Below are 227,923 nucleotides of genomic sequence, written 5' to 3'. Positions count from 1 at the left end.
GCAGGCGCTTGCGCCAAAAAGTAGGCGTTCACGCCGGTAAGGCTCACCGCACGCCCCACGAAAGTAGGAGCTCGCGCCGGTAAAAGCGAGCGGCCTGAAACGGAAATCAACGGCTTCCAGACTTCTAGGACAGCCCCTTTTCTAGATTACGGTGTTTTTTCAGGGTAAACGGAACAGCCAAAGTTCTGTTTTACTATTCGGATCTTCCATTCCAAAGTCGTTGTCATTAATGACAGCCAATTTTTTGCCCTGAACTAACGAAATACCCTCAGCTTTTTCATAAGGATAATCGTAATTTAAAAGATTCAATACTTCCTCCTTAGCAACCGTTTTAATTCCCGCGGCTTTTAAATCTTTTGCGTTCATTTGTTCGAGCGTTTTTCCTTTATGTTTGTCCTTGCCTAAGATGTTTGTTGCACCTTGAACATTTATTTTATATATTTTCTTTAATTTCGCTTTTTTTCCTATTTCTGAATCTCTTTCGTCGACAAGCAGATTATGTTCATTAATAGCATAAAGATCAGAGACTCCAATATCTTTTTGCTCAAATCCCAACCTTTGTCCATTAGCAGTAATGTATGCATATCCTGCTATTACCTTTGAATTTTTTAAATTTATTTTTAGAATCCGAACTACTCTCGAATTTTCACCAGGGTTTGACAGTGCACTTTGTGTCATCGTGAAAAGATAACGTCCATCTGGAGTAATCGTCACGCTTTCGAATCCTTTATTTTCCATGCGCTTTGTTAGAACAATTGGCAAACTCGCTTTTATAGGAATCAGAGGTGCGTTTTTAAATTTAGACTCCATCCCAGACGGTATTAACCGTTTTACAAGGGTACCATCTTTTTTTATCTGGACCAGACTTGGCCGGTATTCATCACTTAACCAAAACGTTTTATCTGTAGGATTGTAAGCAAGCCCTTCAGTATCTAAGCCATAGGGATCATATGAGAAAACACTTTTTCCTTTCGCATCATATGGTGCTTCATCAGATTTTTTGAAATTAGGCAAACCTGTAATAAAGGAGTTTCCCGTTACTGGATCTGATCCTTTTGGTAACTTTAATTTAATTTGTTCTAATATTTTCATTTTCCCTTTAGAAATTTCAATTTTATACACTGCAGGAGTATACATTGGTATTGGGAAGGTTCTCCGTTCTTCACTATTTACGGTCAATTTTCCATTGGGGCCCCGGTCGGACGAAGAATAAAAAATGTTATCAGGATCACCTGGCAAATGCAGGAGAGAAGATCCCATAGCCGCATGGATCCCTTTAGATAACTTTGGCGGATTTTCTAAAGGATATTTTCCAATAAGTTTAACAGAAGGGGTCGAAGTACTCTTCTTTTCTTTATTGCCCTCTTGCTGCTTATTGGTAGATGGCCTGGAGCATGCGAATATTGCTATGCATATGATCGAGATTACAACAACTTTAAGAAACATAAATTTTTTCATCCTGGACACCTTTTTCTTTTGTTAATTTTCTTTCTTATAATGGGCAATTAAAACTGTATTATAAGTTGATTTGATAAATTTTTTTCACTTTGCAAAAAAAGTATGCCATTGATCATGGCATGGTAAAAAACTGACATAATTTTTATATGGACACTTGACTGACCCATTTAATTCCATTACTATTAAGATTGAAAAATTTGAATATTCCGCTAACGTAAAGTTGGGGAATCATTTGGCAAGGAACAGCGAACCTGTCTCCTGTTAAAAGGATTCTTCTGTAAGCGCTTCGAAAAACCGGATAGGTTATACCACAGCGAACCTGTGATTTGCTGCCGCCGCAACCTTTTTTCTTATAGTTGCTATGTAACTATGGGGTGAGTTTGTGGCGGTTTTTTATTTACATAAAAGAGGAGAGGGTTATGATGAGCAAGGTCAAAAATCGATGGTTGATCGCACTGTCGGGAGTGGGAATTCATATTTCCATCGGCTCGGTTTATGCGTGGAGCAATTTTACGACTCCATTAAGTGAGAAGTTTAAGTGGACGGCAAGTGAGGTGCAGCTGACGTTCAGTCTGGCAATCTTGTTTTTGGGGCTGTCTGCGGCCTTTTTGGGCCATTTTGTTGAAAAGCACGGGCCGAGAAAGGCTGGTATACTGGCTGCTGTCTTTTTTGGAGTCGGTGTGGCTGGCTCGGGCCTCGCCGTACAGCTGGGATCATTGCCGCTATTGTATGTTTTTTATGGAGCACTTGGCGGAATCGGCCTAGGAGTCGGTTACATTGCACCTGTCTCCACTTTAGTAAAATGGTTTCCTGACCGCAGGGGGCTGGCAACGGGGCTTGCCATCATGGGGTTTGGCTTCGCGGCTGCGATCAGCTCTCCGATCATGGACAGTCTGATTAAATCGGTTGGGATCGCCAACACGTTTTATATTCTCGGAATCTCTTATTTTATCGTGATGCTGGTCTCGTCCCTTTACCTGGAAAAACCGAAGGAAGGCTGGGCTCCAGAAGGCTATCAGGAGAAGGTGGACAGCGGGAAAGCTGCTGTAGCACAGGACTTGTCACAGCTGACGGCCAATGAGGCGATTAAAACAAAACGTTTCTACTATCTCTGGCTAATGCTGTTCATTAACGTGACCTGCGGCATCGCCATTCTGTCAGCAGCTAAACCGCTCGCTCAGGAAAGTATAGGGATGACCACCGCAGAAGCGGCAGCGCTGGTTGGTGTTTTAGGCTTATTTAACGGATTTGGCCGAATTGGCTGGGCATCTGTTTCTGACTATATCGGCAGGACCAATACATACACCACGTTCTTCGTGCTGCAGATCGTCCTGTTCTTTTTGCTTCCGAACGTTACAACGACAATCGTCTTTGAAATCATGCTTGCTATCGTATATACCTGCTATGGCGGAGGCTTTGCTTCCATTCCGGCGTATATCGGTGATTTATTTGGAACGAAACAGCTCGGTGCCATCCATGGCTACATTCTAACAGCATGGGCAGCCGCTGGATTGGCGGGTCCGCTGTTTGCCGCCTGGGTGAAGGATACGACAGGCAGTTACGCAGAAAGCCTTACCTTCTTCGCTGCCCTGTTTATTGTGGCGCTTATCGTTTCTTTCCTTGCACGGCTGGATATTCGCAGACTTAAAAGGGAGAAGGGAACGGACGAACAGTTGCGCGTTGAGCATTTCTGATTTATAATTTTATAAGCAAAATGCAAAAATAAAGGTTGTCGTTTATGAATAATTATGAAGCAGAATTCAGTAACCTGGTAAGAGCTTTTCGTAAGCGCCATATGGGGAAAGGTCCCCGGCAGATCAAAACGACCTTTTGTAAAAACTGGGCCATTTGTGAAATGGAAGGCAATCTATCACCGGTCGAGAAGTTTATCTCAGGCTCTAATGAGGGCAAGCAGATGCTTCGTTCGGCCCGCACCGAGATGGTGAAGGACATGTACAAAAAGAACCATCCGGTGGAAATGGAAGAATTGCTGGGCGCAACGTTTCTGGAGCTTTTCGTAGATATTGATATCGAAAAAGACTTCGGGATGTCCATCTTTGTTTTTGACGAAAATATTCAAGAGAAATTTAAAAAATAAGAACCATCTGTGTTGGCACTTGGCAGCGTTCCTGTTAAAGACTACCACCGCGGTTCCCGGTTTCGCGTAATCGGGTCCCCGGTGGTTTTTGTTTTTTTCAGGGTTGTGAGGGTATTTCGAACATGCAGACGATTGAGGGGAAATGAATTCGTCTAATCTTGTCGATGAGCGTCGAGTGCGAACTGTTCGATAATAAAATTGGCCATTTCGATAAAAAATTGGTTTTTTCAATAATAAAATTTCATTTTCGATAATAAAGGCTGCGTTTTCGATAATAAAAAATTTGGCAGGGAGATTTGCAGGCGAAATCCCTTTTTTCAGAAAATATATCCCTGCAGAAGGGCTGTTATAAGCTCAGTTCAACGGGCGCCGAGCAAATTTACTCAAAATCATTGGTTTTTTGTAAGAAATAACACTGGAAAACCATAATAATCAACTCGAAATTCCATAAAGAGGAAAAGGAGTGCATGAGCATGGGAAAAACAAAGCATCAAGGACCGATTAAACTCCCTAAGAGCCCTGCTCCCAAACATTGGGTCAGCCCGGTTCCTTTCGGGCTGGGGAAAATTAAACCGGGACATATCCGCGATACGATGAAGGTAGCATGGGAAAACCGCGATAATCTTTCTTATGCCGGACGCATTCTGACACAGGGTGTGTGTGACGGCTGTGCGCTTGGCGTTTCAGGGCTGTACGACCAAACCCTTGCCGGACCGCATGTTTGTACAACACGGCTGAACGTTCTCCGCTTAAACACGATGCCGGCTATGAAAGAGGAGCTCGTCCATGCTGACATTGATGAGCTGCGCAAATACTCAAGCGCCGAACTGAGAAAGCTCGGCCGAATTCCTTATCCGCTCATCCGCCGAAAAGGTGAGCGGAAATTTTCCCGTATCACATGGGATAATGCCATGAATTTAATTGCGGACAAGATGAAGAAACTGAATCCAAAGCAGGTGTCGTTCTTCCTCACCTCAAGGGGAATCACAAACGAATCGTATTATGTAGCGGCAAAGGTTGCTCGCTATTTAGGCGTGAATAACATTGATAACGCTTCCCGCATCTGCCACTCCCCTTCCAAAACGGCGCTGAAGCGTTCTGTCGGAATAGGGGCTTCCAGCTGCAATTACCAGGACTGGATCGGCTCGGATGTTATCGTCTTTTGGGGATCGGTCGCGGCAAACAACCAGCCCGTCTCTACAAAGTACATGTATGCAGCAAAGCGCAAAGGAACCAAGATCATCTGCATCAATCCGTACCGTGAACCGTCGATGGAGAAATACTGGATTCCGTCGATTGGAGAGTCGGCTTTGTTCGGCACAAAGCTTGCCGATGATTTTTATCAGGTAAACATTGGCGGAGATATTGCCTTCATGCACGGTATCATGAAGCATTGGTTTGAGATGGAAGAGAAAGAACACGGTTCTGCCATCGACCATCGGTTTGTAAAAGAACATGTGAATGGCTACGAGGAATTAAAGGCAAAGGTTCAGGAGCAAAGCTGGGAAGCCATTGAGGAATCATCAGGCGTCAGCAAGGATCGTATTTATGAACTGGCAGAGCTTCTCGCCAAAAGCAAATCCGGTGTTTTTGTCTGGTCACTTGGCTTAACGATGCATACATTCGCTTCTGACAACATCTCGCAGGTTGCTAATCTTGCGCTGTTAAGAGGGTTTCTGGGGCGTAAACATTGCGGACTAATGCCGATCCGGGGACACTCCAGTGTTCAAGGTTCTGGGGAGATGGGAGCTGATCCATTCGTTCTTCCCGGCGGTGATTTTGAACCAAAAAATATCGAGCGTATCCAAAAGCTGTGGGGCTTTGACATTCCGAAATGGCAAGGAGACGTTCTAGGTGTTTCTCTTGAGAATATCCTTCTGCCTGAAGATCATGAACGGAAAATTAAAATGTATTACCTGTCAGGCGGCAATTTCCTTGAAACGATGCCGGATCCCGATTTTGTAGAGCGGGCCCTGTCATCGCTTGAACTTCGTGTGCATCAGGATATCATCTTTAACACGTCTACAATGGTGGATGCAGAAGAAACGGTCATCGTACTTCCTGCAAAAACACGCTACGAGCAGGAGGATGGAGGCACATCGACCTCAACAGAACGCATGGTGTATTTTTCGCCTGAAATTCAAGGAAACAGCCAGCAGGTGGAGGAAGCCCGTACGGAGTGGAAAATCTATATCGACCTCGCCAAGCGTGTAAAACCTGAGAATGCCCATTTGGTAAATTTTATGAATGGCCAGGAGATCCGCAGCGAGATTGCCATCGCCAACCCGAATTATGAAGGCATACAGCATTTAAAAGAGCGAGGTGATGTTTTCCAATGGGGAGGGGCATGGCTCTGCGAAGACGGCATCTGCCCGACACCGGATGGCAGAGGGAATTTAATCCCGGTTGATATTCCAGACCTGCAGAAGGGTAAAGGTATGTATTATGTGACGACGAGAAGAGGGAAGCAGTTCAACTCGATGGTCTACAACGAATCCGATCCGTTTAATGGCGCAGAGCGTTATGATGTGCTGATAAACGGGGAGGATGCGAAGGAACTTTCCATTGAAGAGGGAGAAACCATCGTCGTTTACAACCAGCACGGTGTTTTCCAGGGCCGGGCAAAATTTATCGACATTACCAAAGGAAACCTTGAAGTGCATTTCCCAGAAGGAAACTTCCTTTTGCCCAAAGGCGTTTACGAGGAATTCTCCAAGATGCCGAGCTATAATGTAGCGGTTAAAGTGGAAAAAGCGGATCGGTTCAGCGCCCGCAAGGATTTAAAGTATCTGGAGAAGCAGATTCCTGATCTGGAAACAGAGATCAGCTAAAAAGGAGCAGTTATGAAAGACAACGTCATGAAAAGTATCAGCATTGTTAAATATGATGGCGATTCATTTCAGGAAATACAGGATCACGTCGCGACGGAATATGCCTTAACTATAATTGTCAACGATGATGAGTTCGCCACCATGGTCTGCACCCCGACCTACATGGAGGATCTGGTCACAGGCTTCCTGGCGTCAGAAGGTGTGATCCGCCTGCCGCGTGAAATCGAATCGCTATCGATTGATGAAGACCGGGGCTTTGCGTATGTGCAGCTTCTGGATAAGAAGCCTGTCACGAATCAGCTTCAATCCAAACGGTTTATCGGTTCCTGCTGCGGAAAAAGCAGACAGTTCTATTTTCAGAGCGATGTGAAAAACGCCAAAACGATCATGTCCAAAGCAACCATCCAGGCGGAGCAATGCATCTCGCTCATGAAGGCCATGCAGGACAGCTCGGATGACTTTCACTCTACTGGCGGCCTTCACAATGCTGCACTTTGCACAAATGATGAGTTATTAATTTCGCGTTCTGATATCGGGCGCCATAATGCACTTGATAAAATATACGGACATTGTTTGAAGAACAACATCGCACTGGGGGATAAAGTGATTGCCTTCAGCGGAAGGATTTCATCGGAAGTGCTGCTGAAGGTGTCCAAGATTGGCGCGGGGATCATTTTATCCAAGTCAGCTCCAACCACGCTGGCGCTTGAACTCGCGAATGACCTAGGCATTACTGCAGTTGGATTCATCCGCGGCAGCCGGTTGAACGTGTACACGCACCCCGAGAGAATTATTGTGTAATGCAGGAAGCCGATTCTTTTATAGAATCGGTTTTTTTGCTAAAGGGAAGAGTAAACAGCAAAGTCTGCCCTTCAATGTTATGTTCAAAAACCTCAGATTTATTTTCAAATTGTCGAATTGGGACGGAATTCAACCCGTGAAACGCACTCAAGAAGCACCCCAAATCCAAATTTTTTCTTTTGGACAAGCGTTTTGCTACGATAGAACCAACAAAAGATAAGGAGTTGAGCAGCACATGGCAAAACAAACAAGACTCGGAAAGACAGATCTCTTGGTAAACCCGATTGGACTTGGTACGAATGCGGTAGGGGGACATAATCTGTATCCCAATCTGGATGAGGAAGCTGGAAAAGAATTGGTGCGACGGGCGTTGGATATCGGCATTAACTTTTTGGATACAGCTTATATTTATGGACCTGAGCGCTCAGAGGAACTGATCGGACAGGTGTTAAAAGAAACGGGAAGCCGTGATAAAGCGGTACTGGCCACAAAAGGAGCTCATAAATTTGTCGGAAAGGAAGTTGTTTTCGATAACTCGCCTGCATTCTTAAAAGAAGCGGTAGAAGGAAGCTTGAAGCGCCTGCAGACCGACTATATCGACTTGTTTTATATACATTTTCCGGATGAAGACACTCCGAAGGAAGAAGCGGTGGGAGCCTTAAAGGAGCTGAAGGATCAAGGAAAGATTAAGGCGATTGGTGTTTCTAATTTTTCCATCGAACAATTGAAGCAAGCCAACGTTGACGGCTATGTGGATGTTTTTCAGGGAGAGTATAACCTGTTGCAGCGTGACGCTGAAAATGAACTGCTTCCTTATACAGCGGATAAAGGTATTTCGTTCGTTCCTTATTTCCCGCTTGCCTCCGGTTTGTTGGCTGGCAAGTATGACAAGGATACAAAGTTTGATGATCTTCGTGCGAAAATGCCTCACTTCCAAGGTGAAAATTTTGTCCGCAATTTAAAGAAGGTCGACCAAATCCGTAAAATAGCGGATGCAAAGAATGCGGAGGTTGCTCATGTTGTCTTGGCATGGTATTTAACGCAGCCTTCAATCGACACCATCATTCCTGGAGCCAAACGTGCCGATCAAGTAAGCAACAACTTAAAGACGCTCGATGTGCAGCTTTCAGAAGAGGAAATTCAAGAGATCGGAAGGATTTTCTCTTAATAACAGCCCTTGAAGAAAAACCGAAATGGGTGGATAATAGGGGAGATATGGTGCTGTAAGGCTTGTGAAAATGGCAGCACGGAAAAGGTGAACCCATGTATCTCTCGCTAAAAGAAACCGCAGAATTTCTTGATCTGCCGGAATCCTATATTGAAAGTTTGATTCAGCAAAAAAAGATTCGTGCCTTTTATGACGGCAGCGAGTATCTGATTAATAAAGAGCAGTTTAACTCCCACCTCGAACAGATGGAAAAATACAAGAAACTGGTGGAAGAGTATATGAACGAGCCGATCCCTGAAGACTGGGATGCGAAAGACGAAGACTGATGAAAAACCTTGAACAGCATCCGCAGATGCGTTCAAGGTTTTTTGTTATAAAATAGTGCAAAGTTCCTGGGAAAAACCGATATAACTAGTAATAAATGTAAATCAGTTCATTCAAAATGAGAGGAACTAAGACCATGAGTTTAATGCACTATATTTTTCGTACTTTGATTATTGTTCTGCCTGCAACCTGCCTGGCCGGGGCTACTGTCAGCTACGGAAACGGTCTTCAGGGACAGGCATTCTTTTACACTACCCTGTTCACTTCCTTAATGGGACTGGCTGTAGGGATTCTATCCGCGTGTTTGAATCATAAGCGGTTTCTTGCACCAATGAATCCGATCAACAACTACCTTCATGACTTGGCAAAGGGCAGTATGGGAAGCCGATTGAAGGAGGAGGAACTGGGTCAGCTAAAGTCCATTGCAGTGAGCATTAATCATACGGTGGATTCCTGGGCACATGTGTTAACAGTCATTCAGAAGGCATCTAAATCGATCAATGAGTACTCCAATCATCTATCACATGGTGTCAGGCAAACAACGGGGGCAGCTGAACAGATCTCCGGAACGATGGAAGAGGCGGCCAAGGGAGCAGAGCATCAGGTGTACAGCGTTTCAGAAGCAGCTGGCCTCATCCAGCAGGTGACAGAGAGCCTTCAGCATGTTGACCAAAGTGCGCAGCGTGTTTCCAGCAGCATTCATGACACACTTGATAAAGCGAATATGGGAACTCAGTCCATCGGATCGGCGGAACAGCAGATGAACGCGATCTTCACGAATGTAAGTGAGTTGTCCAACACGGTAAAAGGGCTCGGAGTCCGCTCCAGTGAGATCGGAAATATCGTGGAAGTGATCAAAGGAATTGCTGAACAGACAAACCTGCTGGCATTAAATGCGGCTATTGAAGCGGCAAGGGCAGGAGAGCACGGAAAAGGCTTCGCCGTCGTAGCAAGCGAAGTAAGAAAGCTTGCCGAACAGTCCGGAGAAGCAACTCAGCAGATCAGTGACATCATTTTTCATATTCAAAATGAGACCGCTCAGGTGGTACAGACGATGGATCTTGTCAATGCAGAGGTCAGCGAAGGAATTGGTGTTATGAATGACGCAGGATCCTCCTTCAAACAGATTCAGAACTCCATTCAGTCTGTAACTGAACATATCAGCCAAGTATCAGGTGCAGTACACGGAGTTTCTGCCGGAAATGAACAGGCGGTTTCGTCTATGGACACGATTTCAGCCATTGCTGCTGAAACAGCCAAGTCTTCTCAGCAAGTGCTGGCTGCTACACAAGAACAGTTAGCTTCGATTGAAGAGATGTCAGCCTATACGGCTTCACTCGATGAACTTGCGAAAGAAATGGAAGAACTCACTCATACCTTTACTATGTAGTGAAAAAGGGGCTGTCCAAGAAGTCTGTAAGCTGTTGATTTCCGTTCCAGGCTGCTCGCTTTTACCGGCGTAAACGCCTACTTTCGCAGGGCGTGCGGTGAGCCTTACCGGCGTGAACGCCTACTTTTTGGTGCAAGCACCAGCGGGAGTCTCACCTGTCACGCTAGTCCCGCAGGACAAGGAAGGCTCCGGCAGCTTTTTATCGCACGAAGAAAATGTGAAGTTCATTTTCGAGGAGTCTCGCACCTTCCACTTCAATCAACTTTTCATTGAAGATTTTCAAGCAAAAAGGAGCTGCTGAAGGTCAATTTTTGACTTTCAGGACAGCCCCTTTTTATGATTAGCTGATGATCGCGGATGTCCCTACTAATGATTCCGGAGTTCTTCCGAGTGCCAGAAGGCTGATCTTGGCATAGCCGGCATTGGGGCAGCTGGAGATGGTTTTTCGCAGTGCCTCGATGTCTTTATCTGATAAAAGTTTTTCAATCTCACCTTTATAGAGGCGGATGACGGACCCTTGAACAAACTCAGGGGAATAGCGTCTGCAATCTTCATTCATAATAAGACAGCCCATGTATTGATATTTAAACTGAAGTGCACGAGTCAGATTGATGATGTGCACCCATTTTTCATAAAGAGAAGGGTACGTGCGTTCAAGGTTTTCTAAGGACTCTTTTGCTTCTTTCAATTCGCTGTGGCTGCACATCGTAATCATACTAATGCACCTTCCTGCTGCCAAGGTTTTCTTAGTGTAATAACCTCAGCCAACTCCTTGCTTCGTGCTCTGCGGATCTTGCGCATTTCTGCACGGTCTTTCGCAGTATCAAAAAGGAATTTTTCTTCTTCTGTTTCAGGGATGACTGCCGGTACTTCAACCGGACGTTTGTCTTCACCTAAAGCAACGAAGGTTAAAAAGGCTGTAGCTGCGATTCTTCGTTCCCCAGTGATAATATCTTCAGCGATAACTTTACAGAAAATCTCCATAGAGCTTTTTCCTGTATAGGATACGAAAGACTCAATGCATACTGAATCGGTCTGGTGAATCGGATGCAAGAAATCAATTGAATCGGTTGATGCGGTTACACATGTTTTTACACGTGCATGACGTCGCGCCGATAATGAGGCGGCACTGTCGAGTTTTTTCATCAAAACTCCGCCAAACAATGTGTTGTAGTTATTCAAGTCACAAGATAAGACCTGATCTGTATTTATAATGCGGCTTTCGCTCGTTTTTTTAGCTTCCAAAACAATCTCCCTTTCTCGTCGTTACATCTTTTTATATTGGGACGCATTATCGTTTTTGCGTTTCCCTCTTACAGTTTCCTAGTGTACGCCTCCAAGAAAAGGAAGTAAAATTGTTATTTTTCATCATTTACATAGACGAAATCTATGTAAATGCTTTCAGATATACAGAAAAGGCATAGATGATTAAATGCAAAAGGCGGCTCTCCAAAGAGAACCGCCCCATTATTTACTCTTCTGATAATTGTTCTTTTGCGTAGCTGAGCCACTCTTTCGCGGCAAAAGATAAATACTGATCTTTGTTCCAAATCAGGGCGAGATGCCAGCTGATGGAAGGATTGACGACTTTAATCGCACGCACTTCATCCGTCAGATGCCGGCAGATGCTCTCGGGCAGCAGGGAAACCCCTAATTTACACACGACCATCTCCTCGATAAAGGACCATTGTGAGCTTTCTGACGTAATGTGCGGACTGAAGCCAGCCTGATTGCAGGAGGAGATGATGCGGTCATGGAGGACGAAATCTTTGTTAAAAAGGATAAATGATTCCTCTCTTAGCTCAGCTAAATTTATTTCGTCCCGGACAGCAAGCGGATGGTCAGGATGGATGATGAGCCGCAAGTCCTCTTCCATAAAAGCAAAATACTGAAACATATCGGTGTTTGTCGGGAGCACGACAACCCCGATATCCAGTTGAAGGCTGGCCACTTCTTCTTCGATTTTTTTTGATCCGTCTTCCATAAGCTCGAAGGTAATGTGGGGATATCTGTCATGAAAACTGCCAATCAGTTTTGGAAAAAGGCGGGGATCAAAAATCGGAGGAAGCCCGATTCGAATATGCCCTTTTTTTAATCCGAGCAGGTTGTCCAGCTCCATCTCCAGGTTGTTGAATGCTTTATCGACCAGCTTGGCCTGGTCGAATATGGTCTGGCCGGCATCCGTAAGTGTCAGTCCTTTTCGTGAGCGGTCAAAAAGTACAACCCCAAGCTCATCCTCCAGATTCTTGATCATCTTGCTGATGGTGGGCTGGGTAATGAAAAGGGCATCAGCCGCCCGTGTAAAGCTGTTATATTTGGCTACTTCAATAAAATACTGTAATTGTTTAATATCCACGATTGCACCTGCTTGCCGATGAACGGCGTTATTTTTCTGTAGTTTATCACGATTGCGGGATAAAAACCAAAATAGGGCAAATATGCATATACTGTTTTATTGAAATTGGTAAAGGCAGGGATGGCAGATGTACAGACAGCGGCAGGTTGTGGATGTGAAAAGGGGAAATGTGACGGGCGACGTGTCAATCGATACGGTGTATCTTACCGCTGAAAAAACAGTGGACAGTCCATACTGGATGAACATTGCGGCCGTGGTTCAGGACGGCAGGACCAACCAGTATGTGCAAATCCCTCTTAAAGAAAACTCAGGGTACAATCCTACCCTCTTTCTCGGAGATTTTACAGGAGATAAGGTAGAAGACATCATGGTCGTTATGGATACGGGAGGCAGCGGCGGTATGATCAATGCCTATGTATTTGCCTTCAGAAACGGCCAGTTCAGACCTCTTTTTGACTCCGGCGTATTCAGTGACCGGTATAAGTACAGAGTGTTTTATCTGGAGCAATATGAAGCTCAGGTCAACAGCTATAACCTGAATCAAAAATTTATTATCGATTTAAGTACGAGGGACAAGGAATACTTGTCTGAGATTTACTACCCGAATGGAAGATTAAAGGCTCCCATACAAGGATTTGTCTCACCTTTAAGCGGTCTTTACCCGGTGGACTTTGGCCGAAATGGCGTGTATGAACTGTTGGCTTACCAAAACATCGCCGGCAGATATAACGCTGACCGCCTCGGATATGTCCAGACTACCCTGAAGTGGAATGGCAGTGAGTTTGGTGCGGAGATGCAGAACGTTGCGATCTTTGGCGGAGATATCCGTGGATAAGCCTGGTGGATTAACCTCTTGTTTTGGAGAGGTTTTTTATATGATAAAAAAACCATTGACTTTCCCCCATTTGCGGATTAAAGTAATAACTATATTTTCTAAAAATTAAATATTCATTCTCTTATCAAGAGTGGCAGAGGGACTGGCCCTATGACGCCCAGCAACCGTTCCGTAATGGAATTGGTGCTAATTCCAGCAAAACAGCATGTCTGTTTTGAGAGATAAGAGAGGACGAATCCGTTATACATAAGTGATGAAACCTCTCTTTTTCCAGAGAGGTTTTTTTATGTGCTGAAGGGCCTGTCCTCCCGCCGGCTTGAGAAGAGAGATATACAAAAAAGGGAGCTGGGGAAATGAAACGATTCATTAAAAGCGCGGCAATCTCCGCGGTGGCTTTATCACTTTTATTAACGGGCTGTTCATCCGAAAGCAATACCGCTTCATCAGCTGGCAAACATGAAAAGGTTTCGTTCGATAACGTACCGAAGCGGTTTGCCAAAGGGCAGGGAGCCCGAATCAAGGTTATCCGTAAAATCGGGGGTGATGATCATACAGCCCAATTTTTAGCAGGTGCTAAAGCGGAAGGAGAGGCACTTGGTTTTACCGTTGATACCTACACAGCAAACGGTGATACCGCCAAGTTCCATGATGCGATTGCCCAGGCGGCTGATGAGAATTACGACGGTTTTATCATCTCTCACGGTGATGATGCGGCTACCATAAACGATATTAAGAAGCTTCGGGAAAAAGGAAAGAACGTGGTGACGTTTGATTCCAATCCGAACCTCGCGAAAGTAGGCGGTGTCACACTTACGTCTCAGGACGATGAAGCCCTTGCCAAGCTGGCTCTCGATCAGCTCGTTAAAGAGAACAAAGGGAAGGCCAACATCGTTTATCTTTGGGTAGACGGGTTCCCGCCGATGGTGCGACGCAACGCCGTCTATAAAGAAACATTGAAGAATAACCCGGGAATCAAGGAAGTAGAACGCTTTGGCGTTGCTTCTGCAGATACGTCGGTCCAGACGCAAAATGCGGTGACGGCCATGCTGAACAAACATAAAAAAGGCGAGATTGATGCCATTTTTGCCACATGGGATGCCTTTGCGATCGGGGCTGCACGTGCGATTAAAGAAGCGGGACGCAACGAAATCAAAATTTACGGAATTGACGTCTCCAATGCAGACCTTCAAGAAATCCAGAAAAAAGAAAGTCCTTGGAAGTACACGGCTGCTGTTGATCCTAAGCTCATTGGGGCAGTGGATATGAGAATTCTTGCTAAAAAGCTTGCGGGTGAAAAAACACCTCAAAAATATGATTTGAAAGCTTCTCTCGTTTCACAAAAGGTTCTGCAAAAATCAAACGAGGGTGTGAACATGGTCAACCTGTCCAAAGAAATTAAAGGCTGGGGCCAGTCTGATGCGTTTGAGGAAGATTGGATGAAGACACTAAAGGATCACTACCAAAAGTAAACAACAGTCGGACATGAAGCTGAATGGGACTTGACCAGCCTATTAAGGGTCTATCTCATGCATCAGTACGTGATGGAAATCTTTAAGTAAATCAAAATCCAGCATTAAATGAAAACTTGCACTCTCTTTCTAGGCTTAAGAGAGTGTTTGCTTTGAGGGAAGGGGAGAAGCAGATGGCTCTGTTGGAGATGAAGGATATAAGTATTGAGTTTCCGGGTGTAAAAGCGTTGAATCGTGTGAGCTTTGCCAGTGAGACCAGCCGGGTTCATGCGCTGATCGGAGCGAATGGGGCTGGGAAATCGACCCTTATGAAAATTCTGTCGGGAGCCTACAATCATTACACGGGCGAGATTCATTTGGACGGAAAAAAAGCGGCCATCACTTCGCCGAGAGATGCCCTGGACGAAGGAATTCAAATCGTCCATCAAGAGGTTGACACCGCGCTGATCCCGTATTTAACCGTTGGTGAAAATATTCTGCTGCATGATCTGGTCAACGAGATGGGTAAAAAGCAGCTTGTAAGATGGAAACAGCTGCATAAGAAGGCATCGCAAATTTTGGAAGAGATGAACATCAACGTCTCTTCCAAAAAGCTGGTCAGTGAGCTTACACTTGCTCAAAAGCAGATGGTTCTCATCGCCCGAGCGGTTTCAGCACAGTGCCGTTTTCTAATTTTGGATGAACCGACTGCGCCGTTAAGCCATTCAGAAACAAACGAACTGTTCCGGATTGTCAGAAACCTGAAGTCTAAAAATGTAGGCATCATATTCATTTCTCACCGGCTGCCGGAAATCTTTGAAATCTGTGATGACATTACGGTGATGAGGAACGGTGAGTTAGTCATAAAAGAATTTATTTCGGAAACTTCAATCAACCGGATCATCGAGCAGATGCTCGGCAAGGCGCTGGATGAGCAGTTTCCTGCCTTGAACGGAAAAGTGGGAGAAACTGTTCTTGAGGTAAAAGGGCTTTCTGACGCCGAGAAGATCAAGGATTTGAACTTAACGGTCCGTGCTGGTGAGATTATCGGAATCGCGGGACTTGTAGGAGCAGGAAAAACAGAGCTGTGCAAAATCCTGTTCGGCTGTACAAAGATTACAGCAGGCGCTGTTCTTCTCAAGGGGAAGAAACTGAAGCTGAAAAACCCGCATCAGGCGGTAAAGCAGGGCCTGGCTCTCGTTCCGGAAGAACGGAGAAAGGAAGGGATTCTGGTCGCGGAATCGGTTGCTGCTAATCTAACAGCCGCCAATCTTGGACAGTTCTCCAAGGTACTAAGTTTTCTGGATCGCCGGGCGGAAAAACAAAAGGCTGTTGAAATCATTCAAACCTTAGGCATTAAGACGCCATCTGAGAAAACGAAGGTTCAAAATCTTTCCGGGGGAAATCAGCAAAAGATTGCGATCGGCAAATGGCTCATCGCAGATGCCGATGTTTATATTTTTGATGAGCCGACGAAGGGTGTAGATGTAGCTGCTAAGAAGGACATTTTTGAACTGATCTCCGCGCTGGCAAAACGGGGCAAAGCCATCCTTTATGCGTCCTCAGAGTTTACAGAGATCTTAGGTATCACGAACCGTCTTTACGTGCTGTATGACGGACGCAGTGTGAAAGAGCTCGAAACCTCAGCAGCGACGGAAGAAGAGCTATTATTCTATTCAACAGGAGGAAGGTAGATGGAGCTTTCAAAACCAATACCAGCCCAAGTTTCTCCAAAAAAGAAATTTGAGCTGTTCGACTTTTTTTATAAATATGGAACGATCTTAACCATTCTGGTCTTAATTGGTGTGTTCACTGCGGCCAATCCCTCCTTTGTGCAGGGACATAACCTGATGAACATTTTACGGTCGATCTCCATCGTTACCATCATTGCGATCGGCATTACGATATCACTGTCCGTCAACGGATTTGACCTTTCTGTCGGATCTGTGGCCTCTCTTTCGAATGCCATTGCGGTCTCAATGTTTGTCTGGTTCTCCCAGAACACGGTAGTAGCGATTCTTTCCGCCCTCGCTGCCGCTCTGATTGTAGGCATCATTAACTCCGTGATGATTGTTAAAGTGAAAATACCGGATATGCTCCTGACGCTTGCCACCATGTTTATCATCCAGGGGATTGCACTCACGTACACGAAAGGGGCGACCATCTCGCAAAACATGGTCATGCCTGATGGAACGTTTGCGACGGGCAAGATCAGTGCAGCGTTCGAGAAAATAGGACAAGTCCCTTGGATCATCGTGATCATGGCAGCGGCAGTTGTTCTCGTCTATGTTCTTCTCAATTACACAAAGCACGGCCGGTACATGTATGTCATCGGCGGGAATGAAGAAGCAGCAAGGCTTTCAGGCATCCCGGTAAATAAATATAAGGTAGCGGCCTATCTGCTGTCCGCTCTTTTTGCTTCGATCGGCGGCATTGTTTTGGCATCAAGAGTGATGACTGCTGAAATCAATGCAGGCACTCCATATTTAATGGATGCTGTGGCTGCGGCTTTTATTGGTTTTTCGGTGTTTGGTGCAGGCAAACCCAATGCTTTTGGAACCCTGATCGGCGCTGTTTTGATCGGTATTCTGCAGAACGGCCTCGTCATGATGTCTGTGCCTTACTATTCCATGGACATTGTGAAGGGAGCGGTTCTCGCATTTGCACTGGCGTTAACCTATTATAAACAAAAAAAATAAACAGGAAAGGGGCTGTCCAAGAAGTCTGTAAGCTGTTGATTTCCGTTCCAGGCTGCTCGCTTTTACCGGCGCGAGCTCCTACTTCCGCGGGGCGTGCGGTGAGCCTTACCGGCGTGAACCCTACTTTTTGGTGCAAGCACCGGCGGGAGTCTCACCTGTAACGCTAGTCCCGCAGGAAAAGGAAGGCTCCGGCAGCTTTTTATCGCACGAAGAAAATGTGAAGTTCATTTTCGAGGAGTTTCGCATCTTCCACTTCACTTAACTTTTCATTGAAGATTTTTCAAGCCAAAAAGGGGCTGCCTGAAGGTCAATTTTCGACTTTCTGGGCAGCCCCGTTTTTATAAACTCATAAAAAAATGACTGTTTGTCCTTTCACCACATAACTTAGGATAGGGAGTTTTTTTTCTCCACTATGTATGGATAGAGGATTTCGGATGGAATGCACCGCGATTAAAAAAAGTATAAAAAATAAGATCCCTATAATGTCTTCACCTTTCCTCAGGGAATCAACGGATCACCCCGGCCATAATCCAGCAGAAAAGTGCTGGATTTTTTTGTGTTCTTTAATAAAGGGTAAAGACGAGGAACATCGAATTAGTTTATATTGGAAATTTAAGATAGGAGCGATAAAAAATGGTGGAAGAATACTATCAAAATTGGCTCAAACACAGGACTGTACTGCACGATCTGCTGGATCAGATAGGGCCGGAGCATGTGTTTTTTAAACCATGGATAGATGGTTTTTCAATGGGAGAGCTGGCGGTTCATATCGCAAGTTCCACAGAAATGTTTTTGGAAACGATTAAAAACGGGCAGTTTGTATCGCCTGCCACACCGCGTGAGTTTCAAACGATGGATGAGGTCCGGGAGATTGTTCAGGAGTTCACTCAGAAATCAAAAAGGGATTTTTCTGTTCTGGAAAGTGTTCATTTGAGCAAGAAAATTGATATTTTCGGGTATGAGGCGCCAGGGAAGTATTGGATGGAAAGTTTAATTGATCATGAGATTCACCATAAAGGACAGCTGTTTGTGTATGCTCGTATGACAGGTGCAGAGAAGGTTCCTTTTTTCAAGCAGCTCCCTTCAAGAGCAGTAAATGATGCTGCAGCCGATTGACAGGGGCTGCAAGTTATACGTACAATACGAGTACGTACTTGTACACATATGAAAGAATGGAATGATGAATGTGCTTTTTGTAACAGAAATGCCGACAGAAGCCAGAGACAAAATGCTGTATGCCGCGCTCCAGCTCTATACAGTTAAGGGATATAAAGAAACGTCAGTCCTTGAGATTGTTGAGCGGGCGAGGGTGTCAAAAACAACATTCTATCAATCGTTTGGCAGCAAAGAGGAGCTGCTTGCCGCCCTTTGCACACAGCTGGCTGAAGAGATCATTGCAGATGTGGAAGCTGCTGTTCAAAGGGAAGAGAAAATTAGCGAAAAAGCCTACGCCGGCATCCGCCGTTATATTGAAATATGCGAAATGAAGTCTAACGCTGCCAAACTATTATTAATTGATTCAGTGGGTGTAAGCCTTACGGTAGAGAATGTTCGCCGGGAAGCCTATCGCCGATTTGCCAGCCTGCTCTATAATACGGTTCAGGGGACCATGCCAGCATCCGTTCCTGATCAGGAAGTATTGGTCGTCTCACAGGCCATGGTCGGTGCGGTCAATGAGGTCGTCATCCAAACCCTGTTTGAATCAGACATTGAGCTGGATTTGGACCAGCTGGCCCGTTTGCTTAACCGGATTGTTGTCGGAGCTTATGTCAATCTATCTTTATAAAATCGGCTGTTTGCTGGTTTTATACGGAAGTAGTACCAGTACGTATTCGTATTCACTGCTAAAGGAGGCGAATGGTTCATGAAAGGATGTTTATTGACAGGTTATCCTGGTTTTCTTGCCTCAAAGCTTCTGAAAGAAATGCAGCAGCGAAATGAAGATACGCAATTCGCGCTTATTGTCCACCCCAGCCAGCTGGATAAAGCAGAGCGCTTGGCAGCTAACAAGCAAAATGTGCGTCTTTTTGCAGGAGATATTACGAAGGATGGACTGGATTTGGATGCTGAACAAACAGAGTGGCTGAAGGAACATATGACACATGTCTTTCATCTGGCTGCGGTTTATGATCTTGCCGTACCAAAAAAGATTGCAGAAGACGTCAACATAACGGGCACTCGCAATGTGAACACCTTCGCTCAATCACTTCCACTCTTAGAGCGCTACATCTACTTCAGCACAGCCTATGTTTCAGGAAAAAGGGTTGGCGTTATTAAAGAAGATGAGCTTGATCAAGGACAGACCTTTAAGAACCATTACGAATCTACAAAGTTTGAAGCAGAAAAGCTCGTGGCAGAGCTTAAAAATGTACCTTACACCATTATTCGGCCTGGGGTAGTGGTGGGACATTCCGTGACCGGGGAGACGGTTAAGTTTGATGGCCCCTACTTTATTATGCGCTTTTTAGACCGTCTTCGATATATACCTATTCCTTATTTGGGCAAGTCGGAGGCCCTGTTTAACGTTGTGCCTGCTGACTATATCGTTGATGCCACATTATGTCTGGCGCAATCAGAAGACGCTGTAAATCGGACGTTCCACCTCACAGATCCTTCACCTTATGAAAGCCGGGAGCTTTACCGCATGGTTTGCAACGAGCTGCTCGGCAAAACACCTTCGTGGACCATTTCACCAGCTCTTGTTGAATTTGCTCTTTCTATTTCTATATTCCGGCGTTTTTTTAAAGTAGAAAAAGAAGCGCTGGAGTATTTCCGATGTACCTCACAATATGATGCTTCAGGAGCCAAGGATGTGCTGGCAAAAGGCGGCGTTCAATGTCCTGATTTTAAAAATTATGTGTCCAGCATGGTGAAATATTATAAAGTGCACAGGAGAGATCCTGATAAATTAATTCAAGTGAAGTAGGAGGACAGTAAAATTCCGAAAACACTCATAGCGAAGAAAGGGGTGTTCAAGATGAAAGAATCCTGGAAGACGAGGATTGTCCGCTGCGGCTTTAACTTGTTTCCTGCCTTTAGAGGGACGGGAGCAAGAGTCACCTATATTGCTGGAGATTATTCGGAGATCCGCATCAAGCTGCCGCTTAACTGGCGTACCCGAAATTATGTCGGCACGATCTTTGGCGGCAGCATGTATGGTGCGGTGGATCCCATCTATATGTACATGTTCTTAAAAATGCTCGGCAATGATTATATCGTATGGGATAAAGCCGCATCCATCCGGTTTAAAAAGCCGGGCAAAAGCACATTGTACGCTACGTTTAAGATAACGTATGAAGAGCTGGATGAAGTTAAGAGAGCTCTTGAGGGAGAACGGAGTCTTGACCGGGTGTATGACGTAGAGCTTGTCGATGAGAGCGGCACGGTCCATGCCGTAGTGGAGAAAACCATTTATATCCGAAAAAAAGACCGGGAAAGCAATCCATCATCTGGGAACGTTGTCTCACTGCCGAAAATAGAATCCAAATAAGGAGGAAGAGAAATGCCAAAAACGATCGAAGAATTGACTGTACAGGAAACGGTAAAAAAAATTGAACATGTGCTGAATGAAAATCCGGGACCGATTCAAGGAGTTTTGGCTGCGTATCAATATGACATCACAGACGAGGAATACTCGTTTCAGCTTCACTTGAATGACGGAAGTGCAAAAGTAGTGGAAAATTTTAAAGAGCGGGCAGATTGTGTCATCCTCATTTCTTATCCCAACTTCAAGAAAATGCTTTTAGGCAAACTGAACGGTACCGCTGCCTTCATGATGGGGAAATTGAAAGTCAAAGGCGATGTTGGCAAGGCGTTGAAGTTGGAAGCCCTATTGCGTGAATACAATATGGCCGATCATTTTTAAATAATGTGTATAAGAAGCAAAAGGGGCTGTCCAAGAAGTCTGTAAGCTGTTGATTTCCGTTCCAGGGTGCTCGCTTTTACCGGCGCGAGCTCCTACTTTCGCGGGGCGTGCGGTGAGCCTTACCGGCGTGAACGCCAACTTTTTGGCGCTAGCGCTTGCGGGAGTCTCACCTGTCACGCTAGTCCCGCAGGACAAGGAAGGCTTCGGCAGCGTTATATCGCACGAAGAAAATGTGAAATTTCTTTTCGAGGAGTCTCGCACCATCCACTTCAATCAACTTTTCATTGAAGAATTTCAAGCCAAAAAGGAGCTGCTGAAGGTCAATTTCCGACTTTCAGGACAGCCCCTTTTGCATGATGAAGCCTCATGATCTCGTCTTCAGCTTCGTAGTCCAATCCGTGAGTTTCTGGAGGGTTTTTCAGTTCCCAATCAATCGTACGTTTCAACCCCTCTTCTAATGAAACCGTTTCTTTAAAGCCCAATTCGTTCCGTATTTTATCAGAAGTGAAGATGACATCTTGTTCAGCATTAATTCCCCAGGAGTAGGCTTCAGGAAGCAGGCTGTCTGGTAATATAACGATTTTTCCTTTCCAATGGAGAGAGGAGGCCAGCTTCTTAATCCATTCTTTCATGGTGAATGCCTCGTTCTCACCGAGGTTGTAGACCTTTCCTTTCGCTTGTTCATCTACTACAGCCTGAACAATACCCTCGGCCATATTTTCCACATACCCTCGGGTCCATCTCCAGTCAGCAAGGCTTTCCGGGAGGAGGATCCAGGGGCGTTGTTCACTCATCGGTTTTATAAAAGAATACCATCGATGAGCCCTATCGTTCGGACCGTAAACAGCAGGAAGTCTTATAACCGTTCCTTCAATCGTCGGGTGGTTCATTATTGTGCGCTCCACTAAAATTTTATCATAATTGCGCCTCTCCTCTGTTTTCGCAAACTCTCTCTGGGGATACAAGTTGTGGCGTAAAGCACCATCTTCACCAATGGGTACCGGTTCAATCGCACCCTTTTCGGTCCCATTAACAAGTCCGAAAGCACGATAAACATCCTGAGAACTTGCTGTAATGATACGGTTTACAATGCCATCAACCGTTTGAACAAGCTCTTTGGCCTGTGTTTCAGTCATACAAATCATATCCAGAACCGCATCAGGCTCTAGCTTCTGAATAGTAGCCCGATAAGAAAGTAATTCGTTTCTGTCACCAAGAATTTCATGTACTCCAGGAGGCAAATCTGATTTTGTTTGCCCTCTGTGAAAAACCGTGACCTCGTGTCCAAGGTTAAACAATCGTTTAATAACCTCTGGACCCATAAAGCTGGTGCCGCCAATCACTAATACATGCATAGTCATTTCTCCTCTCCATTCGGTTATAGAAGAATGTATAACAAGGATGAATTACGTAAAAAAATAACTGTACGTAAAATCATTTTATTACGGAAATTCAGAAATAGTCAATCTTTTTATGTGTAACGCAAGCTTGTGTTACGATGGAAGGAGAGTAAAGTTTGGGATAGAGAAAGGGAAGTAAAGCAGCATGAAAAAATTAATGACAGATTGCCTGCTGCCTTACCCGATTGAAGCAGTTTGGAAGGTTATTGCAGACACAGGAACACATTCGTTATGGAACCCGCAGATTGTTTCGATTAAAGGTGAATGCAGGAAAGGAAGCAGCCTGTCCGTTCGAGTCAAATCACCGGTCGGCAACGGCATCCCTTTTTGTTTTAAAGCGAAGGTACTGGAATTTGATCCGAACAGAAAGCTGGCATGGACGGGCGGGGTACCCGGTATCTTAACCGGTTATCATTACTGGGAGCTGACAGATCTCGGTGATACGACCAAAGTGGTTCAAGGTGAGCAGTTTAGTGGTTTATTTACCGCTTTTTTGTCAACAAAGAGAATGGAAGCGATGCGTCCGGCCTATGAATCAGCCAACAGCGGGCTCGAGAGCTATCTGAAAGGGCGCTGAGCGCGGGCTTTCTGGCGGCTAAGGGGAAAATACTGGCGGCAAACTTTTCAGCCAATCTACTGTTTTATGGTATAGTTTTAAGCAAATGAATGTCAGAGGGAAGTTACCATGGAAAAAAAAGAAAAGAAATCAAAATATTTTGCGAAAATTTCATTGGGAGTAATGGGAGCAGGGTTTCTCGGAACCATCCCATTTCAAGATTTTTTTGTTGGAGAATTGCTTCAAGGGGGATTTGAGGCAGGACTCGTAGGGGGGCTGGCCGATTGGTTTGCGGTTACTGCTCTCTTTCGCCATCCTCTTGGCATACCGATTCCTCACACGGCTCTACTTCCAAAAAACCGTGACAGGATGATGAAAGCCATCGTATCCATGCTTGAAAATGATTGGCTGACAAAAGAAAGTATTCAGAAAAAAATCCAGCAAATTAAAATTACAGAGAAACTTATAAAAATCGCAGAGAAAGAATTGGATTCCAATTCCTTTCATAAAGGAGTCGGAACGTTTCTTCAGCAGGCGATACGCCATATCAATCCGGAAAATATCGCTCCGTATATTGAAAAAGAGCTGAAGAACTATCTGCGCTCCCTGGATGCTGCAGGCTTTCTGCAGTCCATGATTAATAAGGCCCTGGACAGAAATATGCATGATCAAGCCTTTGATTATATTCTGGCCGAGACACAAAAGTGGATGGCAAGGGAAGATACAAAAAGAAAAATCGGCAAAATGGCGAAACAACTGCTGGATAATACGGAGGCCGATGGGTTTATTAAAATGGCCCTTCAATCTTTTAGCAATTTTATTAATGAAGAAAAGCTGGGCAATATCCTGCAGCCATTTTTTCTTAAAAGAATCATTCTTTTGCAAGACAAAGATAATCCATACAGGGAGTTAATCCTTAATCGAATCCGCAAAGAGTTAGAAAGTGTACAAGACCGGGGAAATTTGGCGGCTGAACTAAATGAGTGGAAAGATAACATGGTCAATACATGGAGTCCTGCGGATCAAATTACAAACATTCTGTGCCAGGTTCAAAATAAATTGCTGCTGCTGACCCAAGATGAAGAGTTTATTGATCGATATGTGATTTCACTTATAAGAGACCTCATTGATCGAACAAAAAATGATCCTGAAAAAATCGACAGCATTGAAAAGTGGCTGCAGAACCAAATTTCCACTTTAATTGAAAGCAACCATTCCAAAATAGGCAATCTTGTGAAAGAAAACCTTGATAAATTGGATAATGAAACACTGATCGATATGATGGAAAACAACGTAGGTAAAGAGTTGCAGTGGATCAGGGTGAACGGAGCGATTTGCGGGTTTTTAATCGGACTTATCTTAACGACATTTAAGGCTTTAATATAAAAAAAATAAGGCTGCCCTCAAAAGAGCACAAGATGTGTCCTTTGAGGGCAGCCTTATTTTATACGTTCTTCAACGCTTCTTGAATCGTTTGATCTCCTGAAATCAAATCAAACGAGCGTTTAAATGTGTGTTCTTCGGTTAGAGCAGCCAATACGGTTTGCGCTACATCTTCACGGGGGATGGAAGCTCTTCCGAGGTTATTGCTTGCTTCGACCTTTCCTGTGCCAGGCTCGTTCAATAGTCCGCCCGGTCGTACGATCGTGTAGTTCAAACTGCTGCTTTCAAGAATTTTATCTGCATAATGCTTGGCCACGTAATAAGGCCGAAGCTTTTCGTTCCAGTTTTCCCTGTTGTGCGCCTGTAAAGCGCTGACCATCACAAAACGGTCGACGCCGGCCAGTTCGGCAGCTTCTACCATTTTAGCCGCTCCGTCCAAATCAACGAGCAGGGTTTTGTCAGAGCCGGTACTGCCTCCGGATCCGGCCGAGAAAATAATCGCATCGCTTCCCTTTACGGCTTCTGCCAATTCAGAAACACTGCCCTCCAAGTTCGCCACTACGGTTTCAGCTCCTAGCTTCTCCAGTTCATTCGCTTGTTCCGGGTTTCGAATCATCGCCCGAACGGAATGCTCCGAACTGCTTCCCAAGAGCTCAACCAGTTTACGCCCAATTTGTCCATTTGCTCCTACTAAAAAGACTTTCATTATGACACTCTCCTTTTTCTATAGGATTGACAATCCACCTCAAAGTATTTCAAACGATGGTTAATCGTACAAATTTCCTGCTCACATGGTGAAATAAATAAGGTGAAATATGGACTATATTGAATCTTTCGGGGTGGAATTATACAAGTTAGAAAAAATAGTAAATAAAAAAGAGAGGATGCCTTCTCTTTTTACTGCCAGCAATCTATCATTCAATTGCTAAAAACCTTCCTGTACTTCCTTAACAACAGCAAAAACATAACTTCTACCAAAAGGGATAGCAGCAAGAAGACAACGGTGTAAGCAGTCATCAAATCTCCGATGATATTCATTGTGAAAGGTAAGGTGATGTTCAAAATGAGCATAACGGCCATATAGGAAACAAAACGGTATCTGGCCGAAGCGTACAGCTGTTGATCTCCTTTTTTCATAGCGGCATCCAGCAGGATCTGAAACACATAGAAAACGAGAATCAGCTTTAACATTCCAATGACTTGCGTATATATTGGCCAAAGGCTCAGATCAAACAGCTGTCCGGAAGTATTTCCAGTGACATTTTTCTGGATAAAGACAGTAGGGATGGATATAAACACGAGGCCTAATGCCAAATATTTTGCTTTTTTCAGGGCTTTATTATTGATCGTTATCAGTCCAAGACCAGATACGATGAGATAGTAGCCAACAGGGTCTGGCAAAATATCAATTGCTATTATGTGTATCTCGATTAAAATCAATAGAAATCCCCAGAACAGCTTGTGAAAACTTTCTCTCATTTCCCCCCGCCCCCGTTCCTTAATATGATGCGGTCGACATCACTCTGGCTGAGAACCGGCTGATAGTCTACTAATGCGGTAGAAACAAAGGGCTTTCCTTTACTTGTTCCGTGCAGCTTTACAGAAAAATCGCAGTACGCGAGAGTACTAGCTTTAAACCTTGTGGCTAGTTCAAGCCAATCCTTCTGTTTTAGTTTTATCCTAAAGTTCTTATGCGGATTTAAAGTCTGGTAGCTGCTATGACTCTTTTTCTCATGATCCGTCCAGCCGAAAGGCTCATCGCTTTCGGCTTCCTTACTCAAAGCTTCCTGATCGGTATTTGCTTTCAACGAAACTAGTCTTCCCGTTTCTTTTTCAAAAGGCAGACTGACACTTGTCAGCGTAATTGGCTTCAATACCTGAAATAGTCCTATATCACCAAAATTGCTTCCGCTTGCAATCTGTTCCTCCAGAATTTTATCATCCTTATATTTTTTATGGATCGTCACATGCCCGATGTCGGCCGTAAAGCTCTGGCCGTTGTTCATGACAACCTTCATTTTATTAAAAGAAAAAGCTTCTTTATTCTTCATCTGTGAAAGCATATCCTTCAGTGAAACGGTAAACACTTTTAAATCCTGATGAGTGTATTCCTGTTCAACGGAAGGATTATTTTCACCCGCCATAAAATCATCTTGGGAGTAGGGAAACACTTCAGCGTCCTTAATACGGACACTTTGTAAATCTTGCTTGTCTTCACGATTTGCCAAGTAATAAAATTTTAAATATTGATCTCCGTCATCTGCTGCCTCGTAATAGTGCTTTAAAAAGATCGGATGCTCAATCTGCTTTGACTGATAATAGAGGGAGTTGCCGATCCAACTCAACACAGCCAGAATAATGCCTGCCCAAAACCACTTTTCTCTCACATACGTTCCCCCTTAAAAATCTCCTTATTTTACCATATTATGAAACAAACGAGTAATCCTTCTCGTTAAAAATCCCTTTTACAAAGCTTTTAAACCCATATGGGTAATTTTTCCTGTTTTAATATTTAATCCTTTTTTCTACAGGGAATAGAAAAAGGTATTCGGTACAGGGTGGAAGGATTTGGTAACTATGAGAGATCATGAAGTTGTTTCGTAACATCTGGTCAACAAAAGGGGCGATCCTTCACTCTGGTTAATGGTGAGCTGTCTTTTGGGGGCTTTGTTATGAGCCTGCGTTGTACCGCATAGACTATGATGTAACGGTACAATGGGGAGGGGCTTATATGTATTACAACCGGCCGGAATTTGCAGCTGAACATATGAGGAACATCATCAAGGTAACCGGTGAGGGTTCCGTATTTGCCGTACCCGATCAAGCCAAGCTTTCCTTAGGCGTAATCACGGAAAATAAAGATGTGAACACTGCGCAAAAGCAGAACAATGAGATCATGGCAAACGTCATTCATGGATTGTTAACGATGGGGATCAAGAACAAAGACATCCAGACCTCACTCTATCGCATTGAACCGCAATATGTTTATGAGAACGGACAGCAGAATCTTAAAGGATATCAGGTAAACCATCAGCTTCAGGTAACGGTGGATGATGTGGGCAGGACGGGAGCCGTGATTGAGACAGCAGTCAGCCAGGGAGCAAACTCCGTATCATCGATTCAGTTCACTGTGTCTTCTCCAGATACTTTTTATAACCGAGCTCTGTCGCTTGCCGTAAACAGTGCACAGCAAAAAGCGATGGCTATATCCCGTGATCTTGGTGTCACGCTCAATCGGGTTCCGGCAAAAGTAACAGAGCTGTCAAAGGGCATCCATCCAGGGCCTGTTCCGTTTCAGGGAGCGATGCTGTCACAGGGAAGTTCGGTGCCGATCCAAACTGGAGAGAATGAGATTACGGCACGTATCGAGGCAGAATTTTTTTATACGCCATAAAAAAACATAAATTTCAAAAGAAATGAGTTAGAATCTCATAGAAGGGATCTAGCTCTTTTTTTTATGAATGAAAGTTTTTTATAGGATGGAGGATGGCAATGAGTTCACAGGAGCCCATTATTAAAGTAGAGCATCTCGTGAAACGCTATGGTGATTTTATCGCCGTAAAGGGAGTTGACTTTGAAGTACATAAAGGTGAAGTATTCGGGCTGCTCGGTCCGAACGGAGCCGGAAAAACGACAACGCTGGAAATGCTTGTCGGCCTGAGAAAACCGGATGAAGGAACAGCCTGGATCGGTGAATTTGATATTAAGAAGCACCTGGAACACGTCAAGGAAGTGATTGGAGTACAGCTTCAATCTACGACGCTGTTTGAACTGCTGACCGTTGAAGAGATTTTGAAAATGTATGCCAGCTTCTATCCCAAGCATATATCCATTCCGGATCTGATCGAAGACATGATTTTAAACGATAAGCGTAAAAGCCGGATCAAAAGCTTATCAGGCGGCCAAAAGCAGAGGCTGGCGATTGCGCTGGCACTCGTGCACGATCCCTGGATCATTTTCCTGGATGAACCGACAACAGGACTTGATCCGCAGGCTCGGCGTACCTTGTGGGATATTATTCTGAATTTGAAGGAAAGAGGAAAGACGGTCATGCTGACAACGCACTATATGGATGAAGCTCATGTGCTCTGTGACCGGATTGCCATTATGGATCAGGGACAGCTGATTGCACTGGATACACCTGAGAATCTGGTGAAAAATCTTCAGTCGGACAGCGCCGTTGAGTTCCGTTTAACAGAAGATGCACCCGTCCTGGATTTAAAAGAAATTGAAGGGGTTAAGCAGACAGGCAGCCATAAGGATGTTCAAGTGCTTTATACCGATAATCTACAGCAGACGCTGACCAGCCTGATTCAGACCGCATCTGAAAAAGATCTGAAACTGACCGATCTGCAGACACGCACCGCCACTTTGGAGGATGTGTTCATCCATATGACAGGAAGGAGCTTGAGAGAAGGATGAAAGCATACTGGCAATTAACGTTAGCTCAATTACGCATTTTCCTGCGCAACCGCCAGGTCTTGTTCTGGACGCTTGCGTTTCCGATCTTCCTCATGGTCATGCTTGGCTCTTTTCTCGGCAATGGAAACGGCGTGTCGGTCACGATCGGATATGTGGACCAGGATCAATCTGTCCAATCTAAACAACTTGCAAGTCTTTTGAAGAAAAACGAAGCGATATCACTCGAAAAATCATCGAGTAAAAAAGAGGCGCTCTCCAAGCTGAAAAAAGGAGACGTCCAGCTTGTACTGCAGGTCCCGAAAGGCTATGAAACAAGGATGAAGAGTGCGGCTCAGGATGAAAAGCCGTTCAGGCTTCCTGTTTTTTATAATGAAACGAACATGGCTGTCTCGCAGGTTGGACAGCAGCTCGTGAATAATGCGGTCGATGCCATCAGTAAACAGAAGGCGGATTATAAGCCATCGGTGGTCATCAACCCAAAAGGGGTAGAGACGCTGAATCTCCGCTATATCGACTTTCTTGTCCCGGGGATCGTGGCGATGATGATCATGAGCAACAACATGAACGGGGTAGCAGGACAGATCGCATCATGGCGCGAACGCGGAATCTTGCGGAGGATGCAGGGAACGACATTGAAAGCTCACACTTTTATCGCGGCACAGATTACCGCCCGGCTGATGCTGAACGGCTTGCAGGCACTCATTGTTCTTGGCGTCGCCCGTCTTGCCTTTGATGTGGAAATCCGGGGATCGTGGATGACCCTCGTCAGCTTTGTCATCTTGGGTACACTCGCGTTCATGGCGATTGGCTTTATCATTGCAGGGATTGCCAAAACACCGGAAAGTGCAGGACCGATCGCAGGCTTCCTATCTTTTCCGATGCTGTTTTTGGGCGGAGTGTTCTTTCCAATTAAAAATATGCCGGAATTTCTTCAGCCGATCGTGCATATCCTTCCCATAGCTCACTTAACAACTGCGATGAGGGAGACGATGAATGTTGGCGCTTCGTTTATGAGCCTGGGAACAGAGGCCCTGATTCTCGGCTGCTGGCTGATTGGTGCCTTTATCGTAGCGAGCCTCACGTTTAAGTGGGAATAAGAAGTTCGAAAATCAGGAGGAAAATAACATGGAAAATCAAAACTATCAAAACCATACACGGATGCATCCGTTGTTTCATTATGTCCTGTCCCTTTTCGTGCTGGGAACACTCGTAACAGCACTGGTTTACTTTGTACGTTCGCTGAGTAATGGAGAGAATGTGCTTCTTGCCTTTGTGGTGCTTTTAGCGGCAGGGTCACTGGTTATTTTATTTGCCCTTGTAAGAAGCTACCCGCTGAAGGCGCAAGACCGGGCCATCCGTGCCGAAGAGAATCTGCGGCACTTTGTACTGACCGGCAAGCTCATGGATTCCAGGCTGACAACCGGACAGATTGTCGCTTTGCGCTTTGCCAGTGATCAAGAACTGCCGGCTTTGAGCCAAAGAGCAGCTGAAGAAGGTTTGCGTTCTAAAGAAATTAAGCGGGCAATCAGTGAATGGCGCGGGGATTACTATCGGGTATAGGAAAAAACAGCCGTTTTGGCTGTTTTTTCAATGGGTATAGCCCTGTAAATAGATTTACCCTCCGAAATGAAACATTTACCCGCTAAAATAGAGGATTTACCTGCCAAAATCCAAAAATACCCTCCGAAACAGAAGAAATACCCGCCAAAACGATATTATGGAAACTAGCACACTATCATAAGCAAAAAAAAGAAAGGAAAGGCACGCTGCCTTCCTTTCTTTTTAAACTCAAAACGGAATGATCGTTAAGACGAGAGCTACGAGAATCATTACCGCGGTTGCACCACAGGCCCATTTCAGGAAGCCTCGCTGCAAGTCTCCGAAGTCTTCGCCTACCATGCCGACTAATAGATAAGTAGAAGGGACCAATGGACTTAATAGATGGACCGGCAATCCTAAAAGAGAAGCGCGTCCGATCATGGCTGGATCAATGCCGTATCCAGCAGCTGCTTTGGCAAGCAAAGGCAGGACGCCGTAATAAAAGGCATCATTGGACATGAAAAAGGTAAACGGTGCAGAGATGATGGCTGTAATGAGCGCAAAGTGTGAACCCAATGCATCAGGGACATGTGTGATCATTGTGTTGGCCATAGCATCTACCATTTTTGTACCTGAAAGAATGCCTGTGAAAATACCTGCGGCAAAAACCATCGTGACGACAGATAAGGCGTTATCAGCATAGTTGGCGATTCTTTCTTTCTGGTCACGCAGTTTTGGATAATTCATCGTAATGGCAATAGCAAAGCCAATCATAAATAAAACAGTTGTTGGCAAAAGTTCCTTGATCAATGCAACAAGAAGCAGGATCGTTAGCAGATAGTTCACTACGATGAGCTTTGGACGCTTTAAACCGACAGCGTCAGCATCAACAGCAGCGGCCTGCATCGCCATTGTTTTATAATCAATCTCAAGAACACCTACACGGCTGCGTTCCTTTTTTCCGAGAATAAAGGCCATGAACAGGACGAACACTACGCCGCCGATCATGGATGGAATTACAGGCGTAAAGATATCAGACATCTCGAGATGCAGCGCTGTCATCGCTCTGGCAGTAGGACCGCCCCATGGAAGGAGGTTCATCACACCGGAGGCAGATACGGCAATACCGGCCAAAACAAGAGGCCTCATGCCAATTCTTTTGTACAATGGAAGCATTGCTGAGATGGTGATCATGTAGGTCGTCGTGCCGTCACCATCTAACGAAATTAACAAAGCCAGTACTGCTGTTCCGATGGCAATCTTTACAGGATCTCCTTTTACAAATTTCAGAATGCTTGAGATAATGGGATCAAACACACCGGCATCAATCATAATGCCGAAGAAGAGAATGGCGAACAGGATCATGATTCCTGTAGGCGCTACACTTTTTATGCCCTCTAGCGCCATCGGTCCGATATCTTTGCCGAATCCGCCAATCAAGGCGAAAACTACAGGGACAACCATCAAGGCGATCATGGCGGTCAGGCGTTTTGTCATAATTAAAACCATGAATGTAAGTATCATTAAAAAACCTAATAATGCGAGCATCGTCTTCACCCCTTTTGTAAGTAAGTTGAGTGTAAACGAAATATTCTGAAATGAAAACGTTTTCAAAATAAAGTTATTAAAGTACTTTAAATTAATTTTGTACATAAAGTTCATGAGAAAACTAAAAGAGGACGGCGATTTCGCCATCCTCCTACAGGGGATAATATTTCTTTTCGGGGCGGCCGACAATACCGTAGACAACTTCGGCTTTGGATTCGTTTATGGAGGAGAGGTACTCGAGATACCGTCGAGCAGTAATTCTTGAAGCTCCAATCTCGTTTCCGACTTCCTCTGCAGAAAGCCCGTCCCTTTTTGCCTGAAGGACGGCCTTCACTTTGCCCAGTGTGATCTCATCGATTCCTTTTGGGAAGGCGGTTCCTTTTTTGGATGGCTCAAGTTTCCTCTTATCAAAAATCAAATCAATCAGGTTTTGATTCACTTGTTCGCTGGAAGAAAGGAGGGCATGCTTTTTAATAAATGACTGGATGATCTCATCAAATCGTTCCCGGCTCACGGGTTTGATTAAATAATTCTCCGCGCCATATCCCAGGGCTTTCTCAAGGTACTCCTTTTCCGTCGCGGCTGTAATCATGATAATACTCAGTTTGGGAAAGTGCTCACGGATGAGAGGGAGGAGCTCAGAGCCCAGCATATCAGGCAGATACACATCAAGAAGAAGCAGGTCGGGTTCCGTTGTTTTCAGCAATTGCAGCGTCTGTTCTCCGGTCAAGGCCTTTCCAACCACCTCAATCTCATTGAATTTCTTCAAAAACTTTTCATGTATATCGGCTATTCGAAAATCATCTTCGGCTATGGCTGCTTTGATCATATGAATCAGCTCCCTTATCATTCTTAGGAAGATACACCGTAAATACAGTACCAGTGCCTGGATTACTTTGCACTTCAATTATTCCATTCATATCCCGTACAGCTTCGTCCGCATTTGATAAGCCATATCCTCTTGGTTCATCTCCGTCTTTAGAAGTGTAGCCCCGATTGAAGAGAAGCGGTATTTCTTTAACGTTTATTCCTTTGCCATTATCCTCAATTTCAAAAATAATTTCACTGCCGATATCGGTAACAAAAAGCGTGACTTTCGGACTCTTCACATGATAAACCGCTTCGAAAGCGTTATCAATTAAATTTCCAAGAATAACAATTAAGCTGGAGAGCTTGAAGTGTGCCGGCAGTTCTTCCAGAAAACTATCAGAAGCGATCTCAAACTGTATTTTTTTCTCAGAAGCTTTTCCCAGCTTGCCTAATAGAATCGCTTGTACTTTTGTATCTTTAATTTGGTTAAAGACGACGGAATTTTGAAATTGCAGGACCTGTGTTTCGCTTTGGATCATACTGATGGCCTGCTCATATTCACCAAGCTGCAAGAGACCATACAGAACGTATAGTTTATTAGTAAACTCATGGGTTTGCGAACGCAGGTCTTCAGAATACTGTTTGACTTCAGAAAGGGTATTGATCATCTGCTCCACCTCTGTTTTGTCCCGGAAGGAAGCAACCACGCCGCTGATCTTGTTTTGATGAAAGAGAGGGGTACAGTTAACGATCACTGTTTTATCTTTCCAAAACATCTCTTTATCACTTTGGGGATTACCGTGCTTTAACACCTCATAAAGATAAGCGGAAGGAAAGAGGCCGTCCACTTTCATATGCCGGACAGATCCTTCAATATCGAGCAGCTTCTTGGCCGATTGATTCATATTCGTTATCCGTCCTTCTTTATCAATGGCCAAGATGCCCTCTTTAACGGAATGATACACAGCGTTCTTTTCTTTATACAGTGCGGCGATCTCATACGGTTCAAGCCCCATCGTATCTCGCCGGATATCTCTAGAAAGGATATAGCTCCCAATCACAGAAACCAGCAGTGCGATGAGAGAAACAAAAAGGACTTTTAAGAAGTTGTTCATGATCTGTTCATGAATGTCTTCCAACAAAAATCCTACGGAAACGAGGCCGATGATCTTTCCTTGCTGGTTATAGATCGGGGATTTTCCTCTGAGAGAGGGACCGAGAGAACCTTTTGCCTGTGAAACATAATACTCCCCTTTAAGAGCTCTGTCATTATCGCCCCCAGTCATTTTTCTTCCGATTTCTGAAGGGATGGGATGTGAATAGCGGATGCCGGATGTGTTGCCGACCACAATGAATTCAGCACCAGTATGTTTACGTATCTTTTCAACGAGAGGCTGTATCGTTTTGGATGGATCGCTCGATTTGAAAGCATCAATAACCGTAGGCATGAAGGATATGGATTTTGATAGCTCGAGGGCCAGCCGTCCTTTATTTTCTTCAATTTGTTTACTCTCTTTATAACTGAAATACCCTGTCAGCAACAAGATCAGCAATGCACCCAATAGCAGGACGAGCCCGAGTATTTTAATCTGCAGCGAAACTTTTATGGCTTTCAGGCGGCATTCCTCCTTGTTTCTTTGTTTCTACTATACGCCAAAGTTTCTGTATCCTTCAAATGGATATTGTTTGGATGGCCTGCCTGGGCGATGATGCGATTTACCCGCCGGAATGAGTGACTTACCCGCGGAAGCAGAAATGTACCCGCCAAAATTTGAAAATACCCGCGGAAACAGCAGAAATACCCGCCAAAACGGCATTATGGAAACTAGCAACGCTCCCATCAGCATTCATTCAATCACAAAAAAACCGGCCTGAGGCAGTTGCCCCTAAAGAACCGGTTTTTACTTTAAACTTAGAGCTTAAATGAACTTTTCAATGATACGATGCGGTTGAACACGATCTTGTCCTCGACCGTATGCTTTGGATCGACGTTAAAATAGCCGTGACGGAAGAACTGGAACTTGTCCTGCGGCTTCGCGTCCGTCATGTTTGGCTCGATGAACCCTTCTTGGATGGTCAATGAGTCTTCGTTGACAAAATCGATAAACGTTTTGTCTTCACTCTCATCAGCAGCCTTCAGATCTTCATCGCGGATCAACGGCTCGTATAATCGGAACTCAGCTGGAATGGCCTGTGACGCATCCACCCAGTGAAGGGTCCCTTTTACTTTACGGCCTGTAAAACCGCTGCCGCTCTTCGTTTCCACATCATACGTACAGTGAAGCTCGATGACATTTCCATCCTCGTCTTTGATGACATCCTCACATTTAATGAAGTACGCATGCTTTAAGCGGACTTCGTTGCCAGGGAAGAGGCGGAAGTATTTCTTTGGAGGGTTCTCCATGAAGTCATCCTGTTCCACATAGATCTCACGTGAAAAAGGAATTTGGCGTGTGCCCATTTCAGGGTTTTCAGGGTTGATTTCCGCATCCAGCATTTCAACTTGTCCTTCAGGATAGTTCGTAATGACAACTTTTAACGGATTCAGGATACCCATCGTACGAGGAGCCTTCATCTTTAGGTCTTCACGCACAAAGTGCTCAAGCATCGCTTCGTCTACAGCACCGGATCCTTTGGAAACACCGGTCGCCTGTACAAATTCACGGATCGCTTCAGGGGTATATCCTTTGCGGCGAAGTCCGGAAATGGTCGGCATGCGAGGATCATCCCAGCCGTCAACATAGCCTTCGTCAACAAGCTGTTTTAATTTACGTTTGCTCATGACTGTATTTTCGATATTCAGACGGCCGAACTCGATTTGCTGAGGCTGGCTTTCCATCTCGCACTCTTCTACCACCCAGTTATAAAGAGGACGCTGTTCTTCAAACTCAGTCGTACAAAGAGAGTGTGTTACACCCTCAATGGCATCCTCAAGCGGATGAGCGAACGCGTACATTGGGTAGATGCACCAAGCGTCTCCTGTATTATGGTGGGTCGCGTGGGATACACGGTAGATCACCGGATCACGCATGTTAATGTTCCCGGACGCCATGTCGATTTTGGCGCGGAGCACTTTTTCACCATTCTGGAATTCGCCTTTGCGCATGCGGTCAAGGAGGTCAAGGTTTTCTTCAACAGAACGGTCACGGTACGGGCTGTCTTTTCCGGGTTCAGTTAACGTTCCGCGATATTCGCGGATCTCATCCGGTGACAAATCATCGACGTATGCTTTTCCTTTTTTGATAAGCAGGACAGCGCGGCTGTACATTTCCTCAAAATAGTCGGAGGCGAAGCGAAGGTTTTCCCATTCATAGCCCAGCCATGCGACATCGTTTTTGATCGAATCGACATACTCACGGTCTTCTTTTAGTGGATTGGTATCGTCGAAGCGAAGGTTGGTCTGCCCGTTAAACTCGTCGGCGAGCCCAAAATTTATAACAATGGATTTGGCGTGCCCGATGTGCAGGTAACCGTTCGGTTCTGGCGGGAAACGAGTGATGACGGTGTCCCGTTTGCCGGATTCCAAATCCTCTTTAATGATGCTTCTAATAAAATTCGAATTTTCTTCCATCCCGTATCAGCCTTTCTGTTAACATTCTATCTCACCATTATATCATTCACAGCAAGGAAACAAAATTACCTTTAGCTACCTTAGCTATTATAAACAAAAAAACCTGTAAATCACGCATCAATCCCCTGTCTTTTTTCGTTTTTTGTCTTTTTTTATAAAATTTTAGAAAACAAGCAGGAATTTTGCGCTAGAAAAAATACGGTAGACGAGTTTAGAAATCTCATGTAAGATATTTTCAGAATATTGATTTTATTTACAATATTTAAATATTGTAGATAGTTTTCATTTTCACAAAAAATAGGGGGATGAGAAAATGAAGAAGAGAAAACTTGCTGGGATCTTTCTTTCCTTGTCATTATCAGCAGGAGTCATGGCGGGCTGCGGTGCAGCATCGACAGGCGGATCAGGAGGAAAAGAAACAATTAAAGTCGGAGCCAACCTTGAGCTCTCGGGAGGCGTAGCTTCCTACGGTCAATCTATCGCAGAAGGCCTTCAGCTTGGATTGGACGAAATCAATAAAAAGGGGATTAAAGGCAAGAAAATCAAGCTTGTGAAAGTAGACAATAAATCGGAAGCGGCAGAAGCGACGAACGGAGCAGTGAAGCTCGTAAGCCAGGATAAAGTAGCGGCAGTAATCGGTGCTGCAACGAGTACGAATACACTGGCTCAGGTACAGATCGCTCAAAGCAACAAAGTTCCGCTCGTCACACCGACAGGAACAAACCCTGATATCACAAATAAAGACGGCAAAGTAAATGATTATGTGTTCCGTACATGTTTCATCGATCCGTTCCAGGGAACAGTGGCTGCGAACTTTGCGACAGATAAATTGAAAACGAGTAAAGCGGCCGTGTTCATCGACAGTGCGAGCGATTATTCCAAAGGGCTGGCTTCAGCGTTTAAATCTGCTTATAAGAAAAATGGCGGCAACATCGTGGCCGAGGAAGCCTATGTCGCTAAAGATACCGACTTCCGTGCTACACTTACCCGCTTAAAAGCAGCAAAACCGGACTTCATTTTCCTTCCTGGCTATTATGAGGAAGTCGGCTTGATCATCAAGCAGGCGCGTGAGATCGGCATTACGGCACCGTTCATGGGCGGAGACGGCTGGGATTCTCCTAAACTTGTAGAGATCGCTGGACCGGAAGCGCTCAATAACACTTACATCACGAACCACTATTCTTCCGGAGACCCTGATAAGAAGATTCAAGACTTTGTAAATGCATTCAAAAAGAAATATAAAGGGAAATCTCCAGATGCCTTCAGTGCACTTGGCTATGATACAGCGTACTACCTTGCTGATGCCATCAAGCGTTCAGGCGATGCCAGCCCTGAAAAAATTGCAAAAGCATTAGCGAAGACAAAAGATCTTTCCCTTGTTTCCGGTAAATTGACATTGGATAAGAAACATGACCCGATCAAATCAGCATCTATTCTTGAGTACAAAGACGGCAAACAAGAGTTTAATACAAAAATCAATCCATAAGAGCAGTTTAACGAATAGGGGGCTCCGTCCCCCTATTCTGTGTTTTCAGGAAATGGACATATTAAGGAGTGTCGGAGATGGAACTCATACAACAGCTGGTCAATGGTATATCACTCGGCAGTATCTATGCCCTCATTGCTCTTGGCTACACGATGGTATATGGAATTGTTAAATTGATCAACTTCGCGCATGGCGATGTTTTTATGGTAGGCGCCTTTGTTGGCTTCTATTCCATTACAGTTTTGCACATCCCGTTTTTCTTATCATTGATTCTTGCCATGGCAGTCTGTGCGATTTTCGGGGTGCTGATCGAACGCATCGCGTATAAACCGCTAAGGAACGCTACTCGGATCGCGGCATTGATTACAGCGATCGGTGTCTCTCTTTTAATTGAGTACGGCTTTATCTATGTAAGGGGTGCACAGCCTGAAGCGTACCCTGGCGATGTATTGCCGGAACATGCTATCCACATTTTTGGCGCGAAAATTAACAGCCAGTCGCTGCTGATCCTCGGTGTTTCGGTAGCGCTCATGATCATTTTACAGTTCATCGTACATAAAACGAAAATAGGTAAAGCAATGCGTGCTGTATCCTTTGATGCTGAAGCAGCACAGCTGATGGGGATTAACGTTGACCGCACAATTTCTGCTACTTTCGCGATCGGCTCTGCGCTTGCAGGGGCAGCGGGTGTTATTTTCGGAGTTTACTATATTAAGATTGAACCTTTAATGGGTGTCATTCCTGGACTAAAAGCCTTTGTTGCCGCTGTTCTTGGGGGAATCGGAATTCTTCCCGGGGCGATGGTGGGAGGATTGCTGCTGGGTGTCATCGAATCGCTCGTCAGTGCGTTTGGTTACTCTTTGTGGCGTGATGGGGCAGCGTTTGTTGTCCTTATCTTGATTCTCATCTTTCTTCCTTCAGGATTGTTCGGCAAATATAAAAGAGAAAAGGTATAAGGGGGAACGAATATGGCGATTTTTAAACAAGCTAAGCTCTTTTGGACATCCATCGTTTTGTCTCTCGTTATCTTTGGTGTTATCCAGTTCATGATCACGGGCCAAATGCTGAACCTCTTTTATGTAAATACACTGATCTTTATTGCTATTAATATCATATTGGCCGTCTCGCTTCACTTGATCATCGGCATTACAGGGCAGTTTTCTATTGGACATGCAGGTTTCCTTGCCGTAGGCGCGTATGCGTCTGGGATTATCACTATGAAACTGGAGCTTCCTTTTGCAGCAGCTCTTCTCGTTGGAGGATTGGTTGCCGCATTGGCGGGCTTTATTATCGGGTTTCCAAGTCTTCGGCTAAAAGGCGATTATCTTGCCATCGCAACTCTTGGATTTGGTGAGATCGTCCGTATTGTGTTTCTGAACCTGGATTATGTAGGCGGAGCGAGCGGCATGCAGGTCAACCACTTGACGACATGGCCGTGGGTCTTCGGCTGTATGCTCATTGCAATTCTTGTTATTGTAAATTTTACAAATTCCACACATGGCCGGGCATGTATTTCCATTCGGGAAGATGAAACCGCGGCTGACGCGATGGGAATCAATACGACCTATTATAAGGTTACTGCCTTTGTCATCGGCGCCTTCTTTGCTGGAATTGCGGGTGGGTTGTATGCTCATAACTTCTACATTATCCAGCCTTCGAACTTTGGATTCCTGAAATCATTTGATATTTTGATTTTCGTTGTACTTGGAGGGCTTGGCTCCTTATCGGGTTCTGTTATTGCAGCGATCCTTCTAACTGTCGTTTCCACGTTCCTGCAGGATTATCCTGAAACGAGGATGATCATCTATAGCATCGTCCTCATTGTTGTCATGCTGTACCGCCCTCAAGGATTGATGGGGACGAAAGAGATTACGTCAATCTTCAGCAAAGGAAAGAAGACGAAGGGAGGAGCGAAGGATGGAAACAAACAAACCGTTGCTTAAAGTAGACAACATCGGTATTCGCTTTGGGGGGCTGAGAGCGGTTTCGAATGTGAACATTGAATTGTTTCCTGGCGAGATGGCAGGACTGATCGGACCTAACGGTGCCGGGAAAACGACCTTCTTTAATATGCTGACCGGGGTTTATGTTCCTACGGAAGGGGAAATCTCGCTGAACGGGAAAAGGCTGAACAACCTTCCTCCTTACAAGATTACGAGAAATGGAATCAGCCGGACGTTCCAGAATATACGGCTGTTTGGGGAACTGTCCGTTATTGATAATGTAAAAGTGGCTTACCATTCGCAGGCTAAACATACTCTTTTAAGCTCGATTTTCAGGCTTCCGGGACATTTTTCCGGAGAAAAGGAAATGGACGTGAAAGCGACAGAGTTCTTGAAGATTTTTAATTTGGACAGATTTAAAGATGAAAAGGCGAAGAACCTTCCATATGGCCAGCAGCGCCGTCTAGAGATCGCGCGTGCCCTGGCCGCCAACCCGAAGCTCTTGCTGCTCGACGAACCGGCAGCCGGGATGAATCCTCATGAGACAAAAGAATTAATGAATCTGATCGCCTTCATCCGGGAGCAATTCAATCTGACCGTTCTTCTCATTGAACATGATATGCCGCTCGTCATGGGTGTCTGTGAACGGATTTACGTTCTTGACCATGGCCAGCTCATTGCTGAAGGGACACCATCAGAAATTAAGAACAACCCAAAAGTCATCGAAGCGTATCTGGGCGAGGAGGTTTCATAATGCTGAAGGTAGAGGATATTAACGTTTATTACGGCAACATTCAGGCGCTTGAGGGCATATCGCTTGAAATCAATCAAGGCGAGATCGTTACGCTGATCGGTGCGAACGGAGCCGGCAAAAGTACTCTGCTTAAAACTGTTTCCGGACTGTTGAAACCGAAGCAGGGGAAAATCCTTTATGAGGGCAAATCGATCAATGGAAAAGCCGCACAAATGATTGTAAAACAGGGAATCTCTCATGTTCCTGAAGGCCGCCGTGTGTTTGCGAATATGACCGTAGAGGAAAATCTTCAGCTCGGCGCGTTCTTAAGGAAAGATAAAGACGGGATTAAGCAGGACCTGGAAAAGGTGTATGAGCTTTTTCCAAGACTGCTTGAGCGGCTGAAACAGCAGGCCGGAACACTGTCCGGAGGGGAGCAGCAGATGCTTGCCATGGGGCGGGCATTGATGGCCAGGCCGAGATTGCTGCTGCTTGATGAGCCTTCCATGGGACTGGCGCCGCTGTTGGTTAAGACGATTTTTCGAATAATCGAAGAGATCAACAAAGCGGGAACGACTATTTTACTCGTGGAGCAAAATGCGAATCTGGCGCTTTCCATCGCTAACCGTGCCTATGTCGTAGAGACAGGGCGAATCGTGCTGTCAGGTGATGCAGCGGAGCTCACTTCAAGCGAGCAGGTGAAAATGGCCTATCTTGGCGGACATTAATAAAAGATGCAAAAAAATCGGTTCCTTTTGGAGCCGGTTTTTTTGCATGTACGGTTTATGGGACAGCAAATTATGGATATAAAATAAAGAGTCATTTTACAAGTTACATTCATTGTGTGAAGCTCACGTAAAACGATATAATGCACAGAAAAGCTAATTCAGCAGAAGGGGGGATCAAATGAGGTACTGGATGTATCGGCTGCTTGCGTCAGATCCAGGCAGGAAACGGTTGAGGACAGCGAGTAAAGTGACGCTGAGTGTCATTAGTTCAGTAGTAGTCATGCTGATTATCGTACTGAATGCCGGAGGCCAGATCACAGCAGCTATTTTTGCTGGTGTGGTAGGGATGATGGGGATTCTTGTAGTAAACGATGATACAGAAAAAGAACAGAAACTGACGACCGTTCTGCTTGCCGCCTCGAGTGCATGTTCTCTCGCCACCGGATCATGGCTATCCAAATGGGGGATTGCAGCGGATCTGTTTTTACTTCTTGTTGTATTTTTAGCGCTTTATCTTCAACGTTTTGGAAGCCGCTACTTTTCTATCTGCATGATTGCATTCATGTCCTTTTATTTTGTTATGCTCCTTAAAGTTACTTTCGCTCAGGTTCCCTGGCTGTTTGCTTCCATAGCAACAGGTATTTTATTTGCTTACTTTTATAATTTTATCCTCATTAAGGACAAGCCTGAAGAAGTATTAAAACGTTCCATGGGTTCTTTTCATATACAGGCAAATCTTACGCTGAATATAGTCATTGATATCGTAAGGGATATTAAATTAGATAAGCAGAGGCTGGCAAATCTCGACCGGAATGTCAAAAAGCTCGGAGATTATGCACGTGTAGTCTCAAATGAGCTTGGTTCTACAGATCCAGGAGGTATATGGCCTGGTCTCAGCACCAGCCAGCTTCGCCTGTACATTTTTGATACAGCGATGCTGATGGAAACCTTGTCACCCTCCATACGACGTCTAAAAGAACACCGGGCGCTCGAAAACCATTCAATACGTTCCTCGCTGCTGCTTGTTATTCAATCCATTCGTGAGGCCGAAGTGCTCAACAGGGAACAGGTGCATTACTTGGAGAACGCAGCAGCCAGTTTACAATCGCTCCGGCAGCTGCTTCGTACTTTGAAGCTGGATAAAAGAAATGAAGAATGGCTTTACCTGATCCGGAGGATAGAGTCGATTGCCAATCATATTATTGATGGGGCGTTCGGGCTTCAACAGTCCCTGCAGAGAACAAGCAGTGATGGCGGAACTTCGGATCCGCTTGAAAAAGAAGACACTGAAGAAGATGCAAAGAATGAAGAAGAGGAAGGGATGCGTCCTACGACCAAAAAAGCCATCCAGGCATTGATCGCAGGTGGCTTATCGATTGTGCTCGGCCACATATATTCCCCTGCTCATCAATATTGGATTTTACTGTCCTGTTTTGTTGTCCTTCTCGGAACGGAAACGGTCGGCCGTACGCTTGTCAAAGCTGTACAGCGGAGCGTGGGGACCTTTTTAGGTGCAATAGCCGGCTTCATTATCGCCCTGTATTTAACCGGTATTCAGGATATTATCTTGCTCTTCATTTGTGTTTTCCTGGCTTTTTACTTACTGCCGATTTCTTATACACTGATGATGTTCTGGATCACGATGCTGCTTGCATTGATGTATGATATCCTCCTTGGCGGCATCAATGAGCAATTAATGGCAGCGCGTGTCATTGATACCGTTGCAGGGGTTGGATTGGGGTTTGCGGTATCTGCTCTCGTCTATCCGCAGAGAACACGGGATAAAGTCACAACCTCTACTGTAGAGTACCTGAATTCACTTAAGGAGTACGTGGAAAATTATATTGACCGTTTCAGAGAGAAGCACTCTGCTTTCAACCTTGCGGATCATGCGCTGGAGCTCGATCAGCTGCTGCAGACACTGATAGACGACGCAAGCCCGTTATACAGAGGCTGGTTTGGCCGATCCGGCATTCAGCAGCAGCTCACCGTTCTGACGGCCATCAACTTTTACGCCAAGCATCTGGTTGCTTCTTCAACACGAAAAAGCCAGCTGAACACGGACGAAAAGTTTGAAGAGCTGATAAACCATGTTCAGCTCTCACTGACGGATAATATTGAAGCACTGAGTGCGGTGATCAGAGGAGAAGGGCAGGCACAAATTGTCAATTTGGAAGAGGAACGTAGACAATTGGAACGCCTGCCGGAAGAGTCTAAATCAAGCGAACATGAAATGCTTAACCATCTCCGCCTGTTACACAACGTTCATTATATTTGGCGGATAAATGAGTCCATTGTTTATCTGGCCAGGCAGCTCGGTGCCGAACCGAAAAGCAAAGGTTAGTGAACGGCGTGAGAACGGGATGGTGCACAGTTTTGGCAGGTTTTTTGGTTGAAGCGCTGTTCCGGGGGGAATTTAATGCTGCAGTATTGGCACGTCCGATACTGCTTTTTTCGTGAACGGATGGTTGAAACCAATGTATTTAATATTTTCTCTTGCCGTTCTTCTCTGCTTCCTGACTCCAGCATCTCCCATTCAATCAGATGCCGTTTTACCTTAGAGGGAGCAGGCCGGGAAGGATCTATCTCCTTAAAAGAGTGGTAGCCGAACTGCAAGCCGTCTTCATCTCGGCAAATAAAAAAGACCGGTTTTTGTTCACAAAACCCTTCAACTGTAAACAAGAAGGTTTCGTCACGGATTTTTTCATCTTTCATATCGATTTTTTCTTTATGGATGAGGCGGGACAGCCAGCGGGCCGCCTGCGCCTTAGTAGATTTCATACGCATTTTCCTTTCTTTTATATTCTGTATCCAAACTATGAATCAAAAGAACTAGTCAGTTATTAGATAATTTCGACATATTGTGCCAAAACTCCTCTTGCAATGAAAAAAATTAGCAGGATTCTTTATTTTATGTGAAATCGCTGGGGATATTGACCTAAGTCATCCGATAAAAATAGAGGAAAGGCAGGAGGAGAGCGGTCTTTCAAGAAGTAAATACATACGTGAGTAAACAAGAAGGAGTTAAACATGAATATCATTGATTTTCATTGTGACGCATTATTAAAACTGTATGAAGAAAAAGGGAAGCTAAGCTTTGCATCTGCCCCTGAGCTCGAGACGAATAAGGAGCGGCTGAAAAAGGGGCAGGTAAAAGTGCAGTGTTTTGCTATTTTCATTGAACCTGAGATTCCGTCAGATCAGAAGTTTCAGGCTGCACTTGGCCAGGTGAATCTTTTTTATAAAGAAGTGCTTGGCAAAAATCCAGAGATGAAGCATTTACGCTGCTGGGAAGATTTTGAAAGGATTCAGGATGGCGATATTGGTGCGATGCTGACACTGGAAGGGGTAGATGCCATTGGAAATGATCTCTCCAAATTGCACATCCTCCATCAATTAGGCGTTCTTTCTGTCGGGTTAACGTGGAACACGGCGAACCTGGCTGCCGACGGGGCAGGAGAACCGCGGGGCGGAGGATTGACCGTGTTTGGAAAAGAGGTTGTTGACTTCCATAATAAGCATCAGATTCTAACAGATGTTTCCCATTTAAGTGAAATGGCCTTCTGGGATGTACTCGAGATCGCTGATTATCCGTTTGCCAGCCATTCCAATTCGAAAGAACTTTGTGACCATCCGCGAAATTTAACCGATGAACAGGCGAGTGCGATGTTTGAAAAGGGCGGTACGATTCATGTGGTATATAATCCCCCCTTTATCAATCAAGGTCAGGTCAAAGCATCTATTCCTGACTTAATAAAGCACATTGACCATTTTTGTGGACTGGGTGGAGTGAAACAGATCGGCTTAGGTTCTGATTTCGACGGCATCGCCAACTTTATAACGGATTTGGAGAATGCGGCTAAAAGCCAGAATTTAATCAATGAACTGCTCAAGCACTATTCCGAAGAACAGGTGAGAGGGTTTGCTTTTGATAACTTCATGAATTACCGGCCGAATGTTAGAAAAGTAAAGTAATAGGTTCAAGTCTGAATCGAAGCTGCATATATAGCCGATAAGGCCATTAAAGGAAGGGAGCGATAACACATGCCTTTTGCACAGGTTGAAGACCATGTAGAGCTTTTTTATGAAGAACGGGGAACAGGAACACCTGTTATATTTATCCATGGAGTCTGGATGAGCAGTAAATTTTTTCATAAACAGCTTTCGGCTCCTTCTAAAAGCTACCGAACGATCACACTGGACTTGAGAGGACACGGACAATCCTCCATGGTTCATCACGGACACACAATTGCTCAATATGCGCGCGATGTCCATGCGTTTATTCAGAAGCTGGATTTAAAGAATGTCGTTTTGGCTGGCTGGTCCATGGGAGCTTTTGTGATTTGGGACTATCTGCAGCAATTTGGGGAAGACCACGTAAAAGGGACAGTGATTGTAGATGAACTTGCTTCCGACTTTAAATGGCCGGATTTTCCGATCGGTGCTTTTGATCTGCCGGCACTGACTCAATTTATGAGAGACATTCAAAGTAATCGGAGGGCAGTACTCGAAGGCTTTGTCCCTCTTATGTTTAAAGAGGAGCTGTCTGAGAACGATTTTTCCTGGATGATGGCCGAAGTTACTAAAATGCCGGAGTCGATTGCGAGTGCGGTATTGTTCGACCAATCGATTGTGGATTACCGAGGTTTTTTAAGCAAAATTAAAAAACCGACCTTGCTTTGTTTCGGAAGAGAAGAAAAGCTCATACCTGTAGCAGCAGGTGAACATCTGCGGGAAAACATTTCTGATTCCCGGCTGGAAATCTTTGAGCAAAGCTGCCATTGCCCGTTTCTTGAAGAAAGTGAGAAATTTAATAAGGTCATAGAACAGTTTATTCAAACACTGAATGACTAGAGAAAAGAACCCGCTTTTTCGAGCGGGTTTTGTTATGCACTTGAAATCCATGCAGACAGAAGCGAATGGCAAGCAGGACTCTCATTCCTTTAAACGAAGTGTTAGGTGAACAAATCCTATAAATGGAAGGTGATATCAATGGAAGACAGGGCACTAAAGTATCCGGTTTTAAAAGATGCAGAGGCGTTTTATTATGAAGGCAGCCAGGTGGGGATTTTGGTCTCGCACGGTTTTACTGGTTCAACACAAAGCATGCTGCCTTTGGGCAAGGCTTATGCAGAAGCAGGCTATACCGTTTGCGGTCCCAGGCTTAAAGGGCACGGTACCCATTATGAGGACATGGAACAAAGCAATCATCAGGATTGGATTGCATCTGTGGAGGAAGGATACCAATGGCTGAAGGAACGCTGCGATACGATCTTTGTCACGGGACTTTCCATGGGGGGGACGTTAACTCTTTATCTGGCTGAAAAATATCCGGAAATCAAAGGAATCATACCCATTAATGCGGCTATAGATATCCCGGAGATGGAACCGTTAAAAAATGCTGCAGAGCCCCGTTTTCTGGACGCCATCGGTTCGGATATAAAAAAAGAGGGTATATTAGAACTTGCCTATGAAAAAACACCGGTCCAATCTGTGAAGGAAATTTTAAAGCTTATGGAAGAAGTTAAGAGTCATCTTGACCAGGTAACGTGCCCTGCGTTCATTTTCGTTTCGGAGGAAGACCATGTCGTACCACCGCTGAATTCTCAATTCATCTATGAACAGATCTCTTCAGAGGATAAAGAACTGTATTACATGAGTGACAGCTACCATGTAGCCACCCTCGATCATGATCAGGAAGCTATTATTGAACATACGCTGACCTTCATTCAGAGGCAGCTTGCTAAATGAAATAAGAGGAATCCGGCATAAAAGCCGGCTTCTTTTTATAATCTCGACAATTAATTTATGCCCTCTGAAGTAATCGATGTGTAAAATCACCGCACGCTCCTGCTATCCGAGTACACAATAGACAGCTGGGGCAATTGACAAAATTGGAGGGAACAAAGCAGTGCTTACTTTAATAAAAAATGGAGATGTATACAGCCCGAATCATCTGGGGCAGAAAGATATATTGCTTGCAGGCGGAAAGATCGGCTATATCAGAAAACAGATTGATATTCCGGACAGCTTTGTGCCGATCACTGTTATCGATGCAACAGATAAGCTCGTTGTACCGGGCTTTATCGACTCCCATGTCCACATCACTGGCGGTGGAGGAGAGGGAGGCTTCAAAACACGTACGCCTGAATTGATGCTGACTGATGCTACAACTGCCGGCATTACAACAATGGTCGGGCTGCTTGGGACGGATGGAACGACGAGGAAAATGGAGAGTCTTCTAGCGAAAGCTCATGCCCTTGATGAAGAAGGAATCACCACCTATATCCATTCCGGATCATATCAGCTGCCTGTACGCACCATCACAGGCAAGGTTGAAGAAGATATTATTTTTATCGAGAAGGTCATTGGAGTGGGGGAGATCGCTATCTCAGACCATCGTTCTTCTGAACCGACTTTTGAGGAATTAACGAAGATAGCAGCAGCTGCCCGCAACGGAGGCTTGCTTACAGGGAAAGCCGGTATTCTAGAAGTCCATATTGGGGCCGGTGAATCGAGGGTTCAACCGATAGAGGAACTGATCGAACGAACGAATATACCGATCATGCATTTTCATCCGACTCATATTAACCGTACCGAAGAACTTTTTCATGACGGTATCCGCTTTGCCAAGCGGGGCGGTTTTGTTGATTTGACGACGAGCACCATACCGAAATTCTTAGAAGAGGGCGAAGTGAAATGCAGTAAGGGACTTAAGATGATGCTCGATCAGGGCGTTCCGATCTGGAACATCACGTTCTCATCCGATGGCCAGGCAAGTCTTCCAATTTTTAATGAAGATGGGGAATTTAAAGGGCTGCAGGTAGGAAAAGTTTCTTCGCTGTTTAAAGAAGTCAGAGATGCTGTCCTGCAGGAAGGGGTTTCGCTTGAAGACGCATTAAAGGTGATCACCTCCAACCCCGCCCAAGTATTGAAGCTTAAGAACAAAGGCTTTGTGCATGAGAAGAAGGATGCCGATCTTGTGCTTTTAACTAAAGATACATTGGCTATTGATACGGTTATTGCTAAAGGGCAGGTCATGGTTCAGGATGGTATACCAGTTGTGAAAGGAACATTTGAGTAGAAAACGAAGGAATCAAAGGAAACCATTTGACCCAGTAAGAGTACAAGTAAAATAGATTTCTAAGGTTCTGTCGGGTAATCCTGACAGGACCTTTCATTATTTCCCCTGTTTCATGAATATTCCCTCGGAAATAATCGAAAAACCGCAAATATTGCCCGGGAGTGTTAAGTAATACTTAATCATTAGTTCTTTTAGAGAGGACATTTGTTTTCTCTGTATGGAAAATATCCTTGCATCTTATACTGAAACGCGTAATAATAGTAACTAAAATTTACCGGGCAAATACTAATAGTAGGGGATGTTAAAAATGAAAGTCGTGAAATTCGGTGGTTCATCTTTATCGTGTTCAGAGCAGGTGGAAAAAGTGTTTCATATTGTCGTTTCAGATCCGGAACGTAAAGTAGTCGTGGTGTCAGCCCCGGGAAAACGGTTTGCAGAAGACACAAAGGTTACGGATCTTTTAATAGAATGTGCTGCAGCGTATCTTCAAGGAAGAGAAGACCAAAACGCGTTTCAGGGCATTATTGACCGTTATGAAAGCATTGCTGAAGGTCTTCAGCTTCCAAGGGAACCGGTCGCGGAAATTAAAGAGAACCTCTTGGAATTATTGAACAGAGACCGCAGTAATCCGCAGAAATATATGGATGCAGTAAAGGCGAGCGGGGAGGACAGCCATGCGAGGCTGATTGCGGCTTATTTTCGGCACAAAGGTACAGATGCTCATTATGTTAATCCCGAGGAAGCAGGTCTTCTTGTTACTGACGAGCCGGGAAACGCTCAGCCACTGCCGGAAACCTATGACTCTCTATATAGACTTAGAGACCGGAAAGGTATCATTATTTTCCCGGGTTTTTTTGGCTTTAATCGAGAAGGTGAGATTGTGACCTTTTCCCGGAGCGGCTCAGATATTACCGGTTCTATTCTGGCAAGCGGCATAAAGGCCGATGTTTATGAAAACTTCACGGATGTGGATGCCGTCTATTCAGTAAACCCTACAATTATTAACCGTCCAAAAGAAATAAGTGAAATTACGTACCGTGAAATGCGTGAACTCTCCTATGCAGGTTTTTCTGTATTTCATGATGAAGCGCTCATGCCGGCCTTTAAAGCTGGCATACCTGTCAACGTGAAGAACACGAATCAGCCGAAAAAACCTGGAACCATGATTGTAAAAGAAAGAGAGCTGGCTAATGGCCCTGTTATCGGTATTGCCAGTGATGATGGCTTTTGCAGTATCTATGTAAGCAAATATCTTTTGAACCGCGAGATTGGATTTGGCCGCAGGCTTCTTAGCATTCTGGAGGACTTTCACCTATCGTTTGAGCACATGCCATCAGGAATTGATGACATCTCCATCATTCTCAGGCAGGATCGATTCACTAAATCTGTGGAGGAACAGATTGTTAAAAGGATTAAAGAGGAGCTTCAGGCAGATGATGTAAAAGTAGAACGTGATTTGGCTCTTATCATGATGGTGGGCGAAGGGATGAGAGAAAGTGTAGGAACGGCGGCCCGTGCATCAACGGCTTTGGCCAAAGCGGGAGTTAACATCGAAATGATCAATCAAGGTTCTTCTGAGGTAAGTATGATGTTCGGTGTAAGAGTGAGCGATGAAAGAAAAGCAGTTTTGGCATTGTATGAGGAGTTTTTCGCCGGGGTGGCGGTATAGACAAATTTTCATGGATAAAAGAAAAAAAGGAGCTGATCCAAAAATGGGATCGCTCCTTTTTCTCTACCATATTACAGGCTTGGCAACCATGAACCATAGCATGGCCATCATGAGGGCCATGTAGATCCAAATTGCTTTTTTTAGTTTGGTTACAAGAGGATTCCTTTGTTCCTTAAGGTCTTTAAACCTTCGTATGGTTGGCGAAAAGGCTCTTGCGAGAAAATAAAGCGAGCAGATTAAGATGATGATCGTGGTCAACAGCCATGGCGTTGTCCACGATCGGTTCGTAATCAGCACGAGCAATACCCCGCTGACAACAAGGACATGACCCGCATGCTTGGCAAGACGAACAGCTGCCTTAAAGGAGTCCAAGTAAGCCTCTTCATTGCCAGGACCTGCTGTTCTTAGCTTCTTTAATAAAGGAAGCAAAATAAAGAAAGGCCCGACTGATAAGATAACGCTAAGAATATGAATATAAAGCAAAACACGATAGGCCATGTTCATTGAGAGCTGCTATTACTCTTCCAGCGCGCGGAATTCATGAACCCATACTTTCATGTGAGGCAGCCAAGGCATACCAGGATGGATCGAGAGAATGGAATTTTTATAGCCTTCCACATCTTCAAAGCCTTCCTGTTTTGCATGCTCGTCTGTTAATTCGCCAAGCGCCTGGGAATACACGTTTTCAACAATAAAGTTTGAGCCTTTAAGCTCCATGATTTCCCCGATGTCTGCATATCTGCCGTTGCGGCGAGTGGCTGTTTTTTCTCCTGAAAGTACTTTTTCCACGTCCTCAGGAAGGGTGACTAACCGTTCGATCGTACATGTTTTTGGCGGTAGTTCGCTGTTTTTTATTTCATTGCTCATTTTGGTTCCTCCTTGTTTTGAAGCGCTAGTTCTAATTGCTGATTATTTCCTTCACTCTGCCTACTTGTCCATTTTGGAGCCGTACTTTAATTCCGTGCGGATGGAAAGCAGCGTTCGTCAGGATATCCTTCACAATACCATTTGTGAGTTTGCCACTTCTTTGATCTTGTTTTAAAACAATATTAACCTCGAGTCCTGGAGAGATGTCTTTCCGGTTCTGTCCATTCACTGTAAACACCTCCTGCAGTCCATTTTCTTTTGAATTATATCATTCTTTCCATAAATGAAGGAAATCGAGATGCTTCGAAAAGTTCAAATTATTTAATAAATTATCCAGAAAAGGTATGATTAAGTAAGTAAACAATACATATTATTATATTTTTTTACAGATGGCTCTGGAGGATGATGCAGTCTTGAAAGTCCTGTCGATTTTAAAACCTTACCGCTTGCAGGTTGCTGTTGCTTTGTTTTTGATGCTTGTTGAGCTGGCTGTCGAGCTTTTGCAGCCCTTATTGATCGCCAAAATTATTGATAATGGGATATTGAAAAAAGATCTTGAGGTGGTCATGGTGTGGGGAGGAGTCATGGTTGGCATATCGCTTTGCGCGTTTGCAGCCGGTGTAATCAATTCCTTCTATGCTTCGCATGTCAGTCAAAACTACGGATATGATCTCAGGAAGCATTTGTTTACGGAAATTCAAGCGTTCTCATTTGCGAATTTCAACCTGTTTTCTACTACGTCTCTGATCACAAGAATGACCAATGATGTGACCCAGATGCAAAACACGGTGTTTATGAGTTTGCGGGTCATGCTGAGAGCTCCCTTAATGATCATAGGCGGACTCGTCATGTCATTTGTCGTAGACGCGAAATTGGCCATTTTCATAGCAGTGGCTATTCCAATTTTATTTGTATTTTTAATGTGGGTCTTGAAAAAAGGAGGCGTATTGTTCAAGTCTGTTCAAGAAAACCTGGATAAAGTGAATGGCGTCATGCGGGAAAACCTTTCAGGTATCCGCATCATTAAAGCTTTCTTAAGAAGCAGGCATGAAGTCAAACGGTTTACCGAAGCCAACAGCAAGCTTAAGAATAATACAGCATTCGCATTGAGGCTGATGGAGTCTACGAATCCGATCCTGCTTCTCGTTATGAATATCGCCATCTTATGTATCCTTTGGTTTGGCAGTGTTCAAGTCAATACGGGAGATGCAAAGGTCGGTGATCTAGTAGCCATCATCAACTACAGCACACGAATCACGTCAACTTTTTCTATTTTTTCGTGGATCATCATGGCTTTTTCAAGAGCAAAGGCATCAGGAAACAGGATTTCTGATGTGCTCAATACCGAGGTGGATCTCGTTAACCATGAAGATTCAGAAATAGTCCGTCCTGATTTCAAAGGTGAAATTGAGTTTCAGAAAGTATCCTTTCATTATCCTGGGACGGAAAAACAAGTCCTGGAGCACATTTCATTTAAAGCTGAACCAGGACAGACTGTCGCAGTCATGGGAGCGACAGGGTCCGGAAAGTCGTCGCTGTTTCAGTTGATTCCCCGACTTTATGATGTAGATGAGGGAAAGATTCAGATTGATGGAATGGATATATCACGCATAAAGCTCGAGCATCTAAGAAGTGCGATCGGCCTTGTTCCTCAGGAAGCCCTTCTTTTCACAGGAACCGTAAAGGAGAATATAGCGTGGGGAAAAGAAAACGCCACCGAGGAAGAGATTAGGGCAGCTGCTGAGAATTCCCAGATTGCTGAAACCATAGCGTCTCTGCCAAAACAATATGAAACCAAACTCGGGCAAAAAGGGGTCAATTTATCTGGGGGACAAAAACAGCGTCTTTCCATTGCACGGGCTTTAGTCAGAAAGCCGAAGATTCTGCTGCTTGATGACAGTACAAGTGCTCTTGATTTGAAAACAGAAGGAAAACTCCTCGGTGCACTGAGAAACTATCCTTCTACGATCCTGATTATCACTCAAAAGATTGCTACAGCAATGGAAGCGGATAAAATCCTGCTGATTGAAAACGGCAAGCTGCTGATGGAAGGAAAACATGAGGACCTGCTGCTGCGCTCCAGCCTGTATCAGCAAATCTTCGAATCTCAGTTTGGAGAGGAGTCGTTAAAGCATGCTCAAGGGTTTGAATGAACCGTTCCGGCATAAAAGGGCTGTCGTTCAAGAGGTGATGGCGAAGGAAGCCGTACCGAGAAGAAAAAAAGAGAAAGCAAAGGATTGGCGAAGAACACTTCAGCAGATCTGGAGCTATCTGGCCCGTGAGAAGGGTCGCTTATGGCTCGTCCTCTTCATGGTTGTCCTAAGTTCAATTCTCGGTCTTCTTGGCCCTTTTTTGATCGGAAAGGCCATTGACCATTATATTATTACAAAAGAAAACAGCGGCCTTTTAAGGCTTCTTGCCGGTTTACTGGCTATTTATATCCTGAACTCCGGAGCGCTATGGCTTCAGAACTACTGGATGATCGGAATTGCACAGAATACGGTCTTCTCGATGAGGACTCAGCTGTTTCGCCATCTTCACAAATTGCCGATCCCGTTCTTCGATCAGCGCCAGTATGGAGAAATCATGAGCCGGGTCATCAATGATATTGAGAATGTAAGCTCCACACTTAACTCTTCGGTCATCCAGATTTTCTCCAGTGTACTGACTCTGTTAGGAACAATTGGATTCATGCTTTGGCTGAGCCCGCTCCTAACTGCGATCACCCTTGTGATTGTGCCGGTTATGTTCCTTGGTATGCGGTGGATCACAAGCCGTACAGGCCGATTATTTAAGGAACAGCAGAGAAACCTTGGGGAACTGAACGGTTATATCGAGGAAACCGTTTCAGGACAGCGGATCGTAAAAGCCTTCTCTCAGGAAGATCGTGTGATTGCTGAGCTTTTGGCGAAAAATGATAAATTAAAGGAATCCGGGTTTTGGGCACAAACGTATTCAGGTTTCATTCCCAAACTGATGAATGTTTTGAATAACGTCAGCTTTGCTTTAATTGCCGGGGCAGGTGGCGTTTTAGCTTTAAAAGGGATGGTCACGATCGGGACCATCGTAATCTTTGCCGAATACTCGAGGCAGTTTACCCGCCCGCTGAATGATCTTTCCAACCAGTTTAATACGCTCTTATCAGCTGTTGCAGGAGCGGAGCGGGTGTTTGAAGTGCTGGATGAGGAAGAAGAGACGAAAGATGAAGAAGGAAACGAAGATCTGGAGGGTGTTCATGGAGAGATTGAATTTAAGGATGTCTCATTCTCCTATGAAGAAGGAGGCAATACCGTCAATGATATTTCATTTCATGCCTCACCAGGTGAAACGGTCGCCTTGGTCGGTCCGACGGGAGCGGGGAAAACGACGATCATCAATCTTTTGTCCCGTTTTTATGATGCGAACAGCGGAAGCATTCTCGTGGACGGGCGCGAAATCACGGGGATTAAGCGCAAGGCACTTCGGGAGCATATGGGATTTGTGCTGCAGGATCCGTTCCTCTTTGAAGGGACCATTATGGAAAACATCCGTTACGGAAGGCTGGATGCTTCTGATGAGGAAGTCAGGGAAGCAGCAAAAGAGGCGAATGCCCACTCCTTTATTACAAAACTTGCTAATGGGTACGAGACCATGGTTGAACAGGATGGCAGCGGCATCAGCCAGGGGCAGAAGCAGCTGTTAAGCATCGCAAGAGCCATCCTGTCCAATCCTGTCATCCTCGTTTTGGATGAAGCGACGAGCAGCATTGATACGATCACAGAGATGAAAATTCAGGAAGCCTTGCAGCGGCTCATGGAAGGCAAGACGAGCTTTATTATCGCCCACAGGCTGAACACCATTCAAAAAGCCGATCAGATCCTCGTGTTAAAAGACGGAGGAATACTTGAAAGAGGCTCTCACGATGAACTTCTGAAGCAAAAAGGCTTTTACTCCGAGCTTTACCACAGCCAGCTCCAAAGGGAGATCGGCTAGGAAGTTACCATTCAGGTGCCTGGCACTGTAATCCAGTGCCAGGCACCTGTTTATAGTTGTTCGATGCAGGGAATAGAATCGTACTGTTATAAAGTACGGCCAAGGCTGATGGAGTCATTTAGGAGGACACGATATGGAGGCTGATATTGCTGCTTTGGTAAAGACGGAAATGTTCATAGACGGAGAATGGTTAGAGGCGGCAAAGGGAGAACGTCATCCTGTGAGAAACCCAGCGACCGGGGAGCTCATCGCAAGTGTCGCTTTTGGCGGTGAAAGAGACGCAGAGCGAGCGGTTAATGCCGCTGTAAGAGCTTTTCCTCATTGGGCAGCAGAAACAGCGGAAATACGTGCTGACTACTTGAGAACCACCTATAACTTAATTATAGAAGATGCGGACCGGCTGGCAAAAATCCTAACGATGGAAGAAGGGAAGCCGCTTGCCGAGGCGAAACGGGAAGTCCTCTTGGGTGCTGAGTATGTCCTCTGGTATGCTGGGGAAGCAAAGCGAATTTATGGTGAGATCCTTCCTTCTTCTGAACAAAACCAGCGACTTCTTGTTCAGCGGCATCCGGTCGGCATTGTGGCGGCCATTACACCATGGAATTTTCCCTTCTCCATGATTACAAGGAAACTGGCTCCTGCCCTGGCAGCGGGGTGCACGGTGGTTATTAAGCCGTCCCCTGAAACACCGCTGTCGGCCATTGCTCTTTTTGAAATCTTTGAAAAGGCTGGTCTGCCGCATGGTGCAGCCAATCTGGTCATCGGAAATGCAAAGGAAATCAGTGGAGTCTTTGTGAACCATGATAAGGTCAGAAAAATCAGTTTTACAGGATCCGCTCAGATCGGAAAGCAATTCATGGAACAAGCTGCAAAAAAACTGAAAAAGGTTTCTTTCGAGCTTGGGGGACATGCCCCTTTTATCGTATTTGATGATGCAGACATTGATCTTGCGGTTGATGGTTTAATACGAAATAAGTTTCAAAACAATGGTCAGACCTGTACGTGTGCTAACCGTGTATTTGTCCAAAAAACTGTGCTTGACCGATTTACGGTTTTGTTAACTGAAAAAATAAAAGAACTGAAAATCGGAAATGGATTAGAGCCGGGTGTAGAGATCGGGCCGCTCATCCATAAAGCGGCGCTCTCACAGGTACAGATCCAAGTCGAAGATGCCGTACATAAAGGAGCCGAAATTATAGCAGGAGGCAACCCACTTAGGAACGGCGTATACAAAAAAGGGAATTTCTTTGAACCGACCATCCTGTGTGATGTCACACAAGAGATGAAAATCTTCCAGGAAGAAACATTCGGCCCTGTTATTCCCCTCATCCCCTTTGAGGCAGAAGACGAAGCTGTCGAACAGGCGAACGAGACGGTCTACGGTTTGGCTGCTTATGTATATACGAAAAATCTTGGAAGGACTATCAGGGTTTCAGATCGACTGGAATTTGGGATGATCGGCATTAACGGAACAAAAGTCGGGTATGTGCAGGCACCGTTTGGCGGTATGAAAGAAAGCGGGATGGGCCGCGAGGGCGGGAAGTACGGTATGGATGAATTTCTGGAGTATAAACTGCTCAATTTTAATTATTAGAAGGTGCCAGGCATGGCAGTGTCAGGCACCTTTTTGGTGTTGACTTTTATTTGGAAAGAAACTATAGTAACCTTGCATGATCATATGTTTAAGTTTTTAAACATATGATCATGACAATGGAAAAGGGGTATGTATCATGAAAGAAGCATCAGCAGCAGAAGTTAATCAAATTCTGCAGAATCAAAAATTTTATTTTGCATCCCAGGAAACAAAAAGCATAGACTTCCGTTTGGAACAGCTGAAAAAGCTGAAAGCTGGAGTAAAGATGAATGAACAGAAGATCGTCAAGGCTCTTGCACTTGATTTAAATAAATCGGAACTTGAATCATATTCGACAGAAATTGGAATTTTATATGAAGAAATTAATTTTACGATGAAGCGCCTAAGAAAATGGGTGAAGCCGAAAAAAGTACGGACCGCTTTAACACATACAGGATCAAAAGGTTATATCCTGCCGGAGCCTTATGGTGCGGTGCTGATCATTGCTCCTTGGAACTATCCGTTTCAGCTTGCATTATCTCCGCTTGTCGGTGCGATTGCTGCAGGAAATACGGCTGTTATCAAGCCTTCAGAGCTGACATCGAATGTGTCTGCGCTGATTGCAGATATTTTGCAGGAGCTATATCCATCGTCTTATATCGCAGTGGCAGAAGGTGGAGTATCAACGAGTCAAGCTCTTCTAGATCAGCCATTTGATTACATTTTTTTCACGGGCAGTGTACGGGTTGGAAAAGTTGTCATGGAGGCTGCTTCCAAAAAATTAACTCCTGTCACGCTTGAACTTGGCGGGAAAAGTCCTACGATCGTACATGAAGATGCCAACATCAGGCTTGCGGCGAAACGAATCGTTTTCGGTAAATTTATGAACGCGGGGCAAACGTGTATTGCTCCAGACTATTTGCTTGTCCATACGAATGTAAAAGCTGCACTTATTGAGGCAATGAAGGTGACGATTAAAGAATTTTACGGAGAGCAGCCGATTGAAAACAGCTCTTACTCAAAAATAGTAAATGGTCACCACTATAACAGACTAACGGGTTACTTGAACGACGGGACGATAATTTTCGGCGGAGAAAAATCGGATGACAAAAATAGAATTGCGCCTACCTTGCTTGATAAGGTAAGCCCTGATTCTCCAGTTATGACAGAGGAAATCTTCGGCCCGATTTTTCCGGTTATGGAATATACTTCATTGAATGAGGCGATCACGTTCATCAACTCTCGCCCGAAGCCGCTTGCTCTCTATTTGTTTACACAAAACAAGGAAACGGAGGACCAGATTACGGGGCGTGTTTCTTTCGGTGGAGGCTGCATAAATGATGCTCTCATGCATATCGCCACACCTTACCTTCCGTTCGGCGGTGTTGGAGAAAGCGGGATGGGGAACTACCACGGAAAATACAGCTTTGAAACGTTCTCTCATTCTAAAAGCGTGCTGAAGCAAACAAACCGGTTTGATTTCTCCTTCCGATATCCTTCTGCAAAGAACGGGTTAAAGTTAGTTAAGAAGCTATTAAAATAAGTGGAAGGGGCTGTCCAAGAAGTCTGTAAGCTGTTGATTTCCGTTCCAGGGTGCTCGCCTTTTCCGCCGGGCGTGCGGTGAGCCTTACCGGCGTGAACGCCTACTTTTTGGTGCAAGCACCGGCGGGAATCTCACCTGTCACGCTAGTCCCGCAGGACAAGGAAGGCTTCGGCAGCGTTATATCGCACGAAGAAAATGTGAAATTCATTTTCGAGGAGTCTCGCATCTTCCACTTCAATTAACTTTTCATTGAAGATTTTTAATCCAAAAAGGAGCTGCTGAAGGTCAATTTTCGACTTTCAGGACAGCCCCTTTTTTCGTATAAATCAAAAGAACGTTTTCACTTCTGTTTCTGTATGTTTGCAGTTGGTGCACGTATATTCGAGTTCGAGTGCATCTTCACGAACAATGTGCATCGTTTCCTGATTGCAATGGCTGCAGTGCCTCTTCATTTTTGTCTCTTCCATCCTGAACACATCCTTCCGTTGATATCGTTAAAAATAGTATTCCTCTAACCCTAATTTGTAAAACAAACATAAAACATTGAATTCGGCATCTAAAGACCTAGTAGCATTTATCGAGTCGACCTTAGCACAGATTTATAAAGTAAAACAGGACGGGGAGTACCGCGGTGGTCCTGCGTATTATATTGAAAAAGGGACAGGCTGGCGATGGTATGGTATTCTTTTTGCCTTTGCAGCAGTGCTTGCCATGGCAATCCTCATGCCAGGAGTACAATCCAATTCTATTGCTGCAGGTGTTAAAAACGCGTTTGGGTTCAATACTTCAGTTACCGGACTTATTATCATTGCTCTTCTTGGGATTATTATTTTTGGCGGGGTCAAACGGATCGCGAATGTTGCACAGTATGTGGTGCCGTTCATGGCCATTGGTTATGTTGCCGTATCACTCATTATCGTTGCAATGAATATCACAGAGCTGCCTCATGTATTTGCTTTAATTTTCAAGAGTGCTTTTGCTGCAGATTCCGTATTCGGGGGAATTGTTGGTATGGCTGTTCAGTGGGGAGTAAAGCGCGGGATCTATTCCAATGAAGCCGGTCAGGGAACAGGGGCGCACCCCGCGGCGGCGGCAGAAGTCTCTCATCCTGCAAAACAAGGTCTGGTACAAGCATTCTCCGTCTATATCGACACACTTCTTGTATGCTCGGCTACAGCGTTTATGATTCTATTTACGGGGATGTATAACACGCAAGCAGCAGATGGATCTTATCTTTATGATAATCTGAAGGGCGTTGAACCGGGACCAGGGTTTACACAGGCTGCGGTCGAACAGGTGATTCCTGGGTTCGGCTCAGGATTTGTCGCTGTTTCATTATTCTTCTTTGCTTTTACGACCATTATGGCGTACTACTATATTGCAGAAACTAACATTGCCTACCTTATCAGAGGACGGGACAATAAATGGGCTGTTCCGCTATTAAAAGTAGTCATTCTGGCAGCAACCTTTTATGGTTCCATCAAGGAAGCGGCGCTTGCATGGAAGCTTGGTGATACAGGTTTAGGGATCATGGTATGGCTAAACCTCATCGCCATCCTTATTCTGGCCAAGCCTGCATTGAAAGCATTAAAAGACTATGAGCAGCAGAAGAAGCAAGGCCTTGATCCGGTATTTAACTCTGTTCGATTAGGCATTAAAAATGCTGAATACTGGGAACAAGAGTACAAAGAGCCAGATAAAGAACAAGTCTCTTAAACCAGCAGGAAAGACAGGTGCACATGCCTGTCTTTTTTTTGAAATAGTTATTGCATAATTCTGTCATCGCGGCTACACTTTTAGTAAAGGTTTGTGAAAGCGTTTGCACATAGTTGCACAAACTGCTCAAAAGGAGGAGTCTATTTGAAAAAGGGATTTGGCATATTGATGTCATTGGTGCTGCTTTTAGGGATCGTATTGGTTCAGCTGCCTAAAACGGCTGATGCGAGCAGCTATCAAAAAGTGGTAGTAAGGGGAAGTTTGTCTCCATTGGATTGGAGTTCTGACAATAATCCGCTGACAATGCAGCAGGATGGGACATGGAAGAGCAATCCGATTCCGCTTACCGGAGGCAGCAAGCTTGAGTTTAAGTACGTAAGAGACGATCAGTGGATGGATGGCAGCAATCTGGAGTTTACGCCACCACAGACAGGAAGCTATGTTTTCGTCTTTCATCCGGACGATGAAAGAAAAGTAGATATAATTCTCTTAGAAGGCAAAGGGAAAGTAACACTGAACGTGACGGTTCCAAAATCCACACCCGACTGGGCGAATGTAACCGTTGGGACAAGTTTGAACGGTTATAACTATTCAGTAACCAGCCTGAAAAAGGCGGGAGATCAGAAATACAGCATCCAGCTAACAGGTGAACCCGGCCAATCCTTCTCCTATTATTACGCGCTCGGTGATGAAAAGTATAAAGAGGTAAAAAGTGAACCGCGTAAAGCGGTATTCACCGAAGCGGGCGAGCCGGTGAATGATGAAGTAGAGAAATGGAGCGGTGTGCCGGTTGCGAAGAGCGTAACGCATAACTTTAACTATAAGCCTTTCATTCCGAACCATAAAGAAAATGTAATGGTCAAGACGACAGTAGAGCATTACGGGCAGGTGAATAAAGGCGGAATCTACTTTACAACAGACGGTTCCACTCCTGCAGGGAAAAGGGGCATTGCAAAGAACGGAACCTTTGTCCCAATGTATGCTGTCTCGAAAACAAGTCTTGGAGATGGATTATATAAGTCTGTGCTTAGTGGAACCATTCCAAAACAAAAAGACAGCACAAGGATTAAATACAAGATCGATGTTTGGAATACAGACGGCGAAGGTTCGCAGTTTGCAGACACGAACAGCATTCTGTCTGCTGACGCTACAGAATTCGCCTATTATGTAGATGACTATAAATCTCCTGAATGGGCAAAAAATGCTTCCATCTATCATATTTTTGTAGACCGTTTTATGGATGGAAATCCGATGAACAATGGGCCTGTTGATCCTAACCTTTCCTATGATGAGCGGTTAAAAGGATGGATGGGCGGCGATCTTCAAGGTGTTAAGGATAAAATTGATTACATTAAGGATCTTGGTGTCAACACCATCTGGATTTCGCCGATCTACAAAGGGCCGTATTCACACGGCTATCATCCGGCAGACTTTATGAAGATTGATCCGCGTTTTGGAAACAACAAACTCATGAAGGAAATTATTAAAGAAGCACACAAAAAGGGTATGAAAGTGGTTTATGACCTTGTTCCGAACCATACGTCCAACCAGCATCCGTTCTTCCAGGACGCCTTGAAAAATGGAACAAACAGCCCGTATTACAACTGGTACACCTTTACGAAATGGCCGACAGACTATAAAACGTTCTACGGTGTAACAGAACTTCCAGAATTGAACAACGACAATCCTGCAACTCGGAGCTATATGATGAATAAAGTCGTTCCTTTCTGGCTGAACGATCTTGGCTTCGACGGTTTCAGGCTCGATTATGCCAAGGGCCCAAGCTATAGCTTCTGGGTGGATTTCAGGCATACTGTGAAAAAACTGAAGCCGAACGCTTTTATTTATGGAGAAGTTTGGGACAGCCGTGAAAAGATCAACACTTACTCCGGCAAACTTGACGGCGCTCTGGATTTCCCGATGCAGGGCGCATTGCTTGATGTGTTCGCAAAAGGGCAGTCGATGAATGAACTGAGTGATGCGATCCGCTTGAACCAAAAAACATACAACTCAGAATATGTGATGGGAACGTTCTTGGACAACCATGATATGCCGCGCTTTTTATTCGAGTCCGGCGGTGATGTAAACAAACTGAAGCAGGCAGCTGCGGCGCAGTTTACACTTCCGGGAGCACCAATCATCTACTACGGAACTGAGGTTGGCTTATCACAAAGCAAGGATCATAACAAAGTTGACGAGTGGAAGGACCGCTATTTCCGAGAGATGATGCCATGGGATAAAGCGCATCAAAATGCTTCCTTAAAGCAGTATTATAAGAAACTAATTAAACTGAGAAACGATGAACCTGCGCTCCGTACAGGAAAGTATAAAGAGTGGTATTCTGATGGCCAAGTCATCATTTATGAAAGAAGCAATAAGCATGACCGCTTCCTTGTTGTTCTGAACAACGGAAGTGAAGAAAAAGTAACATTGAAGAAATCATTTGATGATAAGAATGATCTCGTACTAAAGAATGTATGGAACAAAAAGGATGTTATCCGGCCTGGAAAGAAAGACGATCTGACCATTGTCTCTAAAGCAGGATCTGTTCAGATTTTTGAAGTAGTAAAAGATAAAAAGAGCACAAAGAAAAAGGCATCGTAACTAAGAGGGGCTGTCCAAGAAGTCTGTAAGCTGTTGATTTCCGTTCCAGGCTGCTTGCTTTTATCGGCGCGAGCTCCTACTTTCGCGGGGCGTGCGGTGAGCCTTACCGGCGTGAACGCCTACTTTTTGGTGCTAGCACCGGCGGGAGTCTTACCTGTCTCGCTAGTCCCGCAGGACAAGGAAGGCTCCGGCAGCTTTTTATCGCACGAAGAAAATGTGAAGTTCATTTTCGAGGAGTCTCGCATCTTCCACTTCAATTAACTTTTCATTGAAGATTTTTCAAGCCAAAAAGGGGCTGCCTGAGGGTCAATTTTCGACTTTCTGGACAGCCCCTTTTTTTAATTTCAGAATAGGACAATTATCTCATTTTTTGGCAGGGTAAAGTAATTTTTTGTCGTAATTAATAGGTAACTAAACTCGTTGGGAGATAAACTGATGCTGATAGAAAAACTCCTTCTACATGTGCTGATTGTTTTGGCTCCAATCTTAAGCTACAGTTTCTTTTTTGAGAAAAAGCAGGTTTCAACATCCCCTTACCTCTACGGAACCTTGCAAAGTATCTCTGCAACACTTTGTATTCTGTTTGCTTTTTACGAAGGAGACCTCTATTGGGATTTACGGTACGCCCCTCTGGTGCTTGCCTTTCTTTATGGAGGTAGAATAGCAGGCGGAATGGTTTTGGGTACAATTCTAATCGTCAGAGCTGCAATGGGCGGGGATGCAGTGGTGTTTGCATTGGCCGGAGTTGTATTAGCCACGGTTATCCCATTTTTGTTCAGCAAAAAATTCAGTGTCTATCATGCAGGTAAACGGGTGAAGGCAGCAATGTTAATGGGCGTCTGGCCTTCTTTTGTCCAATTTGCAATCCTCATTTCCTATACCTTTTTTTATGGAACAGCAGATGGGGATTTCATGACAACGATATCTCATGTTCTTTCGTTCGGCATCCTTCAGGTGATAGGAGTAGGAACAGCCTCTAAGCTGAATGAGCTGGTCATTGAACGTTCCTTGATGAAGCAGGAGATTGAAAAGGCAGAAAAGCTGAACACGATGGGAGAGCTTGCTGCCTCGATTGCTCATGAAGTGAGAAATCCTCTTACCGTTGTAAAGGGGTTCCTTCAGCTTATGCAACAGGATGATAAAGACAATAACCACCCGTATATTCCGCTCGTGTTAAGCGAATTAGGGCGTGCTGAGGTAATCATCAGCGACTATTTAAATTTCGCCAAACCAGAATTTAAAAAGCTGGAAGATTTCTCCTTGTCACAAGTCCTGTCTGATGTTGTTATGCTTCTCAATGCGCTGGCTCTCAAGCAAGGCGTAGAGCTGAAAAGCGATTTAAAGCCGTCACTTTTTTTGTTCACAGACCGAAATCAGCTGAAGCAGGCGTTCGTTAACATTATTAAAAATGCGATTGAAGCGACACCTTCCGGGGGGACAGTCACTGTCAGTCTTGCACTATCGGGAAATCAGGCATTGATTACCGTAGCGGATACAGGCAAAGGGATGACGGAAGAACAGCTTTCGAGAATCGGTACGCTGTTCTATACGACAAAAGATAAGGGAACAGGGCTGGGAACGACGGTGTCTGTTAGAATCATAGAATCTATGCAAGGCAAAGTTTCTTTCAAAAGCGAAGTCGGAAAGGGCACGGAAGTTACATTGCGGCTGCCGGCTGTGCAAAACGTTCAAATCAGCCTATAGCTCCCTATTTCTGTTACACTTCTCTTAAGAGAACTTATGGAATGGTGATAACATGTTGGACATTGTAAAAGTTTCGGTTCGAGGCCTTGTCGAATACGTATACAGAAGCGGAAGCATCGATTCGCGTTTCCGTACCGCCAGCACGCTGGCGGAAGGTACGAGAGCTCATCAAAAAATACAGCAGACATACGCAGAATCTGATCAGAAAGAAGTGTTTGTTCAGATCGAAATGGTCCAGGACAATCTTTCTTTTCTTATTGAAGGAAGATGCGACGGTCTGCTTTTTTCTGATGATGAGGTAACGATTGATGAAATAAAATCAACGTCTCGTGACTTGAATACCATTGAAGAGGATACCTATCCTGTCCATTGGGCACAGGCGAAGGTTTATGCCTGTATATATGCCTCGGACCACGGACTCAATGCCATACATGTCCAGCTGACATACGTGCAGGTGGAAACCCAGGAAAAGAAGCGGTTTAAAAAAGTATTTTTCCTTGATGAGCTCAAACTTTTTCTTGAGGAAACAGTAAAAGTATACGCACCTTATGCCCAGCTGCTGGTAAGCCACCGGAAAGAACGGGATTACAGTATCAAAGAGCTGCCGTTTCCATTTGACCGGTACCGTGAAGGGCAGAGGAAACTGGCAGGGGCGGTCTACACGACAATCGCCGAAGGTAAAAATCTGTTCGCCCAGGCACCGACAGGAATCGGTAAAACGATGTCGACCACATTTCCTGCAGTTAAAGCCATCGGTGAAGGCCTGATGCAGCGCTTCTTTTATTTGACGGCAAAGACGATCACAAGAGAGGCGGCTGAGGAAGCTTTTTTGCTCATGCAGGAAAAAGGCCTTCGCCTGCACACGGTCACCCTGACTGCCAAGGACAAAATGTGCCTGAAGGATAAGGCAGTCTGCCAAAAAGAGTACTGCGAGTTTGCTGATGGATATTATGATCGTGTAAACGGCGCCGTGCTGGACATTTTGGCGAACGAAACGGTCATTCACCGCAGAACGATCCAGGAGTATGCGATCAAACACCGGCTTTGCCCGTTCGAGTTTTCCATTGACTTGGCGTATGGTGCCGATGCGGTCATTTGTGATTACAATTATGTATTTGATCCAAGGGTATCTTTAAAGCGTTTCTTTGAAGAGCAGAAAAAGCAAACCGCCTTGCTCGTGGATGAAGCCCACAATCTTGTCGACCGGGGCCGGGAAATGTATTCTGCTGAAATTTACAAGTCGGCTTTTCTGAACGTTTCGCGTGAATATAAAGGCAGCAATGCAGAGCTCCAAAGGGCGGCTAAAACCGTCAATGACTTCGGTCTTTCTATGAAAAAAAGATGCGGTGATGCGAGAAGCCTTGTGATGAACGACAAGCCGGAAGAACTGATAGAGCTTTTGGAAACCTTTATTGTTTCTGCAGAAAAAGAACTGCTGATCCAAAAAGAGGGAGAGGGTCAGCAGCTATTGCTCGATACGTACTTTGCCGCACAAAGCTTTATCCGTATCTCAAAGCTCTATGACCAGCGGTATGTCACATATGCGGAATATGAAAGAAGTGAAGTGAAGATTAAAATGTTTTGCCTCGATCCTTCTGCTCTGCTTCAACAAATGGGCAAAAGTTATCGTTCGAGTATCTTTTTTTCGGCCACCTTTACACCGATCGATTACTACAAGGATATGATCGGCTTTCGTGATGAAGATTATGCACTGGCCATTCCATCGCCATTTGAACGGGAACAGCTTCAAATCTATATCCAGCCGTTATCCACAAGATACCGTGACAGAGAAAAAACAAGAGAGCCGATCGCAGACATGATTTATCAGGTTGTGAAAGAAAATAAAGGAAACTTTCTTGTGTTTTTCCCTTCCTATCAATACATGAACGATGTGTACGAACAGTTTTTAAATGAGGATTTCCCTCTAAAATCAATAGTTCAGTCGACTGGAATGTCAGAAGAGGAGCGGGAACAGTTTTTAAACTCGTTTCAGGCAGATACGCAGGAAACACTTATCGGTTTTGCGGTGATGGGCGGCATTTTTTCAGAAGGTGTGGACCTTGTCGGTGACAGGCTTAACGGTGTGATTGTAGTTGGGGTCGGGCTTCCTCAGCTCGGGCTGGAACGAAATATCATTAAGGATTATTTTTCATCCCGAGGGAAAAATGGCTATAATTACTCGTATGTATATCCTGGCATTAATAAGGTGCTGCAGGCTGGGGGCAGACTGATCCGCTCAGAAACCGACCGTGGGACGATCGTTCTTGTTGATGACCGGTTTTTAACCCGGCAGTATCAGGCGCTTCTTCCGTATGAATGGCAGGACTTTACGATTCTAAAACCAGAGAGGACGAACTGACGATGGGTCTTTTGAAAAAATTACAGATTAAAAAAGGCTATTCGGTGGCTGTACTGAACGCGCCAGAAGGTTTTAGCCTCCCGAAAGAAGAGTTTCCTGAAGGGGCAAGTCTTATTGATCGGCCTGAAGGAGAACTGGATACGATTTTGCTTTTTGCAAAGGATTCAGGAGACCTTAAGCAATTTGCTGCTGATGTGACAAATCATTTGAAGGATGACGGCTTACTCTGGGTGGCTTACCCGAAGAAAAGTTCCAAAATTAAAAGCGATATCAGCCGTGATCAAGGCTGGGATGTGCTAAAGGAAAAAGGTTATGAAGGTGTATCACTTGTCTCTGTTGATGAGAAGTGGTCCGCATTCAGGTTCAGGGAACGAAAATACATTAAGAGCTTAAATAAATAAAAGCTTCAGCATACCGGATATTCCGCCGTGCTGAAGCTTTTTTGTTATTTCGCATCCAGTTTCCTTTCGCTCAGGTAGCGGTAAATCGGCAGCTCGTCGCCAACATCTGTCGGGATGAAGTTAAAGGTGACATAGCTGTCGACGGATTCAGGTTCCAGTGCAAGCGCAATAAAGTTTGCGTTTGGCTGTCCCATGCTGAAGACATAGCTTCCGGCAGGGAAGGAGCGGACAATTTCCTTCACATCTGTCGTTACTTCATTCGTATAATGCCCGTTTTCTAAAGTGGTGGAAACTTTTTTACCGGTTACTTTGTATCGTTCCACAGATTTGGAGACAGGTCCTTGCAGCTTCTGAACGTTAACTCCGAGTGTTTCCAGCTTGCGTGCAATGCTGTGGTAAGCCGGAGGCATGATGTAAGCCGTCGGCCTTTCTCTTTCAAGTGTAGGATAGGCATCCGTAGAATCTTCCCATACGATCGGAATGTTTGCTTTTTTTGCTTGAGCAAGATCTATCACTTGAAGCTGCTGATCAGGAACCCTTTTGTTCTCACTTTTTATTACGATCGTATCTTTATCATTGGCTTCCTTGCCCTTGTTGATCACATCCTGGCGTGCGTTCTTGACAGCGGTTTTTATTTTATTGGCATCGGCAGCGGTGGTTTTAATAAAGTTCTCCTGTGCGGTTGCCTGTGCATAGACTCGACGGTTAAAATCAGCACGGCCAATATTGATGCCACGGGTCTCGATCAGATAGGTGAGCGTGTTCTTTAAACCAAGAGCGTTTCTGCCGATGCGGGTTTCTGTGCTTCCTTCCGTTGCTACAAGCTGGCCGTCATCATCCGTATCAAGGGTGTAATAGTCATGATGAGACAATTTTTTTTGATCTAGCACCTGTTTGACCTTGTTAAGAACTAAGTTGTCGGATGTTTTTCTCAGCTGCTTCGGTATATTCAAGTTTTTTGCTGAGGATATCAGCAGGTCATAAGACGAAACAGAGCCCTGCTCTCCAAATTTTTTGAACAGAGGTGAGTTTACTGTATACTCATGGGCATCCAGGACAACATCAGGCTTATATTCGTTGACCGCTTTATGTACCGCTTGTACTTCTGGATATTCTACTTTCATATAATCACGGTTTGCGTCAAGATTAGTGGCAATCTGCCGTTTGAAATAGTAGGAGCCATCCGGGTTAACACGAGGTACGATTGCTACATTTACTTTGTCCAGAACATTCCCCATCTTGCCTTGGGCAAGCTTCTGAGCGGTGACGAGAACTGATTCACCGGCTGCGGGTTCGTTTCCGTGAATTTGTCCTTGAATCCAGATTAGCGGTTTCTTTTTGTTGTTTTTTATTTTGTCAGGATTTTCTTTGCTGAAGAGCAGGATAGGCAGATCACGCCCCTCCAGGGATTTGCCGATGCTTTTTAACGTCACAAGCTTATTTTTGTGGTCGAGCTTCTTAATAAAGGCGAGCATTTCTTCCTGGGAAGTAAAGGGGAGTCGTCCCTTTTCAAAGGCAGGAGTTGAGAAGTGTTCAGCTGGCTTTGGAAAGAGATACGAGATGCTGCTGGGCTGAACATAGCTTGGGCCGTATCCGTAATAAGGCGTGAATTTCTCTGTTTCATCAGCAGCTGCCGCTTTTGGCAGGGCGTCTGAAGAAGAATAGAGCCCAGCTGCAAGCGCCATAGCCAGGACGAAAGAGGTGGAACGAAAGAAATTTTTCATAATAACCTCCTGTAATTAATTATTTGATTATTCAATAAATAACATACATAAAAGCGTGAATGATAATGATTCGTGCTTCTGAAATGGAAAACAGGAGATATCTACCAATTCAGCAGATGGAAATTTCGCATAGCTGAGTGGTTGGACCTATGACTTGTCACATGCAACGGTGCCAGGCACCGCAATTACACAAGTATGTAACGGCGGTGCCTGGCACCAACAATAAAACTATTTTAAATATTTTTGAATTCTTTCTTGGAGGCGCTGTTTGTCATATGTGCTGTATTGGACAGCGATGTTGCGGATCGGGTCACCTGCGTAGAAGCGTTCATACAGCTCATGTCTTGAACCGAGCGGGCTTCCAACGAGATCCCATGCCAGCTTGAAGAGTTTCGTTTTCTTCTCAGCATCCACAGTGGCTCCGACTAAATATTTTTGCAGCAGGGAAGAGAGGGGCCTCTGAAAATCCTGAACGCTCGAAGGCAGCTGGATGAATCCTCCGGCTCCGATGAGCTGCAGAATCTCAAGGGCACGGGGATAGTATTTGGGCCCGAGGTTTCTGGCGGTTTGGATATAGGTGAAGTTAGGGACGAACGTATTGTATGGATTTAAGCTTCCTTCTCTTTCTGAAGCAATAACTAATGCCCGAATGGTTTCTACCTGCATGATGAGCTCTCCGAGTTTCTCTTGGACATGCAGATAGCCGTCCGCTCCGATTGCCTCCGCGATTTCAAAACCTATAGCAGTAACAAACTCCAGCTTGTTTAATAGACGGACGATCGCCTGATGATAGGCCAGGCTGTTTGAAACGGGATCTGCATTAATCTTTGCGATGGCTTCAGGATTATCATAGAGCAGCACGCGCTCCCACGGTACAAACACGTTGTCAAAAAGCAGCAGGGCATCCATTTCGTCGTAACTTGCACTTAGCGGCGCATCTGCCTTGTTGAGCGGAGTGGCCGCATAGGATTCACGGCAGACCAGGTGCAGACCTGGGGAATGGGCGGCTACGATCAGCATATGGGCCAAAGGCTTATGCTCTTCTTTTAGATGTCCGACCGGATAAACAATGATGTCATTGGAATAAGGGGAGGCTGTACCAATCATTTTGGCACCGCTTAAAAAAACACCGTCGCTTGTTTTTTTAGTGATCCGAAGCAAGCCAAGATCTTCTATATTTTTGAGCTGTGAATCCGACCGGTTTATCTGCGGATCCCTCTGTACCAAACTTAAGAAAAGATGGCGGTCTCTTGCTTCTTCATAATAAGAACTGATCTTATCAGGGAAGGCTTTATCAAACGCTCTGTAATCTTCCCTGGAAGCATACCAGCCTGTTAATCTCGATCGTGCATAATCGGACAGCCGGCTCATTACACCATCCGTAGATTGGCTCCATATTTCAAATGCGGTTCTCCGCTTTAGCAGGTCCTCATAGGATTCAGGGACAAAGAAGGCCGAATGAACGTATTCCATTGTTTTAGGGCTTAGATAGCCTACCTTGTCCCTGAGCTTGGGATCATCGAACATGGCAAACAGTTCAGAAATGGCAGCCAGCGTCCCCGTGAAATTTTTGTCCTTTGTGATATCGATCTTTTTGCCGTCCAGCCATACGTTCCGGCCATCCTGCAAACTTTTAATGAACGGGTCTTTTTGCAAAACATGATACTCTCCTTTGTGTTTAATAGGTTCAGATTTTTATAAAGGGGAAACAATTCCTTCTCCTAGAGGCGGGGTATAGACATGGAATGTAATAACGGGAGAAGCGGTAGGGTTGTACATCACATGGAAGGCCAATTCTTCAATGGTAAAAAAATCCTCTTTTGTATACGGCTTTATCATTCCTATTAACCTTATGAATATCGTTAACTTTATAAAATATAGTATTAATAAAAGATAGAGATGTTCCGGCTGGAGAGCAAAATGGACAACATTCCTATTCTTTATGCAGCTTCTATGGTTATTCCTTTTATGGCATGGTATAATCCTCAGAAAAGTTTCAGTAAGAGAAACGGCAAAAGAGGAGTTTTTTAACATGAAAGTGGCATATTTAGGACCTCATGGCACATTTTCAGAGGAAGCGGCTCACCGGTATTTTAGTGGACAAGAAATCGAATGGCATATGTGCGATTCAGTTCCTGAAGTGCTCGAAGCGGTGGGTGAGGGAATGGCTGATAAGGGGATTGCACCAATTGAAAATGCAATTGAAGGAACCATTACGATGACTGTCGACAGCCTTCTTGTGCATGACCTTTATATCGATGGAGAAGCGATACTGCCAGTATCGCTTCATCTTCTCGCTGCTTCCGAGACACGCCTGGAAGACATTAAAGAGGTATGGTCGATTCCTCCGGCTCTCGCTCAGTGCAGGCAGTATCTCAGGGGTTTAAAAGTAAAGAGCCGCCATTTTGACAGTACGGCTTCTGCTGCCGAGGCTATCAGGAATACGGATCGCCGCGATGTTGCTGCTGTAGCGTCCGAGTATGCGGGTAATCTGTTTGGCTTACAGCCGGTTAAGCGTAATATTGAGGAAAGCTTTGAGAACCAGACCAGGTTCGTTATCGTTTCAAAGGATAAAACACCCTCAGAAAACGCTCGAAAAACGATGCTGCAAGTCATACCGAGCGATGAATATACAGGGGTGCTTTCTGCGATCCTCAATGTTTTTTCGGCTTTGAATATTAACTTGACCTGGATCGAATCTCGGCCAACAAAAAAGAAGCTGGGAACCTATCAATTTTTCCTTGAAGCGGGACTGGGTGCTGTCCACCCGTCCATCGAAAAAGCGATTGCCGTCCTGCAGACCTATGGCCACGAAGTGAACGTATTAGGAAGCTTTACCGCAACAAAACTGGACTAAAAACGGAAACCACTTTGAGACAAGGGGGATTTCATGAAGGTTCATATTGTGAATGGAGATATAACTGGAAACAAGCTTCAAGATCTCGATGGAGAAGTGATTGTCTGGCGGGAGATGTATGATTTGGGTCCGGCAGCAGCAGATATGGATAGAAAAAGGATCAAGTCCAGAGCTGAATTCTTTGAGAAAAAGATGGGGATCCCGTCTGAGATCTTTCTTAAGAACTGCACGCTGCAGGAAAACCGGCTCCGTGCTCTGCCTAAGGACGCTGAGATTACACTTTGGCTTGAACATGACCGATACGACCAAACCATGCTTCTGTACTTGCTGAAATCTTTAGGGTCACATGAATTTAACAACCTGAATATGGTGACAGCCGATTCCTATCCGGGAATTGAGCCGTTCTTTGGGCTTGGCCAGCTTTCCGAATTACAGCTTATCGGCCTTTTAGAGCATCGGATTTCTATTAGGCGGGAGCAGATTATGGAAGGAGCTGCAGGATGGAACGCCTATGCATCACCAAATCCCCGTGATCTTGAAGAGTGGCTCAAATGTGCTGAGTGCAGTCTGCCTTTTGTCAAAAGAGCCTTGTGGCATCATCTTGAATATTATCCTTCCGTAAAAAATGGTTTGAATCAGGTGGAAGAGCTGGCTTTCCAGTACCTGTATGACGGCATCACTTCGTTTCATGAACTGTTTCAAAAGGTCAGTGCCAAGCGTACGGATGACGGACTGAGTGACTTTCATTTTTCGGCCTTGCTTGATCAGCTGCAAAAAGGTCCGGTACCGCTTCTTAAAATGACAGAAGGATCATTACCGCACTATAATACCGAACCAGAGGATGCTGCTATCGAGCTAACGTATGAAGGAATTGAGGTCCTCATGGAAAGAGAAGACCGTTTTGATTACACTTCGGCTGATTGGTGGCTTGGCGGTGTTTACAACCATCGAGGAAAATGGCGCTGGAACGGAGAAAAATTAATAGATATGGAAGAGAGGCAGGGGTAATCCTGTCTTTTTTGCGGACATTGGAACAGCTGTACACCCTCTTTTTTTACTACAAAATACTAAAAGATAAACCCTTCTTTGGTAACTGTGTGAATGTTTTACATTTCTGTAAGATGGAATTAACACATGCCTTTTAGAATCAAACTATATTCATCGTGCATCAGGGATGAAAAATTATGGATGCGGGAGGGTTTATTATGAGAGGAAATCCGGTAAAAAGCTTCAAGCTGGTCTTTCTGTTTTCACTTGTTTTAACAATGGTGATTGGCAGTTTCGCATTTCTTCCCTCTCTCAAGGCATCAGGAGACGGTTCGGCTTCATCACCGTACACTGTTTCACAGGCCATCTCCAATCAAAACAGCAGTTTAAAAACGATTCAGGGTTACATAACAGGCCAGCCGACAGCCGCAGCAACCGTAGTTACCAGCCATTATCCCAACGATTATGCGGTTGCACTGGCTGATACAGCAGGGGAAACTGACACTTCCAAAATGGTTTATGTGCAGATTCCAACTGACTACCGTCCGCAATATGGGCTGAAGTCCCATCCAGCCCTAAAAGGCACACTGGTTAAAGTAACAGGCAATTTAACGTCTTATTTCTCGCACGCGGGCATCAAAAATGTAACCAACATGACAAATGGAAGCGGAGGTGGTACTCCATCGGATCCGCCGGCTTCCGATACAGGCTCTTATTATGATAATGCCCAGGGAAAAACAGGGGCAGCGCTAAAAAGTGCGCTTCATAACATTATTGATGATCATACTGAGCTCTCCTATGATGCTGTTTGGGATGCTCTCCGCCATACGGATGAAGATCCGAACAACAAGAATGATGTTATCTTGTTGTACACCGGCCGTTCACAGAGCAAGACTGCGAACGGATCAGGCGTCAACGACTGGAACAGGGAGCATGTTTGGGCAAAATCCCACGGTGATTTTGGAACAGCGATGGGTCCAGGAACAGATTTACATCATTTGCGCCCGGCTGATGTTTCAGTGAACAGTGCTCGAGGGAACCTTGATTTTGATAACGGCGGCACTGAGAATTCTGAAGCAAAAGGCAATTACTCGGACAGTGATTCATGGGAACCGCGTGATGCGGTTAAAGGCGATGTTGCCCGTATGATCTTCTATATGGCGGTCCGTTACGAAGGAGACAGCGGCGAACCTGATCTCGAGATGAACAACAGCGTCAGCAATGGTTCAGCGCCTTATATCGGAAAAATGTCGGTACTTCTGCAGTGGAGCCAGCAGGACCCGGTCGACAGCTTCGAGCGCCACCGTAACGATGTGATCTACAATGACTATCAGCACAATCGGAATCCGTTTATAGATCACCCGGAATACGCGGCAGCCATTTGGCGATAAATCATTGGGAATAGCAAGTGTGATATAAAAAAGAGCCTGCTGTATAGAACAGCAGGCTCTTTGGCATCATTAAAATACTTTTGTGGTCCAGTCTTCACAGTTCCAGACTTCGGTAACAACATCACGATAAAATTCAGGTTCATGTGAGATCAGCAGAATGCTTCCTTTATAGGCTTTTAATGCCCGTTTAAGTTCATCCTTAGCATCTACATCCAAGTGGTTTGTCGGCTCATCCAGAACAAGAAGGTTCGTCTCGTTGTTGATCAATTTGCAGAGGCGGACTTTTGCTTTTTCTCCTCCGCTGAGTACCTGCACCTTGCTTTCAATGTGCTTCGTTGTCAGGCCGCATTTCGCAAGTGCGGAACGGACTTCATGCATGTTGAAAGAAGGGAACTCGTTCCAAACTTCATCAATACACGTATTGTTATTATTGCTTTTAATCTCCTGCTCAAAGTATCCGATATGCAAAAATTCGCCTTGTTCCACAGAACCGGAGATCGGTTTGATTTCGCCAAGAATGCTGCGCAGCAATGTTGTTTTTCCGATTCCGTTCGCTCCGACAAGAGCGATCTTTTGTCCGCGTTCCATTCTGAGATCGAGTGGGCGGGAGAGTGGCTCGTCATATCCGATGACCAGGTTTTTCGTTTCAAAAATCATCTTTCCGGATGTGCGGGCTTCTTTAAAGTTGAATTCCGGCTTTGGTTTTTCTTTCGCCAGTTCAATAACATCCATTTTATCCAGCTTTTTTTGGCGGGACATGGCCATGTTTCGAGTGGAAACACGCGCTTTATTTCTGGCAACAAAATCCTTCAGCTCAGAAATCTCCTGCTGCTGGCGCTTAAAGGCAGCTTCAAGCTGCTGTTTTTTCGCTTCGTGAATATGCTGGAAGTAGTTATAGTCTCCTACATAGCGGTTAAGCTCTTGATTTTCCATGTGGTAGATCAAGTTGATGACACTGTTTAAGAATGGAATATCATGCGAGATCAAAATGAACGCATTCTCATATTCCTGCAGGTAGCGTCTCAGCCACTCAATATGCTGTTCATCCAAATAGTTGGTCGGCTCATCCAGCAAAAGGATTTCGGGCTTTTCAAGCAAAAGCTTCGCAAGGAGGACCTTCGTACGCTGACCGCCTGACAGCTCATGAACATCGCGGTCGAGGCCGATATCTTCCAGACCAAGTCCGCGGGCAATCTCTTCTACTTTTGCGTCTATAACATAAAAGTCGTTGTTCGTTAATGTATCTTGAAGAACCCCAACATCCTCCAAAAGTTTTTCAAGTTCTTCCGGAGTAGCTTCCCCCATTTTTTCGTACATGCTGTTCATTTCGCTTTCAATATCAAAGAGGTATTGAAACGCACTCTTCAGCACATCGCGAATGGTCATTCCTTGCTGAAGGACTGTATGCTGATCGAGATACCCGACCCGCACTTTCTTTGCCCATTCTACTTTTCCTTCATCTGGCTGCAGTTTGCCGGTGATGATGTTCATAAAAGTGGATTTACCTTCACCATTTGCTCCGATTAAGCCAATGTGTTCTCCTTTAAGGAGACGGAAGGAGACATCATTAAAAATCGCACGGTCACCAAAACCGTGGCTTAAGTTCTTTACTGTTAAAACACTCATCTATATGCACCTTTTCTTGTTTGTTAAGATTACCATTTGATTATAGTATTAATTGCAGGGAGAACTCAATCTTTCTGGTGGATTTTTCAAAGAATGTTTCGTATAGAGGCATGTTGGGAAACTTTTCATGTAGAAGGGCTAAAAAGGAGGGTTGCAGAATGAATGATTACAGTGTAGTTCCTTATCAAGGTGAAAATGGCTGGATCGTTAAAATTCAAGATGTAGCACCGACCGATACTTTTCCCAGCCGTGCTGAAGCGATTGCAAAGGCTGAAAAGCTGGCAATGGAAGACAAACCAAGCCGGGTGCTTGTGTATGATGCCCAGCTGAGCGTGGAAGAAGAAAAGATGTTTTAACAAAATGATAAAATCCCTTCATCGGAAGGGATTTTTTGTGCAAAAAAAAGGAGCCTTGGGTCCAAGACTCCTTCAATGCTTTTCGTTGTTCAACTTACGTGGTTTTTCTTGCTTGTTCACGTGCATTTGATTCACGTACATTCTTTCGTACTGCAAACTGCTATATTCTAATTCGCTTTCTCACTATTAGGGCCATCTCTCGGTTCTTCGCAAGTTTCGGAACAAAGGTCGTTCCGATTCATGACAAATCCCTCCATTTGGGTCTGAATAGTGTTTTCACTCATTTGTTAACAAACTAATTTCTAACTATCCTTTAAATCGCTCTTACACACGTGCATTCACTACTTGGTCCATCTCTCGGATCATTGCAGGTTTCGGAACTGTAAACGTCCTTACCCATTGCAAACCCTCCAGTATATGACTTATAGTGTTGCATCTTCATAAATCATAGAGCTGATCTTTACTGCTTTAAAACTTTGAAGCTCAACTTACGGTTCTAACACATCTTGCTTTGTTACTTCAAAACTGTCTTGCTTTACAAACATATGAACCTTGCTACTCTTTAATGCCTATTTCTGTGTTGCATTCACTATTCGGTCCATCTCTTGGCTCATTGGATGTTTCGGAACGATTGTTCTTTCTCATCACAATTCCCTCCATATGGTTGACATAGTGTTGCATGGTTTGTTTTCCCGGTATGAAAAATTCAAAACATCTTTTACAATAAAAATTTTTATTTTTTACGCTTCCTTGATGGCAGTTACGGTCACTGCATCTACAGGCTTCTTGTTCTTAATGCTATCGGAAATCTGAGAGAAGCCAGCTTCTTTTAAATAAAGCGAGATAATGGTTCCAATTTCTTTTGTGGTATCATCATCTGCTCCCTTTTCGTGGGGCTGCAGGGTAACCGCAATACGAGCCTTTACTTTCATCAGACGTTTAATCTTTTTAAGATCCCCAATCGGATCTTTCCAGATCAAGATGGAATTGACGGTATACACGCCATCAAATTTCGGGGCGTCTTCATCGGCAGAAGTGATCGGACCCTCAAAAAGCTCCACACGCCCTTCTTTTATAAACGCTTCGTTTCTTGATTCCGCCTGTTCCTTCATCACTTCTGAAACATCATAGCCTACAATGTGGCAGGAGGAATAGTTGCTGCAGACATATTCAATGCCTACACCTGGACCATAACCCACTTCAAGGAGACGATCATTCGCTCCGGGCTGTAGTGCGGAAATTGTCCATTCATTTAGTTCCTTGTTTTCGTTGGACATGATTTTTCCCGCCAGTTTACCGAGCAGACCCTCGGGTTTTTCAAACTGTTTGGAGATGTTTTTCCTAATGCTCATGCGGCACACTCCCATTTTTTATTATATATTTCAATGTACCCAAAAGGGAGGTGCTCAAAGCAAAAGGACAGCCAGGCCCTTGAAATAAAAAAAGGCCGAATAATTTTCAGCCGTTCTTTGAACAAAATTACATTTTATTCGTAAACCCTGTATTCTTCCTGAAAAAATAGTAGGATGACCCAACGGATAGTATGGCTGCACCAAGGAGGGAAGGAAGAATAATATAATCTCTCCAGTCGGACGGTGCAAATAAAGAAAGCAGAACAATTATACCTGCTGCGACAAACACTTTGGAGCTGAAACGGTGGGTTTGCCGCCAAACGTTCTCATCAGCCAGCGTCCATGGAGTCTTGATTCCAACAAAATAGTTCGGTTTTACCTGCTGCATATAGTTTCCTAGAACGATAAACAGTCCTCCGAGAATGAGGGGCATGAACGAGTTCATCGGAAGTTCGTAGCCAAGTCCGATCAGAATAACCATAAGATTGATCAGGAAAAAAAAGATGAACAGGGAAGAGTTAATCATGGAATAGCTGCGCGAGAAACTTTTATAATTTTCTTTTTTTGGATCGATTTTCGGCAAGAATTGGATCAGGAGATACATAAGAATCATAATACCAAGATTCGTGAGCATGGCCCCCAGTTTGGAAGAATACCCGTTGATTTCGCCTTTCGCATTCCAGTGGATAGGCAGTTCAGCCGGCAGCTTGGAGTAAAACACGAGCCAAAGAGCCGCTGTCGCAAGAATGAGCAACACAGGAAATACATGTTTTTTCATTTTTCGTTCTCTCCTTTGTCCTTATAATCGGCTTGCATGACACCCATGAACCAGTTCATGACATCGTGAAAAACGGTTGTATTGAGAGAGTAGATGACGAACTGGCCTTGCTTCACATCTTGTATGAGTCCTGTTTTCTTTAAGGTGTTTAAGTGATGGGAGATGGTAGGTTTGGTCATTTGAAAATGATCCGCAATTTCGCCTGCGCTTAAGTCCTGATTCTTTAGCAAATCAAGAATTTTACGGCGGGTGGGGTCGGCTAATGCCTTAAATACTTCATTCAATAAAATCCACTCCAATTGGAAGAAAAAGTATTTAGATATTCATCTAAATACTACACAGAAAAGAAGGTGTTGTAAATAGGCAGCATAGTCAATTCCCAAAAAAAAATCGACAGCTATTGAGCTGTCAAAGTAATAAGGATATTCATGTTTGCTGCTGTGTTTTCTTGGCAGAATGAAGAATTTCCTCAAGAGGGAAAATCCTGCCGAGTTCATCTTTATGAACAACATGTTTCCGTTCAAATTTGGTCGGGGAATCAATGCCTGCAGCAGCAGCCAGATTGTAAAGGCCTTCCCGAAGTGAAACTAAATAGTTGCAGACTCTATAGTGTTTTTCCTCGACACTTAAGCCGTCCTGCAGTTTCTTATTCGTAGTCGCTACCCCCACAGGACAGTTGTTCGTGTGGCAGACCTGTGCCATAATGCATCCTACACTGATCATAAATCCGCGTGCAATGTTGACGAGGTCAGCCCCCATTGCAAGAGCAATGGCAATTTTGTCAGGAGTGATCAGTTTTCCTGAAGCAATGAGCTTCACCCTGTCCCGGATGCCATATTCTTTCAGCATTTCATCAACAACCGGAAGTGCAGATTGTATGGGCAGCCCGACAGTATCGGCTAACTCCTGGAACGTTGCACCTGTTCCGCCTTCTCCGCCGTCAATGGTAATAAAATCAGGGCCTTTTCCGCTTTCTTTCATATAGGATACCAAATTCTCCAGCGCATCCAAATCCCCGACAACAATTTTGATGCCGATTGGTTTTCCGGACACGTTTCTCATCTCTTCCACAAAGTGAAAAAGAGAAGAGACATTATCAAATTCTTTGAACCGGTTAGGGCTGTTGATCGTTTTGCCAGGTTCCACGAGCCGGATTTTAGCAATCTCTTCTGTTACTTTTTCACCTTCAACGTGGCCTCCGCGTGTTTTTGCGCCTTGTGCGAGCTTCAGTTCAAATGCCTTAATTTCTTCCATTTCACTTTTTTTCTTAAACTCTTCCCATGAAAACTCTCCGTTCTTTTTTCTTACACCAAACAAGTCAGGACCGATCTGCAGGATAATATCCGGCTTGCCGGCCAGATGATATTGAGAGAGTCCGCCTTCTCCTGTATTCATCCAGGTACCTCCGGCAAGGCCGAGCCCTTTGGATAATGCGGTTATCGCATTTTCTCCCAATGCGCCAAAACTCATGCCGGATTGTCCGATGAGGCCTTTGAGTTTGAAAGGCTGGCGGCAAGTATGTTCACCGAGGATGACGGCGTCTTCGTCTTGCAGGTATACGGGATTAATCAGCCGATCCTCGATATGTTCCTTGCGGGCAAAGAGATTATCTCCGTCCAATTTATACACCTTGGTTTTTATCTTGCTGGCATTGTCCACTTTCATTTCTTCACGCAATTTGGGAAATAAGGTGTTGCGGATATAAAACCCTTCAGCAGTAAAATCCCTGAGTGAACCGAATCCTATTAATCTTTCTTTATATTTTCCTGCCTTTACAACATCCTCGAATTCTTTTCGGGAGAAGGGCTTGCCTTCATTATCGTTAAGAAACAAATACTGACGGAGCTCGGGACCGATTTTCTCGGTAAAATATCTCACCTTTCCGAGTACAGGGAAGTTTCTTAGGATCGAGTGCTGTTTTTGGCGGTCTTCTTTTAAGTATAAAGAGATGAAAAAGACGATGGGAATTACGAGAATGAAACCGATGAGTACGATTAATCCAATAACTAGATCAAAAATGGTTGTCATCACAATCCTCCTTAATGAATGGGGCTGGTGTACACTGAGGTTCTCACCTATTTCTTTTCCACCAACAAGTGAGATAGAAACCAGCAGGGTATAAAGTCCTGTTGGCCGAAAAAAACGCTTGTTTACAAGACTATATTAATGAAAATCAAAAGGTAGGAAAGAACTGTGCGTTTGCGCCAAAGCAGTACCAATGTCTATACTGAGGCTGTAACGGTAGGAAATGTAGCCGTCGAGCCGCTTCCTTAAGTTGATTGCATATGAGAAGTAAGCACCTTTTGAAGGTGTTTGCTTCTTTTTTAATGAAAATCACACAATCAACCAAGCCATAGAGGCACTTTTTAAGAGGAAAATGAATGATTTTGAGTAAATTTTCAAGTTGTGCTCCTTAGGCAGCTTGTTAAAAGGGAATTTTAGCTTTTTCAATTACTTTTGTAAGTGAAATTTGGTGCAGAAACTAGCTCTTTTACCCGCAAAATCGCTCTTTCAGATTTTTATTATCGAAAACTTAGAATTTATTATCGGAAAGCAGATTTTATTATCGAAACAGCCGATTTATTATTGAAAAGCCTTCTTTTATTATCGAACGGCTTATGTTCGACCCCATACGACAAAATCAGACTCATTTATTTCAAACGGCCGATCGAGCCGGGTCCCATAGAGAAAGCCGCCGGTATCTGTACCGGCGGCTTTCTCAAGTTGAGCATTGAAGTGGTGTCTAGTTCCAGCGCTTGTCGGACCTTAGCAGGCCGCTTTCGCTTTTCTAATTACTCTTCTTCTTTTCGGTTCTTAAACGCCTCGTTCGTTACGATATATGGATCGACTTCTGCTTTTTCTTTTCCTTGCTTAGCGGTCATGCTGCCTTCGGGGAAATTCCCGGGATGTCCTTTTTTCTTCTGTTCAAACTCTTTACCTCGAGACATAGTTGTTCTTCCTTTCTTTTGGCTGAAAATGGTGTTACTTAAAAATTATGTTCTGTTTGGCGAGGTTTTAAACCATACCGACAAGTTCAACAGTGACATCATTAAATAATCCGTTGCCGATGTAATTCCCATCCAGGTCGAATTGCCAGTCATGAGGTCCGGCTTCAATGTGTATAATGCCTGGCATGATATCCATCTTAATGGAAGTAATCAAAGAGACATCGATCTGGTCTTTCGTAAAATCATCCGCTACTTTATAGGCAATCTTCATTAAATGCTCATCTATAATATTTAAATCCTTCTCTTCAAAGGCCATCACAACATTCATCACCGTATATTCATAAATGTTCATCCGCTCATCCCCTTAAGTTATTTAAAACTATCATTTCCAAAAAACTATGAAACTATTCATTTATACTAAAATTCATCTTTGAACGGTGCCTGGCACCGCTTTTTACATTCAGGTGCCTGGCACTAAATAAAAGGAGCGAGGAGAGAATGAATGATCAAAAACCATTTTTCGGCAGGAAAGAAATTGGGAAGCAATACATACGGAGAAAAGGCGCCTATGCCATTATCTTTGATGAACAGAGGGAAATGCTTCCCGTGATGAAAACGCCGAAGGGCTATTTTCTTGCAGGCGGCGGAATGGAAGGAGAAGAATCGTTAGAAGAATGCTTGCAGCGTGAAGCTCTTGAAGAGTTGGGGCATGATATTCTCATCAAGAAGTACATAGGAAATGCAGAAAAATATTACATCACTCAGCAGGACCAGACCCCAATGATTGCTGACAGTTATTTTTATCTCGCGGAGCTGGCGGAATGGAAGCTCGATCCGATTGAAGAGGATCACGAGCTGGAGTGGATTCCTATTTCAGAAGCCCAGGAGCTTTTGCATCATGAGCATCAGGCATTTGTCGGTCGCACAGGCTTTTGAGCCAAAATGAAAAGAGCCCAGCCGGCTCTTTTCATTTTACGCTTGGCATTTCTTTTACAACAATGACCGGTGTTATTTTCCGCAGTAAGCAATCATCCAGTTCACCTTGAGGAATAAGGCCGAGTGTCATGGCCGCTTCAATCTTTTGTTTGTCAGGCTGCTTCGTTATAATGATACAGTCCTGAAGGTTGAGTTCTTCGAGTTTTTGAACCGTTTTTTCCGTATGAAAACTTTCTGATTTACGGATCTGCCGCTGAAGTTTATAACTGCTATACAAAACTTCGCCTTTTTCACTTTCGCCGCACATATAATCAAAATGACTGTTAAATTTCTTCTTTAGTTCTGAAAGCTCGGCATCGATCGCTTTTGCCTGCTGGTTCAGCTCGTGAAAGCGGGAAACCATCTCTTCGGTAACTTGTCCACTTTTTGTTTTCACAGTTCTAAGCCCCCTCTTATTTCCTTACTTCATCCTATGGCGGGAGGGGAGGAGATAGTACTGTGTAGTATAATGAAAATAGGTTAAACACTCGCAGGAAAGGAGCCTTTACCTATGGATTTTGCATTTTTGATGGCGGAACAGCGCATCAAAAAGGCGATTGATAGGGAAACCGCCGAAGTTAGAAGACCTGTCCTCTGTTCCTCCAGAATTTTATTATCAAGACCTAAATTATAAAAATCCTCAAAAATAAAGGAGAACACATATTAGTCATGTATAATATGTGCTCTCCTTTTTTCATGTCATGCGTTTTTTGATAAGGCGTGATGTATTATTTCCGCCAAAAATTCGTATATTCTGCTTTATCCCGAATATTAAATTCAATCATTTTCTCAAGCAATTCGTAATTTACCGGCTCATTCCACGGAATTCGAAACAAGCCTTTGGTAGCGCTGTAGCCAGCTTGTGCAATGTCATCGGCAAAGTGCGCAATGCCTACTTCTTCGGGTGAAACGCTCAAATGATGTTTCGCTGTGGAAAAGCCGATGATAAATGTGCCGTGATCGGAAAACATTGGCGTATTCCACTTGATCTGCGGTTCCAAATTTGGGAATTTATTAGCAACCCAAGCCAAAATTTCCTCTGTTCGGTCGCGGTGGTCGGGGTTGTCGATACCTGCTAAATATTTTGCGAAAAATCCCATGACTTCCTCCTTCTATATTATGCTATTGCCGCCAAAAATTCGGATTCTCAGCCTTATCCTTGATATTAAATTCAATTATCTTCTCTAGCAATTCGTAATTAACTGGTTCAGTCCATTGAATTCGGGACAAGAGTGAAGAAGCGCTGTAGCCAGCTTGGGTGATTTACAGAAGCTGCACCTGTTATTATTTTTCTCCGTTTCAATTCTATATAACACCAAATCCTACTATGAAACCAATTGTAACATGATCCTAATCCTTTACCTTTTTAAAGTAACGCGCCCTAAACATAAAGAAAGATCACAAAGCTTATTGAAGATTTGCGCCCGGCAAATAATACGGCGGCATCGTCTTCGTACGTTCATTCGCCACGCTTACTTATATACTCAATACAAAAAAAGCTGACCCGGAAGTACACGTAAAAGTGTCTTTCTGGCGTCAGCCTTTTTTTTAGAATTTATAGGTCCAAAACTGTTCTCTGTTGATTCGTTTTAACACTTCTGGAACTTTCTCTTTGTTTTCTTCCGCCATGGCGGCAATGATCCATTCGGTTTGGGAACGGTGGGCTTTAATCGCTTCAAGCTTTTGATCGGAAACGGAACTCACGTCATTGATCACATCGGGCTCACCGAGCATTTCATAGCAATCATTCGAGAATGCGACACAATGAACGTCCGGCCGCTGATCTTCAGGAAGCTGTTCAACCGCTCGGATGACAGCGGCCCCGGTAGCTTCATGGTCAGGATGGACGCTATAGCCGGGATAAAACGTAATGATGAGTGAAGGCTTCAGTTCATCGATCACGTTTCCGATTCGTGCGGCCAACGTTTTCGGATCTTCAAACTCAACCGTTTTATCCCGCAGCCCCCACATTCTTAAATCGTCGATGTTCAAGACATGAGCGGCTTGTTCCAGCTCTTTTTTTCTGATCTTTGGCAAGGATTCTCTGGTGGCAAACGGTGGATTCCCCATATTGCGCCCCATCTCGCCAAGAGTCAGGCAGACATAGGTGACAGGGACTCCCTTTTTTGTATTCATCGCAATGGTGCCAGAGACGCCGAAAGCTTCATCATCAGGATGTGGAAAAACGACTAAAACATGTTCGTGTGACATACGTTTACCTCCTATTCAAACGGATGAGGACTTAGCTGAAGAGCGACGGCTAATTTACCTTCTGCATCGTGCCCTGCAAGCAGGAGCTGTCCGTCTTCGTTGACTTCCCAATGCGTCAAACCTTCAGCGTAAACCCACCCAATGTTAATTTTTAATCCTGCACGATAAGGAGATTTTTCTCCCGTAATCACTCCGCGCTCAAAATTTATTTTGGCGTTGCGTATATAAGCGCCCACTGAAAAAAAAGACTGATTAAAATGAGAGGCGTATGCTCCATTTGTGGTTTCCAAATGCAAATAAACGTCCCGGTTCAAGAATTGATCAATCTCATTTTGAACCGTTTCTGGTGTAATCGGCTGCAAGGTTTTCCCTCCTCAAAAAGCTTCATTTCAATCATTATACTTTAAGGATGGCAAAGCGTTAAATAAACTGCTTAGCAAAGAGATTGAAATACTAAGCATAAAAAAGAGGCATTAAAAAGTTTAATCCCTCTTTCAGCTTTCTATTTCTTTTTTTCATCCTTACGCACCACTTCTGTTGGATCAAAGCCTGGAGGTGATTTCAATTCATAGTGTGAAGTCAGTTCTTTTGCCAGTTCCACTTCCTGATTGTCGTGCACGATTTCATTTTTCGGAACTTGAGGAAGTTTGGCTTTGTTTTTATCACGTGCCGGCTGTTTATGGCTGTTGCCTCTGCCCATGGTTAACCCACCTTTTTCTTAAAATGGTATGTGAGTAGAATCCCAAGTTCAGGATGTTTTTATTCAGGATAAATCTCATGAATAAAAAAAGAGCAAAACAAATGATGTCTGCTCTTTGTATGGTTTATTTAATTTTGGAGTTGCGGTATGCACTGTGGTCGGTGGGCCCGACATATTGATTCAGCGGGAACGAGTTGCGGATAGCTTCTGTAATAAAGTCTTTTGCAACGGCAATCGCTTCTTTTACTGATTTCCCCTTGGCTAATTCTGCAGCGACTGCAGAAGAATACGTACAGCCTGCTCCATGAGTATAGGTCGTATCGATTCGTTCAGATTCAAGAATATCGAAATTATCGCCATCAAACAAAACGTCGACTGCTTTTTCGTGAGCAAGCTTGCCGCCGCCTTTAACAATGACATATTTAGCGCCGGCAGACTGGATCTTTTGAGCGGCTTCCTTCATTTGATCAACAGTTGTAATCGGAGCCATTCCACTAAGCTGGGCAGCTTCAAAAAGGTTCGGCGTGACGACGGTGGCCTTCGGTACAAGAACATTCTGAAGCGTGTCTGCGAGTTCAGGCTGAAGCGGTTCTGCCCCTTTACATACCATTACTGGGTCAACGACCACATTTTTTATATCATATTTATCAATAGCTTCTGCAGTGGCCTTAATAACATCAACAGAAGCAAGCATACCGGTTTTTACAGCATCCACTCCGATTCCTGCCAGAACGGTTTCAAGCTGTGCTTTGAACAAATCAAGAGGAAGTAAAAATACTTCATGGTACCAGTCTCTGTGAGGATCCTGGGCCACAACGACATTGATGGCTGTCATGCCGTAAACTCCGAGCTCCTGGAATGTCTTTAAATCCGCCTGAATACCAGCTCCGCCGCTTGTGTCAGAACCGGCAATGGTTAATGCTTTAAACTTACTCATTGTCCAATCTCCTTTTATGCCTGTCTTTTAAATTTCAACTATATATTCTATTATAACAATGATTGCCAGCGAGACAAAATTCATGATTTCCTATAATATTCGTTTAACCTGACCTGAAAAAGTGAAAAGTAACAGCAGACAGATTTTCTTTGCTTCGTACGGTCAACCTATGTTTTACTATGTAACAAACAAATTAAATGAAGAAGGTGATCTCATGCTGAAAAAATTATTTGGTAAAAAAGAAAATGAAGCGCCTACAGAAGAAATCATTGTTTCACCATTAAACGGGGAGATCATTGGCCTAGAAGATGTGCCGGATCCTGTTTTCTCTGAAAAAATGATGGGTGACGGCATCGCGATTTTGCCGGAAGACGGTGAGCTGTTGTCTCCCGTTGATGGTGAAATCCTTCAGGTGTTCCCGACCAAGCATGCTGTCGGCATTAAAACAAAATCAGGAATGGAGATTCTTATTCACATCGGCCTTGAAACGGTCATGATGAAAGGGGAGGGCTTTATTTCACTTGTAAAAGAAGGCGATCGTGTAAGAACTGGTCAGCCGCTCATTTCATTTAATGTTGATCTTGTAAAGGAAAAAGCGAAAAGCACGGTTACTCCTGTCATCATAACGAATGGCAATAAAGCCGGTGCGATTGAGAAGTTCAGCAGTGATCATGCCCAAGCCGGCACCACAAAGATCATGCAAATCAGTGATATTAAATAATAAAAGAGACAGACTAGCTGCTGGTCTGTCTCTTTTATTTTGGAATGAGTAGAAGTGGCCGGCGCCCGTAAAATGACGATATACGCCAGTAAATTTCGCGGACGCGCCAGTAAAATCCTGAAACGCGCCCGTATTTTCCCCGAATCCGCCCGTAATTCTTCCGAACGCGCCCGTAAGCTATTTAAACCAGCACATTGAAGTAGCGGGCTTCAGGGTGGGAGAAAACCAGAGCTGTGACGGAGGCTTCGGGCTCCATCATGAATCCTTCTGTCAGCTGAATGCCGATTTCTTCAGGCTGAAGAAGTTTGAACAGTTTTGCTTGATCTTCAAGATCCGGGCATGCTGGATAACCGAACGAGAAGCGCTGGCCTTGGTATCGCGCGGAAAAACGATCCTGCATCGAAAGGGTAACAGGGTCAGGGAACCCCCATTTATCCCTCATCTGGCGGTGAATGAGTTCAGCCAATCCTTCCGCAGTTTCAAGAGCAAGCGATTGAAGCGCAAAGCTTTCCAGGAAACGGCCTTCGGCTTTAAGCTGCTGTGCCCGTTCGCGGATGCCGCTTCCAGCAGTTACCGCAAAGAACCCGACATAATCCATTTCGCCGCTGCCGACGGGCTTGGCGTAGTCTGCCAAGCAGAGGTTCGGTTCTCTTGTCTGGCGTGGAAACTCAAACGTCTCAATGATATGGGATGTATCGTTTGGATCATAAATATAAAGTTTCTGGCCATCCGACTGTGAAGGGAAAAACTGATACAGTGCTGCTGGATCGATTAGTTTTTTCTCCTGGCTCTCCCGCAGCAGCCCATCGACGATTCCTTTTATTTCCAGTGCCCGTTCATCTTTCTCGGCGAGCAGCCGTGAAACCTTTCCTTTCACTCCTAAATGGTGTCCTAGCAGCATCTGCAGATTAATGTACGGAACTACAGAAGAGAGCGGGAAAGACTTAAATACATGGCGTTCCGTATCTTTTGGAACAAATACTTTTAAACTCTGATTAACGGAAGGTCGGACTCTGACGGCCTCAGCAACAGCGGTGCCGGTACCTCCTCCGGACGGTGTGGCTTCTGTAACAGGTGCGGCAGGTGTTTTCGCCACAGGCTTTTCAAAAACTTCTCCTTTTTGAAGCTTGTTTGCAAGGCTCAATCCGTCCATCGCATCCTTGGCGTAAAGCACAGTCCCCTGATATTCCTGAGCAATCCGGTTTTCTGTAAACTTGCGGGTCAGGGCGGCGCCTCCTACAAGAATTGGGACGGAAATACCCGACTCTCTCAGGTCGGAAGCGGTAAGCACCATTTGCTGAGCAGATTTTACAAGCAATCCTGAAAGGCCGACCACATCGGGCTTCTCCCTCTTAATGGCCTGAATCAGTTCTTGCGGCGTAACTTTAATACCGAGATCCACCACTTCAAATCCATTATTGCCAAGGATAATATCTACAAGGTTTTTGCCGATATCATGGACGTCCCCTTTAACCGTGGCCAAAACGACCTTACCTTTCGTGCTGACCGCACCGCTGCTCTCCATATGGGGCTCGAGGTGGGCGACGGAAGCCTTCATCACCTCAGCGCTCTGGAGGACTTCAGCTACGATGAGCTGGTTATCGTTAAAGAGCCGGCCGACTTCCTCCATCCCGGCCATAAGAGGTCCATTTATAATTTCCAAAGGCGCATCATACTCTGCCAGAGCAAGGTCAAGATCCGGAATGAGTCCTTCTTTCGTTCCTTCGACCACGTAAAAGGCGAGGCGCTCAGCAAGAGGCAGTTCCAAGACCGGAGTTTTTGCCTCCTTTTTCTTGCCTCGGTAGAACTCTGTAAAGGCTGCCAGATTCTCGTCGTTCGTCTCAAACAGCAAGGCTTTTGCCATCTCTACTTCCTTTTCTGGGATAGAAGCATAGCGTTCAAGCTTTTCAGTGTTGACGATCGCGTAGTCGAGCCCAGCCTGTGTACAGGCATATAGATATACCGCGTTTAAGATTTCCCGGCCGACCGGCGGGAGACCGAACGATACGTTGCTGATGCCAAGGATCGTCTGGCATTCAGGAAGTGTTTCTTTCAGCTTTCTCAAACTTTCCACTGTCGCATTGGCAGAACCGATGTATTGTTCATCTCCTGTTCCGACAGGGAAGACGAGAGGATCAAAAATAATATCGCTCGGAGAGATTCCGTATTTGTTCACAAGCAGATCGTAGGATCGTTTGGCGATCTCGAGCTTTCGGTCTGTTGTGACCCCCATGCCTTTTTCATCGATCGTACCGACAACAACGGCTGCTCCGTAACGGGAGATGATAGGGGCAACTTTCTCAAACCGCTCCTCGCCGTCCTCTAGGTTAATAGAGTTGATAATGGCTTTTCCCTGCGAGTATTTCAGGGCTATCTCCAGCACCTCGTCGTCCGTTGAATCAATAACAAGAGGCACTTTCACTTTTTTTACAGCTTCCTTAATAAAATTCTCCATATCCTGAAGCTCTTCACGGTCAGGATCCGCAAGGCAGATATCTATGACATGCGCGCCTTTCTTAACTTGCGCGCGGGCGATCTCTGCTGCTTCTTCAAACTTGCCTTCAGCGATCAGCCGCTTAAATTTTCGTGAACCGATAACATTGGTACGTTCGCCGACCATCAATGGGCGCATGGATGGATCATCATAGATCAGCGGCTCAATCCCCGACACGGCATGGGAATGGCTTTCTGGGACAGTACGCGGCTTCAGCGGTTTTAACGCTTCTGCGATGGCCCTTATATGGTCTGGTGTCGTGCCGCAGCAGCCGCCGGCGATGTTGAGCCAGCCTTCTGCGGCAAAGGCGCTGATTTTCTTTGCGAGAGTTTCTGGTGTTTCATGATAGTTCCCGTCTTCATCCGGAAGGCCGGCATTCGGATAACAGCTTACCGCTGAAAGAGACAGTGCGGATAAAGAGCGGATGTGGTCGGTCATAAATTCCGGCCCCGTTGCACAGTTGAGCCCTACAGCCAAAGGTTTCATGTGCTCAAGCGAGATGTAAAAGGCTTCAATCGATTGGCCGGCCAGTGTCGTACCCATCGGCTCAATCGTGCCTGACACCATGAGCGGGACTTCCTTTCCGGCTGATTTAAACGCCCGTTTAATGCCGATAAAACCTGCTTTAACATTGAGCATATCCTGGCTGGTCTCGAGGAGAAGCAAATCAACCCCGCCGTCCAGAAGGCCTTTTGCCTGTTCTTCATAGGAAGAGGTCAGCCCTTCAAATGTTGCGCCTCCTGTAACGCTCAACGTTTTTGTAGTTGGTCCCATTGATCCGGCAACGAAGCGGGGCCAATCAGGAGTGGAGACCTTATCGGCAGCTTCCCGCGCGATCTCTGCTGCTATTTTGTTCGTTTCATATGCTTTATAGCCGAGGCCGTATTCGTCGAGCACGATATCAGTGGCCCCGAACGTATTGGTTTCAACGATATCAGCACCTGCTTCTAAATATTGCAAATGGACATCCAGAATTACATCAGGACGGGTAAAGTTCAGGTTTTCATTGCAGCCGTCCAGGTCTTCGCCGCCAAAGTCTTCGGCAGTCAGATTGGCTTGCTGGAGGATGGTGCCCATTGCCCCGTCCATGATCAGTATTTTATTCTTAAGCTGTTGTTGAAGGGTTTGATTAGACATTCTGAATCCTCCTTGTTTTTTTGCGGTCAATTTCGTAGGCATACTCCGTCAGTTCAGCCGTCAATTCATATCGCATGAATGGAGTGATCAGATAGAGGCCATTAAACAGTTCAGAAGCGGCATCTATCAGAGATTTTGAGATGGCAAGGCCTTCCCTTGCTGCGGAAACTGGGTCGTCTTTAAACTTCGCCATACGGTCACGCACGTCGTCTGTCAGTTTGATGCCCGGCACCTCATAATGAAGAAAGTCAGCATTGCGGCTTGAGGTGAGCGGCATAATCCCAACGTAGAAAGGAACGGGCAGATCTTTTACAGCTTCGTGGAACTCCAGCAGTATCTCTTCAGAGTACACCGGCTGGCTGATAAAGTAGTCCGCGCCGCTTTCTATTTTTTTCTCTGCCCTCTGAACCGCTCTTTCCAGTGACTTCACATTTGGATTAAAGGCGGCACCGACGGTAAATTGCGTTTTTTGTCCCAAGTCTTTTCCGGAAAGTGAAACCCCTTCGTTAAACTGTTTGATCATTTTGATCAGTTCTATGGAGGTAACATCATAGACGCTTGAAGCTCCCGGAAAATCGCCTACCTTTGCCGGATCCCCGGTAATTGCCAAAATATCGTGAAGTCCGAGTGTATGCAGCCCCATGAGATGAGACTGCAGACCGATAATATTCCGGTCTCGGCAAGCGAGATGAACGATCGGCTGGACTCCAGTCCGTGCCTTAGCCAAAGAAGATAGGGAGGTATTGCAGATTCTTGGTGATGCCAACGAGTTGTCTGCAAGCGTAATGGCATCTGCCCCGGCTTCTTTCAATGCCTTTGCTCCTTCAAAAAAACGGGAGGTATCAAGCTTGCGGGGAGGATCAAGCTCAACAATGACCGATCGCCTTTCTTTTAGAATATCAGGCAGGGAAATCCCAGGTTTCTGCCTCGTTTCAACAACGGCAATAGGCTCTGGGCGCTGTCTGACTTCCTTTTCGGTAACAGGCTTCAGTCCATGAAGCTCTTCAGCGAAAGCCTCAATATGAGCAGGAGTTGTTCCGCAGCAGCCTCCGAGCAGGCGGATGCCTTGGTTTCTGAAAAGTGAAGCACTGTTTTTGAAATACTCCGCATCTCCTTCATACTGAAATTTTCCGTCCACATAGGAAGGAAGACTTGCATTCGGATAGGAGGAAAGATAGGCATGCTTGGGAATTTCCACTTCCTCAAGTGTCTTGATCATATGAAAGGGCCCAAGACGGCAATTCAGCCCTACGACATCCGCTCCTAAATCTTCAAGGCGTCTAATCGCTGTATTGATGGGTGTTCTGTCGTTTAGAATACCGACTTCCTGCAAAGAAATCTGCGAGATGATCGGAATGCTGGTCTGGCCGCGTGCAATTTCAAGAACGGTTTCCAATTCTTCCAAATCGTAAAAGGTCTCAAGAAGAAGGCCATCCACTCCTTCCAACAGAAGACAGTAGAGCTGTTCCCTAAAGCTTCTCTTTATTTCTTCAATCGTAAGTGAGCTTGGGCCCGTTCCACGGATTCCTCCGATGGTTCCCAGTACATACGCTTCATTGGCAGCTGCTTTTTTTGCAAGTCTTACAGCCGCACTATTCAGCTCTTTGACTTGCTCCTCCAATCCATATCTTTGCAGTTTAATATAGTTGGCGCTGTACGTATTGGTCTGAATGACATCTGCACCGGCCTGTATGTAAGCCTGGTGGATGGACTGAATCTGATCAGGGTGCGTCAGATTCAGCTGCTCAAAACAGCAATCCGTTCCATACGAGTAGAGAAGTGTTCCCATTGCCCCATCGGCAATCAAGATTTTGTCTTCAAGATCTTTCAATAATCCCATTATGCGGTCCTCCTGTTAGTTCGGTATCTTCCAGCGGCCCAATAAAATAAAAAAAGCCTTCTTAAAGAAGAAGACTTTGAAAGTTCGAGGTCATTCTTCTTATCTTCCAAGTTCGATTCGAACTTGTTGGACTTAGCACCTTTTCAGCTGCAGAGCTGAAGGTTGCTGAGGTGTCAACGGGCCATTCCCTTAACCTCTCTGGATAAGAAACCAAATCGCTATAAAATTAATTCTCTATACCTTACAATAATTGTTGGAAGATTTCAATAGCTTTTTCAAATGAAAAAAATGGTTGAGCTTTTTATCACAGGGGGACTCCTATAATGAAGAATAAGTATACCAACCTTGACGGGATACAAAACACACATACATTTAAAGATTTGCTGCGGTGGAGAAGAGAAAGGCGCGGCAACAAAAAAGATTTAGCTCAGCAGATTCCGCAAAGCCCGAAAAAGGAGATCAGCAGATTAAAAGAAAACCGGCAGCATCATTCCATCACATGGATCGGCCATTCTACTTTTCTCATTCAGATGGGCGGATGCAATATTCTGACCGATCCTGTCTGGGCAAAAAAGATGGGGCTGCAAAAGCGGCTGACTGATCCCGGAATTCCCATCAGACACCTGCCAGAGATCGATCTCGTCTTCATCTCCCATGGCCACTACGACCACCTTGACTTTCCAAGTATTAAAAATCTGACAGGAGATATTTCCTTTTACGTGCCAGCAGGTTTGAAATCAATGTTTCAGAAAAAAGGATATGAGAAGGTATTCGAAGCCAATTGGTGGGATAACTTTTCTGAAAAGGGGCTGTCGCTCACGTTCGTCCCTGCTCAGCATTGGACCAGGAGGACGGCTTTTGATATGAATACTTCTCACTGGGGAGGATGGGTCATTCAAGACATGAAGACAGGAGAAACACTTTATTTTGCAGGAGACACCGGGTATTTCAGAGGCTTTAAGGAGATTGGAAATCAATTTGAACTCGATACCGTTCTTATGCCGATAGGGGCTTATGAACCGGAGTGGTTTATGAAAATATCGCATATTAATCCTGAAGATGCTGTGAAAGCTTTTCAGGAAACAAAGGGAGCCTACTGTATTCCAATGCATTACGGAGCTTACAGGCTGGCGGATGATACAGGGCCTGAAGCCTTGGAGCGTTTGGGTAAAGAGTGGGCTAGAAAGGGAATGGAGCAGCAAGGTCTTAAGATTCTGTCACTCGGGGAGACATGGTGGAAAAGTGGAAAGGAGCAGCCGCAATAGCCTGATTCCCGTTTTCACCTTTAAGGGACATTTATCATACACTACACTAACACTTTTAAAGGTGGAGATAGCAATGGGGTGCATGGTTAATATTTACTATCTGAAGATAAATAGTCTGGCGAGCAACAGTTCATTGAATCTGGGATCAACCTTTCATAATAGCCATACAGCAAATACAAAATCTACAGGCGACAATAGTTCTGTAGGAGATCATTCACCAGCAGAAGCCATGATGAAAAACATGGTCTTTGATCCGGATGTTAATGATCAAAATGAATACGGAAATGCAGATACTGCGGTTGCAAACCAGCCTTAATGAAATGGAGCAATAAAAGAAGAAGGGGGGTCACCTCATGCCATATTTGTTTAATATTTTTAATATCAAAACGAATGGTGTGACCATGAACGGTAACATCGATATCGGCCCGACCGTCCATAACAGCCATACAGCCAATACAAAGTCAGTTGGTTCTACGATCTCTCTTGGAGACTTTTCTCCGTCAACTGGATTTATGGTGAACAGCAACATCGATCCGGATATCAGCGACCAAGGCCAGGTAGCGAACCCGTCCGCTCCAGTCACTAACCAGCCTTAACGTTCACCCGCCTTTTTTTACCGAAAGAGGGAGTCTGTCCAATCAGCTTTTTGTTCAAGCCATACACTGTAGGTAAAGAGCGAAAAGGATGGAACAGATTTGCGTTTTTCTTTCAGAATAGGAAAAATCATCACAAATGGTGTGACTCAAAATGGAAACATCGATATTGGAAGTACCGTCCAGAACAGCCATACAGCCAATACCAAATCGGTAGGGGCGGTTGTGGCGTTCGGTGACTGCTCAGATGCCTGCGCGTATATGATCAACTTCAACGAAGACAACGACGAAAATGATATGGGTCAAAGCGAAGGACAGGACGATCAGCAGAAATAATGAAGGAGCGCTTAATGGGAGCGCTCTTTTTCTTTGTCCGAGAAGAATTTCTTTTCTCTAAAAAAGAAGTCTGGTGGTAGTGATGGAGAATAATCTTAAAGGAGTTGCCATCGGATCTGGAAAGGATACGCGCCGATTTCGTGAAAATACGATCCAATCTCAAAGAAATACGATCCGATCACTGCAAAATACAGATAAAATGCAATGCACTTACTAGAAAGGAGCACGGAATGAAGTTAAATGAACTGAATAACAGGGTAAATGACATTATTAGCGGCCAAAATGGAGATTATGCTTACTGGATTGAAACGGAGGATGGCCACATTGAGTATCAGGCAGATGAGGTATTCCCAGCCGCAAGCCTTATCAAAATACCCATTTTAATTGAAGCCGTTCGGCAGACAGAAGCAGGTCAAATCGATCTCGCTTCCCGTATTTCATTAAAACAGGAGGTAAGGGTTGGCGGTGCCGGGGTTCTCCAGCTTTTTTCTGATGAATCAGCTGTTACTGTAGCAGATATACTCACGTTGATGATCACTGTTTCTGATAACATGGCAGCCAACATTATGATTGAAAAAACAGGCATGGAGAGAATTAATGATCTCCTGGCTGAATTGGGCTGCAGCCAGACAGTGCTCCAACGCAAGCTGATGGATTTCGAAGCTGTTAAGCAAGGAAAGAACAACTATACTTCCGCAAGAGATGTTATTCTTCAGCTGAAGGAGATTGACAGGGGAGGCAGGTTAAAGGACAAGAGCAGCCAAACCATACTTCATATTCTTCAAAATCAGCAGTTTCGCTATAAGCTTCCCGCCTATATGGATGAAGAAAAGATAACCATCGCGAATAAAACCGGAGAATTGGACGGAGTAGAGCACGACGCAGGCATTTTCACGTTTAAGAGAGAAAAGCTGTTTGCAGCGGTTCTAACGAAAAATTTACCGAGTGAAGCAGAAGGAAGACAAGCCCTGGCGCTTATTGGGAAAGCGTTGAATGACTATCTCTTGAGTTATCAAAAAAATTAGAAAAAATTGTTTTTGGCTTCTTCGACAAAAAATGATAAAATTATGAATACTTAATGAAAACGTATACATAACAACAGAGGTGAACAGATGATTACGAATCAAAATGATCAAGGGCTCAAGCGGGGCATGAAAGCGCGGCATTTATTTATGATCTCCCTGGGTGGTGTAATCGGAACCGGATTCTTTCTCGGTTCGGGAATGACCATTCATGATGCAGGTCCGGCAGGCGCGGTGATTTCTTATCTCGTTGGCGGATTTATCATGTACTTGACGATGCTCTGTCTTGGTGAGCTTTCAGTTGCTATGCCTGTATCCGGTTCTTTCCAAACATATACGACTAAATTTATCGGGCCTGGAACAGGTTTTGCCGTCGGATGGCTCTACTGGCTAGGATGGGCGGTTACCGTAGCCCTGGAATTTTTCTCAGCTTCAGCTTTAATGCAGAGATGGTTCCCTCATTCCGAACTTTGGATGTGGAGCTTAATTTTTGCAGGTATATTATTTTCTTTGAACGCACTCTCTGCGAAAGCTTTCGGAGAATCAGAATTTTGGTTTGCGAGCATAAAGGTTCTTGCCATCATTTTATTTATTATACTTGGCGGAGCGGTGATTTTTGGTCTGGTTGATATGAAAGGCGCCAGCTCAGCTCCAGGCTTCACAAATTTTGTTTCAGCGGGATGGTTTCCGAATGGATTCAGTGCTCTGTTTGTCACCATGATTGCTGTTAACTTCTCTTTCCAGGGAACCGAGCTGATTGGAATAGCTTCTGGAGAAAGTGAAAATCCTGAAAAAACCATTCCACGTTCCATTCGTCAAACGGTTTGGAGAACACTTTTCTTTTTTGTTCTTGCGATTGGTGTGCTTGCCGCATTAATGCCAATGTCTAAAGCAGGAAAAGTGGAAAGCCCGTTTGTCGTGGTCTTTGACAGCATCGGCATCCCGTATGCTGCGGATATTATGAACTTCGTTATCTTAACCGCGCTGCTGTCTGTTGCCAACTCAGGTTTGTATGCGGCAACTCGTATGCTCTACTCGCTTTCAAAAGAAGGAATGGCCAGTCCGGCTCTGGGAAGAGTAAACAAACGCGGTATTCCGATGAACGCGCTGTATATCACAATTGGCGTTGCCTTGCTTTCATTATTGTCTGCATTTAAAGCGGAAAAAACAGTGTTTGAATGGCTTCTGTCATTGGCAGGTTTGGGTGCGCAAGTGGGCTGGATTGCCATTACCGCTTCACAGTTCGCCTTTAGAAGAAAGTTCATCCGTGACGGAGGAAAAGTTGAGGATTTGAAGTTTAAGGTACCGTTGTTTCCAATCCTTCCGCTTTTCGCCACTACGCTGAACCTTGGTGTTTTGATCAGTATGGCCTTTGATCCTGCACAGCGTCTCGCTCTTTATTTAGGTGTTCCTTTCTTTATTGGCTGTTACCTGTATTATTACTTGGTCATTAAGAAAAGAGAAAAAACAGCAGCACTGCAGCGTAAAGCAATATAACGAAAAACAGCATCTCCATTACAGGGATGCTGTTTTTTTGTTTTCATTTTCCAATTATTGTTTTTCGGTTGACAGAATAAAGAAAGTCAATTACTATTGGTAATTGTACAACAATGCTTCAACGCATAAAAGCGTTTAAGTGTTTAAGTGAAACAAAAGAGCATTGCATCAGGGAGAGGTCAAGCATGAACAGTAAAATCAAACCTTCAGGAGTCATCCTGTTATTTTTATTAATTGTAGCAACAATGTTTACAAGCCTTGTCGTTCTTAAGGTAGAACCCCATATTCCGTTGTTTTTCTGTGTTATACTTACCGGTATTTTTGCCGTGTTCTGGGGAGCAGATTGGAAAACGATTGAGAAGGGGCTCATCTCAGGAGTAGTAAGCGGCATACAGCCGCTGCTGCTTCTGATCATGATCAGCTTTGTTATCGCAAGCTGGATGATGAGCGGATCCGTTCCAACGCTTTTATTTTACGGCATGAATATCATTCAGCCCGAATGGTTCGCGCTGAGTGCTTTGTTTATTACCATATTGGTATCAACGTTTACGGGCAGCAGTTTTACGACCGCTAGTACGGTAGGAGTAGCTCTCATGGGAATTGCTCATGTGCTGAACGTGAATCCTGGCTTAGCTGCCGGAGCAATCGTGTGTGGTGCGTGTTTTGGAGATAAGATGTCACCGCTGTCTGATTCCACTAATCTGGCTTCGGGTACGGTAGGTGTCAATTTATTTGAACACATTCGCCATATGATGTGGACCACTGTACCTGCACTAATCATTACAGCAGTCATCTTTTTCTTTGCCGGACATCAGCCGTCAGGAACGTCGATAGCACAGTTGGCTGAAATGAAAAAGACGTTGGGTGAACACTTTACCATTACACCGTTCACGCTTATTTCACCATTTATCGTAATGGTGATGGCGTTCCGAAAGATGCCGATCATTCCAACGCTGCTTACAGGAGTGGTGACGGCTGTCCTCACGACCGTCTTCCTCAATCGGGCCTTTACGATCGCTCATATGATCAATGCGCTGGAAAATGGATTGAATATGAAAACAGGAAGCGATGCGGTTGATGCGATTGTAAACAAGGGCGGTCTTATCCCGATGATGTGGTCGGTTTCACTGATCATCATCGCCCTGTCACTAGGCGGACTTCTTCAGGAACTAGGAATTATCGATATCATGATTCGTTCATTTGAAAACTCGCTTAAGAAAACAGGCCATCTGATTGCAGCGACGGCTGCGTCAGGGCTGGGAGTGAACCTTTTGACAGGGGAAATGTATCTTTCTATCATTCTGCCGGGGCAGGCCTTTAAAAAGCATTATGAAAAAAACGGAGTCCCGTTAATAAATCTTACAAGAACGATGGAGGATGCGGGTACACTGATTAATCCTCTCGTTCCGTGGAGTGTGAGCGGTGCCTTTTTCGCAGCTACCCTCGGAGTATCTGCTCTTGATTACATCCCGTTCGCCTTTTTACTGTACTTGTCACCGCTGTTTACCCTGTTTTACGGGTACACAGGAATTGGATTAGCCAAGAAAAAAGGGCATGCAGAAACACTATCTAAAGCTTCATAAAAAGTTGGGGCTGTCCAAGAAGTCTGGTAGCTGTTGATCTCCGCTCCAGGCTGCTCGCTTTCCTCGGGGCGTGCGGTGAGCCTTACCGGCGTGAACGCCTACTTTTTGGCGCAAGCGCCTGCGGGAGTCTCACCTGTCACGCTAGTCCCGCAGGAGTCTCGCACCTTGCACTCCAATCAACTTTTCATTGAAGATTTTTCACGTCAAAGGAGCTGCCTGAAGGTCATTTTCGACTTTCAGGACAGCCCCTTTTTTTATTTGGGTGAATGCAGGCTTCCTTTTGTTCATATGATGAAACGATAGATGTAAAATAAGCAGATCTTTAGGAAGAAGGGAGGCGGGAGTGATGAAACAGGTTCGGGGTCAGAAAGTCTTTTTATCTGATGCTGTGCTGTCATCCCTGATCTACACTCACTATGGATTGACGGTTCAGTCCATTGAGCGCGTACTCGCCATTCCAAAGGTGCATACAGATCAAGGGATCTTTGGTTTTAAGAATGCCAATGAACTCAATGATCTGCCGTTTGTCGCCCATTGTATAGAGTGGATGAAACAAAACCATTTTTCTTTTATTCCGAGCGTCCTGCCTTGTCATAATGGACAGGTATATTTTGAACATGAGAATGAACTGTACTATATGGAAGAGTGGGCGAAGGGAAGGGATATCCTGTTTGCTGACCTTTCATTGTGTGAGAGGATAGGGGCAGCACTCGCTCATTTTCACCATGCAGCTGATGGGGCTGTACCCCCGCCGGACAGCTCCCGGATGGAGTACGGCAGCCGGATCGATAAACTGAATGGTGTTTATCAGGATATTCAAAAATGGAAGACAGAATATAAGCCTGTCCCGGAATGGACCTTCGAGCCGTGGATGCTGGATGTGCTTGAAACCAGATGCAGGCTGGCCTATTCTTATATCCACCGCCTTGAAGAAGAGCATGGAGAAGTGAAAGGAGCGCTATGCCACGGCAGTCTTCATCAAAGGAACATCCTGCTGGATGGGGATCAAAAGATTTATTTCATTGATGTGGAATCTTTGGTTTTTGCTGAACGGCCTTATGATCTGGCATCGTTCATCCATTATTATGCACCGTCCTACAATTGGAATCCTGCAATGATCCACCGGTTTATTAAAGGATATCAGAAACATTCCGTCCAGTCTCTCTCGTTTAATGAATGGAAGTTTTTATTCTCCTTTCTTGCTTTTCCGAGGAGAGTTGAAAGCTGGTGCTATCGCCATTTCGGGAGCCAAACACCTTCAGAATCAACTTATTTTAAACTTCTGGGCATCCTTGTTCACGATCAGCCAAAGGAAAGCCTGTTTACACAGTTTCATCCAGAAACTCTTGAGTCATCATTTCATTTGTTTCATGAAATGGTAAAGGGGAGGATGGGGTGAGAAGGCAAGCTATTGCAAGAGGCTGCTCGAAGCCTTTTTATTTTCTTCTTTTCGCGCTGGTTTTTTGCGGGGCCTTTCTTGTTTTTTCCGTCTTTATTCATACACATCTGCTAAAAGAGTTCGACCGGTGGACGATGGCTGCAGTCTTATCGTTACGCACACCCAAATGGACGTCATTCTTTTTATTTATTCAGCAGCTGGGGTATAGGAAGGTCATCTTCCCGATGATTACTGTCATGGGGCTGTATCTTACGTTGTTTAAAAAGTTCAATGAATGCTTGTTTCTCTTTTCTACAGCAGCAGGGGCTTTTATTTTGAACGGATGGCTAAAGGCATGTTTTCACCGGCCCCGGCCTTCTGTTCAGCCTTTAATTACAGAAAATGGATTCGGCTATCCGAGCAGACACACCATGCTGGCCCTTGCCCTTTACGGAAGCATCAGCTTTCTATTGTGGAGAAAATTACAGGGGGAAGGCACTCATTTGGCAAAAAAGCTGCTTGCTTTAACAATTGGAGTGGTGGTGCTGGTTGGACTCAGTATGATTTATCTTGGAGTCCACTATCCGACAGATATTTTCGGGGGTCTGCTAGCCGGAGCGGCCTGGCTCTGTTTATGCTGTGCATGGTATCTGCACATAAAAGAATAACGGCTTAGTAGGCATTGGCATAAGCAAACAGCGCCTGTTTGGACATACAATACAAAGGAGAACTGCAAGGAAACCAGGAATTAAACGGTTAAATCTCATGAAAGGAGCCATCAGCAGAGAATGAGCCATGGTCATAACCCTCAGAATAAAATGGATTACTACTACCAGCACTATCAATACCATGCAGAGATGTGTAAATATTATTATCAGCTCATGTTTGGCGAACAGAAAGAAACAGCAGAATATATGCTGCCTCCCAATATAGAGGTTAAAGAAAAATGGAAGACCAAAACATCCTATGAGAAGACCTATGCTCCCATTCAGCATCAGCCTGATCCGGAACAGCAGAACTAATGATTACGTACGACGATTATATCTATGCGCTCCTGATCTGGAGCTCTCAGCTAAAAAAGGAAGTAGAGACAGCTGCAGAGGTGTGCCGGGAAAATCAGATCAGAGAATTAGTAAAAGTCTACGAAAATCGAATCGGTGCATTTATCAAGGGGCTCTATGATCTTCAGGAGTTAAAAACATCCGGCAAAATAAAAGAAATAGAGTCTGATGCCCGCTGCTTGTATAGGGATTGGTGCAGGGTACAAAGGGTACTTTAATCAAACGGCCTTTTCTAAAGGTTGTTTTTTTATGATTTCAGGACATCACATCTCCTTTCCATTTTCAATATTGAAAGTGCTTTCATGCAGTGGTATAGTAAACGTAATGACTTTACGAAAACGTTTACGTAGAAAGAAGGCCGGAAATGTCTTATACGATTAAAGATGTGGCAAAAAAGGCGAACGTCTCGGTTGCCACTGTTTCCAGGATCCTGAACAACCTTCCGGGCTATTCAGAAAAAACAAAGGAGAAGGTGCTTCAGGTTATTACGGAAATGGGGTACCAGCCGAATGCCATTGCACGGGGGTTAATCAATAAAAAGACGAAGACGCTCGGCGTGCTTTTGCCTGCGGTCTCAGACACCTTCGCTTCTGTCGTGCTGAGCGGCATTGAAGACATGGCTCATGACCTCGATTACAGCGTGATGGTCTGCAATACCGATAAAGACGGTATCCGGACAATGAAATATTTGCAGGCGCTCCGTGAAAAACAAGTAGATGGAATCATCTTTATCAGTGAATTCTTTAAAGAAGAGTACTATAACGCCATTACAGCTATGAAACTCCCGATTGTGCTCGTATCAACCAAGTCTCCATATGACATTCCATTTATCAAAGTTGATGATGAGAAGGCAGTATTTGATGGGGTGACCTATCTCCTCGACAGGGGCCACCGCTCCATCGGGATGATCGCGGGAACAAAAGGCGATACGATCGCTACCATACCGAGGATCGAAGGCTACAAAAAAGCGCTCAAAGAACACAGGATTGCGTTTGAAACGAAAAAAGTCGTCTACGGTGATTTTGGTTTTGAGAGCGGAATTAAAGCGGCAGAAGAGCTTTTAAATCATAACAAGGATGTAACAGCTATTTTCTGTTCCAGCGATGAAATGGCTGCTGGTGCTCTGTCTTACCTGTACCGAATGTCAATCCGTGTTCCGGATGAGATTTCACTGGTCGGCTATGACAATACGAAAGTGGCAGAGATGGCCATCCCGCCTCTGACTACAGTGGGACAGCCGCTCTATGAAATGGGGAAAAACTCCGTACGCATACTTCTTGAAGGGGAAGAAGGCAAATCGAAAAGCATCTTTATGCCCCATAAAATTGCAGAAAGAGAAAGTGTTAAATCGATCGATAAATCAACAAGAGAGGCTGTCCTGAAAGTCGAAAATTGACCTTCAGCAGCTCCTTTTTGGCTTGAGAATCTTCAATGAAAAGTTGATTGAAGTGGAAGGTGCGAGACTCCTCGAAAATGAACTTCATTTTCTTCGTGCGATATAACGCTGCCGAAGCTTTCCTTGTCCTGCGGGACTAGCGTGACAGGTGAGACTCCCGCAGGCGCTAGCGCCAAAAAGTAGGCGTTCACGCCGGTAAGGCTTACCGCACGCCCCGCGAAAGTAGGAGCTCGCGCCGGTTAAAGCGAGCACCCTGGAACGGAAATCAACAGCTTACAGACTTCTTGGACAGCCCCTTTCTTTTAACCGTTCATGAAAAAAACATGGTGGAAAGAAAGTACGGTCTTTCAGATTTATCCAAGGAGCTTTAATGATCAGAACGGCGATGGAATCGGGGACATCAAGGAATCATTGAAAAACTGGACTATTTCAGCTTCGCAAAGAAAATGAGATTATTATGTATGGGAGCTATGACATTATCTTGGAAGAACATCCTCAAATCTATTCGTATACGAGGACTCTTGGTGAGGAGAAGCTTAACTTCTCTGGAGAGCAACCGAAGTTTGAAATGCCGGAGCTTGTGGAGTTTGCAGCACATGAATTGGTGATCAGCAACTATGAGGTGAATGCTGAGGAGAAGATTCAAGCCATTGAGCTAAAACCATATGAAGCACGCGTTTACCGTTTATTGAAATAATATTAGGAAGCTGACTCTTGCACGCCGTTCATTCGGTTGTGCAGGTCAGGTTTTTTTTTGCTGGAGGCGGATCGGGTGATACAGTTTAGTTTACATAATGGCCGTTTGGCGGGTAAAGTTGTAATTTTGGCTGGTATTTTATGATTTTGGACAGTATTTTCTTCATTTCGGCTGGTAAATTGTTCATTTCCGATTGTAAATGAAAAACCAGCGGCTGTTCCTTACCTTTGGACAGGCTATTTAGCATAAAAAAGCTCCGATTTCCCAAATAACAGCGTTTTTACAAGAAAAACAGAGGGGAATCAGAGCGAAAAAGACTAATTACTTCCTTTATTTTACGTAATCAGACGCTTGTCGGGTCATAACGGTCCCTTCAGGATTTCTTTTAAAACCTTCCAATGTCCTCTGTGTTCATGTTGAGGCCGGGCATGCCGGGAACCCAGTTTGCCGGAATACTGGTTTGAGAGTGTTCACCATATTGGAGGGCTTGAATAAGCCGCAGAATTTCGTAGGCGTTCCGTCCGACCTCGGAAGGATAGATGAGTTTGCTGGCAATATAACCATCGGGGCCGACGATGATTGTAGCCCTTACTGCGGCACCGCTGTGGGTGTCCAATACTCTATAGGCACGGCTGATGAGGTGGTTTCGGTCGCTGACCAGCGGATATTGAACCTTACCAGCAAGAGGTGAGACTTCTTTAAATACTTTATGAGAAAACACGCTGTCCGTACTGATGCCGAGCACTTCAGTGTTCAGTTTCTTGAGCTCACCGTATAAAGCGGCGACCGCCGCTAGTTCTGTCGGTCAGACAAAGGTGAAATCACTGCCATAAAAAAACAAAATCACCCATTTGCCGTGAAAATCTTCGAGGCGAACATCCTTGATCTCCCCGTCTTGAATCGATGGTGCGGTAAATACGGGAGCGATATCGCCAAGCCCCGCACAATAAGGCTGAGGACCGCAGGTGTTGAACTGTTCTACGGATGGTTTTGGGTAAGGCTGATCCCCATCATTGGGCATGCTCATTCCAATCCCTCCTTTCCGTATAGCTGTATGCTGTGTCTATCTATCGTATGTAAAGAGGGAAGAGAAGTGTTTTTTATCGATTGTCTTTCAAATAGAAAGGAAACTGGTAAAATTAAGGGTATGAGCAAAAAGGAAAGATAAAGGCGGAGAAGTAAATGATAAATGAATCGTATCCGAGAACTCGGACTTCTTTAAGGGAAGATTTTAAGCAATTGGGACTGAAAAAAGGAATGACCGTGATCGTTCATTCTTCTTTACGCAAGATCGGATGGGTTTGCGGTGGGCCTGTAGCAGTAGTTCAGGCACTAATGGATGTCATAACAGAGGAAGGTAATCTGGTGATGCCCACCCAGTCCGTGGATTATTCTGATCCTTCCGAATGGGAAAACCCGCCGGTACCTCAGGATTGGTGGCAAACGATCCGTGACGAAATGCCAGCCTATGAACCTTCCATTACTCCAACGTTTTCGATGGGGGCCATTGTGGATGCCTTCCGGTCGTTTCCCGGTGTCGTAAGAAGCGGACATCCGACCGTTTCCTTTGCGGCTTGGGGGAAAGACAAAGAAATACTTATGGAAAATCACGCATTAGATGAAGGGTTTGGTGAAAGCTCCCCCCTGGCAGGAATTTATAACCGTGATGGTTATGTTCTGCTGATTGGTGTCGGCTATGGCAGCAATACATCGATGCATCTGGCCGAATACCGCATTCCCGGACAAAAGGGATTGGAAACGGGGAGCCCTGTTATGGAATCAGGACAAAGAGTTTGGAAGACTTATAAAAAAATAGAAACCAGGGAAGAACTGTTTGACCAGATCGGCCATGAATTTGAGAGTCATCACGGCTCTGAGGTTAATAAAGGACTTGCAGGGTCTGCTGAAACCCGTCTGATTCGGCAAAAGCCACTCGTGGACTTTACGGAAAAATGGTTTTTAGAGAGCCTTAAATCATAAATAACCAAGTAAAAAACAACCAGAGGTGTCTCCGGTTGTTTTTTTATCTGCCGCCGCAGCCGCATCCTCCGCCGCCTTGAGGCGGTTTTGTATACTGCTGAGGGTATGCAGGATTCTGTATAGGATAGCCTCCGTAAACACCTTGGCCATAACCCGGGACCATCCCATGGTAACCTGCTCCCATATATCCGCCCTGGCCGTAAGCTTGGCCAGGGTAACCAGGATAGCCTGGCTGTCCATAGCCCATTCCAGGCTGCATTCCGTACTGCGGATACTGTCCGTACCCGTAAGGATTCATCTGACGCATGAAATCGTTCCAATCTATTTAAATTTTATTTCTGTAGTTACAGCATATGTAGGTCTGGCAAGAGTGTACAAGATATTCAACCTAGTAAAATGTAATTTATTTTATGTAAGGATGAGTAAGCTGGGGATGATAAAAGCCGGTTGATTTTGCAGGTGTGAAGAGCTTGAATTTTAGTTAGGCTCATTTATTTCGGGTTAGGCTCAATTCCTGATCAGTTTGGCTCAATTATCTCTGTCTTTCGCTCAATTATGTCTTCCTGCCGCTCTTTTATGAAAAAAGAACCCTCCCGGATCTCCTTCCACTTTAAAAAACCTAAAAAGCAGAGGGGCACAAGCGCAATCTCGCGGATTCCCTCTGCTTTTCAGATGGAGGTTCAATCACAATTGTTATCCTTCAGTTTCAGGCTGAATATCAATATAGTGTGCAGAAGGCTTTCTTTTCTTAACACGGATTTTTAAGACACCGTTCCCGTACGTGGCTCGCACGTCTTCCTGTTTTACGGCAAAAGGCAGCGGGACAAGTCGCTCGACTCGTTTATTCGCCTGTTTGAATTGAGTGATATTGTTTTTATCATCGGCAAAGCGATTGGATTCAGAAGCAAATGCAATAATTTTAAGTGCGCGTTCCAGCACCTCGATTTGAATTTGGCTTTGATCATAGTTTTCGAGGTTGGCGTAGGCGATAAACTCATTTTTGGTCTCCTGAATCTCTAAGGGGAACGATAGATGGTCAACCATTGTCTGGTAATGCTCAAAGCTTTTATCAATGAATTGTTCTAAAGATTTAACCCACGTTCCCAATGACTTCTCATTAAAGAATGGCATGATGGGTCCGCCATTTTCAGGCATGATTTACCCCTCCTTATTCAGTAAATTAGTTGTTGCCGGCAACGTTCGAATCAACAGCATCTGTATCTAATGTGTTGGTTGAACTGATAAATGTAACGGTTTGCAGGAAATTGCCTGTATTTCCGCCTCCAGAGCCGCTATACCCTTTGCTTGTGCTTTTAGGATTAATGACAAGGGTGTCACCAAAGTTAACGACTCCATCGGCTTGCACAGAGGAAATGGTTACAGGCCCCACGATCAGTGATGGCAAGAGAACGAACCTCCCTTTTAGAAGTACCGTATAGATTGCATGCTGCTCTTATTAATATATGTGCAAATTCTTAAAGGGTGAGCAGATAAGAGGGTGAACACCTAGGAAATCGCGACATATGATATGAGGAGACTGTTGGCAGGGGGTGGTTTGAAGTGCCTGGAATCGTAGGGAGTATAAATATTGCCTCTGTATCGAGCAGCTCCATTGTCCATATCGGGGATGTTCAGGCCATCAATCCTATCAGCAATGCGAAGACCTTTGCAGGCGCTGGGTCGTTTAACACGGGTGATAACATAAGGACGAACACGGGCTACAACCTTACAAATACGTACGATATGGATCAGTTCGATAATACGAATATTGCAAATAACTAGAAGTGTTGATTTTAAAAGCAAATTTACAGCAGATCCGGCATAAAACTAAGTAAGGAGATGATGTTATGTCGGATAGCTATAATCAATACTATTATATCCAGCAGATGCAGGGGCAGCTTCAATGCCTGCAAGATAAAGTATGTGAACTGGAAAAGCAGATTGAAGAATTGACCAAGGATATGAAGAAAGTAAAAGACCAGCCGACCACACAAATCCAATATTCTTTTGATCAGCTGAAAATTGAGAGGCTTGACGGAACGCTTAACATTGGGCTGAGCTCTGAAAGTGACGGCAAAAACATGGTGGATGATTTTACAGTGGGCGGTGAATCCATCGCAGTTGGCGGCAGTAAACCACCCCCGGGTGCCATGAGTTCAAGCAGGGAATATACAGCCATCATGGCAAACCTGGAAGAATACATGAACCTTGAGGCACCGGAAGACATAACCAAAATAGAAGAGGAACAAGAACATAAACTGGATGAATCTTATCGAGAACTGATTTTGAATGATGTACGGACACAGCTTCCGGGCAGGCTGGAGCATTATCTTCAAAAGTATCCTCCGCAAAACCAGGAGGGCATACTGCTCGTTGAGAATAAAGTGAAAGGTGATGTGTATAAAGGAATCGAGCATTTCATCTTAAGCTTAAAGAACAATAACATAGGGGGTGAAAACCATGAGATTCCAGGTGATCAATCATGAACTGTCTGTTGGCTCTCTTAAAATTGTAGGGGTTAGTGTCTCTTCACTCGTTTTGGTTGGAGATGCAGGACATATTTGTCTGGCTTCCATATTTGATACACCTCCGGAATCACTCGTGGTCGGAACTTCTCTCGTTCCTCTGGCACTATAATATGATACCGAGAACATCGGAGGTCAATCATATCCACATCCGTTCAATATTATTTTCATCCATCGTAAATATCGGAGATACAGACCAATATGCGGCATTTTCACAGGCACTTGCCATTCAGAAGTATGAGCCGACTTTTGATTTGGCGTTAAGCGGACTCATTAATTTTCCGAACTACCAGGCGTTTACTATACCGCGCCCAAGGCCTACGCCGCCGAAAGAAGTCACTATGGAATCATATAATGATCCTGCCTATATCCGAGTAGGGGTTATTGATATTTTGGGTATATCAACAGCTGCCATGCTCCATATTGGAGGTATTCAAAACATCGACCTCGAGTCGAGGGTTAAGCATATAAGGGATTATCGAACCAATCCCGATCCGAAAAACCTGGCGATCGTTCCAGTATCACCGGTATCAAGGCACAAGCAAGACCATGGACAAATGAGGGAGGAATAATCTTGAATCTGTTTGTTAACCAGACCATTACCATCTATCAGTTAAAGGTACAGGGGATTCAGAATTCATCCGTCATGCAAATCGGCAGTGCGGGCATGATCCGGCCTGTTTCTAACTTGTACAATACAGGAGGCTTCACCGGGGAAGCTCCTCCGCTTGCCGCGGTCCCAGCTGTCGAACTCCCTGCACCTTCATAAATGTTTACAGCTAATAAACAAAGAAAGGAGGGATACCATTGGATTCATGGAAACAGATGATGGAGTGGAAGAAGTTTGCTGATCAGTACCTTGGCCAAAATTTCTTTTCTCCTTACCAGCAGCAGGAAGACACACAGAGGGAGCAACAGCAGTCCCAGCCGCAAGAAGAGCGGGGATTTCCGGCTGTTAATATTTATGAATCTGAGAATGAGCTCTTATGCATTGCTGCCATTCCAGGCCTTGAGAAAGCGGAAGATGTGGATGTCTATGTGGATGACAGGAGCGTTCATATCAAAGGGAAAACCAACTTGATCGGAGGAAAATATAGAATAGCCAAGGAAGAGTTCGGTTCAGGAGCCTTTAGCAGAGAAGTGGAACTGCCGTATCGGGTCCGCAGTGACGCCATTCATGCGACGTATAAGAAAGGATTCTTGTACATTAAGCTTTATCGGCTGCCCGCTGATCGTCAAAAACCAAAAAAAGTAGACATCCGAAGATTTGATGATTGACCGATTGACATTTTTGGGAAATTCGACTAAACTGATGGTGATAAAACTAGAAAGGAACAGGTGTATCGTCCAATGCGTAACTAACTCCTATTTTAATTGAACTTTATATTCATTTTTGAATCTAAACTTCGGATAGGATTAGTTTGCCAATTTTTCATACCTGTTTTTTTTACGTGATACCCGGTTTTACGGGACAGGTATCGTTATTTTTGTGCGAATTTTTCCTCTCTGATCAAAACAGGGAGGTTTTTTTTATGCTTTTATTAGAAGCCGCAAATATTGAAAAGTCATACAGTGACCGGTTGATTATAAAACTCTCAGAACCGCTGAAAATCAACAGAGGGGACAGGATTGGCATCGTAGGATTGAACGGAGCCGGAAAATCAACGCTGATGAACATTTTAGCAAAGGAAGAAGCTGCAGATACAGGCAGTGTTCATGTCTTTGGAAGAATTTCGTCAGTTTTGCAATTTGGAGATGAGCTGGAAGAGAACCCTTCGGACGCTTTGCAAAGAATCTGGGGAATTCAGGACAAGGAATGGCTGACCATGAGTGGAGGCGAGAAAACACGGTTGAAAATTGCCTCCGCCCTGCAGCAGAACCCTGACCTTTTATTTCTGGATGAACCGACAAGCCATCTGGATCTGCAGGGAATTCAGCAGCTGGAGAATGAATTGAAGAGCTTTCCTGGGGGCGTTGTGCTGATTTCGCATGACCGGGCGTTTCTTGATGAAATCTGCACGAAGATCCTGGAGATCGAAAATACAGTTCCAACCTTTTATTCAGGAAACTACTCAGCATACCGTAAACAAAAAGAACATGAGCGAACCCGTCAATTTTTTGAGTATGGGGAGTATACGAAAGAAAAGCAAAGACTGCTTGAAGCTGCACGGGAAAAGACACAAAAAGTAAAGAGCATGAAGAAAAAGCCGAGCCGGATGAGCTATAAAGAAGCCAATCTCGGCAGGGGAAGGGTTAAAAGCAAGCAAGCGGCGATGATGAAGAATGTTAAAGCGATGGAAAAACGGGTAGAACAGCTGGAGAAAAAGGAAAAGCCGAGAGAAACGGAAGCTGTTCAGTTTGATATCCAGCAATTTACGCCAGTGCATGCTAAACAGGCGATCCAGGTAAAAGACGCTTCAAGGTCTTTTGGAGACCAGTTATTGTTTGCTGGCATTTCATTTATTATAAAGACCGGCAGCAGAACAGCCCTTATTGGTCCGAACGGCTGCGGAAAGTCCACCCTGATCAGCATGATCCAATCTGCACACCCGGCAGTATCTTTGTCAAAGGCCGTGAAGATTGGATATTTTAATCAGCAGCTCAACATCCTGAATGAAGATCTTTCTATTCTGGAGAACGTTTCTAAAAATAGCCCGTATTCCGAGGAATTCATTCGGACTGTACTCGCACGGCTGTTATTTAAAAGAGAAGATGTTCACAAAAAGGTAAGTGTGCTGAGCGGGGGGGAACGGGTAAAAACAGCATTGACGAAGGTTTTTCTTGGAGATTATAATCTTCTGCTGCTCGATGAGCCGACGAATTATCTGGACGTTTTTACCAGAGAGGCGCTGGAAACGGTTTTAAAAGCTTATCCGGGCACCATCTTGTTCTCGACACATGACCGCCACCTTATGAATGCATTGGCAGATCATGTCCTTGTCTTTCAGGATTATCAGAGTGCGTTATTTTCGGAAGGGAATTATGATGCTTTTCAGCAGCGGGATTTAAAGCTGGATAAAACTCCATCGATCAACCAAGGTGAACTATTGGCTCTGGAACTGGAGCTTGCTGATATTGTGGGGCGCTTGTCCATACCGCGGAAAGGCGACCAAAAAGAGGTGCTTGAAGAACGGTATAACGAGCTCATCAAAACTGTGAATGAATTGAGAAAGATAACTTAATACGGAAAAAAGGGGCTGCCTGAAGGTCAATTTTCGACTTTCTGGACAGCCCCTTTTTCAGATTGTTTTTTACTTGTTTTCTTCATCCTGTCTTATTGGGGGTTCTTCTGCATCACCGATTTCAGTTGAATAACTTATCTGTTTTAAGTCGTATTCATGAGCGACAGAACCGCCAGCCATGCCTTCGTTAATCATCCGGTCGATATCAAGGTAGAGTTCTTTTCGGCCTTCATAATCTGTTTCTTTTTCTGACATAATGACATGATCCCTCCTTTTTCAATAGTCTGCCCCAATTTGCGGAAAACGAGCTTAGAAAAAAACGATAAAGGGTATAGAAGACTATTAATTGTAACTTTGAGGAGGAGCATCACATGGATTACAGCCAGGTTGTCGAGAGGTACTTTTTTCTGATTCGAAAAAGACACCTGAAAGGCGCTTTGAACATGAAAGAGTACAATAAGAAAGTGGAACTGATTAATTTATGGTTTATTCGTCATACCTTGCGTTCCGGTCTCGCAAAAAAGGGAGCGCAGTAAGACTAATTCATATAGGGATACATATGGAAGCTTCCGATTATTAATTTCGGAAGTTTTTTTATAAACAGGAAAACAGGAGGAGAATGAAGTATTCTTAAAGTGAAACTTAATAAGTCATCAGCCGTATAAGAGGCAGTAACTTTTTACATACTTTAGGAGGAAGACAAAATGAACAATCATGAGATCGATTATAAGATTCATGGAGATGACATGCAGTTTGTTGAGGTGGAACTTGATCCGAGTGAAACCGTGGTCGCTGAGGCAGGCGCCTTGATGATGATGGAAGACGGCATCAGCATGGAAACCATTTTTGGCGATGGATCAAGTCAAGGGTCTGGGTTAATGGGCAAGCTGTTTAATGCCGGTAAACGGATGCTGACAGGTGAAAGTCTGTTTATGACTACCTTTACGAATGAAGGTTCAGGCAAAAAGCATGTTTCCTTCGCTTCACCTTACCCGGGGAAAATTATTTCGATGGATTTGAGCGAACACGGCGGTAAGATCATTTGCCAGAAGGATGCTTTTTTGGCTGCTGCTAAAGGTGTCTCAGTAGGAATTGAACTTCAGCGCAAGCTTGGTACAGGTTTTTTCGGCGGTGAAGGATTTATCATGCAGAAGCTGGAAGGCGATGGAATGGCTTTCGTTCATGCCGGCGGAACCATTCATGAAAAAACACTGGAGCCTGGAGAAGTGCTGCGTGTGGATACAGGCTGTCTTGTTGCGATGACGAAGGACGTAGACTATAGCATTGAGATGGTAAAGGGAGTAAAAACCGCATTATTCGGCGGTGAAGGGTTATTCTTCGCCACCTTAAGAGGCCCGGGTAAAGTGTGGATTCAGTCCTTGCCGTTCAGCAGACTTGCCAGCCGGGTATTTGCCGCTATCCCGCAATCAAAGGATGAGGGAAGCCTGGCAAAAGGTCTCTTTAATATTTTTGATGGTGATTGATCATTTTGGAAATAAAAAAGGGGGCTATCCAAGAAAGTCTGGAAGCTGTTGATTTCCGCTCCAGGCTGCTCGCTTTTACCGGCGCTAGCTCCTACTTTCGCGGGGTGTGCGATGAGCCTTACCGGCGTGAATGCCTACTTTTTGGTGCAAGCACCGGCGGGAGTCTCACCTGTCACGCTAGTCCCGCAGGACAAGGAAGGCTTCGGCAGCGTTATATCGCACGAAGAAAATGTGAAATTCATTTTCGAGGAGTCTCGCACCTTGCACTCCAATCAACTTTTCATTGAAGATTTTTCACGCCAAAAAGGAGCTGCCTGAAGGTCAATTTTTGACTTTCTGAGCAGCCCCTTTTTTTATGTATTACTCCTGAACCTTATAAGGATCAATTTCCCTTTGGGATTGAAGCTGAATCAATCGTTCAAGATTTTCATTGGTCAGACGGTCTGCTTCGTTTTTTTGTTTCATAAATCCCATTGTTTTAAAGATGAAAACAATCGTTAAGACAATCATAAATAATGCCACGAGTACATAAAGAACACCAAACAAGCCGAAAAACATGCCAACCGCGTTAAATGGATCGTTACTCACAATATTTCCCCTCCTTTCGCCATAATTAGACTATAGATAAATTGCCGTAATCACTTCTCATTAAACCATATTTTAGAAATTATTTCCTTTCGTTTTGATAAATTGTCTATAGTGATAACCTTAAAACTCACGATTGTTCTTCCGGGCGATGATCTTTGTTACAATAGGAAGAGATAATTAATGATGTGAGGTATGTGTGAAAATGAGTATACTATCGGTTGAAAATATATCCAAAAGCTATGGGGACAAAACCCTGTTTAATGAAATATCCTTTACAGTCAGCGAAAAACAAAGAATCGGCATCATTGGAGTCAATGGAACCGGGAAATCCACTCTTCTTAAAATCATCGCAGGGGTGGAGACCGCAGATACAGGTGAAATCATCCATGCCAATGAATTTCATATTGAATACCTGCCGCAGTCTCCTGTCTTTGAAGAGGGTGTAACCGTCCTTGAGGCTGTCTTTTACGGAAGTTCACCTTTAATGCAGCTGCTCAGAGAATACGAAACGGCGATTAAACGTCTGGAGGGCGACCCTCAGAACGAAAAATTTCAGAATCAGCTGTTTTCTTTACAGCAGAAGATGGACGCCATGGATGCCTGGGACACGAATACAACAGCAAAAACGGTCCTGACCAAGCTTGGCATCCCCTCATTGGAGCAGCAGGTAAGCACCCTTTCAGGCGGCCAGCAAAAGCGCGTTGCCATCGCACGGGCGCTCATTCAGCCAGCTGATCTGCTCATTCTGGATGAACCGACCAACCATATTGATAATGAAACGGTAGAATGGCTGGAGGATTTCCTGGCCAAATACCGTGGCGCCTTGCTGATGGTGACACATGACCGCTACTTTTTGAACCGGGTAACGAACCGCATGATCGAGCTCGATGAAGGAAACCTTTACAGCTATGAAGGAAACTATGAAATGTTTCTGGAGAAAAAAGCAGAGCGAGAGGAGCGGGAAGCTTCCTCGGAACAGAAAAGGCAGAACCTGCTTCGCCGTGAGCTGGCTTGGCTGAGAAGAGGAGCGAAGGCAAGGACGACGAAACAAAAAGCAAGAATTCAACGTGCGGAAACTCTACAGGAGCATTCGGGCCCTGAACAGAAGGGCCAGATGGAAATGGCTATAGGCTCAGCCAGGCTTGGCAAAAAAGTCATGGAGATTGAAGGAATCTCTAAATCATTCGGAGAGAAAACTCTCTTTACCGATTTCAGCTATCTTATGATGCCTGATGACAGGCTTGGAATCATCGGTAAGAACGGTAGTGGGAAAACAACACTGTTGAACATCCTGGCCGGTAAGATTCTTCCGGATTCGGGCCAAGTTGAAACCGGCCCCACGGTTAAACTGGGATTCTATACGCAAAACCATGAAGAAATGGATGAGAACTTAAGGGTGATTGAGTATATTCGTGAAGCTGCAGATGTCATTTATACGAAAGACGGGCATTCGATTACCGCCTCGCAAATGCTCGAACGGTTTTTATTTTCGCCTAGCGCACAGTGGACCTACATCTCCCGATTATCTGGAGGGGAAAGACGGCGACTCTATTTGCTGCGTGTTCTAATGGGTGAACCGAATGTGCTGTTTCTGGATGAGCCGACGAATGACCTGGATATTGAAACATTATCCGTATTAGAGGATTATCTGGAGCACTTCCCTGGAGCTGTTATTACTGTATCACATGACCGTTATTTCCTTGACCGTACGATGGAACATCTTTTTGCGCTTGAGGGCAACGGGGAAGTCAGGCGATTTGATGGAGATTATTCAGCTTATCTCGAACAGAAGAGACAAGAGGACGAAATGGCCTCCACTGTAAAAACAGAGACTCCATCAGAAGTTAAACCGAAAAAAGAAAAAGCACGCCGGCTCTCCTATAAAGAACAAAAAGAATGGGAGACCATCGAGAACGTCATTGCTGAATTAGAAGAGAAACACGAAGAAATCGAATCTCAGATTGCTTCAGCAGGAAGCGATTTCGGCAAGATTGATGGTTTGTTCCGTGAGCAGCAGGAAGTTGCGGATAAGCTGGAACAAGCGATGAACCGCTGGGAAGAGCTTTCAGAGATTGTAGAAGAAATCGAACGAAATAAATAAGTATGAGAAAAACCGCTCCTTTTTACAGGTGCGGTTTTTCTGTTTGATCTTTTTTAAAGGCTTTTCCTGTAAGAATATTTTTAACGTACCAGACCGGCCCGACAAGAAGATAGACAGGGTTGCTGAGAAAAGAGGGTTTTTTGCCCTCAAAGAGGTGTCCGATAAATTGAAGCACCCAGCCGAGGATAAATAAAGCGAGCGCTGTTTTCCACATCCAGAAAAAGAGCGGAAGCGAAACAACGATCATTGGTATACCGATGGTGTGTGTAAGTTTATTCATGGGATGCTGATGATCTTCTTTATACTTTTCAACGAAAGATTTGGCAGCCATCTTTCATCCCTCCTTTTCTAAGTTCTATTCTTGTTACTGGCTTCCCATTCCTTCTAATGAAGTCATTTATAGGAATATTCGACTATTTTTTCAAATTACCGACATAAAACGCACATATCGACAGTATCTTTTATATAGACAAAGGAAGGGGGGTGAAATGATGAAAAGAATTAGCTATTTTATCGCAGGAGCAGCTGCCGCGGCTCTTCTCTTCCTTCCGCAGCAAGTATCAGCGGCGAAAGAAAATCAGCATTCCTTACAGCAGCCTCAGCAAAAGCTGGAAAAGGTGCAAAAGGTAAATCGAATGGCAGAGGAAAAAGATCAACAAACGAAGAACAGCAGAAAAACGGTTAAAAACATTCCTCATCAGAAAGAAAAGACGACTCCTGCAAAACCAATACGGAACCATAAGGAAAAGGTTAATAAGAGGGCCGTGCCTTCTCGACGTCCTGTAAAGGCGGTGAAAAAAGCTCCTCAGAAAACCAAAACACTTCCTTCAACTCCTGCAGCCAGCCGTCAGCCGGAACGAAATAAAGGGGATTTCAAGAAGGCTGTTCAACCGGTCAAACCCATACAGCAAAAAAAGAAAGACATGAAACCTGCTGTTACGAGACCATCTGGCAAAGAAAAGATTGAAGTACAAAAGGAAGTCCGTCCTGTTTCTTCTATAAAAAAGGAAAGCCGTCAAGCAAAAAAGGCTGCCGAACATAAAGAACCCAGGAATCATCTGGAGAAAGTGCCGAGCAGCCCTTTGAAACCGTTATCAAAGAAGATTCCTGTAAACCCATCTTCTAAGTTGATTTTACCGGGTGCTTCGCCTTCTTCCGGCCACTCTGGCAGCAACGGGGACAGCGGAGGACAATCATCCACTCTTTTTACTTTTAAAGCATACATAATGGACAGTGATCGAATAACTGGCTCTTCAGCAAAGCTGCTGGGTGCGTCAAATAGGGATTTTCTTAAAAGCCAATGGGTGAATGCTCCTCCATCTCAGCCGCCCGAAATGCTCTTTCAAATCTTTTATAAATAAATCAATCAAAAAATAAAAAAAGAATTGAAGGAGTAAACAATCATGAAAAAAATGAACGGTATGTTAATTAAATCTTTCGTATTTGCAGGAACACTTTCTATTGCAGCATTAGCTGGAGGAGAAGCAACTTCGGCAGCACCAGGCCATCACAGTGAAAAAGCAGTAAAAACACATGTGACAACTCACGTTAAAACTCATGCAGCAACACCTCAATCACCGCAAAAAGCGAGTGAGAACGCAAAAGAAAAAGCAAACAAACACTCCGCAGTCCATGGTGTTAAACATGAAGAAAAAGTGAAAAAACCAAATGTGCACAAGTCCGAAGAAAAAGAAGTAAAAGCAGAAAAAGTAAAAGTAAAAAAAGTGAAGCCTGTAAAAGAAGTAAAAGTAAAGAAAGAAAAGAAAGAAAAAACAAATCCTTCTTCTGAAAATAAAGCTCATTCTCAAGCCTATCATGCAAGTGAGAATGCGAAAAAAAATGAAGCCCCTAACTCAGCAGTACATGCTGCTGTGCCAGCAGTGAAACCGTCTGAACCAGTGAAACAAGAAGATCAAATCAAAGATCAAGAAGAAGCGGATACAGAGATTGTTGTAACCGTTCCAGAAGATCTTGAAGACGAAAAAGAAGTCAAAGATGAAGATCAAAAGGTTACAGAGCCAGTAAAAGATGAAGACGAAGATGCAGTGAAAGAGGAAGAAACAGAGAAGGAAGAAAAACAGTGTACATCTGAAAAGGAAAGCGAAAAAGCCGAAAAATCTGATGATACTGTAGCGCCTGCAGCTAATCAGCAAGAAGACGAAGACCAAGACTATGATCAAGATTATGATCATGATCAAAACAATGAAGATGAAGATCATGATTCAGAAGATGTGAACAAGAATGTGATTCTATCCACTGTTCGCATTTCTTCTGAAGATCAAGATTCTTCAGACGAGTAATTAGCAGCCAGGCGATTATCGCCTGGTTTTTTCTTTTCAATAATACGTCATAAGAAGCTTGTGGACTCTTGCCTATGAGGCAGGAGTCCTTTCAATATGAACAAATGTGTTTTCAAACTAGTAAAAATATTCTAATAATAGTAAATTAGTAGCATTTCAAAATACTAGGGATATGATACTTTTATATAGCAAGAAATTACAAAATATTCATAATCTACTATCTGGAGGGGTACAATTGGGAAAGTGGAGTAAGAGATTGGGAGCATCATTGGCAATTACCGGGCTGTCTTTAGGTTTAGTTTCCACATCGGTGTTTACAGGGTCTTTGGACGCAAAAGCAAAAACAGCGATGAAAGAAACAGTAGCAAATCATTACAGCAATAGTCATTCCGCACTAGACCTGGCTATTGTAAACGATGATAAGTTAATAGATTTACTCATTAGAGAAGGAAAAGTCTCCAAGGATGCATCCGAAAAAGAAAAGCAAAAAGCATTGCATGATTATCTCGAGTTAAAAGGAAAACCGGATGCTGTGAAAGAAAAAGATCCGCTTGCACCTAAAGCAAAAGCAGCCAATGCGGAGAAACAGCGTGAGTTCAAAGGATTCACGAACGGCCTCCTGCATGGAAACGGCAAAAAGAAAGGGCAGTATAAGAAACAACCGGATCCGGTTAAAGAATCTCTTTGGCAAGGAGATGTGAAAATAGGAAAATTGCTGACGCTGACGGTTGAATTTGCAGATACGCCTCATAACGCCATTAAACCAAATGAGACGGATAACTATTACAAAGATTATAACCTTCAGCATTATGAAGATATGATCTTTGGTAAAAACGGAGTAAAAGGGCCAAACGGTGAAGACTTTGTTTCACAAAAGCAATTCTACGAACAGCAATCTGGAGGTACATATACTGTAGATGGTAAAGCGTACGGATGGCTGAAGGTTCCTGGAACAGCCGCTTACTATGGTGCTGATAAAGCATCCGGGGGCCATGACAATGTAACACCAGGCGGATCCAAGCAGCTGGTCATTGATACATATAATGCAGCCAAAGCAGCCGGTATTCCGCTTGAAGACTATGATTTGGAAGATCCGCATGATCTGGACGGAGACGGCAACTACTGGGAGCCGGATGGCCTCGTTGACCACCTGCAGATTATCCATGCGGGTATGGGACAGGAAGCTGGCGGCGGTTCACTAGGAAACAATGCGATCTGGTCTCACCGGTCTGCTAAATTTGTTGATCCCGATGGCCTTGGTAAGGGGACACCTGGATTCTATGATTACACCATGATGCCTGAAGACGGGGCAACAGGCGTATTTGCTCACGAATATGGACATGATCTCGGCCTTCCTGATGAATACGACACGATTTATTCGGGTACAGGTGAAGCGGTTGGCTACTGGTCCATCATGGCAAGCGGATCGTGGGCAGGTAAAGTGCCTGGTGCAGAACCAACTGGATTCTCACCTTGGGCGAAATCTTATTTCCAAACCACGCTAGGCGGAAACTGGACTACTCCAACCATTGTGGACTGGAAAGATGTTTCAACGAAAGGATCGCAATTCCTTTTAGATCAGGCTAATTCTCCGAACGGACAAAACGACCAGGCGATTCAAGTGAATTTGCCGAAAAAGAAAACACCAGTAAACACTCCAGCAGCCGGATCATATGAGTACTGGGGCGGCCAGGCTGACGAGATGGATAACTCCATGGTGACCAATGTAGACCTTACAGGCAAGCAATCCGCAACCCTGACCTTTGATGCATGGTACGATATTGAGGAGCAGTGGGACTTTGCCTTTGTACAAGTTTCCACCGATGGCGGTAAGACATGGAAATCTCTTGGAAACAACAACACTCGTTCTGACGTCGTTCCGGAGGGATATCCTACAATTCTAGACTCTATGCCAGGATTTACAGGCAACTCCAATGGCTGGCAGGCGCAGTCCTTTGATCTTTCCGCTTACAAAGGACAAAAAATTCAGCTTCGCCTTCGTTCCGCTACGGATTGGGGAACCAGTCAGGCAGGCTTCTACGCAGATAACATCAAAGTAGTAGCTGATGGTGCAACTCTTATAGACGATGGAGCTGAGAAAGATCCGTCTGCATTCACATTAAAAGGCTTTGAAAAGTCAGACGGCAACAAATACAGTGACCACTACTACTTGCTCGAATGGAGAAACCATCAAGGAGTAGATGAAGGTCTTGCCCATATCAAACGTGGAAGCACCCTCATGAGTTATGACGGTGGAATGGTTGTATGGTATGTGGATCCTACCTATACTGACAACTGGACAGGCGTTCACCCTGGCGACGGTTTCCTTGGTGTCGTAGATTCACACATCAATGACTTGAAATGGAACACGGGCGTAGAGGCCAGCACCCGTTTCCATATTGCGGATGCTGCATTTGGATTGGATAAGACATCTGGTCTGAATATCGATTATCCAGGAGTGCAAACGTTGACTGAACCAGCTCAACAAGCAGTATCTCTCTTTGACGACAGCAACTCCTTCAAAAACCCATTCATGCCGGACGCGGGCCGCAACACAGACAACTACGGTCTGAAGGTTCGTGTGAACGGGGAAGCTTCTGATAATTCAGTAGGAGCAATTGTTATTTATAAGTAATCTATAATTAATCTATAAAGCTCTTCTATTTTTAAATAGAAGAGCTTTATAGTTCTTTAGTCCTATTAAACTATGAGAAAAATTTGCCATTTTAGTAATATAGTACATCCTCTTTACCTGAGTAATATGGTAGATTTAGAAAGAAAGATTACAGAAAATTCATGCTGTTCAAAACAGGAGGGGTTACATTGGGAAATTGGTCTAAGAAATTAGGCTCATCGCTCTTGATCACAGGGCTTTCATTGAGTCTAATGTCACCTGCAGCATTTGCCAGCAATGCACAGCCGGAAAAAGGAAAATCGACGCAGTTTGCACCAATCGATATGAACGTGGTGGATCAAGACAGACTTGCCAAAGCTTTAAAGGATCGTGGAATCATTAAAAAAGATGCTACTAAGATTGAAACGGCCAAAGCCGTTCAGAAGTACATAGCAAAAAAGAATGAAAAAGTTGGGGGAGTTCAAGTAAATGCTGCCTCATCAGCAAGCAAGAAAAATATCGACCTTAAAGCAAAAGATTTCCTTTATAAACAAAAACAGAAGCTGTCAAAAAAGTTAAATAACAGCCACTCCAAAATGCAAAAAGGCCTTCCGAACGGGTTTGTAAAAGTAGACCCTGCAAAAGGCAAAAAATACAACGGCCCAGTTCGTAAAGACAAGGTCCTTGTGCTTTTAGCCGAGTACTCTGATTTTAAGCACAACAACATTGATCAAGAACCAGGTTATATGTATGCGAAGGATTTTAACCAGCAGCACTATCAAGATATGCTGTTTGGGGACAAGCCTTTTGAACTGTTTGACGGCTCAAAGGTAGAAACCTTTAAGCAATATTATGAAGAGCAGTCAGGAGGAAGCTATACAGTAGACGGAACCGTTTCACCTTGGCTTACAGTTCCAGGGAAAGCGGCTGACTATGGTGATGACTCTCCAAAAGGCGGAAACGATAACCAGGCACCACTAGGGCCTCGTGATTTTATTAGAGATTCTTTGGATGCGGCAGTTAAGAGCGGTATAAATCTAGCTGACTATGATAATCTTGATATCTATGATCTTGATGGCGACGGAAATATCAACGAACCGGACGGATTGGTTGACCACTTGATGGTTATTCACGCAGGCGTTGGCCAGGAAGCTGGCGGCGGAAAACTGGGAGACGATGCGATCTGGTCTCACCGCTGGAACCTCGGAAGTGTATATCCAGTACCTGGTACAACTGGCGGCTGGAAGGGTCAAATGGCTGCCTTCGATTACACGGTTGAACCTGAAGATGGAGCAGTTGGTGTATTTGCCCATGAATTTGGCCATGATTTAGGTCTTCCGGATGAGTATGATACTCAGTATACCGGTGACGGTGAACCGGTTGCTTCCTGGTCCATCATGAGCGGCGGAAGCTGGAACGGTAATATTGCGGGAACAACACCTACAAGCTTTTCACCGCAAAACAAAGATTTCTTCCAAAACACCATTGGCGGAAACTGGGCAAATGTTCAGCAAGTTGATTACAGCAAAATCAATAAAATTGGTCTTCTCACAAAAGTTGACCAGTCTGTAACGAAATCGAACAACCCGGGTATTGTAAAAGTAAATCTGCCGGATAAAAAGGTTCAAGGCATTAAGCCGGAATTCGGCCAGAAGTACTACTACAGTACTAAGGGCGACGATCTTCATACAACAATGACTACACCTGAATTCGATTTGACAAACGCAAAAACAGTAACATTCAATTTTAAAGCAAACTACGAGGTTGAGTATGATTATGATTATTTGACTGTAAAAGCTGTAACAGATGATGGAAAAGAAAAACTAATTGATACTATCGGCGATGATGATACCAATGGCGACAACTCTGCAGAAACATCCAACGGCAAATGGGTAGACAAGTCATATGACCTTTCCCAATTTGCAGGCCACAAAGTAAAATTAGTTTTTGAATATGTAACAGATGGCGGTTTGGCACTGAATGGATTCGCGATGGATAACCTTTTATTAACAGTAGACGGCAACGTTGTCTTCTCTGATGATGCGGAAGGAACGCCTAAATTGACATTTACAGGCGGAGCTAAAGCTACAGATGGAATCGACTTTAAGAAAAACAACTACTACATCGAATGGAGAAACTACGCTGGTGCAGATAAGGCCCTTCAATTTGCGCGCGGAGTAAAATACAACACTGGTATGCTCGTATGGTATGCGGATGACAGCTTCTCTGATAACTGGACTGGACCGCATCCAGGTGAAGGCTTCCTTGGAGTAGTAGACTCTCATCCGAAAGCAATTGTCGGTACGTTGAATGGCAAGCCTTCAGTTGAGAATTCTACACGTTACCAAGTAGCTGATGCTGCATTCTCTTTTGATAAAGCTCCGGCTTGGTACATCAACTCTCCATCCAGAGGAATCTTTGACTACAAAGGTTCTAATGGTGTAACATCATTCGATGACTCTAAACAATACATCGATATGACGGATTATAATGGCAGCGAAGAAGACGGTGTCATCGATGACGCAGGACGCAAGGTTCCTAATCTAGGACTGCAGTTCCACGTGATTGGTGAAGCGAAGGACAACTCTGCTGGTGCGGTTTGGATCCGTCACAGATAATTACGTTAGTTTGAATAAACCTGAATGGCATCAGCCATTCAGGTTTATTTTTTGAATTTTTGAATAACCTATTTACAAATCCTGCATACTTATACTATAGTTAGATTATTAAAGAGTCTTTAAGGAGGTATGTTATATGAGCATTGTTACTGAATACGCCATTACTGTTGTTAATTTCATATCACAGCCCTCCGGTAATATGGACATTTAATTTCTTTGAAGTATTTCAATGGTTAAGTGATTTTACCCGTGGGCTGTGAACAGCCCGCGGGTTTTTAATTGTAGAGGAATTCTGTCATTATGCAGATATCCAAAAGACCGGTGCGCCGGTCTTTTTTATTTTAAATAAAATCAACCATTTAATCATTGGAGGAAACCAAATTGAATTTAAAACAATTAGGATGGGATCTATTTTTTGAAGAAGGATATGCATCATTCGATAAGGAAAGCTACACCGTTGGCCGGGTGGCTCTTGAGCATAAGGGAATGTACCGGTTGTTTACCGAGCATGGTGAACTTCTAGCCGAAGTGACAGGAAAGCTCCGCCATATGGCATCAGAACGGCAGGATTATCCGGCTGTCGGGGATTGGGTAGTGATAACAGCAAGGCCTGAAGAGAAGAAAGCTTCGATTCACGCTATTCTTCCTCGTAAAAGTAAATTTTCAAGAAAAGCAGCCGGCCATACAACAGAAGAGCAGATTGTCGCAGCAAATGTGGATACGGTTCTGCTCGTCAACGCATTGAATACTGATTTTAATTTAAGACGAATCGAGAGGTACTTGCTGATGGCTTGGGAAAGTGGAGCCAATCCTGTAATTGTCCTTAGCAAAGCTGACCTGTGTGAAGATATTGAAGAAAAAATCAGGGAAGTGGAAGAGGTGGCGATGGGTGTTCCCATCCATGCGATCAGTGCGGAAAAAGAAGAGGGGCTGGAGCAGCTTTCTGCTTATCTTGAAGAAGGTAAAACGGTTGCCTTGCTCGGTTCTTCAGGAGTAGGTAAATCTACATTGACGAATGCGCTATACGGTGAAATGAAACAAGATGTAAAAATGATCAGGGAGGATGATGACAAAGGGCGGCATACGACAACTCACCGGGAACTGATTCTGTTAAAAAGCGGTGGTATTGTCATTGATACGCCGGGAATGCGGGAGCTTCAGCTGTGGGAAGCGGATGAAGGAGTGGGGCACAGCTTTTCGGATATTGAAGGGCTTGCGGAGCAATGCAGGTTTCGGGATTGCAGCCACACCAATGAACCCGGCTGTGCGGTTCAGCGGGCGATTAAGAATGAAACACTCGATGAAGCCCGCTATAACAGTTATGTCAAACTGCAAAGAGAGCTGGCTTTCCTGGCGCGAAAGGAAGATCAGCGGGCAGCACTGGCCGAAAAAGCAAAGTGGAAAAAGCTTGCCGGTGACCGTACACGTGTACATCGCAAATAAGACAAAAGAGCTGCCCGCAGGCAGCTCTTTCATTTTATACTTGGCATTCTTTAATTTCCTGCAGCACACCGTCCCATAGTTTGATTCGCATCTCCAAGGATTCCATAGCGGCCGTTTTGGCTTGCTGAAGCTTCTCTGGGTCATCTCCGCATACGGAAAGGAGGAGTCTTTCAGCCAGAGGGCCATGTTCATCTCCGTCGAGCTCAATATGCCGGTGCAAATAATATTTCAGCCATTTGGCTTCAATTCCGTTCGTAGAAACTTCATCCACCAGCACCTGAAACATATCAGGAATAAGATCTTCACGCCCGAAAAAGAAGGCAGCTGCTACTTCATGTACCTCACCGCGCTGTGCCAGCTTTAAGCTGTGGCGGGTGAACTCGGCAGCGCTGGATGGGATCTCATCAGAATCAAGTGACAAGAGAGGATCCTCGCCTTCTTTGACGCGTGTCAAATAAGTCACGATAGGATTCGTATCCGCCTTTACTTCTTTCATTGATTTTAAGTAAAGCTCGAAGTGGCTGATAAAACCACCTTCGCCGTCTTCATCAGTCTCTTCTCCCAGCACGATTTCATTAATAAAGCGTGCGTATTCCGGGTGAGGCTGAGGCATCCAGGGAAGAGACACGCTGGTCAGTTCGATCTGAAGTTTCTTCAGCAGGCTCATAAAATCCCAAACCGCGAACACATGGTGTTTCATAAGAATTTTCACCCGTTCTGCGTTTGTCAGTTCTTTGTAAAGCGGGTGGCTGATTAATTTTATCCTTACAGCAGTGAGTTCATTAAAAGCTTGATGTTCCATGTAAAGCATCCTTTCTTTTATTCTGGTGTTTGATGGACAAACAGAATGGTAATGTTTATAAGATAACGGAAAAATATTGCGAGGTGATCAATTTTGCTGCAAAGATTCACAACACAGACACATAAACGAGATGAAATGATCGATGTGACGGATACCGTTCGTGCCTATGTTCAAGAGCAAGGCGTGCAGGAAGGCCTGCTGTATGTTTATTGTGCCCATACGACAGCAGGGATAACAATCAATGAGAATGCAGATCCAGATGTAAAATCGGACATGTTGATGAGGCTGGATGAGGTGTATCCGTGGGAGCATCCGAAATACCGGCATGCTGAAGGCAACACAGCCTCCCATTTAAAAGCGAGTACAGTGGGGTCCTCACAAGTGGTCTTTATTCACCAGGGAGATCTGGTGCTCGGCACGTGGCAAGGAATCTATTTTTGTGAGTTTGACGGCCCCCGTTCCCGCAACTATTATGTAAAAGTCATTCCTGATTAATGCAAAAAAGAAATCCTCCTTAGAGAAGGAGGATTTCTTTTTAATTACAGCCTTATTGTAAGCTTCCGCCAGCCGTTTGATAGCGGGCGAGAAACTCCTGTTTAAATTGATTGGCAATCGCACCATCATGGACAAATAACGAGTTTTCATCATTCACATCGTTTCCATTCGTACTCCAATTCGTGGATCCAGTGATAACAGTAGGGTCACTGGATGTGTCAGCATCCACGATCATGTATTTATGATGGAGTTTACGTACTTCTTTATCCATATAAACAGGAGCTGGATTTTTCCAGCGGATATTCGGGTTATTGGTACTGGTTTGGCTTGCGGTTCGGCCGGTCATATCGATTGATGCAGACCACCACATGTTCCAATAGGAATCTTCGAAAACACCTTTTAAGTCAAAACCGGTTAACGTCCCTTGCAAGTCTTGATCTGAACCTTCCCATTTCACTTTTAAAGCATCCACCAGAGCCTGGTCGGACCAGGCAAAAATAGAGAAATAGGTATTTTCATCAGCTGACGTTTTTATATAATCAATCATTTGCGGAACGGCATTGTCACCCGGTGAAAAATAAACATCCACCATTTTGCTGCCGACGGTTATATGATGAGGGGTATTGTCTGATTTTCTTGGCCCGAAGTTGGCGTTTACCCGGTCTGGGGAACGAGTAGTACTTCCCCACATTTCTTCAAATTCCGTTTTGTAAGCCGCGGCTAATTCCGGTGAATTGAATTCTATGGAATGATTTGAATTTCCATCGGGAATTCCCTTTTCTCTGTTTTCATCGGTTCCATACAAACCGGATGTGGTAAAATTCCAGCTGCCTGTGAACGTCCATGTCCCATCGATGAGCGCAAACTTGTTGTGCATCTGATTATCCGGTGCATAATACGCATTGGAAGATTTGGATTCACCTTCAACCATTAAATGGCCGGTTTGACTGGCTGAGCCGACGGTAACCGTTTTTTGAGGAAAATCAGAATATCCATCCGCTGGCAGTCCATATTGTTGCCTTTTTGTTGGGTCTTCTACTGCAAACATGACGGAGTCAGAAAGGATAGCAGCGTCATCTGCCGTATGAAGCACACCATCTTTTCCTCGCAGAAGTTTCTCAAGGTCGGCTCTCATTAATTCGTAGCGTTCATCGTGCTCTGGATCACTTTGCCCCTTGGCATCTGCAATCATTCGGACCTGGACACCAGCCGCCGCTTTGTTTAATAAAGCGTCTATGACTTTTGGGAGATTGATCTCATATGTAGCGATGTCAATAGAATTAGTGGCAGAATTAATTCGATTAATCAGCCTGTCTTCTAAGTTAATATTATAATTCGCTTCATTGTTCTGCGAGGCATATTCCGGCAGTGCCGATTTGTTGAAGTAAACGTTTATGGCACCTGGTCCGTTTTGGACACTGTTAAGATGTTCTGTCTGGCTGCCTTGTGAAACTGCTGCGGACATCGGCGTTCCATAACCAGCATCATAAGCGACAGCAGAAGTCATCCAATTCGAGGGGTCATTACCGGGTGCAGCGGCATCCATTCTTTCCATTGTAGCCTTCGTTACAGCATCACCTGCATACCAGGAACCTACTGAATCTTGAGCTGTATTCTGGGGATCCACTAGTTCAAGTGTTTCTCCAGTATTGGATAAGGCTCCTGTATAAATCATGTTGGCCTTAATGCCAGGGACGGTATTGTCATCTGTACGTTCAAGCAAATAGTAGCCGTTTGCTTCTATTTTTCCGGTGAGCTGGATGGAAGGAGTGCCATCTGCTGATTTAAGAGCCCACCCTGATAAATCAACAGGATATTGTGAAGGGTTATATAATTCAATCCATTCATCATTTGCATCCGCGGTAGTTCCCATCCAAGCGACTTCATTAATGATTGGATGAGGGGATACCGCATCTGCTTTTTTCCCTTCATAAAAAGTGCCTAAAAAACTGGTTGTACATAAAGAAACAATGATTCCAAGTTTACTCCAGTTCATTCCCATTCCCCTTTTACTGTTTGCTGAATTGCAAAGTAACTATAGCACAAGAAAAGAAGGGCATAACTGGGTAATTTAAAATGTAAATAAAGATGGTTCTTTGAGAGGATATAACAGTTATGTCAAAAGTTTTATTTAATAATTTTTTTAAAAAATCTAGGCTATTAGCATTAGAAAGAAATTTATCGAATGATAAGGTCTTCTATTTCTACCAATGAGTCTTTTGCGCTTGAGTAGATGGACAGATCAAAAAGATGATCCATTGCTGTTGGCTCCTGATTAATTAATACCTTCTTGCCTTTTGTCATAGAAGGCAGCTGATTCACGGGATAGACTTGCAGGCTGGTGCCGATGACAATCACCAAGTTAGATTGCTCAATAGCTGTTATCGCCTGCTGCCAAACTTGTTCAGGCAGGAGTTCTCCAAAGAGAACGATTGACGGACGAAGTTTTCCTCCACAGGAACAAGCTGTTCCTTCTTTAAATGCTGCAGCTGAATGTTCTTTATGGCATGTGTGGCAATAGATCTTGCTTAATGATCCGTGGAGTTCATGTACATTCCTGCCGCCTGACCGGAGATGAAAACCATCGACATTTTGTGTAGCGATCGCATGAATGAGGTTTAGTTCCTGTAACCGCGATAATACTTCGTAACCTTGATGGGGGAAACATGTCTCAACATCCTGAAGTCTAAGGGAGTAGAATTCGTGAAACAAATCATAGTGATCCTCCAAGGCATCGATTGACGATACATAGGCGGGATCGTAATTTTTCCATAAGCCGTTCTGGGATCTGAAATCCGGTATCCCGCTCTCGGTTGACAATCCTGCCCCAGTTAACAGAACGGTATACGATGAACCTTTGATCCATTCAGCAAGCTGTTCAAGTGCTTGTCGATTTGCCATCCGCTCATCTCCTTTTTACTGCAATTATAATATAGGCAAATGAGTTCTCCTTATGTTTTTACACAATTAACGGTATACTTTAATGTAACAGCAATAAATAGATGGGGGATTACTATGGTTAAAGTTTTATTTGTATGTCTTGGAAATATATGCCGTTCACCTATGGCTGAAGCGATATTCAAGGATATGGTCCAAAAAAAAGGCTTGGATGACAAGATTTCAGTGGACTCTGCCGGAACGGGAAACTGGCATGTAGGCGAACCGCCGCATGAAGGAACACGGGATTTATTAACGAAGAAAAATATTTCTTTTGAAGGATTGAAAGCAAGGCAGGTTGTGGCTGGAGATCTTACGGAATATGACTTTGTTATCGGGATGGATGCTAAAAATATCGGTGATCTTCAGCAGCTGGCAGGCCATGTACCTGCGAACCATGTGGCAAGGCTTATGGATTATGTTCCTGAAAGTAAGGCAGAAGATGTGCCGGATCCTTATTTTACAGGAAACTTTGATGAGGTTTATGAACTGGTCACAGAGGGATGCCATCATTTGCTTGAAGATATAGCGGTCCGCGAAAACTTGTAGAGGAGATGGCTGAATGGGGATTATACGTCAACTTTCAACGGAAAAAGAAATAAAAGAAGCTTTTCCTGTTATGAAACAGCTTCGTCCGCATTTAACCGAGGCGTTATATCTTGCATTAAATGAAGAAATGCAGACTAACGGGTATACGCTGCTTGGCTGTTATGATGATGAAACACTTGTGGCTGTAGGGGGTTTTGCCATCATGACAAACCTTTATTACGGTAAACATGTGTGGGTGTATGATTTGGTGACTGACGGAAACCTTCGCTCAAGAGGGTTCGGGGAAGAACTTCTTTCGTTTATCGAATCATTTGCTCTTCATAACAGCTGCGACTGCGTGGCTCTGTCATCAGGAATTGCCAGAAAAGATGCCCATCGCTTCTATGAAGGCAAGATGGGATATGACTGTGTCAGCCATGTTTTTAAAAAGGATTTTGGAAACTAAAAAAAGCGGTACGCCATTTGGCGTACCGCTTTTTTTGATGGTTATGCGTTTCGTCTCATACCGCGAAGGATGGCACTGACGATTAATACTACGACTATTGCTCCAATAATGGCTGGTACGATAGCAAATCCAGCTACATCAGGACCCCAATGTCCAAGGACTAATCCTCCAAGCCATGCACCGACAAAACCAGCAATGATGTTTCCGATGATTCCACCCGGAACGTCACGTCCTGTAATTACTCCTGCTAACCAACCAATAATACCACCTATAATAAGTGCCCAAAGAAAACTCATCTCGTGTGTTCCTCCTTTAAAATTTTGTTTTGTTATTGTGCTGTACCGTTAAGATACCCATCACTTTAAAAAAATAAACAAAAACAAAAAAATGTTTTTTTGTTCCAACCATAGGGAATGTAAAACATACTAAATGGTACTTTAATATAAAGGAGAGATGTTTTTATGGCGTACAAAACATTTGATACTTATGAAAGAAATGACAGCAAGCTTGTGAAGGGACTCCTCATTGGAGCAGCAGTGGGAGCAGCAATTGCTATGCTTGACCGCTCTACCCGGCAAACCGTAAAACGTAAAACGTTAGATGTAAAAGATCAGACAGTTACTATTGCAAAAAATGTAAAGGATAATCCTCAATCGCTCACAGGCGGAGTAAAAGAAACTTTCCAATCTGCGTCTTCAGCCGTGAGCGATGTGATGGATGATATCAAACAGCTCATGTCGACAATGGAAGATGTGAAAAATACATCAATGGAAGCCATGCAGCAAGTAAGAGGGGCAAGCAGTGAGCTTGTAAAAATAGGAAGTAAGTTGAAAGGTGCAGGACAGGACGTTAAAGAGCATGGTAAAGATGTTGTGGGCGAAGTAAGCGAAAAGGATTCGATTACAGCTCCATCTTATTCCGACCTTCAAAACAAACCGCATGTGGTTACACCAAATGAGGGCAGCTATTAAGTTGCCCTTCTTTTTTCAGTATACGGATCGTTTAAAGCAGCGAGGTGAAACAGGTGAAATTGTTCCATGAACTTAAGAATATATCTCCAAAGTCATTTGCCATTGAATTTATGCACAGTTTTAAAAAGAGTGGTGTTCCTGATCTGGCTGCGCAGCTGGCATATTATTTTTTGCTGTCGCTTTTTCCGTTTCTCATCTTTTTAATAACCCTTGGCGGTATCTTTATTTCTCCGGATGACGCTGTAAAAGTTCTTAATAATGTCGTACCTGGACAATCGATGGAGTTGATTAGAGAGAACCTGAAGGCTGTGCTTGAATCTAAAAAAGGCGGGCTGCTTTCTTTCGGGATTATCGCCTCCCTCTGGTCAGCCTCTAATGGAGTCAATGCAGTGATTAAAGCATTAAATGAAGCCTATGATGTGGAAGAATGCCGTTCGTTTATCATGGCAAGGATTTTGGCTATCTTTCTTACCATTGGATTAATTATCTCTATCGTTGTTTCTTTGGTTCTTCCTGTCTTCGGAAAAATGCTTGGGGAATTTATCTTCTCTTATCTGGGACTCGATCAGTTCTTCCTGAGCATGTGGAGCTTGTTGAGATGGGTTATCAGTTTTGTGGTTATTGCAATTGTTTTTTCTGTATTGTACTTTATGGGGCCTTGCAAACGGCTGAAATATCGTGAAGTCTGGTACGGTGCCATTTTTTCTACCGTTGCCTGGCTGCTTGTCTCACTTTGCTTTGCTTTTTATGTTGACAGCTTCGGCAATTATTCAGCCACATATGGGAGCCTGGGAGCCATTATCGTACTCATGCTATGGTTTTATTTAACGGGGATGGTCATCATCCTTGGCGGTGTTATCAATGCTACGTTTCATAAGTTCAAGATTGACCAGGCATATGAGAAGGGTTTATTGACAAAAACCAAATAAGATTTTCGATGAAAAGCCGCCTCATTGGCGGCTTTTTTTGGACAAATTAACATCTTCATGCATGATTACATACGGATATCATATGGTATAATGGACGGGGCTTTTTGAGCTGACTCAAATGAAATGTCATGCAATTGGCCGGGATTAAGCACGTGAATGGAGAATGATGATGAAGAAGAACAAAAAGCTCAACAAGAAAAAAGCCCGGCTAAGATGGAGAAATATCGGTTGGCTTATGTTCCTAGGGTATTTGGCTATTCTGATTTATGCAACGTTGTTTACATACAACCACTATGTGTATGGAAAATCAATGAACCTTGTGCTCTTTGACAGTATTCGATTAATGTGGAAGAGCCGTGACTACTGGCTGATTTTTAAAAATATAATTGGCAATGTCATTCTTTTCTTTCCGCTGGGCTTTCTGCCACCGTTGATTAACCGTTCGTTATCTAAATGGTGGCTCATGTTTGTGATTGGATTTGGGACGAGCTCTGTAATTGAAGTCATCCAATATAATTACGCTCACCGGATCTTTGATATAGACGACATCCTATTGAATGGATTCGGAACGATGGTCGGCCTTGTGGTGTTTAAACTGTGTGCACTTATCTACCGCATTGTTGAAAATAATATTATAAGAAGAAAAAGGTAGACGCGGGCGATCCCGGAAGCCCTTTTAGTATAAAAAACCCCTGTTGGCCAATTCCAACAGGGATTTTGATTTCAGCTTTTCTCAATCCAGCTTCAGTGCCCAAAAGCTCGGTCGTTTCACTCTCTCATCAAAACACAAGGAGCGTGTTGAAGTTCGAGAGTTCCAACGCATGTCGCTTTTAAACAGGCACCTCAGCTTTTCGAACTTACTTCGTTTCTTTCCCTAGTACGCGGTTGACGCGTTTGGTTAGCATTTTCATGCCATCGCCGCCGGCTTGGAAGTGGCGTAGTTTGCCTTCGTTATCAAATACATAGTAAGCAGGTACATATTGGTTTTCGAAGGCATCAGTAAGGTTGTGCTGGTTATCGACAAAGATGGGCTGAGTGATGTCGTGTTCTTTTGCTACTTCTTTGATTTGGTCGATGTCCAGGTCTTTTTCAGAACGAGGCATATGAACAGCAATAACGTTTAGTTCGTCTTTGTAATCATCACGGAATTTATTGATGTTTGGCATTGCTTCTTTACAGAGACCGCAGCTTACAGACCAAAAATGAATAAGTGTTGGTTTGTTGCCGATTAGATCAGATTTTGTTACTTCACCATTTAACCATTCAGTTGCACCATTTAGTTCAGGCATTTCGTCGCGTAATTTCATGAACAATAAACTCCTTTTTAAGAAAAATTATTTATAATAATTATTATTTAATTACAATTTTAGTATAAGGAATATCGACCAAGAATGCAAAAATATTGCTTTCTATAGTATGCAGTACCTCAGCTTTATTTATTGGCTTTTCATGACACGTTTTTTTCAGCAGCAGAACGTATGCCTGTTCCTTTATGTATAAAGGTAATCACCAGTAAAGTCAGCAGCATTCCGCTTATTGCATAAACAAAAGCGCCTGATTTAAAGGTATCTATGAACCATCCTCCGATGAGCGGACCGCTCATACTTCCTGCACTGAACGCGATGCCTGCCAGGATATTGCCTACAGGAAGAAGGTGCAGGGGAAGCAAGTCGCTCATATAGGTAATCCCTAATGAAAACAGGGATCCAACGAACATGCCGGCAATAAAAAATAGGAGGAGAAATAACGGCATATTTTCCCCTGCAAACAATGTAGCAGTAAATGCCGCAAAGCCCACGAAAAGACAAACTAAAAGAACATTTCTTCTTCCAAATCGGTCGCTCCATAATCCGAGTGGAAGCTGGAACACCAGACTTCCGACAATAAAGGAAGGCAGTAAGATGGATACCCAGTCGATCGGTATGCCGTGTCGTAATGCATAAACAGGGAAGGAACCATTTAAGGAGGCTTCAAGAAAACCGTAGCCGAACGCTGGAAGCAGAGCGACCCAGGCTAGAAGTATTACCTCACGATAACGGCTGAGCGTATTCATACCAGCTTCATTAAAGCTTTCTGTTTCTGGATATTCATTTTGGATAAAGGTCATAACAAACAGAGAGATCAGGCAGAACCCTCCTGAAATTATAAAGGGAAGCGCTTCACTATACACTGCCAGCCGGGTCATCATTGGACCAATCCCAAAACCTGCACCAAAAGCTATCCCATAAAGTGCGATATTCCGGCCTCTTTTATTGGCAGGACTGTTGGAAGTTACCCATACCTGGGTGGAAAAATGAAGCATATGGTCTCCGACACCGATGATCATGCGCAGAGCGAACCAGAACCAGAACGCTTTCCACCATGGAAATAAAAATAGTGATACGGTGACGAGAATAAGCCCGGTTATAATGATTTTTTTGTAGCCGAACATTCGCACCGGTTTTTCAATAAAAGGCGAGGCGAGAACGATACCGATATAGAGGGCGGTCGCGTTTAATCCGTTCAAGGTAGAAGAGGTTCCCGACTCTTCCAGCAAAATAGCGATCAAAGGCAGGAGCATACCCTGAGAAAACCCCGAAATGAAGACAATACTGACTAACACGGAAAATTTCGATTTTGTTAATACAGCCATAAGCAATACATCCTTTTTTCAATTCTACTCTTATTTTACAATGAATATCTATTTCTTGCCTTGCTGAGCCGCATTCTTTGTAAAAACAAATTAAAATTGTTTACACTATATAAAATAAGAGGTGATATTAATGGAATTTAAAATGAAGGAGAACGGTTTTCAAACCCAATTTGAATACGGCACGCTCGATATTTCGGGCAATGAAGAGTATGGCTTTCGTCCTTATCAGCTGATGGTTTCATCTGTGGCCGTTTGCAGCGGCGGGGTGCTTCGTAAAGTTTTGGATAAGATGAGAATTGATGTTCAGGATATTACGATTCGTACGCAGGTCGTTCGCAACAGGAACGAGGCGGATCGCATAGAAAGCATTCATATGCATTTTATTATAAAAGGCCAGGAACTTTCCTCGGAAAAAATTGAAAAGGCATTGCGGGTTACGGAGAAAAACTGTTCGATGGTTCAATCTGTAAAAGGAAGTATCGATATCACAGATTCATTCGAACTGACCGCATAAGAAAAAGCATTCCTTGAGAATATTCCTAGGGAATGCTTTTTTGAATTATACCTTAGAGTTTCATCTCTACGGGTTCCCGCTCTTTCGAGTTCATCAGCCTGTAGACAGACGGCTTGATTTCCAGAATGATATAGTTTAGGTCCTCGGGGCCTGAAAACCAATGCTTCATCATGTCATGCCAGAATTCTTCCTTGAGGTCCTTACCATCACGCACGGTAACTGTACCTTGAAGCTCATTATAAGGATCATTCCAGTCTTCGTATCCCAGGAGGACATGGACATTTGGATTCTCCTGAATTTCTTCCACTTTATGTGTTTGTTTACTGGTTGCTGTAAAGAGGGTTATACCTTCACGCTGAAACGACATATAACGTGAATGAGGTTTATTGCCTGATATGGTTGAAAGGGTGCCGATTGGGCTTGAATCTAAAATGTCTTTGATTTTTTGTTTGAACTCTTCTTGATTCATTCTTGATTCTCCTTTCAAAATTAACCTGTTATCATAGTTCCACCAATTTTAAAAGAGTAATCACAAAGACACTTGAAAAACATGAAGTGTCTGTTTTATGTGTTAAAAATTGTTATTCCTCTACTATGGATAAATTTCTTCAACAAGAAAAAAATAGGTGTATAAAGGAGGCAATTCATATGAAACGGAACCGCACATACCTTGTTATAATCATGCTTTTTTCCCTGCTGGCCCAAGCAGATACTGCTGCAGCAAGTCCTTCCAGGATACCTAACTCTGTTGTCAGCATATCAAAAGAAAATACGTATCCCAATTCCGCTCAGGATCTGCCTTACCTCGAGCCAAGCAAGCTTGCTAAATCCATGCTGAAAACATCCAATGTATCCATTGCAAATCCGGATTTAATCCGTATTCTGAACGAGTCGGTAATCAATCCATCAAAATTAGCCATCGGGTACAGAGCAAGAATTTTCCTTGGACAATGGCCGTTGTCCTATCAGTCCACGGAAACTACCGTCAATTGGGAGTACCAGCAGATCAACCTTAATCGTTTGGATAACCGAGGCGGAAAAGCAATGGCTCAGCTCAGATATCAACAGCAGGCACATAAACGGATTACCGGCGGCTTGACAGCTGAAATTCCGAATAGTGATGCTGTAAAAAAGATGATGCTGATTGCAGCAGGAGAGAAAACAAAGCTTCCTCTTTCTTTTCAGACCAATGTGGGGGCAGGAACAAGGAAAAGTAACGTCTATAATATTTCCCCTAAGCAGGTCGGATACCTTTCAAGCTATGCGCCAGCTGTTAATGAAAGAGGAAGAGTGACATATGGAGAAGTCTACATCGTATTGAAGGGAAGCAAAAGAAAGCTTGAGGTACAGAATGTTACCCAGCAGGGAATCGGAGCCTGGATTCCGGTTCAAGAGCATGTTTCCTTCAGATTCCATTCTTCCAATATGTAAAATAAAACAGCTCCCTAAAGGAGCTTTTATTTTTGAAGTTCGCAATTCTCAACCCATTCTTCACTCCAGCTTTGAATAGCATTAATTACGGAGCGCAGGGATTTTCCTTTTTCGGTAAGATCATACTCAATCCGAACTGGTGTTTCGGGATAAACATGGCGGGCAACGATGCCCACAGCTTCAAGTTCTTTCATTCGTTCTGTGAGCATTCTGTCACTCATCTCAGGAATCTGCTTTTTTATATCCTTGAATCTTCGGGATCCACCCAATAATACACGGATGATCAGCCCCGTCCATTTTTTACCGATAATATCTATAGTAACTTCATATTTGGGACACATGGTATTGTAATCCATACAACAATTCACCTCATTGCATTGATCTTTTTCGGCTGAAAAGCCTGTTAGATATAGTCTTTCCTTTGATAATACTCTCAAAACTTACTAATGTAAAGTTTATAACTTTTTAAAAAGTTATATTTTGGAAGAACGGAGTGAAAAGTCCATTTCTTTATAATACGTATCTTTCACCAGCAGGTTGGGGCCCAGGCATTTTACAGCTGGACAATGGCAGTTCAGCGATTTTGCTGTGTCGGATTTGTTCCATTTTTCATAGGCTTCTAAAAAAGAAGTGCTTTGTATGTTGCCGAGTGAAGGAGTGTCGCCAAAGTCTGTTACGATGATCTCTCCGTCAAACAGATTGACGTTCAGCCGTGACCTTCCATCTGGATCATTCCGTACGGTTACATTTTCTTCTGCAAACAGGCGTTTTAAAAGTTGTTGATCTTCAGTGGAGGAAGAACATGCATAGAACGGCAGTGTGCCAAACAGCATCCATACATCCTTGTTGCGGACATCAAGCAGCCGGTGAATGGCAGAGCGTGTCTCATCGAGCGACAGGACTTGAAGGGAGCTTGCGAAATCGCTCGGATACATAGGATGAATTTCGTGGCGCTGACACCCCATTTCCTGGATATGTTCATGGATTTTTTCAAGATAAGGAAGAGTGGTCTTATTCAGCATGGTCTCCGCAGACACAAGAACACCTTGTTTTGTGAGTTCCTGCGCATTATGTACCATCCGGTCAAATAAAGCTGTTCGCTGTTCCATGGAAGGTTTGCGGTCCATCACGGCAAAACCGATCTCTGCAAAATCTTCTGGAGTTCCCCAGTTATGAGAGATGTGAAGGACATCCAAGTAAGAAAGGATGGGCTCATACCGTTTAAGTTCCAGCGTCAAATTGGAATTAATCTGAGTTCTAACTCCTCGTGATGATGCGTATTGAAGAAGCGGCACTACATACTGATCCACCGATTTTTTCGACATCATCGGCTCTCCGCCTGTGATCGAGAAAGAACGCAGATCCGGAATCTCGTCGAGTCTGCGGATGAGAAGATCGAGCGGCAGGGGATCAGGGTCTTTCACATTTAAGGTATATCCGACTGCACAATGGGCGCATCTCATGTTACAGAGGGTCGTCGTTGTTACTTCAATATTGGTTAGTTTCATGGAACCGTACTGTTCTACATCCATGTAGGCTTCCCAAGGGTCATATTGAACGGAAATTGGTTCTTTTATCATCATTATAAAAAACTCCTTTTTTAAATAAAACGGGTAAAAATAAAGGGCTGCGATAACCTATAAATACACCATATGATAACTCAATCAGAAGCAAAGAAAAAGAGCCTAAATTTCAAGTTTAAATTGGCAGACAAATGATCCTTTGATACAGTATGAAGGAAAGGAGAGGTTAATGTGGGTAAATCGATTGAAGATAGATCATCTCAGAAAGAGTATATTGTGCAGCGGGTGGACATGCTGCTGCAGGTGCTTGATTCCATTGATGCAGAAACAGCAGGAGTAGAAGAAATCGACCGGATCATAGGAATGCTGGATGACCTGGAGTTTAAGTGCAAGCAGTTCCGAAATCATTGGGAAGAAAAAGAACAGATTAAAAACGAAAAGTAAGCGCTATTTTATCCTTTTTGTTATAATGGAAATGGTTTTAATGGACAAAATTATTCTTCTATAATAAAAGGGGTTAGAGCATGGAAAAGTTTCAGGAGAGCATGTATAAGCTGATCGTGGAAACATCCACAAACTTGCCGAAAGACGTACGTAGAGCCATTGCGGCAGCAAAGATACGGGAGAACGCAGGAACCCGTGCTGCGATGTCTTTAGAAACGATTACAAAAAACATTAAGATGGCGGATGAAAATGTTTCGCCGATCTGTCAGGATACTGGGCTGCCGACCTTTAAGATTAAAGTTCCGGTCAATGTGAACCAGATTGAAATGAAAAAGGCGATCAAAAAAGCAGTTGCTGAAGCGACCAGTGATGCCAAGCTGCGTCCGAACTCTGTTGACTCCATAACCGGGGACAACACTGGAGACAATTTGGGTGAAGGTACACCTGTTATTAAATTTGAACAATGGGAAGAAGATTACATTGATGTTCGTTTAATTTTAAAAGGCGGCGGCTGTGAGAATAAAAATATTCAATACAGCCTTCCTGCGGAGCTTGAAGGCCTTGGACGTGCTGGACGTGATCTGGATGGCATAAGAAAATGCATCATGCATTCCGTTTATCAGGCACAAGGACAGGGATGCAGCGCTGGCTTCATCGGTGTCGGCATCGGCGGAGACCGTACAAGCGGATATGAACTGGCAAAAGAAATGCTTTTCCGTTCTGCGGAAGATGTAAATCCTAACGAAAATCTTCGCAAGCTTGAAGAATACGTGATGGAAAACGCCAACAAGCTTGGAATCGGAACGATGGGCTTCGGTGGAGAAACAACGCTACTTGGCTGTAAAGTTGGAGTCATCAATCGTATTCCTGCCAGCTTTTTTGTATCTGTAGCTTACAATTGCTGGGCTTACCGCCGTCTAGGCGTTAAAGTTGATCCGGTTTCCGGTGAGATTCAAGAATGGCTCTACCAAGAAGGTGAAGAAGTCGACTTCGATAAGATGAAAGAAGAAGCGGCAGCTGCCCTTGAAGAAAAAACAGAAGTCCGCCAAGTGACACTCGAAGCACCGATTACGGAAAAACAAATCCGTGAGCTTCGTGTCGGTGATGTTGTCACCATCAATGGCATGATGCATACGGGCCGTGACGCAATCCATAAATATTTAACAGATCATGACGCACCAGTTGATTTGAACGGTCAGATCATCTACCATTGTGGTCCAGTAATGGCCAAAGATGAAGAAGGAAACTGGGTCGTAAAAGCTGCTGGTCCTACGACATCTATTCGTGAAGAGCCGTATCAAGGCGACATCATGAAAAAGTTTGGTATTCGTGCGGTTATCGGTAAAGGCGGAATGGGCAAAAAGACTCTTCAGGCGCTTGGCGAGCATGGCGGTGTTTATTTGAATGCCATCGGCGGAGCTGCCCAATACTATGCGGAATGCATGCAGAAGGTAGAAGGCGTAGACCTGATGGAGTTCGGTATTCCAGAAGCAATGTGGCATATTAACGTTAAAGGTTTCACAGCGGTTGTTACAATGGATTCTCATGGAAACAGCCTTCATCAAGATGTGGAAGCTACATCGCTTGAACGTCTTTCTCAGTTTAAAGAACCTGTATTCAAATAGATACAAGAAGCCTGCTCCTGGAGCGGGCTTTTTTTGTAACATAGATGTAATGTCTAGCTTCAGCGCTTGTCGGACCTGAACAGGGCGCTTGCACTTTTCTCCTATGGCAGATACTACCTTGTATGCTTTTTAATCAGACAAAGAAACTAAAAGTAATGATATAAAAAGCATGGAGAGGAGTGAACGGACATGAAAAAATGGGGGAATCGTTTAATAATTGCCGCTGTTTTTCTCATTATCGCCAGCAATACAGCACAAGCTGCACATGGGGATTCTTCTAATACACGGTACGAATGGTATTTCCAGAAGAGAGGAAATGAAGTACCGCCGACGACGGATCAACGCTATTTGCTGCTGTTGAAAAAATATGATGGCATGTATATTGGTAATCCCAATCAAAAAGATATTTATCTCACATTTGATAACGGATACGAGAACGGCTACACAGACGATGTCCTGGACACGCTAAAGAGCAGAAAAGTTCCGGCGGCGTTCTTTGTTACCGGACATTTTATTAACACTCACCCTGATCTGATTAAACGAATGGCAAATGAAGGCCATATTGTTGGAAACCATACCAATCATCATCCGGATATGACGACAATCAGCGGGCAGCGTATGGAAGAAGAATTGACAGCGGTTAAGGATAAATACACAAAGCTAACTGGAAAAAAAGATATGCATTATCTTCGTCCGCCAAGAGGTGTATTCAGTGAGCGTTCAATCGCCCTATCCAAACAATTGGGATATTCGCATGTGTTTTGGTCGCTCGCGTTTGTTGACTGGGATGTTAACCGCCAGCAAGGATGGCAATACTCCTATAACCACATCATGAAACAAATTCACCCTGGCTGTATTCTTTTGCTGCATACAGTTTCAAGAGACAATGCTGAAGCTCTCGGAAAAGCGATAGATGATCTTAAGAAGCGGGGATACACTTTTAGAAGCCTGGATGATCTGGCTTCAAAAAGCAAGATGGATAAACCTTTGAAGCAAACACCAAAAAAGCCTTGATCAAGGCTTTTTTTCATCTGTTTGGACATGTTAGTGGGAACAAGGTGTAAACAATGCTATAATGGATCGAAAAAATTATTTTGAGAGAAGTGAATGGCTATGGCAAAAGAAACAGCCTACCATAAACAAAAAACAGCATTAAATAAAGGGCAAACCATCCCACTCAAAATTAAACGCCTCGGCATTAATGGAGAGGGAGTCGGTTTTTATAAACGCACGGTTGTTTTTGTTCCAGGTGCTCTTCCTGGGGAGGAAATAACAGCGCAGATTGAACATGTTTATCCCAACCGGGCGGAAGCAAAAGTCAAAAGCATCCGCAAAAAATCAAAAGACCGGGTTATTCCGCCTTGTCCGATTTATGAACAATGCGGCGGCTGCCAGCTTCAGCATCTCAGCTATGCAGGACAGCTGAGAGAGAAGCAGGATGTGGTCCGTCAGGCCTTCGAGCGCTATACGAAAATAAAGCCGGAAGATCTGCCGCTTAAATCAACCATTGGCATGGAACACCCTTGGGAATACCGCAATAAGAGCCAGCTTCAAGCAGCTAAAGATAAAGACAAGGTCATCGCGGGGCTCTATGGACTAAATTCTCATCGCATTATCGATCTAGATCAGTGCATGGTACAGCATCCCGAGACGGTTCGCATAACCAATGCTGTAAAAAAAATCCTGGAGGATCTGAACATCTCCATTTATCATGAGAAAAAACGCACGGGGATCATCAGAACGATCGTCGTAAGGACAGGCTTTGAAACAGGGGAAACACAGCTGGTTTTAGTAACGGCTCAAAAAATGATTCCTCGAAAAGAACTGCTGGTGTCAGAAATCAAGAAACGGATTCCGAACGTAACTTCCATTGTTCAAAACGTGAATGATAAGAAAACATCCATCATTTTCGGCGATCAAACGATTCCATTGGAAGGACCGGAAACCATCGGTGAAAAATTAGGTGAATTGTCATTTGATCTGTCGGCTCGTGCATTCTTTCAGCTGAATCCTAAGCAAACGGTAAAATTGTATGATGAGGCGAAGAAAGCGGCGAAACTGACTGGTACAGAAAAAATTGTGGATGCGTATTGCGGAGCTGGAACGATCGGGCTCTGGCTTGCTCCAGATGCTCGAGAAGTCAGAGGGATGGACGTCATCGATGAGTCGATACGAAATGCAAAAGAAAACGCGAAAAGGCATGAATTTTCGAACACCCATTATGAGACGGGCAAAGCAGAGGAAATTCTTCCGAAGTGGCTGAAAGAAGGATGGCAGCCGGACGTTATTGTGGTTGATCCTCCCAGAACGGGCTGTGATCAGGCCTTCTTAAAAACAGTAGGGAAGATTAAGCCGAAGAGAATGGTTTATGTTTCATGCAACCCATCCACCCTGGCAAAAGATGTCCACATGTTGATAAGTGAAGGGTTTAAAGTTGAAAGCCTGACACCTGTGGATATGTTTCCTCATACGGCTCATGTCGAAGTGGTTTGTTCACTTGTCTGGGAGAAATAAAAGAGAAAGGGAGTCATTCCCTTTCTCTTTTTTAATAGGCAGAATATTATGGAACTAAACATGGAGGAAGGTAGGGTCTCTGTTATCCACAATGTTTGTTGAAAAGTATTTTATAAATCGATATTTTCTGACATATTCACACAATCCACAATGTTATCCACTGCTTGTGCATATGTAAAATAATGAAAAAATTATAAAAGCTACAATATTCGTCAAAAAAATTACAAAGTCTTTAAAAACAATAAAAGTTATCCACGATATTAACAGCCTGTGGATAACCTTACCCACAAGCCATAAAGTTCCCCATAAAAGTTTTTTAGAAAAAGGGGCTGTCCAGAAAGTCGAAAATTGACCTTCTGGCAGCCCCTTTTTGGCTTGAAAAATCTTCAATCAAAAGTTAATTGAAGTGGAAGATGCGAGACTCCTCGAAAATGAATTTCACATTCTTCGTGCGATATAACGCTGCTCAGCCTTCCTTGTCCTGCGGGACTAGCGTGACAGGTGAGACTCCCGCAGGCGCTAGCGCCAAAAAGTAGGCGTTCACGCCGGTAAAAGCGAGCAGCCTGGAACGGAAATCAACAGCTTACAGACTTCTTGGACAGCCCATTTAACGTCTTTATTGATTAAGCTGGCGGCGATCTGCTTCTTCCGCACGTTCTAATGCTTCACGGTCGTCCTGGTCAGCAACCTCAGAAGAGTATTGAACGTCTACACCCTGAGGCTGCATCTGATCTGCTTCTGTCAGGCCATCCTGTGCATTACTTAACTGGTTCTTTTCATGATCCATGAGTGAAGCCTCCTCATTAGGTATTTTTTTTACAGCTATCTTGTTTGCTGGGAAGAAGGGAAAGTATTTTTTGCTGCTCCATCCGCTGATTTCATTTCTTCTTTATAGAGCATCTCCTGCGTTTTGGTCAGGTCGGCGTTCCGCTCTTCCGCTTGGCGTTTTTTACTTTTCAAGGCTGTTTCCCCCTTTTAGAAAATAAAAAGAAGATAACCCAGCAAGTTAAACTTACTGAGTCATCCCCTTTATAGTTTGGCTCAAACGGCGCCAATTATTTAAGCTTCTTTCAGATGATCTTCTTCATAAACATCAGTTTGATTTTGATTTCTTAACTGATGAAGCATGTAGTTGTCTTTCTCAATCTGATATAGGTTATAAAGATCCTCTTTACGGTTGAGCTGTTCATAGACGTCGGCTCGTGATTCATTGGCCATTGTGACATACGGAATTTTTTCTGCAGCTTTTTGCGAACGAAGATTGGTTTTGCGAATCCGCATAAAAACCGTCTGAATATCCTTTTCGTAAAATAATTCGGACAGAAAACTTTCTTTAGCAAGTTTATTGTAGCCCTTGCCAAAATACGGCTGCCCAATCCAGGTGCCCAGAAATCCGCAGCCATCTTGAACGTCGTACAAGCTGATGGCTCCGATTGGATTATACCACTCATCCATAATGGTTCTGGAAATCGTTTCCCCGCGTTCTTCTTCTTCAATCGTCTGCTTGGTCAGAAACATAAATTCTTCAAGCGAGTCGGTTTTTTGACGAACAAAAGGAAAGACATCCGGGTGCGCCATTAAATTGAAAAGAACATGACAGTCGTTTAAATCACGCTTTTTTAACAATTTAACCCCTCCTAGAGGGCAGAAAAATCCCACCCTCGAATTAAGAATAAAAATTAATTCGGGGTGGGAATCGAACCCACTAGGACCAGAAATTCTGGTGGCGCACCAATTGCCTTCCCTATGGTTTTTGCATATTCATTTATACTTGAATCATAAGATATTTTTCTAAAAAAGAAAATAGTTTTTTTGTTTATTTTTTGTGAAAATATTGGTTATTTTTATACACAATTTTTCCTTCAATTATGGTCATTACCGGAAGAGATGAAAAATGAAACGGATGCTCTGTCCAGATGCTGATATCTGCGTCTTTTCCGGGTTCCAGGCTGCCGATTCGATTGGCAACGCCCAGGTTTTTGGCCGGGTTGATGGTAATGCCGCGCAGGGCATTTTCTTCACTCAGCCCCTCCCGGACAGAAAGAGCCGCACAGACATTTAAATAATGAATCGGCGTATAGGGATGATCTGTTGTAATGGATACTTCCACACCATGATCTGCGAGAATTTTATACGTTTCCCAAGTTTTGTTCTTTAACTCAATCTTGGATCTTCTCGTTAGGGTTGGCCCTACTGAAACTTGGAGACCTCGGCCAGACAGCTCCTCGGCAACTAAATGGCCTTCCGTGCAATGTTCAATACGGAGATCAAGATTGAATTCATCTGCCAGCCGCAGTGCCGAAAGGATATCATCCGCACGATGAGCGTGAATTCTGACAGGAATTTCACGGTTCAAAGCTGCCTGCAGGGGAGAAATCCTTAAATCCTCTGTAAAAGAAGAGCTTTTTGCGTGATAAAAAGCTTCCCGGAGCATCCCCATGATTCCCATCCGTGTAATGGAGTTATTTTCCCTGCCGCTGTGAATCCTTTTCGGGTTTTCACCGAGTGCCAGCTTCAGGCCTGCCAGCTCCTTGATCAGCATTTTTCGAATATCCTTTCCAGCAGTCTTAATGACGGAAGTTGTCCCTCCAATCACATTTGCGCTGCCGGGCATAATGTGGACCGATGTTATGCCATGCTTGATGGCATCCTGAAAACCGCTGTCCAGCGGATGGCAGCCGTCGATCGCCCGGATATGGGGGGTGAGTACTTCATTTGTTTCATTTGCGTCATTCCCGGCCCATCCTGTGCCCTCATCATAAAGCCCCAAGTGGGTATGGACATCGATCAGCCCGGGCAGAAGGTGGCTTCCTTCCGCATGGATGATTACCATATCCGAGGTTTCTTCGATGGATGGGGCAAGATGTTTGATTTTTCCGTTTTGGATGAAGATATCACCTTTTTGCAAAACGGGGGAGGTAATCGGGTAAATCTTTGCCCCTTTAATCAGTATTTTCAATCTGCATTCACCTAATTTTCTTTTTATTTCTAGATATATTGTATCTTATTTCAGTAAATTATTTAATGCTTCCTGAAGCCTTGAAAAACGGAATTGAAATCCGACTTGAAGTGCCTTTTCGGGATAGGCATGCTGCCCTTCAAGAATGAGAACACTCATTTCACCAAGCAAAGTTTTTATGGCAAAAGCTGGAGCGGGCAGCCAGTGAGGACGTTTGATGGTTTCTCCCAATTCTTTTCCGAAATCATTGTTCTGTACAGGAAAAGGGGCAGTAACATTTAATGGACCCTCAATGTCTGATTCGATAGCATATGCAATAAGCCTTGCCGCGTCTTCAAGATGAATCCATGATATCCACTGCCTTCCAGATCCGATTCTGCCCCCGGCAAAGAACCTATAGGGCATTTCAATCTGGGAAAGAGCTCCTCCTTTTTCACTGAGGATTACTCCAAAACGAGTGAATACAGTCCTGATTCCCAGCTCAGATGCCTTCTCCGCTTTTTGTTCCCACTTTTGTGCCACTTCTGATAAAAAATTTTCATTTTTCGGTTCCGATCGTTCTGTAAAGCGCTCCTGTTCAGCAGTGCCGTAGTAACCAACAGCTGAAGCATTGACCAGTACAGAAGGTTTTTCAGGGAGTTTGTCAAGAATGCGGAGGACCTCATCCGTTGCTTTCATTCGGCTTTCCATAATTTTTTTCTTTTTTTCCTCCGTCCAGCGGCCATTGATGCTTTCACCCGCAAGGTTAATAAAGGCGTCAATACCGGAAAGCTCTTTTTCAGGAACACTGGAATCTCCAAGCCACTCCACATAATGCAATTTTGAGTCATCAGCCTCTTTTTTTGACCGTGTTAAGATGTATACATCATGATTCTTGGAAAGAAGGAGGTTTGTTACTGCCGAGCCGATCAGTCCGGTGCCTCCTGTAATTGCAATCTTCATGCTATATCCTCCTTTAGCCGAAATTTCAAGCTATTTTAAATATTAAGAATATTTGTTATAATTGTTCTTGTAATTATAACAATCTTTTAAGGGGGAGCATAATGGAAACACAGCCGAGCACCATTAAAAAGAAAAGCAATCCTTTCACAAAGACAATTATTTGGATTGCAATCGCTCTTGCAGGGGGATTAAGTCTGTCGGTTATTGCCCTGCAGAGGGACGAGCACATTAATGCCATTTGGTTTGTCGTGGCATCGCTGGCTACATACGCAGTTGCTTACCGGTTTTATTCCCGTTTTATCTCGAATAAAATCTTTGGTTTGGATAAAAAAAGGGCCACACCTGCAGAGAGATACAGTGATGGAAAGGATTATGTGCCCACCAACAAATGGGTGCTCTACGGACATCATTTTGCCGCGATCGCTGGAGCTGGACCCCTTGTAGGTCCAACGCTTGCCGCACAGATGGGGTATCTTCCGGGAACAATCTGGATCATTGCGGGAGCCGTACTTGCGGGCTGTGTCCAGGATTTCGTCATTTTAATCATCTCCATGCGCCGAAAAGGCAAATCGATCGGTGAAATTGCAAGGGAAGAGATAGGGCCAGTTGGAGGCTATCTTGCCCTTGTCGGAGTATTTGCAATCATGATCATTCTCATTGCTGTTTTAGGGCTTGTTGTTGTAAACGCTTTAAAAGCGAGTCCCTGGGGCATGTACACCATTGCAATGACGATTCCGATCGCTTTATTTATGGGAATCTATATGAAATTTCTCCGGCCGGGAAGGGTAGGAGAAGCCTCCCTCATTGGATTTGCTCTTTTGATTTTTGCTTTGCTGAGCGGCCAGTGGGTGGCTGACTCTGCAACCCTGGCTCCAATGTTTACATTTGAAGGCAAACCGATTGCCATCATGATGATTGTTTACGGTTTTCTTGCCTCTGTACTTCCCGTCTGGCTTCTTTTGGCCCCAAGGGATTACTTGAGCACCTTCTTAAAGGTAGGAGTTATAGCTATGCTGGCAATCGGCATTTTTATCGTTATGCCTGAAATTAAAATGCCGGCTCTAACAAAATTTGTGGATGGAACAGGACCAGTATTTTCAGGAAACTTATTTCCGTTCCTCTTTATTACGATTGCCTGCGGTGCGGTTTCTGGATTTCATTCTTTAATATCATCCGGGACGACACCGAAGCTGATCGCTAATGAAAAGCATGCTAACATGATCGGTTACGGAGGGATGCTGACAGAATCTTTTGTAGCGGTGATGGCTCTTGTAGCAGCCACTCTTTTATCACCGGGAGTATACTTTGCCATTAACTCTCCTGCTGCAGCGATTGGGACCGAGGTGAGCGCCGCAGCAACCACTATTTCTTCCTGGGGCTTCTCTGTCAATGCTGATGAGATTAACACGATCGCCCAGCAGGTGGATGAAGATTCCATCCTTTCAAGGACAGGTGGAGCACCATCGCTGGCTGTGGGGATGGCCCATATCTTCTCTAAGATTGTAGGCGGCCCTGAACTTATGGCCTTCTGGTACCATTTTGCGATTCTTTTTGAAGCCGTGTTCATATTAACGACCATTGATGCCGGAACAAGGGTAGGAAGGTTCATGCTGCAGGATCTGCTGGGCAACATCTATAAACCGCTTGGCCGCACAGATTGGATGCCTGCTGTTTATATCACGAGTGCCCTTGTTGTTGCCAGTTGGGGCTACTTCCTTGTCGTGGGCGTGACCGATCCTCTTGGCGGGATCAATACCCTTTGGCCGTTATTCGGTATCACGAACCAGATGCTCGCTGCGATCGCTTTAATCGTAGCTACGACAGTCATCCTAAAAATGGGCAAGACCAAGTACTGCTGGGTAACACTGGCTCCGCTGGCTTGGCTGATGATTGTAACGTTTACAGCAGGATGGCAGAAAATTTTCTCATCGCTTCCCAAAATCGGCTTTTTAAAACAAGCTGAAGTCACTCAGCAAGCGCTGGATGCCGGTAAACTCCCGCCGACTATTCCAACAGCAGAAGCGGCCAAGCAGATTATTTTCAACAACCAGCTTAATGCAGTGCTGACTGGAATCTTCATGCTTCTTATTCTTGGAGTGTTGATTGATGCTATGAGAATATGGTGGAAAGTTTGGTTTAAAAAGGAAGAACTTCCGACGAGTGAGGAGCCGTTTAAGCAAACCAATATAAGCGAGGTGTCTTAATGAACCAGCATAATCTCCGTTCCGTCATCAAGAGGATCAGATACGGAGCAGGCGTGATTCGAAAAATCAGCAAAGGAATCTCCAATCTTCCGGACTATGACTCCTATGTCAAACACATTCAAAAGAATCACCCGGAAGTCGCTCCTCCTACCGAGGCTGAGTTCTTTAAAGACTTTCTTAACAAAAAATACGGAGCATCCGCAAAAAGGTGCTGTTAGAAAGGAAGGGGCTGTCCAGAAAGTCGAAAATTGACCTTCTGGCAGCCCCTTTTTGGCTTGAAAAAAAATCTTCAATGAAAAGTTAATTGAAGTGGAAGATGCGAGACTCCTCTAAAATAACTTCACATTTTCTTCGTGCGATAAAAAAGCTGCCGGAGCCTTCCTTGTCCTGCGGGACCAGCGTGACAGGTGAGACTCCCGCGGTAAAAGCGAGCAGCCTGGAACGGAAATCAACAGCTTACAGACTTCTTGGACAGCCCCTTTTTTTTTAACCTCTATAACAGCATTGGCAGAAGGGGCTATGTTAAAATAAAGGAAGTGAGGTGAAGAAGAAAATGGCCTTAATTACAAAGATCACAACGCAAAAAAAGAACAGCGACCGTTTTAATGTTTTTATTGATCAGGGAAATGGGGAAGAGTTCGGTTTCAGCGTTGATACGGATATCCTCATAAAGTATAAGCTCAAAAAAGGACTGGAAATCAATACGGGAGAGTTAAGCTCTTTATTGTATGAAGATGAGATTAAAAAAGGGTTTAACCGGGCTTTGCAGTTCCTGTCTTTCCGTATGAGATCAGAAAAAGAAGTACATGACTATTTAAAGAAAAATGAATATGAGGACAGTGTAATTGAAGAAGTCATTAAACGGCTTATAGAATATAAATACCTGGATAATGCTGAATTTGCAAAAATGTTTGTTAGAACAAGAAAGAATACGACATCCAAAGGGACAGGCGTTATTGCGAGAGAACTGATCCAAAAAGGGATATCTTCCGATCATATGGAAGCAGCATTAATGGAATTTCCTTATGAAGAACAATTAGAATCAGCAATTAATTTCGTCCAAAAGAAATCAAATCAAAGCAAAGGAATATCAAGCAGTGAGAGGAAAAATAAAGTTTCCCAGCAGCTCCTGCAAAAAGGATACTCCTGGGAAGTGATAGAAGAAGCTCTTCGAAAGGTTGATCTTGGCAGCACTGAACAAGAGGAAAAGGAAGCTTTGCTAAAGCATGCCAATAAAGCTCACAAACGCTATAAAAAATTTTCAGGTATGCAATATAAAAACAAAATGAAGCAGCATTTATACGGTAAAGGGTTTCCAATTGCTTTAATCGAGGAAATATTAGAGTCGGGCCTTATCGATCAATAAAAATCTCAGGCTGCCCATGGTCTTCCGCAGCGATTTGAAGTGCAACCTGCTCTGGTGTCTTGAAGCGGGATTTGTCTTTTACATGATCCGAATGGTCCCAAAAAGGAGTATCCATCCCCCCCATGTAGACGGCAGTTACTTGAATGCCTGTTCCGTCCAGCTCCTTGACGAGGCTTTCCGTAAAACCTCTGACCGCAAACTTGCTGGCGCAATACACTGATTCATTCACTTTGCCTCTAAGGCCTGCAGTAGAAATAATGTTCATGATTCTTCCTTCTTGTTTGTCTTTAAAGAAGGGCAAGCAAGTCTTTGTGGTAAAAATAGTTCCCTTTACATTAGTATCAAGCATCGTTTCAATCTCAACCACACTCAGTTCTTCCAAAGGGCCAAAGATTCCGGAACCGGCATTATTAATGAGCATATGTACATCTTCACGATGAAAAATCTGATCGAAAACATGTTTTACTTCTTCCATGGATGTTATGTCGCAAACGCAGCTTTCTGCTTTAAAACCTTGTGCTGCAAGGCTGTCAGCAACAGAGTTAAGCTTCTTTAAAGAACGCCCGATCAAGATCACTTTATATTGCTTTGCATATTCCTCTGCAAGTGCTGCCCCTAAACCTGAGCCGCCTCCCGTTATAATCACTGATTTCATAATAATTCACCACTCCGATACGTTTGGATTCTTAACCAATGTTTATTATACTAAAAGTACAGAAGAACGGAGGCGCACCATGGAAAAAAGATATAGCGAAATGACAAGAACAGAACTGACAGCCGAAATAGCAGATCTTCATGCAAAAGCCCAAAAAGCAGAGCAGATGGGAATGATCAGTGAGTTTTCTGTCTATGAACGAAAAATTACGATGGCAAAGTCTTATCTGCTTGATCCATCTGTCTTTGAAGCAGGTGAAACGTATCCCATTCAAGGAGATCCGGGCTCAACATTTAAAATATTGTATATGAACGGAATTTTTGCTTGGGGGTACAGAAATGAATCTCACGAACTCGAAGCATTTCCTATTGCGATGCTGGTACAGCCTTCATAAATAATGAAAAAAGAAGCGGGGTAAGCCGCTTCTTTTTCCGGCACTAATAATGCTTGCGTGTTTGAATGTAAGCCTTATTGGCATTGCCGTTTGGTCTGGCATCCATCATAACCGCAAGAACTATTGATCGTCTCGGTGTCGATTGGATAAAAACATTCGTTCCTGTGGTCGGTCTTGAATGGATCCATCTGGCCGTTTTGAAGAAAATTCTTCTTTGGCTCTCGGCTCACCTGAGAAGGAGATCCGATTAGGGAAGTTTTTAGCTTTGTTTCGCATCGATTAGCCCTCCTTAAAATCGGTTCTCACCTAGTATGGTTTGAATAAAACCCTTTAATGTGAGCCAGTAACGGCAAAATAATGGATAAGGAGGAAGTAAAAATGGAGGATAGGTTTGCCCGGCTTGCCCGCAATTTATTAGATAAGAATCAAAATTTGACCTATGAGGAAGCAAGAAGCTGGATCGAAGGGCTTTGGGAGGATTTTGAGTCAACAAGAGCCAGGGCCGGCTATGAATATGGCGGCAAAAATAAAACAGAAGAGATGGTCGTGCAATGGATTACGAGCTACGGCCCCAAGCTGCATGAATACCAGACCATGAATCCGAAGTACAAACACTTAAAAAAAGAGCAGTGACAGCATAAAAAAAGTGATGAAGGAACGTTTCCTTCATCACTCATTTTTTAGAAGCTTGGATGGAGTAAAGTCCATCTTTTTGCGCAAGCGGTCCTCGCTGTATACCCAGCCGGTATAGGATGTAATGATTTCAAGATTCTCATCAAGCTGGACTAGTGCAACAAAGGGATAATGCCCTTTGCTTCTATACCGGAGATCAATAAAACGCACTTCATGTCCATGGTTGTTTTTTTCAACTTCCCACCGATAGACCGGGGAGAAAGAAAGGAACGCTGAAATATTCTTGTCTTCTTTCGCAGCCTGAATGATTTTAGTGTCAGGAACTTCCACACGGTCAAATGTGTCGAGAACCTTGAGACGGCCTTGTTTAATATTGGCAACGAAAAACTGGTGCTTTGTTTTAATAGCAAGATGATACTGGCTCCATTTTAGCGTTGGAGAAGCAATGACTTCGATTGTCTCAGGAATATTCCTCCGAACGATTTGAGCTATTTTGTACCTTTTCCAGATTCTGAGGAAATAGTAGCCTGCCATGATCAAATACACGGCAGAAAATGTAATTCCAGGATCGAAGCCGATATACCAAAGCAACAGACCGGCAATATGGATAATGAAAATAAACGGATCAAAAATGCTGATTACACCGAGCGCTACCCATTTTTTTGAGAAGGGATAGAGTGCTTGCGTACCATAAGCATTAAATATATCTACAAATACATGTAAAAATACGGCCAATGACGTCCACAGCCATAAATGAAGGCCGTTTGAGTTCGGAACAAACAGGTATATGATCAATGACAACAGGGCCGGCCAGATAAAAAGAGCAGGCACAGAATGGGTAATTCCCCTGTGGTTGCGGATATAGACGGCATTGTTTCTTAATTTTAGAATGGTATCAAAATCTGGTGCTTGTGAACCAACCAATGTACCGAGGAGTACAGCATGGGCGGTTATTGGATCTGCAGAGACAGCCGGATCAAGCATGGCTAATCCGCCGAGCCCTAATCCCATTACAACATGGGTTCCAGTATCCAATATACACACCTCCTAACTCATATAAGATGATTGCGATAATTGTTTAAAATTGGAGGACCAATCATGAATCAAAAATTAACGGTTTTTATCGAGTATAAAGTAAAACCTGACATAATTGAACAATATGAAGCTCATATGCAAAATGTGCTGATTGAATTAATGAAAGACGGCGCCCGCAATACCTCCTGGCTCAAAGCGCTGGATCAAGACTCTCTCTTTGTGGAAAGTTTTGATGTTGAAGGTTCTGAGGTATATCACTCTTTAAAGCAGCTCAGGCTCTTTAAAGGCCATCCGGTATATGGGCCGCTTGATCAGATGATTTCGGGCGGACTGTCCAAACTCCATTGCTGGGCATTTGAAAAGAAAGGTGAGTAATACGTGAATCGTTCTGAAACATATATTGAAGACTTTCCAGTTCAAGGTTTCCAGCAGGATCTAATTAACTGGTATCAAGAGAATCAGCGCGACCTTCCCTGGAGATTGAATCAGGATCCATATAGAGTATGGGTTTCCGAAATCATGCTGCAGCAAACCCGCGTGGATACTGTCATTCCTTACTTTAACCGTTTCCTGTCTTTATTTCCTACCCTTACCGACCTGGCTGAAGCGGATGAAGAAAAGGTTTTAAAGGCATGGGAGGGTTTAGGTTATTATTCCCGTGTTCGTAATTTGCAAACCGCAGTAAGAGAAGTCGCCGAGCAATATGGAGGGACAATACCCGATACAGCCGATGAAATATCAAAGCTTAAAGGTGTCGGGCCGTATACGGCAGGAGCGATCTTAAGTATTGCTTACGGAGTACCTGAACCTGCGGTAGATGGAAATGTGATGAGGGTGCTCTCCAGGATCCTGCTCATCTATGAGGATATTGGAAAAGCTAAAACAAGAATGCTGTTTGAAGATGCTGTTCGAAAATTGATTTCAAAAGAAGATCCTTCTTCGTTTAATCAGGCGCTTATGGAGCTTGGAGCTCTCATTTGCACGCCAAAATCACCGGCTTGCCTGATCTGTCCTGTTCAGGAGCACTGCAGGGCTTTTGATCAGGGAAGACAGAAAGAACTACCTGTAAAAGAAAAGAAAATAAAAATCAGACATGTAGATATGGCTGCACTCATCTTACGCAATCAAGAAGGGAAGTACCTGATTCATAAAAGACCGAAAGAAGGGCTGCTTGCTAATCTTTGGGAATTTCCGAATGTACCTGTTCATAAGAGGGGAGTAAGCGAGAAAGAGGATCTGAAGGTTTTCATTGAAGCTGAATGGGGTATTTCTGCTGCTGTCGGCGATCAAGTGAGTAACATAGAACACGTATTTTCCCATTTGAAATGGAACATACAGCTTTTTGAAGGACAGTGCAGCCATGAAACAATGGATGCTGCGGATTTAAAGTGGGTAACGCTGGAAGAGATGGAGTCCTATCCTTTTCCGGTATCACATCAAAAAATCATCAAATTGGCAAAAGAGGTGACGGCATGAATCTATTTCTGGAAAACAAACGGGTACTTATAACTGGCGGTTCAAAAGGTTTAGGCAAGGGCATCGCCAAGCTGTTTTTGGAAGAAGGTGCATCTGTTGGTATTTGCGGGCGCAGCCAAGAAACCCTTGAACAGGCAAAATCTGAATTGGACGGCGAACTCATCATTTTAAAGGGAGATGTGACATCCCGAGAGGACAGGGAGCGGATCATACGTGAATTTATTGGGGAGTTTGGCGGCATTGATATTTTAATCAATAATGCTGGAGGCAGTAATGGATCTTCAGTAATGGAAACAAGTATTGAGGAGTTTGAAAAAGCGGTTCACCTTAATTTTTTATCCGCTGTTGGAATGAGCAAGCTTGCGGCTGAATACATGGTTAAAAATGAAAAAGGAACCATTATTAACATTTCCTCCATTTTCGGAAGAGAATCCGGCGGCAAACCGACTTACAACGGAAGCAAAGCGGCTCTCATCTCATTTACTAAGTCGTTTGCTGATGAAATGATCCGGCATGGAGTACGGATCAGCGGTGTCGCTCCCGGATCAGTGCTGCACCCTACAGGAAATTGGCAGAAACGGTTAAAGGAAAACCCGGAACAGATCAACCAGTATGTACAGCAGCATATACCCGCACAGCGGTTTGGTACGGTCGAAGAGATTGCTAACACGGTTGTGTTCCTTTCTTCAGACCGGGCATCCTGGGTCATAGGAGCGACGTTAAACGTTGACGGAGGTCAATCCTACAGCAATTTTTAATTGGTAAATAAAAAAAGGGTCTGTCCAAGAAGACTGGAAGCCGTTGATTTCCGTTTCAGGCCGCTCGCTTTTACCGGCGTAAACGCCTACTTTCGCGGGGCGTGCGGTGAGCCTCACCGGCGTGAACGCCTACTTTTTGGCGCAAGCGCCTGCGGGAGTCTCACCTGTCACGCTAGTCCCGCAGGAGTCTCGCACCTTCCACTATAATCAACTTTCATTGAAGATTTTTTGCGCGAAAAAGGAGCTGCCTGAAGGTCAATTTTTGACTTTCAGGACAGCCCCTTTTTTCATTAATCCACTTTCGGGGTTGTTCCTCTCTCCCAGCTGGCCTCATCGTTCGAAAGGCCACCTCTTGATTCAATTTCTTTAATAATTTCACGATGTATCGTTGTTCCTTCCTCATTCAGATAGGGGGCAATTTGCTGGAAAGACTGGTGGAAATATGCCAATTCACTGTCTTTCCATTCTGTTTTAGCGACCATATCTAATTCTGTCATATCTCTGCCCACGTACATAAGATCGACCTCCCAAGGCGTTATAGGTGCCAGGCACCATAAAGAATAATCGCCTTTAGTTTTTGAAACCATTTGCAATCCTATACCCTGTCTCATGGGCCCGCAATCATTTAAAATATACAATAAAAAATTATTTTTTGTTCACATAAAAACATCTGCAGAGGGTTAAATTAATTTTCGTGGAGGTGATACTAATGGACAAACAGCAAAACAAAACAAACGCACAGCAAGTTAAAAAGCAAAACCAACAGTCTCAAGCTGGTAAAGGTCAATATGGTGCTGAGTTTGCAAGCGAAACTGACGCTCAACAAGTTCGTCAGCAAAACGCTCAATCTCAACAACAAAAAGGCCAAGGTAACCAAAACCAGTAACCTCTATCCAGAATGCTCCCTGCTATACGCAGGGGGCATTTTTGGTTTTCTGGCCAATTTAGACAAGGTTTTTAAGATACATACTAAGGGAAAAAGAACAATGACTATGGAAAATGAAAAAATGGGCGAGCTTTTTTTCAATAAACAGGGTAACTATCATTTCCAAACTATTCTTAAAACGATATACTATAGGAGAGAAAATAACGTAAAGTAACTGTTTCTTGGGGATGATGAAGGCCGGGCAGGGCTAGAATAGTGATGAGACGATACAATGAACGAATTTGTACAACGAAGCTGGTGAATTACCTAAATGTTCTAATTTAAATTGGAAAGGAGTTCGCACATACCTGGTAACCCATTGGCTTCCGGAAATGCGAAGGAAAGGAGAGGCATATGAGTTTTCCCACACCCGGAAGTATTATTGATATACAAAGCTATAAACATAACGGATCACTCCATCGCACCTGGGAAGATACGGTTATCCTCAAGGGGAGTTCGTCTGTAGTTATAGCAGGAAATGATCGTATTCTTGTAACGGAATCAGATGGCAGGCAGTGGCGGACGAGAGAGCCGGCGATCTGCTATTTCAATTCCAAGCAATGGTTTAATGTAATCGGCATGATCAGGCAGGACGGTTTTTATTATTATTGTAACCTGGGGACACCCTATATATGGGATAATGAGGCACTTAAATATATCGATTATGACCTGGATATTAAGGTTTTTCCAGACATGTCCTATATTCTATTAGATGAAGATGAATACAGCTTGCACAGGCAAATGATGAAATATCCCCATGAACTCGATTACATTATTAAAAAGAATTTAAATGAATTAATTTCCATGATCAATCAGAGAAAAGGCCCATTCGAACCAGGCTTTATAGAGCAATGGTACGAACGGTATTTGGAGTTTAGATAAGAAAAAACCTGTTGAATCCAGCGTTCAACAGGTTTTTCTGACAATAATAATAGTAATCGTAAAAACGCCTGCGCGGGGAAGCCGTATATCGATCCCTTAAAGAGGCGTTTTAAGCTTTTAAAAGGTCGCTTCAGCATTTCTTGATCCAGCTTCAGCAGGCAGATTGGACGAAAAAAGGGGCGATTTTCGTCCCTCTCGGCCGCTTCGTTCTCACACCTCAACACAAATGGCGTGTTATAGTGCGGGCACTCCATCGTCTATCGGGTCTAAACGCCTGCTTCAGCATTTCATATAAGAAGGTGTAATTTTGGATAGTATCAGAAGGTATTTGGGCTTTGTAAAGCCCTACAAAAAACAAATTGGATGGACCATTGTAATTGGGATATTAAAGTTTGGTATTCCATTGCTCATCCCGCTTATTTTAAAATATGTGGTCGATACGATTATAAATGGACATGGTTTGACGAACAGTGATAAACTCAGCAAGCTGCTTTGGCTGATGGGAGGTTCATTCTTCATTTTCGGTGTGCTTCGTCCGCCGATCGAATATTATCGGCAGTATTACGCACAATGGGTCGGAAGCAAAATCCTATATGATATCAGGGATAAGCTTTATGGACATATTCAGCGGCTCTCCTTACGTTTTTATTCCAATAACAAGTCGGGTGAAATCATATCGAGGGTAATCAATGACGTTGAGCAAACGAAGGATTTTGTCATCACGGGCTTAATGAATGTCTGGCTTGATATGTTTACGATTGTGATTGCGATTGTGATCATGGCAACGATGGATGGATGGCTGACGGTTGTCGCATTGGCGATGCTGCCGTTTTACGGCCTCTCCGTTAAATATTTTTATACAAGGCTAAGAGGTCTCACGAAACAGCGTTCGCAGGCGCTCGCGGAAGTGCAGGGGCATCTGCATGAACGAGTCCAGGGGATGTCAGTCATCAGAAGCTTTGCTCTTGAGGATTATGAGCAAGTTCAGTTTGATAAAAGAAACTCCCATTTTCTGAACAAAGCGATGGATCAGACAACCTGGAACGCCAAAACGTTTGCGGTTGTAAATACGATTACAGATATAGCACCGCTTCTAGTTATCGGTTTTGCGGCATATAGGGCGATAGGAGGCCATATATCTGTCGGAGAAGTGGTCGCATTTGCCGGCTATATGGACAGGCTGTATAATCCGCTCAGAAGGCTGGTTAATTCATCGACAACCCTTACACAGTCACTCGCGTCCATGGACAGGGTCTTCGAATTTATGGATGAGGAATATGATATTAAAGATCAGCCGAAGGCAAGGGAACTTACGGATGTAAAAGGAGAGCTGTCGTTTAACGAAGTATATTTCCGGTACAATGAGGATGAACCGCACGTTCTGAAAGGAATCGATCTTAGAGTAGAACAAGGGCAGACGATCGCCCTCGTAGGGATGAGCGGTGGCGGGAAATCCTCGCTTGTCAGCCTTATCCCCAGGTTTTATGACGTCTCGAAGGGCAGCATCCTGCTCGATGGGGAAGATATCCGGAGTTTCAAAGTGCGTTCGCTCAGGGATAAGATTGGCATGGTCCTTCAAGATAACATTTTGTTCAGTGAATCGGTTAAGGCCAATATCCTGATGGGAAATCCTGAAGCATCTGATGAAGAGGTTGCTGCAGCTGCAAAAGCAGCAAATGCGCATGAGTTCATTATGAATCTGCCGCAAGGATATGATACGAAAATTGGTGAACGGGGAGTTAAACTTTCAGGAGGGCAAAAACAGCGGGTTGCCATCGCCAGGGTCTTCCTGAAGAATCCGCCGATTTTAATCCTTGATGAAGCGACTTCCGCCCTTGATTTGGAAAGCGAGCACCTCATTCAAGAATCGCTTGAAAAGCTTGCAAAAGACCGTACCACCTTTATCGTTGCACACCGCCTAGCAACCATCACCCACGCAGACCGTATAGTGGTTGTCGATAACGGTGAGATTGCTGAAAGCGGAACCCATTATGAGTTAATGAAAAAAAGAGGAGTGTACTACAACCTGTTTACGGTTCAGCAGCTTGGTGATTGAATTGGTAATTGATGGGCAGAAAGTTGCAATTGCATAACATGCCATAAGAAAAAAGAACGGGGCAGCCAAAGGCTTCCGTTCTTTTTTTGTGTTAGAAAGGACCCGGGTTTCCTAACAAACGACAAGATTATTAAAAATTTTTAGAAATTTTAATATTGTCAAATTATTAGACTAGTGTCATAATTTCAATAGAGTGTCCTACAAATTGTTCACGCTGTAAGTAAATGTCATCATGAAGAAAGGGGTGGAATAGTGAGCAGTCCAGTCTTGGAAGTAAAAGGATTAAGGACTTCTTTTCAGACGGATGATGGGGAAGTTTCGGTTGTTAATCACATCGATTTCCAGATCAATTCCGGTGAAGTACTTGGAATTGTAGGAGAATCGGGATGCGGCAAAAGTGTTACTTCATTATCAGTCATGGGACTCGTTCCAACACCTGCGGGGAAAGTTGAAGGAGATATTTTGTTTAAAGGAGAAAATCTTACTTCAGCATCTGAGAAAAGGATGCGCCAGATTCGCGGGAATGAGATAGCAATGATTTTTCAGGAGCCGATGACCAGTCTAAATCCGGTATTTACTATCGGCAGCCAGCTGATCGAGGCTTTGCAAATACATAAGAAATGGCCAAAAAAGAAGGCAAAGGCACATGCCGTTGAAATGCTTAAAATGGTTGGGCTTCCACGGGCGGAAGAACTGATGAAGGACTTTCCCCACCAGCTGTCAGGGGGAATGCGCCAGCGTGTCATGATCGCAATGGCCATGATCTGTTCCCCGAAACTGCTGATCGCAGACGAACCGACCACCGCGCTAGACGTGACAATTCAGGCTCAGATTCTTGAGCTTATGAAAAAATTGAACGATGAGACCGACACAGCCATCATGATGATCACCCATGATTTGGGCGTAGTAGCTGAAATGTGCCAGCGCGTTGTCGTTATGTATGCAGGTAGAGTCGTTGAAGAGGCAGATGTAAAAACGATTTTCACGAGTCCGAAACATCCATATACGGTTGGCCTGATTCAATCTGTTCCTGATATGAGGGATAAAAAAGAACGTCTTTATTCCATCCCAGGAAATGTGCCAAAACCCGGATCTGTGAAAGCGGGGTGCCAGTTTGCTCCGAGATGCGCCCATGCCTATGAGCGCTGCCAGAGCGAAACACCAGCGCTTGAAACCCTTGAAGGCGGCCAAAAAGTAAGATGCTGGCTGTATGAGGATCAGAAAGGGGTAGACATCGTTGACCGAACCATTAGTTAAAGTTGAGAACTTAAAAAAGCACTTTCCGATTAAAGGCGGAGTGCTTGGGAAAACAGTCGGAGAAGTAAAAGCAGTGGACGGTGTATCCTTTACCATTCAAAAAGGTGAAACCCTGGGACTTGTCGGTGAGAGCGGATGCGGGAAATCTACGACCGGACGCATGCTGCTCAGGCTTCTCGAGCCGAGTGACGGCAAGATCTATTTTGAAGGGCAAGATGTGACTGCGCTTTCTTCGAACGCAATGCGCAAGATGCGAAGAGAGATGCAAATGGTTTTTCAGGATCCCTTTGCTTCACTTAATCCGAGGCATACCGTTGAAAAAATACTGGAAGAACCGCTGATCGTTCACGGAGTAAAGGACACAAAAGAACGCAAGAGAAGGGTGAAGGAGCTGCTTGAAGTCGTAGGATTAAGCAGTTATCATGCGAAACGCTATCCCCATCAGTTCAGCGGTGGGCAGAGGCAAAGAATCGGCATCGCCCGTGCACTGGCTGTTAACCCTAAACTGATCATCGCGGATGAACCTGTCTCGGCGCTGGATGTATCCATCCAATCGCAAGTACTGAACCTTTTGCAAGACTTGCAGCAAGAATTCGGGCTTACTTACCTTTTTATCGCCCATGATCTTGGAGTCGTACGACACATTAGCGACAGAGTCGGTGTCATGTATCTCGGCAGGATCGTAGAACTGTCAGACAGCGAACAGCTTTATGACAATCCTATGCATCCTTATACACAGGCCTTGCTTTCTGCCGTACCTATTCCCGATGTTGAAGTAAAAAAGGAGCGCATCATTTTAAAAGGTGATGTCCCAAGCCCGTCCAACCCTCCAAAAGGATGTGCGTTCCATACGCGATGTCCTCAAGCGATGGATGTATGCGCTGCAGAGCGTCCGGTATTTAAGGAAGCTGAGAAGGGCCACTACGTTGCCTGTCATCTTTATTGATGGCAGCTCGTACACATAAATAGAGGCAAAAATCTATATAAAAATGGGGGAAAGAAGATGAAGAGAAGTATATTGACAGCTCTTGCATTAATCCTGGTCCTGTCTTTAGGACTGGCTGGCTGTAAATCCTCAAGCGAAAGCACCGGCGGAAAAGGAAGTTCCAGCGGTGGCGGCGTCATGATCTACGGGCGCGGCGGTGATGCAGTAGGACTGGATCCTGCTCATGAAACAGACGGTGAATCTTTCATCGTTACTGAGCAAGTGATGGAAACACTAACTGGATACAAAAAAGAAAATACAGATGTTGTTCCTGAACTTGCGAAGAGCTGGAAGATTGAAGATGGCGGAAAGAAGTACACATTTACGTTGGAAAAAGGCGTTAAGTTCCAAGATGGAACTGACTTCAACGCTGATGCGGTTGTTAAGAACTTTGACCGCTGGATGAACGGTGATGCTGCTAAATTCCCTTATTACGCATCCATGTTTGGTGGATATAAAAAGGATCCTGGCCACGTCATTAAAGAAGTTAAAGCTATTGATGACACTACAGTTGAATTTACATTGAAACGCCCACAAGCTCCATTCCTTAAAAACCTTGCGATGAGCCCGTTTGCCATTTCCAGCCCGGCTGCGATTGACAAATACGGCGACAAATATGGCGAGCATCCTGTAGGAACAGGACCGTTCAAGTTTAAAGAGTGGAAACGCGGGGATACCATTTCAGTTGTGAAAAACGATAAATATTGGAAAAAAGGGCTTCCAAAACTTGATGGGGTAACCTTCAAAGTCATCAAAGATAACTCTTCACGCTTAAATGCTCTTACAAAAGGCGAAGTTGACTTGATTGACGGAGTAAACCCGAGTGATATTGATAAGATCAAAGCGGATAACAAGCTTCAAATTTTTGAGCGTCCTTCTATGAACGTTGCTTACTTTGGCTTCAATGTTGAAAAAGCTCCGTTTAACAAAAAAGAAGTCCGCCAGGCGATCAGCCACTTAGTAAACAAAGACGAATTGATCAAAAACTTCTACAACGGAACAGCTGAACCGGCTGCTACGCCGCTTCCTTCTTCCATTGCAGGACAAAACAAGGATATCCAGGATTATGGATATGACGAAGCAAAAGCAAAAGAACTTTTGAAAAAAGCTGGATACGAAAAAGGCTTCAAAATGGACCTTTGGGCGATGCCGGTATCACGTCCTTATATGCCAAACGGACAAAAGATTGCTGAAGCGATCCAGGCAAACCTTGCCAAGGTTGGAATTAAAGCAAACATCGTTACATTTGAGTGGGGTACGTACCTTGAAAAACTCCGTAAAGGTGAGGCACCTGCCTTCTTGATTGGATGGACAGGGGATAACGGAGACGCAGATAACTTCCTATACGCTCTTCTTGATAAAGACACGATCGATTCTAACAACTATTCACGCTATAAGAGTGAGCCAGTTCATAAGCTATTGATTGAAGCGCAATCAACAGCAGATGAAGGAAAACGTGAAGAGCTTTACAAAAAAGCACAGGAGATCATCCATGAAGATGCTCCATGGGTACCTCTAGTGCATGCTAAGCCACAGCTTGCAGGTACAAGTTCAATTAAAGGATTCTACCCGCATCCAAAAGGGTCTCAGTCATTTGTTGATGTTTCCATGAAGTAATGAAGAAATTGGGGAGTATCTTGCATGCTCCCCTTTTGTTTTGGAGAAAAACATCTGGGTGCTATAACGACAACTACGCGTAAATGAGGTGTGGACATGTTTTCTTATACCATTAGAAGGATTGGTTTGCTTATCCCGGTGCTTCTCGGGATGACGTTTATTGTATTTATGATGATAAGGGCAATTCCGGGGAATCCTGCTCAATTGATCCTTGGCCAGCAGGCTTCAAAGCAGGCTATCGCAACATTAACAAAGCAATTGGGACTGGATCAGCCATGGTACTCCCAGTTTGTTCATTATTTAACCGGTCTTTTTCAAGGTGATCTTGGAATGTCGCTGAAATCAAGAACACCGATCAGCGAGGAGCTCTGGCCGTATCTTGCCGCTACAATCGAACTTTCACTGGTCGCAATTCTGATTGCAGTGGTCGTCGGAGTCAATGCAGGCATTATCTCTGCCTGGTTCCAAAATTCCTGGTTCGATTATGGGGTTATGCTTATTGCATTGATCGGAGTATCCATGCCTATTTTCTGGCTAGGATTGATGGAACAATATTTTGTTTCCATCAAATGGGACTTGCTGCCGACAACAGGCAGGGACAATATTAGGATGCCGGTAGAGGCCATCACACATCTGTATTTGCTTGACACATTACTGGAGGGCAGATTTGATCAGTTTATTGAAGTCGTTAAGCATTTAATCCTTCCGGGAATTGCACTTGGCACCATTCCAATGGCAATCATCGCAAGGATGACAAGATCAAGCATGCTTGAAGTTATGCGATCGGATTATATCCGCACAGCAAAGGCAAAAGGGTTAAAGATGTTCTGGGTAGTGTACAAGCATTCATTGAAAAATGCCATGATTCCTGTAGTCACGGTAATCGGTCTGCAGACAGGATTGCTTCTCGGCGGTGCCATTCTGACAGAGACCATCTTTGGATGGCCGGGGGTTGGCACATATATTTATGAAGCCATTCAGTCGCGTGATTATCCCGTCATCCAATCTGGAATTCTGGTAGTGGCCACACTGTTTGTACTCATCAATCTGTTTGTTGATATTTTGTATGCGGCCATTGATCCGCGCATCAAATACTGATAGGGGGAGTTTATTATGGCTGAATTAGCAAGAACAACACCACCGTTAACAAACCCGCCGAAAGTGGAACAAGGTGACGACAAAGTCATCTCTCCCTGGAAGGATGCGTGGCGTTCATTCAAGAAGAATAAATTAGCGATGGTCGGACTGGGAATTGTTATTTTCTTTATTTTAATCGCTATTCTGGCTCCTGTTTTGGCGCCTTATAGCTTTTCGGATCAGCATCTAGCGGACAAGCATCTGGCGCCTTCGGGAGAGCATTGGTTTGGAACAGATGAATTCGGACGGGATATCTTCAGCAGAGTTTTATACGGGGCAAGGATTTCATTATGGGTGGGCTTCGTCTCTGTAGCCGGATCAGTCATTGTAGGATCGGCCCTTGGAATCATCGCAGGCTATTATGGAAAATTCATTGATGGAATCATTTCAAGGATCTTTGATATCCTGCTGGCGTTTCCGAGTATTCTTCTCGCTATTGCGGTCGTTTCTGTATTGGGGCCATCTTTAAGAAATGCGCTTATCGCTATTGCCATCATTAATGTGCCGATATTTGGACGTCTTGTACGGTCGAGGGTTCTGAGTGTAAAAGAAGAAGAGTATATCACAGCGGCTAAGGCGATTGGTATGAGGGATTCCAGAATTTTGATACACCATGTGCTTCCAAACAGCATGGCGCCTATCATTGTGCAAGGGACCTTGGCCATTGCAACAGCAATCATTGAGGCAGCTGCCTTAGGGTTTTTAGGACTTGGGGCACAGCCTCCAACTCCTGAGTGGGGAAAAATGCTCGCGGATTCCAGGGACTTTATCATCCAGGCGCCGTGGACCGTTATCTTCCCGGGTATAGCCATCATGCTTACAGTTTTGGGCTTTAACCTGATGGGTGACGGCCTTCGTGACGCGCTTGATCCAAGAATGAAAAACTAATAGTGGAAGCCTGACATGAAAATGTCAGGCTTCTTTTACGGACTAATATTCTAATCTATTTTCTGTTCTTTAATCGTTAGCTCATTGTCATCGGTGTGATGGTTTTTGAAGCTCTCAACGAGCCGGTTCAAATGCTCCAATTGATCACTGTAATCGATTATTAAGGCGAAAACAGGAAACAGCTGCATCCATTGATCATTATGGGGAGTCGTATAATAACTCATGAACGACTGCATTAAAGAACTTTTATTCTCACATAGCTCATCAAGCATGCCAACAGAATGCTGTGAACGGATTTTACCAGTGTATTTCAAAAGGATTTGTTCATGGTAATTGGTCAGACAGTCAAGCTGTTCCGTGATCAGATGTTGAAGATCTTCAGGCATGCAGAGCATTTCATTCTCATGGCGGTGAAGACTTCTTAGCAGTTCGAGAGATTTTTTAGTCGTAAAAATCATCTGCCGGTAGAGTACAAGCTTACGGCCTTTGGTAAATTGATTGTTTTTAAAATAAGTGCGGTCTTCTTTGTATAAAAGATAGAGCTGATCCATTTTAAAGCTGTTTTCTTTCATTGTCCCTATGTCATCCTTGATGGCAGAATAATCAGAGGCATGCCGGATAATCATACGGATCCATTTGATGATGTCGTCTGTCAGATTAGAGATACTGAAGTAAAGTTTTGTTTCATATTTTGGCGGCATAAAAATCAGATTGACAAGAAAAGCTGATACGACGCCCAGCATGATCAATAGAAAACGGCCCATCGCAAACGATATAAAATTAGGTGTCTGACTTTCCATAATGACAATAACCGTCACGATGGCAAGGGGAATGGTCTTTTCATTCTTCATCTTTAAGTTTACAGCGATGACAATAACGACTACAAATCCGATGACAAACGGGCTGTTGCCCAGCAAAAGGACCCAGACGATGGCAAAGAATGCTCCGATTATATTACCCTGAGCCTGCTCAATAATGGTTTGATAGGACCTGTAGATCGATGGCTGAATGGCAAATGTTGCTGCGATTGCAGCAAAGACAGGTGTACTCAGGTTGAAAAACATGGCTAAATAAATGGCCATGGTGATGGCTAATCCCGTTTTTATCATTCGGGCTCCAAGTTTCATCTTGAATTGGTGTTCCCTTCTATAAGTAAGATAATAATCTTGACAACTATACAATGATTCCCACTAATAATCAAGTATTCATTTATAACAAAAATATGAATTAAAAAAGATCTCTATAAAGAGATCTTTTCTACTATTTTGGCTATTTATTCCGTGGAAACATCGGGATCAGCCTGTTCTTTTACAGGAATGACCTGCACAAAATGTTCAAGCGGATGTTCCTTGAGATACTTGATTTCAGCAGCTTCTTCAAACTGCTCTGATTTTACAAGCGCAGCTGAATACTTTGTCAGCAGCTCATTAATGTCCTCCGCACCCTTAAACCCGATGGGCTCCAATGAAACTTTTGCACCTTTCGCGATCCTTGTTCTCAATACTTCATACGTCAGACCCATTTCGGGCTGGAGGCGAAGATAGACGACTCCTCCGGTCATTCCGGCGCAGATCCATGGACCTGGATCCCCGAGTACGAGCCCTCTGCCATTGGTCATATATTCAAAGGCAAATCCTTTGATGTTGGCGTTTACTCCGGTATTTCCACGATCTGTTATGACCGGAGCAGCAAGTTTGCCGCCGATGATAAGATCTGCTCCAGATAGGCGGATTCCGGCTCTTGCATCTGCATTTCCCTGAATCATAAAGAGCCCTTTCTGAGCGCCGTAGGCAAATCCTTTACCTACAGAACCATTGTAATACTGTCCGTTTTTCCCCTTTGATTTCAAGATGGTGATGGACCCGCCGAATGCGGTTTTTGCCAGCCCGTCCTGTGCTCCGCCTTCTACTTTAATTTTAATGCCTTTTGATGTATAGGCCCCTAGCCCGTTTCCAGGAATAGATCCGTTTTTAAAATGAAGGTGGATATCCGGCTGTTTTCCGTTTCGCTGTGAACGGGTCTTGTGCCCTGAAACCCGGCTGCCGAGAACACGCTGTTCGGCCGTTACAAATTGAAAGTCTCTTGAATGAGAGAGCTGGGTAACATCGTCATCCAAATATTCCGCACCGGCCGCCATTGTTACGGCAGCAAGGAGGGATTCCTGTACATGCGGCAATGGGATCATCTCTTCTACAGTCGATTTTTCCAGCAGGGAAGAGAGATCCAGCTGATTGAGTCCCCGATTTTGCATTAACAGATCTGATCGTCCTACAAGTTCCTGTGCCGATGTAAAACCAAGAGAAGCCGTAAGCTGCCGCAGTTCATTGCCAAACTCAGTGAACAGTCTGACAAGACCTTGGACAGCGGGGTCGAATTGCCTTGGAACAAAGCGGCGGAGCCCATGGTCTCTCGCTTTTTGCTCGGAATCAATCTGAGTGGCTATTCCTACATGGCACGTATCAAGATGGCAGCCGCGGCAGGTCGTACAGCCGATGGCTACCATGGAAAGGGTGCCAAACCCGATCCTGTTTGCGCCTAGCAGCATCATTTTCACTGCATCAAGAGCACTGCGGATGCCTCCATCAGCCCAAAGCTCGACTTTATGCCTCAATCCGGCTTCAAGCAGTGCGGTATGGGCAGCTTTTACTCCGATCTCGGCAGGCAATCCGACATGCTGGAGAGCATGCACCCGCGCAGCTCCGGTTCCGCCATCGAAACCGCTCAGCGTAATGATGTCTGCCCCTGCTTTAGCAATGCCGACGGATATGGTGCCGATGTTAGGGACGACAGGTACTTTAACAGATACTTTTGCTTGGTCGTTGGCCGTTTTTAGTTCGGTGATCATCTGTGCCAGATCTTCGATGGAGTAGATATCATGGTTGTTGGAAGGCGAAATTAAATCTGATCCGACTGTGGCATTTCGGGCCTCTGCGATTTTCTCGGTAACCTTCGAACCTGGCAGATGGCCTCCTTCACCAGGTTTAGCTCCCTGACCGATTTTGATTTCCAATAGATTGGATGAGTTTAGCAGTTCGATATTGACCCCAAAGCGTCCAGAAGCGATCTGCTGTCCGCGTGTCTTCGGATATTTTCCAATCATGTCTTTGATTTCGCCGCCCTCGCCGTTTAAGCTGATCATATTCAGCACATCAGCCGCTTCAGCATAGGCTCGAAATGCGGTCTCGTTTTGTGAACCGAAAGACATAGAGCTGATCACAAAAGGAAGGCTGTGATCTTTTACACCAATATCGACATGAGCCGGATCAACTGGTGTTTCAGAACTGGACAGGTCGGTCAGATGGCGAATGGCAATAGGATTGCTTTTTTCCTGATCCTCCAATTTATCTGCATAGGTTCTGTAATCTGATTTACCGCTGGCGATGTCTCCGATCGATTTCCAAATTCTTGGGAACAAACGGAAGCTCTTGCTTGCTCTTGCGTCAGTTTGCCTGAACACTTCTTTTCTTGCAAGACTGTCTTCTTTCAGTTTAGCAAAATTATATCCAAGCGATTCTGAGCCAAAGAAGTTTACGATATTCAATGTTTCGGCAATTTCGCTGCTCAGCCCGATGCTGGAAAAGAGGCGGTCGTATCCCCTTAACTCATGGATACCGATTGTGGAAATCACTTTCTCCAGCCCTTTGTTTAATGCTTCAAATAATTTGGCCGCAGGGAGCTGGTTCTCAGGCTCGGTTACGGTCTCAAACAGAAGGTATGGGCTGACTGCATCAGCGCCAAGCCCGATTATAAGGATGATATCATGCAGAGAACGGATGGCAGCAGATCTGAGAATCAATGAAACACTGCGTCTCAGGAACTTCTTTCTGAGGCTTTGATCCACTGCTGACAGAACCAGATGAGGATCAAGCCAAAGATGTTTTCTGTGTGCCTGGTTGTCATCCAGAATGATAACCGCAGCTTCATTTTCTGCGGCTGTTGCGGCTTCAGCAGAGAGGCGGGAAAGTGCTTCTTCCACGGTCTCACTTTCCAGCATGACAGAATGAAGAACATACTTTTCATTTCTTCCTTCAAAATAGGCTGCTACTTGCTCATAAGATGGATGGTTGAATTGCTCCGAAAGGTTTTTCCCATCTATCCCTTCAACCAGCAGCGGTGTAAGGAGTTCAATCGTATTCAGTTCTTTTTCTTTTTTAAAGAGGGAAGGCCGTTTTCCGAGAACGGTACGGGTAGAAAAATGCTCGGTTTCCCTGTCTCTGTCAATCGCCGGGTTGGTAACAACAGCTACACTTTCTTTAATAAAATCAGCAATGTTTTGGCGTTCAGGATGAAGAGCGGCCAGTGGAGAATCGTGGCCGAGCGATTGAATAGGTTCGACTCCTTTTTCTGCCATCTGTTCAAGCTGATGGATCTGTTCTCTGTCCCAGCCATAGGCGGCATACCATCCGTTATGTTTTTTCAGAGCTGCACGGAAAGGCCCGATCTCCAGGGAAGGTGTTTCTAACCGGTGCCTGGCACCGTCAACACAGATCCTGGTCTCCATCTTTTGGAAGACCTGCTCCTGGTAATCATTGTGATTGTAATAAGTAAGGCGGCCGTCATCTTCCCGTTTCAATCCAACCTTTTCACCGGGAGCAAAGCTTTTTGGCTCCGCTGTAAAGTCATTGTTGGAAAGAATTCCTTGTTCAGATGAGAAGTAGAAGGAAGTATCTGTTTCGAGCTGCCAGATCGGACGGAGTCCAAGGGCATCTACACTAAAAACCGCTTCGTTTCCGAATCTTGAGATGATTCCTGCAGGCCCTTGAGCAAAATGTCCCCAGGCTTCCCTTAAATAGGTATACAAATCCTTTAAGTGAGAAGGGTAGGCCTTGATTTCATGAATGATGGGAGGAAACAGAACGTCCATCGCTTCGAACAAGGAGAATCCTTCTCGAAGGATCAATGTTTCAATGACTCTGTTTAAATCTTGTGAGTCGCTTCCGCCATCAGTAACCGGAATACCAATAATTTCAGCTTCTTCACGGAGTTTGGCGATCGTATTCAGTTCGCCGTTATGTCCAAGAACGCTGAAAGGCTGGACTCTGAAAAAGGTGGACAATGTATTGGTAGAATAGCGGTTGTGGCCTAAAGTAATGGTTGACGCGATGAGCGGGTTTGTTAAATCTTCATAATAGGCAGGCAGTGTTTCGCCTGAACCCATGACTTTATAGACAGCATGGTGATTGCTGAGAGAAGCGACATGGACTGCCGGGGACGTTTCGATATCAATCAGCAGGTGATAAAGCGTACGGTCCAGCTCTTCATGATTTTTAACAGGAAGCAGTGCTGCCTGCCAGAAGACTGGTTCTTCACCGCGAGCGATGGGCCCTAAGGCCGCAGAATTTGTAACCTCTGTTGTTTCATATATAAGCTCAAGGTGATACTTCTCAAACCATTGTTTAACCGCTTCCATCTCTGAGCGGCTGTCCGCCTTTTTGTCGATGAAAAAATGGCCGACAATAAAATGATCAGAATCCACAGCAGAAGAAGGAAAGCCTTTGCTTGTAAGCTTTTCCTTCCAAAGAAGTCGGGGGATATCGATATTGATACCGATACCATCACCTTCATTTTCAATAAAGCCTGCTCTATGGTTCATCGTAATCAAAGCATGAATAGCATCATCCACATTTTTCTTGGTCGGAATGTTCTCTTTCTCAATCACCGATACGATTCCACAGCTGTCAAATTCCTGCTTGCGATAATCCTTAAACAAAGCAGGACTCCATGATTTACCCATTACGAAAGCCTCCCTTACCCCTATGTTTCATACCTTATAAGACATAAAAAAACCACATCGCGAGAAATGGTTTTATCTCTTTACCCGTGTATTGTTTTAAACCAATTGACCAATATAGTTAAATATTATCATCGTTCGAATAGTCAGTCAATTATTTTTATTCAAACTAATGTATATAAAAGGAGGGCTGAGGTGGTACTTTGAGCACAATCATTTAAGAAAGCGCTTACATTTTGGAGTGAAAAAACAGAGTGGTTTATGCACTCTGTTTCATAAATTTACATCGAAGTAATTTTCTTAAACGAACGTTCAACCGCTTCGAGCGTTTCAGCGATGTCTTGATCTGTATGAGCGGTGGTTAGAAACATGGCTTCATACTTAGAGGGAGCAAGGTTGATTCCTTCTGCAAGCATGGCTTTGAAGTATTTTCCAAATCGCTCTCCATCGGTGTTTTCAGCCTGTTCATAGTTCACGATTTTCTCATTCGTAAAGTAGACGGTAAGCGCCCCTTTTAAACGGTTGATCGTAATGGGAACACCATAGGCCTTTGCATGCCCCAGGATACCTTCTTCAAGCTGTTTGCCTAGTTCATCCATTCTTTCATATACGCCTTCTTCTTGAAGAACTTCAAGACATGCGATTCCCGCAGAGATGGAAGCCGGATTTCCGGCCATTGTTCCTGCCTGATAAGCGGGTCCTAAAGGCGCTACTTTTTCCATAATTTCTTTCTTGCCGCCGTATGCTCCGATCGGCAGGCCTCCGCCGATGATTTTTCCAAGGGCAGTCATATCCGGTTTTACGTTAAGAAGATCTTGTGCACCGCCATACATAAAGCGGAAAGCCGTGATGACTTCATCATAGATGACGAGAGCGCCGGCCTTGTGAGTCAGCTCATTTACAGCTTTCAAAAAACCTTCTTTAGGTTCAACGATACCGAAGTTTCCGACGATGGGTTCAACGAGAACCGCAGCAATCTGATCACCCCAGCGGTCTAACGCCTCACGGTAGGAATCAATATCATTGAAGGGAACTGTGATGACTTCCTGAGCGATGCTTTTCGGAACGCCGGCGGAATCAGGTGTTCCGAGTGTTGATGGGCCAGAACCGGCGGCTACAAGTACGAGATCTGAATGGCCATGATAGCAGCCTGCAAACTTTATGATCTTGTCGCGTCCAGTGTAAGCGCGGGCTACACGGATCGTTGTCATGACTGCTTCTGTGCCTGAGTTGACAAACCTCACCTTTTCCATGGCAGGCATCGCCTCTTTCAGCATTTTTGCAAACCTCACTTCCAGGCTTGTCGGTGTGCCGAACAACACGCCGTTTTCCGCAGCCTTCGCTATGGCTTTTGTGATATGCGGATGGGCGTGGCCTGTAATGATGGGTCCGTATGCTGCCAAGTAATCGATGTACCGATTTCCGTCCACATCCCAGAAGTAGGCTCCTTGTGCTCTTTCCATGAATACTGGTGCTCCTCCACCTACTGCTTTAAAAGAACGTGAAGGGCTGTTCACTCCACCGACAATATGTTCTTGTGCTTCCTTATATAATAATTCTGACTGCTGATGATTCATTGATTTTCCTCCTTGCTGTCCATACATTCCCCACGGGGTAAATGAAACAATACAATTAAAATCCATCATATATTGTAGCATGTTTTAGGCGATGCTGTAGAGGATCCGCTTAAGCAGGCTAAATAGATTGAGGTAAACGGAGACTTAGGATAAACTAGTTCATGCTGGTTAAAAACGGGTGCCTGGCACCATGAAGAAAGTTTTCGGAGGAAAAACACAATGGATTATATTATAGATGTAAAAGATTTGCGTAAAGAATTCACATCCCATTCCAGCCGTTCGGGGCTTAAGGGAGCATTTCGTGATCTGTTTACGAGAAACTACACCATCAAGACAGCAGTGGATGACATCTCTCTGCAGATACGTAAAGGGGAAATGGTTGGTTATATCGGGGAAAACGGTGCCGGTAAGTCCACGACCATCAAAATGCTGACAGGCATTCTGACGCCCACTTCAGGGCAAGTAATGGTTAATGGAATGAACCCCCATAAAGACAGGGAGAAATTTGTACGCAGCATCGGGGTGGTGTTCGGGCAGAGATCTCAGTTATGGTGGGATATTGCAGTTCAGGAATCCTTCCGGCTGCTGAAGAAAGTCTACAATGTTCCGGATGAATTCTATAACTCTCACATGACGGATGTAATACAAACACTGGCGATTGAACCTCTGCTCGATAAACCGGTGCGAAAGCTGTCTTTAGGACAGCGTATGAGATGTGAACTTGCGGCAGCGCTTATTCACAACCCGCCGCTTCTGTTCCTCGATGAACCTACCATCGGGCTGGATGTGCTGGTGAAGCTTAAGATCCGTGAATTTTTAAAAGAGATTAATGCAAAATACGGAACGACCATTCTTTTGACTACACATGATCTGTCAGACATAGAGGCGCTATGTGAACGGGTCATCATGCTCGATGAAGGGAAGATCATCTACGATGGAGCCCTTCGCCAGCTCCGTGAAAACTGGGGAGAAGGCAAGCAGATTCAATTCCTTTTCACTGAGGATGTGTTTATGAATGAACTGCACGAACTGACGAAGGAACACCTTGTTGTGTGGGAGCAAGGCAGCAATGCGAACAGCTGGACAGCAAGCGTGGAGAACGATGAGGAAGTGATCTCTGCGGTCATCGGCAGGGTCGTTGCTGCAAAGAGAATTGCTGACTTAAAGATTGTTGAGATTACAACAGAAGAAATTATTCGCAATATTTACGAAGAAGGAGCAGTCCGGAATGGCTAAATATTTAGAAATGATCCGCATCCGCTTCTTGATGATGCTGGCCTACCGGACAAACTATTACAGCGGTATTTTGATCTATAGCATCAATATCGGAGCGTATTACTTTTTGTGGAGTGCAATCTATGGGGATAAACCATCAATCCAGCATCTCTCTATTGTCCAGATGACTACATACATTGCGGTCTCCTGGATGGCAAGGGCCTTCTACTTTAATAATATCGACAGGGAAATAGCGCTTGAGATCAAGGAAGGAAAAGTGGCCATCGAGATGATCCGGCCGTATAACTACATTAGCATGAAGATGATGCAGGGATTGGGAGAAGGTATTTTCAGGATTCTCTTTTTCTCGGTACCAGGCATGGTCATCGTCTATTTTATCTTTCCGATCCAGTTTACTAGTCATCCGGCAACATGGCTGTATTTCCTGGTATCTATTATTTTAAGCTTCATTATTAATACTCAGATCAATTTACTCACAGGAATTGCAACCTTCTTCCTATTTAATAATGATGGTTTAATCCGGGCAAAGCGTGTCGTAATCGATCTGTTCTCGGGGCTAATCCTGCCAATCAGCTTCTTTCCCGGCTGGGCCCAAAGTATTATGGGCTATCTGCCGTTTCAGGGAATCAGTTATATTCCGAGCATGATCTTTACGGAAGGGTTTCAGGGAAGTGAAGTTATCCACGGGCTGATGAATCAAGCACTGTGGTGCCTCGTTCTCTTTATACCGATCCAGGTGCTGTGGACAACAGCAAAACGTCAGCTCATCGTGCAAGGAGGGTAATGAGGAATGTCCTATCTTTCTATCTTTTTTCAATATGCAGGCCAATACTTAAAAACAAGGCTGACCTATCGTGCAGATATGCTCGTTGATATATTTTCGGACCTGCTCTTTCAAGCTGTTAACCTTATTTTCATACTCGTGGTATTCGGCCACACCAGTCTGCTAAAAGGCTGGAGCAAAGATGAGATGGTCTTTATCTATGGCTTTTTTCTTGTGCCATTTGCGGTTTTCGGTGCTTTCTTTAACATTTGGGATTTCACGGACCGCTATATCGTGAAAGGGGAAATGGACAGAATTCTGACCCGGCCGATCCATAGTCTGTTTCAGATTATCTTGGAACGGATGGAACTTGAGTCATTGTTCGGAGGCGTTACAGGCCTGGCGATTATGTATTATGCTGGAAACAATCTGGGATTAAGCTTGCATTGGTATGATCCATTTATTTTTCTCGTTCTGGTGGCAGGCGGTGCCCTTGTGTATGCAGGAATCTTTGTTACGCTGGCGAGCATCGGTTTCTGGTCGGACAGCAGAACGGATATTATGCCGATGATGTACAACATCGGAAACTACGGCCGTTATCCGGTAGATATTTATAATCGGATCATTCGCTATGTACTTACGTGGATTCTTCCTTTTGCTTTCGTCGGAGTCTATCCGGCAGCTTATTTTCTTGGCAGGGAAGAGTGGTACCATTATGCCTTCATCACACCTCTGATCGGCGTCATTTTCTTCGCTATCTCTGTTTTTTTATGGAATATAGGTGTAACAAAATATCGTGGGGCAGGGAATTAGCCGGTAAACAGGCACTCTTTTAGGAGTGTCTGTTTTTTATTTTGGATATCTGGAACATCCATGGCGACTCCTCTTGTTGCGGGTGTAGCCGGATTGCTTGCTTCACAAGGAAAAAGTAATGCTGTAAGATACTTATCCATATAAAAAGAAAAAAATCGTTTTCCAGCCCTTTTTTGTGTTCTTTTTAATGTTCAGCCCTATTATATACCTGTCCTATTTGTCCAAAGGGCAGCATACACTGCTAACAGAGGCGGTGGGGGATTTGATTTATTTAGCGATGCTTTTATTATCAGGGTTTATAGTATATAAAAGTCTTCAATCCCTTTTTTCACACCCGGTCATGAAGCATCAGCTCATGTCATTAAACCACCTTTTCGTGCTTGTTATCGTTTATGTCACCATCATCCTGGGTTTCGGGCTCATGTATACCTCGCTGCTTCTCATGGATATTCATGTTCTCGTGAAGCACGGGGAGGTGATCGGGCATCGCCATTTTTTTCATGTAATTGATGATGCCATGTATTTCAGCTCGATGACGATGCTCTCTGTAGGATATGGGGATTTGACTCCGCTGGGGGCTGGCAGATGGCTGTCCATAGTAGAAGCACTGATCGGCTACTTGCTCCCAGCTGCATTTGTACTGTCTTCAGTCATCGACAGGGAACCGGCATCAAAAAAGTTGTAGGAACGCGTGGAATTGGTTACCCTCTTTATATAGATGAAGTTAAACAGGAGGGATATCCTTGACAGTTACCACAGGAGAAAAAGCACCGGATTTTACATTGCCGGCAAGTAATGGAGAAGATGTAAAGCTATCAGATTTCCAGGGGGAAAATGTGGTGTTGTACTTTTACCCGAAAGATATGACCCCTGGATGCACGACTCAAGCTTGTGATTTCAGGGACAAGCATGATGAATTTAAGGATTTGGATGCCGTGATTCTCGGAGTCAGTACAGATCCGATGGCCCGACACGAAAAATTTATTGATAAATATGGCCTGCCGTTCTTGCTTTTGGCAGACGAGGAACATGAAGCAGCAGAGCTTTTCGGAGTTTGGAAACTAAAGAAGAACTTCGGAAAAGAGTACATGGGAATTGAGCGCTCAACTTTCATTCTCGATAAAGAAGGAAACGTTGTGAAAGAGTATAGAAAAGTGAAAGTGAAAGAGCATATTGATGAAGTTCTGGCTTATATAAAAGAAAACATGAAATAAAGAAAAGGGCACTGCTTTTTGAAAGCAGGCCCTTTTGCAATTAATGCTCAAGCAGATCGCTTACTGGCACTTCCATGTCATGATCAGGTTCTTCATTGGGATGCACCCAGGCTGTTCCGCTTGATGAATTAATGGACTCAATCCATACTGGCTTACCAAAATACATCACTTCAATTTCGCTAGGCGAAGAAATAATCTGTTTTGCTCGATCCACGTTCATTGTAACATGCCCCCTTAATTTTTTCTTATAGTATGAGCATATGAACCAGGTATATACTCCCGGATTAATTATGGGCAACATGAAGGTTTTAATGATAAGATGGAATTGTTGTAATTTTTTAAAGATACATAGAATAGGGGAGGTTTACAATGTTAGATGAAAGAGTCGTCACTCTTGCCAGGACCCTGCTGCACCACTCTGTAGAATTAAAAAAAGGAGAGCGTGTGCTGATCACTTCACCTCTAACTGCCAGGCCATTAATTAAAGCCCTCATTAAAGAAGCTTACGCGATGGGTGCTTATCCGTACGTGAATATATATGATGACGAAATCAGCCGTTACTTAATTACAGGCTATGAAGCAGAGCAGCTGGAAACCTCAATGGGCTGGGATTTGAAAAGAGTCAAAGAGGTGGATGCGTATATCTCCATCGCAAGTTCAGAGAATGATTCCGAGCTGTCTGAAGTTCCTGGCGACAAGTTCCAGCTTCGCGGTGAGTACTTTAAACCCGTGCAAAAAGTCATCATTAATGAACGTAAATGGGTGCTTTTGAATTACCCTACCAAGGGACTTGCTCAGAAAGCTAAAATGAGCTTCGAGTCGTTTGAGAACTTCCTATTGGATGTCTGCAATGTGGATTATAAAAAGATGGAGCAGGCACAGCAGCCTTTAAAAGAATTGATGGAGCGTACGGACAAGGTAAGAATTGTATCGCCTGGTACCGACCTTTCGTTTTCCATTAAAGGAATCCCCGCTGTTAAATGTGCAGGTGAGAACAATATCCCGGATGGGGAAGTCTTTACGGCCCCGGTCAAGGACAGTGTAAATGGGACAATCACCTATAATACACCGTGTCCTTACCGCGGAACGATATTCAACAATGTCAGTCTTACGTTTGAAAACGGCAAAATTGTAGAAGCAACAGCTGACAACTCAGAGAAACTCAATGAAATCTTTGATACTGATGATGGGGCACGCTTTGTAGGAGAGTTTGCGATCGGTGTTAACCCGATGATCCAGCATCCAATGGGCGACATCCTTTTTGATGAAAAAATTTGCGGCAGTATTCACTTTACACCTGGAGAGGCATATGAAGATGCGGACAATGGAAACCGTTCTTCCGTGCACTGGGATATGGTTCTCATCCAGCGTCCTGAATATGGCGGCGGTGAACTGTATTTTGATGATGTATTAGTCAGAAAAGACGGCCTATTTGTTATTCCGGAACTTGAAGGCTTAAATCCTGAGAATCTAAAATAGAAAATAAACATCAAGGCGTCTGACTATACTTTGTTTCATGATTTGCATAGGATTTAGTAATAACTCTTCTAATCGATGTGCGGGAATCTCTCCCGCACTTTTTATATGCATTTTGGGAATCATAAGAATGTAACTCTAGGCCAATGGATTGACAAAAGCAGGCAGTTCAAGATACACTAATTATAAACATTATAATGTAATAATTTCTTTTGAGAGTGAGGTGCATGACGATGTCTGAAGTACGCATAAATGAAGCAATAGATACATTAAAACAGTCTGGAGTTCGCATTACTCCTCAGCGTCATGCGATTCTGGAACACTTGATACAATCTATGACACATCCAACAGCAGATGAAATATACAAATCCTTAGAGGGTAAATTTCCTAACATGAGCGTTGCGACGGTCTATAATAACCTTAGGGTATTTAAAGAAGTAGGTCTCGTTAAAGAATTGACCTACGGAGATGCTTCCAGCCGTTTTGATTGTGTAACGACAGAGCATTACCACATTATATGCGAGGGATGCGGCAAAATAGTGGATTTCCACTATCCTGGACTTGATGAGGTTGAAACCCTGGCTGAATCCGTAACGGGGTTTGACGTTGGACACCACCGCATGGAGATCTACGGAACTTGCCCGGATTGCAAAACTAAAAAGCATTAAAATAAGCTGAACCAGCTTGACTGGATCAGCTTATTTTTTTGCGGTCTTTTTCATAGCGCGTCTTGAATTATATTTTTCGTCAAATTCAAGACCTTCAAGATCCTTATCAAGCGTAAGCGGCTGATTGCATGCCATGCACGCATCCGCGCGGCCTAATACTTTGGTGACTTTCCCGCAATTTGGGCATACAACCTGAACAGCATTCGTTGAGATCATACCAATCCAAAAATAAACTCCGGCACTTGCAAGGGTTGCAAGAAATCCAATTAACATAAATAATGACATTAGTATGAAGTGACTTCTAAAAAATATGCCGGCATACATAATAATGATTCCAATAAAAACAAGACTTAAAGCAAACGTACGTATTTTATTGATCTTGCTCGTATATTTTATCATGGTTGTCCCTCCTAAATTACAGTATACAAGGACTTGAAAAAAAAGAAAGGATTTTCAGCGGCTGCGTTGAAATGTATGGAGACCGAAATTAGAACGGGAGTTGAAGGCATGGAAGACTTGTTACGCCCGCTTTATCAAGAAAGGGCAAGTAACGAAAACACACTTGGAGTTCTATTGATTGAAAAGAACAAACCATTTAGTCCATTAACGGATAATTTTGACTGCATCTTATTTATAATTGTCACTCAAGGGGAGAAACCATGGAGTGTCAAACACTATGAATTTGATGACAAGATTGCTGCTTTACATATTGTGACAGAAGAGCGGCTGAATGAATGGCTTCTTCTCGGCTCAAACCGCCGAGTCGTCGATTGGGTCATTAATGGGAAGGTCCTGTTTAACCGAAACGAATATATCACTGAACTGAGAGACAGACTTGATAAATTCCCAGTTCCTGAACGCTCCAAAAAGATTACGCTAGAATTTGCCAAACTGCTTCGCCGCTTTTCTGATGGAAAAGAGCTTTTTCACAGCGGACAGCACCTTGATTCGTTCAACCATATACTCCATGCTCTCCACCATCTGGCACGTCTGGCTGTTATCGAACGGGGGTTCCACCCGGAAATTACAGTTTGGAATCAAGTAAAGGTAATCGAGCCACAAATCTACAAACTATATGAAGAACTGATTACCGGAAATGAATCCATTGATAAACGGATCGAACTTCTATTAATAGCAAGCGAATTTTCCATCAGCTCCAAAACGAAGCTAGGCGCGGGCCACTTATTAACGATATTCGAAGAACAAGACGAGTGGACAGTCGCTGAACTGATGGAACACCGTGAAATTGCAGATTACTCTATTGATCTTGGAATCCTGCTTGAGCACCTTATTGAAAAGGGAATTGTGGATGTAATCCGCCAGCAGACCAAAGGCAAGCATTTGTTTCACCGCCACTATACAACGAATAAATAAAGGAATTAAACTTTTTTCTGAAAAGGTGTTGACCTCTTTCTTGCTATCATGGTATAGTACTACTTGTCGCTGAAACGACGCGGCAAACACGAACAAACACAAACAAAAAAGAGGTTGACACCTTACACCAAAGATGTTATCCTAAGAAAGTCGCCAAAACGAGCGGCATTCGACAAAATGTTCTTTGAAAACCAAACAAAAGCCAGGTAAGTCAGGGATTTTACAATCCCATCAATTTTTAAACTTTAAGAGCTATATCAAACACTTTATTGGAGAGTTTGATCCTGGCTCAGGATGAACGCTGGCGGCGTGCCTAATACATGCAAGTCGAGCGGACCAAAGAGAGCTTGCTCTCTGAGGTTAGCGGCGGACGGGTGAGTAACACGTGGGTAACCTGCCTGTAAGACGGGGATAACTTCGGGAAACCGAAGCTAATACCGGATGATAAAGAGAAACGCCTGTTTCTTTTTTGAAAGTCGGCCTTGTGCTGACGCTTACAGATGGGCCCGCGGCGCATTAGCTAGTTGGTGAGGTAACGGCTCACCAAGGCGACGATGCGTAGCCGACCTGAGAGGGTGATCGGCCACACTGGGACTGAGACACGGCCCAGACTCCTACGGGAGGCAGCAGTAGGGAATCTTCGGCAATGGACGAAAGTCTGACCGAGCAACGCCGCGTGAGCGATGAAGGCCTTCGGGTCGTAAAGCTCTGTTGTCAGAGAAGAACAAGTACCGGAGTAACTGCCGGTACCTTGACGGTACCTGACCAGAAAGCCACGGCTAACTACGTGCCAGCAGCCGCGGTAATACGTAGGTGGCAAGCGTTATCCGGAATTATTGGGCGTAAAGCGCGCGCAGGCGGTTCTTTAAGTCTGATGTGAAAGCCCACGGCTCAACCGTGGAGGGTCATTGGAAACTGGGGAACTTGAGTGCAGGAGAGAAAAGTGGAATTCCACGTGTAGCGGTGAAATGCGTAGAGATGTGGAGGAACACCAGTGGCGAAGGCGGCTTTTTGGCCTGTAACTGACGCTGAGGCGCGAAAGCGTGGGGAGCAAACAGGATTAGATACCCTGGTAGTCCACGCCGTAAACGATGAGTGCTAGGTGTTGGGGGGTTCCACCCTCAGTGCTGACGTTAACACATTAAGCACTCCGCCTGGGGAGTACGACCGCAAGGTTGAAACTCAAAGGAATTGACGGGGGCCCGCACAAGCAGTGGAGCATGTGGTTTAATTCGAAGCAACGCGAAGAACCTTACCAGGTCTTGACATCCTCTGACCATCCTAGAGATAGGACTTTCCCCTTCGGGGGACAGAGTGACAGGTGGTGCATGGTTGTCGTCAGCTCGTGTCGTGAGATGTTGGGTTAAGTCCCGCAACGAGCGCAACCCTTGACCTTAGTTGCCAGCATTCAGTTGGGCACTCTAAGGTGACTGCCGGTGACAAACCGGAGGAAGGTGGGGATGACGTCAAATCATCATGCCCCTTATGACCTGGGCTACACACGTGCTACAATGGGTGGTACAAAGGGTTGCAAAGCCGCGAGGCCGAGCCAATCCCAAAAAGCCACTCTCAGTTCGGATTGTAGGCTGCAACTCGCCTACATGAAGCCGGAATTGCTAGTAATCGCGGATCAGCATGCCGCGGTGAATACGTTCCCGGGCCTTGTACACACCGCCCGTCACACCACGAGAGTTTGTAACACCCGAAGTCGGTGGGGTAACCTTTTAGGAGCCAGCCGCCGAAGGTGGGACAGATGATTGGGGTGAAGTCGTAACAAGGTAGCCGTATCGGAAGGTGCGGCTGGATCACCTCCTTTCTATGGAGACATGAGTGCACTTAGTAGCCTCATGAACTTACCTGAGCTTTTGTTTGGTTTTGAAAGAACATCGTTTCTTTCAAACAATAGAGGTTATGTGACGCGTTTTTTTGCGCGCACGGACCATGTTCCTTGAAAACTAGATAACGAAACATCCAAACAAAGCCAACTAATTCATTAGTTGTGCGCTGATTATGCAAGACCCATGATCTAACGATCATGTGAAACGATTCAGCTGAAAAGCTGATTCGGTTAAAGGTTAAGCTAGAAAGGGCGCACGGTGGATGCCTTGGCACTAGGAGCCGAAGAAGGACGGGACGAACACCGATATGCCTCGGGGAGCTGTAAGTAAGCATTGATCCGGGGATTTCCGAATGGGGGAACCCACCATCCGTAATGGGATGGTATCCATATCTGAATACATAGGATATGAGAAGGCAGACCCGGGGAACTGAAACATCTAAGTACCCGGAGGAAGAGAAAGCAAATGCGATTTCCTGAGTAGCGGCGAGCGAAACGGAATCAGCCCAAACCAGAGGGCTTGCCCTCTGGGGTTGTAGGACACTCAACATGGAGTTACAAAGGAACGGGGTAGATGAAGCGGTCTGGAAAGGCCAGCCAAAGAAGGTAACAGCCCTGTAGTTGAAACTTCGTTCCCTCCTGAGTGGATCCTGAGTACGGCGGGACACGTGAAACCCCGTCGGAATCCGGGAGGACCATCTCCCAAGGCTAAATACTCCCTAGTGACCGATAGTGAACCAGTACCGTGAGGGAAAGGTGAAAAGCACCCCGGAAGGGGAGTGAAAGAGATCCTGAAACCGTGTGCCTACAAGTAGTTGGAGCCCATTAACGGGTGACAGCGTGCCTTTTGTAGAATGAACCGGCGAGTTACGATAACGTGCAAGGTTAAGCTGATAAGGCGGAGCCGCAGCGAAAGCGAGTCTGAATAGGGCGCCATAGTACGTTGTCGTAGACCCGAAACCGTGTGATCTACCCATGTCCAGGGTGAAGTTCAGGTAACACTGAATGGAGGCCCGAACCCACGCACGTTGAAAAGTGCGGGGATGAGGTGTGGGTAGGGGTGAAATGCCAATCGAACACGGAGATAGCTGGTTCTCCCCGAAATAGCTTTAGGGCTAGCCTCGCGGCTAGAGTCCTGGAGGTAGAGCACTGATTGGACTAGGGGCCCCCACAGGGTTACCGAATTCAGTCAAACTCCGAATGCCAGAGACTTATCCGCGGGAGTCAGACTGCGAGTGATAAGATCCGTAGTCAAGAGGGAAACAGCCCAGACCATCAGCTAAGGTCCCAAAGTATACGTTAAGTGGGAAAGGATGTGGAGTTGCCCAGACAACCAGGATGTTGGCTTAGAAGCAGCCACCATTTAAAGAGTGCGTAATAGCTCACTGGTCGAGTGACTCTGCGCCGAAAATGTACCGGGGCTAAACGTATCACCGAAGCTATGGATTGTACCTTAGGGTACAGTGGTAGGGGAGCGTTCGAAGTGCGGTGAAGTCAGACCGGAAGGACTGGTGGAGCGCTTTGAAGTGAGAATGCCGGTATGAGTAGCGAAAGACAAGTGAGAATCTTGTCCATCGAAAGCCTAAGGTTTCCTGAGGAAGGCTCGTCCGCTCAGGGTTAGTCGGGACCTAAGCCGAGGCCGAAAGGCGTAGGCGATGGCCAACAGGTTGAAATTCCTGTACCACCTCCTTTCCGTTTGAACGACGGGGGGACGCAGGAAGGTAGGGAGAGCGCGCGATTGGAAATGCGCGTCTAAGCAGTTAGGCTGATTGTGAGGCAAATCCCGCAATCGTGAAGGCTGAGCTGTGACGGCGAGGGAAATTACAGTACCGAAGTCCCTGATCCTACACTGCCAAGAAAAGCCTCTAGTGAGGAAAGAGGTGCCCGTACCGCAAACCGACACAGGTAGGCGAGGAGAGAATCCTAAGATGATCGGGAGAACTCTCGTTAAGGAACTCGGCAAAATGACCCCGTAACTTCGGGAGAAGGGGTGCTCTGATAGGGTTAACGCCCGAGAGAGCCGCAGTGAATAGATCCAAGCGACTGTTTAGCAAAAACACAGGTCTCTGCGAAGCCGCAAGGCGAAGTATAGGGGCTGACACCTGCCCGGTGCTGGAAGGTTAAGAGGAGGGGTTATCCCTTACGGGAGAAGCTCTGAATTGAAGCCCCAGTAAACGGCGGCCGTAACTATAACGGTCCTAAGGTAGCGAAATTCCTTGTCGGGTAAGTTCCGACCCGCACGAAAGGTGTAACGACTTGGATACTGTCTCAACGAGAGACCCGGTGAAATTATAGTACCTGTGAAGATGCAGGTTACCCGCGACAGGACGGAAAGACCCCATGGAGCTTTACTGCAGCTTGATATTGGATTTTGGTACAGTTTGTACAGGATAGGTAGGAGCCTGGGAAGTCGGAGCGCCAGCTTCGATGGAGGCGTCGGTGGGATACTACCCTGACTGTATTGAAATTCTAACCTGGAACCGTGATCCGGTTCGGAGACAGTGTCAGGTGGGCAGTTTGACTGGGGCGGTCGCCTCCTAAATTGTAACGGAGGCGCCCAAAGGTTCCCTCAGAATGGTTGGAAATCATTCGCAGAGTGTAAAGGCACAAGGGAGCTTGACTGCGAGACCTACAAGTCGAGCAGGGACGAAAGTCGGGCTTAGTGATCCGGTGGTTCCGCATGGAAGGGCCATCGCTCAACGGATAAAAGCTACCCTGGGGATAACAGGCTTATCTCCCCCAAGAGTCCACATCGACGGGGAGGTTTGGCACCTCGATGTCGGCTCATCGCATCCTGGGGCTGAAGTAGGTCCCAAGGGTTGGGCTGTTCGCCCATTAAAGCGGTACGCGAGCTGGGTTCAGAACGTCGTGAGACAGTTCGGTCCCTATCCGTCGCGGGCGCAGGAAATTTGAGAGGAGCTGTCCTTAGTACGAGAGGACCGGGATGGACACACCGCTGGTGTACCAGTTGTTCCGCCAGGGGCATAGCTGGGTAGCTACGTGTGGACGGGATAAGTGCTGAAAGCATCTAAGCATGAAGCCCCCCTCAAGATGAGATTTCCCATCACGTCAAGTGAGTAAGACCCCTTAGAGATGATGAGGTTGATAGGTCTGGTGTGGAAGCGTGGTGACACGTGGAGCTGACAGATACTAATCGGTCGAGGGCTTATCCTTATTAACAAAAGCGGTATGAACCGTTTAAATCCGACAAGCGTTGGAGATCCTGACGAGAACACGTTTTTGGTGTTCGCAGGAGGGATTGAAACGACCTCGAGGATATGGTTCATGGAGCTGGACGTTAGCATCAGTGAAAGTTTGGATGAAAAGTTATCTAGTTTTGAGGGAATATACCTCAAACTAGGTTGAAAAACCTACATATGTCTGGTGGCGATAGCGAAGAGGTCACACCCGTTCCCATACCGAACACGGAAGTTAAGCTCTTCAGCGCCGATGGTAGTTGGGGGCTTCCCCCTGTAAGAGTAGGACGCTGCCAGGCATATATTATTCCACAGTAGCTCAGTGGTAGAGCTATCGGCTGTTAACCGATCGGTCGTAGGTTCGAGTCCTACCTGTGGAGCCATATTTTGGAGAGCTGTCCGAGTGGCCGAAGGAGCACGATTGGAAATCGTGTATACGGTTACCGCCGTATCAAGGGTTCAAATCCCTTGCTCTCCGCCATAACTTTTCAACATATGGCCCGTTGGTCAAGCGGTTAAGACACCGCCCTTTCACGGCGGTAACACGGGTTCGAATCCCGTACGGGTCACCAAGTTTTTTTCGTTAAGAAAAATAACCAAGTTTTTTCGTAATAACGAAAATAACCATTTTTATACATATAACTTTTTCGGAGGATTAGCTCAGCTGGGAGAGCACCTGCCTTACAAGCAGGGGGTCGGCGGTTCGAACCCGTCATCCTCCACCATTAATACTTAACTTTTTCTACATTCAAGAATTTGCTTGTAGAGGAAGAGACAGTCATTAACTCGGACATATCGTCCGTAAGCTTAATATTATCGCGGGGTGGAGCAGTCTGGTAGCTCGTTGGGCTCATAACCCAAAGGTCGCAGGTTCAAATCCTGTCCCCGCAACCAAAATGGACTCGTGGTGTAGTGGTTAACATGCCTGCCTGTCACGCAGGAGATCGCCGGTTCGACCCCGGTCGGGTCCGCCATTTTGGCTCGATAGCTCAGTCGGTAGAGCAGAGGACTGAAAATCCTCGTGTCGGCGGTTCGATTCCGTCTCGAGCCACCATTTTTTTTGCCGGTTTAGCTCAATTGGTAGAGCAACTGACTTGTAATCAGTAGGTTGGGGGTTCAAGTCCTCTAGCCGGCACCACTTTTCTTTTCAAGAACTGTAAGGAATTTCTTCTTGAAGAATAGATGAATTTGTATTAAAATAGGATTTGTCTCTCATGGAGGGGTAGCGAAGTGGCTAAACGCGGCGGACTGTAAATCCGCTCCTTTGGGTTCGGCGGTTCGAATCCGTCCCCCTCCACCATCTAAATTTTAGTTGCACATTAACAATTTAGGGGCATAGTTTAAAGGTAGAACGAAGGTCTCCAAAACCTTTGGTGTGGGTTCAATTCCTACTGCCCCTGCCATGTGGCGATTGTGGCGAAGTGGTTAACGCACCGGATTGTGATTCCGGCATTCGTGGGTTCAATTCCCATCAGTCGCCCCATATGATGGGCTATAGCCAAGTGGTAAGGCAACGGACTTTGACTCCGTCACTCGTAGGTTCGAATCCTGCTAGCCCAGCCATCAATGCGGAAGTAGTTCAGTGGTAGAATACAACCTTGCCAAGGTTGGGGTCGCGGGTTCGAATCCCGTCTTCCGCTCCATATTATCTTGTTTGTTTCTGGCGGCATAGCCAAGTGGTAAGGCCAGGGTCTGCAAAACCCTTATCCACCGGTTCGAATCCGGTTGCCGCCTCCACTACATAATTCCCCAGCGCCGGGGTGGTGGAATTGGCAGACACACAGGACTTAAAATCCTGCGGTAGGTGACTATCGTGCCGGTTCGAGTCCGGCCCTCGGCACCATAATATTTTATAACTTAACTGCCTAATGATTAATTGCATGCCGGTGTGGCGGAATTGGCAGACGCGCACGACTCAAAATCGTGTTCCCTTGGGAGTGTCGGTTCGACCCCGACCACCGGTACCATTACATACGTTAGAAATACGATGATATCAACGGTCTCTACTTCGGTAGGGGCCGTTTTTTTGTCGTTCACCACGTACGATTTTACCGAAATAATCGTGTGCGTTGAATCGTGCGCGATGTTGCGTCTAATACGATTGGAGGCGTATGTATGGTAAGACGTCGTAACGAATTATCCTCGAAACAATTATCGCAATTACGTGGCACTATCCGGACAAGTTCGAGTTTGACGAATTACTCGATATCTTTCTAGACGATTGTGATATACGTAATCTTCGCGACCACACGATTAAATACTACCGCAATGAATTATCGTCTTTCCGTAAACTTCTCGAGGTTCAAGAAATTGAGACCTTGCCGGCGAAAATTAGTTCTGACCAAATAAAAGAAAACCTCATTCGTTATATGAAAGGCACCGGTGCAAAGACTGTCAGCATCAATACGCGTTTACGGGCAGTACGTGCCTTTTTCAATTACCTTCATAAAGAACGGTATATACCACGAACCCAATAAAAGAAGTAAAGCTTTTAAAGCAGCGCAAAACGGTCATAGCGACGTTCTCTACTGATCAGATACGTAAGCTATTCCGGCAGCCTGACCTGAAGACGTTTATAGGTGTGCGCGATCTAACGATTATGATGTTACTGTTCGAGACCGGTATGAGGGCGAACGAAATAATCGGTATTGCTTTGAGTGATATTCGTTGGGAAGACTCGCAGTTATTGATCAGAAACGCGAAGGGGCAACGTGAACGTTTTTGTTCCGTTACAGGCGAAGATGAAGGATCAGTTACGGAAATATATCGCGATTAGAGGCGTTATCGAGACCGATGCTCTGTTTGTAACTATCGATAATACTCCGCTTACCAAACGCCAATTACAGGGCAGGATAACGCAATATGGGCGTGATGCGAGTATAGATGACGTAAGGTGTTCGTGCCATACTATGCGCCACACATTAGCGAAGATGAGCGTTCAGAACGGCGCAGGTATATTCGAGCAATCGTGCCGCTAAATACTACAACCTTCGCAAAAGTTGGCGTAATCGACGGTGCTCATTCCCGCCAGCTATTCAATTTGTGCTGTAGTCAGTCGTTAGAAGGCGTTGTGCTTAAGCGTAAAGACTCGCTTTACCACGTAGGTAAACGATCTGACACGTGGCTTAAAGTGGTTAATTACGCGTTCACCGAAGTGTGGATCACTGGTCTGACGCAAAACGGCGACTGGCTGCTCGAATTTGGCGACGGCACGCCGGCCGGTATTTGCGAGTTGGCACCGCCATTGGCTTGGAAAACCGTTTACCGTAATTTCGAGGGTCGTTCCCAGCCGATTAAAGTACGCGTCAAGCACCGAAGTCTTACGAAGGGCGGGTATTTGCGTACGCCAGCATTTATAAATTTTATTAATAGCCCATACCCTAGTACTGATTCACTATAAATTATCTGGTTTTATCTTACCATTATTGGGGTATTTAAATATCGCTATGATTATAAATGGGGGGGCTGATGGTAATAAGTATCTACAACTATGAGCTTATAATAGAGGATAAAAGAATCTTTATAGGAGATGCAAATGCTCTTTTATCATTTGTTTCTGTTGAAGATCATTTTAACATTGGTCAGAAAATAAAAATTGAAGGTAATAACTACTTAGTTAGACGAGGAGAACTCAAAAACAGCAAAAATCAAAAAAATCAGCTTAGATATTATTTAGAGGCATCCGAGTAATTGGGTGTTTTTTTCTAATCAATGGTTGTTGAGATGAATATAACCAAGGCAACCAGAATAGATACTAAAATATTTTATATTTCCGCAGTAGTTTATAATATACAAATGCGATCAAATATCCAACAAAATAACTGATTGCCGTAAAACCGATATTCCAGCCGTTTCTATAGATAATTTCTCCTGCTTTAAATGCCCAAAATTCAATCAATGTAGTAAATATCGTAAACAGGACTAGCGAGAGATATACATTGAGCTTGGTGAAGTGAATAGAACTAATGAACAAGGATCCTAAGATTGGGAACAACCCTAAATTAAATGGGACAGAAGCGAGCGATAAGTTTGTATATGAATGCTTCAATTTCCAAAAGTAATTAAAACCCCAATCATTAATTAAAAATGCAATTGAAATTCCGATTGGAATAACAATTAGCATGAATTTAGGTTTCTTATAACAGAGGTACAATCCAACTATCCATGGAATAACGAAACCTACGACTAATTGATTTATCATTTCTTACTCCCGTTTTTCTGTTATTATGTCCCTGATTTCTTGTTGGATAACAGGTTCTTGTTAAATTAATTCTTTCGACAAATAAAGGGATGTTTCGCGCAATACAGAAGACATAAAATATCCCCCGAATTACCTCTCATAAGCAGATTTGACCACTAAGCGAACTTATTCCTCGTGCGAGTGGCACGGAATGAGGAGTGAGTAACATACGGAGAATCGACAGCACAAAGTCGGCTCTCTCTTTTATTTCTAGTTTACAAGAACACATGTTCGGTAATAATATGGAATAAAGGAGTGGTTTACTATGCTAAAGGATCGCGGGGGAATCAAATGGACTTCTTTAATGCTCCCCGAACACGTTAAAGCTCTGCGCGAATTTGACTGGGACATAACGAATATTGAACGGCCAGTACTCGATGAACAGCAACTCGAGGAAATAAACGAAACTATATGTTCAGCGATGGAGTTCAATAATGCGGTGAAGTTCTCGTATTACCGATCGGGTGTTATCGAAACTTTGACCGGGCACATACATTATCTTGACGTACATAATAAGAACGTAAGAATCGTTACCAAAAGTGGTGATATCGCGAAGGTTAACTTTACCGATATAACGGGCGTGACAATTTTCGACATATAATAGAAGAAACTCGTCCATACCGATTAATAATTGCTAATCGTTACCATTCTCGGTATAATAGCGATAAGCGCTATTTTCCGGTAGTCGTACGCGATGAATTTGCGGTATGAACTAGCGAAGTCGGACAAGCGTTGATATCTCGTTCTCTACTCGTTAGGGTAACGTATGTAAACCGAAAGCACGACTCAAAATCGTGTTCCCTTGGGAGTGTCGGTTCGACCCCGACCACCGGTACCATTACATAACATAATAACGTTAAATATAGACGCTCCTTGCACAGTGCAAGGAACGTTTTTTTTCTTTATACTTTTCAGTACGCAGAGGTATACGTTTTTTCTCCATTACATTATCGCATACTAATATACGTGCATTTGGCGCCTAATACTATTCCACTCTCAAATTGTTCACGAAAGAATGAACACTTTGCCAATTATGTGCTCTACCCTAAACAAATGTAAAAAAAAGGCGAAATTTGTAGATAGAAGGCTGTCGGTAATCATATTCAGTATTCTTCTATGGGATTCACAGTAACGACAAAGGAATATTATCTTTAAACAGACAGTTTTGGAAGGGAGTTTCATGAATGAGTGATTTGCAACGAAAGATGGGAACTTTTGCCCTGACCATGGTCGGGCTCGGATCGATCATTGGATCCGGCTGGTTATTTGGGGCATGGAGAGCTGCACAAATCGCTGGTCCAGCCGCTGTTTTTTCCTGGATCATCGGCATGATCGTTATTTTATTTATAGCGCTTTCTTATATTGAATTAGGCGCCATGTTTCCTGAAGCCGGAGGGATGGTGAAATACACACAGTATTCTCATGGGTCGTTTGTAGGATTTCTTGCAGCCTGGTCCAATTGGATTGCCATTGTTTCTGTTATTCCTGTTGAAGCAATCGCCTCTGTGCAATATATGAGTTCCTGGCCGTGGAAATGGGCAAGGTGGACGCACACGTTAGTGACGGAAGGCACCCTTACCGGGAAAGGATTGGTTATCGCTTCAGTATTGATGCTGATTTACTTTTTTTTGAACTATTGGGCAGTCAGCCTGTTTGCCAAAGCAAATAACCTGATAACAATTTTAAAAATTGTTATTCCTGGACTCACGGTTGGAGCGCTTCTTTTCGTAGGATTTCATGGGGAGAACTTTACATCCGGGCACAGTGTTGCTCCTTATGGATGGGCAAGTGTACTAACTGCCGTAGCTACTTCAGGGATTGTATTCGCGTTCAACGGTTTCCAAAGCCCCATTAATATGGCGGGCGAGGCAAGGAATCCCGGCCGCACTATTCCATTTTCAGTTGTAGGGTCTGTTCTGATCGCTACCGTTATCTACATTTTATTGCAAGTGGCCTTTATCGGGGCTGTCAGTCCTGCCACGATTGCTAAAGGCTGGCATCATTTAAATTTCAATTCGCCATTTGCCGATTTGGCCATTGCACTGGGCATTAACTGGCTTGTCATTTTACTTTATTGTGATGCATTCATTTCTCCTTCCGGCACAGGAACTACGTATACCGCCACCACAGCGAGAATGATCTACGGAATGGAAAAGAACGGATATTTACCAGAAGTGTTTGGAAAGGTTCACCCTTTTTACCGTGTGCCTCGTCCTGCTATGTATTTAAACCTTGCTGTATGTTTTCTGTTTCTGTTTGTCTTTAGAGGCTGGGGGGTACTAGCAGAAGTAATTTCAGTAGCAACCCTTATCTCTTATATCACCGGCCCAGTTACAGTCATGACATTAAGACGGACAGGCAGGAATCTATATCGTCCATTACGTGTTAAAGCACTAAGCATCATCGCACCATGCGGGTTCGTCTTTGCCTCTTTAACGCTGTATTGGGCAAGATGGCCGCTGACTGGACAGGTGCTATTCTTTATTTTGATTGGCCTTCCGATTTACTTTTATTATCAGGCGAGAAAGAAATGGAAAGGTTTCAAAACGAATTTCCTGGCAGGACTCTGGATGGTTGTTTACTTAATCTGCATGATGTTTATCTCCTACCTGGGAAGTGAAAAATTTGGAGGAGCCAACATCATTCCATTTGGCTGGGATATGGTTCTCATTGCATGCTTAGCCCTTGTGTTTTATTATTGGGCTGTAAAAAGCGGGATTCAAACCGAGTATTTAGACGAAGCAGCTAAACTGAATGAGCAAGTTAGAGTTAAAGAAATGACGAAACGCGGGAACGAGTCTGGGGAAGAAGTAGGTTAATTATTGCGGTAAAAAGAAGTGCATAAATGGTGCACTTCTTTTTTTATGGTTTTAATACATCGAGTTATCCGTTTGCTAGGAAAATTAAAAATATTTTTAATTTTCAGATGTAAAAAGAAAGGATTTTTTTGTCATTTATTAGAATAATTAGTGTTAGTATAGGTGATTGGTCATAAGCCCTTCGCCTGTATTTTATTTTAATCTTAAGCATGGGGGAATAGCGGATGAAGGTCTTTAGTTTGTTCAAGGCGGAGATGGCTGGCTTGGCAGCGAAAAAAGGGCTGCTGATTTCAGTCATTATCACCTTGCTCGTACCTGTTGTGTACGGCGGGATACTCTTGTCTCCTAGGTGGGGGCCATATGACAACCTGTCAAACCTGCCGGTAGCGGTCGTTAACAACGATCAGGGAGCTGATACAGATGGTGAGGCGATTAATGCAGGAAAGGATTTAGTCGCTGATCTGGAAAAAGGAAAAGACCTCGGCTGGAAATTTGTTGATTCCGATGAGGCGAAAAGCGGGTTGAAGAGTTTGAAGTATTACATGGTCATTGAAATCCCCAAAGATTTCTCTAAGAAGGTAACGACCGTTCTCTCAACCGATCCTCAAAAACCGGAATTGAAGTATGTGCAGAATGAAGGTTTAAACTTTATGGCTGCACAGGTTACAAAGAGCGCGACAGCACAGATCCGGGAAAAGCTGGCAGACCGGATTACGGAGAAATACGTGAACAATATGTTTGTCAGCCTGAAAGATGTGTCTGACGGGTTTCAGACGGCTGCAGACGGTTCTTCAAAGCTAAATGGAGGCACATCTGATTTACAGAAAGGAACCGGCACACTTTTGGAATCGCTTACAAATAAATCAGGCGATATATCCAGACTTGCTGCAGGAGCGAAAGAACTTGAAAAAGGAACGGGGCAGATGTTTCAATCCCTGTCTGGAAAGCAGAATGATATTACCAAATTAGCCAATGGCTCGGCGCAGGTCAACAATGGCCTTGGACAAATGCTTCAATCCTTGACAGGCAAGCAGGGTGATATTAAAAAGCTAGCGGACGGAACGAGTGATTTGGAAAAAGGCACACGACAAATGCTGCAGTCATTGACTGCTAAGCAAGGGGATATCAAACGATTGGCATCGGGTTCTAAAGATCTTAAAAATGGTACGAACACCCTTCTGGCTTCTTTAAAAGAAGGATCTGGAGATATTGCAAAATTGGCTGCAGGCTCAGAAGCAGCGAATGAAGGGACAGGTTTGCTGCTGGATACACTCAAACAGAAGCAGCAAGGTGTGGCTGAATTGGCAGCTGGTGCAAAGGTGCTGAGCGAAAAAATGCCGGCGCTTAAAGATGGAACAGCAGGAGTGCTTGGCGGTTTGAAGAATATGCAAAACAAAGTTAATACGGAACTTCAGCCCGGTACCCAGCAAGTGGCTGGAGGAGTGGTGAAAGTAGCGGAAAATGCTCAAGCACTTGGAGCTGGCCTGCAAGGTCTGTCTTCAGCTTTAAACAGCTACCTTGAGGCACATCCTGACCTGAAGAATGATCCTAATTTTATGAAAATAGTCGGTACAGGTCAAGTGCTGTCTCAAAAAGCGAATGATCCTGAAAATGCAAAACTGCTTGGGGCCCTTAAGGATGGATCAGCAAATATTGCGAGTGCTTTTGGTAAGGACGGTGCAGTTACGGCAGGCCTTGATAAGCTGGTTGCCGGACAGACCTTGATTGATAACGGTGTAGGTGAACTGAACCAGAAAGCACCTCAGCTAAAAGACGGCACAGAGCAAGTTGCAACAGGGTGGAATACCATGGTAACTAAAGTCGGTGATCTTCATGCGGGTACTGCACAGATCGCTGCAGGCAACCAAACGGTCAATAAAGGCTGGAGTTCCATGACCGATGGAGTTATGAAGCTTGATTCTGGAGCAGGACTACTATCAGCTGGAAATGCCTCTGTTAATAATGGCTGGCAGGTATTAAAAGGTGCCACAACTCAAATCCATGATGGCCAAGTTCAGGTGAGAGATGGGAATGCCGATGTAAATAAAGGCTGGCACAAGCTTACTGATGGTACAACTAAACTATATGCCGGGTCTGGACAGGTCAGCGATGGAAACGCAGACGTTGATAAAGGGTGGAAAGATCTCACATCAGGCGCAAATAAAATCCACTCGGGAACGATGCAAGTAAGCGATGGTAATGCAACAGTGGAAAAAGGATGGGGAGATTTAACTTCAGGTGTCACCCGGTTAAATGATGGTGCCCAAAAACTGAATGATGGTTCAGCTGAACTGGCTTCGGGATTGAAAGATGGAGCAGCTAAAACAAGCAGCCTGAAAACCCCTGATCAGAAGAATTTCAACATGTTTGCTTCACCAGTGAAATTAAAGAGCGATAAGGTGTTCAAATATCCGCATTATCGTGATTCAACAGCTCCTTATGTATTAACTCTTGCATTGTTTGCCGGAATTTTGATCATGTCCATGTTCATGAATTTCAAAAGACCGGAAGACGTATCAGCAGCTGCCTGGTTCGGTGCAAAGTTTATGAATTTATCCGTTCTGGCTATTGCTCAAGCTTTGCTGCTTTCCATTGTTGTTTTGGTCTTGGCAGTAAACGTTGAGAACCCGGCAGGATTTGTTCTATTCGCTATTTTTGTTAGTATCGTATTTTCTGCAATTGTCAGCTTCTTTGCTGCACTCGGAGTGATTGGACGGTTTCTTGGACTGGCATTTGTTGTGCTCCAGCTTTCCATTACAGGAGCGAATCTTCCAATTGACATGCTCCCTGCCAATATGCGGACTTTAAGTGAGTTCCTGCCGTTTAGGTACAGCATTGCAGGATTTAAGTCTGTTCTATCTCTGGATGCTCCAGGAACCGCCTTATTTAATGCAAGTGTCCTGTTTATCTATCTTGCAGTATTTGCTCTTCTGGCGTTTGCAGTCATGCTTATAAGCAGCGGAAGTTATAAGTCACAAGATGACACAGCAGGACTGAGAGCATAAAAAAATAATATAACAGGTTGTCATATTATTTGAAGTTTGGGACTATATTGAATCAAGGCAGTTGTAGGTTTTAGCGCAGTACTTCGTTTTAAATGAAGTACTGCGCTTTTTTTATTGAACGATAAAAGATTCTGCAGAACCGCCATGAATCTGGATAAACATTTTTTCAATCGCAGCCAGTAGCTTGGCTGCTTCTTCTGTTGACATGGACGGGCACAGATAAACGATCTGGAGTGCGCTGGTCACCTTTTCGTTTGTCATTGTACGTTTGGAGTCAACGATCGGACTGCCGAAAGGGCCAGCTTCATCAGAAGACAGCAATTTGCCCTCCATGTTCATTAAACGGCCGTTTAAACCTTCATATTGATCCTCTGGATTCCCCATCCTTACTTCAATATCTCCGGCCAGCACACCTGCATTATAAATGCCTATAGGTACACCATATTGAAGAGAAAAGAAGTTATTAACGTCAACAGCTGAGTTAACCAATCCGATCTCCTTTCCACCGTATACTCTGCGAAGAAGGGCTTCTGCTGAAGGCCTGTATCTTGAGGGATCCATGGAAAGCGCCTTGAAGGTTGTTCTCCATTCCTGAACGGAGGTATGGTCAGCGATGGTGAGCTGCTCAGCATCCATTTTCAGCGATTCAAGAAATAATTGGAATCTGCCCTTTAGCATTTGCGGTGATTCTCCAATCACGATATCATGATATAGTATTGTTCCCAGTTTAAAGGAAGGGACAAGCTTTTTAATATCCTCTGCTAGTTTTATCATCAGATCACCTTGGCTTATCAATGTATTTTATAGATAGTTTACCATAGATGAAGAAATCCTTTTATGAAGAAAGGAGGTACAGTTATGACAGGCGCCCAGTTTAAAGAAGAACTTATTGCATATAGTAAATCAATTGGTATCGACAAAATTGGGTTTGCTTCTTCAGATGTTTTTACTGAATTGAAGGAAAGGCTTATCCAGCAGCAGGAGCTCGGTTATCAATCAGGGTTTGAAGAAGAAGACATTGAAAAGAGAACGAACCCTCAGCTTTTGATGGAAGGTGCACATACCATTATATCCATCGCTCTAGCTTATCCCTCAAAAATGAAAGATGCTCCCCGCAGTGTAAAAGGTGCACGCAGAGGGATTTTCAGCAGGGCATCTTGGGGAGTGGATTATCACCACATCTTGCGTGAGAAGCTCCGGCTGTTAGAGGCCTTTATTACAGAAAAGGTTCCGGAAGCAGAGGTGATGTCAATGGTCGATACCGGGGAATTGTCCGATCGTGCTGTTGCAGAGCGTGCGGGGATTGGATATAGCGCAAAGAATTGTGCCACCATCACACCGGAGTTCGGTTCTTATGTGTATCTGGGCGAATTGCTGACTACCGTATACCTTCCTCCCGATACACCGATTACCGATCAATGCGGAGATTGCACGATTTGTATCGATGCATGCCCAACTGGAGCCCTTGTACAGGGAGGACAGCTGGATTCCAATAAATGTATTGCTTTCCTAACACAAACCAAGGATTTTCTTCCTGACCAATACCGTGAAAAAATAGGAAACCGTTTATATGGCTGTGATACCTGCCAGACGGTATGCCCGAAAAATAAGGGGAAGGATTTCCATCTTCATCAGGAGATGGAACCGGATCCTGAGATAGCGAAGCCTTTATTAAAGCCGATCCTTCATATGAGCAACCGGGAGTTCAAGGAAAAGTTCGGCCATGTCTCCGGCTCATGGAGAGGGAAAAAACCGATCCAGCGAAATGCTATTCTTGCCCTTGCTCATTTTAAAGATGAATCGGCTGCAGATGAACTCGTCCAGCTGATGAATGAAGACCCTAGACCAGTAATTAGGGGAACAGCGGCCTGGGCTCTAGGGAAAATAGGGGCAGTGAACGCAAGAAATGATCTTAATGCGGCAAAAGAACGAGAAAAAGACGGAAATGTGGCTGCGGAAATCGAGAAAGGGCTGAATTTGCTTGAAAATCACGGAATTTACTAATCGCGTCACAGGAACATGTCCGTTAGTATATAAATCATTAAGAAAATAAAAGAAGGGATTTTTATGTGTAATATAAAAACATTATTCTCATATGAGGAAATGAATAGCCCGATTGGCCTCCTGACTATTATTGCAACCGAAAATGGTGTTTGCCGGATTGACTTTGGGAGCCTTGAAGAAAATTTACCATCCCTTCAATCTTGGATGTCGAAGAACTACCTTAAGGGGGAACTGATTCATTCACCAGGACAGCTGCAGAAGGTTGTTGAGCAGCTTGAGAGCTACTTCAGCGGTACACTGCAGGAGTTTTCTATTCCATTAGACCTGTATGGCACTCCCTTTCAAATTAAAGTTTGGGAGCAACTGAAGGGTATTCCTTATGGCGCTACATGCTCCTATAAGGATATCGCACAGGGAATAGGCGCCCCGAAAGCAGTGAGAGCTGTAGGCAGCGCAAACAATAAAAACCCAGTCCCCATCGTTATTCCATGCCACCGGGTAGTTGGAAGCAATGGTGCGCTTGTAGGCTATGGCGGCGGATTGGATAAAAAAGAACTTCTTTTAAACATTGAACTTCAAAACATTATACCAAAGACCTCATGAACCGTTTTTAAACGGTTCTTTTTTTTTGGCTCTGTTTCATATGCTGATAGTACGTTAATTTTGCAACACGGGGGTGGCCTATGTACTGGCTGGAGCATCTGAAGTTCTATATTCAGCGGCTGACCGATTGGATGGTCAACGAAAAGTGGACTGATAGTGTTTATTTGCCATTGGAAGAAAGGGAGAGTTTTGCCCGTAAAAAACAGGCATTGCATGAGAGAAATGCCGTCCTTGTTAACAATAATGTAGAAGCACAGGTTCTTAGGCATTCCAGCTTTGATGATCTTCGTCAGGTGGATTACATTCTTCACTTCAGTAACCTGATCAGGCATGGTTATGATTTTTATGTAGAAGAATGGACCCAGGAGAGGAGAGCGGTCTTTAAAGAAGATCAGCTGATCAGTGATAAAGTGTTAAATCCTGAAGGGCAGCATAAAGAAAAAGTAAAGATCGAAAGAGAGACTGAGTCTCCCGTCCTTCGAAAGCAGCCGTATGACCGGCTGGCGGCAGTAAGGTACGCGGAAAGATGGTGGAATACGTATAACCCTTCCTTCAAATCCTTTGATGTCGATTGTACAAACTATATCTCACAGTGTCTTCATGCTGGCGGGGGCATTCCTATGGTCCATCATGGCACCCGTTCAAAGGGATGGTGGTTTAAACATCATGACTGGAGCTACAGCTGGACAGTAGCTAACGCCATGAGATGGTATTTGAGCGGCTCCAAATCACAGCTGCAGGCGAGGGAGGTGTCTTCAGCGAGCCAGCTTATCCCAGGTGACGTCATCTGCTATGATTTTGATGGTGACGGGCATTGGCAGCATACAACGATTGTGGTAGCCAAGGATTCTTCTGGAGAGCCGCTGGTTAATGCACATTCAACAGACAGCCGGATGAGGTTTTGGAAGTACGAGGATTCCACCGCCTATACCCCGCAAATCAAATATAAGTTTTTTCATATTGTGTAAAAACGTGTGCCTCAAGGCTATATTCCGATAAAAGTGCTATAATAATGGAGGAATAAGCATTCGAGGTGAGAGTTATGGGTTTACATGTCGTTCTTTATCAACCCCTGATCCCGGCCAATACCGGAAATATTGCCCGTACATGTGCGGGAACAGGAACATCTCTGCATCTGATCCGTCCGCTTGGATTTTCAACGGATGATAAACAGTTGAAGAGGGCAGGACTGGATTACTGGGAACACGTTGATGTTCATTATTATGATTCTCTGGAGGAACTGTTCGAGTGTTTTCCAGAAGGATTGTATTACTATATTACCAAATTCGGAAAACAGCGCTACTGCGATATGAATTACAGCGAGTCATCACGCGATCACTTTTTTGTGTTCGGCCGTGAGACGACCGGATTGCCGCAAGAGCTGCTTAAGACAAATGAGGAACGCTGTTTCAGACTGCCGATGAACGAGAACATTCGCTCACTGAACCTGTCCAATACCGCAGCGATTTTAATTTATGAAGCATTGAGACAGCAGGAGTTTCCAACATTGGATTAGCGCAAAAAAATAAAAAAACGTCCCATATTGGGGCGTTTTTTTATATGTACAGCTTATTTTGCTCCGGGATTGTCATTGTATCCCGCAGTGAAAATGGCGGTTAAGAACGCGAGCATAACTCCTAGTATAAGGATGAAACTCATGCGATCTCCTCCTTTGGGTGCAATTTTCCATATCCTTTCTTTATTATATCGAAACCACTGTATCCGCACAACGTAAAACTGGTGTAAAAAACAAGCTTGAAAATATCAAGACTAATCCATCGTCATGACACATAACAATACTAAAACCACTATCATTTTTGGTACTGCTACAATAAAGTTTTTCTATCGGAAAAACAAAAAACAACTTGAATGATTGGGGACATCCTCGCATAAAGTAGATTAACAAACGAAGGATGCAAACACTACGCAAGGGGGTACACATGGATATTTTAAGTAAAATCCAATTGCACCGTGAAGAGGAGAGGCGTCTTGCCTGGGAAGGTACCTTCGGAGAATACCTTGAGATTTTAAAGGAACGCCCTTATGTCGCTCAGTCCGCTCATTCCCGAGTCTATAATATGATTAAAGATGCAGGAATCGAGGAAGTGAATGGAGCCAAAAGGTATAACTTTTTCACCAACCAGATTTTTGGGCTGGAGGATTCAATCGAAAGGTTGGTAGAGGAGTATTTCCATCCTGCAGCTAAACGGTTGGATGTTCGAAAAAGGATACTTTTACTGATGGGGCCTGTTTCCGGAGGGAAATCCACGATTGTTACCATGCTGAAACGAGGTCTGGAGAAATATTCGAAAACAGATGGAGGAGCGGTATTTGCCATCAAAGGCTGCCCGATGCATGAGGATCCATTGCATTTGATTCCTCATCATCTGCGTGAGGATTTTTTTGAAGATTATGGCATCAGGATCGAAGGCAGCCTGTCCCCTTTAAACACGATGAGGCTTGAAAAAGAGTATGATAATTGCATTGAAGATGTGATGGTTGAACGAATCTTTTTTTCCGAAGATAAAAGGACAGGGATTGGAACATTCAGCCCATCCGATCCGAAATCACAGGATATTGCTGATTTAACAGGAAGTATTGATTTTTCAACGATCGCAGAGTTCGGATCAGAATCAGATCCCCGTGCGTACCGCTTTGATGGAGAGTTGAATAAGGCGAACCGGGGGATGATGGAGTTTCAGGAAATGCTGAAGTGTGATGAAAAGTTCCTCTGGCATTTATTATCTCTTACTCAGGAAGGCAACTTTAAAGCGGGACGATTTGCGCTGATCTCTGCGGATGAATTGATTGTCGCTCATACGAATGAATCGGAATACCGGTCATTTATCGCCAATAAGAAAAATGAAGCTTTACACTCCAGGATTATCGTTATGGGAGTTCCGTACAACCTAAGGGTTTCTGAAGAAGAACGCATCTATGGAAAGATGATCAAAGACAGTGATATGTCCCATGTCCACATTGCTCCTCATGCCTTGAGAGTTGCAGCGATTTTCTCAATACTAACCCGTTTGAAGGACTCAAAGAAGCAGGGTATGGACCTGATCAAGAAAATGAGGCTGTATGACGGTGAGATCGTGGAAGGCTACAACCATATCGATCTGGAAGAGCTGCAGAAGGAGTTTTCGGATGAGGGAATGAGCGGAATCGATCCTCGTTACGTCATTAACAGGATCTCTTCTGCCATTATCCGCAAGGACATTCCATCGATCAATGCACTCGATGTTCTCCGCTCCATGAAGGATGGACTTGACCATCATGCTTCCATCACAAAAGAGGATAAAGAGCGCTATATTAATTTTATCTCTCTGGCGCGGAAAGAGTATGATGAGATCGCGAAGAAGGAAGTTCAGAAAGCATTTGTTTATTCTTATGAAGAATCAGCCAAAACATTGATGGATAACTACCTCGATAATGTAGAGGCTTATTGTAATAAAAATAAGCTCAGAGACCCTCTGACAGGTGAAGAGATGAGTCCGGACGAAAAGCTGATGCGTTCTATTGAGGAACAGATCGGAATCTCTGAAAATGCGAAAAAAGCATTCAGGGAAGAAATCTTAATCCGAATTTCCGCTTATGCGAGAAAAGGAAAGAAATTTGATTACAACTCACATGAACGCTTAAGAGAAGCGATTCAGAAGAAGCTGTTTGCAGATCTGAAGGATGTCGTTAAAATCACGACTTCTTCTAAGACCCCTGATGAAGCCCAGCTTAAAAAGGTGAATGAAGTCATCGCCCGCCTCGTCGAAGACCATGGGTACAATACGACATCAGCGAACGAACTCCTAAGGTATGTAGGAAGCCTTTTAAACCGCTAGTTATTAAAAACGCATCCCTATGATTTCATAGGATGCGTTTTTTTTATAAAGTCTTGCCCAGAAGTATGGCCAAGGCAAAAGAATATGTGGATTATAAAAGAATAAAGGGGACTTAGAAAGAGAATACCTTGTATTATGATAAACTATAGTGGTAAATTGATACTAAACGCTAACAAAAAGGAAGTGAAAGGATGAGTTCCAGGGAGGATAGCAGCCAATTATGGGATTGGATCAAAGCCATTGGAATAGCACTTATACTAGCGTTGCTGATAAAGAAATTTTTATTTGAACAGTACGTAGTTTATGGAGAATCCATGATGCCGACCATTCAAAATGGAAACAGGCTGATTGTAAATAAATTAGGATACAATCTTGGTGAGCCTAAACGGTTTGATTTGATTGTGTTTCATGCGAATGCGAAAGAAGACTATATTAAACGGGTGATTGGCATGCCGGGTGAGCGGATTGCCTATCAAAATGATCACCTTTATATCAATGGCAAACAAATTGATGAGCCCTATTTAGATGATTACAAGAAGCATATTACAAGCGGGAATCTGACAGGTGATTTTACATTGGAAGAAGTAACCGGCCAAAAGGTCATTCCAAAAGGAAAAGTCTTTGTTATGGGAGATAATCGGCTGCACAGCATTGACAGCCGCCATATCGGGCTGATCGATATGAAAAAAATAGTGGGTGAAGTAAACCTGCGCTATTGGCCTGTAAAAGAGCTTGAAGTTATCAAGTAAGTTTATTGAGATTGGAATAAGGGAATAGTGCACGTAAGAGGTGATGGTATATGTCCAGAGAACAGGATTATACAGAAAAACCAAAAAACAGCTCCATGACTCCAAACTTTAAAGAAATGAAGGAACATGGAAAGGTAATGGAGAAAATGTCCACGAATGAGGATGTAGAGAAACGCGGAAAAACGCCTGACCCTGCGCAGTATGAACATAACAATAAAAAGAAGAATAACCAGTAAAAACCTGTTTCGGGTAACCGAAGCAGGTTTTTTGATTAGAATGAAAATTGCCTGTTTACTATTGAGAATGAATCTCATATAATGAGAATATACATTGATAATAATTATCATTCTCTCAGGGGTGCTAAAATATGGTTTTAACGGATATTAGAGCTGGCGGAAAAGCAAAAATCATAAATACAGAGCTTGTGAATACATTGGTACGCAGAAGACTGCTTGATCTGGGAATCATGGAAGGAACGGAAATCATCATCAAAAGAATTCTTCCGTTTGGAGGGCCTTTTGCTGTTGAAGCAGGCGGACAATGGGTTGGGATCCGCAGAAGTGAAGCAAAAATGATTCAGGTCTGCCATTCATGATTGAAATCGCACTAGCCGGTAACCCGAATACCGGAAAGACATCTTTGTTTAACATCCTAACGAATTCTTACGAATATGTAGGAAACTGGTCAGGTGTAACCGTAGAAAAGAAAGTCGGAATGCTGAACAATAAAAAAGGGCACTTGATTGATCTGCCCGGAATCTATTCACTTAACCCGCTTTCAAAAGATGAAGGGGTTGCAACCCGTTTCCTGATTGAAGAACAATTTTCCATGGTTTTAAATATCGTTGATGCTTCACAGCTTGAACGTAACTTATACTTAACGATTCAGCTTCTCGAATATGGCAAGCCCGTAGTCATTGGCCTTAACATGGTGGACGTTGCTAAAGGCCGCGGGATCTCAATTGATGAAAAAAAGCTGTCTGAAAAGCTGAATAGCCCTGTTCTTCCAATCGTCGCCAGAACAGGTTCTGGCTGCAAAGAGCTGGCGGGGCTGTTGACCAACGAGCAGCAAGTGAATCAGCCTTTATATATTTCCTATGGCAGTATACTTGAAAAAGCAATGGATCAATTAGCGGCTAAAATTCCTGACATTGACGGCTTGCCGCCTAAGCGATGGCTTGCTCTTCAGTTCTTTGAAGGAAATGATGTCGTGCGCACATTGCTTCAATCGTATATTGCAGAGGAAGAGCTCCAGACGCTGCTCGCAGAGACAGAACAACGTATTCAAAGCGAAGAAAAGGCTAAATCATTGCCGTATTTTATACGAGCTGTCCGAGCCGCCTACATCCAGGATATTGTGGACGTCTCCTTAATAAAAGGGAAAGACGTAAAATATACATTATCCGATCGCATTGATAACATCGTAACGAACAAATTTTTAGGTATTCCTATTTTTATTTTTTTCATGTACTTCATTTTCAAACTCACATTTGATTGGCTTGGGAGTCCAATTTCTGATATGCTCGATGGATTCCTGACGGGTCCTTTAACAGATACATTGAAATCCATCCTGCAAGCAGCCGGTGCTTCTTCATTTATCCAGGCAGTGATTCTGGATGGCATCGTGGCTGGAGTGGGAGGAGTTCTTGTATTTGTACCCCAGATCATGATCCTTTTCTTCCTGATCTCTTTCATTGAAGATTCAGGATACATGGCGAGGATTGCCATGGTTATGGATAAGACGTTAGAGAGCATCGGGTTGAACGGGAAAGCGTTTATCCCCATGATTATCGGTTTTGGATGCAACGTCCCTGGAATTATGGCAGCGAGAACGATTGAGCAGCCAAAGGAACGCCTCTTAACCATTATATTAACGCCGTTGATGTCCTGTTCCGCACGGCTGTCTGTTTACAGCCTGTTTGTGGGAGCGTTCTTTACCCAAAATCAGGCGCTTATAGTGCTCTCTCTTTACCTATTGGGAATTCTGATTGCACTGACTCTGGCCAAGCTTTTCTCTTCAACCATACTTAAGGAAGAGAGTTCGATGTTCGTGATCGAGCTTCCTCCTTACCGCATTCCACAATGGCGTACGCTCATGAGGAATACATGGGAAAAAGGGAAGGGGTTTGTTAGGAAAGCCGGAACCTTTATCTTTGGAGGATCGGTCGTGATCTGGTTCCTGAGTTATGCAGGTCCGTCCGGTTTTGACGTTGAAATGAATAAGAGCTTCCTGGCCATGATCGGCGGAGTGCTCGCTCCACTGTTTGAACCGATTGGATTTGGCAGCTGGCAGGCGGGAGCTGCTTTACTGACAGGATTCCTCGCCAAAGAAGTTGTCGTATCCACGATGAATATTATTTATGTGGCACCTGATCTTCACACACTGCAGGGCGTGATGGCGCACCACTTCACTCCATTGGCGGCTTATAGCTTCATGGCATTTTTACTGCTGTACGTCCCTTGTCTTGCAACGGTTGCCGTAATCAAAAAGGAAACCGGATCAACTAAATGGACATGGTTTTCGATTATCTACGCCCTTATCATCGCTTACCTGGTTTCATTGGTGATCTACCAGGGCGGAAAGCTGCTCGGCTATTAAGTTTTAACGGAAAGTAGGGATAATGAATGCTGCTTAATATTTTGCTCGGCTTACTTATTTTTGGATATGCAGGCTTCACCATTTTCCGATTTGTAAAAAAGAGCAAACAAGGAAAATGCGCAACCTGTGCATTGAAGAAAGGCTGCCAGTCTGCATGCAGTGATATGATGGATGATAAAGTTGCCTTTTCAAACTACAATAAATAACTTTCAAAGCATTCCATGTTCTTCATGGGGTGCTTTTTTTGTGCCGTTTGACGATGAAATTGAGCGAAAATCTAAATTGAGCCAATCGGATGATTAATTGATTCTAATTCGAAGCCAAACTTGCGCTTAATTATAAGGGTCCTGCTTCTTGTTGAGCAAACCTACGCTTATCTCAATAGATTGAAAAATGTGTCAATTACTTAGCAATTCTCATCTTGTACTGCATAGGATAAAGTAACCAACCCTTTTTCAATTCAAAAGCGGGTGGTTCTTTTATCAATTGACCCGATTTCATTCAAATAAAATAATGAGCCAATTAAAAAAGAAGGAGGGGAAATAATGAGCGAGGAAGCTAAAAACAATTTTGCCGTTTCTCAAGAGAACTGGTCCCTCCACCGCAAAGGCTATCAGGATCATCAGAGACACATGGAAAAGGTCCAGGAGGCCATTAAAAACAACCTGCCAGATCTAATCAGTGAAGAAAACATTATTCTATCCAATGGGCGTGATGTTATTAAAATACCAATCCGTTCCCTGGATGAATACAAAATCCGATACAATTATGAGAAGAATAAGCATGTAGGGCAGGGTGACGGTGACAGCCAGGTAGGAGACGTGGTGGCGAGAGATGGGAACGGAAACCAGGCTGGAGCTGGAAAGGGCAAAGGCCAGGCTGGCGACAAGCCGGGAGCCGATTATTCGGAAGCAGAAGTATCACTTGCAGAGCTTCAGGAATTTTTGTTTAAAGAGCTGGAATTGCCGGATTTAAAACAAAAAGAACAGGACAATATCGTTCTGGAAAAGGTTGAGTTCAACGATATTCGCAAGACTGGATTAATGGGGAACGTAGATAAGAAACGCACCATTCTAACTGCTTTTAAGCGCAATGCCTTAAAAGGAAAACCGGCAATAGCACCCATTTATAACGACGACCTGCGTTTTAAAACCTGGAATGAAGTCGTAAAACCGGAATCAAAAGCTGTAGTCCTTGCTATGATGGATACATCAGGATCAATGGGGATTTGGGAAAAATACATGGCAAGAAGTTTTTTCTTTTGGATGACCCGTTTTTTGCGTTCCAAATACGAAACAGTGGAAATTGAATTTATTGCTCATCATACAGAAGCGAAAGTTGTAACAGAAGAAGATTTCTTTTCAAAAGGGGAGAGCGGGGGAACGATTTGTTCGTCAGCTTATCGTAAAGCCCTGGAATTAATTGAAACAAAGTATTCACCATCACGGTTTAATATTTATCCTTTTCATTTTTCAGACGGCGATAATCTGACAAGCGACAATGCTCGTTGCGTTAAGCTTGTGCAGGAAATTATGGAGCACAGTAATATGTTTGGATATGGCGAGGTCAATGCCTATAACCGCCATTCCACTTTGATGAGTGTGTATAAAAACATCACAGATCCTAAATTCAATTATTATATTCTTAAAGAAAAAGCAGATGTATATCATTCCATGAAAAGCTTTTTCAGAAAAAGAGAAGCAGCAAAATAAGCTGCTAACCCATTATCCATGTATTGGATAATGGGTTTTCTTTTATTATGCAGGAAAGTTACATATAACTAATTCATAACCAAATGGGAGGGGACGGAGTTGTTGAATGTTATTCGAATCATGAAGCAGATAGTGTTAGCGGTTATTCTATCTGCTGCTGTGTTGTGCATCTCCCCTAAGATCGCAAGTGCTGCGTGGTTTGAACCGCTTAAGGTGCATTTCTTAGATGTCGGGCAGGCGGATTGCATCCTGATTCAGATGCCGAATGGGAGAAATATGCTTGTTGATGCCGGCGATGAAAATGATGGACCTGAGATCATCCGGTACTTGCAAAGCCAGGGAGTTGTAGACATAGACGTTTTGGTGGCCACGCATCCTCACCATGACCATATCGGATCGATGGACGATGTGATCCGCAATTTTAATGTGAAAAAGATTTATATGCCCAATCTTCCGTATGATACCGCTTATTATCACGATCTTTTCAAAATTATTAACGAAAAGAGCATCCCGGTAGAACGTGCCAAGGCAGGAACCAAATTCCGTTTTGGTTTTTCGGTGAAGGTTGATATGCTTGCACCTGGTTCTGCTTATTATAAATACATTAATGATTACTCTGCGGTCTTAAGAATTACACACGGGAAAAACCGCTTTTTGCTGATGGCTGACGCTGGAATGGAATCGGAAAAGGAACTGCTGTCATCCAAAAAGGATTTAAAAGCAAATGTCATTAAAATAGGTCATCATGGAGCAAATACGGGAACAACGATGGCGTTTTTAAAAGCAGTCCATGCGAAGACAGCTATGATCTCGGTAGGAAACAATAATCCCTATCATTATCCATCAAAAGAAGTGCTGTTCCGTCTGGAAAGACTGAATATGACCATCTACAGAACCGATCAGCTCGGAGTCATAACGGCTATCAGCAACGGAAATAAAATTACGTTTCGAACGAACGGATTTAAATAAGGCAGCCTGCTTTGGGCTGTCTTGTTTTTTTGTGATTTTGTAGGTTAAGGTAGGATAAAATATAGTTTGCATAGGAGTAATGTCTAGCTCCAGCGCTTGTCGGATTTTAGCTGGGCACTTGCGTTTTTCTAAAAAAGGCTTCTCCCTTGCACTTTTGGGGCAGGGATAAGAAAATAAAGATATGAAAAGGGAGGATGGGAAGCAAATGATAAAAGCTGTAGTCTTTGACTTTGATGGGCTTATCTTAGATTCGGAGACGAGTGTATATAATGCCATTCAAGAGATTTTTACTGAGCATTCTTGCAATATGCCCTTAGAGTTATGGCAGCAATGCATCGGAACAAAAGATTTTCTGGATCCCTTTGAATACCTTGAAGAACAAATCAACAAGAAGGTCGATAGAAAGGGCTTGCGTGCCAAGCATCATGAGCGGGTACTATCCATGCTCGAGGGTGAAAAACCCTTGCCGGGAGTGGAAGACTATCTTGAAGCTGCTAAAGAACTCGGTCTGAAAATAGCATTGGCAACCAGTTCCTCACGTCAGTGGGTAACGGGGCATCTGGAAAAATTAAATTTGCTTTCCTATTTTGACTGCCTTAAAACAGCGGATGATGTGGAACATGTAAAACCAGATCCGGCACTGTATTTGGAAGCCGTAAAATGCCTTGGGGTTAAACCCAATGAAGCGATCGCGTTTGAGGATTCGGCAAATGGAGCGAGAGCAGCAAAGGCAGCAGGGCTTTATTGCGTTGTCATTCCAAATGAAGTAACAAAGGGACTTGCATTTGGAGATGTAGATCACCAGATGGAATCATTGGCAGAAGTACAGTTGAAGGAACTGATGAACAGATTCTGATGAACAAAATCCAGGGGGTCAATCACCTAACTTTTGCTGTTGGAAATTTAAGCCGATCACTGATTTTTTATCAAAAGATATTAAAAGCTGAGCTTGTTCACAGAGGGCGGACTGACGCATATCTCGAGTGGGGGCCAGTGTGGATTTGTTTACTGGAACGGGGAGAAGCTAAGAAAGCGGATAGGGTATCAGCAGGTATAGACCATGCGGCTTTCACTGTACTTGAAGCAGATTTTGATCAAGCAGTTGAAATCCTTATAGCTAACGAAGTAAAAATTATCAGAGGCCCTTTAGAACGAGGCGGAGGACGCTGCGTTAACTTTTTGGATCCTGATGGCATACAGCTGGAGCTCAACACAGGCTCTTTGGCTGAGAGAATGAACAATTGGATCTGATGCATGAAAAAGGATAGGAGTGAATCCATTGAGCGAAGTTGATGTTTCCAAATTTGAAAAGAAGATTGAGCTTAGGAATATACAATACAATGATATAGATGAAATACTTGAATTGCAGAAAACCTGTTTCCCAGATCACATGGAGCCGTGGAAGCGCGAGCAGCTTGAAAGCCATCTGGACATTTTTCCTGAAGGCCAGTTTGTAGTTACATACGAGGGAAAAATCATTGGCAGCTGTTCAAGTCTGATCGTTAACTTTGATGAATATGATGACCAGCATACTTGGGACGAGATCACTGATGAGGGGTACATTACCAACCATAACCCCAATGGCTATAACCTATACGGCATAGAAGTTATGGTCCATCCGGAATACCGAAGGATGAAGATCGGAAAGCGTCTTTATGAAGCGAGAAAAGAACTGGCTGAAGAGTGGAACCTGAAAAGTATTATCCTTGGTGGACGCATTCCTAACTATTACAAACATTCGAGTGAAATGACGCCGAGAGATTATGTAAAAGAAGTGATTCACCACAATATCTACGATCCGGTACTGACGTTCCAGCTGATGAATGGTTTTACTGTCATGAGGATCAACCGCCATTATCTTCCGGATGATAAACAGTCTAAAGAGTATGCGACTTTAATGGAATGGAATAACGTTGATTACCATCCGCATAATACGAGAAGGCATTTTAAAACGAGTGAACCGATCCGTATCACGGCTATTCAATACATGATGAAAACCATCGGATCGTTTGAAGATTTTGCTACACAAGTAGAATATTATACAGATGTTGCAGCCGATCAGGGCTCTGACTTTGCGGTCTTTCCTGAACTCCTGACAACTCAGCTTTTATCATTTTGTGAAGAAAAAAGCCCTAGCCAAGCCATCAGGCGTTTAACAGAGTTTACAGAGGATTACATTGAGCTCTTTACTAATCTCGCTGTCCGTTATAACGTTAATATTATCGGCGGCTCCCACTTCGTTGAAGAGGATGGAAACATCTATAATGTGGCGTACTTATTCCGCAGAGACGGGACAATAGAGAAGCAGTATAAGATCCACATTACGCCGAATGAAAGAAAATGGTGGGGGATTACACCTGGGGACAAGGTACAAGTATTTGATACAGATTGCGGTAAGATCTCTATTCTGATCTGTTATGATATCGAGTTCCCTGAATTGTCCCGAATTGTTACAGACATGGGAGCTAACATTATCTTCACGCCGTTCTGTACAGAAGACAGACAGGGGTATGTCCGGGTAAGATACTGCTCACAGGCAAGAGCAGTTGAAAATGAGATCTACACTGTCATAGCAGGAACGGTCGGCAACCTTTCCCAAGTTGAGAATATGGATATCCAGTATGCGCAGTCTGGAATCTTTACGCCATCTGATTTCGCTTTCCCTCGGGACGGAATTGTTGGTGAGTGCCATCCGAACATCGAAACAGTGGTGGTCGGGGACGTTGACCTTGAGATCTTGCGCAGACAGCGCAAGACAGGAAACGTCACTCAGCTTCGTAACCGCAGACTGGATCTTTATGAAGTGATTCAAAAGAGTAAAAGTAAAGGTTGAAAATAAAGCGGCAGGAAATTTCCTGTCGTTTTTGCTTATAAATTTTTATTTACCGGGAAATATTGTCGCAGGACATCAGATCATAAGGCAAAAGATAACGGCGTGTCGAAAACAGTTTTCGTGGCTTTAGCACTGCGTTATAATAAAAATGCTCTTGAGAATTTCCCGAATGAGAAGGGAAAACATGCTCGGTAAAGAATTATATAGGGAGTAGACCCGCACCTAAAAGGAGGAGATTCCGTAATGAACTGGAAGACTGCATATGAAAAATGGCTGAATGAACCGAATCTTGACGAAGAGCTTCAGCTTCAGCTCGAGAAATTAAAAGAAACGGAAACCGGCCTTGAGGATTCCTTTTATAAGAACCTCGAATTTGGCACCGGAGGTATGAGAGGCGAAATCGGCCCTGGTACGAACCGTATGAATACATATACAATCCGCAAGGCGTCAGCAGGCCTTGCAAGTTTTATTGAATCACAAGGGGAGAAAGCAAAGGCGAGGGGTGTGGTCATCGCCTATGACTCAAGGCATAAATCACCTGAATTTGCGATGGAGGCTGCAAGTACATTAGCATCAAAAGGAATTCTAACCTATGTATTTGAAAGCTTGAGACCAACACCTGTGCTTTCTTTTGCGGTCCGCTATTTAAAGGCGTTCAGCGGAATCGTCATTACAGCCAGCCACAATCCTCCTGAGTATAACGGATACAAAGTATATGGAGCAGATGGAGGGCAGCTTCCACCGAATGAAGCGGATCTCTTAACAGAAAAAGTTGAAGAAATCGAAAATGAACTGGCTATCTCTGTTGTGCCTGAAGAGCAGTTAAAAGCGGAAGGGCTCATCCAAATGGTCGGAGAAGAAATTGATGAGGCTTATCTTGAGCAATTAAAAAGAATTACCGTAAATCCGGATCTCGTCCATGAGATGCAGTACTTGAGCATTGTATTTACACCTCTTCATGGGACTGCCAATCACCCCGTAAGGAACGGACTTGATGCCATCGGCTTTAAAAATGTTACTGTTGTAAAAGAGCAGGAACAGCCAGATCCGGATTTTTCTACTGTAAAATCACCTAACCCTGAGGAGCATGCAGCATTTGAACTTGCTATTGAATATGGAATAGAAAAAGATGCAGACATCCTGCTTGCTACCGACCCTGACGCAGATCGTGTTGGTGTAGCGGTGAAAAACCTGGAAGGTGAGTATGTTGTTCTTACAGGCAATCAGACAGGTGCACTCATGCTTCATTACCTTCTTTCACAAAAACAGGATCAAGGCTCGCTCTGCCCTAAGGGGGTTGTGCTTAAAACCATCGTAACGTCTGAGCTGGGAAGAGAAATCACGAGCTCGTTTGGCCTGAAAACCATCGATACACTCACCGGATTTAAATTCATCGGTGAGAAGATTAAGGAATATGAGAAGACAGGAGAGCATACTTTTCTGTTTGGATATGAAGAAAGCTACGGATATTTAATAGGGGATTTTGTGCGCGACAAGGACGCCGTACAGGCCTGCCTCCTTGCTGCTGAAGTTGCAGCTTTCTATAAGAAACAAGGGAAAACCATGTATGAGGGCCTCTTGGATGTATTTGATACTTATGGATATCACTTAGAAGGCCTTGAATCATTAACGCTAAAAGGCAAAGCAGGAGCCGAACAGATTCACCATATATTAGACTCGTTCAGAGCCAGTCCCCCAGTGGAAATGGCGGGTAAAGAGATATTGTTTGTTGAGGATTACAGCACAGGGACGAGAACCAAGCTGGCATCTAAAGAGGAAAGCAGCATTCACCTGCCAGCATCCAACGTCTTAAAATATGTATTGCGTGACGGTTCATGGTTCTGTTTGCGGCCTTCAGGGACAGAACCGAAGATCAAGTTTTACTTTGCCGTCAAATCAGACTCCTTCAGCAGCAGTGAAACCTTGCTGCGTGAGCTGAAGACTGACGTTATGAATCACGTCCATCAGCTTATTGCAGCAGCTCAGTAAAAATAGTAAAAAGCAGTCCCGGGATCCGGAACTGCTTTTTTTAGATCAGGAACAATAACAGGGAGATTTCATATGGATAAACAAGACAGGAAAGCAACGATTGATTCTAGGTACATCCAGCAACATCTGGCCAATGAGCGGACATATCTCGCTTGGATTCGGACGGCCATTGCTATGGCTGGCATAGGGTTTGTATTCTTAAATCTTCACTTTACAATGCAGATCAAAGTTTTTCGGATTGAGGATCAGGTGGTGGCAGCTGTTGGGTTTATCGCCTTTTTGCTAGGAATGGCTACCATTATCTTTGCGACTGCCGATTATTTCAATAAACGAAAACGAATCAATGATCAAACGTTCCAGTCACCGATTCGAATGGTTTTTGTTGTTTCAATTTCCCTCGTTATTGTCATGAGTATTCTGATGGTAAGTTATTTTCTCATGCGGAATATTCTATAAGTAACTGAAACGTTTGACTGTATGGTTCTAATTCTGTAAAATTACTTATTATCTATGCATTGGGGTGATTGATTTGGGAAGTATCGTATCAGCGAACTAGCAGAATTAGCAGGCGTTTCAAAAAGAACCATTGATTATTATACAAAACTAGGCCTGTTAAAGGCTGAACGTTCCCAATCCAATTATCGGTTTTACAGTGAAGAAGCCCTACAGCAGCTTACGTGGATCAATTATTATAAGAAACAGCATCTGCCTTTAGAGAAGATTAAAGAAAAAATGGCATCATTCAATGAAAATGCGGGACAGTATGCAGAAACGATGCAAAAAGTCGATATGCAGCTCAACACACTTGAAAAAGATGTTCAGGATTTAAAGCCTCTTCTTCAACAGCTAAACAAGGAGCAATTAAAACTTGCTGTTAAACATATGCCTGCCGAACGTGCAACTTTACTTCACAGCCTTTTATTGATTATTGGAGAAACGCCGCTTATTTAAGGGAACGCCGAAAGTATCCAGTAAAATAAATCAGGAGGTGACATCTTTATCTCTCCCCGATATGAGAGAATAAAGAGTCTATTTGGACATATTTAAGTTATTCGTAGTAGCATTACTGATTGTATTAACCGCTTTTTTTGTGGCTGCTGAATTTGCGATCGTAAAGATCCGCCGCACAAGAATTGACCAGCTCGTTGAAGAAGGAAACAAAAAAGCCATTGCAGTGCGAAAAGTGCTGTTAAACCTGGACGGTTACCTTTCAGCCTGTCAGCTGGGTATTACAATTACCGCTTTAGGGCTTGGTTGGCTTGGGGAGGGTACTCTCCATCACTTGCTTCAGCCGGTTTTTGAACAGCTGAGCTTGAGTCCTGCGCTTACTAAAACGGTCACTTTAATTCTTGCTTTTGCCATTATTACGTTTCTCCATGTTGTACTTGGTGAACTTGCACCTAAAACCTTTGCCATTCAAAAAGCGGAGGAGATCAGCCTGATGCTGTCAGGGCCGCTGATCTTGTTCTACAGAGTCCTGTATCCAGTCATCTGGGTGCTAAACGGAAGTGCGCGGCTTTTAACAAAAATGTTTGGGCTGTCTGCCGTTTCGGAGCATGAAATGGCCCACTCTGAAGAAGAGCTTCGGCTGATTCTTTCAGAGAGTTACAAGAGCGGAGAAATTAATCAGTCAGAGTATAGCTATGTGAATAAAGTCTTTGAATTTGATGACCGTATCGCTAAAGAGATTATGGTACCGCGTACGGAAATCGTTTGTTTATATATTAATAAGTCAATTGAAGAAAATCTTTCCATCATTACGAGTGAAAAATATACACGTTATCCAGTCGTTGATGAGGATAAAGACCATGTGGTTGGCATGGTAAACGTAAAAGAAATATTCTATGACCTGATGTCGGGTGTGGAAAAATCATTGGAGAGCTACTTGCGTCCTATTTTAACCGTGATTGAAACCATACCTATTCAGGAAACCTTAGTGAAGCTTCAGAAACAGCAGGTCCACATGGCCGTCCTCATGGATGAATATGGGGGAACTGCCGGTCTGCTTACAGTTGAAGATATACTTGAAGAGATCGTCGGGGAAATCAGGGACGAATTCGATACAGATGAAACCCCGATGATTTTAAAAGTGACCCCCAGAGTTACCGTGCTTGATGGGAAAGTTCTGATTTCTGAAGTGAATGATCTGTATGGCCTTGATATTGATGATTCCGATCTCGATACGATTGGAGGCTGGATGCTTTCTCAAAACTCCGATATTGTTGAAGGGGATGAGATTGAGTATGAAGGCTTGATCTTCAAAGTAGTGGAAATTGACGGCCACCAGATCAAACGCATTGAGGTTAGTAAAATAGAAATCTCGAAGGATATAGAGGGATCAGTAAAAGCCCCTGAATTAGTTACCGATTTAGAGTAACACATTCATATGAAGTGCCCGCTGTCTAAATAAGATGGCGGGCACTTTTTTATGGTTTAGGATTTAAAAATATGGAAATGGAATGGATAAGTGTAAGTGTACTTGTAGCAAATGCCACAGATAAGATGGTGATAAGAGAGTAGAAAAACATGCCCTCGCCCATAAAATACAACCCTGACAAAATAACGGCTGCATCAATAATGAAGATGATGACTCCTACGTTGAGAGAAGAACGTTTAGAAATAAAAAGTGCGAGAAGATCCGTCCCGCCTGTACTTGTTTCGTATCTGAGCATAATGCCGATACCCGTGCCAATCAGTAAGCCGCCGGTGATGGCGCTTTCCATAACTGGAAGATGTATAAATCCCTTGAGAGGCAGGAGCAAATCAATAACAAAAGAAGAAATGAGCATTCCATGAATACTGTTGATAAAAGAGCTGCGGTCAAATTTCCAGACCAGAAAATAAATCGGTATGCTCAGAAGAATAATGGTCATTCCTACCTTAAACCCCCACACATACTTCAACAGCAGGCCGATACCAATCATGCCGCCATCTAATAAATGAAAGGGCAGGATAAACACATTAATACCGATTCCCATTAAAAAACTGCCGATGAAAACGGCTGTCATCTTTGCAAGCATCATTTGCCTCCTGTCCCTCTTTTTACTACTTTATGAAGCGGGACAGGGATCAATTACTGCACAAAAACTGCCTAAGTATTATTTTTTGGATAAAATGGAATCAAACTCACTGGAGTTTACCATATTTATACTAAATTGATTTTTTAGTTCTTCCAATTGATTCATCGTTTGTTCAAATTCTTCTTCTTCTTCTTCCATATATCGTTTAAAAAAATAAATGGAGTCATCTTTCGTAATTAAAAGAAGTTTGATCTCAAGTTCCAATGGCTGTTTCCCTGAATCTTCATCACTGAACAAAATTCCTCCTGGTGATGTTTCCTTTTGGCTGAGATACATTGTACCTTGTGACGTATGCGTTTTGGAGAATTCAAGTATGTCATCGAATGACTCAGCTTGTCTCATTGAACTCATCCCTTCTACAGGTTTATCTATTCATTTTTCCCGCAGCAAGAAAAATTTAAACAACTGTTTAATCGATAAATATCAGCGGTTGCCCGTGATGTTTGTCCACACCAAAGTACCTTCTCCTGCATCTACTATTAGTACCATCGGTTGGTAATAAAATCGGTGATGAAAGGAGAGTAAGTCATGGGTTTTGGTTTTGATGGCGGAGACGGCTTTGGCCGCCGCCGGGGAGATACGTTTAGAAGAGAAGCAATTGCGCTAATTAACGAACGTGTACAAGTAGATACCGTAAACCAGACATTCCGCGGAAGATTGGTTTCAGTTGGCCGGGATGTCATCGTACTGCGTGTAAGAAAAAACAATTGTACATTCCGCGTTGTTATCCGTATATGCGAGATTGTAGCGATTTTCCCGATCTAACTGGGTTTCGACAGTTAAAAAACATCCCTTTTTCAGGGATGTTTTTTAATTTTTTCTATCGTTTAAAACCGCGTTGTTGCTTAGTTTATCAAAGAAATATATCTAGTTAGCAATTATTAACTTTGACAAACATTTTATAAAGAATATACAATTAGATTATTGTGTTAACGATTACAAACAACAAGAGGTGATATACATTATGAAAAGAATTGGACTAGCATGGCAGATTCTTATCGGTTTGATTCTGGGTATCGCGGTCGGAGCTATTTTTTACGGCAATCCTGGAATTGAAAAGTATTTGCAGCCAATTGGAGATATCTTCATCAGGCTCATTAAGATGATTGTCATTCCGATTGTAGTTTCCAGCCTAATTGTCGGAGTTGCCGGTGTAGGTGATATGAAAAAGCTGGGTAAACTCGGCGGAAAAACTATTCTTTATTTTGAGATCATTACAACGATTGCCATCGCTGTTGGGTTGTTGGTAGCAAATATCTTTAAGCCCGGTGCAGGCGTAGATATGAAACATTTGAGCAAAACAGATATCGGGAGTTATGTAGAAACAGCTAAAACCGCTGGTGAACATGGATTTGCGGATACAATCGTTAATATCGTTCCTCAAAACTTGTTTGAATCTCTCGTGCACGGTGATATGCTTGCTATTATTTTCTTCTCGGTAATGTTCGGACTTGGTGTGGCAGCAATTGGTGAAAAAGGTCAGCCGGTTCTGAGGTTTTTCCAAGGTACAGCAGAAGCGATGTTTTACGTGACCAACCAGATCATGAAGTTTGCTCCATTCGGGGTTTTTGCACTGATTGGTGTTACGGTATCCAAGTTTGGTGTTACATCCTTGATCCCATTAAGCAAGCTTGTTATTCTTGTGTACTTGACTATGGCGTTCTTTGTTATAGTGGTACTCGGGCTCGTTGCAAAAATTGCGGGTGTTAATATCTTTAATATTTTCAGAATATTAAAAGATGAATTGATCCTTGCGTATTCAACATCCAGCTCAGAAACGGTTCTTCCGAAATTAATGGAGAAGATGGAGAAGATGGGCTGCCCGAAAGCCATCGCGAGCTTTGTTATCCCAACAGGGTATTCCTTTAACTTAGATGGTTCAACTCTTTATCAGGCTATCGCGGCATTGTTTATCGCTCAAATGTACGGGATCGACATGCCGATCTCCTCTCAGATCACACTGCTTCTCGTGCTGATGGTAACATCTAAAGGAATCGCAGGTGTTCCTGGAGTATCGTTCGTCGTCCTCCTTGCTACATTGGGAACAGTTGGCATCCCGGTAGAAGGTTTAGCGTTTATTGCTGGTATCGACCGTATCCTTGATATGGCAAGAACCGCTGTTAACGTAGTTGGTAACTCTCTCGCTGCGATCATCATGTCCAAGTGGGAAGGCCAATTTGATAATCAAAAAGCTGAAGCGTATATCAACGAAGTTAAACAAGCATCATAAAAAGAAGCTCCTGCAAAAGCAGGAGCTTCTTTTTTAATTTAATAAGGCTTATTGCTTAAAGTATCAATAAAAAACTGCTATAATTGAAATATACCATAAGAGAAACTTATTACTAGAGGGGGAGTGCTGTTGGAATCACTACAACAACAACAAACGGCTCATAAGAAAATTACAAAGACCAATCTTTTTAAAAGGGTAATTTTTATAGCCCTGGGGGCATTGCTCGTAGCTACAGGCCTTGAAATTTTCCTCGTTCCCAATCAGATCATTGATGGGGGAATCGTTGGTATCTCCATTATTTTGTCTCATTTAACAAAGCTGAATCTTGGCTTGTTTCTTGTCGTGTTAAACATTCCATTCTTTTTCCTCGGTTACAAGCAAATCGGAAAAACCTTCGCCATTTCTACATTATTTGGTGTCATTATCATGTCTATTGGAACATCCTTTCTTCATCCTGTACCCGTTTTAACCGATGATCCTTTATTGGCCGCAGTATTCGGCGGTGTTATTTTAGGGGTGGGCGTCGGTATGGTCATCCGTTATGGAGGATCTCTTGATGGAACAGAAATTTTAGCCATTTTATTCAATACTAAAACACCTTTTTCTGTTGGTGAAGTGGTGATGTTCTTTAACATCTTCATTCTTGCAAGCGCAGGGTTTGTATTTGGATGGGACCGCGCTATGTATTCCTTGATCGCCTACTATATCGCTTTTAAGGTCATAGATGTTACCATTGATGGATTTGATCAGTCTAAATCTGTATGGATCATCAGTGATGAACATATGAGGATAGGCGAAGCCCTTCTTGCCAGACTTGGCCGTGGTGTAACTTATCTGAATGGGGAAGGTGCATACTCCAGAGACGATAAAAAAGTTATTTTTACCGTAATCACCAGGCTGGAAGAAGCGAAACTGAAAAATATCGTCAATGATATTGATCCGACGGCCTTCTTAGCGGTGGGAAATATTCATGATGTAAAGGGCGGCAGATTTAAAAAGAAAAATATTCACTGATACTGTTGTCCAAGGTTTGGAATAGGGTATCATTTAAACAAGATATATGATTAGACAGGGTTGTGAAAATAGTGCTTGGAGTAAAACAGGATAAAACCAAAAGCGGATTCTTTTTAACCTCAGTTCAGATCATCGTTCTTTTTTATCTTATTTCTGTCATCATTGCGACTGGTGTATTAAGTTTGCCGGCATTTCACAATCCTGGCGTCTCGGTGACGTTTGTTGATGCTCTGTTTACGGCGGTCAGTGCGGTGAGTGTCACCGGCCTTTCGGTTGTAACCATACATGAGACCTTCAACTCTGGCGGTGTCATTGCCTTGGCGATGATCGTCCAAATCGGCGGTGTCGGTGTGATGACGATGGGAACCGCGGTGTGGATATTGCTTGGAAAGAAAATCGGGATGAGAGAGCGGCAATTAATCATGACCGATCAAAACCAGTCCACACTGTCCGGACTTGTAAACCTCATGAGACAAATCCTTAGCTTAATTATGATTATTGAGTTCATTGGTATGATTCTTTTTACTTTTCTGTTTTTAAAGTACTATCCGTCCTGGAAAGAAGCGTTATACCATGGTTTCTTTTCATCAGTTACCGCAACGACCAATGCGGGCTTTGATCTTACGGGTCAGTCCTTAATTCCATTTAAGGATGATTATTTCATTCAGCTGTTGACCATGATTTTAATTACAGCTGGCGCTATAGGCTTTCCAGTGCTGATCGAAGTAAAGAATTTTATAGCCGAAAGGAAATACAAGGAACGATATAACTTTACGCTGTTTACTAAAATTACGACGGTCACTTTTTTTATCCTTGTCGTAATGGGGACGGTGGGAATCTATGTGTTTGAAGCAGGACATTTTCTTGCCGATAAGACATGGCATGAAACGTTATTCTATTCTCTGTTTCAGTCGGTGACAACGAGGAGCGGGGGGCTCTCGACAATGGATATGAATCATTTTTCAACACCCACGAATCTATTTCTTAGCGCAATGATGTTTATCGGCGCTTCGCCAAGCAGTGTAGGGGGCGGGGTCAGGACAACTACCGTTGCCGTAGCTTTTCTTGCTATATGGTTCTATGCAAAAGGCCGGAATTCAATAAAAGTTTTTGGCCGGGAAGTGATGACTGAAGACGTTCAGAAGTCTTTTATCGTTTTGATTGTGGCATTTCTGATTTGCAGTGCGGCCTCACTGTTTTTGGCAGTAACCGACCCGCTGCCTATCGAAAAAATTGTGTTTGAGGTATGTTCGGCATTTGGGACGACAGGTCTAAGTTTAGGAATTACACCTGACCTGAGTACAGGAGGAAAGATAATCCTTATGGTGCTCATGTTTATCGGAAGGATCGGCGTTCTTTCCTTCCTATTCATTATCCGCGGAAAGACGGTTGTGGAGCATTTTCATTACCCAAAAGAAAAAATAATCATCGGTCAGTAAAAATCATATTGAAAAGAGGAAGACTAATAATAGTCCTTCTCTTTTTATTTTTTGGCTCTTTTCTAAAAGATTGTTGCTTTAGGAACAAGTAAAGAACCTTCATTGATAAGTTGATTGGAGTGGAAGGTGCGAGACTCCTCAAAAATGAATTTCACATTTTCTTCGTGCGATATAACGCTGCCGAAGCCTTCCTTGTCCTGCGGGAGCAGCGGGACAGGTGAGACCCACAGGCGCCATGCGCCGAGAAAGTAGGCGCTGGCGCCGGTAAGGCTCACCGCACGCCCCGCGAAAGTAGGCGTTTATGCCGGTAAAAGCGAGCCTCCTGAAACGGAAATCAACTACTCCTAAGAGCAGCAAAGGTTACGAAAACAGCCTATTTTTTAAGTTAATGAATAACTTTGTAGAAGAGCCAACATGCCAGAGCAATCCAAATTATGATGACTAACACTCCGGAAATCCAATAGGAAGGTTTGCCGGTATTATTATGGTTGGCTGCTTTTTCTCGGCTATCCATAAGGACCTCAGCTGGAAGCAGCCGGATTGCAAACCATATTCCAATTGGAAGAAGAATTAAATCATCCAGGTAACCGACTACAGGAATAAAGTCAGGGATTAGATCTATGGGACTGAAAGCATAAGCAATGACAATAAGCAGCACTATGCGTGCCGGCAAAGGAGTCTTTGGATTCCGATAGGCAAAATACAATACAGCGATATTCTGTTTGAATGATTTGGCTATTTGTTTCCATTTAATAATGAATGATTTCAATTCTTTCACCTTCTTTTTGAAAGATGGGAATATCAAAAGCTCTCCATAAACGAAACAACTGTTTCGATTTTTGTTGCAACAATTGTTATTTATGTTATTATGGCAACATGATATCTAAATAATATAAGGTGTGAACCCTATGGAAGAAAACAGGACATGGTATTTGTTTTCATATAAAGTTCCTGCAGAGCCTTCTACTCTGAGAGTAAGGATCTGGAGGAATTTAAAAGCACTTGGTGTGCTGTATATCCAGCAATCAGTATGTCTGGTGCCCAAAACACCCGATATTGAAAATAAGCTGGCTAAATTAAGAACGTTGATTGGTGAGCACCGCGGAGAGTCTTTTATGGTTGAGATCGTAAAGTTCTCTCATTACTCCCAGCAAGAACTCATACAATTGTTTAATGCGCAGAGAGCTATGGAGTATGAGGAACTGCTTGAAAGCTGCAGCCGCTTCTTGCAAAGTATCAAAGACGAAATCAAAACAGGCCAGGATCAATTTGGCGACATCGAAGAAAATGAAATGGAACTCATGCGCTTAAAAAGGTGGCACAGAAAAATCATGAAGAGAGATTATTTCAAACATGAGCTTTCCTTCCATTCTAAAGAATGCCTGAAGAGATGTGAAGAAAAGCTGTATTCTTTTTCAGAAGCAGTCTATGAGCTTGAGGGAGCTTATCACGGGGAATGATGATAATCGTATTAATTGTTTCTCTCTTATTGCTGCTTTTCCTGTGTTATGGCATGTTGCCAACTGTTTTGATCAGGACGTTCTCGTTACGTATTATGAAGTCCGGAGATAAGGATTTCAGGATTGCACTTACTTTTGATGATGGCCCGCACCCCGTCTACACTGAGAAGCTGCTTGATCTTCTGCGGTCATACCATGCATCAGCTGCTTTTTTTGTCGTAGGAGAACGGGCACAAAGGTATCCTCATCTGGTAGAGCGGATGAGTAAAGAAGGACATGCTGTTGGAATTCACCACCAGACTCATTCAAACAGCTGGTTTTTACTTCCGCATCGCCTGCGTGAAGAAATATCAGGCTGTGCTCAATCGATAAAAAAAATCACAGGGAATGCCCCGATGTATTATCGCCCGCCCTGGGGCCGTTTTAATCTTTTTTCACTCTCTGCTTCAAGGGCGTACAAGACCATTATGTGGTCATCGATTAATGAAGACTGGAAGGCATCACAGGGAAAAGAAAAATTGGCAGAACGGCTGAAAAAAGATCTTGGTGGGGGACGGATCTTTCTGCTTCATGATAGCGGAGACAATCCGGGAGCGGATGATGAGGCACCGGCGGTTATGCTTGAAGCTCTGCGTGAATTTCTAGAGTTTGCGCAGCAAAAGGGGTACCGGTTTGTGTCACTTGAAGAAATTAAGAAAAACAATGAACGAGGTTAATATGAGTCTAGACAGCGTCATATCTTATTTGCAAAGTTATGGGCATTGGATTATTCTTATCGTTTTGTTTTGTGGAATCGTAGGTATTCCTGCCCCTGAAGAATCGTTTATGTTTCTGATTGGAGTTCTCATCGCAAAAGGCCATTTTGCATTTGGGACCAGTCTTCTTTATGCTTTTTTCGGTACGTTTGCAGGGATGCTCGTTTCCTACTGGATCGGCAGAAAGCTCGGTCTGCCTTTTATTGAACGATACGGAAAATATATAAAAATAACACCGGATCGATGGAAAGTGGTCGAGGGACGGTTTCATCGACATGCGCAGACGACTGTTTTATTTGGTTTCTATCTGCCTGGACTACGCCAGCTTGCTCCTTATATTGCGGGAATCAGCCGATACTCCTTTTATCGTTACGTCCTGCTTTCGCTCATTGGGAGTGCATTATGGACAACTACCTTTGTCAGCATTGGCTATTTTTTTGGTGATCAGATTAAATTGAAGTACCTGCCATGGATTGCTGCAGCGGCTTTGCTCTTATTTTTGATAACAGTATTTAGAAAGAAATTTGCAAACAGGATTTAGAAGGTTTGTAGGGGAGGGTTTTTTATGAAAAAAATATTATTTTTGCCTTTGTTCCAAATGCCTTCTGGTCACCATCAAGTTGCTGATGCTTTAATGTCATCCATACAGCAGAGCAGCGATGAGCATATTATCTGCAAGAAAATTGACTTTTTGAGCTACTGGAATAAACCGCTAGAGAAAGTGATTTCAACGACCTATTTAAAATGGATTCATACCATGCCTAAAACGTATGATTGGATCTATCATCACGTGATGTACACTCCGGCTAAGAAAAGGGGTGCTATGCCCCATCAATTGCTCCTTTTTGAACACAAGATGCTGCGCATGCTTCGGGAAGAGAAACCGAACGTGATCGTATGCACACACTGTTTCCCTTCAGCAATTATTAACCGCCTGAAGAAAAGGGGACTGATCCAGGTTCCGGTCGTTAACGTGTATACTGATTTCTTTATTAATGACATCTGGGGAAAAAAAGGGATCGATTATCATTTGGTCAGCGATTCTTCAATGAAAAAAGAACTTGTCGCCAGACACCAGATTGAAAGGGATCAGATCATTATTACAGGAATACCTGTTAATGAAGATATTAGAGCTTATTTCTCTTGGCGTCCGGTACTGAAGAAGCACATCCTGATTTCAGGCGGAAGCATCGGGCTTGGCAAGATCAAAGGATTTCTTAAACAGATCAAGGAGGACTCCAATTACCGGTATACGGTTCTCTGCGGAAAAAATCAGAGACTATATAAAGAACTGTCTTCGTGGAATCATCCTAACATCAGGCCGAAGGGTTATATTTCCACCCGGACAGAGATGAACCATCTGTACGAACAGGTTGATGCCATTGTGACAAAGCCGGGCGGTATTACCATCAGTGAGGCTTTGAAGAAAAGACTGCCTATTTTTGTTCATTCCGCATTGCCGGGCCAGGAACAGATCAACCTGAAAAAGCTGATCAGTGAAAACTTAATCATTCAGCTCAACGAGGAAAAACCATTCGAAGAACAGATCGCTTCTGTATTAGAAAATGAGCCTGAAGTAAAGGGCATCCTGCGCAAAATGAGCTATTTTGAGAACCATAAAGAAAAAAGCGCATATGAAGTGGTTTTAAATTTGCTTAATGAGAACACGATGCTGCAGATGCAGCCCGTTTAATAGACTGAAGTAACCGGGGGAAAAACCGAAATGCTTAGAATAATGTCTGTCACAAAAGATCACGAAGTTTTGCTGCAACCGTCCGTTGAATCATTATCAGACGATCAAATTGCATGGTACTGGGTAGATTTCACTCATCCTGGTGAAGAGGAAATCAAGCTTCTCAGTACTCTTTTTCACTTCCATCCCCTGGCGATCGAGGACTGTCTCCAGTTCCTTCAGCGCCCTAAACTGGAGTATTATCAAGGCTATAGTTTTTTTGTTATGCATGCTTTGGATTCCCATTCTCTTTCAGCAAAAGAAGTGGACCTTTTTATTGGAGAAAATTTTATCGTTTCTTTTCATTTCGATGAATTGAAAGAGCTGGATTCCACCTGGAACTATTTTCAGTCGGTTCGTGATTATTCTGCCATCGGCCCGATTGAAGTTGGACATAAAATTATGGATAAGATCGTTGATACGTACTTTCCAATCGTTCAAAATATCGAGGATCATCTGCTTGATATTGAGAACAACTATGAGAGAGGGAACAAACACTCTTTAATCCAGCAGACATTTGATGTACGAGGTGATTTGCTGAAAGTGCGGAGATCTATTTTTCCTATGCGTGATCTCATGTACCGCATCTTGGAATCTAAACGGTTTATGATCTCTGAGCATAAAAAGGCCTACTTTCATGATGTTTATGACCACCTCATAAAATTAAGCGAGATGATTGATTCCAATCGGGAAATGACCTCGGATATCCGTGATAATTATATATCACTTAATTCCTATAAAATGAATAACATTATGAAAACACTGACAGTCATCACAACCATTTTCATGCCGTTGACGTTTATTGCGGGAATTTACGGCATGAACTTTCGGTATATGCCCGAGCTTAACTGGCATAATGGGTACTTTATCATCCTTGGATGCATGACTGCTTTAGGCTTAAGCATGTATTTTTGGTTTAGAAAAAAGGGATGGTTTGATCAGGAATAGATCAATCGATTGACACTAAGTTATGCATTGGTAAATGCTCCATCGGTGGGGAGATAAAATTCTCATCTTCAGTTTTTTCGTGCCGGGGTTAAGGCTGCTTATGCCGTTTGTGGTAGGCAGTAACCGGCTTTCTTTTTACCGGTTTGTGCTCTTACCTATCCTGCGGGTTTGGGTAGTCGTTTACTTTACGATCGGGTCTCAGTACGGAAAGCACATCTTTCAACTGAACCTGTATCTTCGAGGTTTTCAGTGGGCTGTGCCTTTTGTGTGTACTGCCATTCTCATATTTGGTACGCTGGGTTATGCGATAGGCTCTAAAAATGGGCTTCCCACTGCACAAAAGCATACAAATAAATGATGGCAATATCGTGACGATCCAGCACCTTTTCTTTTTATGTTATATAATGGAAATAGAAGAGGTGATATAAATGATTCTCTCTAAAAACAAAAACCTTTTTTTGTTTTTCTCGTTAAGCATCCTCATAATCCTCTGCCATTTTTCTTTATATCGGCTTGAGTTTATGGCTCCTTTGCCAAAAAACATCGGGCTTGCCACTCTCTTTGATTTTCTGATCGTGATTCCTTTGCTTTCTTACGTGTTCATTATCCGTAAACGATACTCTCTAAAATATGTCCCCCTTGTTGTGATCGCCGCCTGCTGGCTGGCAAAAATGATTGTTCCAGCCCAAAAACTTCCTCACACGAATGGCTTCCCTTTTTTGTTATTCAGTATTGAAGGTATTTTAATCATTTATGAGCTCTACATCCTTTTTTATACGGCAATCACACTGATGAAAGCTATATCAGCGGTACGTGGGGGAGAACCAATCTCAGCTTATTTTAATAACAGAATGAGGCAGACTTTATCTCTACATATGACCATGACGAGGGCGATGGAGTGTATCCTCACTGAGATGACGGTCCTTTATTATGCTTTTTTCTCATGGAAGAAGAAAGAAAGGCGATTACGCGGCCAAATCTTTACTTATCATAAAAAAACAGCCGCAATCGCTTTTCGTTTTATGCTTATTCATGCTTTGTTGATTGAGTCCATTGGTTTTCATTATTTGCTTATGCAATGGAGTGGACTGGCAGCCTGGGCCTTTTTGCTTCTCAATGTGTATACGATCCTGTTTTTTCTTGGAGATATCCAGGCGATCAGGTCCTGTCCTTTTGTTCTTAACGAAAAGGAATTGGTCTTACAGCCTGGCCTTGCAAAATCATTAACAATAGCTGTTTCTAACATTCAAAGTATAGAGCGGTACACTGGACATGAACCATTAACCAAAGTTGAGGAAAAGCGGACATTTGATGCTGTATTGCTGGAGTTCTCCAAGGAAAAGCCGGCTTTTGAGATTAAGCTGATCAAGCCTGAGACCGTTAGAATGGCATTCGGGTTCACAAAACAAGTGGATACTGTCCATCTGAGTGTGGATGATGGCCAGATTTTCTTTGAAGTCCTGAGAGGACTCGTAGAGAATCAAAATGAAAGTAGTTAGGTGAAAGGGGCTGTCCAAGAAGTCTGTAAGCTGTTGATTTCGGTTCCGGGCTGCTCGCTTTTACCGGCGCGAGCTCCTACTTTGCGGGGCGTGCGGTGAGCCTTACCGGCGTGAACGCCTACTTTTTGGTGCAAGCACCGGCGGGAGTCTCACCTGTCACGCTGTCCCGCAGGACAAGGAAGGCTCCGGCAGCTTTTTATCGCACGAAGAAAATGTGAAGTTCATTTTCGAGGAGTCTCACATCTTCCACTTCAATTAACTTTTCATTGAAGATTTTTCAAGCCAAAAAGGGGCTGCCTGAAGGTCAATTTTCGACTTTCTGGACAGCCCCTGCTTGTTTTATACGATTGGTTTTTTTGTCTGAAGCCGGCGTTTTGCCGGTTTCGCTTTTGCTTTTTTTATATAGGAATGCTTAATCTCATTGCATAAGGCGATTCCCAAAACTCCAAGTACACTGCATAAAAAGGACATTTGAGTGAAACCTCCTTTAGTCATAATGTAATATCCCACGCTAATTTGCTTTTTAAACATTCATTCTATTAAAATCCATTACTATATTCGAAATGAGGGCAGACTTTATGTCATGCTGGTGCTGAACGGTTGAGTCATGGATAATTGAGAAACGAGTGATATGGAAGGAGACAAGCATGAAGGCTGCAATTTTGTTTATACTCGCGGGACTGGCTGAAATCGGAGGCGGATACCTGGTCTGGCTTACAATCAAAGAGAACAGGCCGATTGGATATGCGATTGCCGGGAGTCTAATTCTTGTACTATATGGCATTATTCCTACGCTTCAGAATTTCCCGAGTTTTGGAAGAGTGTATGCTGCCTATGGCGGTGTGTTTATCGTTTTATCTGTTCTCTGGGGATGGCTTGTGGATAGGAAAGTGCCAGACATCTACGATTGGATCGGAGCACTGGTTTGCATCGCTGGAGTCTCGATTATTCTTTGGGCACCAAGAAGTTAATTTCGTTTACATAAAAAAAGCAGCCTAAACGTTAGGCTGCTTTTTTTAATTATCCTCTCCGGGTTTGTAGGAATAGGGACCTTTATCCTCGTTGTGCGGATTGTTTGTATCGATATGAAGCGTTCCTGAATCTGTAATGGTCGCTAAAATAATATCTTGTATTTCCGCTCCTTTTTGCTTTACTCTCTTTAACAGCCAGTCTCTCTCCAGTTTAAGGTATTTTAGATTATGGTCGATGATCTGGCCATCCATGATGACAGGAATAGGGATAAATTCCTTTTTCACTTTTACTTTTAAATCCCCGGGCTGTACAGGCCTGTAATTGGCTTTTGGGATGACGCTGATCTGGCCGTTGTCTTCCATCGCGGCCAGTGCAATATTCCGGGTATCCGTGTAGCCCAGTACTCTTAATTGTGCAAGAAGTTCATCAACCGGGAGACGTACCTTTCTCAGGCCTTTCCGGTCAATGTCCCCGTTGCGGATTAGGACAGTCGGGCTCTCATAAAGAATCCACCGTAATTTATTATTCATAGAAATCCACATGAAAATTTTATAAAACACCACAATCATAAACGTATACAAAAGAGCTTTCCAAACACTGTCCTTTTGAAGCGGCTGACTGATCACATTGCCAATAATCAAGATAAAAAGCATGTCAAAACTGTGCATTTGAGATACAGCCTTTTTTCCCGTAAATCTTAAAAACAAATAGCCAAACAGAAATATCATGAATGCTCGATAAAAAAATTCCATAAGTGTCTCCTCTTTTAAGCGTACAAATATTATGGACAGAAAAGACAAATATTCATACTTGGCCACATAAGTTTTTGTCCTTTCCTCATGAAATCAATTTTTCCATCATAAATTGAAGAAAGAGATGATAGAGGAGGGAACAATCTTGACCTGGGATCAGCAAAATAAAGAACTTGGAATGGCAATTTCGGAAATTACTGAAATTGCTTCTGGTTTTGGCCTTGATTTCTATCCAATGCGCTATGAAATCTGCCCTGCGGATATTATTTATACATTCGGTGCGTATGGTATGCCGACAAGGTTCTCTCATTGGAGTTTCGGGAAACAATTCCACAAAATGAAGCTGCAATATGATTTGGGATTAAGCAAAATCTATGAGCTCGTGATCAACTCTGACCCATGCTATGCGTTCTTACTGGATACGAACTCTTTGATCCAGAACAAGCTGATTATCGCCCATGTTCTTGCTCATTGTGATTTTTTTAAAAACAATGTCCGCTTCTCCAACACGAGAAGGGATATGGTAGAAAGCATGACGGCCACAGCAGAAAGAGTCTCTCACTATGAACTGGTTCATGGAAAACGGGAGGTCGAGGAATTCCTGGATGCAGTACTCGCCATACAAGAACACATTGATCCGTCCATTATGCGAAATCGGCTAAATTATAACCTTGAAGATGAAGAAGAAGAGGAAATTGTAAAAAGAGAAACGCCTTACGATGATCTCTGGAACATTGATAAACCAAAAAGCAATAATGATAAGCCGACTACTGTGAAAAGAAAGCTCTTCCCTCCTCAGCCGGAAAAAGACATCCTGCTGTTTATTGAAGAATACAGCAGAGAGCTGGAGGACTGGCAGCGCGATATTCTCTCCATGATGAGAGAAGAAATGCTCTACTTCTGGCCGCAGCTCGAAACGAAAATCATGAACGAAGGCTGGGCCAGCTACTGGCACGCTAAAATCCTCCAGGAAATGGATCTGACCACTCATGAGACCATTGAGTTTGCCAAATTGAACGCGGGGGTTGTTCAGCCGTCAAGAACCTCCATCAACCCTTACTATATGGGGCTGCAGATTTTTAAGGACATCGAAGAACGGTATAATGATCCGGATGAAGAATTGCTCAAGCAGGGAGTAAAACCAGGGTCAGGCCGCGAGAAGATGTTTGAAGTCCGTGAACTGGAATCCGATATGTCCTTCATCCGCAACTACTTGACGAAGGATCTTTGTCAGCGTG

General features: G+C 44.0%; 235 protein-coding genes, 16 tRNA genes, 3 rRNA genes, 4 pseudogenes and 2 riboswitches (2 of these 260 only partly in view). Of the genes and pseudogenes, 184 read left to right on the top strand and 74 right to left on the bottom strand.

Going from position 1 to position 227,923, the window contains the following annotated elements; translation table 11 throughout:
- On the bottom strand, positions 1–110 hold the beginning of the coding sequence (locus OKX00_RS20490) for a hypothetical protein (protein WP_265408630.1). It extends 214 nt beyond the left edge of the window; 110 of the gene's 324 nt are visible here — the first part of the coding sequence; it begins with the start codon at positions 108–110; its stop codon lies off the left edge, out of view.
- A 49-nt stretch (positions 111–159) separates the two neighbouring features.
- Positions 160–1,458 carry an esterase-like activity of phytase family protein gene (locus OKX00_RS20485; protein ID WP_265408629.1) on the bottom strand — a complete coding sequence of 433 codons (1,299 nt, stop codon included), beginning with the start codon at positions 1,456–1,458 and terminating at the stop codon, positions 160–162.
- 422 nt (positions 1,459–1,880) lie between these two features.
- Between OKX00_RS20485 and OKX00_RS20480 the strand changes: the two genes are divergently transcribed.
- The 8 genes from OKX00_RS20480 (at position 1,881) to OKX00_RS20445 (ending at position 10,371) form a co-directional block, all read left to right on the top strand.
- Positions 1,881–3,152: an L-lactate MFS transporter gene (locus tag OKX00_RS20480; RefSeq protein WP_265410599.1), complete on the top strand. Its 1,272-nt coding sequence runs from the start codon at positions 1,881–1,883 to the stop codon at positions 3,150–3,152.
- Between the two features lie 44 nt (positions 3,153–3,196).
- Positions 3,197–3,556, top strand: a complete 360-nt coding sequence (locus tag OKX00_RS20475; RefSeq protein ID WP_053355810.1) for a Na-translocating system protein MpsC family protein — start codon at positions 3,197–3,199, stop codon at positions 3,554–3,556.
- Between the two features lie 473 nt (positions 3,557–4,029).
- On the top strand, positions 4,030–6,387 hold the full coding sequence (locus OKX00_RS20470; protein ID WP_265408628.1) for an FdhF/YdeP family oxidoreductase: 2,358 nt from the start codon (positions 4,030–4,032) through the stop codon (positions 6,385–6,387).
- A gap of 12 nt (positions 6,388–6,399) precedes the next feature.
- A complete protein-coding gene (gene fdhD / locus OKX00_RS20465) occupies positions 6,400–7,188 on the top strand; it encodes a formate dehydrogenase accessory sulfurtransferase FdhD (RefSeq protein WP_265408627.1) in 789 nt (262 codons plus the stop codon).
- 235 nt (positions 7,189–7,423) lie between these two features.
- Positions 7,424–8,356, top strand: coding sequence for an aldo/keto reductase (locus OKX00_RS20460; protein ID WP_265408626.1), 933 nt, complete (start codon positions 7,424–7,426; stop codon positions 8,354–8,356).
- A 95-nt stretch (positions 8,357–8,451) separates the two neighbouring features.
- Positions 8,452–8,682: an excisionase family DNA-binding protein gene (locus OKX00_RS20455; protein WP_062238785.1), complete on the top strand. Its 231-nt coding sequence runs from the start codon at positions 8,452–8,454 to the stop codon at positions 8,680–8,682.
- Between the two features lie 134 nt (positions 8,683–8,816).
- Positions 8,817–10,070 (top strand): methyl-accepting chemotaxis protein, encoded by a 1,254-nt coding sequence (locus OKX00_RS20450; RefSeq protein ID WP_265408625.1) that lies wholly within the window; start codon positions 8,817–8,819, stop codon positions 10,068–10,070.
- Positions 10,071–10,167: 97 nt separating this feature from the next.
- On the top strand, positions 10,168–10,371 hold the full coding sequence (locus OKX00_RS20445) for a hypothetical protein (protein WP_265408624.1): 204 nt from the start codon (positions 10,168–10,170) through the stop codon (positions 10,369–10,371).
- Between the two features lie 39 nt (positions 10,372–10,410).
- On the opposite strand, the gene OKX00_RS20440 is transcribed toward OKX00_RS20445, so the two are convergent.
- The 3 genes from OKX00_RS20440 to cidR form a co-directional block, all read right to left on the bottom strand.
- Positions 10,411–10,785, bottom strand: coding sequence for a hypothetical protein (locus OKX00_RS20440; protein ID WP_265408623.1), 375 nt, complete (start codon positions 10,783–10,785; stop codon positions 10,411–10,413).
- Positions 10,782–11,315, bottom strand: a complete 534-nt coding sequence (locus OKX00_RS20435; RefSeq protein ID WP_062238780.1) for an acyl-CoA thioesterase — start codon at positions 11,313–11,315, stop codon at positions 10,782–10,784. Before OKX00_RS20435 ends, OKX00_RS20440 begins: the two co-directional genes overlap by 4 nt.
- Positions 11,316–11,541: 226 nt before the next feature.
- Complete coding sequence (gene cidR / locus OKX00_RS20430) at positions 11,542–12,426, bottom strand: cidABC operon transcriptional activator CidR (RefSeq protein ID WP_091007650.1); 885 nt, start codon at positions 12,424–12,426, stop codon at positions 11,542–11,544.
- A 127-nt stretch (positions 12,427–12,553) separates the two neighbouring features.
- Here cidR and OKX00_RS20425 point away from each other — a divergent pair, with 127 nt between their 5' ends.
- The 12 genes from OKX00_RS20425 (at position 12,554) to OKX00_RS20370 (ending at position 21,643) form a co-directional block, all read left to right on the top strand.
- Positions 12,554–13,261 (top strand): hypothetical protein, encoded by a 708-nt coding sequence (locus OKX00_RS20425; protein ID WP_265408622.1) that lies wholly within the window; start codon positions 12,554–12,556, stop codon positions 13,259–13,261.
- A gap of 118 nt (positions 13,262–13,379) precedes the next feature.
- Positions 13,380–13,489, top strand: a riboswitch (SAM riboswitch).
- Positions 13,490–13,614: 125 nt separating this feature from the next.
- Positions 13,615–14,730 (top strand): sugar ABC transporter substrate-binding protein, encoded by a 1,116-nt coding sequence (locus tag OKX00_RS20420; protein WP_265408621.1) that lies wholly within the window; start codon positions 13,615–13,617, stop codon positions 14,728–14,730.
- 173 nt (positions 14,731–14,903) lie between these two features.
- A complete protein-coding gene (locus OKX00_RS20415; RefSeq protein WP_265408620.1) occupies positions 14,904–16,403 on the top strand; it encodes a sugar ABC transporter ATP-binding protein in 1,500 nt (499 codons plus the stop codon).
- Positions 16,404–17,408 carry an ABC transporter permease gene (locus OKX00_RS20410; RefSeq protein ID WP_265408619.1) on the top strand — a complete coding sequence of 335 codons (1,005 nt, stop codon included), beginning with the start codon at positions 16,404–16,406 and terminating at the stop codon, positions 17,406–17,408.
- Between the two features lie 35 nt (positions 17,409–17,443).
- Positions 17,444–17,569 carry a hypothetical protein gene (locus tag OKX00_RS20405; RefSeq protein ID WP_265408618.1) on the top strand — a complete coding sequence of 42 codons (126 nt, stop codon included), beginning with the start codon at positions 17,444–17,446 and terminating at the stop codon, positions 17,567–17,569.
- A complete protein-coding gene (locus OKX00_RS20400) occupies positions 17,536–17,670 on the top strand; it encodes a hypothetical protein (protein WP_265408617.1) in 135 nt (44 codons plus the stop codon). Before OKX00_RS20405 ends, OKX00_RS20400 begins: the two co-directional genes overlap by 34 nt.
- Positions 17,671–18,041: 371 nt before the next feature.
- Entirely contained in the window at positions 18,042–18,524 is a 483-nt protein-coding gene (locus tag OKX00_RS20395; protein WP_265408616.1) for a DinB family protein, read from the top strand.
- Positions 18,525–18,585: 61 nt separating this feature from the next.
- Complete coding sequence (locus tag OKX00_RS20390; protein ID WP_265408615.1) at positions 18,586–19,194, top strand: TetR/AcrR family transcriptional regulator; 609 nt, start codon at positions 18,586–18,588, stop codon at positions 19,192–19,194.
- 78 nt (positions 19,195–19,272) lie between these two features.
- Complete coding sequence (locus OKX00_RS20385) at positions 19,273–20,334, top strand: SDR family oxidoreductase (RefSeq protein ID WP_265408614.1); 1,062 nt, start codon at positions 19,273–19,275, stop codon at positions 20,332–20,334.
- 51 nt (positions 20,335–20,385) lie between these two features.
- Positions 20,386–20,898 (top strand): DUF4442 domain-containing protein, encoded by a 513-nt coding sequence (locus OKX00_RS20380; protein WP_265408613.1) that lies wholly within the window; start codon positions 20,386–20,388, stop codon positions 20,896–20,898.
- A 12-nt stretch (positions 20,899–20,910) separates the two neighbouring features.
- On the top strand, positions 20,911–21,273 hold the full coding sequence (locus OKX00_RS20375; RefSeq protein ID WP_265408612.1) for an SCP2 sterol-binding domain-containing protein: 363 nt from the start codon (positions 20,911–20,913) through the stop codon (positions 21,271–21,273).
- Between the two features lie 49 nt (positions 21,274–21,322).
- Positions 21,323–21,643: a hypothetical protein gene (locus OKX00_RS20370; protein WP_265408611.1), complete on the top strand. Its 321-nt coding sequence runs from the start codon at positions 21,323–21,325 to the stop codon at positions 21,641–21,643.
- On the opposite strand, the gene OKX00_RS20365 is transcribed toward OKX00_RS20370, so the two are convergent.
- On the bottom strand, positions 21,594–22,628 hold the full coding sequence (locus OKX00_RS20365; protein WP_265408610.1) for an NAD-dependent epimerase/dehydratase family protein: 1,035 nt from the start codon (positions 22,626–22,628) through the stop codon (positions 21,594–21,596). The two genes, OKX00_RS20370 and OKX00_RS20365, sit on opposite strands and share 50 nt — an antisense overlap.
- A 190-nt stretch (positions 22,629–22,818) precedes the next feature.
- On the opposite strand from OKX00_RS20365, the gene OKX00_RS20360 reads away from it, so the two are divergent.
- Positions 22,819–23,250, top strand: coding sequence for an SRPBCC domain-containing protein (locus OKX00_RS20360; RefSeq protein WP_062238755.1), 432 nt, complete (start codon positions 22,819–22,821; stop codon positions 23,248–23,250).
- A gap of 108 nt (positions 23,251–23,358) precedes the next feature.
- Positions 23,359–24,615: a DUF445 domain-containing protein gene (locus OKX00_RS20355; RefSeq protein WP_265408609.1), complete on the top strand. Its 1,257-nt coding sequence runs from the start codon at positions 23,359–23,361 to the stop codon at positions 24,613–24,615.
- Between the two features lie 58 nt (positions 24,616–24,673).
- On the opposite strand, the gene OKX00_RS20350 is transcribed toward OKX00_RS20355, so the two are convergent.
- The 3 genes from OKX00_RS20350 to OKX00_RS20340 form a co-directional block, all read right to left on the bottom strand.
- Positions 24,674–25,318: an SDR family oxidoreductase gene (locus tag OKX00_RS20350; protein ID WP_265408608.1), complete on the bottom strand. Its 645-nt coding sequence runs from the start codon at positions 25,316–25,318 to the stop codon at positions 24,674–24,676.
- A gap of 212 nt (positions 25,319–25,530) precedes the next feature.
- Positions 25,531–26,091: a hypothetical protein gene (locus tag OKX00_RS20345; protein ID WP_265408607.1), complete on the bottom strand. Its 561-nt coding sequence runs from the start codon at positions 26,089–26,091 to the stop codon at positions 25,531–25,533.
- Entirely contained in the window at positions 26,088–26,999 is a 912-nt protein-coding gene (locus tag OKX00_RS20340; protein WP_265408606.1) for a hypothetical protein, read from the bottom strand. The genes OKX00_RS20345 and OKX00_RS20340 overlap by 4 nt, the downstream gene beginning before the upstream one ends.
- A 344-nt stretch (positions 27,000–27,343) precedes the next feature.
- On the opposite strand from OKX00_RS20340, the gene OKX00_RS20335 reads away from it, so the two are divergent.
- The 4 genes from OKX00_RS20335 to OKX00_RS20320 all read left to right on the top strand — a co-directional run bounded on the left by OKX00_RS20335 (position 27,344) and on the right by OKX00_RS20320 (position 30,594).
- On the top strand, positions 27,344–28,006 hold the full coding sequence (locus tag OKX00_RS20335; protein WP_265408605.1) for an SIMPL domain-containing protein: 663 nt from the start codon (positions 27,344–27,346) through the stop codon (positions 28,004–28,006).
- A gap of 98 nt (positions 28,007–28,104) precedes the next feature.
- Complete coding sequence (locus OKX00_RS20330) at positions 28,105–29,034, top strand: ABC transporter ATP-binding protein (protein WP_091007696.1); 930 nt, start codon at positions 28,105–28,107, stop codon at positions 29,032–29,034.
- Entirely contained in the window at positions 29,031–30,131 is a 1,101-nt protein-coding gene (locus OKX00_RS20325; RefSeq protein WP_265408604.1) for an ABC transporter permease, read from the top strand. The genes OKX00_RS20330 and OKX00_RS20325 overlap by 4 nt, the downstream gene beginning before the upstream one ends.
- A 28-nt stretch (positions 30,132–30,159) precedes the next feature.
- Positions 30,160–30,594, top strand: coding sequence for a DUF6526 family protein (locus OKX00_RS20320; RefSeq protein WP_265408603.1), 435 nt, complete (start codon positions 30,160–30,162; stop codon positions 30,592–30,594).
- Between the two features lie 228 nt (positions 30,595–30,822).
- On the opposite strand, the gene OKX00_RS20315 is transcribed toward OKX00_RS20320, so the two are convergent.
- From OKX00_RS20315 to OKX00_RS20300, 4 genes are all read right to left on the bottom strand, one after another.
- Complete coding sequence (locus OKX00_RS20315; RefSeq protein ID WP_265408602.1) at positions 30,823–32,121, bottom strand: CitMHS family transporter; 1,299 nt, start codon at positions 32,119–32,121, stop codon at positions 30,823–30,825.
- Positions 32,122–32,272: 151 nt separating this feature from the next.
- Positions 32,273–32,950: a response regulator gene (locus tag OKX00_RS20310; RefSeq protein WP_265408601.1), complete on the bottom strand. Its 678-nt coding sequence runs from the start codon at positions 32,948–32,950 to the stop codon at positions 32,273–32,275.
- Positions 32,922–34,547, bottom strand: coding sequence for an ATP-binding protein (locus tag OKX00_RS20305; RefSeq protein WP_265410598.1), 1,626 nt, complete (start codon positions 34,545–34,547; stop codon positions 32,922–32,924). Before OKX00_RS20305 ends, OKX00_RS20310 begins: the two co-directional genes overlap by 29 nt.
- Positions 34,548–34,843: 296 nt before the next feature.
- Positions 34,844–36,502: a glutamine--tRNA ligase/YqeY domain fusion protein gene (locus OKX00_RS20300; RefSeq protein ID WP_265408600.1), complete on the bottom strand. Its 1,659-nt coding sequence runs from the start codon at positions 36,500–36,502 to the stop codon at positions 34,844–34,846.
- 313 nt (positions 36,503–36,815) lie between these two features.
- Between OKX00_RS20300 and OKX00_RS20295 the strand changes: the two genes are divergently transcribed.
- From OKX00_RS20295 to OKX00_RS20270, 6 genes are all read left to right on the top strand, one after another.
- A complete protein-coding gene (locus OKX00_RS20295; RefSeq protein ID WP_053355776.1) occupies positions 36,816–37,988 on the top strand; it encodes an ABC transporter substrate-binding protein in 1,173 nt (390 codons plus the stop codon).
- A 77-nt stretch (positions 37,989–38,065) separates the two neighbouring features.
- Positions 38,066–38,944 carry a branched-chain amino acid ABC transporter permease gene (locus OKX00_RS20290; protein ID WP_053355775.1) on the top strand — a complete coding sequence of 293 codons (879 nt, stop codon included), beginning with the start codon at positions 38,066–38,068 and terminating at the stop codon, positions 38,942–38,944.
- Between the two features lie 12 nt (positions 38,945–38,956).
- Positions 38,957–39,931, top strand: a complete 975-nt coding sequence (locus tag OKX00_RS20285; protein ID WP_053355774.1) for a branched-chain amino acid ABC transporter permease — start codon at positions 38,957–38,959, stop codon at positions 39,929–39,931.
- Positions 39,906–40,685 (top strand): ABC transporter ATP-binding protein, encoded by a 780-nt coding sequence (locus OKX00_RS20280; protein WP_265408599.1) that lies wholly within the window; start codon positions 39,906–39,908, stop codon positions 40,683–40,685. Before OKX00_RS20285 ends, OKX00_RS20280 begins: the two co-directional genes overlap by 26 nt.
- Entirely contained in the window at positions 40,685–41,392 is a 708-nt protein-coding gene (locus OKX00_RS20275; protein ID WP_053355772.1) for an ABC transporter ATP-binding protein, read from the top strand. Before OKX00_RS20280 ends, OKX00_RS20275 begins: the two co-directional genes overlap by 1 nt.
- Before the next feature lie 178 nt (positions 41,393–41,570).
- A complete protein-coding gene (locus OKX00_RS20270) occupies positions 41,571–43,736 on the top strand; it encodes an FUSC family protein (RefSeq protein ID WP_265408598.1) in 2,166 nt (721 codons plus the stop codon).
- Here OKX00_RS20270 and OKX00_RS20265 read toward each other — a convergent pair.
- On the bottom strand, positions 43,733–44,173 hold the full coding sequence (locus OKX00_RS20265) for a hypothetical protein (RefSeq protein WP_053355770.1): 441 nt from the start codon (positions 44,171–44,173) through the stop codon (positions 43,733–43,735). The genes OKX00_RS20270 and OKX00_RS20265 overlap by 4 nt on opposite strands.
- 249 nt (positions 44,174–44,422) lie before the next feature.
- Here OKX00_RS20265 and OKX00_RS20260 point away from each other — a divergent pair, with 249 nt between their 5' ends.
- The 5 genes from OKX00_RS20260 (at position 44,423) to OKX00_RS20240 (ending at position 50,145) form a co-directional block, all read left to right on the top strand.
- Complete coding sequence (locus OKX00_RS20260; protein WP_265408597.1) at positions 44,423–45,367, top strand: dipeptidase; 945 nt, start codon at positions 44,423–44,425, stop codon at positions 45,365–45,367.
- Positions 45,368–45,436: 69 nt separating this feature from the next.
- The gene (locus OKX00_RS20255) at positions 45,437–46,246 is read left to right on the top strand and encodes an alpha/beta fold hydrolase (protein WP_265408596.1); all 810 of its coding nucleotides are present in this window, start codon (positions 45,437–45,439) and stop codon (positions 46,244–46,246) included.
- 138 nt (positions 46,247–46,384) lie between these two features.
- The gene (locus OKX00_RS20250; protein WP_265408595.1) at positions 46,385–47,143 is read left to right on the top strand and encodes an alpha/beta hydrolase; all 759 of its coding nucleotides are present in this window, start codon (positions 46,385–46,387) and stop codon (positions 47,141–47,143) included.
- A 160-nt stretch (positions 47,144–47,303) separates the two neighbouring features.
- Positions 47,304–48,476, top strand: coding sequence for a beta-aspartyl-peptidase (iadA, locus tag OKX00_RS20245; protein ID WP_091007737.1), 1,173 nt, complete (start codon positions 47,304–47,306; stop codon positions 48,474–48,476).
- A 307-nt stretch (positions 48,477–48,783) separates the two neighbouring features.
- On the top strand, positions 48,784–50,145 hold the full coding sequence (locus OKX00_RS20240) for an aspartate kinase (RefSeq protein WP_265408594.1): 1,362 nt from the start codon (positions 48,784–48,786) through the stop codon (positions 50,143–50,145).
- 63 nt (positions 50,146–50,208) lie between these two features.
- On the opposite strand, the gene OKX00_RS20235 is transcribed toward OKX00_RS20240, so the two are convergent.
- From OKX00_RS20235 to OKX00_RS20225, 3 genes are read right to left on the bottom strand one after another with little or no spacing between them, the layout of a single operon-like run.
- Positions 50,209–50,643, bottom strand: a complete 435-nt coding sequence (locus tag OKX00_RS20235; RefSeq protein ID WP_265410597.1) for a hypothetical protein — start codon at positions 50,641–50,643, stop codon at positions 50,209–50,211.
- 18 nt (positions 50,644–50,661) lie between these two features.
- Positions 50,662–51,012: an ASCH domain-containing protein gene (locus OKX00_RS20230; RefSeq protein WP_265408593.1), complete on the bottom strand. Its 351-nt coding sequence runs from the start codon at positions 51,010–51,012 to the stop codon at positions 50,662–50,664.
- Positions 51,013–51,043: 31 nt separating this feature from the next.
- On the bottom strand, positions 51,044–51,241 hold the full coding sequence (locus tag OKX00_RS20225; protein ID WP_091007749.1) for a YwbE family protein: 198 nt from the start codon (positions 51,239–51,241) through the stop codon (positions 51,044–51,046).
- Positions 51,242–51,401: 160 nt separating this feature from the next.
- On the opposite strand from OKX00_RS20225, the gene OKX00_RS20220 reads away from it, so the two are divergent.
- The 5 genes from OKX00_RS20220 to OKX00_RS20200 all read left to right on the top strand — a co-directional run bounded on the left by OKX00_RS20220 (position 51,402) and on the right by OKX00_RS20200 (position 58,342).
- Complete coding sequence (locus tag OKX00_RS20220) at positions 51,402–53,165, top strand: ABC transporter ATP-binding protein (protein ID WP_265408592.1); 1,764 nt, start codon at positions 51,402–51,404, stop codon at positions 53,163–53,165.
- Entirely contained in the window at positions 53,146–54,984 is a 1,839-nt protein-coding gene (locus OKX00_RS20215; RefSeq protein ID WP_265408591.1) for an ABC transporter ATP-binding protein, read from the top strand. The genes OKX00_RS20220 and OKX00_RS20215 overlap by 20 nt, the downstream gene beginning before the upstream one ends.
- Positions 54,985–55,117: 133 nt before the next feature.
- Complete coding sequence (locus tag OKX00_RS20210) at positions 55,118–56,578, top strand: NAD-dependent succinate-semialdehyde dehydrogenase (RefSeq protein WP_322114332.1); 1,461 nt, start codon at positions 55,118–55,120, stop codon at positions 56,576–56,578.
- Positions 56,579–56,714: 136 nt separating this feature from the next.
- Positions 56,715–58,100: an aldehyde dehydrogenase gene (locus OKX00_RS20205; protein ID WP_265408590.1), complete on the top strand. Its 1,386-nt coding sequence runs from the start codon at positions 56,715–56,717 to the stop codon at positions 58,098–58,100.
- A gap of 77 nt (positions 58,101–58,177) precedes the next feature.
- The gene (locus tag OKX00_RS20200) at positions 58,178–58,342 is read left to right on the top strand and encodes a hypothetical protein (protein WP_265408589.1); all 165 of its coding nucleotides are present in this window, start codon (positions 58,178–58,180) and stop codon (positions 58,340–58,342) included.
- Positions 58,343–58,426: 84 nt separating this feature from the next.
- Here OKX00_RS20200 and OKX00_RS20195 read toward each other — a convergent pair whose 3' ends face one another.
- Positions 58,427–58,567: a hypothetical protein gene (locus OKX00_RS20195; RefSeq protein ID WP_175501928.1), complete on the bottom strand. Its 141-nt coding sequence runs from the start codon at positions 58,565–58,567 to the stop codon at positions 58,427–58,429.
- A 103-nt stretch (positions 58,568–58,670) separates the two neighbouring features.
- Here OKX00_RS20195 and OKX00_RS20190 point away from each other — a divergent pair.
- The 6 genes and pseudogenes from OKX00_RS20190 to OKX00_RS20165 all read left to right on the top strand — a co-directional run.
- Positions 58,671–59,816, top strand: a pseudogene (locus tag OKX00_RS20190) (alanine/glycine:cation symporter family protein); the annotation flags it as partial.
- Between the two features lie 144 nt (positions 59,817–59,960).
- On the top strand, positions 59,961–62,420 hold the full coding sequence (locus OKX00_RS20185) for an alpha-amylase family glycosyl hydrolase (RefSeq protein ID WP_265408588.1): 2,460 nt from the start codon (positions 59,961–59,963) through the stop codon (positions 62,418–62,420).
- Positions 62,421–62,453: 33 nt separating this feature from the next.
- A complete protein-coding gene (locus OKX00_RS20180; protein WP_265408587.1) occupies positions 62,454–62,681 on the top strand; it encodes a hypothetical protein in 228 nt (75 codons plus the stop codon).
- Positions 62,682–62,855: 174 nt separating this feature from the next.
- On the top strand, positions 62,856–64,124 hold the full coding sequence (locus OKX00_RS20175) for an ATP-binding protein (RefSeq protein ID WP_265408586.1): 1,269 nt from the start codon (positions 62,856–62,858) through the stop codon (positions 64,122–64,124).
- A 52-nt stretch (positions 64,125–64,176) separates the two neighbouring features.
- On the top strand, positions 64,177–66,483 hold the full coding sequence (locus tag OKX00_RS20170) for an ATP-dependent DNA helicase (RefSeq protein ID WP_265408585.1): 2,307 nt from the start codon (positions 64,177–64,179) through the stop codon (positions 66,481–66,483).
- Between the two features lie 2 nt (positions 66,484–66,485).
- Complete coding sequence (locus OKX00_RS20165) at positions 66,486–66,884, top strand: DUF3052 family protein (RefSeq protein ID WP_265408584.1); 399 nt, start codon at positions 66,486–66,488, stop codon at positions 66,882–66,884.
- 44 nt (positions 66,885–66,928) lie between these two features.
- Here the strand turns inward: OKX00_RS20165 and OKX00_RS20160 are convergent, their stop codons facing one another.
- Together OKX00_RS20160 and OKX00_RS20155 are read right to left on the bottom strand one after the other, a co-directional pair.
- The gene (locus OKX00_RS20160) at positions 66,929–68,608 is read right to left on the bottom strand and encodes a M14 family metallopeptidase (RefSeq protein WP_265408583.1); all 1,680 of its coding nucleotides are present in this window, start codon (positions 68,606–68,608) and stop codon (positions 66,929–66,931) included.
- Between the two features lie 228 nt (positions 68,609–68,836).
- The gene (locus tag OKX00_RS20155) at positions 68,837–70,264 is read right to left on the bottom strand and encodes a 4-hydroxyphenylacetate 3-hydroxylase family protein (protein WP_265408582.1); all 1,428 of its coding nucleotides are present in this window, start codon (positions 70,262–70,264) and stop codon (positions 68,837–68,839) included.
- Positions 70,265–70,640: 376 nt separating this feature from the next.
- Here OKX00_RS20155 and pheA point away from each other — a divergent pair, with 376 nt between their 5' ends.
- From pheA to OKX00_RS20140, 3 genes are all read left to right on the top strand, one after another.
- Positions 70,641–71,465: a prephenate dehydratase gene (gene pheA, locus OKX00_RS20150; protein WP_256227112.1), complete on the top strand. Its 825-nt coding sequence runs from the start codon at positions 70,641–70,643 to the stop codon at positions 71,463–71,465.
- A gap of 33 nt (positions 71,466–71,498) precedes the next feature.
- Positions 71,499–72,473 (top strand): DUF1835 domain-containing protein, encoded by a 975-nt coding sequence (locus OKX00_RS20145; protein ID WP_265408581.1) that lies wholly within the window; start codon positions 71,499–71,501, stop codon positions 72,471–72,473.
- A 197-nt stretch (positions 72,474–72,670) separates the two neighbouring features.
- Positions 72,671–73,843, top strand: coding sequence for an endonuclease (locus tag OKX00_RS20140; RefSeq protein WP_375162216.1), 1,173 nt, complete (start codon positions 72,671–72,673; stop codon positions 73,841–73,843).
- Positions 73,844–73,912: 69 nt separating this feature from the next.
- Here OKX00_RS20140 and OKX00_RS20135 read toward each other — a convergent pair whose 3' ends face one another.
- Positions 73,913–75,469, bottom strand: a complete 1,557-nt coding sequence (locus OKX00_RS20135) for an ABC-F family ATP-binding cassette domain-containing protein (RefSeq protein WP_265408580.1) — start codon at positions 75,467–75,469, stop codon at positions 73,913–73,915.
- Between the two features lie 158 nt (positions 75,470–75,627).
- On the opposite strand from OKX00_RS20135, the gene OKX00_RS20130 reads away from it, so the two are divergent.
- Complete coding sequence (locus tag OKX00_RS20130; protein WP_062238674.1) at positions 75,628–75,825, top strand: DUF2188 domain-containing protein; 198 nt, start codon at positions 75,628–75,630, stop codon at positions 75,823–75,825.
- 740 nt (positions 75,826–76,565) lie between these two features.
- Here OKX00_RS20130 and OKX00_RS20125 read toward each other — a convergent pair.
- The 6 genes from OKX00_RS20125 to OKX00_RS20100 all read right to left on the bottom strand — a co-directional run bounded on the left by OKX00_RS20125 (position 76,566) and on the right by OKX00_RS20100 (position 81,255).
- On the bottom strand, positions 76,566–77,177 hold the full coding sequence (locus OKX00_RS20125) for a class I SAM-dependent methyltransferase (protein WP_265408579.1): 612 nt from the start codon (positions 77,175–77,177) through the stop codon (positions 76,566–76,568).
- A gap of 127 nt (positions 77,178–77,304) precedes the next feature.
- The gene (locus OKX00_RS20120) at positions 77,305–77,955 is read right to left on the bottom strand and encodes an SdpI family protein (RefSeq protein ID WP_265408578.1); all 651 of its coding nucleotides are present in this window, start codon (positions 77,953–77,955) and stop codon (positions 77,305–77,307) included.
- Positions 77,952–78,239, bottom strand: coding sequence for an autorepressor SdpR family transcription factor (locus OKX00_RS20115; protein WP_053355740.1), 288 nt, complete (start codon positions 78,237–78,239; stop codon positions 77,952–77,954). Before OKX00_RS20115 ends, OKX00_RS20120 begins: the two co-directional genes overlap by 4 nt.
- Before the next feature lie 142 nt (positions 78,240–78,381).
- Entirely contained in the window at positions 78,382–79,983 is a 1,602-nt protein-coding gene (locus OKX00_RS20110; RefSeq protein WP_265408577.1) for an FMN-binding glutamate synthase family protein, read from the bottom strand.
- 764 nt (positions 79,984–80,747) lie between these two features.
- Positions 80,748–80,903 carry a hypothetical protein gene (locus tag OKX00_RS20105; RefSeq protein ID WP_175501932.1) on the bottom strand — a complete coding sequence of 52 codons (156 nt, stop codon included), beginning with the start codon at positions 80,901–80,903 and terminating at the stop codon, positions 80,748–80,750.
- A 67-nt stretch (positions 80,904–80,970) separates the two neighbouring features.
- Positions 80,971–81,255 carry a hypothetical protein gene (locus OKX00_RS20100; RefSeq protein WP_053355737.1) on the bottom strand — a complete coding sequence of 95 codons (285 nt, stop codon included), beginning with the start codon at positions 81,253–81,255 and terminating at the stop codon, positions 80,971–80,973.
- Positions 81,256–81,401: 146 nt separating this feature from the next.
- Here OKX00_RS20100 and OKX00_RS20095 point away from each other — a divergent pair, with 146 nt between their 5' ends.
- The gene (locus tag OKX00_RS20095; RefSeq protein WP_265408576.1) at positions 81,402–81,839 is read left to right on the top strand and encodes an NUDIX domain-containing protein; all 438 of its coding nucleotides are present in this window, start codon (positions 81,402–81,404) and stop codon (positions 81,837–81,839) included.
- A 31-nt stretch (positions 81,840–81,870) separates the two neighbouring features.
- Here the strand turns inward: OKX00_RS20095 and OKX00_RS20090 are convergent, their stop codons facing one another.
- A complete protein-coding gene (locus OKX00_RS20090) occupies positions 81,871–82,275 on the bottom strand; it encodes a hypothetical protein (RefSeq protein WP_265408575.1) in 405 nt (134 codons plus the stop codon).
- Between the two features lie 114 nt (positions 82,276–82,389).
- Between OKX00_RS20090 and OKX00_RS20085 the strand changes: the two genes are divergently transcribed.
- The gene (locus OKX00_RS20085) at positions 82,390–82,512 is read left to right on the top strand and encodes a hypothetical protein (protein WP_265408574.1); all 123 of its coding nucleotides are present in this window, start codon (positions 82,390–82,392) and stop codon (positions 82,510–82,512) included.
- Positions 82,513–82,606: 94 nt separating this feature from the next.
- Here OKX00_RS20085 and OKX00_RS20080 read toward each other — a convergent pair whose 3' ends face one another.
- From OKX00_RS20080 to pdxK, 5 genes are all read right to left on the bottom strand, one after another.
- On the bottom strand, positions 82,607–82,978 hold the full coding sequence (locus OKX00_RS20080) for an iron chaperone (protein WP_265408573.1): 372 nt from the start codon (positions 82,976–82,978) through the stop codon (positions 82,607–82,609).
- Between the two features lie 448 nt (positions 82,979–83,426).
- The gene (gene bshB2, locus OKX00_RS20075) at positions 83,427–84,089 is read right to left on the bottom strand and encodes a bacillithiol biosynthesis deacetylase BshB2 (protein WP_265408572.1); all 663 of its coding nucleotides are present in this window, start codon (positions 84,087–84,089) and stop codon (positions 83,427–83,429) included.
- A gap of 11 nt (positions 84,090–84,100) precedes the next feature.
- Entirely contained in the window at positions 84,101–84,451 is a 351-nt protein-coding gene (locus tag OKX00_RS20070; RefSeq protein WP_062238658.1) for a YojF family protein, read from the bottom strand.
- 140 nt (positions 84,452–84,591) lie between these two features.
- On the bottom strand, positions 84,592–84,789 hold the full coding sequence (locus OKX00_RS20065; protein WP_053355731.1) for a YfhD family protein: 198 nt from the start codon (positions 84,787–84,789) through the stop codon (positions 84,592–84,594).
- Positions 84,790–84,913: 124 nt separating this feature from the next.
- Complete coding sequence (gene pdxK / locus OKX00_RS20060; RefSeq protein WP_265408571.1) at positions 84,914–85,726, bottom strand: pyridoxine/pyridoxal/pyridoxamine kinase; 813 nt, start codon at positions 85,724–85,726, stop codon at positions 84,914–84,916.
- A gap of 214 nt (positions 85,727–85,940) precedes the next feature.
- Here pdxK and OKX00_RS20055 point away from each other — a divergent pair, with 214 nt between their 5' ends.
- The gene (locus OKX00_RS20055) at positions 85,941–86,447 is read left to right on the top strand and encodes a PTS sugar transporter subunit IIA (protein WP_265408570.1); all 507 of its coding nucleotides are present in this window, start codon (positions 85,941–85,943) and stop codon (positions 86,445–86,447) included.
- A gap of 181 nt (positions 86,448–86,628) precedes the next feature.
- On the opposite strand, the gene metH is transcribed toward OKX00_RS20055, so the two are convergent.
- Together metH and OKX00_RS20045 are read right to left on the bottom strand one after the other, a co-directional pair.
- On the bottom strand, positions 86,629–90,078 hold the full coding sequence (metH, locus tag OKX00_RS20050; protein WP_265408569.1) for a methionine synthase: 3,450 nt from the start codon (positions 90,076–90,078) through the stop codon (positions 86,629–86,631).
- Positions 90,071–91,918: a bifunctional homocysteine S-methyltransferase/methylenetetrahydrofolate reductase gene (locus OKX00_RS20045; protein ID WP_265408568.1), complete on the bottom strand. Its 1,848-nt coding sequence runs from the start codon at positions 91,916–91,918 to the stop codon at positions 90,071–90,073. Before OKX00_RS20045 ends, metH begins: the two co-directional genes overlap by 8 nt.
- 96 nt (positions 91,919–92,014) lie before the next feature.
- Positions 92,015–92,127, bottom strand: a riboswitch (SAM riboswitch).
- A gap of 114 nt (positions 92,128–92,241) precedes the next feature.
- Between OKX00_RS20045 and OKX00_RS20040 the strand changes: the two genes are divergently transcribed.
- The 13 genes from OKX00_RS20040 to OKX00_RS19980 all read left to right on the top strand — a co-directional run bounded on the left by OKX00_RS20040 (position 92,242) and on the right by OKX00_RS19980 (position 102,049).
- Complete coding sequence (locus OKX00_RS20040) at positions 92,242–93,183, top strand: MBL fold metallo-hydrolase (RefSeq protein ID WP_265408567.1); 942 nt, start codon at positions 92,242–92,244, stop codon at positions 93,181–93,183.
- Positions 93,184–93,256: 73 nt separating this feature from the next.
- Positions 93,257–93,499 carry a spore germination protein gene (locus tag OKX00_RS20035; RefSeq protein WP_265408566.1) on the top strand — a complete coding sequence of 81 codons (243 nt, stop codon included), beginning with the start codon at positions 93,257–93,259 and terminating at the stop codon, positions 93,497–93,499.
- Between the two features lie 37 nt (positions 93,500–93,536).
- Entirely contained in the window at positions 93,537–93,779 is a 243-nt protein-coding gene (locus tag OKX00_RS20030) for a spore germination protein (protein WP_062238646.1), read from the top strand.
- A gap of 99 nt (positions 93,780–93,878) precedes the next feature.
- A complete protein-coding gene (locus OKX00_RS20025) occupies positions 93,879–94,112 on the top strand; it encodes a spore germination protein (RefSeq protein WP_053355723.1) in 234 nt (77 codons plus the stop codon).
- 230 nt (positions 94,113–94,342) lie between these two features.
- On the top strand, positions 94,343–95,137 hold the full coding sequence (locus OKX00_RS20020; RefSeq protein WP_265408565.1) for a serine hydrolase: 795 nt from the start codon (positions 94,343–94,345) through the stop codon (positions 95,135–95,137).
- 87 nt (positions 95,138–95,224) lie between these two features.
- A complete protein-coding gene (locus tag OKX00_RS20015) occupies positions 95,225–96,631 on the top strand; it encodes an amino acid permease (RefSeq protein WP_053355721.1) in 1,407 nt (468 codons plus the stop codon).
- A 185-nt stretch (positions 96,632–96,816) separates the two neighbouring features.
- The gene (gene nhaC, locus OKX00_RS20010) at positions 96,817–98,214 is read left to right on the top strand and encodes a Na+/H+ antiporter NhaC (protein ID WP_265408564.1); all 1,398 of its coding nucleotides are present in this window, start codon (positions 96,817–96,819) and stop codon (positions 98,212–98,214) included.
- Positions 98,215–98,247: 33 nt separating this feature from the next.
- The gene (locus OKX00_RS20005; RefSeq protein ID WP_265408563.1) at positions 98,248–98,517 is read left to right on the top strand and encodes a hypothetical protein; all 270 of its coding nucleotides are present in this window, start codon (positions 98,248–98,250) and stop codon (positions 98,515–98,517) included.
- Between the two features lie 43 nt (positions 98,518–98,560).
- The gene (locus tag OKX00_RS20000) at positions 98,561–99,613 is read left to right on the top strand and encodes a phosphotransferase (protein ID WP_265408562.1); all 1,053 of its coding nucleotides are present in this window, start codon (positions 98,561–98,563) and stop codon (positions 99,611–99,613) included.
- Positions 99,610–100,260: a phosphatase PAP2 family protein gene (locus OKX00_RS19995; protein WP_265408561.1), complete on the top strand. Its 651-nt coding sequence runs from the start codon at positions 99,610–99,612 to the stop codon at positions 100,258–100,260. Before OKX00_RS20000 ends, OKX00_RS19995 begins: the two co-directional genes overlap by 4 nt.
- Before the next feature lie 120 nt (positions 100,261–100,380).
- Positions 100,381–100,614, top strand: coding sequence for a hypothetical protein (locus OKX00_RS19990; RefSeq protein ID WP_053355717.1), 234 nt, complete (start codon positions 100,381–100,383; stop codon positions 100,612–100,614).
- Positions 100,614–100,871 carry a hypothetical protein gene (locus tag OKX00_RS19985; RefSeq protein ID WP_265408560.1) on the top strand — a complete coding sequence of 86 codons (258 nt, stop codon included), beginning with the start codon at positions 100,614–100,616 and terminating at the stop codon, positions 100,869–100,871. Before OKX00_RS19990 ends, OKX00_RS19985 begins: the two co-directional genes overlap by 1 nt.
- Positions 100,872–101,017: 146 nt before the next feature.
- Entirely contained in the window at positions 101,018–102,049 is a 1,032-nt protein-coding gene (locus OKX00_RS19980; RefSeq protein ID WP_265408559.1) for a LacI family DNA-binding transcriptional regulator, read from the top strand.
- Positions 102,050–102,081: 32 nt separating this feature from the next.
- Here the strand turns inward: OKX00_RS19980 and OKX00_RS19975 are convergent, their stop codons facing one another.
- Positions 102,082–102,240, bottom strand: coding sequence for a hypothetical protein (locus OKX00_RS19975; protein WP_265408558.1), 159 nt, complete (start codon positions 102,238–102,240; stop codon positions 102,082–102,084).
- Between the two features lie 121 nt (positions 102,241–102,361).
- Here OKX00_RS19975 and OKX00_RS23430 point away from each other — a divergent pair.
- Together OKX00_RS23430 and OKX00_RS19970 are read left to right on the top strand one after the other, a co-directional pair.
- Positions 102,362–102,454: pseudogene (locus OKX00_RS23430) on the top strand (hypothetical protein); the annotation flags it as partial.
- A 52-nt stretch (positions 102,455–102,506) separates the two neighbouring features.
- A complete protein-coding gene (locus OKX00_RS19970) occupies positions 102,507–102,746 on the top strand; it encodes a hypothetical protein (RefSeq protein ID WP_265408557.1) in 240 nt (79 codons plus the stop codon).
- Positions 102,747–103,131: 385 nt separating this feature from the next.
- Here the strand turns inward: OKX00_RS19970 and OKX00_RS19965 are convergent, their stop codons facing one another.
- Positions 103,132–103,773: a peroxiredoxin gene (locus tag OKX00_RS19965; protein WP_265408556.1), complete on the bottom strand. Its 642-nt coding sequence runs from the start codon at positions 103,771–103,773 to the stop codon at positions 103,132–103,134.
- A gap of 155 nt (positions 103,774–103,928) precedes the next feature.
- Here OKX00_RS19965 and OKX00_RS19960 point away from each other — a divergent pair, with 155 nt between their 5' ends.
- Positions 103,929–104,726, top strand: coding sequence for an AAC(3) family N-acetyltransferase (locus tag OKX00_RS19960; RefSeq protein ID WP_265408555.1), 798 nt, complete (start codon positions 103,929–103,931; stop codon positions 104,724–104,726).
- Positions 104,727–104,769: 43 nt separating this feature from the next.
- On the opposite strand, the gene OKX00_RS19955 is transcribed toward OKX00_RS19960, so the two are convergent.
- From OKX00_RS19955 to OKX00_RS19945, 3 genes are all read right to left on the bottom strand, one after another.
- The gene (locus OKX00_RS19955) at positions 104,770–105,033 is read right to left on the bottom strand and encodes a hypothetical protein (protein WP_082683607.1); all 264 of its coding nucleotides are present in this window, start codon (positions 105,031–105,033) and stop codon (positions 104,770–104,772) included.
- Positions 105,034–105,419: 386 nt separating this feature from the next.
- Complete coding sequence (locus OKX00_RS19950; protein WP_265408554.1) at positions 105,420–105,881, bottom strand: Hsp20/alpha crystallin family protein; 462 nt, start codon at positions 105,879–105,881, stop codon at positions 105,420–105,422.
- Positions 105,882–105,906: 25 nt separating this feature from the next.
- A complete protein-coding gene (locus OKX00_RS19945; RefSeq protein ID WP_265408553.1) occupies positions 105,907–106,131 on the bottom strand; it encodes a spore germination protein in 225 nt (74 codons plus the stop codon).
- A gap of 155 nt (positions 106,132–106,286) precedes the next feature.
- Between OKX00_RS19945 and OKX00_RS19940 the strand changes: the two genes are divergently transcribed.
- The 7 genes from OKX00_RS19940 (at position 106,287) to abc-f (ending at position 110,433) form a co-directional block, all read left to right on the top strand.
- On the top strand, positions 106,287–106,508 hold the full coding sequence (locus OKX00_RS19940; protein ID WP_053355709.1) for a spore germination protein: 222 nt from the start codon (positions 106,287–106,289) through the stop codon (positions 106,506–106,508).
- 65 nt (positions 106,509–106,573) lie between these two features.
- On the top strand, positions 106,574–107,212 hold the full coding sequence (gene gerPC / locus OKX00_RS19935) for a spore germination protein GerPC (RefSeq protein WP_265408552.1): 639 nt from the start codon (positions 106,574–106,576) through the stop codon (positions 107,210–107,212).
- Positions 107,187–107,363, top strand: coding sequence for a spore gernimation protein GerPD (locus OKX00_RS19930; RefSeq protein WP_265408551.1), 177 nt, complete (start codon positions 107,187–107,189; stop codon positions 107,361–107,363). Before gerPC ends, OKX00_RS19930 begins: the two co-directional genes overlap by 26 nt.
- Before the next feature lies 1 nt (position 107,364).
- A complete protein-coding gene (locus OKX00_RS19925; RefSeq protein WP_265408550.1) occupies positions 107,365–107,823 on the top strand; it encodes a spore germination protein GerPE in 459 nt (152 codons plus the stop codon).
- Positions 107,824–107,825: 2 nt separating this feature from the next.
- The gene (locus tag OKX00_RS19920) at positions 107,826–108,020 is read left to right on the top strand and encodes a spore germination protein GerPB (protein WP_062238614.1); all 195 of its coding nucleotides are present in this window, start codon (positions 107,826–107,828) and stop codon (positions 108,018–108,020) included.
- A gap of 38 nt (positions 108,021–108,058) precedes the next feature.
- Positions 108,059–108,529 carry an Hsp20/alpha crystallin family protein gene (locus OKX00_RS19915; RefSeq protein WP_053355704.1) on the top strand — a complete coding sequence of 157 codons (471 nt, stop codon included), beginning with the start codon at positions 108,059–108,061 and terminating at the stop codon, positions 108,527–108,529.
- Between the two features lie 254 nt (positions 108,530–108,783).
- Positions 108,784–110,433 carry a ribosomal protection-like ABC-F family protein gene (gene abc-f, locus OKX00_RS19910; protein WP_265408549.1) on the top strand — a complete coding sequence of 550 codons (1,650 nt, stop codon included), beginning with the start codon at positions 108,784–108,786 and terminating at the stop codon, positions 110,431–110,433.
- Between the two features lie 69 nt (positions 110,434–110,502).
- Here abc-f and OKX00_RS19905 read toward each other — a convergent pair whose 3' ends face one another.
- The gene (locus OKX00_RS19905) at positions 110,503–110,688 is read right to left on the bottom strand and encodes a hypothetical protein (protein WP_053355702.1); all 186 of its coding nucleotides are present in this window, start codon (positions 110,686–110,688) and stop codon (positions 110,503–110,505) included.
- Positions 110,689–110,804: 116 nt separating this feature from the next.
- Here OKX00_RS19905 and OKX00_RS19900 point away from each other — a divergent pair, with 116 nt between their 5' ends.
- The 3 genes from OKX00_RS19900 (at position 110,805) to OKX00_RS19890 (ending at position 112,235) form a co-directional block, all read left to right on the top strand.
- Positions 110,805–110,969: a hypothetical protein gene (locus OKX00_RS19900; RefSeq protein WP_156316262.1), complete on the top strand. Its 165-nt coding sequence runs from the start codon at positions 110,805–110,807 to the stop codon at positions 110,967–110,969.
- Positions 110,970–111,137: 168 nt separating this feature from the next.
- A complete protein-coding gene (locus OKX00_RS19895; RefSeq protein ID WP_053355701.1) occupies positions 111,138–111,917 on the top strand; it encodes a TIGR00266 family protein in 780 nt (259 codons plus the stop codon).
- A gap of 48 nt (positions 111,918–111,965) precedes the next feature.
- Positions 111,966–112,235, top strand: coding sequence for a hypothetical protein (locus OKX00_RS19890; protein ID WP_265408548.1), 270 nt, complete (start codon positions 111,966–111,968; stop codon positions 112,233–112,235).
- 42 nt (positions 112,236–112,277) lie between these two features.
- Here OKX00_RS19890 and OKX00_RS19885 read toward each other — a convergent pair whose 3' ends face one another.
- Positions 112,278–112,505 (bottom strand): hypothetical protein, encoded by a 228-nt coding sequence (locus OKX00_RS19885; protein WP_265408546.1) that lies wholly within the window; start codon positions 112,503–112,505, stop codon positions 112,278–112,280.
- A 202-nt stretch (positions 112,506–112,707) separates the two neighbouring features.
- Between OKX00_RS19885 and OKX00_RS19880 the strand changes: the two genes are divergently transcribed.
- Positions 112,708–114,606: an ABC-F family ATP-binding cassette domain-containing protein gene (locus OKX00_RS19880; protein WP_265408545.1), complete on the top strand. Its 1,899-nt coding sequence runs from the start codon at positions 112,708–112,710 to the stop codon at positions 114,604–114,606.
- Positions 114,607–114,628: 22 nt separating this feature from the next.
- On the opposite strand, the gene OKX00_RS19875 is transcribed toward OKX00_RS19880, so the two are convergent.
- Positions 114,629–114,937, bottom strand: coding sequence for an Mpo1-like protein (locus OKX00_RS19875; protein ID WP_062238605.1), 309 nt, complete (start codon positions 114,935–114,937; stop codon positions 114,629–114,631).
- 157 nt (positions 114,938–115,094) lie between these two features.
- Here OKX00_RS19875 and OKX00_RS19870 point away from each other — a divergent pair, with 157 nt between their 5' ends.
- From OKX00_RS19870 to rsgA, 5 genes are all read left to right on the top strand, one after another.
- Positions 115,095–115,967: a hypothetical protein gene (locus OKX00_RS19870; RefSeq protein WP_265408544.1), complete on the top strand. Its 873-nt coding sequence runs from the start codon at positions 115,095–115,097 to the stop codon at positions 115,965–115,967.
- 42 nt (positions 115,968–116,009) lie between these two features.
- Positions 116,010–116,906: a hypothetical protein gene (locus OKX00_RS19865; RefSeq protein ID WP_265408543.1), complete on the top strand. Its 897-nt coding sequence runs from the start codon at positions 116,010–116,012 to the stop codon at positions 116,904–116,906.
- A gap of 235 nt (positions 116,907–117,141) precedes the next feature.
- Positions 117,142–119,541 carry an immune inhibitor A domain-containing protein gene (locus tag OKX00_RS19860; RefSeq protein ID WP_265408541.1) on the top strand — a complete coding sequence of 800 codons (2,400 nt, stop codon included), beginning with the start codon at positions 117,142–117,144 and terminating at the stop codon, positions 119,539–119,541.
- Positions 119,542–119,792: 251 nt separating this feature from the next.
- Positions 119,793–122,138 (top strand): immune inhibitor A domain-containing protein, encoded by a 2,346-nt coding sequence (locus OKX00_RS19855; protein ID WP_265410595.1) that lies wholly within the window; start codon positions 119,793–119,795, stop codon positions 122,136–122,138.
- Positions 122,139–122,519: 381 nt separating this feature from the next.
- Positions 122,520–123,581: a ribosome small subunit-dependent GTPase A gene (gene rsgA, locus OKX00_RS19850; protein WP_265408540.1), complete on the top strand. Its 1,062-nt coding sequence runs from the start codon at positions 122,520–122,522 to the stop codon at positions 123,579–123,581.
- 34 nt (positions 123,582–123,615) lie between these two features.
- Here the strand turns inward: rsgA and OKX00_RS19845 are convergent, their stop codons facing one another.
- A complete protein-coding gene (locus OKX00_RS19845) occupies positions 123,616–124,383 on the bottom strand; it encodes a DUF3050 domain-containing protein (protein ID WP_265408539.1) in 768 nt (255 codons plus the stop codon).
- 93 nt (positions 124,384–124,476) lie between these two features.
- Between OKX00_RS19845 and OKX00_RS19840 the strand changes: the two genes are divergently transcribed.
- On the top strand, positions 124,477–124,878 hold the full coding sequence (locus OKX00_RS19840; RefSeq protein WP_416054266.1) for a secondary thiamine-phosphate synthase enzyme YjbQ: 402 nt from the start codon (positions 124,477–124,479) through the stop codon (positions 124,876–124,878).
- A 52-nt stretch (positions 124,879–124,930) separates the two neighbouring features.
- On the opposite strand, the gene OKX00_RS19835 is transcribed toward OKX00_RS19840, so the two are convergent.
- A complete protein-coding gene (locus OKX00_RS19835) occupies positions 124,931–126,874 on the bottom strand; it encodes a phospholipase D-like domain-containing protein (protein ID WP_265408538.1) in 1,944 nt (647 codons plus the stop codon).
- Positions 126,875–127,056: 182 nt separating this feature from the next.
- A complete protein-coding gene (locus OKX00_RS19830; protein ID WP_265408537.1) occupies positions 127,057–127,779 on the bottom strand; it encodes an NAD-dependent deacylase in 723 nt (240 codons plus the stop codon).
- Positions 127,780–127,893: 114 nt separating this feature from the next.
- Between OKX00_RS19830 and OKX00_RS19825 the strand changes: the two genes are divergently transcribed.
- Positions 127,894–128,364 carry a low molecular weight protein-tyrosine-phosphatase gene (locus OKX00_RS19825; protein ID WP_053355690.1) on the top strand — a complete coding sequence of 157 codons (471 nt, stop codon included), beginning with the start codon at positions 127,894–127,896 and terminating at the stop codon, positions 128,362–128,364.
- A 13-nt stretch (positions 128,365–128,377) separates the two neighbouring features.
- The gene (locus tag OKX00_RS19820; RefSeq protein WP_265408536.1) at positions 128,378–128,809 is read left to right on the top strand and encodes a GNAT family N-acetyltransferase; all 432 of its coding nucleotides are present in this window, start codon (positions 128,378–128,380) and stop codon (positions 128,807–128,809) included.
- A gap of 41 nt (positions 128,810–128,850) precedes the next feature.
- Here OKX00_RS19820 and OKX00_RS19815 read toward each other — a convergent pair whose 3' ends face one another.
- Positions 128,851–129,105 carry a GlsB/YeaQ/YmgE family stress response membrane protein gene (locus tag OKX00_RS19815; RefSeq protein WP_265408535.1) on the bottom strand — a complete coding sequence of 85 codons (255 nt, stop codon included), beginning with the start codon at positions 129,103–129,105 and terminating at the stop codon, positions 128,851–128,853.
- Between the two features lie 165 nt (positions 129,106–129,270).
- Here OKX00_RS19815 and OKX00_RS19810 point away from each other — a divergent pair, with 165 nt between their 5' ends.
- From OKX00_RS19810 to OKX00_RS19800, 3 genes are all read left to right on the top strand, one after another.
- A complete protein-coding gene (locus tag OKX00_RS19810) occupies positions 129,271–129,780 on the top strand; it encodes a hypothetical protein (RefSeq protein WP_062238585.1) in 510 nt (169 codons plus the stop codon).
- A gap of 110 nt (positions 129,781–129,890) precedes the next feature.
- Positions 129,891–130,709 carry a YihY/virulence factor BrkB family protein gene (locus tag OKX00_RS19805; RefSeq protein WP_265410593.1) on the top strand — a complete coding sequence of 273 codons (819 nt, stop codon included), beginning with the start codon at positions 129,891–129,893 and terminating at the stop codon, positions 130,707–130,709.
- 169 nt (positions 130,710–130,878) lie between these two features.
- Positions 130,879–131,361, top strand: coding sequence for a VanZ family protein (locus OKX00_RS19800; RefSeq protein WP_265408534.1), 483 nt, complete (start codon positions 130,879–130,881; stop codon positions 131,359–131,361).
- A gap of 205 nt (positions 131,362–131,566) precedes the next feature.
- Here the strand turns inward: OKX00_RS19800 and OKX00_RS19795 are convergent, their stop codons facing one another.
- Positions 131,567–132,016 carry a TlpA disulfide reductase family protein gene (locus OKX00_RS19795; RefSeq protein WP_053355684.1) on the bottom strand — a complete coding sequence of 150 codons (450 nt, stop codon included), beginning with the start codon at positions 132,014–132,016 and terminating at the stop codon, positions 131,567–131,569.
- A 140-nt stretch (positions 132,017–132,156) separates the two neighbouring features.
- Complete coding sequence (locus OKX00_RS19790; RefSeq protein WP_265408533.1) at positions 132,157–133,341, bottom strand: MFS transporter; 1,185 nt, start codon at positions 133,339–133,341, stop codon at positions 132,157–132,159.
- 130 nt (positions 133,342–133,471) lie between these two features.
- Between OKX00_RS19790 and OKX00_RS19785 the strand changes: the two genes are divergently transcribed.
- Positions 133,472–133,855, top strand: coding sequence for an OsmC family protein (locus OKX00_RS19785; protein WP_062238580.1), 384 nt, complete (start codon positions 133,472–133,474; stop codon positions 133,853–133,855).
- A 52-nt stretch (positions 133,856–133,907) separates the two neighbouring features.
- Here the strand turns inward: OKX00_RS19785 and OKX00_RS19780 are convergent, their stop codons facing one another.
- Positions 133,908–134,324 (bottom strand): pyridoxamine 5'-phosphate oxidase family protein, encoded by a 417-nt coding sequence (locus OKX00_RS19780; protein WP_265408532.1) that lies wholly within the window; start codon positions 134,322–134,324, stop codon positions 133,908–133,910.
- A gap of 179 nt (positions 134,325–134,503) precedes the next feature.
- On the opposite strand from OKX00_RS19780, the gene OKX00_RS19775 reads away from it, so the two are divergent.
- Entirely contained in the window at positions 134,504–135,286 is a 783-nt protein-coding gene (locus tag OKX00_RS19775; RefSeq protein ID WP_416054265.1) for a YfkD famly protein, read from the top strand.
- Positions 135,287–135,312: 26 nt separating this feature from the next.
- Here OKX00_RS19775 and OKX00_RS19770 read toward each other — a convergent pair whose 3' ends face one another.
- Together OKX00_RS19770 and yfkAB are read right to left on the bottom strand one after the other, a co-directional pair.
- Entirely contained in the window at positions 135,313–135,642 is a 330-nt protein-coding gene (locus tag OKX00_RS19770; protein WP_265408531.1) for a winged helix-turn-helix transcriptional regulator, read from the bottom strand.
- A gap of 117 nt (positions 135,643–135,759) precedes the next feature.
- Positions 135,760–136,869, bottom strand: coding sequence for a radical SAM/CxCxxxxC motif protein YfkAB (gene yfkAB / locus OKX00_RS19765; protein ID WP_265408530.1), 1,110 nt, complete (start codon positions 136,867–136,869; stop codon positions 135,760–135,762).
- A gap of 171 nt (positions 136,870–137,040) precedes the next feature.
- On the opposite strand from yfkAB, the gene OKX00_RS19760 reads away from it, so the two are divergent.
- The 4 genes from OKX00_RS19760 (at position 137,041) to rlmD (ending at position 141,392) form a co-directional block, all read left to right on the top strand.
- Positions 137,041–137,253: an SE1561 family protein gene (locus tag OKX00_RS19760; protein WP_053355678.1), complete on the top strand. Its 213-nt coding sequence runs from the start codon at positions 137,041–137,043 to the stop codon at positions 137,251–137,253.
- An 80-nt stretch (positions 137,254–137,333) separates the two neighbouring features.
- The gene (locus OKX00_RS19755) at positions 137,334–138,878 is read left to right on the top strand and encodes a fumarate hydratase (protein WP_265408529.1); all 1,545 of its coding nucleotides are present in this window, start codon (positions 137,334–137,336) and stop codon (positions 138,876–138,878) included.
- A 189-nt stretch (positions 138,879–139,067) separates the two neighbouring features.
- The gene (gene pdaA / locus OKX00_RS19750) at positions 139,068–139,892 is read left to right on the top strand and encodes a delta-lactam-biosynthetic de-N-acetylase (RefSeq protein WP_265408528.1); all 825 of its coding nucleotides are present in this window, start codon (positions 139,068–139,070) and stop codon (positions 139,890–139,892) included.
- A gap of 99 nt (positions 139,893–139,991) precedes the next feature.
- The gene (rlmD, locus tag OKX00_RS19745; protein WP_265408527.1) at positions 139,992–141,392 is read left to right on the top strand and encodes a 23S rRNA (uracil(1939)-C(5))-methyltransferase RlmD; all 1,401 of its coding nucleotides are present in this window, start codon (positions 139,992–139,994) and stop codon (positions 141,390–141,392) included.
- 616 nt (positions 141,393–142,008) lie between these two features.
- Here the strand turns inward: rlmD and OKX00_RS19740 are convergent.
- The 5 genes from OKX00_RS19740 to OKX00_RS19720 form a co-directional block, all read right to left on the bottom strand.
- Positions 142,009–142,179 (bottom strand): YfhD family protein, encoded by a 171-nt coding sequence (locus OKX00_RS19740; protein ID WP_082683604.1) that lies wholly within the window; start codon positions 142,177–142,179, stop codon positions 142,009–142,011.
- A gap of 35 nt (positions 142,180–142,214) precedes the next feature.
- Positions 142,215–142,352 (bottom strand): YfhE family protein, encoded by a 138-nt coding sequence (locus OKX00_RS19735; protein WP_265408526.1) that lies wholly within the window; start codon positions 142,350–142,352, stop codon positions 142,215–142,217.
- A 99-nt stretch (positions 142,353–142,451) separates the two neighbouring features.
- Entirely contained in the window at positions 142,452–143,018 is a 567-nt protein-coding gene (locus OKX00_RS19730) for a GNAT family N-acetyltransferase (RefSeq protein WP_062238564.1), read from the bottom strand.
- A gap of 190 nt (positions 143,019–143,208) precedes the next feature.
- Positions 143,209–144,351 (bottom strand): amidohydrolase, encoded by a 1,143-nt coding sequence (locus OKX00_RS19725; RefSeq protein ID WP_265408525.1) that lies wholly within the window; start codon positions 144,349–144,351, stop codon positions 143,209–143,211.
- 45 nt (positions 144,352–144,396) lie between these two features.
- Entirely contained in the window at positions 144,397–145,293 is an 897-nt protein-coding gene (locus OKX00_RS19720; RefSeq protein ID WP_265408524.1) for a TIGR01777 family oxidoreductase, read from the bottom strand.
- 101 nt (positions 145,294–145,394) lie between these two features.
- Between OKX00_RS19720 and OKX00_RS19715 the strand changes: the two genes are divergently transcribed.
- Together OKX00_RS19715 and OKX00_RS19710 are read left to right on the top strand one after the other, a co-directional pair.
- Entirely contained in the window at positions 145,395–147,497 is a 2,103-nt protein-coding gene (locus OKX00_RS19715; RefSeq protein ID WP_265408523.1) for a carbon starvation CstA family protein, read from the top strand.
- Positions 147,497–147,715, top strand: a complete 219-nt coding sequence (locus OKX00_RS19710; RefSeq protein ID WP_265408522.1) for a YbdD/YjiX family protein — start codon at positions 147,497–147,499, stop codon at positions 147,713–147,715. The genes OKX00_RS19715 and OKX00_RS19710 overlap by 1 nt, the downstream gene beginning before the upstream one ends.
- 111 nt (positions 147,716–147,826) lie before the next feature.
- Here OKX00_RS19710 and OKX00_RS19705 read toward each other — a convergent pair whose 3' ends face one another.
- Positions 147,827–147,949, bottom strand: a complete 123-nt coding sequence (locus OKX00_RS19705) for a hypothetical protein (protein WP_265408521.1) — start codon at positions 147,947–147,949, stop codon at positions 147,827–147,829.
- Between the two features lie 101 nt (positions 147,950–148,050).
- Between OKX00_RS19705 and recX the strand changes: the two genes are divergently transcribed.
- The gene (recX, locus tag OKX00_RS19700) at positions 148,051–148,863 is read left to right on the top strand and encodes a recombination regulator RecX (RefSeq protein ID WP_265408520.1); all 813 of its coding nucleotides are present in this window, start codon (positions 148,051–148,053) and stop codon (positions 148,861–148,863) included.
- Here the strand turns inward: recX and OKX00_RS19695 are convergent.
- Positions 148,850–149,518, bottom strand: a complete 669-nt coding sequence (locus tag OKX00_RS19695; protein WP_265408519.1) for an SDR family NAD(P)-dependent oxidoreductase — start codon at positions 149,516–149,518, stop codon at positions 148,850–148,852. The genes recX and OKX00_RS19695 overlap by 14 nt on opposite strands.
- 79 nt (positions 149,519–149,597) lie before the next feature.
- On the opposite strand from OKX00_RS19695, the gene OKX00_RS19690 reads away from it, so the two are divergent.
- Positions 149,598–149,912 carry a YfhH family protein gene (locus OKX00_RS19690; RefSeq protein ID WP_265408518.1) on the top strand — a complete coding sequence of 105 codons (315 nt, stop codon included), beginning with the start codon at positions 149,598–149,600 and terminating at the stop codon, positions 149,910–149,912.
- Between the two features lie 120 nt (positions 149,913–150,032).
- On the opposite strand, the gene sspK is transcribed toward OKX00_RS19690, so the two are convergent.
- Positions 150,033–150,188: a small, acid-soluble spore protein K gene (gene sspK, locus OKX00_RS19685; protein WP_053355666.1), complete on the bottom strand. Its 156-nt coding sequence runs from the start codon at positions 150,186–150,188 to the stop codon at positions 150,033–150,035.
- Between the two features lie 102 nt (positions 150,189–150,290).
- Between sspK and OKX00_RS19680 the strand changes: the two genes are divergently transcribed.
- A complete protein-coding gene (locus tag OKX00_RS19680; protein WP_265408517.1) occupies positions 150,291–150,545 on the top strand; it encodes a YfhJ family protein in 255 nt (84 codons plus the stop codon).
- A 36-nt stretch (positions 150,546–150,581) separates the two neighbouring features.
- Here OKX00_RS19680 and OKX00_RS19675 read toward each other — a convergent pair whose 3' ends face one another.
- Positions 150,582–151,580, bottom strand: a complete 999-nt coding sequence (locus tag OKX00_RS19675) for a metal-dependent hydrolase (RefSeq protein ID WP_265408516.1) — start codon at positions 151,578–151,580, stop codon at positions 150,582–150,584.
- Between the two features lie 63 nt (positions 151,581–151,643).
- Between OKX00_RS19675 and OKX00_RS19670 the strand changes: the two genes are divergently transcribed.
- Genes OKX00_RS19670 through OKX00_RS19660 form a run of 3 tightly spaced genes read left to right on the top strand, consistent with a single transcriptional unit; the run spans position 151,644 to position 153,814 of the window.
- Entirely contained in the window at positions 151,644–151,955 is a 312-nt protein-coding gene (locus tag OKX00_RS19670; RefSeq protein WP_265408515.1) for a hypothetical protein, read from the top strand.
- A 3-nt stretch (positions 151,956–151,958) separates the two neighbouring features.
- A complete protein-coding gene (gene mutY / locus OKX00_RS19665) occupies positions 151,959–153,056 on the top strand; it encodes an A/G-specific adenine glycosylase (protein WP_265408514.1) in 1,098 nt (365 codons plus the stop codon).
- Positions 153,053–153,814 carry an SDR family NAD(P)-dependent oxidoreductase gene (locus tag OKX00_RS19660; protein WP_265408513.1) on the top strand — a complete coding sequence of 254 codons (762 nt, stop codon included), beginning with the start codon at positions 153,053–153,055 and terminating at the stop codon, positions 153,812–153,814. Before mutY ends, OKX00_RS19660 begins: the two co-directional genes overlap by 4 nt.
- A 290-nt stretch (positions 153,815–154,104) precedes the next feature.
- Here OKX00_RS19660 and OKX00_RS19655 read toward each other — a convergent pair whose 3' ends face one another.
- Positions 154,105–154,329 carry a hypothetical protein gene (locus OKX00_RS19655; protein WP_053355660.1) on the bottom strand — a complete coding sequence of 75 codons (225 nt, stop codon included), beginning with the start codon at positions 154,327–154,329 and terminating at the stop codon, positions 154,105–154,107.
- A 194-nt stretch (positions 154,330–154,523) separates the two neighbouring features.
- On the opposite strand from OKX00_RS19655, the gene OKX00_RS19650 reads away from it, so the two are divergent.
- The 8 genes from OKX00_RS19650 (at position 154,524) to OKX00_RS19615 (ending at position 163,561) form a co-directional block, all read left to right on the top strand.
- A complete protein-coding gene (locus OKX00_RS19650; protein WP_053355659.1) occupies positions 154,524–154,700 on the top strand; it encodes a gamma-type small acid-soluble spore protein in 177 nt (58 codons plus the stop codon).
- A gap of 393 nt (positions 154,701–155,093) precedes the next feature.
- Complete coding sequence (locus tag OKX00_RS19645; RefSeq protein ID WP_053355658.1) at positions 155,094–155,621, top strand: nucleoside tri-diphosphate phosphatase; 528 nt, start codon at positions 155,094–155,096, stop codon at positions 155,619–155,621.
- A 307-nt stretch (positions 155,622–155,928) separates the two neighbouring features.
- A complete protein-coding gene (locus OKX00_RS19640; protein ID WP_265408512.1) occupies positions 155,929–157,677 on the top strand; it encodes an ABC transporter ATP-binding protein in 1,749 nt (582 codons plus the stop codon).
- Between the two features lie 249 nt (positions 157,678–157,926).
- On the top strand, positions 157,927–158,934 hold the full coding sequence (locus OKX00_RS19635) for an ABC transporter ATP-binding protein (protein ID WP_369795860.1): 1,008 nt from the start codon (positions 157,927–157,929) through the stop codon (positions 158,932–158,934).
- Positions 158,915–159,880, top strand: coding sequence for an ABC transporter ATP-binding protein (locus tag OKX00_RS19630; RefSeq protein WP_265408511.1), 966 nt, complete (start codon positions 158,915–158,917; stop codon positions 159,878–159,880). The genes OKX00_RS19635 and OKX00_RS19630 overlap by 20 nt, the downstream gene beginning before the upstream one ends.
- Positions 159,881–159,937: 57 nt before the next feature.
- Positions 159,938–161,536: an ABC transporter substrate-binding protein gene (locus tag OKX00_RS19625; RefSeq protein ID WP_062238527.1), complete on the top strand. Its 1,599-nt coding sequence runs from the start codon at positions 159,938–159,940 to the stop codon at positions 161,534–161,536.
- A 96-nt stretch (positions 161,537–161,632) separates the two neighbouring features.
- Positions 161,633–162,634, top strand: coding sequence for an ABC transporter permease (locus OKX00_RS19620; RefSeq protein ID WP_062238524.1), 1,002 nt, complete (start codon positions 161,633–161,635; stop codon positions 162,632–162,634).
- A 15-nt stretch (positions 162,635–162,649) separates the two neighbouring features.
- Positions 162,650–163,561 carry an ABC transporter permease gene (locus OKX00_RS19615; protein WP_062238522.1) on the top strand — a complete coding sequence of 304 codons (912 nt, stop codon included), beginning with the start codon at positions 162,650–162,652 and terminating at the stop codon, positions 163,559–163,561.
- Positions 163,562–163,611: 50 nt separating this feature from the next.
- Here the strand turns inward: OKX00_RS19615 and OKX00_RS19610 are convergent, their stop codons facing one another.
- From OKX00_RS19610 to OKX00_RS19600, 3 genes are all read right to left on the bottom strand, one after another.
- Positions 163,612–164,688: an FUSC family protein gene (locus tag OKX00_RS19610; RefSeq protein WP_265408510.1), complete on the bottom strand. Its 1,077-nt coding sequence runs from the start codon at positions 164,686–164,688 to the stop codon at positions 163,612–163,614.
- Positions 164,689–164,834: 146 nt separating this feature from the next.
- On the bottom strand, positions 164,835–169,295 hold the full coding sequence (locus OKX00_RS19605; protein ID WP_265408509.1) for a glutamate synthase-related protein: 4,461 nt from the start codon (positions 169,293–169,295) through the stop codon (positions 164,835–164,837).
- A gap of 278 nt (positions 169,296–169,573) precedes the next feature.
- Positions 169,574–170,869, bottom strand: coding sequence for a glutamate-1-semialdehyde 2,1-aminomutase (locus OKX00_RS19600; protein ID WP_265408508.1), 1,296 nt, complete (start codon positions 170,867–170,869; stop codon positions 169,574–169,576).
- A gap of 219 nt (positions 170,870–171,088) precedes the next feature.
- Here OKX00_RS19600 and OKX00_RS19595 point away from each other — a divergent pair, with 219 nt between their 5' ends.
- The 6 genes and pseudogenes from OKX00_RS19595 to bcp all read left to right on the top strand — a co-directional run bounded on the left by OKX00_RS19595 (position 171,089) and on the right by bcp (position 174,895).
- Complete coding sequence (locus OKX00_RS19595) at positions 171,089–172,105, top strand: ABC transporter ATP-binding protein (protein WP_265408507.1); 1,017 nt, start codon at positions 171,089–171,091, stop codon at positions 172,103–172,105.
- The gene (locus OKX00_RS19590; RefSeq protein WP_053355647.1) at positions 172,098–172,889 is read left to right on the top strand and encodes an ABC transporter permease; all 792 of its coding nucleotides are present in this window, start codon (positions 172,098–172,100) and stop codon (positions 172,887–172,889) included. Before OKX00_RS19595 ends, OKX00_RS19590 begins: the two co-directional genes overlap by 8 nt.
- 6 nt (positions 172,890–172,895) lie before the next feature.
- On the top strand, positions 172,896–173,681 hold the full coding sequence (locus OKX00_RS19585) for an ABC transporter permease (protein WP_053355646.1): 786 nt from the start codon (positions 172,896–172,898) through the stop codon (positions 173,679–173,681).
- Positions 173,682–173,726: 45 nt separating this feature from the next.
- Positions 173,727–173,801 (top strand): annotated as a pseudogene (locus OKX00_RS23425) (S8 family serine peptidase); the annotation flags it as partial.
- 142 nt (positions 173,802–173,943) lie between these two features.
- A complete protein-coding gene (locus OKX00_RS19580) occupies positions 173,944–174,366 on the top strand; it encodes a potassium channel family protein (RefSeq protein WP_416054264.1) in 423 nt (140 codons plus the stop codon).
- Positions 174,367–174,424: 58 nt separating this feature from the next.
- The gene (gene bcp / locus OKX00_RS19575) at positions 174,425–174,895 is read left to right on the top strand and encodes a thioredoxin-dependent thiol peroxidase (protein ID WP_265408506.1); all 471 of its coding nucleotides are present in this window, start codon (positions 174,425–174,427) and stop codon (positions 174,893–174,895) included.
- A gap of 40 nt (positions 174,896–174,935) precedes the next feature.
- Here the strand turns inward: bcp and OKX00_RS19570 are convergent, their stop codons facing one another.
- Complete coding sequence (locus OKX00_RS19570) at positions 174,936–175,115, bottom strand: H-type small acid-soluble spore protein (RefSeq protein WP_053355643.1); 180 nt, start codon at positions 175,113–175,115, stop codon at positions 174,936–174,938.
- A 149-nt stretch (positions 175,116–175,264) separates the two neighbouring features.
- Between OKX00_RS19570 and OKX00_RS19565 the strand changes: the two genes are divergently transcribed.
- Both OKX00_RS19565 and perR read left to right on the top strand, forming a co-directional pair.
- The gene (locus OKX00_RS19565) at positions 175,265–176,374 is read left to right on the top strand and encodes an aminopeptidase (protein WP_053355642.1); all 1,110 of its coding nucleotides are present in this window, start codon (positions 175,265–175,267) and stop codon (positions 176,372–176,374) included.
- Positions 176,375–176,604: 230 nt separating this feature from the next.
- The gene (perR, locus tag OKX00_RS19560) at positions 176,605–177,039 is read left to right on the top strand and encodes a peroxide-responsive transcriptional repressor PerR (protein ID WP_053355641.1); all 435 of its coding nucleotides are present in this window, start codon (positions 176,605–176,607) and stop codon (positions 177,037–177,039) included.
- A gap of 30 nt (positions 177,040–177,069) precedes the next feature.
- On the opposite strand, the gene OKX00_RS19555 is transcribed toward perR, so the two are convergent.
- Positions 177,070–177,438, bottom strand: coding sequence for a YgzB family protein (locus OKX00_RS19555; RefSeq protein ID WP_053355640.1), 369 nt, complete (start codon positions 177,436–177,438; stop codon positions 177,070–177,072).
- 108 nt (positions 177,439–177,546) lie between these two features.
- Here OKX00_RS19555 and OKX00_RS19550 point away from each other — a divergent pair, with 108 nt between their 5' ends.
- From OKX00_RS19550 to OKX00_RS19420, 28 genes are all read left to right on the top strand, one after another.
- On the top strand, positions 177,547–178,413 hold the full coding sequence (locus tag OKX00_RS19550; protein ID WP_265408505.1) for a nucleotidyltransferase-like protein: 867 nt from the start codon (positions 177,547–177,549) through the stop codon (positions 178,411–178,413).
- Positions 178,414–178,679: 266 nt separating this feature from the next.
- Positions 178,680–180,229: ribosomal RNA gene (locus tag OKX00_RS19545) — 16S ribosomal RNA — on the top strand.
- Between the two features lie 257 nt (positions 180,230–180,486).
- Positions 180,487–183,424 (top strand): 23S ribosomal RNA (locus OKX00_RS19540).
- A gap of 206 nt (positions 183,425–183,630) precedes the next feature.
- Positions 183,631–183,746 (top strand): 5S ribosomal RNA (rrf, locus tag OKX00_RS19535).
- The 16S, 23S and 5S rRNA genes sit together here with 16 tRNA genes alongside, the layout of an rRNA operon.
- Positions 183,747–183,755: 9 nt before the next feature.
- A tRNA-Asn gene (locus tag OKX00_RS19530) sits at positions 183,756–183,830 on the top strand.
- A gap of 6 nt (positions 183,831–183,836) precedes the next feature.
- Positions 183,837–183,928, top strand: a tRNA-Ser gene (locus OKX00_RS19525).
- Positions 183,929–183,944: 16 nt separating this feature from the next.
- A tRNA-Glu gene (locus tag OKX00_RS19520) sits at positions 183,945–184,019 on the top strand.
- Between the two features lie 77 nt (positions 184,020–184,096).
- Positions 184,097–184,172 (top strand) — tRNA-Val (locus OKX00_RS19515).
- Positions 184,173–184,264: 92 nt separating this feature from the next.
- Positions 184,265–184,341 (top strand) — tRNA-Met (locus OKX00_RS19510).
- Positions 184,342–184,345: 4 nt separating this feature from the next.
- Positions 184,346–184,421 (top strand) — tRNA-Asp (locus OKX00_RS19505).
- A gap of 4 nt (positions 184,422–184,425) precedes the next feature.
- Positions 184,426–184,501, top strand: a tRNA-Phe gene (locus OKX00_RS19500).
- Positions 184,502–184,509: 8 nt separating this feature from the next.
- A tRNA-Thr gene (locus OKX00_RS19495) sits at positions 184,510–184,585 on the top strand.
- Positions 184,586–184,663: 78 nt separating this feature from the next.
- A tRNA-Tyr gene (locus OKX00_RS19490) sits at positions 184,664–184,747 on the top strand.
- A gap of 29 nt (positions 184,748–184,776) precedes the next feature.
- A tRNA-Trp gene (locus OKX00_RS19485) sits at positions 184,777–184,850 on the top strand.
- 4 nt (positions 184,851–184,854) lie between these two features.
- A tRNA-His gene (locus tag OKX00_RS19480) sits at positions 184,855–184,930 on the top strand.
- A gap of 5 nt (positions 184,931–184,935) precedes the next feature.
- Positions 184,936–185,010: transfer RNA gene (locus tag OKX00_RS19475), tRNA-Gln, on the top strand.
- Positions 185,011–185,015: 5 nt separating this feature from the next.
- A tRNA-Gly gene (locus OKX00_RS19470) sits at positions 185,016–185,090 on the top strand.
- Positions 185,091–185,109: 19 nt separating this feature from the next.
- Positions 185,110–185,184: transfer RNA gene (locus tag OKX00_RS19465), tRNA-Cys, on the top strand.
- Between the two features lie 17 nt (positions 185,185–185,201).
- Positions 185,202–185,290: transfer RNA gene (locus OKX00_RS19460), tRNA-Leu, on the top strand.
- A gap of 39 nt (positions 185,291–185,329) precedes the next feature.
- Positions 185,330–185,414: transfer RNA gene (locus OKX00_RS19455), tRNA-Leu, on the top strand.
- Positions 185,415–185,582: 168 nt separating this feature from the next.
- Positions 185,583–185,924: a site-specific integrase gene (locus tag OKX00_RS19450; RefSeq protein ID WP_322114376.1), complete on the top strand. Its 342-nt coding sequence runs from the start codon at positions 185,583–185,585 to the stop codon at positions 185,922–185,924.
- Positions 185,925–186,028: 104 nt separating this feature from the next.
- Positions 186,029–186,223 carry a tyrosine-type recombinase/integrase gene (locus OKX00_RS19445; RefSeq protein WP_265408504.1) on the top strand — a complete coding sequence of 65 codons (195 nt, stop codon included), beginning with the start codon at positions 186,029–186,031 and terminating at the stop codon, positions 186,221–186,223.
- On the top strand, positions 186,189–186,425 hold the full coding sequence (locus tag OKX00_RS19440; protein ID WP_265408503.1) for a tyrosine-type recombinase/integrase: 237 nt from the start codon (positions 186,189–186,191) through the stop codon (positions 186,423–186,425). The genes OKX00_RS19445 and OKX00_RS19440 overlap by 35 nt, the downstream gene beginning before the upstream one ends.
- Positions 186,341–186,847 (top strand): ATP-dependent DNA ligase, encoded by a 507-nt coding sequence (locus OKX00_RS23420; RefSeq protein WP_416054263.1) that lies wholly within the window; start codon positions 186,341–186,343, stop codon positions 186,845–186,847. The genes OKX00_RS19440 and OKX00_RS23420 overlap by 85 nt, the downstream gene beginning before the upstream one ends.
- A gap of 68 nt (positions 186,848–186,915) precedes the next feature.
- Positions 186,916–187,137: a hypothetical protein gene (locus OKX00_RS19435; RefSeq protein WP_265408502.1), complete on the top strand. Its 222-nt coding sequence runs from the start codon at positions 186,916–186,918 to the stop codon at positions 187,135–187,137.
- Positions 187,138–187,952: 815 nt separating this feature from the next.
- Positions 187,953–188,288 (top strand): YolD-like family protein, encoded by a 336-nt coding sequence (locus OKX00_RS19430; RefSeq protein WP_265408501.1) that lies wholly within the window; start codon positions 187,953–187,955, stop codon positions 188,286–188,288.
- A 583-nt stretch (positions 188,289–188,871) separates the two neighbouring features.
- Positions 188,872–190,506: a glutamate/serine transporter AimA gene (locus OKX00_RS19425; protein WP_265408500.1), complete on the top strand. Its 1,635-nt coding sequence runs from the start codon at positions 188,872–188,874 to the stop codon at positions 190,504–190,506.
- 224 nt (positions 190,507–190,730) lie between these two features.
- Positions 190,731–193,511: a YhgE/Pip domain-containing protein gene (locus OKX00_RS19420; protein WP_265408499.1), complete on the top strand. Its 2,781-nt coding sequence runs from the start codon at positions 190,731–190,733 to the stop codon at positions 193,509–193,511.
- Positions 193,512–193,622: 111 nt separating this feature from the next.
- On the opposite strand, the gene OKX00_RS19415 is transcribed toward OKX00_RS19420, so the two are convergent.
- The gene (locus tag OKX00_RS19415) at positions 193,623–194,285 is read right to left on the bottom strand and encodes a B3/B4 domain-containing protein (RefSeq protein WP_322114331.1); all 663 of its coding nucleotides are present in this window, start codon (positions 194,283–194,285) and stop codon (positions 193,623–193,625) included.
- Between the two features lie 84 nt (positions 194,286–194,369).
- Between OKX00_RS19415 and queG the strand changes: the two genes are divergently transcribed.
- From queG to OKX00_RS19320, 20 genes and pseudogenes are all read left to right on the top strand, one after another.
- A complete protein-coding gene (queG, locus tag OKX00_RS19410) occupies positions 194,370–195,515 on the top strand; it encodes a tRNA epoxyqueuosine(34) reductase QueG (RefSeq protein WP_265408498.1) in 1,146 nt (381 codons plus the stop codon).
- 63 nt (positions 195,516–195,578) lie between these two features.
- Entirely contained in the window at positions 195,579–196,118 is a 540-nt protein-coding gene (locus tag OKX00_RS19405; RefSeq protein WP_265408497.1) for a methylated-DNA--[protein]-cysteine S-methyltransferase, read from the top strand.
- Positions 196,119–196,198: 80 nt separating this feature from the next.
- The gene (locus OKX00_RS19400) at positions 196,199–197,086 is read left to right on the top strand and encodes an amidase domain-containing protein (protein WP_265408496.1); all 888 of its coding nucleotides are present in this window, start codon (positions 196,199–196,201) and stop codon (positions 197,084–197,086) included.
- 74 nt (positions 197,087–197,160) lie between these two features.
- Positions 197,161–197,634: a tRNA (uridine(34)/cytosine(34)/5-carboxymethylaminomethyluridine(34)-2'-O)-methyltransferase TrmL gene (trmL, locus tag OKX00_RS19395; RefSeq protein WP_265408495.1), complete on the top strand. Its 474-nt coding sequence runs from the start codon at positions 197,161–197,163 to the stop codon at positions 197,632–197,634.
- A 424-nt stretch (positions 197,635–198,058) separates the two neighbouring features.
- The gene (locus OKX00_RS19390) at positions 198,059–199,954 is read left to right on the top strand and encodes a PrkA family serine protein kinase (RefSeq protein WP_265408494.1); all 1,896 of its coding nucleotides are present in this window, start codon (positions 198,059–198,061) and stop codon (positions 199,952–199,954) included.
- A gap of 191 nt (positions 199,955–200,145) precedes the next feature.
- Positions 200,146–200,703, top strand: coding sequence for a signal peptidase I (gene lepB, locus OKX00_RS19385; RefSeq protein WP_053355632.1), 558 nt, complete (start codon positions 200,146–200,148; stop codon positions 200,701–200,703).
- A gap of 50 nt (positions 200,704–200,753) precedes the next feature.
- Positions 200,754–200,939 (top strand): hypothetical protein, encoded by a 186-nt coding sequence (locus OKX00_RS19380; protein ID WP_053355631.1) that lies wholly within the window; start codon positions 200,754–200,756, stop codon positions 200,937–200,939.
- Between the two features lie 131 nt (positions 200,940–201,070).
- Entirely contained in the window at positions 201,071–201,298 is a 228-nt protein-coding gene (locus tag OKX00_RS19375; protein ID WP_053355630.1) for a FeoA family protein, read from the top strand.
- Positions 201,295–203,301: a ferrous iron transport protein B gene (gene feoB, locus OKX00_RS19370; protein ID WP_265408493.1), complete on the top strand. Its 2,007-nt coding sequence runs from the start codon at positions 201,295–201,297 to the stop codon at positions 203,299–203,301. The genes OKX00_RS19375 and feoB overlap by 4 nt, the downstream gene beginning before the upstream one ends.
- A gap of 26 nt (positions 203,302–203,327) precedes the next feature.
- Positions 203,328–203,507: a FeoB-associated Cys-rich membrane protein gene (locus OKX00_RS19365; protein ID WP_053355628.1), complete on the top strand. Its 180-nt coding sequence runs from the start codon at positions 203,328–203,330 to the stop codon at positions 203,505–203,507.
- A gap of 339 nt (positions 203,508–203,846) precedes the next feature.
- Complete coding sequence (gene yhbH, locus OKX00_RS19360; RefSeq protein WP_053355627.1) at positions 203,847–205,013, top strand: sporulation protein YhbH; 1,167 nt, start codon at positions 203,847–203,849, stop codon at positions 205,011–205,013.
- 99 nt (positions 205,014–205,112) lie between these two features.
- Positions 205,113–205,982 (top strand): ComEC/Rec2 family competence protein, encoded by an 870-nt coding sequence (locus OKX00_RS19355; protein ID WP_265408492.1) that lies wholly within the window; start codon positions 205,113–205,115, stop codon positions 205,980–205,982.
- Between the two features lie 205 nt (positions 205,983–206,187).
- Positions 206,188–206,838 carry an HAD family hydrolase gene (locus OKX00_RS19350; RefSeq protein WP_053355625.1) on the top strand — a complete coding sequence of 217 codons (651 nt, stop codon included), beginning with the start codon at positions 206,188–206,190 and terminating at the stop codon, positions 206,836–206,838.
- Positions 206,838–207,233: a VOC family protein gene (locus tag OKX00_RS19345; protein ID WP_265408491.1), complete on the top strand. Its 396-nt coding sequence runs from the start codon at positions 206,838–206,840 to the stop codon at positions 207,231–207,233. The genes OKX00_RS19350 and OKX00_RS19345 overlap by 1 nt, the downstream gene beginning before the upstream one ends.
- 28 nt (positions 207,234–207,261) lie before the next feature.
- A complete protein-coding gene (locus OKX00_RS19340) occupies positions 207,262–208,815 on the top strand; it encodes a bifunctional GNAT family N-acetyltransferase/carbon-nitrogen hydrolase family protein (protein ID WP_265408490.1) in 1,554 nt (517 codons plus the stop codon).
- Between the two features lie 243 nt (positions 208,816–209,058).
- Complete coding sequence (locus tag OKX00_RS19335) at positions 209,059–210,804, top strand: phospho-sugar mutase (RefSeq protein WP_265408489.1); 1,746 nt, start codon at positions 209,059–209,061, stop codon at positions 210,802–210,804.
- 72 nt (positions 210,805–210,876) lie between these two features.
- Entirely contained in the window at positions 210,877–211,260 is a 384-nt protein-coding gene (locus OKX00_RS19330) for a YidH family protein (RefSeq protein WP_053355622.1), read from the top strand.
- A gap of 87 nt (positions 211,261–211,347) precedes the next feature.
- Positions 211,348–211,482, top strand: a pseudogene (locus tag OKX00_RS23415) (MerR family DNA-binding transcriptional regulator); the annotation flags it as partial.
- A gap of 54 nt (positions 211,483–211,536) precedes the next feature.
- Entirely contained in the window at positions 211,537–211,755 is a 219-nt protein-coding gene (locus tag OKX00_RS19325) for a hypothetical protein (RefSeq protein WP_053355621.1), read from the top strand.
- Between the two features lie 82 nt (positions 211,756–211,837).
- A complete protein-coding gene (locus OKX00_RS19320; protein WP_053355620.1) occupies positions 211,838–213,181 on the top strand; it encodes a hemolysin family protein in 1,344 nt (447 codons plus the stop codon).
- 49 nt (positions 213,182–213,230) lie between these two features.
- On the opposite strand, the gene OKX00_RS19315 is transcribed toward OKX00_RS19320, so the two are convergent.
- Both OKX00_RS19315 and OKX00_RS19310 read right to left on the bottom strand, forming a co-directional pair.
- Complete coding sequence (locus OKX00_RS19315) at positions 213,231–213,824, bottom strand: YitT family protein (RefSeq protein WP_053355619.1); 594 nt, start codon at positions 213,822–213,824, stop codon at positions 213,231–213,233.
- A gap of 78 nt (positions 213,825–213,902) precedes the next feature.
- Complete coding sequence (locus OKX00_RS19310) at positions 213,903–214,226, bottom strand: hypothetical protein (RefSeq protein WP_062236814.1); 324 nt, start codon at positions 214,224–214,226, stop codon at positions 213,903–213,905.
- Between the two features lie 186 nt (positions 214,227–214,412).
- On the opposite strand from OKX00_RS19310, the gene OKX00_RS19305 reads away from it, so the two are divergent.
- From OKX00_RS19305 to OKX00_RS19290, 4 genes are all read left to right on the top strand, one after another.
- Entirely contained in the window at positions 214,413–214,649 is a 237-nt protein-coding gene (locus OKX00_RS19305; RefSeq protein ID WP_265408488.1) for a DUF2642 domain-containing protein, read from the top strand.
- A 199-nt stretch (positions 214,650–214,848) separates the two neighbouring features.
- Positions 214,849–216,114 carry a cation:dicarboxylate symporter family transporter gene (locus OKX00_RS19300; RefSeq protein ID WP_265408487.1) on the top strand — a complete coding sequence of 422 codons (1,266 nt, stop codon included), beginning with the start codon at positions 214,849–214,851 and terminating at the stop codon, positions 216,112–216,114.
- Between the two features lie 129 nt (positions 216,115–216,243).
- On the top strand, positions 216,244–217,128 hold the full coding sequence (locus OKX00_RS19295; RefSeq protein ID WP_305585545.1) for a YitT family protein: 885 nt from the start codon (positions 216,244–216,246) through the stop codon (positions 217,126–217,128).
- A 71-nt stretch (positions 217,129–217,199) separates the two neighbouring features.
- Positions 217,200–218,567: a TrkH family potassium uptake protein gene (locus OKX00_RS19290; RefSeq protein WP_265408486.1), complete on the top strand. Its 1,368-nt coding sequence runs from the start codon at positions 217,200–217,202 to the stop codon at positions 218,565–218,567.
- A 62-nt stretch (positions 218,568–218,629) separates the two neighbouring features.
- On the opposite strand, the gene OKX00_RS19285 is transcribed toward OKX00_RS19290, so the two are convergent.
- Positions 218,630–218,842: a hypothetical protein gene (locus OKX00_RS19285; protein WP_265408485.1), complete on the bottom strand. Its 213-nt coding sequence runs from the start codon at positions 218,840–218,842 to the stop codon at positions 218,630–218,632.
- A 110-nt stretch (positions 218,843–218,952) separates the two neighbouring features.
- Positions 218,953–219,345: a YkvA family protein gene (locus OKX00_RS19280; protein ID WP_254781561.1), complete on the bottom strand. Its 393-nt coding sequence runs from the start codon at positions 219,343–219,345 to the stop codon at positions 218,953–218,955.
- A gap of 130 nt (positions 219,346–219,475) precedes the next feature.
- Between OKX00_RS19280 and OKX00_RS19275 the strand changes: the two genes are divergently transcribed.
- The 7 genes from OKX00_RS19275 (at position 219,476) to OKX00_RS19245 (ending at position 225,179) form a co-directional block, all read left to right on the top strand.
- Positions 219,476–220,027 carry a Chromate resistance protein ChrB gene (locus OKX00_RS19275; RefSeq protein WP_062236798.1) on the top strand — a complete coding sequence of 184 codons (552 nt, stop codon included), beginning with the start codon at positions 219,476–219,478 and terminating at the stop codon, positions 220,025–220,027.
- Complete coding sequence (locus OKX00_RS19270; protein WP_265408484.1) at positions 220,024–220,743, top strand: polysaccharide deacetylase family protein; 720 nt, start codon at positions 220,024–220,026, stop codon at positions 220,741–220,743. Before OKX00_RS19275 ends, OKX00_RS19270 begins: the two co-directional genes overlap by 4 nt.
- A gap of 1 nt (position 220,744) precedes the next feature.
- The gene (locus tag OKX00_RS19265) at positions 220,745–221,323 is read left to right on the top strand and encodes a DedA family protein (protein ID WP_265408483.1); all 579 of its coding nucleotides are present in this window, start codon (positions 220,745–220,747) and stop codon (positions 221,321–221,323) included.
- Between the two features lie 24 nt (positions 221,324–221,347).
- On the top strand, positions 221,348–222,475 hold the full coding sequence (locus OKX00_RS19260; RefSeq protein ID WP_265408482.1) for an MGDG synthase family glycosyltransferase: 1,128 nt from the start codon (positions 221,348–221,350) through the stop codon (positions 222,473–222,475).
- Positions 222,476–222,505: 30 nt separating this feature from the next.
- The gene (corA, locus tag OKX00_RS19255) at positions 222,506–223,462 is read left to right on the top strand and encodes a magnesium/cobalt transporter CorA (protein WP_265408481.1); all 957 of its coding nucleotides are present in this window, start codon (positions 222,506–222,508) and stop codon (positions 223,460–223,462) included.
- A 428-nt stretch (positions 223,463–223,890) separates the two neighbouring features.
- Positions 223,891–224,961, top strand: coding sequence for a hypothetical protein (locus OKX00_RS19250; protein ID WP_265408480.1), 1,071 nt, complete (start codon positions 223,891–223,893; stop codon positions 224,959–224,961).
- Between the two features lie 95 nt (positions 224,962–225,056).
- Positions 225,057–225,179 carry a hypothetical protein gene (locus tag OKX00_RS19245; RefSeq protein ID WP_265408479.1) on the top strand — a complete coding sequence of 41 codons (123 nt, stop codon included), beginning with the start codon at positions 225,057–225,059 and terminating at the stop codon, positions 225,177–225,179.
- Between the two features lie 121 nt (positions 225,180–225,300).
- Here OKX00_RS19245 and OKX00_RS19240 read toward each other — a convergent pair whose 3' ends face one another.
- A complete protein-coding gene (locus OKX00_RS19240; RefSeq protein ID WP_265408478.1) occupies positions 225,301–225,432 on the bottom strand; it encodes a hypothetical protein in 132 nt (43 codons plus the stop codon).
- Between the two features lie 176 nt (positions 225,433–225,608).
- Here OKX00_RS19240 and OKX00_RS19235 point away from each other — a divergent pair, with 176 nt between their 5' ends.
- Positions 225,609–225,932, top strand: coding sequence for a YnfA family protein (locus OKX00_RS19235; RefSeq protein ID WP_053355607.1), 324 nt, complete (start codon positions 225,609–225,611; stop codon positions 225,930–225,932).
- A gap of 45 nt (positions 225,933–225,977) precedes the next feature.
- Here OKX00_RS19235 and OKX00_RS19230 read toward each other — a convergent pair whose 3' ends face one another.
- Positions 225,978–226,685 (bottom strand): DUF421 domain-containing protein, encoded by a 708-nt coding sequence (locus tag OKX00_RS19230; protein WP_053355606.1) that lies wholly within the window; start codon positions 226,683–226,685, stop codon positions 225,978–225,980.
- Positions 226,686–226,863: 178 nt separating this feature from the next.
- On the opposite strand from OKX00_RS19230, the gene OKX00_RS19225 reads away from it, so the two are divergent.
- Positions 226,864–227,923: the 5' portion of a SpoVR family protein gene (locus OKX00_RS19225; protein WP_265410588.1), read on the top strand. It continues 326 nt past the right edge of the window; 1,060 of the gene's 1,386 nt are visible here — the first part of the coding sequence; its start codon is at positions 226,864–226,866; its stop codon lies beyond the right edge, outside the window.

This window comes from Fictibacillus sp. KU28468, assembly GCF_026153615.1.
In the GTDB taxonomy this organism is placed as follows: domain Bacteria; phylum Bacillota; class Bacilli; order Bacillales; family Fictibacillaceae; genus Fictibacillus_C; species Fictibacillus_C marinisediminis.
The sequence above is the reverse complement of the archived record's forward strand: the minus strand, read 5'-3'. Positions and strand labels throughout refer to the sequence as shown.

What these genes read in the sequence shown, in the direction of transcription:
- OKX00_RS20485 (WP_265408629.1), bottom strand. Translation starts at nt 1,458, where the DNA reads ATGAAAAAATTTATGTTTCTTAAAGTTGTTGTAATCTCGATCATATGC.
- OKX00_RS20480 (WP_265410599.1), top strand. Translation starts at nt 1,881, where the DNA reads ATGAGCAAGGTCAAAAATCGATGGTTGATCGCACTGTCGGGAGTGGGA.
- OKX00_RS20475 (WP_053355810.1), top strand. Translation starts at nt 3,197, where the DNA reads ATGAATAATTATGAAGCAGAATTCAGTAACCTGGTAAGAGCTTTTCGT.
- OKX00_RS20470 (WP_265408628.1), top strand. Translation starts at nt 4,030, where the DNA reads ATGGGAAAAACAAAGCATCAAGGACCGATTAAACTCCCTAAGAGCCCT.
- fdhD (WP_265408627.1), top strand. Translation starts at nt 6,400, where the DNA reads ATGAAAGACAACGTCATGAAAAGTATCAGCATTGTTAAATATGATGGC.
- OKX00_RS20460 (WP_265408626.1), top strand. Translation starts at nt 7,424, where the DNA reads ATGGCAAAACAAACAAGACTCGGAAAGACAGATCTCTTGGTAAACCCG.
- OKX00_RS20455 (WP_062238785.1), top strand. Translation starts at nt 8,452, where the DNA reads ATGTATCTCTCGCTAAAAGAAACCGCAGAATTTCTTGATCTGCCGGAA.
- OKX00_RS20450 (WP_265408625.1), top strand. Translation starts at nt 8,817, where the DNA reads ATGAGTTTAATGCACTATATTTTTCGTACTTTGATTATTGTTCTGCCT.
- OKX00_RS20440 (WP_265408623.1), bottom strand. Translation starts at nt 10,785, where the DNA reads ATGATTACGATGTGCAGCCACAGCGAATTGAAAGAAGCAAAAGAGTCC.
- OKX00_RS20425 (WP_265408622.1), top strand. Translation starts at nt 12,554, where the DNA reads ATGTACAGACAGCGGCAGGTTGTGGATGTGAAAAGGGGAAATGTGACG.
- OKX00_RS20420 (WP_265408621.1), top strand. Translation starts at nt 13,615, where the DNA reads ATGAAACGATTCATTAAAAGCGCGGCAATCTCCGCGGTGGCTTTATCA.
- OKX00_RS20415 (WP_265408620.1), top strand. Translation starts at nt 14,904, where the DNA reads ATGGCTCTGTTGGAGATGAAGGATATAAGTATTGAGTTTCCGGGTGTA.
- OKX00_RS20410 (WP_265408619.1), top strand. Translation starts at nt 16,404, where the DNA reads ATGGAGCTTTCAAAACCAATACCAGCCCAAGTTTCTCCAAAAAAGAAA.
- OKX00_RS20395 (WP_265408616.1), top strand. Translation starts at nt 18,042, where the DNA reads ATGGTGGAAGAATACTATCAAAATTGGCTCAAACACAGGACTGTACTG.
- OKX00_RS20390 (WP_265408615.1), top strand. Translation starts at nt 18,586, where the DNA reads ATGATGAATGTGCTTTTTGTAACAGAAATGCCGACAGAAGCCAGAGAC.
- OKX00_RS20385 (WP_265408614.1), top strand. Translation starts at nt 19,273, where the DNA reads ATGAAAGGATGTTTATTGACAGGTTATCCTGGTTTTCTTGCCTCAAAG.
- OKX00_RS20380 (WP_265408613.1), top strand. Translation starts at nt 20,386, where the DNA reads ATGAAAGAATCCTGGAAGACGAGGATTGTCCGCTGCGGCTTTAACTTG.
- OKX00_RS20375 (WP_265408612.1), top strand. Translation starts at nt 20,911, where the DNA reads ATGCCAAAAACGATCGAAGAATTGACTGTACAGGAAACGGTAAAAAAA.
- OKX00_RS20365 (WP_265408610.1), bottom strand. Translation starts at nt 22,628, where the DNA reads ATGCATGTATTAGTGATTGGCGGCACCAGCTTTATGGGTCCAGAGGTT.
- OKX00_RS20360 (WP_062238755.1), top strand. Translation starts at nt 22,819, where the DNA reads ATGAAAAAATTAATGACAGATTGCCTGCTGCCTTACCCGATTGAAGCA.
- OKX00_RS20355 (WP_265408609.1), top strand. Translation starts at nt 23,359, where the DNA reads ATGGAAAAAAAAGAAAAGAAATCAAAATATTTTGCGAAAATTTCATTG.
- OKX00_RS20350 (WP_265408608.1), bottom strand. Translation starts at nt 25,318, where the DNA reads ATGAAAGTCTTTTTAGTAGGAGCAAATGGACAAATTGGGCGTAAACTG.
- OKX00_RS20345 (WP_265408607.1), bottom strand. Translation starts at nt 26,091, where the DNA reads ATGAGAGAAAGTTTTCACAAGCTGTTCTGGGGATTTCTATTGATTTTA.
- OKX00_RS20335 (WP_265408605.1), top strand. Translation starts at nt 27,344, where the DNA reads ATGTATTACAACCGGCCGGAATTTGCAGCTGAACATATGAGGAACATC.
- OKX00_RS20330 (WP_091007696.1), top strand. Translation starts at nt 28,105, where the DNA reads ATGAGTTCACAGGAGCCCATTATTAAAGTAGAGCATCTCGTGAAACGC.
- OKX00_RS20325 (WP_265408604.1), top strand. Translation starts at nt 29,031, where the DNA reads ATGAAAGCATACTGGCAATTAACGTTAGCTCAATTACGCATTTTCCTG.
- OKX00_RS20320 (WP_265408603.1), top strand. Translation starts at nt 30,160, where the DNA reads ATGGAAAATCAAAACTATCAAAACCATACACGGATGCATCCGTTGTTT.
- OKX00_RS20315 (WP_265408602.1), bottom strand. Translation starts at nt 32,121, where the DNA reads ATGCTCGCATTATTAGGTTTTTTAATGATACTTACATTCATGGTTTTA.
- OKX00_RS20310 (WP_265408601.1), bottom strand. Translation starts at nt 32,950, where the DNA reads ATGATCAAAGCAGCCATAGCCGAAGATGATTTTCGAATAGCCGATATA.
- OKX00_RS20300 (WP_265408600.1), bottom strand. Translation starts at nt 36,502, where the DNA reads ATGGAAGAAAATTCGAATTTTATTAGAAGCATCATTAAAGAGGATTTG.
- OKX00_RS20295 (WP_053355776.1), top strand. Translation starts at nt 36,816, where the DNA reads ATGAAGAAGAGAAAACTTGCTGGGATCTTTCTTTCCTTGTCATTATCA.
- OKX00_RS20290 (WP_053355775.1), top strand. Translation starts at nt 38,066, where the DNA reads ATGGAACTCATACAACAGCTGGTCAATGGTATATCACTCGGCAGTATC.
- OKX00_RS20285 (WP_053355774.1), top strand. Translation starts at nt 38,957, where the DNA reads ATGGCGATTTTTAAACAAGCTAAGCTCTTTTGGACATCCATCGTTTTG.
- OKX00_RS20280 (WP_265408599.1), top strand. Translation starts at nt 39,906, where the DNA reads ATGGAAACAAACAAACCGTTGCTTAAAGTAGACAACATCGGTATTCGC.
- OKX00_RS20275 (WP_053355772.1), top strand. Translation starts at nt 40,685, where the DNA reads ATGCTGAAGGTAGAGGATATTAACGTTTATTACGGCAACATTCAGGCG.
- OKX00_RS20270 (WP_265408598.1), top strand. Translation starts at nt 41,571, where the DNA reads ATGAGGTACTGGATGTATCGGCTGCTTGCGTCAGATCCAGGCAGGAAA.
- OKX00_RS20265 (WP_053355770.1), bottom strand. Translation starts at nt 44,173, where the DNA reads ATGAAATCTACTAAGGCGCAGGCGGCCCGCTGGCTGTCCCGCCTCATC.
- OKX00_RS20260 (WP_265408597.1), top strand. Translation starts at nt 44,423, where the DNA reads ATGAATATCATTGATTTTCATTGTGACGCATTATTAAAACTGTATGAA.
- OKX00_RS20255 (WP_265408596.1), top strand. Translation starts at nt 45,437, where the DNA reads ATGCCTTTTGCACAGGTTGAAGACCATGTAGAGCTTTTTTATGAAGAA.
- OKX00_RS20250 (WP_265408595.1), top strand. Translation starts at nt 46,385, where the DNA reads ATGGAAGACAGGGCACTAAAGTATCCGGTTTTAAAAGATGCAGAGGCG.
- OKX00_RS20240 (WP_265408594.1), top strand. Translation starts at nt 48,784, where the DNA reads ATGAAAGTCGTGAAATTCGGTGGTTCATCTTTATCGTGTTCAGAGCAG.
- OKX00_RS20235 (WP_265410597.1), bottom strand. Translation starts at nt 50,643, where the DNA reads ATGGCCTATCGTGTTTTGCTTTATATTCATATTCTTAGCGTTATCTTA.
- OKX00_RS20230 (WP_265408593.1), bottom strand. Translation starts at nt 51,012, where the DNA reads ATGAGCAATGAAATAAAAAACAGCGAACTACCGCCAAAAACATGTACG.
- OKX00_RS20220 (WP_265408592.1), top strand. Translation starts at nt 51,402, where the DNA reads ATGGCTCTGGAGGATGATGCAGTCTTGAAAGTCCTGTCGATTTTAAAA.
- OKX00_RS20215 (WP_265408591.1), top strand. Translation starts at nt 53,146, where the DNA reads ATGCTCAAGGGTTTGAATGAACCGTTCCGGCATAAAAGGGCTGTCGTT.
- OKX00_RS20210 (WP_322114332.1), top strand. Translation starts at nt 55,118, where the DNA reads ATGGAGGCTGATATTGCTGCTTTGGTAAAGACGGAAATGTTCATAGAC.
- OKX00_RS20205 (WP_265408590.1), top strand. Translation starts at nt 56,715, where the DNA reads ATGAAAGAAGCATCAGCAGCAGAAGTTAATCAAATTCTGCAGAATCAA.
- OKX00_RS20195 (WP_175501928.1), bottom strand. Translation starts at nt 58,567, where the DNA reads ATGGAAGAGACAAAAATGAAGAGGCACTGCAGCCATTGCAATCAGGAA.
- OKX00_RS20175 (WP_265408586.1), top strand. Translation starts at nt 62,856, where the DNA reads ATGCTGATAGAAAAACTCCTTCTACATGTGCTGATTGTTTTGGCTCCA.
- OKX00_RS20170 (WP_265408585.1), top strand. Translation starts at nt 64,177, where the DNA reads ATGTTGGACATTGTAAAAGTTTCGGTTCGAGGCCTTGTCGAATACGTA.
- OKX00_RS20165 (WP_265408584.1), top strand. Translation starts at nt 66,486, where the DNA reads ATGGGTCTTTTGAAAAAATTACAGATTAAAAAAGGCTATTCGGTGGCT.
- OKX00_RS20160 (WP_265408583.1), bottom strand. Translation starts at nt 68,608, where the DNA reads ATGAAAAATTTCTTTCGTTCCACCTCTTTCGTCCTGGCTATGGCGCTT.
- pheA (WP_256227112.1), top strand. Translation starts at nt 70,641, where the DNA reads ATGAAAGTGGCATATTTAGGACCTCATGGCACATTTTCAGAGGAAGCG.
- OKX00_RS20145 (WP_265408581.1), top strand. Translation starts at nt 71,499, where the DNA reads ATGAAGGTTCATATTGTGAATGGAGATATAACTGGAAACAAGCTTCAA.
- OKX00_RS20140 (WP_375162216.1), top strand. Translation starts at nt 72,671, where the DNA reads ATGAGAGGAAATCCGGTAAAAAGCTTCAAGCTGGTCTTTCTGTTTTCA.
- OKX00_RS20135 (WP_265408580.1), bottom strand. Translation starts at nt 75,469, where the DNA reads ATGAGTGTTTTAACAGTAAAGAACTTAAGCCACGGTTTTGGTGACCGT.
- OKX00_RS20130 (WP_062238674.1), top strand. Translation starts at nt 75,628, where the DNA reads ATGAATGATTACAGTGTAGTTCCTTATCAAGGTGAAAATGGCTGGATC.
- OKX00_RS20125 (WP_265408579.1), bottom strand. Translation starts at nt 77,177, where the DNA reads ATGAGCATTAGGAAAAACATCTCCAAACAGTTTGAAAAACCCGAGGGT.
- OKX00_RS20120 (WP_265408578.1), bottom strand. Translation starts at nt 77,955, where the DNA reads ATGAAAAAACATGTATTTCCTGTGTTGCTCATTCTTGCGACAGCGGCT.
- OKX00_RS20110 (WP_265408577.1), bottom strand. Translation starts at nt 79,983, where the DNA reads ATGACAACCATTTTTGATCTAGTTATTGGATTAATCGTACTCATCGGT.
- OKX00_RS20105 (WP_175501932.1), bottom strand. Translation starts at nt 80,903, where the DNA reads ATGTCTCGAGGTAAAGAGTTTGAACAGAAGAAAAAAGGACATCCCGGG.
- OKX00_RS20100 (WP_053355737.1), bottom strand. Translation starts at nt 81,255, where the DNA reads ATGAACATTTATGAATATACGGTGATGAATGTTGTGATGGCCTTTGAA.
- OKX00_RS20095 (WP_265408576.1), top strand. Translation starts at nt 81,402, where the DNA reads ATGAATGATCAAAAACCATTTTTCGGCAGGAAAGAAATTGGGAAGCAA.
- OKX00_RS20085 (WP_265408574.1), top strand. Translation starts at nt 82,390, where the DNA reads ATGGATTTTGCATTTTTGATGGCGGAACAGCGCATCAAAAAGGCGATT.
- OKX00_RS20080 (WP_265408573.1), bottom strand. Translation starts at nt 82,978, where the DNA reads ATGGGATTTTTCGCAAAATATTTAGCAGGTATCGACAACCCCGACCAC.
- bshB2 (WP_265408572.1), bottom strand. Translation starts at nt 84,089, where the DNA reads ATGTCACACGAACATGTTTTAGTCGTTTTTCCACATCCTGATGATGAA.
- OKX00_RS20065 (WP_053355731.1), bottom strand. Translation starts at nt 84,789, where the DNA reads ATGGGCAGAGGCAACAGCCATAAACAGCCGGCACGTGATAAAAACAAA.
- pdxK (WP_265408571.1), bottom strand. Translation starts at nt 85,726, where the DNA reads ATGAGTAAGTTTAAAGCATTAACCATTGCCGGTTCTGACACAAGCGGC.
- OKX00_RS20055 (WP_265408570.1), top strand. Translation starts at nt 85,941, where the DNA reads ATGCTGAAAAAATTATTTGGTAAAAAAGAAAATGAAGCGCCTACAGAA.
- metH (WP_265408569.1), bottom strand. Translation starts at nt 90,078, where the DNA reads ATGTCTAATCAAACCCTTCAACAACAGCTTAAGAATAAAATACTGATC.
- OKX00_RS20045 (WP_265408568.1), bottom strand. Translation starts at nt 91,918, where the DNA reads ATGGGATTATTGAAAGATCTTGAAGACAAAATCTTGATTGCCGATGGG.
- OKX00_RS20040 (WP_265408567.1), top strand. Translation starts at nt 92,242, where the DNA reads ATGAAGAATAAGTATACCAACCTTGACGGGATACAAAACACACATACA.
- OKX00_RS20035 (WP_265408566.1), top strand. Translation starts at nt 93,257, where the DNA reads ATGGGGTGCATGGTTAATATTTACTATCTGAAGATAAATAGTCTGGCG.
- OKX00_RS20030 (WP_062238646.1), top strand. Translation starts at nt 93,537, where the DNA reads ATGCCATATTTGTTTAATATTTTTAATATCAAAACGAATGGTGTGACC.
- OKX00_RS20020 (WP_265408565.1), top strand. Translation starts at nt 94,343, where the DNA reads ATGAAGTTAAATGAACTGAATAACAGGGTAAATGACATTATTAGCGGC.
- OKX00_RS20015 (WP_053355721.1), top strand. Translation starts at nt 95,225, where the DNA reads ATGATTACGAATCAAAATGATCAAGGGCTCAAGCGGGGCATGAAAGCG.
- nhaC (WP_265408564.1), top strand. Translation starts at nt 96,817, where the DNA reads ATGAACAGTAAAATCAAACCTTCAGGAGTCATCCTGTTATTTTTATTA.
- OKX00_RS20000 (WP_265408562.1), top strand. Translation starts at nt 98,561, where the DNA reads ATGAAACAGGTTCGGGGTCAGAAAGTCTTTTTATCTGATGCTGTGCTG.
- OKX00_RS19990 (WP_053355717.1), top strand. Translation starts at nt 100,381, where the DNA reads ATGAGCCATGGTCATAACCCTCAGAATAAAATGGATTACTACTACCAG.
- OKX00_RS19985 (WP_265408560.1), top strand. Translation starts at nt 100,614, where the DNA reads ATGATTACGTACGACGATTATATCTATGCGCTCCTGATCTGGAGCTCT.
- OKX00_RS19980 (WP_265408559.1), top strand. Translation starts at nt 101,018, where the DNA reads ATGTCTTATACGATTAAAGATGTGGCAAAAAAGGCGAACGTCTCGGTT.
- OKX00_RS19970 (WP_265408557.1), top strand. Translation starts at nt 102,507, where the DNA reads ATGTATGGGAGCTATGACATTATCTTGGAAGAACATCCTCAAATCTAT.
- OKX00_RS19960 (WP_265408555.1), top strand. Translation starts at nt 103,929, where the DNA reads ATGATAAATGAATCGTATCCGAGAACTCGGACTTCTTTAAGGGAAGAT.
- OKX00_RS19955 (WP_082683607.1), bottom strand. Translation starts at nt 105,033, where the DNA reads ATGCGTCAGATGAATCCTTACGGGTACGGACAGTATCCGCAGTACGGA.
- OKX00_RS19950 (WP_265408554.1), bottom strand. Translation starts at nt 105,881, where the DNA reads ATGCCTGAAAATGGCGGACCCATCATGCCATTCTTTAATGAGAAGTCA.
- gerPC (WP_265408552.1), top strand. Translation starts at nt 106,574, where the DNA reads ATGTCGGATAGCTATAATCAATACTATTATATCCAGCAGATGCAGGGG.
- OKX00_RS19930 (WP_265408551.1), top strand. Translation starts at nt 107,187, where the DNA reads ATGAGATTCCAGGTGATCAATCATGAACTGTCTGTTGGCTCTCTTAAA.
- OKX00_RS19925 (WP_265408550.1), top strand. Translation starts at nt 107,365, where the DNA reads ATGATACCGAGAACATCGGAGGTCAATCATATCCACATCCGTTCAATA.
- abc-f (WP_265408549.1), top strand. Translation starts at nt 108,784, where the DNA reads ATGCTTTTATTAGAAGCCGCAAATATTGAAAAGTCATACAGTGACCGG.
- OKX00_RS19905 (WP_053355702.1), bottom strand. Translation starts at nt 110,688, where the DNA reads ATGTCAGAAAAAGAAACAGATTATGAAGGCCGAAAAGAACTCTACCTT.
- OKX00_RS19900 (WP_156316262.1), top strand. Translation starts at nt 110,805, where the DNA reads ATGGATTACAGCCAGGTTGTCGAGAGGTACTTTTTTCTGATTCGAAAA.
- OKX00_RS19895 (WP_053355701.1), top strand. Translation starts at nt 111,138, where the DNA reads ATGAACAATCATGAGATCGATTATAAGATTCATGGAGATGACATGCAG.
- OKX00_RS19880 (WP_265408545.1), top strand. Translation starts at nt 112,708, where the DNA reads ATGAGTATACTATCGGTTGAAAATATATCCAAAAGCTATGGGGACAAA.
- OKX00_RS19875 (WP_062238605.1), bottom strand. Translation starts at nt 114,937, where the DNA reads ATGGCTGCCAAATCTTTCGTTGAAAAGTATAAAGAAGATCATCAGCAT.
- OKX00_RS19870 (WP_265408544.1), top strand. Translation starts at nt 115,095, where the DNA reads ATGATGAAAAGAATTAGCTATTTTATCGCAGGAGCAGCTGCCGCGGCT.
- OKX00_RS19865 (WP_265408543.1), top strand. Translation starts at nt 116,010, where the DNA reads ATGAAAAAAATGAACGGTATGTTAATTAAATCTTTCGTATTTGCAGGA.
- OKX00_RS19855 (WP_265410595.1), top strand. Translation starts at nt 119,793, where the DNA reads ATGTCACCTGCAGCATTTGCCAGCAATGCACAGCCGGAAAAAGGAAAA.
- OKX00_RS19845 (WP_265408539.1), bottom strand. Translation starts at nt 124,383, where the DNA reads ATGGAACATCAAGCTTTTAATGAACTCACTGCTGTAAGGATAAAATTA.
- OKX00_RS19835 (WP_265408538.1), bottom strand. Translation starts at nt 126,874, where the DNA reads ATGAACTGGAGTAAACTTGGAATCATTGTTTCTTTATGTACAACCAGT.
- OKX00_RS19830 (WP_265408537.1), bottom strand. Translation starts at nt 127,779, where the DNA reads ATGGCAAATCGACAAGCACTTGAACAGCTTGCTGAATGGATCAAAGGT.
- OKX00_RS19825 (WP_053355690.1), top strand. Translation starts at nt 127,894, where the DNA reads ATGGTTAAAGTTTTATTTGTATGTCTTGGAAATATATGCCGTTCACCT.
- OKX00_RS19820 (WP_265408536.1), top strand. Translation starts at nt 128,378, where the DNA reads ATGGGGATTATACGTCAACTTTCAACGGAAAAAGAAATAAAAGAAGCT.
- OKX00_RS19815 (WP_265408535.1), bottom strand. Translation starts at nt 129,105, where the DNA reads ATGAGTTTTCTTTGGGCACTTATTATAGGTGGTATTATTGGTTGGTTA.
- OKX00_RS19810 (WP_062238585.1), top strand. Translation starts at nt 129,271, where the DNA reads ATGGCGTACAAAACATTTGATACTTATGAAAGAAATGACAGCAAGCTT.
- OKX00_RS19805 (WP_265410593.1), top strand. Translation starts at nt 129,891, where the DNA reads ATGCACAGTTTTAAAAAGAGTGGTGTTCCTGATCTGGCTGCGCAGCTG.
- OKX00_RS19800 (WP_265408534.1), top strand. Translation starts at nt 130,879, where the DNA reads ATGAAGAAGAACAAAAAGCTCAACAAGAAAAAAGCCCGGCTAAGATGG.
- OKX00_RS19795 (WP_053355684.1), bottom strand. Translation starts at nt 132,016, where the DNA reads ATGAAATTACGCGACGAAATGCCTGAACTAAATGGTGCAACTGAATGG.
- OKX00_RS19790 (WP_265408533.1), bottom strand. Translation starts at nt 133,341, where the DNA reads ATGGCTGTATTAACAAAATCGAAATTTTCCGTGTTAGTCAGTATTGTC.
- OKX00_RS19785 (WP_062238580.1), top strand. Translation starts at nt 133,472, where the DNA reads ATGGAATTTAAAATGAAGGAGAACGGTTTTCAAACCCAATTTGAATAC.
- OKX00_RS19780 (WP_265408532.1), bottom strand. Translation starts at nt 134,324, where the DNA reads ATGAATCAAGAAGAGTTCAAACAAAAAATCAAAGACATTTTAGATTCA.
- OKX00_RS19775 (WP_416054265.1), top strand. Translation starts at nt 134,504, where the DNA reads ATGAAACGGAACCGCACATACCTTGTTATAATCATGCTTTTTTCCCTG.
- OKX00_RS19770 (WP_265408531.1), bottom strand. Translation starts at nt 135,642, where the DNA reads ATGGATTACAATACCATGTGTCCCAAATATGAAGTTACTATAGATATT.
- yfkAB (WP_265408530.1), bottom strand. Translation starts at nt 136,869, where the DNA reads ATGATGATAAAAGAACCAATTTCCGTTCAATATGACCCTTGGGAAGCC.
- OKX00_RS19755 (WP_265408529.1), top strand. Translation starts at nt 137,334, where the DNA reads ATGGAAAAGTTTCAGGAGAGCATGTATAAGCTGATCGTGGAAACATCC.
- pdaA (WP_265408528.1), top strand. Translation starts at nt 139,068, where the DNA reads ATGAAAAAATGGGGGAATCGTTTAATAATTGCCGCTGTTTTTCTCATT.
- rlmD (WP_265408527.1), top strand. Translation starts at nt 139,992, where the DNA reads ATGGCAAAAGAAACAGCCTACCATAAACAAAAAACAGCATTAAATAAA.
- OKX00_RS19740 (WP_082683604.1), bottom strand. Translation starts at nt 142,179, where the DNA reads ATGGATCATGAAAAGAACCAGTTAAGTAATGCACAGGATGGCCTGACA.
- OKX00_RS19720 (WP_265408524.1), bottom strand. Translation starts at nt 145,293, where the DNA reads ATGAAGATTGCAATTACAGGAGGCACCGGACTGATCGGCTCGGCAGTA.
- OKX00_RS19715 (WP_265408523.1), top strand. Translation starts at nt 145,395, where the DNA reads ATGGAAACACAGCCGAGCACCATTAAAAAGAAAAGCAATCCTTTCACA.
- OKX00_RS19710 (WP_265408522.1), top strand. Translation starts at nt 147,497, where the DNA reads ATGAACCAGCATAATCTCCGTTCCGTCATCAAGAGGATCAGATACGGA.
- recX (WP_265408520.1), top strand. Translation starts at nt 148,051, where the DNA reads ATGGCCTTAATTACAAAGATCACAACGCAAAAAAAGAACAGCGACCGT.
- OKX00_RS19695 (WP_265408519.1), bottom strand. Translation starts at nt 149,518, where the DNA reads ATGAAATCAGTGATTATAACGGGAGGCGGCTCAGGTTTAGGGGCAGCA.
- OKX00_RS19690 (WP_265408518.1), top strand. Translation starts at nt 149,598, where the DNA reads ATGGAAAAAAGATATAGCGAAATGACAAGAACAGAACTGACAGCCGAA.
- sspK (WP_053355666.1), bottom strand. Translation starts at nt 150,188, where the DNA reads ATGCGAAACAAAGCTAAAAACTTCCCTAATCGGATCTCCTTCTCAGGT.
- OKX00_RS19680 (WP_265408517.1), top strand. Translation starts at nt 150,291, where the DNA reads ATGGAGGATAGGTTTGCCCGGCTTGCCCGCAATTTATTAGATAAGAAT.
- OKX00_RS19670 (WP_265408515.1), top strand. Translation starts at nt 151,644, where the DNA reads ATGAATCAAAAATTAACGGTTTTTATCGAGTATAAAGTAAAACCTGAC.
- OKX00_RS19660 (WP_265408513.1), top strand. Translation starts at nt 153,053, where the DNA reads ATGAATCTATTTCTGGAAAACAAACGGGTACTTATAACTGGCGGTTCA.
- OKX00_RS19655 (WP_053355660.1), bottom strand. Translation starts at nt 154,329, where the DNA reads ATGTACGTGGGCAGAGATATGACAGAATTAGATATGGTCGCTAAAACA.
- OKX00_RS19650 (WP_053355659.1), top strand. Translation starts at nt 154,524, where the DNA reads ATGGACAAACAGCAAAACAAAACAAACGCACAGCAAGTTAAAAAGCAA.
- OKX00_RS19645 (WP_053355658.1), top strand. Translation starts at nt 155,094, where the DNA reads ATGAGTTTTCCCACACCCGGAAGTATTATTGATATACAAAGCTATAAA.
- OKX00_RS19625 (WP_062238527.1), top strand. Translation starts at nt 159,938, where the DNA reads ATGAAGAGAAGTATATTGACAGCTCTTGCATTAATCCTGGTCCTGTCT.
- OKX00_RS19620 (WP_062238524.1), top strand. Translation starts at nt 161,633, where the DNA reads ATGTTTTCTTATACCATTAGAAGGATTGGTTTGCTTATCCCGGTGCTT.
- OKX00_RS19615 (WP_062238522.1), top strand. Translation starts at nt 162,650, where the DNA reads ATGGCTGAATTAGCAAGAACAACACCACCGTTAACAAACCCGCCGAAA.
- OKX00_RS19610 (WP_265408510.1), bottom strand. Translation starts at nt 164,688, where the DNA reads ATGAAACTTGGAGCCCGAATGATAAAAACGGGATTAGCCATCACCATG.
- OKX00_RS19605 (WP_265408509.1), bottom strand. Translation starts at nt 169,295, where the DNA reads ATGGGTAAATCATGGAGTCCTGCTTTGTTTAAGGATTATCGCAAGCAG.
- OKX00_RS19600 (WP_265408508.1), bottom strand. Translation starts at nt 170,869, where the DNA reads ATGAATCATCAGCAGTCAGAATTATTATATAAGGAAGCACAAGAACAT.
- OKX00_RS19595 (WP_265408507.1), top strand. Translation starts at nt 171,089, where the DNA reads ATGGATTATATTATAGATGTAAAAGATTTGCGTAAAGAATTCACATCC.
- OKX00_RS19590 (WP_053355647.1), top strand. Translation starts at nt 172,098, where the DNA reads ATGGCTAAATATTTAGAAATGATCCGCATCCGCTTCTTGATGATGCTG.
- OKX00_RS19585 (WP_053355646.1), top strand. Translation starts at nt 172,896, where the DNA reads ATGTCCTATCTTTCTATCTTTTTTCAATATGCAGGCCAATACTTAAAA.
- OKX00_RS19570 (WP_053355643.1), bottom strand. Translation starts at nt 175,115, where the DNA reads ATGAACGTGGATCGAGCAAAACAGATTATTTCTTCGCCTAGCGAAATT.
- OKX00_RS19565 (WP_053355642.1), top strand. Translation starts at nt 175,265, where the DNA reads ATGTTAGATGAAAGAGTCGTCACTCTTGCCAGGACCCTGCTGCACCAC.
- perR (WP_053355641.1), top strand. Translation starts at nt 176,605, where the DNA reads ATGTCTGAAGTACGCATAAATGAAGCAATAGATACATTAAAACAGTCT.
- OKX00_RS19555 (WP_053355640.1), bottom strand. Translation starts at nt 177,438, where the DNA reads ATGATAAAATATACGAGCAAGATCAATAAAATACGTACGTTTGCTTTA.
- OKX00_RS19550 (WP_265408505.1), top strand. Translation starts at nt 177,547, where the DNA reads ATGGAAGACTTGTTACGCCCGCTTTATCAAGAAAGGGCAAGTAACGAA.
- OKX00_RS19440 (WP_265408503.1), top strand. Translation starts at nt 186,189, where the DNA reads ATGAAGGATCAGTTACGGAAATATATCGCGATTAGAGGCGTTATCGAG.
- OKX00_RS19435 (WP_265408502.1), top strand. Translation starts at nt 186,916, where the DNA reads ATGGTAATAAGTATCTACAACTATGAGCTTATAATAGAGGATAAAAGA.
- OKX00_RS19430 (WP_265408501.1), top strand. Translation starts at nt 187,953, where the DNA reads ATGCTAAAGGATCGCGGGGGAATCAAATGGACTTCTTTAATGCTCCCC.
- OKX00_RS19425 (WP_265408500.1), top strand. Translation starts at nt 188,872, where the DNA reads ATGAGTGATTTGCAACGAAAGATGGGAACTTTTGCCCTGACCATGGTC.
- OKX00_RS19420 (WP_265408499.1), top strand. Translation starts at nt 190,731, where the DNA reads ATGAAGGTCTTTAGTTTGTTCAAGGCGGAGATGGCTGGCTTGGCAGCG.
- OKX00_RS19415 (WP_322114331.1), bottom strand. Translation starts at nt 194,285, where the DNA reads ATGATAAAACTAGCAGAGGATATTAAAAAGCTTGTCCCTTCCTTTAAA.
- queG (WP_265408498.1), top strand. Translation starts at nt 194,370, where the DNA reads ATGACAGGCGCCCAGTTTAAAGAAGAACTTATTGCATATAGTAAATCA.
- OKX00_RS19405 (WP_265408497.1), top strand. Translation starts at nt 195,579, where the DNA reads ATGTGTAATATAAAAACATTATTCTCATATGAGGAAATGAATAGCCCG.
- OKX00_RS19400 (WP_265408496.1), top strand. Translation starts at nt 196,199, where the DNA reads ATGTACTGGCTGGAGCATCTGAAGTTCTATATTCAGCGGCTGACCGAT.
- trmL (WP_265408495.1), top strand. Translation starts at nt 197,161, where the DNA reads ATGGGTTTACATGTCGTTCTTTATCAACCCCTGATCCCGGCCAATACC.
- OKX00_RS19390 (WP_265408494.1), top strand. Translation starts at nt 198,059, where the DNA reads ATGGATATTTTAAGTAAAATCCAATTGCACCGTGAAGAGGAGAGGCGT.
- lepB (WP_053355632.1), top strand. Translation starts at nt 200,146, where the DNA reads ATGAGTTCCAGGGAGGATAGCAGCCAATTATGGGATTGGATCAAAGCC.
- OKX00_RS19380 (WP_053355631.1), top strand. Translation starts at nt 200,754, where the DNA reads ATGTCCAGAGAACAGGATTATACAGAAAAACCAAAAAACAGCTCCATG.
- OKX00_RS19375 (WP_053355630.1), top strand. Translation starts at nt 201,071, where the DNA reads ATGGTTTTAACGGATATTAGAGCTGGCGGAAAAGCAAAAATCATAAAT.
- feoB (WP_265408493.1), top strand. Translation starts at nt 201,295, where the DNA reads ATGATTGAAATCGCACTAGCCGGTAACCCGAATACCGGAAAGACATCT.
- OKX00_RS19365 (WP_053355628.1), top strand. Translation starts at nt 203,328, where the DNA reads ATGCTGCTTAATATTTTGCTCGGCTTACTTATTTTTGGATATGCAGGC.
- yhbH (WP_053355627.1), top strand. Translation starts at nt 203,847, where the DNA reads ATGAGCGAGGAAGCTAAAAACAATTTTGCCGTTTCTCAAGAGAACTGG.
- OKX00_RS19350 (WP_053355625.1), top strand. Translation starts at nt 206,188, where the DNA reads ATGATAAAAGCTGTAGTCTTTGACTTTGATGGGCTTATCTTAGATTCG.
- OKX00_RS19345 (WP_265408491.1), top strand. Translation starts at nt 206,838, where the DNA reads ATGAACAAAATCCAGGGGGTCAATCACCTAACTTTTGCTGTTGGAAAT.
- OKX00_RS19335 (WP_265408489.1), top strand. Translation starts at nt 209,059, where the DNA reads ATGAACTGGAAGACTGCATATGAAAAATGGCTGAATGAACCGAATCTT.
- OKX00_RS19330 (WP_053355622.1), top strand. Translation starts at nt 210,877, where the DNA reads ATGGATAAACAAGACAGGAAAGCAACGATTGATTCTAGGTACATCCAG.
- OKX00_RS19325 (WP_053355621.1), top strand. Translation starts at nt 211,537, where the DNA reads ATGGCATCATTCAATGAAAATGCGGGACAGTATGCAGAAACGATGCAA.
- OKX00_RS19315 (WP_053355619.1), bottom strand. Translation starts at nt 213,824, where the DNA reads ATGCTTGCAAAGATGACAGCCGTTTTCATCGGCAGTTTTTTAATGGGA.
- OKX00_RS19310 (WP_062236814.1), bottom strand. Translation starts at nt 214,226, where the DNA reads ATGAGACAAGCTGAGTCATTCGATGACATACTTGAATTCTCCAAAACG.
- OKX00_RS19305 (WP_265408488.1), top strand. Translation starts at nt 214,413, where the DNA reads ATGGGTTTTGGTTTTGATGGCGGAGACGGCTTTGGCCGCCGCCGGGGA.
- OKX00_RS19300 (WP_265408487.1), top strand. Translation starts at nt 214,849, where the DNA reads ATGAAAAGAATTGGACTAGCATGGCAGATTCTTATCGGTTTGATTCTG.
- OKX00_RS19275 (WP_062236798.1), top strand. Translation starts at nt 219,476, where the DNA reads ATGGAAGAAAACAGGACATGGTATTTGTTTTCATATAAAGTTCCTGCA.
- OKX00_RS19270 (WP_265408484.1), top strand. Translation starts at nt 220,024, where the DNA reads ATGATGATAATCGTATTAATTGTTTCTCTCTTATTGCTGCTTTTCCTG.
- OKX00_RS19265 (WP_265408483.1), top strand. Translation starts at nt 220,745, where the DNA reads ATGAGTCTAGACAGCGTCATATCTTATTTGCAAAGTTATGGGCATTGG.
- OKX00_RS19260 (WP_265408482.1), top strand. Translation starts at nt 221,348, where the DNA reads ATGAAAAAAATATTATTTTTGCCTTTGTTCCAAATGCCTTCTGGTCAC.
- corA (WP_265408481.1), top strand. Translation starts at nt 222,506, where the DNA reads ATGCTTAGAATAATGTCTGTCACAAAAGATCACGAAGTTTTGCTGCAA.
- OKX00_RS19250 (WP_265408480.1), top strand. Translation starts at nt 223,891, where the DNA reads ATGATTCTCTCTAAAAACAAAAACCTTTTTTTGTTTTTCTCGTTAAGC.
- OKX00_RS19240 (WP_265408478.1), bottom strand. Translation starts at nt 225,432, where the DNA reads ATGTCCTTTTTATGCAGTGTACTTGGAGTTTTGGGAATCGCCTTATGC.
- OKX00_RS19235 (WP_053355607.1), top strand. Translation starts at nt 225,609, where the DNA reads ATGAAGGCTGCAATTTTGTTTATACTCGCGGGACTGGCTGAAATCGGA.
- OKX00_RS19230 (WP_053355606.1), bottom strand. Translation starts at nt 226,685, where the DNA reads ATGGAATTTTTTTATCGAGCATTCATGATATTTCTGTTTGGCTATTTG.